Genomic DNA, 221,121 nt, shown 5'->3' with positions numbered 1-221,121 from the left:
GCGTTGACCACGTTGATGCCGATCTTGATGCTGATCAGGTCGGCCGGGGTGTCCCGCAGGGTGCGGGCGGTGAAGGGGTCGAGGAGCGCGCTGCCGCCGAACCCGAGGTTGATCAGTTCCACACCGCCGAGGGAAGCGGCGAGAGCGGGCCACGTGGTGGTGGGGCTCGCGGCGTCGGAACCGTGGCTGATCGAACTGCCGTGGTGCAGCCACACCTTGCGGTCCCGCGCGGGCGCGGGCTCGACGGGTGCGTCGGTGCGCAGCTCGACGAGTTCGGTCGTCTCGTTGTGCGGCAGCCAGATCTCGATGTCCTTGGCGGTGTCGGGCAGGTCGGCGAAGCGGAGGGTGCCGACCGGGCCGGACCGGTTCTCCATGGTTCCGGCGGTCATGTCGATGGTCAGGGTGTTGCCGCCGCTGACCGATGCCTGTCCGGCGAGGCGGCCGTCGACGAGCAGGTCGTACAGGCCCTCCGGGCGGGGCGGGGCGCCCACGTAGTCCCGCTTGGTGGGCAGCGTGTCCAGTTCGATGACGGTGGCCCGGGTACGGAAGGCGAGGCGGACACCGGAGGGTTGGGACTCCGCCATGGCCAACTGCCCGTCGAAGTACTGCGCGCGGGCCCATGCGGGGAGCCGGTGCGGCAGGACGCCATGGGCGGTGCGCTCCAGGTCGAGGGCGCCGCGCAGGAGGTCCGCGGTGATGGGCGTCGTGACGGGTGTGGTGATCCGGTTGTGCTCGGTGTTCATGGTCTCCACCTACTGATGATCGTGGTTTCTGGGCGGCCGGGAAGCGCCGACGGTGTGCCGAAGCGCGAGGGCTCCCGCCAGGGGCGGTACCGGTACTCGGGTCTACGGGGGCGGCCCGTAGGTCCACGGGGCCCTGCGGGCCCGCGGGCCCCGGATGTCGAGCGGTCAGGCCCGTCAGGCCTCGGGCCAGTTCCGCAGCAGGGCGTCGAGCGCGTCCAGAACGCGTGCCCATGTCTCCTGCGAGTCGGGTTCGCTGTGACTGAAGCCCCCCGCCAGCTCCAGGCTGACGTAACCGTGGAAGACGCTGCCCAGCATCCGGACCGCGTGGGTCTGGTCGGGCTCCGTCAGGTCGTAGCCGCGCAGGATCGCCCGCGTCATCTGCGCGTGCCTGACCCCCGCACTGGCGGCCGCCGTCTCCGGATCGAGCCGCAGCCGGGTCGCGGCGTAGCGGCCGGGGTGCTCCCGGGCGTAGTCGCGGTAGACGTCGGCGAACGCGGTCAGCGCGTCCTTCCCGGCCCGCCCGGCCAGCGCGGCGGCGCAGCGGTCGGCGAGCTCCTCCAGGGAGAGCAGGGCGATCCGCGTCTTGAGGTCGTGCGAGCTCTTCACGTGCGAGTACAGGCTCGCGACCTTGACGTCGAAGCGGCGGGCGAGCGCCGAGACGGTCACCTGCTCGAAGCCGACCTCATCGGCCAGCTCGGCGCCGGCCTGGGCCAAGCGCTCCGCGGTCAGACCTGCGCGCACCATCGCCGTCACCCTTTCTTCCCTGCACTCTGCGAGCCCTTGAAGCCCTACGCCTCTTCGGCATAACCCATTATGCATTTGCCTAATACCTTTAGGCAAATCAGCTAGCCGTACAGGCATCTGCACAAGCTTCCGTACAGGCGTCCCTCGCGTCGGCGATCCCGCTGTGGCGCCCGGCGAAACGACAAAGAGAGGCCTTCTCCGCACTCGCGGAGAAGGCCTCTCTCGTGGTTCCAGCCACGCCATGGACGTGTTCCGGCGCCGGCAGCGCCACCTCTTGGTCTACGACTCGATCAGGCCGAGCATCTCGCTCAAGCCAATCGAGCCACTCAGATCCCTCAGGTCACTCAGATCCCTCAGGTCACTCAGATCACTCAGGCAGCGCGACGCACGCGCGCCGCCTTGCGGGCCTCGGCCATCTCGCGGGATTCGGCGGTCCGGCGGGAGCCGCCGCCCGAGCGCCCGGGCTGCCCCGGCCGCGTGCCCATCCCCCGGAAGGGGGCGCCACCGCGCTTGGGGCGCTCCGTGCTGGGCGCGCTGCCGGCGATCGGCACCCCGGAGGGGGCCTTCGCGCCGGTGATGCGGCTCAACTCGGCCTCGCCGGAACGCACCTGGGTGATCTGCGGCCGGATCCCGGCGGCGGACATCAGGCGGCTCATGTCGCGGCGCTGGTTGGGCGTCACCAGGGTGACGACGCTGCCGGACTCACCGGCGCGGGCCGTGCGGCCGCCGCGGTGGAGGTAGTCCTTGTGGTCGATGGGCGGGTCGACGTTGACCACGAGATCGAGGTTGTCGACGTGGATGCCGCGGGCCGCGACGTTCGTGGCCACCAGGACCGTCACCGCGCCGCTCTTGAACTGGGCGAGGGTGCGGGTCCGCTGGGGCTGCGACTTGCCGCCGTGCAGTGCGGCGGCCCGTACGCCGCTGCCCATCAGGTGCTTGGTGAACTGGTCGACGGCGTGCTTGGTGTCCAGGAACATGATCACTCGGCCGTCGCGGGCCGCGATCTCGGTGGCGGCGGCCATCTTGTCGGCGCCGTGCACGTGCAGTTCGTGGTGCTCCATCGTGGTGACGGCACCCTTGGAGGGGTCGACGGAGTGCACGACCGGGTCGTGGAGGTAGCTGCGCACCAGGAGGTCGACGTTGCGGTCGAGGGTGGCCGAGAACAGCATGCGCTGACCGTCGGGGCGGACCTGGTCGAGCAGTTCGGTGACCTGGGGCATGAAGCCCATGTCGGCCATCTGGTCGGCCTCGTCCAGGACGGTGATGCTCACCCGGTCCAGGCGGCAGTCCTTGCGCTCGATGAGGTCCTTGAGGCGGCCGGGCGTGGCGACGACGACCTCGGCACCGGCGCGCAGGGCTCCGGCCTGCCGGCCGATCGACATGCCGCCGACCACGGTGGCGATACGCAGCTTCAGTGCCCGGGCGTACGGAGTGAGGGCCTCGGTGACCTGCTGGGCGAGCTCCCGGGTGGGCACGAGGACCATCGCGAGGGGGCGCTTCGACTCGGCGCGTCGGCCTTCGAGGCGCACGAGGAGCGGCAGCCCGAAGGCGAGGGTCTTGCCGGAACCGGTGCGGCCGCGGCCCAGGACGTCCCGGCCCGCGAGCGCGTTGGGCAGCGTGGCCGCCTGGATCGGGAACGGCTCGGTCACGCCGAGGCCGGTGAGGGTCTTCAGGAGCGGGGCCGGCATTTCGAGCTCGGCGAAGGTCTCCACCGCGGGCAGGCCCGGGGTGATGGTGACCGGCAGGGCGAACTCGCCCTGCGGGGCGGCGGGGCGGCGCCCCTGGCCGCCGGGGCGGTTGCCGGGCCGGGCGCCGCCACCCTTGCGGGGGTTCGCGCCGCGGGATCCGCCGCCGTTACGGGGAGTGGAATAGCGGTCGTTCGTGCGAGCTGAACGGTTCATGGAGAACCTTCCTCGATATGGCACGCATCGAGGAATTCTCGGTGGATTTCAACCGAACGAATTGCAAGCACGAGCCGAATAAAAGACAAACTTCTGTAAACAGCAACGAGCTGGTGCCCGCACCGTGAGGTGCGGGCACCAGCGTCGTTTTACGCTTCAGCGTCAGGCAGGAACGATGTTCTCGGCCTGCGGGCCCTTCTGGCCCTGAGTGACATCGAAGTTCACCTTCTGGCCTTCCTGAAGCTCACGGAAGCCCTGGGTGGCGATGTTCGAGTAGTGGGCGAAGACGTCCGGGCCGCCACCCTCCTGCTCGATGAAGCCGAAGCCCTTTTCCGAGTTGAACCACTTCACGGTGCCAGTAGCCATACTAAATATCTCCTTCGGGGCAAGCTCCGAGACCCGCACTGTGCGGACCCCGGCGTCGCCACGTTGATTGCCCCGTCCGGGAAACTTCTCCCGGAAATACAAAAGTGCCCGGGCGGAATAGATCCACCAAAGCACTTGAAGTCTTATGGGAACCACAACTGCAACTACGATCAACAGTAGCACGAGATGGCCGTCGCGGCGCGGCCAACCACTACTTATTTCGCCCGACCGGCTCAGAGCCCCACCACATTGCGGAAAATCGCGGACCCCAGGTCTCGCCGGAGGTCGGGAAATGACCCGCCGGACAGCAGGTCACGCAGGGTGACGAACGGCCGCGCGGGCGGACGAAGCACCGTAACGACGACAAGTGGCGACACATCCGTCCGCCCGTTCTCCGGCGGGATCACCCCCGGCGCTCCGTCGCAGCGTGCGGCCCTGGAGGTTGGCACGTGTCAATGCGGGACAGTTCAAGACTGAAAGGCATATTCCATTGCAATCTCGTTATGTGTTGACTCCTTGACGCCGGGAACCCTCCGAGGTTGGCTTTCAGCCATCTCGGACCACAACGGAGCGGTTCGATCGAGGAAGTGGGCGAATGAGAACCCGTATGCGTGAAGCCACCGTCGCCGTATCAGTGAGCGCCCTGGCACTCTCGCTGGCCGCATGCGGCAGCCTGCTCGGCTCGGACGACGGGAAAGAGCAGAACAAGAGGAAGGGCGACGCGGTCACCGTCGGCCTGCTCCTGCCCGAGAAGGAGACGGCCCGCTACGAGAAGTTCGACCACCCCATCATCGAGAAGCAGGTCACCAAGCTCACCAACGGCAAGGGCAAGCTCGTCTACGCCAACGCCGAAGGGGACGCCGACAAGCAGAGCGGCCAGCTCGACCAGATGGTGGCCGACAAGGTCGACGTGATCCTGGTGAGCGCGGTGAACGCGAAGAAGCTCGCTCCCGCGGTCGAGAAGGCGAAGGAAGCGGACATCCCCGTCATCGCCTACGACCGTCTCGCCGAGGGCCCCGTCTCCGGCTACGTGGCCTTCGACAACGAACTGGTCGGCCAGGTCCAGGGCCAGGCGATCCTCAAGGCGCTCGGCGCCAACCGCAAGAACAGCAAGGTCGTCATGATCAACGGTGCGACGACCGACCCGAACGCCCCCGTCTTCAAGGAAGGCGCGCTCTCCCAGCTCCAGAACCAGGTGGAGATCGCCAAGTCGTACGACACCGAGGGCTGGAAGCCGCAGATCGCGGGCGAGCACATGACCGACGCGATCACCGCGATCGGCAAGGACGACATCGCCGCCGTCTACTCCGCCAACGACGGCATGGCGGGCGGCGCGATCAAGGCACTCAAGGCCGCGGGCGTCACCGACCTGCCGCCGGTCACCGGCCAGGACGCGGAGCTGCCGGCCGTGCAGCGGATCGTCACGGGCGACCAGTACATGAGCGTCTACAAGCCCTACCCCGAAGAGGCCGTGGGCGCCGCGCAGATGGCGGTCCGGATCGCCCAGGGCCGCATGGTCGAGTACGACGCCCTGGCCGGGGACAGGTCCGAGAACGCCACCACGAAGAACATCCCCTCCCTCCTGGTCTCCGTCCGCCCCCTGACCCGGGACACCATCAAGTCCACGGTCATCGAGGACGGCATCTACAAGGTCAAGGAGATCTGCACGCCTGAGCTCAAGGCGGCGTGCGCGACGGTCGGCCTCAAGGGCTGAGGCACGGCAGTGTCACGGGTGACGGTCCCTCACGGGTAATAGTCGCGCCGGGGCAGCTTGAGCCACAGGTCGGGCGGGCCGGTGACGGCGCGGGCGTCGGCCGGCCGCAGGCCCACATACGCGCAGGCGTAGGCGACGGCGTTGTCGCGGTAAAGGTAGGAGGCGAGGACCTCCCACGAGGAGTCGTCCGCATCGGGATCGCCTCCCGGGTGCAGGTCCCAGCCCTCGATGACGCCGTCCCGGGCGACGCTGCCCTGGGCGCCGCTCTTGGGGTGGGCGTAGAGGCCGTAACAGACGGTGCCCGCGGAGAGCAGCCGCTGCACGCCGGGCATCGTGGGTGCGGACCCCCACGGCTGGGTGACGACACAGCCGCCCGGGACGTCGGTGGCCCCGACGATCCGCGGGGACTCCTCCATGTCGTGCGCCAAGGGGTCCTCCAGGAGTTCGTCCAGCTCCGGGTCTTCGCGGGGCTGCGCCCCGAGGCGGCGCGCGGCCTCGGCCGCGTCGATCCCGGCCACGCACGCCAGGCCCGTGCCCTCCACGTCGAGATCGCCCAGAGCGGCGGTCAGCCGTCTGCCTTCCGTCGCGGCGGCCGACTCCGCCGGGGTCAGGCCGCGCTCACCGACCGGCACCCTGAAGAGGCCGGGCGTCGGCCCGGCCAGGCTGAGCCGCCCCGGCGACCAGTCCGCCCGGACGATCCGCCACGGGTCGGCACCGGCGGCGGTCAGGACACGGGCGTTGTCCGCGCGGTTCGCCAGGACCGCCGTCCACAGGGCGGGGCGGCCCTCCTCCGCCGCGTCGACGTCGTCCACGCGCCGGGCCAGCTCGGCGACCACTTCCGGTGTGCCGAACAGCGCGGCCAAGTGCAGCGGACGGCCGCTGCCGCACACATGCGGGTCGGCGCCGCGCTCCAGGCGGTCACGGATCAGCGCGTGGTCCCGCCAGCCTTCCGGACCGAGACCCGCCCAGCCGTCACCCTCGACAACAGCCATGCCCCTCCCCCTTCGTGGTGACCCCGGCACCCGATCACGCTGTCATCGGCCACTCACCGAACGCTACAGACGGGCACCGACAATCTCCTCCGGGTCCCCCGTCCCCTGCGGGGGCACGCGTGCGCCCGGGCAGTTGTGACTGACCGTGTCGGCGAAGGCCTTGGCCAAGGGGGACAGCGCGTCCCAGCGGCGTACCGCCCAGCCGGTCCACAGCGTGGGCAGGTCCGGGATGGGGATCAGCCGCAGATCGGGGTGGCCGGGCCCCCGCCAGCCCGGCAGATCGGGCACGATCGCGTGACCCAGGCCCAGTTCGGCGAGCAGGAGGGCGGTGTCCCAGTCGGCGACGCTGGTGTCGGAGGCCGGCCTGATGCCGCGCTCGGTGAACCAGGCGTCCAGGCGCGCGCGGGACGTCGTGCTCTCGGGGAGACCGATCAGCTGGATCCCGGCCAGGTCAGCGGTGGTGATCCGCTCCTCGCCTGCCAGCGGGTCATCGCGGTGGACGGCCAGCACCCAGGGGAGTTCGATGACGGGGCGTTGCTCGATGCCCTTCACCGGGGCGCCCAGGGTGATCCAGGCCAGATCGAGGCCGCCCGCGATGAGGGCGTCGAAGCAGCCGCGGCTGGAATGCGCGGTCTCGAATTCGAGGCTCACCCGAGGATGGCGCCGGCGGAAGGCCACGATCGCGTCGGACATGAAGTGCCGCACCGTGGTGGCGCCGGTGGTGATGCGTACCGATCCGGCCTCGCCGCGCGCCAGGTCGCGCAGCCGCCGCAGGGCGTGGTCGATGTCGCCGAGGCCCCCGGCCGCCGCGTTGTGCAGGAGCAGTCCGGCCGGTGTGGGGACGACTCCGCGCGGGTGGCGTTCGAGCAGGCTGAGCCCCAGCTCCCGCTCCAGGCGCCGGATGTGCTGGCTGACCGCGGGCTGCGTACAGGAGAGGTCGCGGGCGACGGCGCTGAGGCTGCCCGTCCGGCAGACGGCGACGAAGACACGTAGGTCGTCCAGAGTCATGAGGAGTGAAGCTACCGCTTGGGGGTCTGCAAGGAAATCCGAGGATTGACTTGGGTGTCGGATGGGCGGGACGATCTTTGCGGGCCCAGGGCGGCAACCCGGCCCGGCCCGCACGTCATCCGGAGGGCGGGCGGACGGGACCGGGTGCCGACCCGTCGGCACGGGCCAGGCTTCTTCGCACCAGTCTTCTCCGTCCCGGGCTGCCCGCACTCCGGTACGCCGACCGTCCCGGGAAGGGTGATCCATGCAGGCACTCGAGACAGCGGCCATAGCCGCCGCGGCCGTCGCGGCAGGCGGCATCAACGCGGTGGTCGGCTCCGGCACCCTGATCACCTTCCCCACCCTGCTCGCCTTCGGATACCCGCCGGTGCTGGCCAACGTCTCCAACACCATCGGCCTCGTCCCGGGCGTCCTCAGCGCGGCGTACGGCTATCGCGCCGAGCTCAAGGGCCAGCGGCGCCGCCTCCTCAAGCTCGGTCTCGCCTCGCTCCTGGGCGGTGTGGTGGGCGCCGTGCTGCTCCTGAAGCTGTCCGCCGACACGTTCCGCTCCGCGGTGCCGGTGCTCATCCTGCTCGCCTGCGTGCTGGTGCTGTTGCAGCCGCGTATCCAGAAGTGGCTCGCGCGGCGCGACGCGCGCGGCCGGGCGGACGGCGGCGCTCCCCTGTGGGCCGGTGTCATGGTCACCGGCGTCTACGGCGGCTACTTCGGCGCGGCCCAAGGAGTGCTGCTCATGGGCTTGTTCGGCTCGTTCCTCCGCGACGACCTCCAGCGCCTGAACGCCGTCAAGAACGTCCTCGCGTGCATCGTGAACGGCGTCGCCGCGGTCATCTTCATCGCGGTGACGACGGTCGACTGGACGGTGGCCGGGGTGATCGCCGCCGGTGCGACCCTGGGCGGTCTCGTCGGGGCGCGGGTGGGCCGCCGCCTCTCCCCCGCCGTGCTGCGCGGGCTGATCGTGGTGGTCGGGGTGACGGCGGCCGTCGCCGTGGCCGTGTGAGCCCCTCGGCCCGGCGGCACGCAGACGGGCGTCGGGCGCGACCGACGTCCGGGGCCGTCAGGCCGTCTCAGGCCGCCCGGCTCTGGCGCCGGTAGCCGCCCGGCGCCAGGCCGTACTCGCGCTTGAAGGCTTTGGCGAAGGCGAACTCCGAGCCGTATCCGGTGCGGGCGGCGACCGTGGTCAGCGGGGCGTCGGACTCCCGCAGCATGCGGGCGGCGGTCGTCATGCGCCACCGGGTCAGATAGGACATCGGCGGTTCGCCGACCAGCGCGGCGAACCGCCGGGCGAACGCGGCACGGGACAGGCCGGCCCGCACCGCGAGGGACTCGACCGTCCACGAGGCCGCGCGGTCGTCGTGCATGGCGGTCAGGGCGGGGGCGACCGCCGAGTCGCTCAGGGCCGCCGCCCAGCCCTGAGCCGTGGCCGACGGCTGATCGTCCAGCCAGGCCCGCAGGATGTAGAGGAGCAGCGAGTCGATCAGGGTGGGCACGATGCCGTCGGAGCCGATGCGCGGGTTCTCCAGCTCGGTGCCGAGGAGTTGGACGGCGGCGCTCAGCTCGGGGTGGCGGCCGTGCCGGGTCGGCAGATGGATCACCTCGGGCAGCTGGCGCACCAGGGGATGCGGGCGGCCCTGGTCCAGGTGGTAGTTGCCGCACAGCAGGCTGGTCTCGGCGCCCTCGCCGCCCAGCGTGACCGAGCCGATCGGGGAACTGCCGTGGAATTGCGCGGCCTTGAGTTCGTCCGCCGGGGTGGTGGGCTGGTCGGCCAGGATGTGGCCCCGCCCGTCGCGCAGGAAGACCACGTCCCCGGCGTTCAGCGGAATCGGCTCCAGGTGCGCGGACGCGTCGGGCAGCGGGACCAGCCAGCAGGTCCCGTACAGGACCACGTGGAATCCGGCGCCCGCGACGGGAGGCAGCCGCAGGCCCCAGGGGGCGCGGCCGTTCGTCCGCACGGATGCCGGGTGCCCGGTGCGCATCGAGGCCAGCGCCTCGGTGAGGATGTCCATCCGGCCTCGCCCTTTCCTGGTGCCACCCGCCGCGGTCGGCTTGTTCGGCCGGCCCGCCGCGGGTCTCCTGATCCGGCCGCCCCGCCGGGACCGCCGCCCTCGGACCGTCCTGCCCCGGGCGGCCGGTCCGTCCCGTCCGGCCCGTTCAGACCGATCAGACCGCCCGGCCCGTTCAGACCGTCAGGACAATCTTGCCCTGTACGTGCCCCGAGGCGACCAGTTCGTGTGCCTTGCCTGCCTCCGCCAGCGGGAACGTCTCCTCCACGTAAGGACGGACCAGGCCCGCGTCGATCAGCTCCGCGACGGCTTCGAGCCCGGCGGCGTCGGGTGCGACCATGACTCCGGCGAAGCGCCGTCCGGCGGCCTCGACGCGTGCGGCGAGCTCCTTGTCACCGTGTTCCAGGATGGTGATGAGTACGCCGCCGGGGCGCACCACGCCCAGCGAGCGATCGCCCTGTGCCGTGGAGTCGAGGAAGACGTCGACGTCCTTGGCGGCCTCGGTGAAGTCGGTGGTGCGGTAGTCGATGATCTCGTCGGCGCCGAGGCCGCGTACGAAATCGTGCCGGGCCGCGCTGGCTATCGCGATCACGTGTGCGCCCCGGGCCTTGGCGATCTGCACGGCGAAGTGGCCCACGCCGCCTGCGGCGCGCTGGATCAGGACCCGGTCGCCTTCCTTGACGTCCGCCGCCCCCACCAGGCCCTGCCAGGCGGTGAGCGCCGCGAGGGGCACGGCAGCGGCGTGCACGTGGTCGAGCGAGGCGGGCTTGCGGGCGAGCTGGCCGGACGGCGCGACGACGTACTCGGCGTATCCGGTGGCGGCGCGGGGGAAGTGCGGCATGCCGTACACCTCGTCGCCCACCGCGAACCCGGCGCCGGGGCCCGCCTCTTCGACCACGCCGGAGATGTCCCAGCCCACGCCGAACGGCGGCTCGCCGAGCAGCGGCAGGGCGCCGGCCCGGACGGCCACGTCGACCGGGTTGACGGCGCCGGCGTGCACTTTGACGAGGACCTCGCCCGCCAGCGGCTCGGGCCGCTCGGTCGTCACGACTTCGAGGACCTCGGGGCCGCCGATGGACTTCTGGATCACTGCGCGCATGGTGGATCTCCTGGGTCTCGTTCGATGGAGCATCCGGTTGATGTCCTCAACCGCTGATGTCCTCGACCCTAGGGAGATCGGATGAGCCGCAGAATGGCCTTCTGTCTCGGTCACATGTCTCAGCGTCTTGTCGGGCGACACCTTCGGCCATGAAGAGGCCATGCGGGGTCCCGGTCTCAAGTGTTCCGTTTCGTGCAACTCCCGCACCACGGACACCACTTGCAGGGTTGACTGGGCACCGACAACGCGTATGGTCTAGGCCAATGAGCCGACCGAGGCGCCCGGCCGGCTCTTGCCCCTCATCCCCCACTCAGAGGGAACAGCGATGAACAAGAAGCAGAAACTGGCAGCCGCTCTGGGCGCGGGATTCGCGCCCCTGCTCGTCCTGGCCTCCGTCACCCCGGCCAGCGCACACGGCTACGTCTCCTCGCCCCCGAGCCGTCAGGCACAGTGCGCGGCAGGCACCGTGTCCTGCGGAGAGATCACCCATGAACCCCAGAGCGTCGAAGGCCCCAAGGGGCAGACGACGTGCAGCGGTGGGAACACGCGGTTCGCCGAACTGGACGACGACAGCAAGGGCTGGAAGGCCACCGACGTCGGCTCGTCGCAGGAGTTCAGCTGGAAGCTGACGGCACGTCACAGCACCAGCACCTGGCAGTACTTCGTCGGCGGCAACAAGATCGCTGAAGTCGACGACGGAGGCGCCCAGCCGGGCGCGACCGTCACGCACAAGGTCGACTTCGGCGGACTGACCGGCAAGCAGAAGGTGCTCGCGGTGTGGAACGTCGCCGACACCTCCAACGCCTTCTACGCCTGCATCGACGTGAACATCAAGGGCTGAGCCCTGACGGGTGGTTCCCCCACACCACCCCCGCCCGGTCCGCCGGTCCGACGGCGTCATCACGCCGTCGGACCGGCGGGCCGGGCTCTCGCGTCTCCCCGTTCACCGAGGGGCGGCCAGCACGGCCGCGAGGCCCTCGCGCAGATCGTCGACGAAATACCCGGGAACCTCCAGCGACGGGAAATGACCACCGCGTTCGGGCGACTGCCACCGGACGATTTGGCGGTACCGCTCCTGCGCCCAGGGACGCGGCGACTTCTCGGTGTCGCGGGGGTACATGGTGACGGCCGACGGGACGTCGACCCGCAGGCCGGGGTCGAGGGAGTTGTGGCTCTCGTAGTAGATACGGGCGGCCGAGGCGCCGGTTCGCGTCAGCCAGTACAGGGTGACGTCGTCGAGCACCCGGTCGAGAGACAGCGTCTCGAAGGGGCTGTCCTCGGTGTCCGACCATTCGGCGAACTTGTCGAGGATCCAGGCGAGAAGCCCCACCGGTGAGTCGACGAGCGCGTAGCCGATGGTCTGCGGGCGGGTCGCCTGCTGCTTCGCGTACGCCGCGCGGTGGCGCCAGAAGTGACGGGTCTCCTCCGCCCACCCGCGCTCGACCTCCGTCAGGCCGTCCGTGCTCAACCCGGGCGGCGCCTCCGCGAACAGCGTGTGGATGCCGAGGACGTGCTCCGGGAACCTGCCGCCGAGCACCGTGGTGATGTTGCCTCCCCAGTCCCCGCCGTGGGCCAAGAACCTGCCGTAGCCGAGCCTCCCCATCAGTTCCACCCAGGCGGCCGCGATCTTCTCGATCCCCCAGCCGGTGGTGGCCGGCTTGTCGCTGTAGCCGAATCCCGGCAGTGACGGGACCACGACGTGGAACGCCGGGGCGTCCGCGCTCTCCGGGTCCGCCAGGTCGTCCACCACGTCGACGAACTCGGCGACGCTGCCCGGCCAGCCGTGCGTCAAGATCAGAGGCGTGGCGTCCGCGCGCGCGGAGCGGCGGTGCAGGAAGTGGATTCCCAGACCGTCGATGACCGTGCGGAACTGGCCGATCTGGTTGAGGCGCTCTTCGAACGACCGCCAGTCGTAACCGGTACGCCAGTAGTGCACGACATCGACGAGGTCGGCGCGAGGAACGCCCTGTGCCCAACGGCCGGCGCCGGGCGCGGCACCGCAGACCGTCTCGGCCTCCGGAAGGCGTGCGGCGGCCAGCCGTGCGCGCAGATCGTCGAGCTCGGCGTCGGGTGCGTGGGCCTCAAACGCCTGTACGCCTTGCGGGTCTCGCACGCCCTGCGCGTCGTGCGGGGGTTGCACGTCTTGCACGTCTCGCGGGAGTTGCGCGTCTCGTACGTCTTGCGCGTCCCGTACTTCTTTCACGTCTCGCGGGGGTTGCGCGTCTTGTCGGTCGCTGGTCGGGCGGGGCATGGCACCTCCTGGCCGTCGCGGAACCGGCCCCGACCTGTCGAGAACCGGCTAAGACGGTTCTAGCAGTCCGCGGGCCGGACCCGCAACCGGCTAAGGTGGTTCCATGTCTGCCGCGTTTCCTGACTTCCGCCTCGGCACCGTGCTGGCGACCAGCTTCACCGGGACGCTGTCGGAGCGTCACGGCGACGCCGTCGAACGCATTCCCGTGCCGCACCGACTGGTCGACTGGCTCGCGGTCAACGGCCTCACCGTGGACTCCTGCACCCCGGCCCAGCTCGATCTCGCCCGGGACCTGAGGGAGTCGATTCACGCCGCCGCGACGGCCGCCGCCCTCCGGGACGCGCTGCCCGCGACCGCGGTCCACGTCATCAACGACTTCAGTGCCGGGGGCCGGGCCGCGGCGATCCTGACGCCCGACGGCCGGCGGCGCTGGCAGCTCAGTTCGCCCTCCCGCGTGGAGGACGCCCTCGGCGTGATCGCCGCCGACGCGATCAGCGTCATCGCGGGTGAACGCGACGGAAAACTGGCCCTGTGCGCGTCACCGACCTGCCGGGCCGCCTTCTTCGACACCAGCCAGAGCCGCACCCGCAAGTGGTGCGACATGAACACGTGCGGGAACCGCCAGAAGAAGGCGCGCTTCCATGCCAACCAGCGCGCCAGACCAAGACCCTCGGAATGATCGCCGCGGAGCGGGTGCGGGCTGCGATGGTGGACCCATGGCCGATCTGCGAAAGACTCTGGAGACGCACGTCAGCAACAGCTCCGTGGCGGGAGCGGTGGGCCTGGTGGCCCGCGGCGACCGGAGCGAGGAAGTCGCGGCCGTCGGGTCCGTCGACGTCGAGGGCACCGCTCCGATGGCCAGGGACTCCCTGTTCCGTATCGCCTCGCTGACCAAACCGATCGTCGCCGCCGCCGTGCTGATGCTGGTGGAGGAGGGCCGGATCGCGCTGGACGATCCGGTCGGGCGGTGGCTTCCGGAGCTGGCGTCGCCGAGCGTCGTCCGCACTCCGGACGCACCGGTGGACGACGTGGTCCCGGCCGTGCGCCCCATCACCGTGTCCCACCTGCTCACCTCCCGTACGGGGTACGGATTCCCGTCCGACTTCACGCTGCCCGCGCTCGCCCCGCTGTTCAGCGAACTGAAGCAGGGGCCGCCGCAGCCGCAGGCCCCTCCGGCGACCGACGAGTGGCTGGCCGCGCTCTCCCGGATCCCGCTCCTGCACCAGCCCGGCGAGGGCTGGCTCTACAACCTCAGCTCCGACCTCCAGGGCGTGCTGATCTCCCGCGTCACGGGGGCGTCGCTGCCCGACTTCCTCGCCGAGCGGCTGTTCGAGCCGCTGGGGATGACCGACACCGCGTTCTCGGTGCCGCCCGGCAAACTCGACCGGTTCACCAGCTATTACGCGGCCGGGGCCGAGGCCGGGCCCGAACGTGATCCCCGCAGCGGCCTCGAACTGCTCGACGCCCCCGACGGGCAGTGGAGCAGCCCGCCTCCGTTCCCGTCCGGCGCCGGCGGTCTGGTGTCGACCGTCGACGACTGGCTCGCCTTCGGGCGGATGCTGCTCGCCGGGGGCACGGCCGGCGGCGGGACCCGGCTGCTCACGGACGGCTCGGTGCGGCAGATGACCACCAATCACCTCACCACCGCCGAACGGCGGTCCGCCGGGCTCTTCCTCGAAGGCATGGGCTGGGGCTTTGGCGGCTCCGTGGACGTCGAGGCGGTCGAACCCTGGAACGTGCCGGGGCGCTACGGCTGGGTCGGCGGAACCGGCACGACCGCCCACATCGTCCCCGCCACCGGCGCCGTCACGATCATGTTCAGCCAGTTGCAGATGGGCGGCCCCAGCTTCCCCGACCTGATGCGGGACTTCTGGCGGTACGCCGCCGGGAGCTGAGCGCACCCACCGGGCCCCGCTCCGCGTCAGGTCTGGCGCACCGGCTCGTAGACGTCCGCGTGGAGGCCGAAGGTCCACGCCACGCCCTCCCTGGCCGTCCGCGTGGCGGGCGGCACGCGCAGCCAGTACGTACGGCGCGTGCCGTCCGGCTCCGGCGTGGAGTTGACCACCTCGACCATCACCACGTCCTCGTCTCCGGCCAGTTCGACGCGCCAGAGCACGCCGGTCTCGTCGCGGTGCACGGGGACCGCGCCCGACTCGTCCAGATAGCGGTCGTAGCCGTAGTGCTCCAGCATGACGCGGCGCAGTTCGGCGTTCTCCTCGGCGCCGATGCGCTCGGGGGTCAGCGCGGAGAGTTCGCCCAGGAACTCTTCCGGCACCGGCATGCCGCGCCAGGCGTGCAGCGCGAACCCGTCGGGGAAGGCGAGCGCGGGGCCGTCCGCGCGGTCCAGGCGGCCGGCCTCGTCGCGGTGCAGTTCCAGGGGGCGTTCGCAGACGATCGCCACCCGCTCGAAGGGCCACCACCAGCCCGCCGCGCGGGCCACCGCCGCCAAGCCGTCCAGCGGACTGCCCTCGGAGGTGTCGAACGCGCACAGCCAGGCCGCCTCGTGCTGGCCCAGCACGGCATCCAGCAGGACGAGCCGGACGGCCGTCTCCGCCGTGTGGTCGCCGTCCGTCAGCTCCTCCACCACGCCCGTACGGATGCGGGAGGCGAGGGCCTGGGTGATGTCCCAGAGCCGGGCGCCGGTGGCGTTCCAGTGCTCGGACCAGCCGCCCGGCCCCAGCCGCGCGTGCACGGAGGCCCGCTCGGACGCCCAGGGCCGGCTGCGGACCGCGTCACGGACGCTGCGGCCCAGGCCGTCCCGCTCCGCCGTCACGCGCCGCACGGCTTCGAGAGGGGAAGCGGCCCAGAGGATGCGCTCGGGCTCGGGCAGCCCGGCCCTGCGGTAGGCCAGACGCACGCCCGCCTCGGCCGCCGCACGGTCGGCTGGGCCGGTGGCGGCCACCGCCCGCCGCCACCGCGTCACGTCGGCATCACCCGACGGCGCCTGCATCGGCGGCCGTTCCCGCGACACCTCCCGGTCCACCGGCCGATCCGCCGACCGATCCGCCGACCGATCCGCCGGCCGCTCCAGCGCCCGCTCCCCCGCCGACATCCCATCCGCTCCCATGTCGTCCCCCTCGCGCTTTCCGCTCCCGGCTGCTCCGCGTCGCTCCGGCCCGTGCTCCATCAGTCGGCCACCAGGCGCACGGAACCCGGCACGTACTCACGCTGGCGCACCACGCGGTACCAGCCCTTCGGCAGCGCAATCGCCGCGTGCTCCTCGTGGACGACCCGCCCGCCGTCGGGCAGGTGCAGCAGCATCGGTCCGAACGGGCCCGACTCGCGCATCAGTTGGCCCGGACCGACCACGGCGTGCGCGTGCCCCGTCACCTCGCCGAGGGCCAGCACGAGCCTGCCGCGGGCATCCCGCGGCTCCTGCGGACCGTCCTCGACGCGCGGCGGCAGCGCCGACTGCGCGACGGGCACGATGAGCACATCTCCCTGCCGGTACATGGGTGTTCCCTCCCCGCGGCGCGCTCTGCACCGCCCATGAGATCCGACCGTACGGCGAGGGTCTGACATTGATGCTGATACTCAGGTTCCGGCCGCCGGGCGGTGCCACGAGCCGTCCCCGGCGGCCTCCCGGCGGGCTTCGCGGCCCTGCGCGAGGCGTTGTCAGTGGCGCTTGGTAGAAATTCTGCACATCGGCCGATCAGCACAGAGGTGGGATCGCCGCAGTTGAGCGCCGGTTCGGCGCCATGGGCAAGGGAGCGGGCGGACATGACCATCGGAGACGACCAACAGCACTGGCACGGCCTGCCCATCCATGAGTTCCCGCAGCTCGACGAGAAGTCCTCGGAGCCCCTGCCCGCGGCCGACTCCGTGGCCTGGCGCATCGCCGTCGACTCGTACGACAGCGACGAGGCCTGGGAGGCCGCTTTCGCGCGGTTCACCGCGGCCGTCGACGTGTCGCGGGTGCGGGCGGTCATCGTGGGCGCGTGGAGCGACGCCTACGAGAACGGGCCGGGTCAGGTGATCGCCGCGCTGGTCGACGCGAGCCCGCGCATGCCGGAGCTGCGGGCCCTGTTCCTGGGCGACATGGACGCGGAGGAGTGCGAGATCTCCTGGATCAACCAGGCCTGTGTCACCCCGCTCCTTGACGCCTTCCCCGCCTTGGAGGAATTCGCCGTGCGCGGCGGCAACGGCCTCGCGTTCCCCGCCGTGCGGCACGAGCGGCTGCGGTCGCTCACCGTCGAGACGGGCGGGCTTCCGGTCGAGGTGGTGCGCGGGATCGCCGGGAGCGACCTGCCCGCCCTGGAGCACCTGGACCTGTGGCTCGGCACGTCCGAGTACGGCGGCGACGCCGCGGTCGCGGACCTGGAGCCCTTCCTCGTGGGCACCCGCCTGCCCCGGCTGCGACATCTCGCCCTGCGCAACAGCGAGATCCAGGACGACGTCGCGGCGGCCCTGGCGTCCGCGCCGGTGGTGGCCCGCCTGGAGGTCCTCGACCTCTCCATGGGCGTGCTGACGGACGCGGGGGCCACCGCGCTCCTGGCCGGACAGCCGCTGACCCATCTCAAGAAGCTCGACATGCACCACAACTTCCTGAGCGAGGCCGTGCGCACGCGCGTGCGCGAGTCGCTGGAACCGGCAGGCGTCGAAGTGGACCTCGACCCGGACGACGTGGAGGAGTACACGGAGGACGACGGCACCGTGTGGCGCTACGTGGCAGTGGGCGAGTAGCGACGACCTGAGGGAGGACGAGAGAGAGGGGGGACGTCATGGGGTATCGAACGGCGCATCTCGACTGGTTCCACGGCCTGCCGGTGTTCGCCTTCCCGTGCGAGGGCGACGGCCCCCGGGAGGCGCTGCCCTCGCCGGAGTCGGTCGCCTGGCGGTTCGGCCGGACGGACGGAGACGGCGACATCACCTTCGAGCAGCAGTGGCAGCGCTTCCTGGACTCCGTGCCGCTGCACAAGGTGCGCGCGATGGTCATCGGACGGTGGTGGCAGGAGTACGAGGACGTCGGCATCGACGCCGTCATCGAGTCGCTGTGCGCCGCGCGGGACAGACTCACGGGGCTGCGGGCCCTGTTCCTCGCCGACGTGCTGTCCGAAGAGTTCGAGATCTCCTGGATCAGACTGGGTGATCTGACGCCGCTCCTCAAGGCGTTTCCCCTTCTGGAGAAGCTGGGGGTGCGCGGCGGCGAGGGCCTCGTCCTGGAGCCGGTGCACCATATGGCCCTGCGCGAGCTCCGCTTCGAATCGGGCGGGCTGCCCGCCGCTCCGGTCCGGGCCCTGGGGGCCTGCGAGTTTCCCGCGCTCGACCACCTGGAACTGTGGCTCGGCACGTCCTGGTACGGCGGCGACACCGCGATCGAGGACATCGCCCCGCTCCTGGCGCCCGGCGTGCGGATGCCCTCACTGCGCCACCTCGGCCTTCAGAACAGCGACATCCAGGACGAGATCGCGGCGGCGGTCGCCGGGGCCTCCGTCGTGCCGCAACTGGACTCCCTGGCACTGTCCATGGGAGCGCTGAGCGACGACGGCGCCGCCGCGCTGCTCGGCGGCCAGCCGCTGACCCATCTGCGGACACTCGACCTGCACCACCACTTCCTCTCCGCCCCGATGACCCAGCGCGTCCGGTTCGCGCTGGAACCGCACGGGGTGCGGGTGGACCTCCGGCGCGGGCGTGCCGCCGCCGAACGATCGGAGGCCCGCTATGTCGCCGTCGGCGAATGACGAACGGCCGCGTGCGGCACCCCGGTTCGCCGTCGTGGGCAACCCGGAGAACCGCCGGGTGACCCTGTTCGCGGCGGCCGTACGGGAGGCCGGGCTGCCCGCGCCACGCGTCGTGCCGTGGCGGAACGTACTGCGCGAGGGCGGTGTGGACTTCGGCGCGGACGAGGTGGTGCGGCTCGAATCACCCGGGGAGAACACCGACGTGGACCGGGCGCTGCGCGCCTTGGACGATCCCACGCGGGTGGAGGGCAGCGCGCGCTGGTACGGGCGGTTCATGGCGGCCGTGGGGTCGCTGAGCGGCGGGCTGCGGCTCGACGCTCCGCACGACCTCCGCGTGCTCTTCGACAAGCGGCTCTGCCACGAGGTCCTCGCCCGCGCGGGCGTCCCTGTTCCGCCGTCCCCCACTTCAGGCACGACGGCGACCGTGCGCGGCTGGGACGACGTACGGGCGCTGATGCGTGAGCAGCGCATGCCGCGGGTCTTCGTCAAGCTCGCCCACGGGTCCTCCGCGTCCGGGGTGCTCGCCGTCGAGACGGCCGGCGCGGGCCGCGTGCAGGCGACCACGTCCGTGGAGCGGGCGGACGGCCGGCTGCACAACTCCCTGCGGGTGCGGCGTTATCGGCAGGAGCGGGAGATCGCCGCGATCGTCGACGCGCTGGCACCCGACGGACTGCACGTCGAGCGCTGGATGCCGAAGGCGTCCCTGCACGGCCGGGTGGCCGACCTGCGGATCGTGGTGATCGGCGGGCGGGCCACGCACGCCGTCGTCCGGACGAGCGGCTCGCCCCTGACCAACCTCCACCTCGGGGGTGCGCGCGGGGACCTGGCCGCGGCCGTCGAAGCGGCGGGGGCGCGCTGGACGGAGGCCCTGGCCGTCTGCGAGCGGGCTGCCGCCTGCTTCCCCGGCACGCTCTGCGTCGGCGTGGACCTGCTGCCCGCCGTCGGCTGGCGGCGGTTCACCGTCGGCGAGGTCAACGCCTTCGGGGATCTGCTGCCGCGCCTGACCGGCCTGCCCGGCAGCGGGGCCGAGGGCCTGGACACGTACGCGGCGCAGATCGCCGCCGTGCTCCGGCAGCCGTCGCCGGCCGCCGTGCCTTCCCCGCTCACCTGCGACCGGCTCCACCCGCACCACGACGCGACGGACCACCCCGCGCTGAACCACCCCGCAAGGAACGACCATGCGAACGCCTGACCCGACGAGCGCCCCGGACACCCCGGACGCCCTCGAAGCTCCCGAAGCCCTCGAAGCTCCCGAAGCTCCCGAAGCTCCCGAAGCTCCCGACATGAACGAGGTCGTCGGTCGTGACGATCTCCTCCTCGTCACCCTCGACACCCTGCGCCACGACGTGGCCGCCGAGCTCGCCGCCGCGGGCCGCATCCCGCACCTGGCCCGCCATCTGCCGGGCGGTGTCTGGGAGCGGCGGCACGCGCCGGGCAGCTTCACCTACGCCTCGCACCAGGCGATGTTCGCCGGGTTCCTGCCCACGCCCGCCGCTCCGGGACCGCACCCGCGGCTGTTCGCCGCACGGTTCGCGGGGAGCGAGACGACCGCCGGGCGCACGTTCGTCTTCGACACCCCCGACCTGGTGTCCGGGCTCGCGGCCGCCGGGTACCGCACGGTGTGCGTCGGCGGGGTCGGCTTCTTCAACAAGCAGGGCGCCCTGGGCGGCGTACTGCCGGGGCTCTTCCAGGAGAGCCACTGGGAGCCGGAGTTCGGCGTGGCCTCGCCCACCTCGTTCGAGGCGCAGGTCGAGCGGGCCGAGAAGGTGGTGGCCGAACTCCCCCACGACCAGCGGCTCTTCCTGTTCCTGAACGTGTCCGCGCTGCATCAGCCCAACTGGTTCCACCAGCACGGCGCCACCCCCGAAGCCGGGGACAGCCGCGCGACGCACGCGGCGGCCCTGGAGTACGTCGACCGGCACATCGGGCGTCTTTTCGCCGCCATGAGTTCGCGCCGCCGCTGCTTCGCCGTCGTCTGCTCCGACCACGGCACGGCCTACGGCGACGACGGCTACGTGGGCCATCGCCTCGGGCACGCGTCCGTGTGGACGGTGCCGTACGCCCACTTCTTCCTGGAGCCGTCCGCATGAGCACACCGCAGCTTCTCGACCCGGCCACCACACGCCCGTACCAGAGCTACGTCTACGCCTACCCGCACAAGACCGCCTACCGTCCGCTGCCCGACCGGCCCCGGCTGCGCACCCTGTGGGCGGCGGAGCCCAAGGACGCGCTCTCCCTCTATCTGCACATACCCTTCTGCGAGGTCCGCTGCGGGTTCTGCAACCTGTTCACGCGCATCGGCGCGCCCGGCGAGCTGACCACCCGCTATCTCGACGCCCTCGACCGGCAGGCCACCGCGGTGCGCGACGCCCTGATCGAAGGCCAAGGCGAAGGCGGTGCCGCGGCGCCGGTGGGTTTCGCCAACGCCGCGTTCGGCGGCGGCACGCCCACCTATCTGGAGGCCGCGGAGCTGGAGCGGCTGTGCGACATCGCCGAGCGCATGGGCGCCGACCTGCGGGCGATCCCCCTCTCGGTGGAAGCCTCACCCGCGACGGCCACCGCCGACCGGCTGGCCGTCCTGGCCGAGCGCGGGGCGACCCGGCTGAGCCTGGGCGTGCAGAGTTTCGTCGACGCCGAGGCACGCGCGGCCGTGCGTCCCCAGCGCCGGGCGGACGTCGAGGCGGCGCTCGGCCGGGTGCGGGACGCCCGCATCCCGGTGCTCAACATCGACCTGATCTACGGGATCGACGGCCAGACGCGGGACAGCTGGCGCGCCTCCCTGGACGCCGCCCTCGCCTGGCGGCCCGAGGAGCTCTACCTCTACCCGCTCTATGTGCGGCCGTTGACCGGCTTGGGCAAGCACGGCACGGCGCTGAGCGACGCGGACTGGGACGAGCAGCGGCTGCGCCTCTACCGCCAGGGCCGCGACCACCTCCTGGCCGAGGGGTACGTCCAGGTGTCGATGCGCATGTTCCGCCGCGCGGACGCGCCCCCGCAGGGCGCGGACGACCACGCCTGCCAGACCGACGGCATGATCGGCCTGGGCTGCGGCGCACGCTCGTACACGTCGTCGCTGCACTACTCCTTCGACTACGCGGTCGACCTGCGCGAGATCCGCACGATCATCGACGATTACACCGCCACCGAGGACTTCGGCGGCGCGGTGCACGGCCGCCGGGTCGACGGGGACGAGGCCCGCCGCCGCCATCTCCTCCAGTCGCTGCTCCAGGCGCAGGGCATGCCGCTGGCCGACTACCGCGAGCGGTTCGGCACCAGCCCGTACGAGGACTTCCCCGCCGAGCTCACACGGTTCGCGGACCGGGGCTGGCTCGAACCGGAGCAGGAGCCGGCCCACGGGCTGCTGCGCCTGACGCCGGAAGGGCTCGCGCACTCCGACGCGATCGGCCCCGAGCTGTTCTCCGCCGCGGTGCGCGCCGCGATGGCCGCCTACGAGCTGAAGTGAGCCCGCGCACGATGACCCCACCGAGCATGGACCTGACGCTCCTGTACCGCGGCCCGCTGGCCTCGTGCGACTACGCCTGCCCGTACTGCCCGTTCGCCAAGCGCCGGGACACCCCCGCGCAGCTGCGCGCGGACCGGGCGGCCCTTGAGCGCTTCACGCACTGGGCCAAGGCCCAGCGCGGCGACCGCCTCTCGGTGCTCTTCACGCCCTGGGGCGAGGGCCTGGTGCGGTCCTGGTACCGGCGGGCGCTGGTCGAGCTCTCCCACGAGCCGCACGTGGAGCGGGTGGCGATCCAGACGAACCTCAGCTGCCGCACGGACTGGCTCGCGGAGGCCGACCTCGACACCGTCGCCCTGTGGTGCACGTACCACCCGGGTCAGACCCCCTACGACCGCTTCCTCGCCAAGACGCGTCAACTCGCCGAGCGGGGGGTGCGCTTCAGTGTCGGCGTCGTGGGACTGACCGGTCATCTGGAGGACGCCCGGCGTCTGCGGGCCGAGCTGCCCGCCGAGGTCTACCTGTGGGTGAACGCCGCGGAGGGCCACACCTACACCGACGACGAGGCCGCCCGCTGGACCGCCCTCGACCCCCTGTTCGCCTACAGCCGCCATCCGCACCGCTCGGCCGGAATGCCCTGCCGCACGGGCGAGTCCGTCATCTCCGTGGACGGCGAGGGCACGGTCCGCCGCTGCCACTTCGTCCGTTCGGAACTGGGCAACCTCTACGACGGCTCCTACCGGCGCGCCCTGGAACCGCGCCCCTGCCCGCTGACGGTCTGCGACTGCCACATCGGCTACGTTCACTTGGAGACGCTGCCCTTGTACGACGTCTTCGCGGGCGGCGTCCTGGAACGGATACCGAGCTCCGTCACGAACCCCGCGCAGATGGCGAGCCCCACGGCGGTGGCGGCCAGCGCCAGAGCGGTGGGGGCGACGTAACCGGGAACGTCGAACGTCCGCAGCGGGCTCGACTCCGTGCCGCCGTCCGCCGCGGCCACCGCCTCCGCGGCGACATGCAGGGCTCCCCAGACGCCGAGGCCGACCGCGGCGGCGCCCGTGAAGGCGGCGAAGGCGGACAGCAGGACCTGCGCGCTCGGGCGGCGGGTCGCGCGCCGCGCCAGGGCGCTGAAGCCGTGGCCGACGAGTCCGGCGGCGGCGATCACGCCGATCAGGATGACCAGGAACAGAAACAGGGCCACGACCCGCCGCCTCCCTCTCGCGCTCGCGCGGTGAGGCGGCCCGGCTTCTCGCCGGGAGACGGGCCCCCGCCGGCCCGGCCGCGTCACTGCATCTGCCGCCGCACCAGTTCATGCAGTCGTCCGCCAGTATCCGCCAACAACTGCCCGGGCGGACCCTGCTGGACGACGCGTCCCTCCGACATCACGACGACGCGGTCCGCGTCCATGACCGTGGAGAGGCGGTGGGCGATGACGACGCGGGTGGCGTTCAGGGCGCGGGTGCTGTCGATGACCGTGCGCTGCGTCTCGTTGTCCAGGGCGCTGGTGGCCTCGTCGAAGAACAGGACGCGGGGGCGGCGGATCAGGGCCTGGGCGATCATCAGGCGCTGGCGCTGGCCGCCGGAGACCGCTCCGCCGCCGGAGATCATCGTGTGCAGGCCCATCGGCATGCGCTTGATGTCCTCGGCGAGGCCCGCCATGGCCGCGGCCTCCCACGCCTCTTCCTGCGTGAACGTCTCGGCGCCGCAGATGCAGTCCAGGATCGAGCCGGTGAGCGGCTGGGCGTTCTGCAGGACCACGCCGCACTGGCGGCGCACGGCCGCCTGGTCCAGGGCCGACAGGTCCTGGCCGTCGTACAGGACGCTGCCCGAGACCGGTTGGTCGAAGCCGATCAGCAGGCGCAGCAGCGTCGACTTGCCGCAGCCGCTGGGGCCCACGACCGCGACGAACTCGCCGGGCCGGATGGACAGGGACACGTCGTCCAGGACCAGGGGGCCGTCGTCGGCGTAGCGGAAGGACAGCGAGCGGGCCTCGATCTCGCCCTGGAGTTCGCCCGGCTGGGTGCTCGCGCCGCGCACCTCGGGCGCCTCGTCGAGCACCGGCTTGATCTGCTCGAACATCGGGAGCACCCCGGCGGCCGAGATCAGCGCCCCGGTGAGCTGGGTGACGGAGGTCAGGAGCATCGTCACCGCCGTGCTGAAGGTGAGGAACTCCCCGGCCGTGAGGCTGCCGCGGGCCGGGCCCGCGAGGAGGACGAACATGATGAGCGTGCACAGCGGCAGGTAGACGGAGTTGAGGACCGTCGTCACGTTCTTGATGCGGCCGGCGCGCTGCTGGAGCTCCCGGCTGCGGGCGAACTCCCCCGCCCAGGCCGCGTACGCGAAGCTCTCCGCCCCGGCGACCCGGAGTTTGGGCAGGCCGCGCAGCGTCTGGAACGCCTGGTTGTTCAGCTTGTTGGAGAGCTCGACCAGGCGGCGCTGCCAGCGCAGTTCCCACAGGCCCAAGGTGAGGAACACGCCCGCGATGACGGCCAGCATCGCGAGGGCGGCCAAGGCCAGGGGGACGCTGTAGAGCAGCAGCAGGACGATGTTCATCGCGGCGACCGTGCCGGACTGGAGGGCTACGGGGCCGATGCCCGAAAGGACCCGGCGGATCGCGCTGACGCCCATCGCCGCGCTCGCCAGCTCGCCCGTGGAGCGCGAGGCGAAGAAGCGGGTGGGCAGGCGCAGCAGCCGGTCCCAGACCGCTGGTTGGAGCGCGCTCTCCATGCGGCCCTCCATCCGCAGGATGGTGAGGTTCTGGAGCAGCATGAAGGCCGCCGAGACGATGCTCGTGATCATCACCGCCAGGGACACCTGGACGATGAGGCTCTTCTCGCCGTGGGGGACGAACACGCCGAGCACCTGGCCCGTCGCGATCGGCACGAGCGCTCCGATCGCGACCGTGACCAGGCCGGCGATCACCAGGTTGCGGACGTCGCCGCCGGTGCCGCGCAGGCTGAAGCGGAAGAGCCGCCACGGTGTCAGCGTCCGCTCCGGCAGCGGGCGGTAGAACATGACCCCTTGCGGCTCGAACTCGTCGGCGTTGGTCTCGTCGACGCGCAGGCGCCGCCCTGAGGTGGGGTGCACCGATTCGTAGCCGCCGCGCCGCCACAGCAGGGCGACCGGCTGCCCGCTGGCCGCGCGGTGTCCCACCAGCGGGCCCGCGTTCTCGCGCCACCAGCGCCCGTCGAGCCGTACGGCGCGGGTGCGGATGCGGGAGGCCACCGCGACCTGCTCCACCGGGTCGATCCGGTCGCTGACGGCGCCGCCCTCGGCGGCATCGGACAGCGTGATGCCCGCCGCGTCGGCGACCAGGCGGCAGGCCGCGTACGTCGTGTCGTCGCCCTCCCGTGCTCCGGTGCGGCGCGTGCCGCTTCTGCCGGAGCGGCCGATGGAGGCGATCAGGGTCCGGTCGGCCTGCTCGCGGACCGTCTCGCCCGCCTTGATGCCGGCCGCCGTGCGGTCCTCGTGCGCCCGCTCCAGGCGTTCGATCCAGCGGTCGAGGGTGGCGAGCAGCCGGTACTGCTGGTTGACCATGCGCTGCCACATGGAGGCGTCGACGAGCAGGTCGCCCGCGGCCTCCGTGCTGTAGGCCGAGCCGTACTGCACGCTGCCCGGCGCGACCGGCATCCACAGGATGTCGTCGTCGGTCACCACGTCGTCGCCCAGGGTGCGGCCGTCGAGCGGCGCCTCGAACAGGACCCGGTGGCTGCGTCCGATGCCGAGCGCGAAGGCATGCTCCAGGAGGCTCAGGGCCTGGTCCTGGGTGTCGTACTGGCTGGGGTACTGCTGCTCGTAGGCCCAGGTGTCGCCGTAGTCGGGGCGGTAGAGCTCGCGCAGCGGGATGCGGCGCAGCTCGCAGCCCTGGAGGGGGCGTCCGACGAGGGTGTGCTGGGGGCCTTCGACCGGGCCGAGGAGCAAGGTGCCCGGCTCCAGGCGGCCCAGGAAGTGCCAGTGCCCCTGCTGCACGGCGTCGACGGCGAACAGGTCGAGCGCGCCGGCCACGACCAGCCACAGGACCTGCGGGCCTTCGAGGTGCACGCTGCGCAGGCCCGTGCAGTCGGCGGGGGTGCCGAGCGCGCCGAAGGCGGCGGCCACCGCGTCGTCGTACGCGGCCTGGGTGTACTGCTCCGGTACCGAGGTCACCTCAGTGCTCCTTGACCAGGTCGGCGTAGGGTCCGCCGGCGGCGACGAGGTGTTCGTGGCGGCCGCGTTCGACGACCGAGCCGTGGTCCAGGACGACGATCTCGTCGCTGTCGCGCACGGTGCTCAGGCGGTGGGCGATGACCACGCAGGCGCAGCCGCGGCGGCGCAGGTTGTCGATGATGACCTGCTCGGTCTGCGCGTCCAGGGCACTGGTCACCTCGTCGAGGACGAGGATGCTGGGGCGGCGGACCAGGGCGCGCGCGATCTCCAGGCGCTGGCGCTGCCCGCCGGAGAAGTTGCGGCCGTCCTGCTCGACGCGGCCGTGGATGCCGCCGGGCCTGCGGGCCACGACCTCGTACAGGCAGGCGTCCTTGAGGGCGGCGACGACGGCGTCGTCCGGGATGGAGGGGTCCCACAGGGCGACGTTGTCGCGGATGGTGCCCTCGAAGAGGAAGACGTCCTGGTCGACGAAGGAGACGGAGGCGGCGAGCGCCCCGCGCGGGATGTCCTCGAGGCGCCGGCCGTCGATGCGGATGACGCCCTCCCAGGGGCTGTAGAGCCCCGAGATCAGCCGGGAGACGGTGGACTTGCCGCTGCCGGAGCCGCCGACGAGCGCGACCTGCTGGCCGGGGCCGACGGTGAGGGAGAAGCCGGTCAGGAGCGGCTTGTCGAGGGGGCTGTAGCCGAAGGTGATGTTCTCCAGCGTGACGTGGCCCTTGAGGCGGCGGGTGCTCGCTTCCGGTGCGGGACGGGAGTAGAGCGTGTCGACGGGGAAGTTCTCCACGTCCTTGAGGCGGGCGACGTCGGCGCCGAAGTCCTGGATGCGGCCCGCGACGCCGTTGAGGCGGGTGATCGGCGCGGTGAAGCGGGTGACGAGGGCCTGGAAGGCGACCAGCAGGCCGATCGACAGGTGTCCTTCCACCGCGCGCAGGCCGCCGATCCACAGGATCAGCGCGCTGTTGAGGGTGGCCAGGGTCGGCGCGACGACGCCGAGCCAGGCGCTGGGCACGCCCAGGCGCTGCTGCTCCTCCAGGGTGGTGGCGTGCTGGCCCGCCCACCGCCGGAAGTAGCCGTTCTCGCCGCCGGTGGCCTTCATCGTCTCGATCAGCTGAAGGCCGGTGTACGAGGTGTTGGTGAGCTTGGCGCTGTCGGCGCGCAGCTTCTGGGTGCCGGTGGCCCGCAGCCGGATGACCACGCGCATCGCGACGATGTTCAGCAGCGCGATGCCGACGCCGACGAGGGTGAGCTGGGGATCATAGGTCCACAGCAGCGCCGCGTAGAGCAGGACGACGATGCCGTCGACGCCCGCGGCGGTCAGGTCGCGGGCCAGGGTCTCGGCGACGGCGTCGTTGGACGCGAGCCGCTGGACGAGGTCGGCGGGGCTGCGCTGGGCGTAGAACGTGACGGGCAGGCGCAGCAGATGGCGCAGGAAGCGGGCGCTGCTCAGCGTGGAGGAGATGATGCGGCCACGCAGCAGGTTCGCCTGTTGCAGCCAGGTCAGGACGACGGTCAGCGCCACCATCGCTCCCATGGACGCGAACAGCGCACCCAGCAGGGATGTCTGATCACCGATCAGGAACAGGTCGATGTACGTGCGGCTGAGCGCGGGCAGGGCCGCGCCGACCGCGACGAGCAGCAGGCTGGCGAAGAGCGCGGCCAGCATGGTGCCGGTGGTGCCGCGCAGGCGCGCCGGAAGGGCCCGCAGGACGCCGGGCTTGCGGCCTCCGGGGCGGAAGTCCTCGCCCGGTTCCAGGACCAGGACGACGCCGGTGAAGCTGGTGTCGAAGTCCTCGGAGGGGACGAAGCGGCGTCCCTTGTCGGGGTCGTTGACGTGGACGCCGCGCCGGCCGAGGCGGCGGCCCGTGCCGTCGTAGACGACGTAGTGGTTGAACTCCCAGAAGAGGATCGCGGGGGCCTTCACCTCGGCGAGCGCGGCCGGCTCCATCTGCATGCCCTTGGCGGTGAGCCCGTAACTGCGCGCCGCTTTGAGGAGGTTGCTGGCGCGCGAGCCGTCGCGGGACACTCCGCACGCGATGCGCAGCTCCTCCAGCGGGACGTGGCGTCCGTAGTGCGCCAGGACCATGGCGAGGGCGGCGGCGCCGCACTCCACGGCTTCCATCTGGAGGACCGTGGGGGTACGGACGGTCTTGTGCCGCTTGCCCTTGGACGCGGGGCGCGGGGCGGCGGCGCGGCGGCGGCCGCGCCGCGGGGGCTCGGGGCGGTGTCTGCGCCGGCCGCCGGGGGGCGGCAGTTGCTGCTGGTGTGCCGGGGAGGGGTGGGGTGCGGTCACGGAAGCAGCCAATCGATCGGGCGCTGCTCGGCGAGGTGCAGGGCGCCGTCGGCCAGGGTCATGGAGTCGAGCGCGAAGGGCGGTCCGCCGTCGGTGGACCACGCGTAGCCGGACTTGGTGGCCGAGGAGCGTGCGAGCGAGACGAGGACGGCCACGGGGGGTCCGTCCTTGGTGAACTGCCCGGCCAGTTCCTTGTCGCCGAGGAATCCGCTGATCTTCTGGGTGCTCTGGGCGGTGCGCCCGACGGCCTTCACGCGGCCCCGCAGCATGCCGTACTCCTCGGTGGGCACGGATTGGACCGTGAGGTCCACGGAGGCGCCGACGGGCACGGTGGCGGCGCTGTCGGCGGGCACGTAGAGCATCGCGAGGAGGGGGTCGTCGCCGCCCGGGACGCGCTCGACGGTCGCGACGTCGGCGCCGGTGGTGACGACGGTGCCGATCCTGGCGACCAGGGTGGTCACGCGGCCCGCGGCGATGGAGCGCACGACCTTGTCGCCCTGCTCCGTACGGACCTTGAGCACCGGAGCGCCCGCGGCGACCCGCTTCCCCTCTTCGGCGAGCACGCGCGTCACCTGTCCGGTGACGGGGCTCTGCAGGACGTAACTGCCCTGGCCGTGGGTGAGGATGCCCGGCGCGCGCAGGGTGGAGGCGATCGAGCCGGTCACGGCCCAGACGCTCGCGGCGGCCATGACGACGAGGGTGACGGCGAGCACGAGGAGGCCCTGGGGTCGGGCGTAGCGCACCGGCAGGTCGAGTTCCTCGGGCGACTGCAGTTTGGACAGGGCCTGTTGGCGGAACTGCACGGAACGCTTCCCTTTACTTTGCCTGTGGCGTCCGCGAGCCCCGGAACCAATGGTTCCGGGGCTCACGCATCATGGCGTCTCAGTGAGCTGAGGCTCAGAGACCAGCGGTCAGGCCGGAGGCCAGGCCCGTGACGGCGCCGGTGTTCAGGCCGGTGACACCCTCGACGGTGCCGACGACGCCGCCGACGACGCCCGAGACCGGGGCGATGGAGTCAACGGTGCTGGTGACGTTGCCCGCGACACCGGCGACGAGGCCACCGGAGACGTTGTCGAGGTCGGCGTCGGAAATCTCGAGGGTCTCGACCTGGGGGGTGTGGTTCATGGTGTGAGCTGCCCTTCTCATGAATGGTGCAAAGGTCTTTCCAACACTGCGGAATCTGAGGTGCGAATTCCGCGGTGGCCAGGATCAAAGCACGTTCGCACGTCGTACATCCAATCGACGAGACGGCGTCCGGCGGCGCTTGCGGCATCGAATCACCGCTGCGTGCAGGCATGTTCACCGCTCGGGAGCAGCTCCTTCACAAGATTCACAGACGGAAATCCCGCGAGCGGAAGGACTCCTTCCACCAAAGCGGACACTCTCGCATCAAAGCGAAAGTTCTGTGGTCAATACACAAGGGCTTTTCGTGGAGCGTTCGCCGAATGGCGTGACCGGGCTGCGCATTCGATGTGCAGGTTTATTGAAGGCGTGCCGATTCATGGCCGAAGGGGGACACCCGACGGCTCAGGCCTCCGCGACCGCGCCGTCCGTGGAGGCGCCGGACGCGATGCCGTGGCCGGGCTCGGGCACCGACTGCGGGGCCAGCAGGACCGAGCGGCGGCCGTCCACGCCGACCGGCACGTCGCCGTCGATGGTCACGCGGCGCAGGGTGCGCTCGTGGTCGTCGGAGTCGTCGACCCCGTAGTGCTGGGTCGCGCGGTTGTCCCAGATGGCGACGTCGCCCGCGCGCCACTGCCAGCGGACCGTGTTCTCCGGGCGCTCCACGTGCGACTGGAGCACGTCGATCAGGGCGCGGGAGTCGGCGGCCCGGAAACCGCTGAGCTTCTGCAGGAAGTTGCCCAGGATCAGGGTGCGTTCACCGCTCTCGGGGTGGACGCGGACCACGGGGTGCTCGGTCCGGAACTTGACCGCCGTGAACACCTTGCGGTGCTGTTCGAGGGCCGCGGAGGAGGCCTCGGGGCGGGTGGCGGCGTAGTCGTAGTCGTTGGTGTGCACGCCGCGCACGCTGTCGGCGAGGACGCGCAGCGGCTCGGGCAGGTCCTTGTACGCGGCGGCGGTGTTGGACCACAGGGTGTTGCCGCCGTACGGCGGGATGACCTCGGCGCGGAGGATGGAGAACGCCGGGTAGGCGGGCACGAAGGTGACGTCGGTGTGCCACTGGTTGGCGCGACCGCCGTGTTCGTTGTCGATGCCGAGGGCGTAACGGCCGTCCACCGACGGCACGGTGGGGTGGGCGACGGGGGTGCCGAGCAGCCGGGCGAAGGCCTCGTGGCTCTCCGCGTCGAGGTGCTGCTGGTCGCGGAAGAAGACGACCTTGTGGGCGAGGAGCGCGGCGCGCACGGCGGCCACCGTGGCCCCGTCGAGGTCGCCGCCGAGGCGTACGCCGGATATCACCGCGCCGATGCGGCCGCCCACCTTCTGGATGGTGAGGGACTCGGCCGGGGCGGGCGCTTCCGGGGGCGCGGGGACGGTCGCTGCTGCGGGTGCGGTCGTGGTCATGGGTCGAGATCCCTTCGGTGGGGCGGGCGTTAGATGTTCTCGGAGCGGAAAGAAGTCGGCGCAGCTCAAAGAGCGCCGCTTCCCGGCCGGTTCGAGGCATGCGAAGGAGCGGGAACGCGTCGAGGCGTGAGGGAACGAGAAAGCGAGGGGGAGCGAGAGAGCGGCCACGGGGGCGAGAGCGCCACGGAAGCGGCCGGGGGCGACGGCGGCGGTCAGGCCACGCGCAGACGACACGCCGCGGAGGCGAGGCGGCCCAGGTCTACGTGGAGCCGCGGGACGAGAGGGGTCATCGCGGTCATGTCCAGGAGCATGGCCGCCCGCCGCGAGCGGGGTCAAGGTCTCCCCCGCCCGCTTCACGACCCTGCAACGCGCCCGACATCACGGACGTGAGCCCGCCCACCCCCACTCGCCAAACACCCGGTCCGCACGGCAGGTTGGACCGCCTGACCGCCACCCGCGAACCCCGGCCGGAAGGGGCAGCCATGCCGAACACCTCCACTCCGCCCACCTCCGGCGACGGCCGCAGGGAGGCGAACGCGGCGGCCGTGCTGCGGGCCGTCCTCGACCACGGCCCGGTCTCCCGCAGCGCGATCGCCCGCCGCGCCGGTCTCAGCCCGGCCGCGGTCTCCCGGCAGTGCACCGATCTGGCCCGCATCGGCCTGATCCGCGAGGTCCCCGAGCTGGTGGCCCCCGGCGGCGTCGGCCGGCCGCAGATCCCGGTCGACCTGGCGTCGGGCGACGGCGGCGGACCCGTGGCCGCCGGGATCCACGTCGGCGTACCGGGATCCACCTTCTGCGTGGCGGACCTGCGCGGCCGGATCCTGTCCCGCGGCGCCTTCCGCCACGACGGCGTCCCCCCGGCCGAGCTGCCGGACGCGGTGGGGCGCGCGCTGGCCGCCTTCCTCGCCGGGCGCCCGGCGGGCGGGCCGCTCCTGGGGGTCGGCGCGGCCATCGGCGGCTGGGTGGACCCCGCCACCGGCACGGTCGTACGGCACGACGCGCTGGGCTGGCACCAGCATCCGCTCGGCTCCGGCCTCCGGCGGCACACCGGGCTGCCGGTCCGTGTCGACAACCACGCGCGCGCGGTGGCGCAGTCCGAGCTGCTCTTCGGGCGGCCCGCCGCGCGGCGCTCCCTGCTGCACCTCTTCGTGGGCAATGTGGTGGACGCGGCGCTCGCGATCGCCGGTGTCGTGCACCGCGGGCCCCGCTCGGGGGCGGGCGACGTGGCACATCTGCCGGTGCCGGACAGCGCCGTGCCGTGTCCCTGCGGCCGTACCGGCTGCCTGGAGGCGACCGCCTCGGACACCGCGCTGGCCCACGAGGCCCTCGCGCGCGGCATCGTGCCCGAGCCCAGCGCGGCCCTGGTGGTGGACGCGGCGGCGGCCGGTGACCGGCGCGCGGACGCGCTGCTGCGGGCGCGGGCCCGCGCGGTGGGCCGGGCTGCCGGGCTCCTGCTCGACGTGCTCAATCCCGATCTGGCCGTGATCACCGAGCAGTCGAGTCTGCTCCATCCGGAGTATCTGGAGGAGATCCGCACGGCCGCCGTCGGCCACTCGCTGGTGTGCGACGACCCGGAGCGGATCGTCGTCCCGCACGCCGGGGCGGCCGCGCTCCCGGTCGCCGCCGTCACGGTCCTGCTGAATCCGCTGTTCAGGAGCCCTCTGCGGGCGCTGGACGACGGCGTTGCGGGAGCAGGGGCGATACGTGCCGTTCAGGACGGTGCAGCATAATGCGGCCATGCGGATCTCAGCCAGGGCGGACTACGCGGTACGTGCCGCGCTGCAACTCGCCGCGTGCCAGGACGACGGGCCGCTGAAGGCGGAGGCCATCGCGGAGGCCCAGGAGATCCCGCACAAGTTCCTCGAAGGCATCCTCAACGACATGCGGCGCGGCGGTCTGGTCCTCAGCCAGCGCGGCGGCAACGGCGGCTACCGCCTGGCCCGGCCCGCCGACCGCATCAGCATCGCGGACGTCATCCGCGTCGTGGAGGGCCCCTTGGTGTCGGTGCGCGGAGTGCGCCCCCCGGAGCTGGCCTACAGCGGGCCCGCGGAGTCGCTGCTGCCGCTGTGGATCGCACTGCGGGCCAACGTCCGCGAGATCCTGGAGGGCGTCTCCCTGGCCGACGTCGCGGGCGCCGAACTGCCCACCCCGGTCACGGCGCTCGCCGCGGATCCCGCGGCCTGGACGAATCCGTGAACGCGGCAAGGAAACACGAAGCGGACGGGAGCGGACGACCCTAGCGTCGGTTGCGGGGGTGGTTGCGCGCCACGCGCTCGTTGCCGTGCTTGTACGCGCCGGTCCAGCGGGCCATCACCAGCTGGGCGTCGCCCGACTCGACCTCGGCGAGGAACTTCTCGGCGCGGGCGCCGCGCAGCGTGCCGGCCGCGCGCCCGTGGTGGGTGATCGTCACGCCGGCGTCGGAATGTTGCTCGTAGGTGAATCCGGAAGGTCTTGGCATGCCCGGATGTTAAGCATCGGGGGCGCGGTCGGGTAACTGAATTTCGGCGCGGCCAGCGGAAACCGGCGGCGCGGAGAGCCGCCGAAACGGCCGTCTCGGTCCCACCCTCCGAGACGCGGCGGTCCGCCCCTTGAACACCCCCTTGTCCCGACAGGAGTTCGGATCCAGTATTCCTATCAATCAGGTAGGGAAACTAGGAATCTGTGAGGCGTCCCCGTGACAACGCTGATCCCCTGCGCCTCGCCGCGCGTCGTCCGGGAACTCGCCGACGACCTCGCCGTCGACGCGGACCTGCGCGACCGGGCGGGCAAGCCGCCCCTCGACGAGGTCTCGCGGCTGCGCGAGGCGGGGCTGCCCGCGCTCCTGACGCCGCCCGGCCAGAACGGTCCGGAGGGCCGGGGCAGCGACTGGCGCACGGCGTGTACGGCGGTCAGGGACATCGCGGCGGCGGACAGCTCCATCGCGGAACTCCTCGCGCACCACCACGCCCTGTCGTGGAGCCCCCGCCTCTTCGGCACGCCCGAGGACGCCGCCGCGCTCGAACTGCGCGCCGTGCACGAACAGTGGCTCTGGGGCGGCGACATCGAGCTGCCGGACGCGCAGACGGGCGCCGATCTGTCCCTCACCCCGGCCGGCGGCGGCTTCGTCCTGCACGGCAGACGGCCCCTGACCGCGGGGGTCGCCGTCGCCGACCGCCTGGTCCACACGGCGCGGCGCACGGACAGCGGCGCATGGGTGGTCGTCCACGTGGACCCGGCCCACCCCGGGGTCAGCGCCGAGGCGGCGCACGATCTGCTCGGGCAGCGCCTGAGCGGCGCGGGCGGCGTCAGTTACGACGACGTGCCGGTGGCCGCGCACCAGGTGCTCGGCACGGTCCCCGTCGACGAGCACGAGATCTCGCCGTTCACCGCGCTCGCCCCGCTCACCCGCCGCCTGCTGCTCGTCCAGGTCGGCCTGGGCAACGCGGAAGGCGCACTGGCCGAGGCACGCGACATCAGCCGCGCCCTGCCGCGCCCCACCCCGACGGCGGCGCTCGCCACCGGCGGCGACTGCGGGACCCCGCCCACCGACCCCTATCTGCTCCTCGCCTACGGCGAGTTGGCCACGGCCGCGCACAGCGCCGCCGCGGTGGTGGACCGCGCGACGGACGCGCTGGCCCGAGGCCTGGAGTCGGGGCCCGCGCTCGACGCCGACGAGCGGGCCGAGATCGCCTTCCTGGTGGGCGCCGCCGAAGCGGTCACCGCCCAGTCCGCCCTGCACATCACCACCCGCGTCCTGGAACTCACCGCCGACGCACCTTCCCCCTCGCCCTCGGCCGACCCCGGCCTCGACCGGTTCTGGCGCAACGCCCGGGCCCTGACGGCCCACAGCTCGGCCGCCCACCGCCTGCGCGACCTCGGGGAGCACTACCTCAACGGCCTCCCCTAGCGCCCGCCCCCGCCTTCCCGCCCGGCCAGTACGATCTTCGGACACTGGGACCCGTACGGCACGCCACCCCGTGGCCGTCCCCGTTCCGCACCCGCAAGGCCGAGAGGGAAGCACCGTTGAACACCGGCAGCTACTACGAGCCCATCGACGAGCACCGCTACAAGCCCACGGCTCACGCGGGCGGCGCCTGGGACGTCGACGAGCAGCACTTCAGTCCGCTCGGCGGTCTCATCGTGCACGCCATCGACCGCCATCTGGCGACCCGGCCCGGCAACGGCCTGATCCTGTCCCGGATCAGCTTCGACATCCTCGGACGCCTCGCCCTCGACGAGTGCGAGATCCGGGTGGAGACCATCCGGCCGGGCCGCACCATCGAACTGCTCGAAGCCGTCGTGCTCATGGCCGGCCGGCCGGTGGTACGGGCCCGGGCCTGGCTCCTCGCCTCGGTGGACACCAGCGCCGTCGCGGGCGGCGGCGCGGACAGGCTCACCCACCCCGACGAGCTGGACCCCTGGGACATGGCCTCCGTGTGGCCCGGCGGATACATCGCCTCCGTGGACGTCCGCCCCCTCGGACCCCCGCGGCCGGGCCGTACGACGGCGTGGATCTCCACCTCCCTCGACCTCGTCGCCGGGCAGACCGCGAGCCCCCTCGCGACCTTCGTCGCGCTGGTGGACACCGCCAACGGCATCGCCGTACGCCAGTCGCCGACGGAGTGGATGTTCCCGAACGTCGACCTCACCCTCCATCTGCACCGCACGCCCCAGGGCCGCTGGACGGGACTCGACACGACGGTCACCTTCGGCCCGACCGGCCAGGGCATCACGAGCACCGTCCTGCACGACGTCACGGGCCCGGTCGGCCACGCCCAGCAGATCCTCACGGTCCGCCCCATGAAGGCCTCTTGAGCGCCCTCTGAGCCGTCCGTCCCCCGAAGGGGCCTTGACCGGCCGACCACCGGTTCGCCCTGAATGTCGTGTCCACGACATCGTCACACGGTCGACCCACGACGTTCATACAGTCACGCGCCCACCCGTGCCACTCTCCCGTTGGCCCACTTGTCAACTCGCGTAGAACGCGGGCCCCGTCGAAGGGATCCGTCCTGCGCGCGCCTTCGGGAGAGGACACCCCCACATGCCCGTCCCTCACATACGCCGCTGGAAACCGCTGGCCATGACCGCCGCCGCGGTCCTCGTCGGGATCACCGTCCCGGCCGCCGCCGACGCCGCGACCACGGCCCCCACGCCGCCCGCCGCAGCCGCCGGCGCCTATGACGACACGTACTACAAGGACGCGCTCGGCAAGACCGGCCCCGAGCTGAAGAGCGCCCTGCACACGATCGTCAGCGACCAGACCAAGCTGTCGTACGCCCAGGTCTGGGACGCGCTGAAGGCCACCGACGAGGACCCGGACAACAGCGGCAACGTGATCCTGCTCTACACCGGCCGCTCGCAGAGCAAGGACAGCAACGGCGGCGACCCCGACCAGTGGAACCGTGAGCACGTGTGGGCCAAGTCCCACGGCGACTTCGGCACCGCGACCGGCCCCGGCACCGACATCCACCACCTGCGTCCGGAGGACGTGTCGGTCAACAGCACGCGCGGCAACAAGGACTTCGACAACGGCGGCAGCGCCGTCGGCGAGGCGCCGGGCAACAACACCGACGCCGACTCCTTCGAACCCCGTGACGCCGTCAAGGGCGACGTGGCCCGCATGATCCTCTACATGGCCGTGCGCTACGACGGCGAGGACGGCTTCGCCGACCTCGAACCCAACGACAAGGTCGACAACGGCAGCGCGCCCGCCATCGGCCGGCTGTCCGTGCTCAAGCAGTGGAGCGACGAGGACCCGCCGGACGCCTTCGAGAAGAACCGCAACCAGGTCATCTTCGACAAGTTCCAGCACAACCGGAACCCGTTCATCGACCACCCCGAGTGGGTCGGGGCGATCTGGTAGCACGGGCTCGCCGGCCGTGGCGGCGCTCTGCGGACGCCGCCACGGCCCGGACCCGCCGGGTCGTCAGGACACCACGTCACCCAGCGGCTTGCCCTCCAGATGGCCCGCCACGTTCTGGATCGCGGCGAGGCCGATGCGCACCAGCGTCTCGCGCGTGACCCCCGCGACGTGCGGCGAAAGGACCACGTTCGGCGCCTTGAGCAGGCGCAGGGCGGCGGTGGGCGGCTCGGGGTCGAACACGTCGATGCCCGCCCCGGCCAGCGTGCCGGCCGTCAGCGCGTCGGCGAGGGCGTCCTGGTCGATCAGCGCGCCGCGCGAGGTGTTGACGACGAAGGCCGTCGGCTTCAGGAGCGCCAGGCGCTCGGCGTCCAGGAGATGGCGGGTGTCCGGCGTCAGCGGCGCGTGCAGGCTCACGTAGTCGGACGTCCGCAGCAGTTCGTCGAGCGTGACGTGGCGCGCGCCCAGGCGGGCCTCCGTCTCCGCGCTCACCGGCCGCGGCCCGGCGTAGACGACGCTCATGTCGAACACCACCGCACGCCGGGCGACCTCCTCGCCGATGTGGCCGAGGCCGACGATGCCGAGCGTCTTCCCGGACAGCTCCGTGATGGACTGCTGGAGACGCGGCAGCGCCCAGTCGGCCTCGGTGAGCGCGGTGTGCGCCGGGATCAGCTGCTTGGCCAGGGCCAGCATGAGGGCGAAGGTCTGCTCGGCGACGTTCTGCTTCTCGGCGCCGCTGGACCCGATCGAGCAGACGGAGATCCCGCGGGCGCGGGCGGCGTCCAGGTCGACGTAATCGAAGCCGTGGCTCGCGCACTGGACCACTTCCAGGTCCGGTGCCGCCGCGATGTGTTCGGCGGTGACCGGCGCGAGGCCGGTGATGATGACATGGGCCGCGCGCAGGGCGGCCGGGTCCTCGTCGGCCGACTCGACGACGGTGACGTGCGCCGTGCCGGGCAGCAGCCCGGCGAGGGCGCCTCCCGCCGCGCGACCGCCCACATGGGGCGAGACGATGGCGAGGACGTTCTTCACGGCGGTCATGCGGTCTCCTCGATCAGGTCGTCGGGGGTGAGGGTGGCCGGCCCGGCGTGCCCGGACAGGGCCAGGGTGAGGTCGAGTTCGGCGAGCAGGCAGCGGATCACGTGGTCGACGCCCGCCTGGCCGTCCAGGCCGAGACCGTAGGCGTACGGCCGGCCCACGAGCACGGCCTCGGCGCCGAGGGCGAGCGCCTTGAAGATGTCGTCGCCGGTGCGGATGCCGCTGTCGAACAGGACGGAGAGCCGGTCGCCGGCCGCCGCCACGACGCGGGGCAGCGCGTCGGCCGCCGCGACGGACCCCGCGACCTGGCGCCCTCCGTGGTTGGAGACCACCACGCCGTCCATGCCCGCGTCGGCGGCGCGGCGGGCGTCGTCCGGGTGCAGGACGCCCTTGAGGACGATCGGGCCGTCCCAGTTCTCGCGCAGGAACGCCAGGTCCGGCCAGGTCTTCGCGGGGTCGGCGAACATGCCGACGAAGTGCATCACCGCCGCGTTCGGATCCTCGTGCACCGGCTTGGCCAGACCCGCCTGGAACGCCGGGTCGCTGAAGTAGTTCGCGGTGCCCACGCCGTGCAGGAACGGCAGATACGCCTGGTCCAGGTCGCGTGGCCGCCAGGCCAGGAGCGGCGTGTCGAGCGTGACGACCAGCGCGGTGTAACCCGAGGCCTTCGCCCGGTCCAAAAAGCTCTTGGTGACGTCGCGGTCCTTGGCCCAGTACAGCTGGAACCACCGCTGCGCGTCCCCCATCGCCTCGGCGACCTGCTCCATGGGGGTGCTGGAGGCCGAGGAGAGGATGTACGGCACACCGCGGGCCGCGGCCGCGCGGGCCGCGGCGGACTCGCCCTCCGGATGCATGATCGACAGTACGCCGACGGGGGCGAGGGCGAGCGGCGCGGGCAGCCGGTGGCCGAGCACCTCCACGGACAGGTCGCGCTCCTGGACGTCGCGCAGCATGCGCGGCACGATCCGGCGCCGCTCCAGGGCTTCGCGGTTGGCGCGGGCGGTGCTGCCGTTGCCCGCGCTTCCGGAGACATAGCCGACCGGGCCCGGGCCCAGGCGCTGTTCGGTCAGCTCCTCCAGGCGGGTCAGATCGGTGGGCAGGCGGGGTACGGCGCCGGTCATGCCGTTGAGATAGATCTCGTACTGGAAATCCGCCCAGTTCGGCTTCGTCATGTGGTGGGTCCCGTCCGGTGTCCGTGAGACTGCGTGCGGCTGCACTGCCTGTCCGACGATCCTTGCCACAGTGACAAGCCCCGTCCATGGCCGTACGCACACTTTTCCGATGGGACTATCACCCTGTGACAAACAAGCGGGAGCGCGTCCGGCAGGAACTCCTGGCCGACCCGCACCTCGTCGAGGCGGTCGTCGACGCGGTGCACGAACAGGTTCCGGCGTACACGGCGCTCGACGGCAGCAGGTTCCCCGAGGTGCGGGCCATCGCGGCCTGGGCGACGGACCGTCTGCTGGACCACTGGGTCACGGACGGGGCGATCGGCCCCGGCGATCTGCGGCGCTTCCGCGGGATCGCGGCGGCGCGGGCGGCGGACGGCCGCCCCTTGCAGGCCGTCCTGCGCGCCTACCGGGTCGCGGCCGCGGTGCTCGCGGACGAGGTCGCCGCCCGCGCCCCGCAGCTGTCGGCGCAGGACGCGTTCGCCCTCACGCAGTTGCTGCTCACCGCCATGGACACCATCTCCGAGGAGATGACCACGGCGTACGCGGCCACCAGCGAGCGCCTCACGGGTGACCGCGAGAGGTCGCTCCAACTGCTGCTCGACGACCTGATCGCGGGGCGGCACGCGTCGCTGGGCGCGCTCGGCGCGAGGGCGTCCCGGCTGGGGGTCCACCTCCCCGAGCGGTACTGCCTGCTGGTGGCGGAACCGGCGGAGGCCAAGGCGCCCGAAGGGGGCACCTCCGACATCTCGCTGACCGCGGCGAACGCCCTGCTCGCGGCGCTCGGCGGCGGAGCCCGGGGCACATCCGGCACGGCGGCCTCCCGGGCGCCGGTGTCCCGGCCTTCGGCCTCCCGGACTTCGGCCTCCCGGGCATCAGCGCTTCCCGCGCCGACGTCCCCCGCTCCGGTGCCCCCGGCCCCAGCGCCGCCCGCCCCGACCTCCCTCGCCACCACCCACGGCTCGCGCGCGGTCCTGCTCCTGCCCGCCGCCCGCGCCGACGCCGTACCGGACGTCCTGCGCGGGCACGCCTGGCGCGGCTGCGTGATCTCGGGCGAGAGCCTGGACCGCGTCGCGGTCGCCCACCGGCTGGCCGCGGGCGCCCTGGACGCCGCTCCCCCGCACGCCCATCGCCCCGAGCGGGTCCTGACCGACGCCGACGCGCACGTCCTGGCGCTGCTCGCGGGCCATCCCGTGGTGAGCCCCGACCAGATCGGCCGCATCGTCCTCGGCCCCCTCGTCGACGCCGGTCAGAGCCACCTCCTGGAGGCCCTCACCGCGTACATCGACACCGGCTCCGCCAACGCCGCGGCCCGCGAACTCCACCTCCACCCGCAGTCCGTGCGCTACCGCCTGCGGCGCGTCCGGGACATCACCTCCCGTGACCCCCAGGACCCCTGGCAGCGGCTCACCCTGGACATCGCCCGCACGATCGTGCTCGGCGGCCGGGGCGGGCCGGGCGCCGCCCGCTGACGACACGACGACGACACGCGACGGTGCGCGGGATCTTCCGCCCGGCGCGCGCCGACCGCTCAACGCCCCCGCGTACAGGCCGAGTTCACCTATCCGGATTGATCACCTCCGCCTCTGTTGTGCCGCTCCCGGCGACCGCGCGACTCTCGTGTCATCGACTGGCGCCCCCCTTGGCGCGCCGAGAGGAGACCCATGACCAGGTCGTTCAGCGGTACGGAATTCCTTCAGGCACTCGCGTCGGACACGGTCCGCGAGCAACCCGCGCTCGTCGGGATGGTCAAGAAGTCCGAAGACGGCGCGGACAGCCTCCGGTTCGCTCCCGGTACGACGTGCCAGGACTGGACGACCATCCCCGCCGGACTCATCGACCGGGTGGAGCTGCTGCGCCAGGTCCCCTGCGACGACCACACGCACAGCCTCGTCCAGCTCACCCTCAAGGAGTCCGACTCCCCCGAACACGCGGTACTGGCCGCACTGCTCGCCCACTACGCGCGGGCCGCCGCCACCCCCGCGCCCTCACCGTGCGCAAGCCCGGCGCACACCCAGCCCCCTCCGCCGGGCCCGCAGGCCCAGCCACGGGCACCCCAGCACCCCCAGCACCCCCGGCCCTTCGGCCCGGCAGCACAGCCCCCAGGCGTACGGGCCCCGGGCGCCCACGGCCCGGCGACCGCTCCCCTCACCTGGGGCGTCTCCCCGCAGGGCACGCCGCCCGATGCCACACCCCGGGCCCAGGCCCAGTGCGTGGACGGCAGTTCGGCCTGCGTGAGCGACGGATACGGGGGCTTCACCTGCCTGGCCTGCTGTCACGGCACCTGGCACGACATCGGCCCCTGCCTCTACGGCAAGTGGTTCGGCTGCAACGGCACCAACTACAACGCCTACAACTGCTGGCCCATCGCCTGATCCCCGCCGCCCCTGCCCGTCCGCCGGGGGCGTCCTCGCCCCGGCGGACGGACCGGACCGGTCACCTGCGCCGCCACTCCTCGGCGAGCAGCTCGTAGGAGCGCACCCGGTCGGCGTGGCCGTGGGTGATCGTCGTGACGAGCAGTTCGTCGGCCCCGGTGGCCTCCTGGAGCTGCTCCAGGAGGTCCGCCACGCGCCCCGGGGAGCCGATGAACTGGGTCTCGGTGCGGTCCTCGACCAGGGCCCGGTCCGCCTCGGTCCAGACGTGCCGCCGCGCCTCGGCCGGGGTGGGGAACTGGATGGCGCCCTCGGCCGTACGGATGCTGCGGACCCAGGGGCCGTAGCCCGCGGCGAGTTCACGCGCGGTCGCGTCGTCCTCGGCCACGACGACGTCGGCGGAGACGCTGACGTACGGCTCGTCGAGTACGTCGGAGGGCTTGAAGGCGGCGCGGTAACCCTCCGCGGCTTCGAGCACCGTGCCCGGGCTGACGTGGTAGTTCGCGGCGAAGGGCAGGCCGTTGCGGCCCGCCACGTCCGCGCTCTGGCCGCCGCTGCTGCCCAGGATCCACACCTGGATGTCGGCGCCCTCGCCGGGCACGACATGCGCCTCGACGCCGTCGTCGGACCGGTACGTTCCGGCGAGCAGCGCGAGGATGTCGTCGACCTGCTCCCCATAGTCCTGCGCCTGGGCGTGCGGCTGCTGGAGCAGCTTGCGCTGGAGGGCGACGCGGGGCGAGCCGAGCAGATGCTCGTAGGAGAACCGCGCCGGGATCCGCAGGCCGTTGGGGGCGCGGCCGTCGACGACGGGCGTCGTGGTGGGCGGTGCGGCGGCGGGCGTCCCGGGCGGCTTGCCGCCGGAGCGGCCCAGGCCCAGGTCGAGGCGGCCGGGGTGCAAGGCGTCGATGAGGCCGAACTCCTCGACCGTGGAGAGCGCGGTGCGGTGGCCGAGCTGGACGGCGCCCGCACCGAGTCGGATCGTGGAGGTCGCGGCGGCGGTCAGGGCGAGCACGACCGCCGGTGAGGTGCCCGCCACGCCCGGGTTGAGGTGGTGCTCGGCGAACCAGTAGCGGGCGTAGCCGAACCGCTCGGTCTGCCGGGCGAGGTCGATGGAGTGGTGCAGTGCTTCGGCGGCGGTGGAGCCGGACGAGACCGGGACCAGGTCGAGGACGCCGAGAGGGATGGCTGACATGTCTGTGGTCCTCCTCAGTGGCCGGCCGACGCGGGCACGGGTTCGGGCTCCGGCGTGGGTACGGACGCGGGCGCGGACAGGCTCCGGTCCGCGTCGGGGTGGGCCAGGCCCAGGTGGTCGCGCAGGGTGGTGCCCTCGTACTCCGTGCGGAAGACGCCGCGCTCCTGGAGCAGCGGGACCACGGTGTCGGCGAAGGCGTCGAGGCCGCCGGGGGTGATGTGCGGGACGAGGATGAAGCCGTCGGAGGCGTCGGCCTGGACGAAGGAGTTGATCGCCTCGGCGACGGTGGCCGGGGAGCCGACGAAGGACTGGCGGTTGCCGGTCTCGATGACGAGGTCGCGGATGGACCACTTGTTGGCCGCGGCGAGCTCGCGCCACTCCCGGGCGGTGGCCAACGGGTCGCGGTACATCCGCACTTGGGCCCGGCCACGGGCCACGGTGTGCTCGCCCAGGTCCGGGTCGATGTCGGGCAGCGGGCCCTCCGGGTCGTACGCGGAGAGGTCACGGTTCCAGACGAACTCCAGGTGCTTGATCGCGGTGGCGCCGCTGACCTGGAGGCGCCGCACCTGCCGGGAGAGCTCCTCCGCCTCGGCGTCCGTGTCCCCGAGGACGAAGGTCGCGGCGGGCAGGATGAGCAGCTGGTCGTGGGTGCGGCCGTGGCGGGCGAGGCGGCCCTTGACGTCGGTGTAGAACTCCTGGCCTTCCTTGAGCGTGCTGTACCGGCTGAAGATCGCGTCAGCGCCGGCCGCCGCGAACTCCCGTCCCTCTTCGGAGTCCCCGGCCTGGAAGATGACCGGTCGCCCCTGGGGGCTGCGCGGGACGTTGAACTGCCCCTGGATGTCGAAGTGCTGCCCCTGGTGGACGAAGGCCCCCGCCTGCGCGTCGCGCAGGAAGGTGCCGCTGTCCTGGTCGGCGACGATCTCGTCCCCGCGCCAGGAGTCGAACAGCTCCCCCGCCGTGGCGAGGAACTCCTTGGCTCTGGAGTAGCGCTCCTCCTGCGGCAGGAATCCGCCGCGCCGGAAGTTCTCGCCGGTGAAGGCGTCCCAGGAGGTCACGACGTTCCACGCGGCGCGTCCGGCCGAGAGGTGGTCGAGGCTGGCGAACTGGCGGGCCACTTCGTAGGGCTCGTTGAAGGTGGAGTTGATGGTGCCGGTCAGACCGAGGCGTTCGGTGACGGCGGCCAGCGCGGTGAGGACGGCGAAGGTGTCGGGCCGTCCGACGACGTCCAGGTCATAGATCTTCCCGCCCTGTTCGCGCAGCCGCAGCCCCTCGGCGAGGAACAGGAAGTCGAACTTGGCGCGCTCGGCGGTCCGCGCGAAGTGCGCGAAGGAGCTGAACTCGATGTGGCTGCCGGCCTCGGGGTCGCTCCACACGGTGGTGTTGTTGACGCCGGGGAAGTGTGCCGCGAGGTGGATCTGCTTGAGCGGCTTGCCCGGTTCGCTCGCCCGGTTCGTGCGCTCTGCCGGGTTCGGTGACTTGCTCATGAGGGATTCCCTTCCGGCTCAGACGGTGGCGGCGTAGCGGCTGGCGGGGCGGGCAAGGCCGAGGAGCCCGCGCAGGGTGTCGGCCTCGTACGTGCGCCGGAAGGCGCCGCGCCGCTGGAGTTCGGGCACCAGGCCCCGGGTGATGGCCGGCAGGTCGTGGCCGAGGACGGCGGGGCGCAGCCGGAAGCCGGTGAGTCCGCCCTGCTGCAACTCCTGGAGCAGGTCGGCCAGTTGCGTGGGCGTCCCCGTGAAGACGCGGGCGTCGCTGGTGTACGGGTGACCGGCGAGGGTGTCCAGGCGCTCGCGGCGGGCCGCGGCGGCGGCCGGGTCGTCGTCGAGGAACACCACCAGATCGCCGAAGAGGTGCAGGGGTTCGTCGGCGCGTCCGGCCGCGTCCTGTTCGCCGCGGACCGCCGTGACGATGGCGCGCGCGTGCGCGGTGTCGCGCGGGGTCACGTAGCCGACGTCGGCGGAGCGGCCGAGGAGCCGGAAGGGCGCGTCGGTGGGGGTCTCGTGGGCGAGGGCGCTGACCACGGGCCGGCCCTGCGGCGGGCGGGGCGTGATCGAGGGGCCCTTGACGCTGAAGTGCTTGCCCTCGAAGTCGATGTAGTGCAGCTTGTCGCGGTCGATGAAGCGGCCGGTGGCGACGTCGCGGATCTCCGCGTCGTCCTCCCAGCTGTCCCAGAGGCGGCGCACGGCTTCGGCGTAGTCGGAGGCCTCGTCGAAGAGGTCGTAGGTCAACTCCCGTACGTCCGGCCTGCCGAGGTCCTCGACGCCGTCCAGGGCGGGAAACGTGCGGCGCCCGAAGTGCGCGGCTTCGTTGCGGCGCGCCGACACCTGGACGCGCACGCCCGCGCGGCCCGTGCTCACGTAGTCGAGCGTGGCGATCGCCTTGGATATGTGGAAGGGCTCCGTGTGCGTGGTCACCACCGTCGGCACCAGGCCGATGTGGCTGGTCAGCGGGGCGACGCGGGAGGCGATGAGGACGGCGTCGAGCCGCCCGCGGACCTGGTCGGTGCGTCCGTCGGGTTCGGTGAAGTGCGAGGACTGGAGCCCGAGTCCGTCCTCGATCGTCACGAAGTCGAGCAGGCCGTGCTCGGCCTCGGTGACCAGGTCGGCCCAGTAGGGGGCGGTGAGCAACTCCGTGGGGCGGGAGACCGGTTCGCGCCAGGCGGCCGGGTGCCAGCCCGCGCCGTCGAGCGCGACGGCGAGGTGCAGCGCGGCGGTGGGAGCGGAGGAGGGCAGGGGGGATGAGGGCGAAGGTGATGACGACACGAAGGAGTGCCTTCCTGATCGACCGTACGAGAACACCGGCCCCTCGGCTGCGAGGGTGCGGCGGCGGGGTGACGGGTCAGGAACGACAGAGCGCGCCGGCGACGCGCTGGAGGTCGATGTGCGGCCGGGAGTACAGATGGACCTGGTGGCTCGGGGCGATCACCAGGACGCGCGGGGCAGGCACGGGCGGCACCAGGGGCACGTCCGTCACCTCCGCCCTTCCGGTCCGGCGGGCCACAGGCCTCGCCGGTCTCGCGCTTGCGGAACCCTGGTCGGGAACCGCCCGGTCCGCACCTGGAGCACCCCGCCGCGAGGGAGGGTTGCCGGTCAGCAAGCCAGGGCTTGACGCTGACGCTCGTAACCTGCTCGGACGTTACGTGAGGTCGTGGCCGCGCGCAATGCCCGTGGATCATGGCCGCGCTCACAGCTCCGCACGTCTCCCGCGGCCGGTCTCCGTCAGGGTCAACGGGCGGGCCGCGCCTTCTGTTCCGCTTGCGCGCACGGAGTTTCCCGGAGGCCTTCTTGACGGCGGGGGAGCAGCGGACCCAGACTTCCCGGGACGGTCACGATTGTCAGCGCCCGCCCGGCAGGGTCCCTGCCCGAGCGGGTCTTCGGCCCCGGCCCGCTGACAGGCAACCCTTCCTCCGCGACGGGGTGCCCCGGGTGACGACCGGGTCCCGCCGTGGCGGCGGGGCAAGCGCGGCCCGGGGTAGGACGGGCCTCGACGGCAGGGCTGGTGCACATGTCCAGGGCGGTCGGTGAGCGGAACAGCACCCGGCGACCTCCCCTGTCCATGCCCAGGCCCCGCCCGCGCGTCCTGACCAGGCGGCTGCACATCGATCTGCTGCGGGTGTGCAGCGCGTCGGTCCCAGCCGCCTGACGTCCACGCGACGCGGACGCTCCAGGTCCACGCGAGGCACAGGCGCCGCGTCCACGTGACGCGGGCGCCGCACGTCCACGTGACCGGGCTCGGGCGCGCCGCGTCCACGCGGAAACGACGCCCCTGACGCGGGGCGCCACCGGTGCGGGCCACTGCCGCCCTGCATCCCCCTCTCCCCCACCGTGCCACCGGCGCCCGGCGCCGGTGGCACCCCTTCCCCTGTCTGGAGAGTCATGCCCGAGGTCACGTCACACCGCCGCCACCACGCCTCCCTCACGGACTCCCACGCCTCGTGCGACGACGCGGGCTCGCCGCCCGGCTGTCCCCCGGCGATCCGCAGCCGGATCGGCGCCGACCTGGCCGGTGGCTTCTATCCCGCGCCCCACCGCTATCACCTGTATCTGTCGGCCGGATGTCCGCGCTCCCTGCGGGTCGCGATCACGCTCGATCTGCTCGGGCTCCGGGACGCGGTCACCACGACGCTCCTGTCGCCGGACACCGCCTCGGCGACGCTGGAGGGCCTGCACGGCTACTACGAGGCCACCGAGCACCACTTCGACGGGCCGCTGACCGTCCCCGCCCTGTGCGACCGGTGGAGCGGGCACGTCGTCAGCAATCACACGCCCGACATCGTGCGCGACCTGGCCTGCCGTCTCGCCGCCCACGGCGAGGGCCTGCCGCTCCAGCTGCGCCCGTCGTCCCTCGCGGCCCGGATCGACGCCTGGCACGACCAGCTCGCGGCGCCCCTGACCCCCGCGACGCTGGAGCACCTCAACCGCCGCCTGGCCTTTCGCGCCTACCTCGTGGGCGATGAACTCACCGCGGCGGACGTGGACTTGTGGGCCCGCCTCGTCCACGAGCCGCCGGGCACCACGGCCGCCCACCCCGACGTGCGGGCCTACGTACGGCGCCTGCACGACCACCCGTCCTTCCGCGCCAACCATCCCCGCATCGGCGAGGCGGACCACCGGGCGGCGTCCTGACGGCGGCACGGGATCGGGGGCGGCCGCGGCGAGGCGCCGCGACCGCCCCCGTGGGCTCAGGTCACCAGATCCTGACGCGCTCCGCCGGGTCCAGCCACAGCCCGTCGCCCTCCGTCGTCCCGAACGCCTCGTGGAACTCGTCGAGGTTGCGGACGATGTTCGCGCGGAACTCCGGCGGCGAGTGCGGGTCGATGGTGAGGTACTGCTGCTCCTGCTCCTTGCGGCGCTTGGTGCGCCAGCAGTACGCCCAGTTCATGAAGAGCCGCTGGGAGCCGGTCGTGCCCTCGCTCTCCGGCATCGGGGCCCCGTCGAGCGCGATCTTGTACGCCGTGTGCCCGATGGTCAGGCCGCCCAGGTCGCCGATGTTCTCGCCCACCGTCAGCGATCCGTTGACGAACTCGCCGGGCAGATTGCGGGGCGAGAACGCGTCGTACTGCTTGACCAGCGCCTTCGACTTCGCCTCGAACGCGGTCTTGTCGGCCGCGGTCCACCAGTCGTTGAGGTTGCCCGCGCCGTCGTACTGCGCGCCCTGGTCGTCGAAGCCGTGGCCGATCTCGTGGCCGATGACCGAGCCGATGCCGCCGTAGTTCTCGGCCGGGTCGGCGTCGGGCGAGAAGAACGGCTTCTGGAGGATGCCCGCGGGGAAGCAGATCTCGTTGGTGCCCGGGTTGTAGTACGCGTTGACCGTCTGCGGCAGCATGAACCACTCGTCGCGGTCGACCGGAGCGCCGATCTTGGCGAGCTGGCGGTCGGACTCGAAGGCGGCCGCCGCGTGCGCGTTGCCGAGCAGGTCGTCGGCGGAGACCCGGAGAGCCGAGTAGTCCCGGAAGGTGTCGGGGTAGCCGATCTTGGGACGGAACGTGGCGAGCTTCTCGTACGCGCGCTCCTTCGTCTCGTCCGTCATCCAGTCCAGGCGGGCGATCGACTGGCGGTAGGCCTCCAGGAGATTGCCGACGAGGTCGTCCATCATCGCCTTGGAGCTCGGCGGGAAGTGCCGCGCCACGTACTCCTTGCCGACGGCCTCACCGATGGCGCCCTCGACGAAGGCGACCGCCCGCTTCCACCGGGCGCGCAGCTCGGGCGTGCCGTTGAGGGTGCGGCCGTAGAACTCGAAGTTGTTCCGCACGAACGGGTCCGTGAGGTACGGCGCGCTGGCGCGCAGGACCCGCACCAGCGCCCAGTCGCGCCACTGCTCGATCGGCACCTCGTCGAGCGTCGCGGACAGGTGGCGGAGGTAGGACGGCTGGCGGACGCAGGTCTCGGCGATGGTGGCCTCGGAGCCGCCGAGGCCTTCGGCGAAGGCACGCCAGTCGAAGTGCGGGGCCAGGGTGATCAGTTCGTGCAGGGTGAGGAGGTTGTAGGTCTTCTGCACGTCACGCGTCTCGGCCCGCTCCCAGTGGCCGGCGGCGAGCCGGGTCTCCAGGTCGAGGACGGTCTGCGCGGCCTCGGCGGGCGCGCCGTGCCGCCCGAGCGTGAGCAGCTCGGTGAGGTGGGCGAGGTACTTCTCGCGGATCTCGGCGAACTTCTCTTCGCGGTAGTACGACTCGTCGGGCAGGCCGAGCCCGCCCTGGAGGACGTTGAAGAGGTAGCGGTCGGAGTCGCGGTCGTCCGAGTCGATGTAGGAGCCAAAAAGGCCGGAGCCGCCGATCCGCTCGAAGCGGCCGAGGAACGCCGCGAGCTCCCGGGTGTCGCGCAGCCCGGCGACCTCGTCGATCAGGGGTTGCGCGGGGGCCAGGCCGCGCGCGGCGATCGTCTCCTCGTCCATGAAGGAGGCGTACAGCGTGGCGATCTTGTGCGCGTCATCCGGGGCGGCGCCGGCCGTCGTGGCCGACGCCAGCTCCTGGATGATCACCTTGACTTGTTCCTCGGCCGTGTCGACCAGCTGTACGAAGGGGCCCCAGCTGGAGCGATCCTCGGGGATCGGCTCGTGCTCCAGCCAGTGACCGTTGACGTGGCCGAACAGGTCGTCCTGCGGCCGGATCTCGGGGTTCATGCCCGCGCGGGCGTCATCCAGCATGCTCATTCACGCACCCTACGCGGCCGAAGCGGCCGAGCACGATCGGCTTGTGCCCCGATCCGGGCTCAGCCGGCCACGTACTCCCGCAGATGCCGCGCCGTCACCGTGTCACCCTCGGCCACCAGGGACGCGGGCGTGCCCGTGAACACCACCCGGCCGCCGTCGTGACCGCCGCCGGGGCCCAGGTCGATGATCCAGTCGGCGTGTGCCATCACCGCTTGGTGGTGCTCGATGACGACCACGGAGTTGCCGTCGTCGACGAGCCGGTCGAGCAGCGCGAGCAGCTTGTCCACGTCGGCCAGGTGCAGTCCGGTCGTCGGCTCGTCCAGGACGTACGTCGAGGACTTCTCGGCCATGTGGATGGCGAGCTTGAGGCGCTGGCGCTCGCCGCCGGAGAGCGTGTTGAGCGGCTGGCCCAGCCGCAGATAGCCCAGTCCCACGTCGCTGAGGCGGCCGAGGATGGTGTGGGCCTGGCCCGTGGGGAAGAAGTCGTGTGCCTCGGCGACCGCCATGCCGAGGACCTCGCTGATGTTCTTGCCGCGCAGCCGGTAGGTGAGGACCTCGGCCGTGAACCGCTCCCCCTCGCACTGCTCGCAGACGGACGCCACCCCGGCCATCATCGCCAGGTCGGTGTAGATCAGGCCGATGCCGTTGCACTTGGGGCAGGCGCCCTCGGAGTTCGCGCTGAACAGCGCCGCCTTGACGCCGTTGGCCTTGGCGAACGCGGTGCGGATCGGGCCGAGCAGTCCGGTGTAGGTCGCCGGGTTCGAGCGGCGCGAGCCGCGTATGGGTGACTGGTCGGCCACCACCACGCCCTCCCGACCCGACAGGTAGCCATGGATCAGCGAGCTCTTGCCGGAGCCGGCGACCCCGGTGACCACGGCGAGCACCCCGAGCGGGACGTCGACCTCGACGTCCTTGAGGTTGTGCCGGTCGGCGCCCTTGATGGACAGCTGTCCCTTGGGCACCCGCACCTGCTCGCGGAGCCGGGCCCGGTGCTCCAGATGCCGTCCGGTCAGCGTCCCGGAGGCGCGCAGGCCCGCCACGTCACCGGTGAAGCAGATCTGACCGCCCGCGGACCCGGCCGCGGGCCCGAGGTCCACCACGTGGTCGGCGATCGCGATGACCTCCGGTTTGTGCTCCACCACCAGGACGGTGTTGCCCTTGTCGCGCAGCCGGATCAGCAGGTCGTTCATGCGCCGGATGTCGTGCGGGTGCAGGCCGATGGTCGGCTCGTCGAAGACGTACGTCACGTCGGTGATGCTGGAGCCGAGATGGCGGACCATCTTCACGCGCTGCGCCTCGCCGCCGGACAGCGAACCCGACGTGCGGTCCAGGCTCAGATAGCCGAGCCCGATCTCGACCAGGGATTCGAGCAGTTCGCGCAGGCTCGCGATCAGCGGTGCGGCCTCGGGGTCGTCGAGTCCGCGGACGAACGCGGCCAGGTCGCTGATCTGCATCGCCGAGCAGTCGGCGATGTTCAGGCCGCCGATCCGCGACGACAGGGCGGCCGCGGTCAGCCGCGTGCCCGCGCAGAGCGGGCAGCGGGCGAACACCACGGCACGGTCCACGAAGGCCTTGACGTGCGGCTGGAGCGAGTCGCGGTCCTTGGCCAGCCAGGTCCGCTGCATCTTGGCCAGCAGACCTTCGTACGTGAAGCCGTTCGAGCCCACCTTCACCTTGACCGGGGCCTTGTGCAGGAGGTCGGCCCACTCCTGTTCGGTGTAGTCCTTGAGCTTCTTGTCGGGGTCGTGGAAACCGGAGTTGGCCATGACCTGCCAGCTCCAGGAGTCCACCGCGTAGTTGGGGACGGTGATCGCGCCCTCGTTCAGGGAGAGTTCACGGTCCACGAGCTGGTCCACGTCGACGGTGGAGGCCTCGCCGGTGCCCTCGCACTGGGGGCACATCCCCTCGGGCAGGTTGAAGCTGAAGGCGCCCGCGGTCCCGATGTGCGGGTCGCCGAGGCGGCTGAAGATGATCCGGAGCATGGTGTACGCGTCGGTGGCGGTGCCCACCGTGGAACGGGAGTTGGCGCCCATCCGCTCCTGGTCGACGACGATCGCCGCGCTGAGATTGCGCAGGCTGTCGACGTCCGGACGCCCCTGGCTCGGCATGAACGACTGGACGAACGCGGTGTACGTCTCGTTGATCAGCCGCTGCGACTCGGCGGCGATGGTGCCGAACACGAGCGAGGACTTGCCGGAGCCCGAGACTCCGGTGAAGACGGTGAGCCGCCGCTTGGGGATGTCGAGCGAAACGTTCCGCAGATTGTTCTCGCGGGCGCCGCGCACCTGAATCATGTGGTGGCTGTCGGCGGGAATGACCGTCACTGATGCTCCTTGGCCTGAACCGGGCGGAAGGAAAAGCGTACACCGTACCCAGTCTCCGTCCGACCCCTTTTCCGGGAGCCGTCACTACCGGCGAGGAAACTCTCCCGATCAGACATAAGGGACTAACTGCCCTAAAATAATTCGGGGGTGGGCGCCGCTGGAGTAGCGGCGACTTTCGACGAGGAGGCACTGATGCTTGCTCAGCACACACCGCTTCTGACGACTCCGATGGACGCGACCGCGCTCAGTACGGCCATGGTGGAACCAGAGGCGGTCCTGAGCGACGCTCCGACGTACGCACCGGAGGCAGCCGGACTGCTGCTGCTCCTGGCGCTGGTCTCGCCCAAGGAACCGAAGGAGCCGAAGGACAAGTGAGTCCTGATCGGCCCGAGGCCGCGTACACAGGCTCGGCGGCCGATCTGGCTCTTCGTGCCCTCGATGCCCTGCGCGGCATCGGGGGCACCGCCACGATCGCCGAGCACGTCGAGAAGGCGGACGACCCCCGGGCCGCGCTGGCGGCCATCAGGGTCGTCGGGGCCGACACCTTCGCCCCCTACCTCCTGGCCGAGGCCGTGTTCCACCCGCAGGACGCGGCGGCCGTGACCCGGTCCTTCGAGGTGTTCCCGCCGCCGGCCACCGCCCCCGCCCCGCCCCCGGCCGGACCGGCCGAGCCCTGGCTGGTCGCCTGGCGGGACTGGGCCACGACGGCGCTGCTGACCCGGTTCGCGCAAGCGGGCCCGGAGCCGGCCCTGGGCGCCACGGCCCCCGCCGACACCGACCCGTACGGGGTGGGCCAGAACCCGGAGCCCGGGGTCGCACACGTGCGCCGGCCGAGCGGAGCACCCGAACTCACCGAACCCGCACCCGCCCGGGCCACCGGCACCGTCCCCGATCCGGGCACCCCGTGGCAGGCCTGGTCCGTACGGATGGGCCAGCTCTCCCCGCTCGCCCTGCCCGGACTCGACGGACCCGTGCACGACGCGGCCCGCGCGGCGCCGCTCGCCCTCGCGCGGGGCGCCACCCGGGCCGTCCTGCGGCGCGACTTCTCCACCGCCGCGCGCATCACCCGCTGGCTCGCCCTGCTGACCGCCGAGGGCGTCCGCCTGCCGCTGGACCCCCTGCCCCTGGTCGAGCACCTGGGCCTGCACGGCGGCGGCCCGCGGCTGGCGCTCGACGTCGCGATCAGCCGGCGGCTGCTGGCACTGGAGGGCACATGACCACGTCGGTGACGCGGACCGCGCACGAGGTGGGCTCGCGGGCGCTCGCCTGGCTGCACGCGCAGCGGGAGCTCGGCGCCCTGCCCGCCGACTCCACCGCCGACCTCGGTGAACCCGACAGCGTGTACAAACCGCTGGCCGAGAGCGCGCTCGCCGCCTCGCTCGTGGTGCGCGAGGCGGCCTCCGGCAGCACCGAACTGCGTCTCGCCCACGACCTCATGGGCTTCTGCTGGCGCCAGCTCGGCGACGGCGACATGCTCTACGAACGGCTCCTGCGGTACTCGATGATGACCGACCCGCTGGAGACGTACGCCCCCTTCGCCCGCGGCGGGCTGCGCCACGGCCCCCTGGAGAACCTGCTCGCCCACACCAGCGCGCTGCGCTCCGTGAGGGCCGCCGAGATCCTGCCCAACCGGCGGCTCGCCGTCGCCAACGCGGCGCGCGTCGTGGGCCTGGACCAGGACGCGCACCCCTACGACTGGCCGACGCTGAGCCGGGCCACCTGGCTGGGCGCGACCCCCGAGCCCTGGCTCATCGACTGGATGACCGGCTACTGCCTCACCCACACGGTGTTCCACCTCACCGACTGGGGTGCCCGCCCCGGCGGCCTGCCCGAGGACCTCACCGCCTACGTCGCCGACTGGCTGCCCGTGTGGATCGACATCTGGGCCGAGATCGAGCAGTGGGATCTGGTGGCCGAACTGATGATCGTCGGCTGCTGTCTCACCGAGCCGTACTGCACCGCGGCGGACTGGGAACGCCTGGCCCGGGCCCAGCACCCGGACGGCCTGGTGCCGCGCGACGGCGACCCGGTCCCCGACGATCCGGAGCGGCGCTTCGCCGACCACCAGCACACCGCCGTGGTCGCCGCCATCGCCGGAACCCTCGCCGTGTCACGGACCCTGGGCGGCGGGACGACCGAGCGGTGAGCCCGCGCGGCGCCGCGAGCACCGGACACGAGCCGGCCCCCGCGACCCCCGCGTGGGCCGCGGACCTGCTCGACGGGCTGCGCGAGGCCGCCCCCGGAGCGAGCGCGATCGCCCTGGGGGTGCGGCGCGGCTCCGAGCACGTCGTCATCGCCACCGGCCGCACCGCGTGGCACGGCGCGGCACCGGCCGGCCCGGACACGCGGTTCGAGACCGGCTCACTCACCAAGACGTTCACCGCTGTGCTCCTGGCCGAGATGGCGGCCCGCGGCGAGGTCGCCCTCGACGACCCGATCGCCCGCTTCCTGCCGCGCGGCGCCGCGCCCCACCTCCCCGTCGGCCGCATCACCCTCCTCCACCTGGCCACCCACACCTCGGGGCTGCCCCGCCTGCCCCCGGGCTTCCTGCGCCGCGGGGCGCCGGCCTGGTTCAGCAACCCCTACGCCGGCTACTCCCCCGCCGAACTGCGTCGCGCCCTGGCCCGCACCCGGCCGCGGGCGGCTCCCGGCACCCGGGTGCACTACTCCAACTTCGGCGTGGGGCTGCTCGGCATCCTGCTCACCCGGGCCGGCGCCCACGGCTCCGCCGGTCCGGATGCCGCAGGGGCCGGCCCCGCCGACGACGGCTTCGCACGGCTGCTGGCCGGCCGCGTCCTGGAGCCGCTCGGCCTGACCCGCACCGACTGCGCCGCCGACCGGCCGCAGGCCACCGGCTACTGGCACCGCAGAGCGCGCCCCGCCTGGCGGATGCCCGCGCTGCCCGCCGCCGGAGCGGTCCGCTCCAGCGCCCGCGATCTGCTGACCACCCTCGACGCCCTCCTCGACCCCGCCGGTCCGCCCGCCCTGCCCGCCACGCTGCGGACCGCCCTGGCCGAGGTCGCGACACCCCGGCTCGCCCTGCCGCGCACCGGCCGACGCATCGGCCTGGTCTGGAACCTGCGGCCCCGCCCCGGTCACGACCTCTGGCACCACTCCGGCGGCACCCGGGGCTTCACCGCCTTCGCGGGGTTCAGCCCGCAGACCGGCGTGGCCCTCACCGCCCTGGCCAACACGGGCCCGGTGCTCACGGGCGCCTTCATCCAGCGCGCCTATCTGGACCTGCGGGCCCTCGCCCGCGACGCGTCCACCGCCTGAGCGACGCCCCGCCGCACGGCCGGATTCCCGCGCGCCACGGCCCCTTCAGGCCACGCGGGCCCGGCCGTTCGCCATGTTGAGGCCACCGTGACGGGTTCAGGCCCCCTGCCGCGCCAATTGCCGCCCATTGACGCTTAGTTGGTATGGACATGACCATCGCACCCCTCTTATGCTCCGCCTGAACTCATCGTGAGAGCGCTCTCATCACCCTGTTCCTCCCCACCTCGACGGAACGACAGAAAGGGCACTGCCGTGAGACGCAGAACCGGAGTCCGCATCGCCTTCTCCTCCTTGCTCCTGATCGGCACCTGGGCGAGTGCCTCGCTCGCCCCCACCGCGAGCGCCGCCCCCGCACCCGCCGCACCCCCCGCCTCCGCGGGCATGCTCACCGCTCTCCAGAACGACCTCGGGCTCACCGCGAGCCAGGCGCGCGAGCGACTCGCCGCCGAGAAGACCGCCACCCGCGTCGACCGCGCGGCGCAGCGGGCGGCCGGATCCATGTACGCCGGCTCGTGGTTCGACGCGAAGACCGGCAAGCTGACCGTCGCCACCACCAGCGCGGGCAAGACGGACGCCCTGCGCGCGACGGGTGCCGACGTCCGCGTGGTCCGCCACAGCGCCAAGGAACTGGACGCCGCCAAGGAGCGCATCGACGCGCTGTCCGCGCCCCAGGGGGTCAGCAGCTGGCACGTGGCACCGCGCAGCAACACGGTCGTGGTGAACGTCGTCGCAGCTCAGCGAGACGACAACGATGTCCGACGCTTTGTCGACCGGGCCCGCAAGGCCGGTCCCGTCCAGGTCGAGACGGTCGGCAAGGCACCCCGCACCTTCGCCGCGGGCACCGTGGGCGGCGACCCGTACTACACCGGCAACGTCCGCTGTTCCATCGGCTTCTCCGTGCACGGCGGGTTCGTCACCGCGGGCCACTGCGGACGGGCCGGGGCCGGGGTGCGCGGCTGGGACGGTTCGAACATCGGCAGTTTCCAGGGCTCCTCGTTCCCCGGCGACGACTACGCGTACGTCAGCGTGGGCAACGGCTGGTGGACCGTCCCGGTGGTGCTCGGCTGGGGCACCGTCTCCGACCAGCTGGTCCGCGGCTCGGCCGAGGCACCCGTGGGAGCGTCGATCTGCCGCTCCGGCTCCACCACGCACTGGCACTGCGGACGGGTCCTCGCCAAGAACGAGACCGTCAACTACAGCCAGGGCGCCGTCCACCAGATGACCAAGACGAGCGTCTGCGCCGAACCGGGCGACTCCGGCGGCTCGTTCATCAGCGGCGACCAGGCCCAGGGCGTCACCTCCGGCGGCTGGGGCAACTGCAGCGGCGGGGGTGAGACCTGGCACCAGCCGATCAACGAGATCCTCGGGCGCTACGGCCTGACCCTGCACACCGCCTGACGGCAGCGGCGCGCCGGGCCCGCGGGAGGGCCCGGCGCGTACGCCGCTGCGGTGAGTCCTGGCGGCTGGATGGCCCTAACCGCGTTCGTCGCGCGCCCCCCGGAGGAAGGTCTGCGGCTGCCACTGCCAGGAACGAACTGGTCCCGGAACCGCAGGTTCGGGGACGAACGGAGAACCGCGATGACAGCTAGGGCCTCTCGCCTGGACCAGGCCGGACCAAGGAGCGTGACCACGGCCGGGACCCGCCGCCGCGCCCGCATCGGCACGAGGCTCCTCGCGACGGTCGCCGTGGCCGCGCTCACCCTGGGAGCCGCGCACGAGAGCGCACCGGCGGACACCGGAGCCCCCGTCTCCGACCGGTCGCCCTTCACCGGGAAGCACGCGGTGCACAACCCGGTGCTCGCGGTGAAGTTCGACAACGCGCGCATGGCCCGGCCGCACACCGGTCTCGCCCAGGCGGACATCGTCTACGTGGAGAAGGTCGAGGGCGGCATGAGCCGCCTGATGGGGGTGTACTCCAGCCGCCTGCCGAAGTACGTCGGTCCGGTACGCAGCGCCCGCGAGTCCGACGTGGAACTGCTGCGGCAGTTCGGCCGCCCGGCGCTCGCCTACTCGGGGGTGCGCAGCTCGCTCAGCAAGATGCTCAAGCGCTCCCCGCTGTACGTCCGCCCGCACGGCCGCCTGCCCGGCGCCTACTTCCGCGCGGGCGGCCGGCCCGCCCCGCACAACCTCTTCGTCCGCCCCCGGTCCGTGCTGCGCTCGGCCCCGAAGGCCGACCACCCCACCGACATCGGGTTCCGCTTCGGGCCCGCCCCGGAGGGCGGCAGCCCCGCCTCGACGCGGACGGTCCGCTACGCGTCGGCCAGCCACACCTTCAGCTGGTCGCCCGGGGAGCGCCGCTGGCTCGCGTCGTTCGACGGGAGCCCCGCCCGGAGCACATCGGGGGCGCGGCTGGGCGCGCGGACGATCGTGATCCAGCGCGTGGACATGCCGCCGTCGCGCTACAAGGACGTCAACGGCGCGGCGACCCCGTACATCAAGACGGTCGGCAGCGGCCGGGCGACCGTGCTGCGTGACGGCAAGGCGTACCAGACCCGCTGGAAGCGGTCGAGCCCCGAGGGCGGCACGTCCTTCACGCTCGCCGACGGCCGGCGGATGCCGTTCGCGCGCGGCCAGGTCTGGATGGTCTACGCGGACCGCTGAGCCGCACCGGCCGCTCCCGGACAGGCGTCGGCCCGGTGACCGAGACCGGTCACCGGGCCGACGGGGTGCTCCTCACGGAGCGTCAGACGCTCAGCCGCGCACGGACTCCAGTTCGCGGTCCTGGTCGTCCTGGTCCGACTGGCGCGCCGCGGGGTAGTCGCCGAGCTGCTTGTGCAGCTTCTCGCCCTCGACGTCGACGTTCGGCAGCGCGCGATCCAGCCACTTCGGCAGCCACCAGGCCTTGTTGCCGAGCAGGGCGAGCACCGCCGGGACGATCGCCATGCGGACGACGAAGGCGTCGAAGAGGACGGCGATGGCCAGGCCGAAGCCCATCATCTTGATCATGTCGTCGTTCTCCATGATGAAGCCGGAGAAGACGCTGATCATGATGACCGCCGCGGCCGCGACGACCCGTCCGCCGTGCGTGAAGCCGGTGACCACGGCCTCGCCGGGGCGCGCCCCGTGGACATACGCCTCCCGCATGCGCGTCACGAGGAACACCTCGTAGTCCATGGCGAGACCGAAGACCACGCCGATCATGAAGATCGGCATCATGCTCATGATCGGGCCGGGCTGGTCCACGCCGACGATGTCCGCAAGCCAGCCCCACTGGAAGACCGCGACGACGGCGCCGAGCGCGGCGGCCACCGACAGGAGGAAGCCGAGCGCCGCCTTGAGCGGCACGAGCACCGAGCGGAAGACCAGCATCAGGAGCAGGAAGGCCAGGCCGACGACGAGGCCCAGGTAGGGAAGCAGCGCGTCGTCCAGGGTCTGCGAGAAGTCGATGGTCATGGCGGTCGCGCCGGTGACCAGGACCTCGGAGCCCGTCTTGTCGCCCAGACCGTCGACCGTGGAGCGGATCTCCTTGACGACGCCCTCGGTCTTGTGGTCGCTGGGGCCGGTCTCCGGCACCACGTTGAAGATCGCGGTGTCGTCGGCCTTGTTGGGGTTCGCCGGGGTGACGGCGGCGACGCCGTCGATCTTGGCGATCTCCTTGCCGACCGTGTCGGCCGCGGCGGCCGCGCCCTTGTCCTTGTCCGTGTCGACCGTGACCATCAGCGGGCCGTTGAAGCCGGCGCCGAAGGACTCCGACAGCATGTCGTACGCCTTGCGCTGCGTGGTGTCCGGCGCCGACGTGCCCTCGTCCGGCAGGCCGAGCTCCAGGCTGGTGGCCGGTACGGCGACCGCGCCGAGGCCCACCACGGCGAGCAGCAGGACCGGGACCGGGCGGCGCAGCACGAACCGGGCCCAGCGGGTGCCCAGCTTCGGCTTGGCGTTCGGGTCGCGCAGCTCGCTCGCGGACTTCTTGCGGTCCTTGCGGCGCAGCACCTTCCTGCCCGCGAAGCCGAGCAGCGCGGGGATCATGGTGAGCGCGATGAGGACGGCGATCGCGACCGTGCCGGCCGCGGCCAGGCCCATCTTGGTGAGGATCGGGATGTTGACGATCGCGAGCCCGGAGAGCGCGACGATGACGGTCAGTCCGGCGAACACCACGGCCGACCCGGCGGTTCCGGTGGCGCGGCCCGCGGCCTCCTCCGGCTCCCGGCCGTCGGCGATCTCCGCCCGGTAGCGGGAGACGATGAACAGCGCGTAGTCGATGCCGACGGCGAGGCCGATCATCATCGCGAGCGTCGAGGTGGTGGCCGAGAGGTCGAGGAGGCTGCCGAGGGCCGCGATGCCCGAGACGCCGATGCCCACGCCGATGATGGCGGTCAGGAGCGGCATGCCGGCGGCGACCATCGAGCCGAAGGTGATGATCAGGACGACCGCGGAGACCGCGATGCCGATGAGTTCGGCCGAGCCGCCCATCTCCTGCTCGGCCATGACGGCGTCGCCGCCGGTCTCCACGGTGAAGCCCGTCTTGCGGGTGTCGTCGGTGGCCTCGGTCAGCGCGTCACGGGACTTGTCGGTCAGCTCCGTGGCGGGGACCTTGTAGGTGACGGACGCGTACGCGGTGGTGCCGTCCTTGCTGACGGCGTCGGCCTTGTACGGGTCGGCCACCTCGGCGACCTGCGAGCCCTCGCCCAGGGTCTTGACCAGCTTCTCGACGTCGCCCTTGGGGCCGGCCTGGGTCAGCTTCTGGCCCTCGGGGGCGCGGATGACGACGCGGGCGGTGGCGCCCTCGGCGCTGGCCGCCGGGAACTTCTCGTCGAGGAGGTCGAAGGCCTTCTGGGACTCCGTGCCCGGCATGGAGAAGGAGTCTTCGGGGGGTGCGGGTGCCGCGGACGCGGAGAAGCCGACGCCGGCGAGCAGCACCACCCACATCAGTGCCACATAGCGGCGTCGCCGGAAGGCGAGGCGGCCCAGTTTGTAGAGGAACGTAGCCACGGCGAAGGGGCTCCCGTCGGTGTCGGCAGGCGGAGTGACGCCCCCCGAGGGCACGATCAGCGCACGTCAGGGCGGTCAGCAGGTTTCCTCTCCATGGTCCGGGCCGTTGCCGGGCCGGAAGTCAGACTCAGAGTCGGACTATCGGCCCGCGCACGCTGTAGTGCCGTGCACCCGGGGTCATCCTCGGGGAGGAGATGTGGTCAGGATGTGTAGACCCCACATCGAGGGAACGATCACCGGAGGATTCGCGTCCGCCCCACGGGACACCTGTTCCCCTGAGAACAACTCGCTCTCATACCACCCCAATAGGAGCGATAAGGTGTCGAGTCAGCTCTCAGATACTTGTCATCACCATCCAGGAGAACCTTCGTGACTCTTGCCATCGCGCCGTCTGAAGCCGCCCCGTCGCCGGAGGTCCCCGAGCCGGTGGCCCGGGACGCCCGCGAGTTCGGTGCCTACGCGCGGACCGGCGGCTGGGCCTTCGCCCTGAAGGTGGCGCGCAGCGTGCGCCCCGGCGGACAGGGCGCCGAGGAGACGCCGAAGGTCTCGGCGAAGGAGTTCAGCGAGCTCGCCGGCTGCTCCGCGGAGCGCGTCATGCGCTACTACAAGGCGTGGGACAAGGCCGCCGACGACGGCCTCGTGCCCCACTTCGAGGCGCTCGCCCCCGGTGAGGACATCGAACTTCCCGACTCCGACGCCTGGTTGACGTACTACGCCGCGCGCTCCAGCGCCCTGACCCCGCGCGGCAACGCGATCACGGAGGCCGCCGAGGCCGAGGGCATCCGCCCCACCAAGGCCCTGGAGGTCGCCGAGAACCCCACCGCGCTGCGGGCCGCGATCCTCGCCGACCCCGGGACCGCCGAGGCGGCGCGCCGCGCGCTGATGGACCGGCTCGACGACGACCCGGCGCTGCGCACCGAGCTCGTCCGCGACATCGTGCGCGCCGACGACCTCAAGAAGGCCGTCGCGGCCGAGGCCAAGGCGGGCGACCGCGTCGACTACGTCCGTCAGATCGTCGACAAGGGGCAGGTCAAGACGCCGGCGGGCCAGCTGATCGACGCGCCCGCCGAGCTGAAGGAGGAGGCCGAGCGGCACCTGTCCCTCATCGACGAGCTCGACGACGGCGAGGACTCCGGTGAGTGGGCCCGCGAGGCCTACGACACCGTGAAGGACCTGGTCGCCCAGACCGTCCAGAGCAACCCGCAGCTGCGGGTGCAGGAGCGGCGCGCGAAGTTCTACAGCAGCCTCCAGAAGGCGACCAAGGTCTTCGAGGAGCTGACCTTCGACGACGCCGAGGTCGACGACATCTACGAGGACGACATGCTGCTGCGCCTGGAGGAGTTGCAGCAGTCCATCGCCGCGTGCATCTCGGCGCTGCAAGCGGCGACCGCAGGCACCGCCGCCTCCTCCGCGTCCGCCTCCCCCGAATCCGCTTCGCCCGAGGCCGGTGCGCCCGAAGCTCCTTCCCCCGAAGCTCCTTCCACCGAAGCCGGTGCACCCGAGGCAGGTTCACCCGAGGCCAACTGACGGCGCTCGCGCCCCGCCCTCCCCGTACATCCCGGTGATGACCATGGCCCCTTCCGTAGCCCTGGAGTCGTACGGCATGACCCATACGCGGAGGGATTCGCCGCACCCCGCACCGCTCGTAGCTTCTTGATCAACGTACGGAGACCGGCGTACGGAGTTGATCGAGAGGTCATGGAGCTATGCACGGCAAGGCATTCGCGCCCGAATACCAGGGCGAGTTGGGTGCGGCACTCGGGGTGAACTCCTCCTACGAGGAGGTGCTGACGGCGGCGGACCGCGCCCTGAGCCAGGCGGACACCGCCCTGGAGAGAGCGCGGGCCGCGCTCGCCCTGGCCGAGGCCAACCGGCGGCTCGGCCAGGTGGACGACGCGGGCTACGCCTGGCGGCAGAGTTACCGCAGCGCCCGTGCCGCGGGGGACGCGGGCGCCATGGCCTGGGCGCTGTGGAGCGGCGGCACGCTCGCCCGCCAGTGCGGACAGCTGCGGCTCGCCCGGCGGCTGCTGACCTGGGGCGTCGCGCTCGCCGCCGACGGCGGGGAGCGGCTCGCCCACGGGTACGCACTCGCCGGGCTCGCCGAGACGGGACGCATCCAGGGGGACTACGCGGCGGTGGCCGCCCTGCACGAGCAGCTCCTGGAGCAGGGCCGGGCGCACGGGGAGGCGCGGCACACGGTGTGGGCGATGTCCGGCATCGCCCAGATGCGGCGGAACACCGGCGACTACGCCGAAGCCCTGGAGCTGTTCGAGGAGTGCGTCAGGATCTCTGCCGACGCCCAGGACGCGCGGGGGCGCGCCTGGTCGCTGCGCGGGGTCGCCGACGTGCTCTCGCTGCGGGGCCAGGCACAAGAAGCCCTCCACCTGCTCTCCGAGGCGGAGGTCATCTGCCGCTCCATGGATCTGGCCGGCGCGCTCGCCTACAACCACAAGATGCGCGGCAACGTCCTGTACCGGGACGGGAAGTACGCGGCGGCCCGCGAGATGTACGGCATCGCCCTGGAGGAGTTCCGGGCCATGCGCGAGCCGCGCGGCGTTGCCCTGTCCCGGCTCGGCCTGGTCAAGTCACGCGCCCGGCTCGGCCGCGACCGGAGCGAGACGCTCGCCGAACTCGCCGAGCTGGAGGGAGACTTCGCGCGCATCGGGCTGCGGCAGGCGCGGGAGGCGGCGGCCGACTTCCGGCACGAGACGGCGGCGGAGCCGAGCAGGACGTGAGCCGGCCGCGAGGGGGGCGGCGCCATCGGGTCAGCGGGGCGCCGGGGACAGCGGGGCGCCGGGGCGTCACGCCGTCGGCGTGATGCGGATCCCCACCGTGCCGCTCGTCCCGCGCCGGAGCCTGCTGCCGAGGAGGGTGAGGCGGCCGACCAGGCCGTACTTGCGCGCGAGGAGTGTGCGGTAGCGCGCCGTCACCCGCGCGTCGCAGATCTCGGCGGTGGCGGGGATCTGTTCGCCGGTGGGGTTGCCCCGCAGATCGCAGGGGCCGACCAGGACGTCGGCGCGGTTGCGGATCCGCTTGACCTTCCAGGAGTCCGCGACCGTCCAGATGCCGAGCGCGTCGCCGTCCTCGACGACCCAGACGGGGCTCGGCACCGGGGTGCCGTTCTTGCGGTAGCTGGTGACCAGCAGGTACTTCCCCGCGCCGAGCCCTGCCTGCGCTACCTCGTCCACTTGACCGCTCCAGACCTGTTGTTGCCTCACGTGCGTACCGTCGACGGTGCGGATGTTACTCGCGATCACCCTCGCGGAGTCGGGCGGTCACGCCTCGGCGAAGGCGCGGCGGTCACATCGGGGGTGGGGCCGGGGCGGGGCCCAGGGTCGTCGTGCCCGGAGTGGTGCGGTGGGCCAGCCCCGTGCGGTAGGCGTCCAGGGCGGCTTCCGTACGGCCGGTGCGCCGGAGCAAATCGCCCAGGAGGCAGCACAAGGCGGCCACGTCCGCCGCCGCGCCCGCGCGTTCGAGCAGCGGCAGGGCGGCGCGATAGTGCTCCTCCGCGGCCTCCGTGTCGCCGCACTCCTCCGCGATGAGGCCGAGCAGCCGATGGGCGGCACCCCGGTGCACCGCGCCGCGTCCGGCCCGCAGGGCGGGGGCCTCGGCGGCCTCCGGGCCTTCGGCGAGGAGAGGCCGCAGCAGCGCCTCGGCCTCCCCGGCCTTGCCGCGCCTGCGCAGCACGTCCGCGAGCTCCACCTCGACCTGCTGGGCGTAGAGCGCGGCCCGCTTGGCGGTGAGCATGTCGTGCGCGGTGCGCAGTTCGCGCTCGGCGCGTTCCAGGTCGCCGTCCTGGGCGTGCACATAGCCGCGCATCCAGTGGCAGTGGGCGAGTTCGGTGCGGATGTGCAGCTGCTGATAGAGGTCCTGGGCCTTGGCCAGCGACGCGTCGGCCTCCGCGATCCGGCCCTGGGCGATGAGCGTACGGGCCACTCCCCGGTGCATCCCGGCCAGCAGCGCGGGATCGTCCACGCGCGGCGCGAGGGCGAGGGCCAGTTCGGCGGCGTGCGCGGCACGTTCGTGGGCGCCCATGTCCATGTACGGGGCGATGGACGCCGAGTAGAGCAGGAGCAGTGCGTCGGGATCGTGCAGGCCCGCGGCGTTGAGCTGGTCGAGCGCGGTCTCCAGGAGGTGGCAGGCGTAACGGAGTTCACCTGTGAGGCGGTGCGCGTTGGCCCGGCCGCGGACGGCGGGGACGCGGCGCGGCAGCGGCTCGTCGGCGAGCAGCCGCTCCACCGAGGCGAAACACGCGTGCGCGTCGTCGAGTTCGCCGGATTCGAGGAGGCAGTCGCCGAGGCCGAGGAGCGCGGTGGCCTGCTCCCCCGGCAGGCCGTGCTCGACGGCTTCGGCCCACAGCGCGCGGAAGAGCGCGGCGGCGTCCTCGGGAGCCCCGGTGGCCAGGGCGCTCCGCGCGTCGGCCAGGCGCAGACGCAGCTCGGCGGCGAGGCGGGCGGGGCGTCCCGTCGCGAGCTCCTCGGGGGTGACGCCGAGGCGCTGGGCCAGGTGCCGCAGGGCCGCCTCGGAGGGCCGCACCTTGCCCGACTCCAGGGTGGAGACGTAGGCGGGCGTGTACGCGGGCTCGGCCACCTGCCGTTGCGTGAGGCCGAGTTCCGTGCGCAGCCGCAGGACGCGGCGCCCGATCACCGCGGGCTCGTCGAGGCGTACGCCACCTGTTCCGCTCTGCACCATCTCTCCCTCTCCAGTCCTCCGGGTCACTGAGCCGAAGCCCGTCCTCCGGGTCACCGAGCCGCAGGCCGCCGGGTCCGCCGCCAGGTCACCGAGCCGAAGCCCGTCCAGGTTCGCGGCGCCCGAGCCGGGGGCGCGTGGCGTGAACTCGCCATCCCCACGGTCATCTTGCGTCACGGCCATTGCCTGGCTTCCCCGCAGCCCCTACATTGAACCGCGCCTTAAGCTCCCTTAACCCCCCACTTATATCGCGGACTTGGCGTATCGCGGTCCGCGCCGACGCTCGGGAGACCGTCCATGCGTAGACACGCTTCCCGCACATCCCGCACCCCCCTCATATCCCGCAAGCGCCTCGCCCTGGCCACCGGTGTCGCCCTGGCCGCGGCGCTCGCCGTCACCGCGCCGGTCGCCGCGGGCCAGGACCTGGGCCAGAACCGGGACGGCGGCGCGCGGGCCGCCCAGAGCACCGACAGCGTCGAGGTCGAGTACTTCACAAGCCCCGACGGCCACCCCCGCCACACCGAAGTGCCCGCCTCCGCCCCGCTCGACCGCAAGGAGCGGGCCTCGGTCAAGGACGACGGCGACGTCCTGCCGATCGTGGCGGCCGGGGCGAGCGACACCAAGGTCGACGTCGTCTTCATCGGCGACGGCTACACCGCGGCCCAGCAGGAGGACTTCCACGCCGACGTGCGCACCAAGTGGAAGGAGATGTCCGCCGTCGAGCCGTACGCCCAGTACAAGGATCTGTTCAACGTCTGGGCCGTCGACGCCCACTCCCAGGACTCCGGCGTCTCCGGCGACCCGACGAGCGACGTCCGCAAGAACACCGCCCTGGGCTCGGCGTTCTTCTGCGACGGCATCGAGCGGCTGCTGTGCGTCGACACGAACAAGGTCGAGGCGTACGCGAGCAAGGCCGCCGACCCCGATCTCGTCATCGTGCTGGGCAACTCCACCAAGTACGGCGGCGCGGGCTACAACGACATCACCTCGCCCTCCGGCTACGACGGCATAGGCACCGCGTCCTCCGACCATCCGGACTCGGACCAGGTCGCCGTCCACGAGACCGGCCACTCGTTCGGCAAGCTCGCCGACGAGTACTGGTACGACGAGAGCACCTACACCGGCCCCGAGCCGGGCGAGTCCAACCTCAGCAAGCTCAGCGCCGCCGAGATGGCCGCCCAGAAGGTGAAGTGGCACCGCTGGCTCGGCCAGGAGTCACCCGACGGCGGCACCGTGGGCGCGTACGAGGGCGGCGGCTACCACGGTCACGGTCTCAACCGGCCCACCGAGGACTCGATCATGCGCACCCTGGGCCGTGAGTTCAATCTGCCCGGACGCGAGGCGATGATCGCGGGCTTCCACCAGCACGCGCCCGTGCTGACCTCGTCCACCCCCACCGACCGCAAGGTCCGCGGCGCCCAGCGGATCCGCGTCGAAGCCTCCTCGCACGCCCGGCTGCGCTGGTACGTCGACGGCCGCGAGGCCCGCAAGGTCCGGGGCGCGGCAACCGTGACCCCCGGCTCGCTCGGGGTGCCCGCCGACGGCCGCGCGCACACGGTCACGGCACGCGCCACCGACCCGAACAAGGCGGTCCGCGCGCCGGAGCTGCGCAAGCTCCTGACCGGTTCGCTGAGCTGGCAGGTCACGCGCTGACCACCGGCCCACCGGCCAGGCTGCCGGCCGACCGCCTCTCGGCCGGCCGGCAGCGCCCCACCCCCGGGGCGGGGGTCCATCGCCCGCCGGGGATACTTCGATCATGACCACGCACGCACATCAGCCGCGGGAGGCGGCGGCGCCCGCCCCGGGGTGGGCGCTGCGGCCCGCGGAACCCGCCGACGTCGAGCCGCTGGCCGAGCTGCGGGCGACGGTGATGCGCCCCGATCTGGAACGGCTCGGCCGGTTCGACGAGGTCCGGGTACGCCAGCGGTTCCGGAACTCCTTCTGCGCCCCGGACACTTCGGTCATCGTCACCGACGGCGCGCTCGCGGGCTGCGTGGCCCTGCGGCCGGCCGAAGACTGCCAGTGGCTCGAACACTTCTACCTCGACCCCGCCCTCCAGGGCCGGGGCATCGGCTCGGCCGTGCTGCGCGCCCTGCTCGACCGCACCGACGCCGCAGGGGACCTCGTACGCCTGAACGTCCTCCAGGGCAGTGCGGCCCGGCGCCTCTACGAGCGCCTCGGTTTCCGCGTCGAGGACGAGGACCCGGTGGACGTCTTCATGGCCCGGCAGCCGGGCGCCGGATACGCAGGCAGCTCCCGACCCTGAAGTGGCCCACACGCACGGCCCGTAATTGGTCCACGAGCCCGGCCAGCCGGCTGTCTAGCCTGCTCCCGTCAGCGAAGAAACGGCCCAACGGCCGCCTGCTCCGGGAGCCTTGTGCCGCTACAGATCCTGCCTCCGGCCGGAGCGCCACGCGTGCTCGCCGTCGCCCAGCTGAGCAACTCGCTCGGCGACGGCGCCTACTACGTGACCTCCGCCCTGTACTTCACCCGCGTCGTCGGCCTCTCCCCCACACAGATCGGGCTCGCGCTCACCGTCGCGTGGGCCATCGGTTCCGTGACGGGTGTTCCCCTGGGCGCCCTCGCCGACCGGAAGGGGCCGCGCGGCACGGCCGTGCTGCTCGCGCTGGCCACCGGCGCCTCGGTCGCCTCCTTCCTGTTCATTCGCTCCTTCGTGCCGTTCCTCCTCGCGGCCTGCCTGTACGCCGTCGCCCAGTGCGGGCTCGCCGCCGCGCGGCAGGCGCTGCTCGCGGGCCTGGTGCCGCCGCGGGCCCGCACGGGCGTCCTCGCCCACCTCCAGTCGACGCTCAACGCCGGTCTCGCCGTCGGTGCGGCCCTCGGCGGCGTCGCCCTGCACCACGACACGCGTGGGGCGTATCTGGCGGTCTTCGCGCTGGACGCGGCCAGCTTCCTGTTCTGCGCGCTGGTGCTGCTCCGGCTGCCCGCGGTGCCGCTGGCAGCGGCGCGCGGAAAGGGCGAGCCGCGCCTGGCCGTGCTCCGCGACCGGCCGTACGCCGTCGTCACCGCGCTCAACGCGGTCCTGCTGCTCCGGATGCCGCTGCTGAGCCTCGCGATCCCGCTGTGGGTGGTGGACCGGACGAACGCGCCGAGCTGGCTGGTCTCGGCGCTGTTCGTCCTCAACACCCTGGCGGTGATGGCCTTCCAGGTCCGCATGGCCCGGGACGTCGACGGGCCGCGCACGGCCACTCGCGCGGTGCGGCGCTCCGGTCTCGTCATGCTCGCCTCGTGCGCGGTCTTCGCCCTCTCGGCGGCGGGACTTCCCGTGGGGGCGACGGTCGCGGTCCTGGTGGCCGGGGCCGTGCTCCAGGTCATCGCGGAGATGCAGCAGTCCGCCGGCTCCTGGCAGATCAGTTTCGACCTGGCGCCCGCCCACCACGTGGGCCAGTACCAGGGGTTCTTCGGCACCGGGGTTCCCGTCGCCCGTACCCTCGGACCGCTCCTGCTCACCTCGCTGCTCGTGGTGTGGGGCGTGCCGGGCTGGCTCCTCCTCGGCGTGGTCCTGCTCGGGGCGAGTCTCGCGACGGGGCCCGCGGTGCGGTGGGCCGAGCGGGCGCGGGCGCAGACGACGGACGCGGGGCGCCACGACGTACGTCCCCCGGCCGCCTCCCCGCACCCGCGGGCCGGGCTCTGCACACCGGGACGCCGCCGGGCGCCCGGGCCGCGCGGGTAGAGTTCCGGCTCGTGCCGAAGGTCCGCCACACTCCCCGCGCCACCACCGGCCTCCTGCCCCTCGCTGCGGGCGCGGAGGTCGACGCGCACCGGCACGACGAGCACCAGATCGTGTACGCGGGCCGCGGCGTCCTGTCGGTCACCACCGACGCGGGCAGCTGGGTGGCCCCCGCGACGCGCGCCCTCTGGGTCCCGGCGGGAACCGTCCACGAGCACCGCGCGTACGGCGACACGGACCTCCACCTGGTGGGGCTGCCCGTGACGGACAATCCCCTGGGTCTTGACCGGCCCGCGGTCCTGGAAGTCGCCCCGCTGCTGCGCGAGTTGATCGTCGCCTACACCGGGCGGCCGGACCAGCGGCCCGTCGAGGACACCGCCGAGCGCGGACGGCTGCGGGCGGTCCTGCTCGACCAGCTGCGCCGCTCGGCCCAGCAGCCCGTCCATGTGCCGGCGGCCCGCGATCCGCGCCTGGTCGCGGTGTGCGCCGTGCTGCGCGCCGATCCCGCGGACCCCCGGACCCTGGCGCAGCTGGGTGCCGCGACCGGGGTCAGTGACCGCACCCTGACCCGGCTCTGCCGAGCCGAACTCGGCATGAGCTTTCCGCAGTGGCGCACCCAGCTGCGCCTGCACCACGCCCTGTGCCTGCTGGCCGACGACCTCCCGGTCACCGTGGTCGCGCACCGCTGCGGCTGGGCGTCGAGCAGCGCGTTCATCGACGTCTTCCGCCGGGCCTTCGGCCACACGCCCGGCGCCCGACGGCCATCCCGCTGAGGCGCGCTCGCGGCACCCGCCGGTCCTAGGCCTGGGCGCGAACCGCCGGTTCGGCCTCGACCCGCGTCGTACGAAAGCGCGCGGCGTACGCGGACGGCGTGGTCCCCAGGTGGCGTGCGAAGACCCGGCGCAGCGTCTCGTCGCTGCCGAGCCCGCTGCGCCCGGCCGCCTCGGTGACGCCGGACCCCTGCTCCAGGTACATGCGGGCGGCCTCCAGCCGCAGCGACTCCACGTACGCGGCCGGGGTGGTCCCGAGTTGCCGCGTGAAGAGGCGGGTCAGGTGCCGTGAGCTCACGGCGGCCCGCTCGGCCAGGACCGCGAGCCGGTGGTCGCCGGCCGGGTCGGCGGCGATGGCGTCCAGGAGGGGACGCAGGACCGGATGGCTGGTGGCGGGGGCGCGCGAGGCCGCGGAGAACTGGGACTGCCCGCCGGGCCGCTGGAGGAAGACCACCAGGTCACGGGCGACCCGCCGCGCGATGTCGGGCCCGTGGTCCTGCTCCACGAGCGCCAGGCAGACGTCGATGCCCGCGGTGACCCCGGCCGAGGTGAGGACGGGCCCGTCCTGGACGTAGATGGCATCGGCGGTGACGGTGATGTCGGGGTGCAGCCGGGCCAGCTTCGCCGCGTGCTCCCAGTGGGTCGTCGCCCTGCGCCCGCGCAGGAGCCCGGCGGCAGCCAGGGCGAAGGCACCGGTGCACACGGCCGCCACCCGGCCGGCCCCGCCGGCCAGTCGGGCCACGAGCTCGACGAGGTCGGGCCGCCCGGCGAACGTGACGCGTTCGGCGTGACCGGGGACGACCAGGGTGTCCGCGCCGCCCGCGTCGGCCGCGGGGAGATCCGCCGCGATGCGCAGCCCGGTGGAGGTCGTGATGTCCTGCCCGTCGGGTGTGCAGACCCGCACGGTGTAGCGGCCCCCGGTGTACCGGCTCGCGGTCGCGAAGACCTCCAAGGGGGCCGCGACATCGAGGAGGCGCACGCCGTCGAAGGCGAGGACGCAGACGTGGTGGGGGCGGGGTCCCGCGGATGGTTCGCGCACCTTCCCACGGTAGCGGCGCGGCGTGTCCGGATGTGTGGGGTACGTGTCCTCAGGGACATGGCCGTGGCACCCGGGCGGCGCGCAGGCTGGCTACCGGAGCCGACGGGGCGGCACACAGAGGCATCTGCACCCCCGCCGCCCGTCCCCCGATGACGACAGGAGCCACCCATGAGCGACCACACGCCTTCCGCCGCCGCCGGCGTTGCGGTGCCTGACACCAAGCTGGCCGCCGCGGCCACCGAGCTGGTGCGGGACACGACGAGCGAGCTGATCTACCACCACTCCCGCCGCGTCTTCTGGTTCGGCAGCCTCCAGGGCGCCCGGCGGGGGCTGAGCTTCGATCCCGAACTGCTCTACGTCGGAGCGCTGTTCCACGACCTGGGCCTGGGCGAGCGGTTCCGGGACAGCGGGCGCCGCTTCGAGGTGGACGGCGCCGACGAGGCCCGCCGTTTCCTGCGCGGTCACGGGGTCCCGGAGGACGCCGTGCGCCGGGTATGGACGGCCATCGCCCTGCACACGACTCCGGGCATCCCGGAGTTCATGGAGCCGGAGGTCGCCCTCGTGACCGCCGGGGTCGAGTACGACGTCCTGGGCATCGGCTACGACGATCTCACCGCCGAGGACCGCGCCGAGATCACCGCGCTGCACCCGCGCCCCGACTTCAAGCGGCGGATCCTGGAGGCGTTCACGGAGGGCATCGCCCCCAAGCCGGAGACCACGTTCGGCAACGTCAAGGCGGACGTCCTGGAGCACTTCGTCCCCGGCTACGCCCGCGGCGACTTCGTCGAGGTCATCCGGAACTCCCCCTGGGCGGAGTAGGCGCGGCACGAAAGAGGGTGTCAACCCAGGGTTGACAGCCTCTCAACTGTCAACCTACGGTTGACACATGACGCAGCCCGCACACCCCATCCGCCTGGACGACCTGATCCAGGCCATCAAGAAGGCCCGCCCCGAGGCCGCCCTCGACCAGCTCTCCGACGCCGTGATCGCCGCCGATCACCTGGGTGAGGTCGCCGACCATCTGATCGGCCATTTCGTGGACCAGGCGCGCCGCTCGGGCGCCTCGTGGACGGACATCGGCAAGAGCATGGGCGTCACCCGGCAGGCGGCCCAGAAGCGGTTCGTGCCCAAGGACCCCGGCGAGATGTCCGACCTCGACCCCCGGCAGGGCTTCAGCCGGTTCACCCCCCGGGCGAAGAACGTGGTCGTGGCCTCGCAGGAGGAGGCCCGCGCCGCGGGCAACGACGCGATCGGACCCGGCCATCTGGCGCTGGCCCTCCTGACCGACCCGGACTCGCTCGCCGCGAAGGCGCTGGTGGCGCAGGGGAGTTCGCTCGACACGATCCGCGAGGGCCTCACCGAAGCACTGCCGCCGGCGGTCGGCGAGGTGCCCGACCTCATCCCGTACGACGCCGGGGGAAAGAAGGTCCTCGAACTGACCTACCGCGAGGCACTGCGGCTCGGGCACAACTACATCGGCACCGAGCACATCCTGCTCTCCCTCCTGGAGACGGAGGGCGGCACGGGCCCGCTCACCGGCCTGGGCATCGACAAGGCGGCCGCCGAGGCGCACATCACCCGGGCCCTGGAGGCGATGCTCGCCGCCCGGGAGCAGGCGTGACGGAGCCGGTGCCGGTCGCGCCCTGCCCCGGCTCGCGGCCCGCGGCGGCCCGCACCCGCGCCGCCTCGCGAACGGCCGCCGCGTTCGCCTTGCCCTGCCGGGACCCCGCGAGCTTCGCCTTGATGTGGTCGCGCACCAGGATCGGCTCGTAGGCGAGTCCGTCGCAGGCGTCGAGGTGGCTCGGCAGCGTGCGGATGACCGCGTCGACGTTGCCGTCGTGGAAGTAGGCGGCGGACCGGCGCCTGACGATGCCGCCGTCCACGATCGGCGGCTTGACCCGGTGCAGGGTGGACATCCAGCGGTCGTTCGTGAGCCGGGCGGTCAGATCGCCGAGGTTGACCAGGAGCGCGCCCTCGACGGGGCTGACGTCGTGCCAGGCCCTGTCGGCGCCGAGCACCTGCAGCCCGGCGACCCGGTCCGCCCACAACACGGTGACGAGGCCGAAGTCGGTGTGCTCACCCATCCCCGTCAGATCGCCGTCGAGGGTGACGGCACCTTCGGGCAGGGCGTAGTTGTTCATGCGCAGCACGTCGATGGAGTGGTCGGTCAGCGGCGCGAAGAAGTCGGACGGCTCCCCCAGGGCGTCGGCGAAGACGCGGGTCAAGGTGCGGGCCACGCGGCCCGCCCGTTCGAAGTACCGCCGTACGGCCGGTTCGAAGCCCTCGACCTGCGTGGGCCAGACGTTGAGCCCGTAGTCGTCCTCGGACAGGCCGAGGCCGGGGAACGAGCGGGCCTCGGTGCCGACGTTGAACGCCTCGAAGAAGTCGTTCATGCGCCCGGCCGACTCCACGCCCAGGCTCAGGCTCAGGGATTCACTCTTGGGCGGGCTGTAGCCGCGGTTCGCACCCGTCACCCGATAGGTCTTCCGTACGTCGAGGGGCAGGCCGAAGAAGCCGTCCATGGCGGCGGTCAGCCCGGCCACCGTCGCGTCGGGGATGCCGTGCCCCAGGATCTGGACGAACCCCACACGGGAGCAGGCGTCGTCCATCTGCCGCGCCACACGGGCGCGCTGGGCGTCCGTCCCGCCGTCGACGTAGGGCGTGATGTCGATGACGGGAACCTCGAACGGCGGGAGCGACCCGGCCTGCGCGGACGACTCGGTCTCGGAGGGTGACATCGACTTCTCCTGGCGGATGTGAGGGGGCGGGGCCGGACTCCCCGTCACGTTCTCACCGCGTGGGCGTCGGCGGTACGTTCGGCGAGGGGATGTCGGCCTCCAGCCTGCGCAGCCGTTCCGCGTCGCAGACGCGCGGGCAGGTGCCGCACGCCTCGGTGGCGGGGATCGTGTAGTAGAGGCAGCAGCCCAGGCGGGTGCGGGTCGGGTGCCGTTCGCCGTCACGGGTCGTCAGATGCCGGAAGGCGGCGCCTCCGGGGAAGGGTGCGACGGGCCCCGGGAGCAGGGCGTCCACCGCGCGCAGCGCCTCGTCCTCCCGGCCGAGCATGCGCCCCAGGTACCAGATCCCGGAGATGAGGTCGTCGCCCGCCATGCCCCACAACGCCCGCTGCCCGCGCCGCAGTCGCGGTCCGATGGCCGTGAGCAGCGGCCGCAGGTGCGCGACGACGGCGGCGCGCAGCTCGACGCGCAGCGACTCCTCGTCGGCGAGGACCCGCGTCGCGGGGAGCCCGGCCGCCGGATCGTCCGGAAAGCAGGCGAAGGAGCCGGGGACGACCTCGAAGGCGCCGGTCGCCAGGTGGACGCGGACGTCCTGCGGGCGGATGCGCGGTACGCGCCGCTCCAGGTACCAGGCGCCGCTCATCAGCAGGCAGACCGACCAGAGGTAGCCGTGCAGGGCGCGGGACGCGGCGACGTCCGGGCGCGGGGTGTGGTCGTGGCCGGCGCGGATGCGCGTGGCCTCCGCCTCGACGAAGGCGTCCAGGGCGTCGTGACGTGACGTCAGCTCGGCGCCGGTGACCCACCCTTGGCCCACGCCCGCGTCGGGTTGCGCCACCGTGACGGCGAGCGACTCGCAGTGCGTGGCGAGCCGCCGGTACGTTCCGGCGAGCAGGGCGGCGGGGCTCAGGGCGGTGGCGTTCGACGCCAGGTCCGGGGCCACGGTCAGCGGCACTCGTACTCCTTGGAAGGCAGGTCCATCGGCCGTTCGGCGGCGCAGCCTGCCACCGCGAACTAGGTAAGGCTTACCTTATTTTGCTTCAACTTGCCGCATCGCCGACGGCGCGTCGCGCACATCCGCATCGCAAGTGATCCGCCCCTCACTGCGAGTTGACATCCTTAGGCATACCTAACCTAAACTCTCACCCCGTGTCCAAGATCGCTCGGGCCGTCCCGCCAGGCGGCCTCACCGTGCGGCGGATCCCTCTGCTCCTCGCCAGAATCAGCGCGTCTGCCGTGTGCGTCGCGCCGAGCCTGGTCCTGGGAACGCGCCCGGTGCCGCTCTCCCCGCACCCGGTGCGGCTGCTCCCGGCCGCGCCGCCGCCCGCGGTCCCGGCCCGGAAGGTGGCGCGATGACCGCCTCCGCCTTGCGGGAGGCCAAGGCACCAAAGCCCTGGGGGACGCCCTCAAGGACACGTACGACGGAACGATGCCGTCGGCCTCGGCCGTGCGCTGCGTCGCGGGCCCGGCCCGGCGCCACCAGAAGTCCCCCCACAGCGGCGCCCTCCTCGACGGCAGCGTCCCGCGCCCGGCCTCGCGGCGCACGTCCGGCCCCGAGCAGACCATGCCGGACATCCGCCCCGGGCAGATCGACGAGGCGGACGCCGACCTGATCTTCGTGACGTCCGCCGCCGCCTCCCGACGAGACCCGGCGTAAGGGCGTCACGTCCGGGCCACGTCCTTCAGGACGTGCCCCGCGGTCCGGACGCCGATGACCGGCATCCACCACCTCTCGTCCGGGACCGTGCAGACCTTGTCCTTCCTGGCGGCCGTCACGGTCCTGCCAGAGGGCAAGGGCGGGCCCTTGCACCCCACCGCCCCTCGCCCACCCCCTCCGCTCGCACCCGGAAGTGGACTCGCACATGCGGCTGTACGTCCTTGCCCGCAACCCCACCGACTCGGTCTCCGAAGGCTTCCTGCCCGCCGCCCGCCGGCTCGGTCTCGACGTCACGCTCCTCACCGACCAGCCGGACGCCCACCGCCGCCGGGAGGGGGCGCACTCCTTTGGCCTCCCGGCCTCCCCGGAGATCCTTGAGTGCGACGTACGTGATTTCCGTGCCGTCATCAGCCGGATCTCCGCCCACCACTCCCCCGGTGCGGTCTTCACCAACAGCGACCATCTCCAGACCCAGGCCGCCCTGGCCGCCGCGTACTTCGGGCTGCCCGGCAAGGACTGGCGTGCGGCACTGCGGACCAAGGACAAGGCGCAGATGCGGCGCCATCTCGCCGCTGCGGGCGCCGACACGGTCTGGTCGGCGGAACTCCCCGCCGGCCAGGACCCGGCCGCCCTCGGGGCGCTCGACGTGCCGTTCCCGTGCGTGGTGAAGCCGCGGGAGGGTGTGGCGAGCGAGGACGTGGTGCTCGTCGACGGGCCGGAGCAACTGATGCGCCGGTGCGCGGAGACACAGGCGCGGCGCCCCGGGGAGGCCCTGGTCGTGGAGGAGTACCTGCCCGGGGAGCTGTGCACCCTGGAGACGCTCGGCGACGGCCGCCTCCGGCACGTCCTGGGCGGCTTCCGTACGGAGGTGTCGCCGCCGCCGCACTTCATAGAGGAGCGCATGACGTTCGTCCCGGCGCATCCGCAGCCGGTGGTGGCCCAGGTCCTGGCCCAGCTCGACGCGCTGGGCGTCGGGTTCGGGGCGTGCCACACGGAGTTCGTGGTCGCCGAGGGGCGGGCGCGGCTCATCGAGGTCAACTACCGGGCCATCGGCGACCAGTGCGACCTGCTCCTCGCACAGCTCCTGGACATACCGCTGTTCGAGCACATCCTGCGGACGCATCTGGGCGAGCCGCTCCCCGCGGACCTGGGGGCGCGGACCGACGGCCGGGCGCGCCTGGACTACCCGTGCGCGCGAAGCTCCGGGACACTGACGGCAGCGCCGGACGCGACCGAGACGACGGCGGGCGGTGTACGGCTCACCTACCGTCCCCTGCGCGAGGTCGGCGAGCGCCACGAACTCCACGGCACGAACCGCGACTTCCTCGGCGTGGTCCGCGCCACCGGCACCGATCAGTCGGCGGTGGACCGGGCCGTCGCGGACTTCCTGGCCGAGCACCACTGGGAGATCACGCCGTGACGCCGTCACCCGCCGCCCGCGTGGGCACGGACAGGAGCACGGGTACGGATACGGGTACGGATACGGGCGCGGACAGCGGCGTGGGCACCTATACCGGCATGGGCGAGGCCGGGACCATCGAGGGCGAACTGCTGTTACGCGTCCTGAGCGCGCTGCTGCGCGAAGACGTGGTGGGCTGGCGCACCCGGAGCAGGCCCGTGCGGCTGCCGGACGGCTTGTGGCTGAGGCTGCCGGTGGCATCGGGGCCTGAAGCCTCCCGGGAGGAACCGGTCGCCCCGGCGCGCGTGGCACCGCCGCGCGCCGCACCCGAGCCCGGTGGTGACGCCTTGCTCATGCCCGTCCAAGCGGACGGCTACCAAGCCGCGTACGCCGCCCGGCTCCCCCTGCTGCGGCGCGAGGGCGACGGCGGCGAGCTCCGGGACGCGGGCAGCGTGCTGTCCGCCCTGCGGAAGCTCGCCGACCCCCTCGATCGCGGGGGCTTCGACGCGTTCGCCGTGGAGTGCGCGCAGGCGCTCGACGCCCTGCGGCTGCACGACAGGACGAAGGGCGAGGCGGCTGACCTGCTCACCGCGCGGTACGGCCAGGATCCGGCCGCGTGGCACGGCCTTGCGGGCGGGCTCGGTCACGACGCGCTCGCCGCGCGCGCGGACCATCCGGTCTACCCGACGTCCCGGGGCCGGTCGGGGATGTCCGAGGCCCACCTGCGCGCGTACGCACCTGAGTTCCATCCCACCTTCGCGCTGCGCCGGCTCGCCCTGCCGCGCGAGGCCGTCACCGTCGGCGGAGACACCACCGACTGGCTGTCCCCCGGCACGGCGGGCGTGCACGCACTCGAAGGGAGCCATCTGCTCCTCCCCGTGCACCCCCTGGTCGCGGACGGCCCCCTGCGGGACGCGCTGCGGGCGGCGGGGCTCGACGGGCGGGCCCGGCTCATCGACGGGCCGGGACCCGAGGTCGTACCGACCCTGTCGATGCGGACCGTCGCCCTCACCTCCGACCCCACCCGGCACCTCAAGCTCCCGCTCGCCACCGCCACCCTGGGCCTGCGCAACCGGCGCACCATCAAGCCGGGCACCCTCGCCGACGGCGCCGCGGGCCAGCGGCTGTGCGAAGCCGTCGTCGACCGCGAGCCGCGGTTCCGGGGCGTCGTCCTGCACGCGGACGAGAGCCGTTACGCCCACGCGGGCCATGAACTGCTCGCCGTGCTCCTGCGCCGCTACCCGGCCGGTCTCGACGGCGCCGCCGTCGTGCCGATGGCCGCCCTCATGTGCCCGGCGCCCGGCGACGGCCGGCCGCTGATCGACCATCTCGCCGACCGCTTCTACGGCGGTGACCCCCTCGCCCTCCTGGACGCCGCGCTCACGCTCCTCTTCGACTGGCAGACCACCCTCTTCGCCCACGGCATCGCCCTGGAGTCGCACCAGCAGAACATCGCGCTCGTCCTTGCGGACGGCAGCGGCGTGGAGCCCCGGCTGCGGTTGCTCTTCAAGGACAACGACGGGCCCCGCGTCCACCTCGCCCGGCTGCGGGACGTCATGGGCCAACAGGCGGCCGATACCTTCGCGTTCGACGACACACGGATCTTCGTCGACGGGGACCGGCCCGTCCTCGACCTGTTCACCACCATCACCCTTCACCTCTGCGCGGGCTCCTACGCCTTCGCTCTCGCCCGGCACGGCCACGCCCCGCTGGAGCGCCTGCTGCGGCTCGTGCGCGAGCGGCTCGCCGAGGCCGCCGAGCGGATCGGCACGGGCCCCGGCGAACCCGGCGCTCTCCTGCGGACCCACGTCCTGGACGCAGCGGAGCTGCCCGTCAAGGCGATGGTCACCGCGGGCACCCTGCTGTCCAAGGAGCGCTCCGGGGCCGCCGACATCAACAAGCACTACACGACGGGCCCCAACTACCTGCGGATGGCGGGGACTTCCTGATGGCCATCCCCGCGCCGCCGGTGCACCTGGTTCTGGTCGAGGACCGAATACCCGGCGTGTCACCGGCCGCGTCCGGCGCGCCGTTCGCCCTGCCGCACCCGTGCCGCCTCCTCCGCGCGCCACGGGTGCACCAGGCGGTCGAGTCACTCGCCGCCTTGACCGGCGTTCGGCCGCTGCTCGGCGTGGGGCGCACGCTCGGCCTCGGCGGGCTCGGCGGCCTGTCCGTCCTGTCGTCCTGTCCTGTCCGTCCTGTCCGTCCTGTCCGTCCTGTCCGTCCTGGCCGCCGAGTGCGCCCACGGCCGACCGCCCGGCGGGACGTCCGGCACGCCGGAGTCCGTCGCCCCCGGGGGTGCGGTCGCCGCCGGGGGTGCGGTCGCCGCCGGGTTCGCGAAGGCCGCCGCCACCGGCCTCCTCGGCCTGCCCGCGCCCCTGCCGGCCAGCACCGCGACCGCCCTGCTCGCGCCGGCCGCCGCCACCCCTCCCGCCCTGTTCCGCCGCTCGCCCCGCATCCGCTGGAGCCGTTGATGTCCCTGCCGACCGGCACGTTCGCCGCCCCATCCGCATCCGCACCCGCCGCCCTCGTCGCGGCGGCCCCCGCCGCCGGGGCCACGCCCACCCGTCTGCCCGACGCCGACCAAGCGGTGACGCACACCCTGCTCAACTGTCTGCTGCGCGAGGTCTCCGGACCCGAGCACCAGACCGCCGTCGTCGACGGCGACCTCCTGCTGCGGCTGCCGCGCCGCGGCGTCCTCCTGCGGGTCGCGCTGCGCCGCGCGTCCCTCCTCGGCGCCCACCGGTTCACCGGCCCGGTCACCGAGCAGCGGGACGGCGTCTGGGTAGAGGTGGATTGGCCGCGCCTTGCCGAATACACCCACGCCGAGCTCTCGCTGCGTACGGGCGTGAGCAACGAGGAGTTCCTGGAGCAGATCGCCTCAAGCCACCAGGGCGTCAGCGCCGCGCTCGCCGCCCGCCGCGCGGCACGCTCCTCCGGGCAGGCGCCGACATGGCCGGCATCCGCCCCGAAGCGGCTCGCCGACTACCTCGCCTCGGAGCAGTCCCTGCTGTTCGGCCACCGCTTCCACCCCACGCCCAAGGCGCGCGGCGGCGGCCTCGCCGACTGGTCCGCGTACGCCCCGGAGACCGCTGCCGCCTTCCCGCTGCGCCACCTCGCCGTACGGCAGCACCTCGTCGCCGAGGAGTCGGCGCGGCCGGACGCCACGGCCCCGCTGGACCGGCTGGGCACCGTGCCCGACGGCCACCGGCTGCTGCCCGTGCACCCCTGGCAGTACGACCTGCTGCGCGCACACCCGGCGCTGCGGGCCGCCCTGGACCGCGGGGACGTCGTCGACCTGGGCCCCGGCGGCTCGCCCTTCGCGGCCACCGCCTCCGTGCGCACGCTGTACGACGGTGACACCTTCCTGAAGTTCAGCCTGAACGTCCGCATCACCAACTGCCTGCGCAAGAACGCCAGTTACGAACTGTCGGGCGCCGTCGCGCTCACCCGCGCGCTCGAAGGCGCCCTGGACGACCTGGCGACCCGCTTCCCGGGCAACGCCGTGCTCCGCGAGCCCGCCTACCGCAGCCTGGCGCTCCCGGGCCCCGACGGGCGCCCCGACCTCGCCCTCCTGGAAGGCTTCGGCGTCATCGTCCGCGAGGGTCTGGACGGGCGGCTCCTTCCCGGCACGACACCGCTGCTCGCGGCGGCCGTCGCGGACGAGTACCCGACGGGGCCCGGTCACATCTCGCGCCTCCTCGCGGGTGCGGGCCCCGAACGGACTCTGGACTGGTGGCGAAGGTATCTGCGCCTTCTGCTGCCGCCGGTGCTCGCCGCGTACTTCGACCACGGCCTGGTGCTCGAACCACATCTCCAGAACGTCCTGATCTGCGTCGACGACGACGGCATGCCCGCGCAGGTGCTCTTCCGCGACCTGGAGGGCACCAAGCTCGTCCCCGAGCGGCACGCCGGGACCCTCGCGGCGCTCCCGCCCGAGGTCGCGGGACCGCTGACCTACGACGCGCAGCGCGGCTGGGACCGGGTCGTCTACTGCCTCCTGGTGAACCACGTCGCCGAACTGCTCGCCGCCCTCGCCGACCTGCATCCGCACACCGAACCCGCGCTCTGGTCGCAGGTCCGCGCCACCGTCCAGGAGTTCGCCGACATCCACGGCTGTCCTCCCCGGCTCAGCGCGCTGCTCGCGGGGGTGCCGCTGCCCGCCAAGGCCAATCTGCTCACCCGCTGGGAGCGCAAGGCCGACCGGGACGCCGGTTATGTCCGGCTCACCTCGCCCTTCCCCCTCGCCCAGCACGTACGGGACCTGGCCGCCCGCACCGACGCACCTTGGAGCACCGCCGGATGACCGCCCCCACTCCCGCCGTACGTGACCGTGCCCTCGGTCTGGCGGCACAGGAACTGCCCGCCTATCTCTACGACATGGCGGCCCTCGACGCCCATGCGGCCGCGGTGCGGGCCGCGCTCCCCCGGCAGGTGGAGCTGTACTACGCCGCCAAGGCCAATCCGGAACCGGAGATCCTGGCCGCGCTGGGCCCGCACGTCGACGGCTACGAGGTCTCGTCGGGCGGTGAACTCACCCATGTCGCCAAGGCGGTGGCGGGCCGCCCGCTGGCCTTCGGCGGCCCCGGCAAGACGCCGGACGAGATCGCCGCCGCCCTGGAACTCGGCGTGGCGCGCTTCCACGTCGAGAGCGCCCACGAGCTGCGCATGCTGGCCTCGATCGCCGCCCGCGTCGTCCCGCACACCCGCGTCGGCGTCCTGCTCCGGTTCAATCTCGGCCTCGACGCCGCGTCCCTGGCGGGCAGTGCCCTCGCGATGGGCGGGCGCCCCACCCCCTTCGGGCTCGACCCGGCCGACGCGGACCCCGTGGTCTCCTGGTTCACCGACGGCAGCCTGCCCCAGCTGCGTCTGCTCGGCGTGCACGCCCATCTGGCGAGCGGACTCGACGCGCCGCGGCAGCTCGCGGTCGCCGGATCCGTCGTGACCTGGTCGCAGGAGCTCGCCCGGCGGCACGGCGTCCGGCTGGCGGAGGTGAACGTCGGCGGCGGGATGAGCGTGGACTACACCGACCCCGGCGCGCGCTTCGACTGGTCCGGGTACGGCGAAGGCCTGGCCCGGCTCTGCGCCGCGCACCCCGGACTGACGCTGCGCATCGAGCCGGGCCGGGCGCTGACGGCGTACTGCGGCTGGTACGCCACCGAGGTCCTCGACGTGAAGGGCAGCCACGGCGAGGAGTTCGCGGTGGTGCGCGGCGGCACCCACCATCTGCGCACCCCCGCGGCCAAGGGCCACGACCAGCCCTGCACGGTGCTCCCGGCGAGCGCGCCGTGGCCGCATCCCTGGCCCCGGGCCGAGGCGCGGCAGGACCGGGTGACGTTCGCGGGCCAGCTGTGCACCCCCAAGGACGTCCTGGCCCGGCGGGTTCCGGTCACGGGGCTGCGGGCCGGGGACCGGGTGGTGTTCGCGATGGCGGGTGCGTACGCGTGGAACATCTCGCACCACGACTTCCTGATGCACCCGCGGCCCGGCTTCCACTTCCTGTGACCGCCGTCGCCCCTCGGCTCGCCCCTCGGCTCGCGACCGGCTCGCGACCGGCTCCGGGTCCGGGCGCCTAGTACCCCTGGGACCACCGCACGACGTTGCGCAGCGGCTCGCCGGACGCGAGCCGCCGCCAGTTGTCCAGGAACAGGTCGACGACGCGCTTCGTCTCGTCGCGGGAGCCGCCCGCCGTGTGCTGGGTGAGGATCACGTTCGGGCAGCTCCACAGCGGGTGTCCGGCCGGCAGGGGCTCCTCGCGGGTCACGTCGAGGACCGCGCCGCCGAGCCGGCCGGAGGCGAGGGCGGCGACCAGGGCGTCCTCGTCCGCCAGCGTGCCGCGTCCCGCGTTCACGAAGACCGCGCCGGGGCGCAGCCGGTCCACGCGCCCCCGGTCGAAGAGGTCCGCGGTCTCGTCCGTGCCCGGCAGCAGGCCCACCACGACGTCGAACCGGGGCAGCGCGGCGTCGAGCTCCTGCCGGGTGCGGAGGTCGCCGGCGCTGCGCGCGAAGTGGGTGACGGAGCAGCCGAAGGGCGCGAGGAGTTCGGCCAGCCGCAGGGCGATGGTCCCCCTGCCCAGGATGAGGACGTGCGCGTCGCTCAGGAGTCGCAGCCCGGGCCGTACGTCGAGCTTCGACCAGGACTGCCCGGCACGGAGCCCGGCCAGTACGTCGACACCGCGGTAGAGGGCGAGGATGCCCGCGAGGCAGGTCTCCGCGACCGGGTCGGCGAAGAGCCCGCCGAGGTTGGTGACGGTGAGGCGCCGCCCCAGGGCGGGCCAGTCCAGGCCCACGTAGCGGTCGATGCCCACGGACGCCAGCTGGAGCCAGCGCAGGCGCGACGCCTTCTCCAGGTGCTCCGCCCGCGGATTGCCGAGGGCCAGGTCGGAGTCGGCCAGGACCCGGGCGTCGTCGGCGGACGCGGAGTCAGGACCGGCGAACCAGACCGGCCCCGGGGCGGCGGCGCGCAGGCGCTCCCGCTCGGCGTCGTCGAGCGCCAGCTCCACGTACAGGGCGGCGTCCGGTGGCAGGGCGACCTGGTCGGTGGTCTGCGGAGCATGTGGTGCACGGACCATTCCTGATACCCCCGTGGTACGGAAAGCGCTGGTGAACGCACGTTCACCGAACTTAGGGCTTTCGCTCCACGGGGGTCAACCGCGATCAGGCTCCGGTCGTGGAGCCGGGCCGGACGATCATCAGGACGGTGACGGTGGCCCAGAGGAGGTTGAACACCCCGGTGTACATGGCGAGTCGGGAACTCGTGCGCTCGCCCACGGTCACCACGGCCGTCCCCTCGGCCCGCTGACCCCGCGCCCCCTGCGCCCCGGCGCCGCCGGCGGCGCCGTCGCCGCTCTGTCCGGCGACCGCCTCCAGCGCCGCCTCCTGGCGCGGCAGGACGAGGACGATGAGCACCACGGCCGCCGCCAGCGTGAGGACGATCGAGACGATCAGCCAGGCGCTGCCAAGGACGCCCAGGCTGCCCGCGGTCACGAACCCGGTGACGGGCACGGCGACGCCGACGAACGCGTAGACCGAGCAGATCCGCTGGAGCAGCCGCAGCGAGGCGACGGCCGATGCGTCGCCCGGGGCGGCCTGGGCCCGGCGCAGGGCGGCGGGGAACATGCTCGCGGCGACGGTGACCGGACCCACGGCGAGGATCGCGGCCAGCACGTGCAGCGTCAGGAAGAACTTGGTCACGTAAGGGCCCTCGGGATTCGGAGAACGGAGGAGGTCAGGTGGCTCCCGATCGGGACCCGGTCGCCGAGATTAGTCAGCGCCCCGCCCGCTCGACAGTGGCATTAGTGACAGGCTTCGCAGAAATACCGCCATCGAATCGAAGGCCGGTTCCCGCGCAAACGACCTGGTCACATCCCTCGTGCCCGCGCTTGGCGGAATCCCGGTCGTGTCGTACGTTGCCGCCATGCACACCGTGGCCGTCCTGGCACTGGACACCGTCATCCCGTTCGACCTGTCCACCCCCATCGAGGTCTTCGGCCGCACCCGGCTGCCCGGCGGGCGCGACGGCTACCGGGTGCGCGTCTGCGCGGCCGCGCCGGAGATCGACGCCGGTCTGTTCACCCTGCGGGCCCCCTGGGGTCTGGAAGGGCTCGCGGACGCCGACACGATCATCGTGCCCGGCACCGCCGACGTGTCCCGGCCGGTCCCCGAAGCCGTCCTCGACGCACTGCGGGACGCGGCGGCCGAGGGCACGCGGATCGCCTCGATCTGCGCGGGCACCTTCACGCTCGCCGCGGCCGGCCTGCTGTCCGGGCTGCGCGCCACCACGCACTGGATGGCCGCGTCCGCGCTCGCCGCACGCCATCCCGACATCGACGTCGACCCGGACGTGCTCTACGTGGACAACGGGCAGATCCTGACGTCCGCCGGCGCCGCCGCGGGGCTCGACCTCTGTCTGCACCTGATCCGCCGGGACTACGGCTCCGCCGTCGCGGCGGACGCCGCCCGCCTCTCGGTGATGCCCCTGGAACGCGAGGGCGGCCAGGCCCAGTTCATCGTCTCCGAGCTGCCGCCCACACCGCAGGGATCGGAGCTCGAACCGCTGCTGCGCTGGCTGGAGGAGAACGCCGGGCGCGAACTCACCCTGGAGGACATCGCGGGCCGGGCGGGCATGAGCACCCGTACGCTGCTGCGGCGCTTCCGGGAGCAGACGGGCAGCACACCGCTGCAATGGCTGCACCGCACCCGCGTCCGGCAGGCCCAGCACCTGCTCGAGACGACGGGGCACTCCGTCGAACGGATCGCCGTCCAGGTCGGCTTCGGCTCACCGACCGCGTTCCGCGACCGCTTCAAGCGTGTCGCCGGGGTCAGCCCGCAGGCCTACCGCAGGGCGTTCCAGTGACTTCGTGACTCCGGGAGTCCGGTAGTCCGTGACTTCATGACTTCGTGACTTCATGAGTCCGTGACTCCGTGCCCCGCGGCCGTACGGCCGCCGCACCCCGCGGCCTCAGAGCACCCAGCGGCTCAGACCTTGCGCGCCTCGACGAGACACCAGCGGGGGCTGCCGTCGGGGCGACGCCCGAACTCCTCCATCGGGTGCAGCCGCGTGGTGAACCCGGCCCGGAGCAGGTCCTCGATCACGCCCCGCAGCGGGAAGGTCCGGTAGTACATGACGAACGGCGGACGCCACAGCAGGTTCCGCACCCGCATCACCCCGTCGAAGCCGAGCAGCGCCCAGTGCAGCGGTGACGTGAGCGGCGGCGGCGCGCCGATCGGGAAGGCGAAGATCCCGCCGGGCCGCAGCGACCCGCAGACCTCCGCGAACAGCCGGGGCCGCTCGGCGGGCAGGAAGTGCCCGAACGCCCCGAAGCTCACGGCCAGATCGAAGGCTTCGACGAAGGGCAGGGCCCGCGCGTCGGCCCGCACCCACTCCACCGCGGGCCCTCCGCGCGCGGACACCACGGAGGCCCGCGCCTCGGCCAGCATCCCGGCGCTGAAGTCGACGCCGGTCACCCGCTCCCGGCACAGCGGCAGCAGCGTCTCGACGCCCGCGCCGGTGCCACAGCAGACATCGAGACCCGCGTCGAAGGGCCCGATGCCGCTCAGCGTGTCCGCGACCGCGTCCAGGATCCGGTCCGGCGTACGGAAGGGGGTGTGGTCGAACTTCGGGGCCAGCAGGTCGTAGCCGTCCTCGGTGGAGGAGAGGGCCTGCACGGCCAGTTCGCGGAGTGTGGGTCCCTGAGAGGTGAACACCGTCCCCACCCTAGCCAGCGGCGGAGGGCGGAGACTCGACCCTGGACAAAGCTGGGCATATCTTGGTATGAGGACTGGTCGTCGCACCCGGAACGAGCGGCGGCGCACCGGCATGATCCCAGCCGTTCAGGCCGGGACCGGTCGCCGAGGCACCCTCGACCGGCAGCGGATCATGGTGCTTCGACCAGGGTCCAAACACCACGGGCCGAGGCGATCCGAGAACCTTCCGCTCCGCGTGGTGGCCGGTTACCACCAGGAGGCCTATCGGGCTGATCCACAGGTCAGGTAGACGTGTCGCGGCCACAGACCCGCCACGCAGCACGAGGAGGCATGCCTCATGACCGGTGCCCGGACCCCCGCCGCAGCAGGCAAGACCCGGTTCGACGACATCTACGACCGGCCCGATCCCCGCGCGTACTTCCGCACGCTGGCCCCCTTGCGGTACGAGATACCGCAGCAGGCCCAGGACGTCTTCCGGCGTACGCTCGCCCTGCGTTCGGCGGTGCCCGGCACCCGTCTGCCCGTCACGGTCCTCGACCTCTGCTGCTCGTACGGGATCAACGCGGCGCTGCTCAACCACGACCTCACGCTCGCGGACCTGTACGCGCACTACACCGGCGACGAGACCGCCGCCCTCACCCGCGGTGAACTCGTCGAGGCCGACAAGGAGTTCTACGCGGCGCGGCGGCGGCCGGACGCGGTGCCGGTCATCGGTCTGGACATGGCCGCCGACGCCACGCGCTACGCCCTGGAGGTGGGGTTGCTCGACGAGGCCTATGCCGAGAACCTCGAACGCCATCCGCCCAGCGACGGGCTGCGCCGCGCCATGGCACGCGTCGGCCTGATCACGGTCACCGGCGGGATCGGCTACATCACCCACCGCACCTTCGACGCGCTCCTCGACGCGGCCGGGATTCCCGTGTGGGTGAGCGCGTTCGTGCTGCGCACGGTGCCCTTCGAGCAGATCCTGGCGACCCTGGAGGCCCACGGCCTGGCCACCGAGACCGATCCCGGACGGACCTATCCGCAGCGCCTGTTCACCGGCCCCGACGAGCAGAGCGGCGCGGTCGACGACGTGCGCGCGGCCGGTGACGATCCCACGGGCCTGGAGGCGGCGGGCCGCTACTACGCACGGCTGTACCAGGCGAGGCCCCGGCCGGCGTAACCCACCCCGCACGAGGAGGTGGGGCACGCACGGTCGACCGCGTCCCACTTCCTCGTGCGCCCACGCCTCGTGCGCCGGCCTCCTCGTGCGCCCGCGCCTCGTGCTCGTGCGCCCGTGCCGCGGACCGCCTCAGCTGGTGAAGAACTCGCTGACCTGCTCCGCGAACTGCTGCGGGCTCCCCTCGTGCACCGAGTGCCCGACCGGGATCGTGATCAGCCGTGAGTCGGGGATCGCCGACGCCATGTCGGGGATGCGCTCCTGCGGCATGCTGCTGTCCGGCCCGCCCGCCACGATCAGGGTCGGCGCGACGATCTCGCCGAGCCGCTCGGCCCACTCCGGATCGGGGTCGAAGATCTGGGCGCGGACCGCGGGAGACACGGGCCAGTCGAAGGCGATGGCCTCATCGGGGCGCGGGGCCTCGACCGGCTCACGCGGATAGGGCGGCGGCGTCTCCTCGAGGACGAGCCGCTCGACGCGGTCCGGGTGCTCCTCGGCGAGCAGGTACGCCACGACACCGCCCATGGAGTGGCCCACGACGCCGACGCGGTCCAGGCCCAGCTCGTCGAGGAAGCCGAGCACGTCGTCCCGCATCAGCTCGACCGAGTACTCGTCGGGCCAGTCGCTCTCCCCGTGCCCCCGCAGGTCGAGGGCGTACACCCGCCACTCCTGGCCGAGCGCCTCCCCGACCTGCTCCCAGGTCTCCGAGGAGCCGCCCAGCCCGTGCAGCAGCACGACGGGCGCTCCGTACGAGTCGCCCCAGGTCCGATAGGCCAGGCGTACGTCGCCCACATCCACCACTGCGTGATCGCTCATGCCCCTGACGCTACAGCGCGTTGCGCAACCCATTGAGCAGCGGCCCGGACCCATGCTAGAAAGCGCTTGCTCTCCCCCCGTCCCCCGCACCACCTCACCGTCGGAGACCCCACATGCCCTCGCCCTGGTCCCGCCGTGCCTTCCTGCTCACCACCGGCGGCTCCGCGCTCGCCCTGACGGCCTCGGGACTGACGCGATCCGACGCGGCGGCGGCAGAGGAAGCGGACGCGTACGAAGCGCTGCGCGCGAAGTGGCGCACCCTGATCCTCGGCGAGGGCTTCTCCCCCACGGCCGAGCCCTTCAAGAGCCGCCTCGCCGACCTCGGCGCCACCGCCCGGGAGCTGCGCGCCACCATGGCTCCCGTCGCGGGCTCCCTGTGGCCGGACGCCTCGTACGCCGATCCCGATCCGGACACCGACCAGGAGTCGTACGGCTACTCCGCGAACGTGGTGACCGGTTACGGCAGGCTCAACACCATGGCCCAGGCCTACCGCCAGGAGGGCACGGGCCTGACCGGCGACGCGGGCCTCAAGGCCGACATCCTCACCGGCCTCGACCACCTCCACGCCGAGGTCTACCACGCGGACCAGGCCCGGTTCGGCAACTGGTACAGCTGGCAGATAGGCGCCCCGCAGCACCTCCTCGACGTCTGCGTGCTGATGTACGACCACCTGTCGGCGGCCCAAGTGGCGAACTACTGCGCGGCCGTGGACCACTTCGTGCCCGACTCCGCGGTGGGCAGCTACACGGGGACGAGCACCGGCGCCAACCGCGTCGACCTGTGCCGGGTGCTCGCGCTGCGCGGGGTGGTCGGCGGCGACTCCGCGAAGATCGCACTGGCCCGGGACGCCCTCTCCCCCGTCTTCCCGTACGTGACCAGCGGCGACGGCCTCTACACCGACGGCTCGTTCATCCAGCACACCACCGTGCCTTATACGGGTTCGTACGGGTCGGTGATGCTGGGCGGCCTCGGCATGCTGTTCGCCCTGCTGCGCGGCTCCGCCTGGGAGGTCACGGACACCAAGAAGCAGATCGTCTTCGACGCCGTGGAGAAGGCGTGGGCTCCCTTCCTGTACAACGGCCTCGTCATGGACGGCGTGGCGGGCCGCGCCATCAGCCGCGGCCTGACCGCGACGGACGCCAAGAAGATCCAGGCGGACGACCACCGGCGCGGCCACCCCATCATGGCTGCCGTCGTGCTCCTCGGTCAGGGCGCGAGCGCGGCCGAGAACGCGCGCTGGCGCGGTCTGGTCAAGGGCTGGATACGGCGTGACTACTACAGTCCGCCGCTGAGTGACGCCTCGCTCGGCCTGACGGGTCTGGCCCGCCTGCAAGACGTCGAGGACGACGCGGCGGTGACCGCGATCGCCGAGCCCACCGGCCACCGCCTCTTCCCGAACATGGCCCGCGCCACCCATCGGCGCCCCGGCTGGGCGACGTCGATCAGCATGGCCGATCCCCGCATCACGTACTACGAGACGGGCAACGGCGAGAACCTGCGCGGCTGGCACACCGGCTCCGGCATGCTCTATTGGTGGGGCGACAGCTTCGCCAACGGGCAGTACAGCGACGCCTTCTGGCCCACCGTCGACCCGTACCGGCTGCCCGGCATCACGGCGTCGCGCAAGGTGCTCGCGGACGCGGCGGGCGGCGACTGGGGCGCGTCCCTGCCGGACGTGAAGTGGGTGGGCGGCGCGAGCGACGGCCAACGCGCCTCGATCGGGCAGTACTTGAAGGGCCTCCAGAGCACCCTGCGCGCGAAGAAGTCGTGGTTCTGCCTGGACGACTCCATCGTCTGCCTGGGCGCGGGCATCGCCTGCACGGACGGCGCGGCGGTCGAGACGACGGTCGAGAACCGCAACCTGGGCCCGACGGGCACCACGTCCTTCCAGGTGGACGGCGTCGCCAAGCCGACCGCCGCCCCCTGGTCGGCGACGCTCACCGGCGCCAAGTGGGCCCACATCGGGGGCCACGGCGGCTACGTGTTCCCCGGCGGCGCCACGGTGAAGGCGCTGCGCGAGCAGCGCTCCGGCAAGTGGAGCGACATCAACAAGGGCGGCGCGACCACCGCGCTGGCCCGCACCTACCTCACGCTGTACGTCGACCACGGCACCGCCCCGACGAACGGGACCTACGCCTACGCCCTGATGCCGGGCGCGAGCGCCGCTCAGACGGCGGCGCGGTCGGCGGACGCCGGATGGCTCCAGGTGCTCGCCAACTCCGACACCCAGCAGGGGATCTCCGTGCCCTCCCTCGGCTTCACCGGGGTCAACTTCTGGTTCGGCGGCACGGTGGGCAAGCTGGTCGCGAGCGCACCCTGCTCCGTGCAGATCAGCGAGCAGGGCGACGGCACCGCGGTCGTCTGCGTCAGCGACCCGATGCGCGCGCAGACCTCCCTGACCCTCACCTGGAACCGTGCCGTGTCCGCGGTGACGGCCAAGCCCGCCACGGTCACCTCGGCGGTCACGGGCGCCTCCCTCAAGCTGACCTTCGGGGACCTCACCGGCACGAAGGGCGCCACGCAGCGGATCACGGTCAGGCTGGGCTGAGGCGGAGCCTGGGCAGGGCGGGGGCCGGACTGCCGCCGGGCTGAGACACCGCGGCGGCCGGTCCGAGCCGCCCACCCGGCCGCCCGTCCCCTAGCACCGATGCTTTCCGGTCGACCCTCGATTCCGGTAGAAAACCAAATCAACTGTCCTCGCAGGTCAGGCGGTTGTTCTGGGTTGCACCATCACTTCCGGTCCATATGCTGGACACGCCTCGCGCCTCCTCGCGCACCACCGGCGCCCGTCGTGAGCTGCCCGAACGGGCATACGGCGACCGCTCAGCGGACACATCTATCCGGAAATCGACCATGCATTTGATCCTCACTCTCCGCACCGGCAAGACTCCTGTCCGCAACCAGGAAAAACACCCGCATCAAAGGAGAGCTGACGTGCGTTTCTTCCTCAAGACGGTGGGCGCCACCGCTGTCGTGGCCGCCTGCGTGATGTCCGGAACCTCCGGCACGGCCCAGGCCCAGCCACAGGCCGCCTCCGCGAGCCTGTACGCGCCCTCGTCCCTGGTCCTCGCCGTCGGCGAGGGCGAAGAAGCGGACACCGCGACCATGCAGCGCGCCGTGACCCTGACCTGTACGTCCAAGGCGTCGGGGACCCACCCCTCGGCGTCCGCCGCCTGCGCAGAACTGCGGGCGGTCAACGGCGAGTTCGCCCAGCTGGTCCGCACGTCACCCACCACGTTCTGCACGAAGGAGTGGAAGCCCGTCGTGGTCACCGTCGACGGCGTGTGGCAGGGCAAGCGCGTCGCGTGGTCCACGACCTTCGGCAACAGCTGCGAGATGCGGGCGCACCTCGCCGAAGGCGCGGCCTTCACGTTCTGAGTCCCCTGCCGCCGTGCATCCGACGGTAATTGGGTGGACGCGGCCTCGGCCCTGACGGTGGGATGAGGCCTCGACATTCACGACCGCGCCCCGGACGACGCCCTGAGCGACGTCCGGGGCGCGGGCCATGACCGGGGTGGCCCGCATGACGACGGCAGACGGACAGCACGACGGCGACTGCGACGGCGAGGGTGACGGCGGCACGCAGGGTGTCGACGCCGGGCCCGGCCTCCCCAGCGATCCGGTGATCGACACGGACCTGGTCCGCCGGCTCCTCGCGGCGCAGTTCCCCCGGTGGGCGGACCTGCCGGTCACCGCGGTACCCCGGTCCGGCATGGACAACGCGACCTACCGGCTCGGCGACGACATGTCCGTACGACTGCCGCGCTACCGGCGGTGGGTCGGGCAGGTGGAGGCGGAACAGCGGTGGCTGCCGCGGCTCGCCCCGCGGCTGCCGCTCACCGTCCCGGAGCCCCTGGGCCGCGGCGAGCCCGGTGAGGGCTACCCCTTCCCCTGGTCGGTGTACCGGTGGCTGGAGGGCGACACCGCGACGACCGACTCCCTGGCCGACCCGCTCCGGGCGGCGGCGGACCTCGCCGGGTTCGTCACCGCTCTGCGGCACATCGACCCCGCCGGCGGGCCCGGCCCCCGGCTCAGCAACGCCTTCCGCGGGGAACGCGTGGGCACCGAGTGCGACTCCCTGTGCGCCGACTCCCTCGTACGGTCCAAGATCGCGAAGCTGAAGGCGGCGGGGCTCGTCGACAGCGACGCGGTGACCGCCGTGTGGGACGCGGCCGTCACCGCGCCCGCGTGGGACGGGCCGCCGGTATGGGTCCACGGCGACCTCGCGACCGGCAACCTCCTGGCCGTGGACGGCCGACTGAGTGCCGTCATCGACTTCGGGACGCTGGCCGTGGGCGACCCCGCGGTCGACCTGCTGCCCGCGTGGCTGTTCCTGCCGGACGAGGCGCGCGGCGCGTTCCGCGAGGCGGTGGGCGCCGACGACGCGATGTGGGCGCGAGGCCGCGGAATCGCTCTCGCCGGATCGCTGCCGGTCCCGGACGACCCGTTCTTCGACGACCCGGCCCGGGTGACGGCGGCGCTGCGGCACCTCGACGCGATCCTCTCCGACCCCTGAACGGCCGGTCAGTCCAAGGCCTCCGCGGCCGGCGCCGACGACGCGGCCCGTCCCCGTGCCACCGGCGACGGCAGCCGTTTCCCACCCGCGCCCCCGGCCCGCTCCATCCGTCCGCGCGGCCTTCCGTTACGCTGCCTCGCGCACAAGTCACAGATGGCTCAGTCGGCGAAGGGTGTCGTCCATGCAAGAGGTCCGCGCCCGGGAGATCGGCACCGCCCGCCTCGTCCTCGTACCGCTCCAGGTGGAGCACGCCGACGAGATGGCCGGCGTGCTCTCCGATCCCGGTCTGCACACCTTCATCGGTGGCTCTCCCGACGATCCGCGGGAGCTGCGGGCCCGCTATCTGCGGATGACCGACGGGTCCCCCGAGCCCGCGGTCTCCTGGTGCAACTGGGTGCTGCGGCTGCGCGACGAGGAATCCCTCGTCGGGACCGTGCAGGCGACCGTCGGCCCCGCGTCCGCCCCGGACTCCGGCGCCACGGACTCAGGCGCCACGGACAGCGGCGCCTTGGTCGCCGAGGTCGCCTGGGTCGTCGGAACCGCCTGGCAGGGGCGGGGCTTCGCCGCGGAGGCGGCCCGCGGCCTCGTCGACTGGCTGGCGGAGCAGGAGGCCGTGCGCAGGATCATCGCCCACATCCATCCGGATCACCGGGCCTCGGCCGCCGTGGCCACCGCCGCCGGGCTGACGCCCACGGACGAGTGGCACGACGGCGAGGTCAAGTGGCAGCTGACACTGGAGCGTTGAGCCCTCAGCGCCGGCCGCGGAACGTGCGGCGCAGGTCGTCCACCCAGGCGTCGGGGATCTCCCACGGGATGAAGTGACCGCCGCTGTCGTGCGCGGTGAGGTTCACGTGGTGGTACCACTCGGCTCGGTCGCCGCCGAGCCAGCTCTGGACCCGCTGCTCGGCGGTGGTGACGCCGGGCGGGTTCTCGTGGGCGACGAACGTGAGGCCGGTGGGCGCCTCGACGGCCGGACTGCGGTCGTGGGACGGCGTCCAGGGGTAGCGGTTGGCGTTGGCGTAGTAGCGGATGGACGTGCCGATGGTGTTGTTCACCCAGAAGATCATGGCGTGGGTGAGGAGTTCGTCCTTGGAGAAGACGCTCTCCACGTCGCCGCGGCTGTCGCTCCACTTCTCCCAGCGCTCCAGGATCCAGGCGAGCAGCCCGACCGGCGAGTCGCTGAGTCCGTAGGACAGGGTGCTCGGCCCCAGGACGTGGACGGCGAGATGGGCGGCGAAGCGCCGCTCCAGGGAGATCAGTTGGCGGTGGGCGGGCTCGGGGAGGTCCTCGGGGATCGGCAGGCCGCCACTGAGGTCCCAGCCCCGGTCGCCGTTGAACATGGTGAGCTTCTGGCCCGAGCCGATGTGGATGCCGTGCAGTTCGTCCGCGTACTTGTGGCCGAGCTGACCGGTGACCAGAGCGCCGATGTCACATCCGCCCGCGGCGTACTTCCGGTGGCCGAGCGTGTCGGTCATCAAGGTGTGCCAGAGGTCGGCGACCTTCCAGAAGTTCATGTCGGGGTGGTCCCGCAGCGGCGCGGAGAAGCCGAAGCCGGGCAGGGAGGGCACGATGACGTCGAACGCGTCGGCCGGGTCGCCGCCGGACGCGGCGGGGTCGGCGAGCCGGTCGACGACCCTGGACCAGTGCCAGAAGGTCCAGGGCCAGCCGTGCGTGAGGATGAGCGGGGTGGGGGCGGGGCCGACGCCGGGCCTGCGCATGAAGTGCACCGGTACGCCGTCGACGCTCACCCGGTAGTGCTCGTAGGCGTTGATGGCGGCTTCGGCCTTGCGCCAGTCGTACCGGTGGAGCCAGTACTCGGCCAGCTCCTGGAGGTAGGTGCGGCGGACGCCGTAGTGGCCGTCGTCGTTGCCCGTGTCATCGGGCCACCTCGTCAGCCGCAGTCGCGCCCTGAGGTCGTCGAGCACCGCGTCGGGGACGTGGATCGGCTCGGGCGTCAACGGGAAGCGCGCTGCGGCTGACATGAGGGTCCTTCCGACGCGGAGGGTCAGTGCGGGCGGTCGCCCGCTATCGCGACGCGCTCGGCCACGCGGCGGTGCGGGGCGTAGTCGTCGACGGCGTAGTGCTGGGTGGAGCGGTTGTCCCAGAAGGCGACGTCACCGGCCTGCCAGTGGAACCGCACCTGGTACTCGGGGACCTGCGCCTGGCGCACGAGATAGCCGAGGAGGCGGTCGCTCTCGGCCCGCTCCATGCCCACGATGTGCGTGGTGAAGGAGGTGTTCACGAAGAGCATCTTGCGGCCGGTCTCCGGGTGCCTGCGCACCACGGGGTGGGTGACGGGCGGGAACTGCTCCTGGAGGGGGATCAGCTTCTCGGGTCCGTAGAAGCGGACGAAGCCGGGGATGAAGTCGTGCACCGCCCGGGCGTCCTCGATGCGGGCCTTCACCTCGTCGGGCAGGTTGTCGTACGCGGCCGCCATGTCCGCCCACATCGTGTCGCCGCCCACCGGGGGCACCTCGCGCAACTGAAGGACGGCGCCGAGGGCCGGGCGCTCGCGGAAGGTGACGTCGGCGTGCCAGACGTTCTCGTACGTGGGTGTCGCGCTGCCGCCCTTGTCGAACCGCACGACGTCGTCGGCCGAGCCGCGCGCGAGCAGTGGATTGGTCTCCAGCTCGCCCCAGTTGAGGGCGAAGGCGCGCTGCTGCTCGGAGGTGATCCCGGCGCCCCGGAAGAAGAGCACCTTCCACTCCAGGAGGGCGCGGTTGAGCTCCTCGCGCAGCGCGGGCGTGAGCGGCCGGGCGAGGTCGACGCCGCGGATCTCGGCGCCGATGATCCGCCCCTGGGGCACGACGTCGATCAGTTCGTAGGGGCGCTCTTCCCAGCCCTCGGGGAGGCGGCGCAGGGTGCGGCGGCCTTCGTACATGCCGTCGGCGGGAACGCGGGCCTCGCGGAGCGCGGGAGCGTCAAGAGGGCGGGCGGAGCCGGAAGAACCGGACATCTCGGAGGAGACGGCAGGGGAAACCACGGTCATGGTGATCCTTCGGTGGTGAGTGAGCGGGTGCCGCACGGAGCCGGGACTCCGGGCGGCTGGAGGGGTGACGGGTGACCCCCCGCAGCTAGCGACCCGATCGCTCGCACCCACATCGCCACGGGACATTGAAGGTCCTCACGGCGGCGGTCAGGTGCTGGATCATGCTCACCATTGTGTATGGCTATGCCTTGCGGAGCAAACCCCCGTACTCGTAGATCCCCTTGCTCTGTTCGGTGACTCCCAGGTAGGGCGCCAAGTCCTCGTGGACCGGGGCGAGCGGGGGCTGGTCGGCGTCGGGACGCCAGTCGACGAGGTTGACCAGGCCCGGTTCGACCGGTTCGAGGCCGTCGAGGAGGGCGTCGACCTCGGCGGGGGTGCGGGTCTGCCAGGGCACGCCGCCGCCGGAGATGTGCGCGCTCATCGCGGCGCCGCGGGCCGCGTCGTCGGCGACGACCTGGGAGACGCCGAGGTAACTGCCGGGCACCGCACGGTCGATGACCGTGCGCAGCACGCGGCGGGGGTCGTCGGCGTCGGTCAGGTGGTGCACCACCGACAGGAAGAGCACGGCGACCGGCTCGTCGAAGTCGATGAGGCGGACGACCTCCGCATCGGCCAGGATCTCCTCCTGGTCGCGCATGTCGCCGTGGACGACGGTGGTGGTGGCGTCGTCGGCGAGCAGCGCCCGGCCGTGGGCGAGGACGATCGGGTCGAGGTCCACGTAGACGACGCGGGTGTCCGGTGCGAAGCGCCGGGCGACCTGGTGGACGTTGTCGTCGGTGGGCAGGCCGCAGCCCATGTCGATGAACTGCCGGATGCCGGCCCGGGTCAGATGGCGCACCACGCGGAACAGGAACGCGCGGTTCTGCCGGGCGATGTCGACGCACTCGGGGAAGTCGGGCAGCGTCCGCAGCAGGAACTCGCGGTCGACCGCGTAGTTGTCCTTGCCGCCGAGCATCCAGCCGTAGGCGCGTGCGGACGTCGGCACGTCGAAGGGGATGGATGCCGTCCCGGTCTGGTCGTCTGCCACCACAGCGCGTTCTCCGCCTCTCCCAGAGGGATCAGTGCTCCTGCTCGGTCACGGCGACACTATCGGGTCGCTCCGGCACGGGTGAACCCGATATCGGATCGCCAACGGGCTTGCCCACAGGGCCGGTTGGGCGTTCGCCCCACGGCCCCGCGCAGGCGGCCCACGGCTCGTCCCCGCGGGCGTGACATGCGCCGCGAGCGGATCGTGAGGCACAGTGAACCCGACGCGAGATCCGTGCCATCAGAGAGGACCCTCCCCATGGAAGACCGCTTCGACGTCGTCGTGCTCGGAGCAGGACCCGGCGGCTATGTGGCCGCCATCCGCGCCGCCCAGCTGGGCAAGCGGGTAGCGGTCGTCGAGGAGAAGTACTGGGGAGGTGTCTGCCTCAACGTCGGCTGCATCCCGACCAAGGCACTGCTGCGCAACGCCGAGCTGGCCCATCTGTTCACGCACGAGCAGAAGACGTACGGCATCAAGGTCGACGGGAACGTCTCCTTCGACTACGGCGAGGCGTTCCACCGCAGCCGTACCGTCGCGGACGGCCGCGTCAAGGGCGTCCACTTCCTGATGAAGAAGAACAAGATCACCGAGTTCGACGGCCGGGGCACGTTCCTGGACGCGAACACGCTCCAGGTCGCCAAGGCGGACGGCTCCACGGACACGATCACGTTCGAGAACTGCGTCATCGCCACGGGCGCCACGCCGAAGCTGCTGCCCGGCACGCGGCGCTCGGAGAAGGTCGTGACGTACGAGGAGCAGATCCTCGCCGACTCCGTGCCGGAGTCGATCGTGATCGCGGGCGCCGGTGCCATCGGCATCGAGTTCGCCTACGTCCTGCACAACTACGGCGTGAAGGTCACCATCGTCGAGTTCCTCGACCGCATCGCGCCCCTGGAGGACGCGGACGTCTCGACGGAGCTGGCCAAGCAGTACCGCAAGCTCGGCATCGACGTGAAGACCTCGACCCGCGTCGAGTCGATCGACGAGTCCGGCGCCAAGGTCAAGGTCACCGTGACCGGCAAGAACGGCACGCAGGAGGTCCTGGAGGCGGACAAGGTCCTCCAGGCCATCGGCTTCGCCCCGAACGTGACCGGATACGGCCTGGAGGCGACGGGCGTGGCGCTGACCGAGCGCGGCGCCATCGACATCGACGGCCGCGGGCGCACGAACGTGCCGCACATCTACGCCATCGGTGACGTCACCGCGAAGCTGATGCTCGCGCACACCGCCGAGTCCATGGGCATCGTGGCCGCCGAGACGCTGGCCGGCGCCGAGACGATGGAACTCGACTACCCGATGATCCCGCGCGCCACCTACTCCCAGCCGCAGATCGCCAGCTTCGGCTGGACGGAGGCGCAGGCCAAGGAGAAGGGCTTCGACGTCAAGGTCGCCAAGTTCCCGTTCATGGCGAACGGCAAGGCGCACGGCCTCGGCGACACGGTCGGCTTCGTCAAGATCATCAGTGATGCGCGGTACGGCGAGATCATCGGCGCCCACCTGATCGGACCGGACGTCACCGAGCTCCTTCCCGAGCTGACCCTGGCCCAGCAGTGGGACCTGACGGTGCACGAGGTCGCGCGCAACGTCCACGCGCACCCCACGCTCGGCGAGGCGGTCAAGGAGGCGGTGCACGGCCTGGCCGGACACATGATCAACTTCTGACGGCGGCCGGACCCGCCCGCACGACCCCGGGCGCGACCCGCCCCCCTCACGCGGCAGGCCCCGGGCCCGGCCCTCCCCCTCGCGCGGCACGCCCCGCCCCTTGCGCCGAACGGCTCAAGTGGCGGGGCCGTCCGCTCCGGAAGATCCTTGGTCAGAACGCTCCGTTACGCCTCGGGGGCGAGGGAGAGGCAGCAGCCGATGTTCTCTGGCCTGGGCCGATTCGTGGTCCGTCGCCCGTGGTGGATCATTCTGGCGTGGGTGGTCGCGGCCGGTGCCGTGATCTCCCTGGCGCCGAAACTGACCTCCAGCAGCGACGAGGCGAGCTTCCTTCCGGACCACTACGAGTCCATCCGCGCGGCGGACGTGCAGGAATCGGAGTTCCCCAAACAGCAGAACGTCGGCGCGATCATCGTCTTCCAGCGCTCCGACGGCGGGAAGCTGACGGCGGCCGACTCGGCGGACGTCGCCCGCGTCTCCAAGGATCTCCAGGCCCAGAAGATCCCCGAGGTGCAGGCGGTCGTGCCGAGCGCGGTCTCGCCCAACCGACTCGTGCAGACGTCGGTCGTCGCGATGCCCAAGATGACCGACCCCGAGGACACCGCGCAGCAGGACGCGGTCAAGGAGCTGCGCTCCGACCTCAAGCCCGAACTGAAGGGCACGGACCTCAGGGCCGGCATCACCGGCTCCGCCGCCCAGGCGCTCGACGAGAGCGACGCGTCGGAGCGGGCCGGGCTGCTCGTCGGGGTCGGCACGATCGTGATCATCATCGTGCTGCTCCTGGTGATCTTCCGGAGCCCGATCATCGCGCTGCTCCCCGTGGTCCTGATCGGCCTCATCTCGCCCATGGCGACCGGTCTGATCGCCTCCGCGAACAAAGCCTTCGACATGAAGGCCGACTCCTCCATCCAGGAACTCCTGACCGTCGTCCTGTTCGGCGTCGGCACGGACTACATCCTGTTCCTGCTCTTCCGCTACCGGGAGGCCCTGCGCGCGGGCGAGGACTCCAAGGGCGCGATGATCCACGCCGTCGAGCGGGTCGGCGAGGCGATCACCTCGGCGGCGGGCGCCGTCATCGTCGCGTTCGCCGCGCTGACGCTCTCCTCGCTGGGCATGCTGCGCTCCATGGGCCCCGCTCTGGCCATCGCGGTCTTCGTGACGCTGCTGGCCGGGCTCACGCTGGTGCCCGCCGTCGTCTCGCTGCTCGGCACGAAGGTGTTCTGGCCCTCGAAGTCCTGGCGGCGGGAGCCGCAGGGCACCGGCTTCGCGCGGCTCGGCGGGTCCATCGCCCGCAAGCCCGCCGTCTGGGCCCTGGTGTCGGCGCTGTTCATGGGCGCGCTCACGCTGGGCGCCCTCGGCTACAAGGCCAACTTCGACCTGGCGGGCTCCTCGCTGCCCAAGGACAAGGAGTCGATGGTCGCCCTCAAGGACCTCCAGAAGGGCTTCCCCGCGGGCACCACCGACCCGACCTCCGTCTATCTCACCTCGGACGACGGCCCCATCACCGCGGCGAAGGCGGCCGCCTTCCGGGGCCGTCTCGACGGCGTCGAGGGCGTGGGCGAGGTCTCCGCGCCCCGGCTGAGCCCGGACCGTACGACCGCCTCGTACTCCGTGGTGCTCTCGGATCCGCCCGCCTCCGACAAGGCCCTGGAGACGGTCAAGGACCGGCTGCGCCCGCTCGCCCACGAGGAGGCGCCGGCCGGCACCGAGGCGCTCGTGGGCGGGACGACGGCGGTGTACGTCGACATCAACAAGGCCGTGGACCGCGACTACTCGGTGGTCTTCCCGGTCGCCGCACTGGCCATCATGGTCATCCTCGGGCTGCTCCTGCGCAGCCTGGTGGCTCCCTGGTACCTGATGCTGTCGGTCGCGCTCGGCTTCGGCGCGACCCTGGGCGCGACCTCCCTGCTGTTCCAGCAGATCGGCAGCCAGCCCGGGCTGATGTTCATGCTCCCCGTGATCATGTACTTGTTCGTGGTCGCGCTCGGCACGGACTACAACATCCTGATGGTGTCGCGGCTGCGCGAGGAGGCCCGCGAGGGCCGCACCCCGCACGACGCGGCGGGCACGGCGGTACGCCACTCGGGCCCGACGATCGGCTCGGCGGGCGTGATCCTGGCGGGCACGTTCGCCACGCTGATGCTCGCGGGCAACTCGACGCTCTCCCAGATGGGCTTCTCCCTGTCCTTCGGCATCCTCGTCGCCGCCTTCGTCATGGCGATGATCTTCACGCCCGCGCTGACGGCTCTGATCGGGCACGCCGCGTGGTGGCCGGGCCACGGGGACCGACGGCGCGCCGGGGACGAGCGGCCCGCGGGCCCGGCCGGGGACGAGCGACCCGCCGGCCCGGCCGGGCCGGGCGAACCGGGCGCGGACGACGTGCGCCCGTAGCCCGGACGCCCCGGCTACTCCGCCTCGCCGAAGGCCGCCGAGAGCGCCTGGGCGTCCGCGTACGACGGCAGGTCCTGCGGTACGGCACCGGCGCCGGCGATCGCTCGCGCCGCCTCGACGGCTCCGTGCAGCGCGGCGCGGAAGAGCAGCGAGCCGCTGCTCACGCGGCTCACGCCGAGCTCGGCCAGGCGCGGGTAGGTCAGGGCGCCGGGCGCGTAGAGGATGTTCAGCGGGAGGCCGGGCGCGCCCTCGACCAGGCCCGCGATGACCTTCTCGTCCTGGAGGCCGGGCACGAACAGGCCGTCGGCGCCCGCCAGCCGGTAGTCGGCGGCCCTGCGCTCGGTCTCGCCCGCTCCCCCGGCGCGCAGCCAGTGGGTGTCCGTGCGCGCGTTGACGAACAGGCCGGGGGCCGCCTCCTTGACGGCGCGGATCAGCTCGCACTGGAGGACCGTGTCGGTCAGCGTCCCGTCCGGGCGGCCGTCCTCGATGTTCACGCCCACCACGCCCGCCGCGACGAGGTCCGCCGCGAGCGCCGCCACCTCCACCGGCCGGTCGCTGAAGCCGCCCTCGATGTCCACGGTGATCAGCGCGGGCAGCCTCGCCAGGCCCCGGGCCAGGCGCAGGGTCTCCTCCCGGGTGTCGCCCGTGGCGTCGGCCTTGCCCGCGGCGGCCGCCACGCCCAGGCTCGTGGTGCCGATCGCGGGAAAGCCGCCGTGGACGAGCGCGGCGGCGGACGCGTGGTCCCAGGCGTTGGGCAGCAGCAGGGGCTCGCCGGGGCGGTGCAGGGCGCGGAACTGCTCGGCTCGCTGTGCGTACGTCATGGTCGGACCGTAGCGGCGCGACCGTTCGCTGACCACCGAGATGCCCTGGTGGACGGGGCGTGGACGGGGCGTGGACGGGGCGTGGACGGGGCCCGGACGGCGGCCGGACGCGCTGTTTCGACAGGGCAGAAAAAATGTTCCGTCGTAATGTCGAGAACGGGTCGTCCGCTCCGACGTCCCCTGTGAGAGTTGCCCACAAGGGGTGACCACCACACAGTCGAGGGGCAGCATCATGAAGTATCTGGTGATGGTTCAGGGCACGCAGGCGGACTACGAGGCGCAGAGCGGCAAGGCCAACGCGCAGAGCCCGTCGTGGAGCGAGAAGGACCTTCAGGCGATGTTCGCCTTCATGGGTGCGCTCAACGACGATCTGGCCGAGTCCGGCGAGATGGTCGACGCACAGGGCCTGGCCGAGCCCGCGCAGACCCGTCTGGTCGACGTGGACAAGGAAGGCCGCCCCGTCATCACGGACGGTCCCTACGGCGAGACGAAGGAAGTCCTCGCCGGGTACTGGGTCCTGGACTGCGAGAGCCTGGACCGCGTCACGGAGATCGCCAACCGCATCCAGCAGTGTCCCGTCCCCGAGGGCGCGCCGTGCTACCCCGTCGTGATCCGTCCCATCATGGGCGGCCCCGACGCCGCGTGCTGAACGGCACCGCCGCGACCGAGGACCTGCTGCGCCTGCACGCGCCGCAGGTCCTCGGCGCCCTCGTGCGCCGGTACGGACACTTCGGCGAGGCGGAGGACGCCGTACAGGAGGCTCTGCTCGCCGCGGCGCGTCAGTGGCCCGAGCAGGGCCTCCCGGAGAATCCGCGCGGCTGGCTGATCCGGGCCGCCTCGCGGCGGCTCGTGGACCAGCTGCGCAGTGACGAGGCGCGGCGCCGGCGCGAGGAGGAGGCGGCCCAGCTGTCGCCCCGGGACGCGTTCACGGCACCGGCGCCGGGCGAGAGCCGCGCGCCCTCCGACGACGACACCTTGACGCTGCTCTTCCTGTGCTGCCATCCGGTGCTGAGCCCGGCCGCGCAGGTCGCCCTGACGCTGCGCGCGGTCGGCGGTCTGACCACGGCCGAGATCGCCCGCGCCCATCTGGTGCCCGAGGCGACGATGGCGCAGCGGATCAGCAGGGCGAAGGCGAAGGTCAAGGGCGTGCCCTTCCGGCAGCCCGTCCCGGAGGACCGCGACCAGCGCCTGGCGGTGGTGCTCCAGGTGCTCTACCTGATCTTCAACGAGGGGTACACGGCGACCTCGGGAGATGCCCTGCACCGCGCGGACCTGGCACGTGAGGCGATCCGGCTGACCCGCTCGGTGCGCACGCTGCTGCCCGAGGACGGCCAGGTGACGGGGCTGCTCGCGCTCATGCTGCTCACCGAGGCCCGCAGCGCGGCCCGCACCGGACCGCACGGCGAGCTCATCCCGCTCGACGAGCAGGACCGCTCGCTCTGGGACCGGCGCGCGATCGACGAGGGCTGCGGCCTCGTCGGGAAGGCCCTGTCCCAAGGCCCCGCGGGCGCCTACCAGTTGCAGGCGGCGATCGCCGCGCTGCACGACGAGGCCGCGCGCGCCGACGACACCGACTGGCCGCAGATCCTGGCCCTCTACGACATCCTCGTCCGTCGCACACCGGACCCCATGGCCCGGTTGAGCCGGGCCGTGGCCGTGGCCATGGTGCACGGACCGCGGGCCGGACTCGTCGAAGTCGCCGCGATCGAGGACGGTCTGACGGGCCATCACCGCCTGGACGCCGTGCGCGCGCACCTCCTGGAGCGGGCGGGCGAGACGGACGCGGCCCGCGCCGCCTACCAGGAGGCGGCGACGCGTACGCTGAGCATCCCCGAGACCCGCTACCTCCAGATGCGTGCGGCCCGCCTGCTGTCGAAATGAGCCATGAGCACGGAGAACGAGATGATCGGCGTCCCCGCCGGGCAGGTGACGCTGACGGACCGCCGGACGCGGCGCAGCTGGCGGGTCGAGGTGGCGGCCCACACCCTCGCGCGGCACCCCGTCACCCAGGAGCAGTACGCGCGCGTCACCGGCGAGCGGCCGAGCAGCGCGCACGGTGAGCGGCTGCCCGTCGAGGGCGTCTCCTGGCTGGACGCGGTCCGCTACTGCAACGCCCTGTCCCGGCAGGAGGGCCTGACCCCCGCCTACCGCCTGCGCGCCGACGGCGAGCGCCACGGTCACGCGGACGGGGACGGCGACCCGGCGGACGCCGAGTGGGACGTGTCCGCGAACGGCTACCGGCTGCCGACCGAGGCCGAGTGGGAGCACGCGTGCCGGGCCGGCACGACCGGTGCGCGGTACGGGCCGCTCGACGAGATCGCCTGGCACGGCGGCAACGGCGCCGGACGGATCCACGAGGTGGGCGGCAAGCGGGCCAACGCGTGGGGGTTGCACGACATGCTGGGCAACGTCTGGGAGTGGTGCTGGGACCTCTACGACCCAGAGGTGTACGGCACCTACCGGGTGCTCCGCGGCGGCGGGTGGTTCGACGAGCACTGGAGCTGCCGGGCCTCGGTGCGGCGCCGCAGCCACCCGACGTTCCGGATCGACGACGTGGGGTTCCGCGTCGCGCGGTCCGCCCCGTGGTCCGTAGCCCCGTAGCCCCGTAGCCCCGTAGTCCCGTATGGCCACGCGGGCACGCGGCCACGTAACGCAGCTCACAGGAACAGGCGCCCGACCTGGGAACACCGGCTATTGGTTCACCGTTGAACAGTACGTAGGTCCCGATCGCGATTCCCCCGTCCGGTCGGGGCCTACCTCTATTTCCGACCGTTCATGTCCTTTCCGGTCCGTTTCACGCCTTCGAGCGCGAATATGCCAACCGCACCGCGCGGCGGACCCCCCGGGCGGCATCATGCGTTCATGGACGGTGCCAAGCCTGTGCAGGTCTTGTTCACACCCGACGAGTACGAAGCGGTCCTGCGGAACGCGGACCAGCTCGGGCTCCCGGTCGATGAATTCATACGCCGGGCCGCGACCGTCGACGCCACGGACCTGCCCTGCCCCACCACCGGGGCCCGGCGCGGCTCCGGCGCCCCGGCGGTCGTGCCGCCCATCCGCCGCAGCCTGGGCCCCGGCGGCGCTCCCGCGCTCCAGCGCTTCCTCGACACCCTCGCGACGACGGCGGAACCCGGCCCCGACGAGCGGGTCCCCCCGCAGCCGACGGTCCGCAGCTGTTCCGGGCAGTGAGGACGCTCAGTTCAGGGCGATCTCCGGCTTGTACAGGTCGAGCCAGAGCGCCAGATCCAGCGTCCGTTCGAGGCCGCGCCTGGACGCCTGGGTGATCTGCGGTACGTCGCGGCTCGCCGCGCGCAGCACCCGGTCCCGGTCGAGGAGGCCGAAGACCGGGTGGGCGGGCTCGGCGAGCAGGTCCTTGACGTGCCCCTGGAGGGCGAGGGCGTATTTGGGGTCCTGTGTGGAGGGATAGGGGCTCTTCACGCGGTCGTACACGGACTGCGGCAGGACGTCCGCCGTCGCCTCCCGCAGCAGGCTCTTCTCCCTGCCGTCGAAGGACTTCAGGGACCAGGGCGCGTTGTAGACGTACTCGACCAGGCGGTGGTCGCAGAAGGGCACGCGCACCTCGAGGCCGACGGCCATGCTCGCGCGGTCCTTGCGGTCGAGCAGGATGCGCACGAACCGGGTCAGGTGCAGATGGCAGATCGTGCGCATCCGGAACTCGAAGTCGCTCTCGCCGTCGAGGCGCCCGATATCGGCGACGGCCGTGTCGTATCCGCGCCGGACGTACGCGGGCAGGTCGAGGGCGGCGGTCAGGTCCGGGCGCAGCACGTCGGCGTCGTCGCCGAAGTGTTCGGCGAACCGCACCATCCAGGGGAAGGTGTCGGCGGCGCGGGCCTCTTCGTCGAAGAACTGGAGGTAGCCGCCGAAGACCTCGTCCGCCGACTCTCCCGAGAGCGCCACCGTCGAGTGTGCGCGGATCTCCCGGAAGAGGAGGTAGAGGGAGGCGTCCATGTCGCCGAAGCCCATGGGCAGGTCGCGGGCGCGGATCATCGCGGACCGGACCTCGGGATCGGCGAGGGCGTGCGAGTCCAGGACGATGTCGCGGTGGTCGGTGCCGGCCGCCTTGGCCACGTCGTGCACATAGGGCGTGTCCGGGGTGGAGCGCAGCGCGTCGGCGACGAAGTTCTCGCTCTGGCCGACGAAGTCGACGGCGAAGCTGCGGACGCTCTCGCCCGCCTCGCCGAGCTGCCGGGCGGCGATCGCGGTCATCGCCGAGGAGTCGAGACCGCCGGAGAGCAGGGTGCAGCGGGGCACGTCGGAGACGAGCTGGCGGCGCACGATGTCGTCGAGGAGCTCGCGCACCCGGGCGACGGTCGCGTCGCGGCCGTCGGGGTGCGGCCGGGTCTCCAGGCGCCAGTAGACGTGGCGGTGCAGGCCCGCGCGGTCGACGGTCACCACGGTGCCGGGCTCGATCTCGCGCATGCCGTCCCACACGGCGTGGCCGGGGGTCTTGACCATGGTGAAGAGCTCCCGCAGCCCGTCGGTGGTCACCCGGGCGCGGGCCAGCGGGTTGGCGAGGATCGCCTTGGGCTCGGAGCCGAACAGGACGCCGTCCGGGGTCTCGTAGCAGTAGAAGGGCTTGATGCCCATGCGGTCGCGGACCATGACGAGCTTGTCGTGCCTGCCGTCCCACACCGCGAAGGCGTACATGCCGTTGAGCCGCTCGGCGAGCGCCTCGCCCCACTCCAGATAGCCGCGCAGGACGACCTCGGTGTCGGAGCCGGTGGTGAACTCATGGCCGCGCCCGGTCAGTTCACGGCGCAGCTCGGTGAAGTTGTACGTCTCCCCCGAGTAGACCAGGGCGACGGTGCCGTGCGGCGTCCGCACGGTCATGGGCTGGCGCCCGCCGGGCAGGTCGATGATCGCGAGCCTGCGGTGCCCGAGGGCGACGGGGCCCTCGATCCAGGTTCCGCGGTCGTCGGGGCCGCGGCAGGACATCGTCTCGGTCATCGCGTCCAGCGTGCCGGACGCGGACCGCAGATCACGGTCGAAGGAGACCCAGCCAGTAATGCCACACATGCGTTACCTCCCGCATCACGCTGCCTGTGTGCCACATCCGTGAAACTGGATGCAGATCACACTAGGTGTAGACAGCAGCTACATGCCCAGACTGTTCTCCGCGATTGCGTACGGTCAATGAGCCGGTAACACGGAACGACGCATTCCGGCCAACGGCAAAGAACTCCCCAAAGGCCCGGGGGCGGCGGCTCAGGAGGCGTGCGGCGCGGCGTCGAGCAGTCGCGCCGCGTCGCCTCGGGCGCGGCCGATCGCGTCCGGGAAGATGCGCAGACCGTGCGCGACGAGAGCGCCTTCGTGCAGCAGCATCAGCGTCCGGCCGAGTTCCGCGGCCCGCTCGGGTGCGATGTCGCGGGCCAGGCCGGTGAACAGGGCGAGCATCCAGGTCTTCTGGCCGGTGATGACCTGGTACGCGGGGTGCGCGGGATCGCTGATCTCGGCGTGCGCCTTGACCATGCTGCACCCCTTGACGCTGAAGGTGCCGGCCCAGTCGCGCGAGGCGTCGAAGACGGCCAGGATCCTGGCCCGCGCCGTGGTCGCGGCCTCGACGTACGGGGCGAGGAAGGCCTGCCAGCGCTCGTCGCGGGCCGCCAGATACTCCACGACGATCTGCTCCTTGGAGCCGAACCGGTCGTAGAGCGTCTTCTTGGTGACCCCGGCCTCGGACGCGATGAGGTCCACCCCGACGGCGTGGATGCCGCGGTCGTAGAACAGCGCGCTCGCGGCGTCCAGGACGCGCCGCGCGCCCGGCGTCATGACGACCCGGCGCGGCGCGCTCCCGGAACCCGTGGCCACCTTCGCGATCTCACTCACCCTGCCTGCCATGCCTCCATAGTAAACCGATCTGTATAGTCGAGGCTAAGTAAACAGATCGGTTTACTTCACCGTCCGCTCCCGACGACCCTTTCGGACCTTCGGGACCGCAGCCGCCATCGGAGGAACGCCATGAACGTCCTGTTGTCGATCGCGTTCGTACTGACCTGGAGCTCGGGCTTCATCGGGGCCAAGCTCGGGGCCGGGAGCGCGTCCGCGGTGACGGTCCTGATGTGGCGGTTCCTGCCGCTGGCACTCGTCCTCGCGGTCGTCGCCCTCACCGTGGCGCGGGCGTCCTGGCGCGGCTTCACGGCACGCGACGCGCTACGGCAGGCGGTGGTCGGCGCGCTGTCGCAGAGCGGCTATCTGCTCACCGTCTACTACGCCATCCAGCTCGGTGTCTCCAGCGGCACCACCGCCCTGATCGACGGCACCCAGCCGCTGGTGGCGGGCGCCCTGGCCGGACCGCTGCTCGGCCAGTACGTCTCGCGCACCCAGTGGGTGGGGCTCGGCCTGGGCGTGACCGGCGTCGTCATCGTGACGGCGGCGGATGCCACGGGCGGCACCGACGCTCCCTGGTGGGCCTATCTGGTGCCGTTCCTCGGCATGTTCTCGCTGGTCGCGGCGACCTTCCTGGACCGCCGCTCCCCTCGCCCGGTCGCCCCGGCGGTCTCGATGACCGTCCACTGCGTGACCAGTGCCGTCATCTTCACCGCGCTCGCCGTGGGAGCGGGCGCCGCGGCACCGCCGAGGGAGACGTCGTTCTGGGTGGCGATCAGCTGGCTGGTGACGCTCTCCACCTTCGGCGGGTACGGGCTCTACTGGCTGATCCTGCGGCGCTCCGGGGTCACGCAGGTCAACACGCTCATGTTCCTGATGGCGCCGGTGACGGCCCTGTGGGGCGCCCTGATGTTCGGCGAACCCTTCGGCGTGCAGACGGCGCTGGGCCTCGCGGTCGGACTCGCGGCGGTCGCGGTCGTGCACCGGGGCAAGGAGCCGGAGGCATCGGTGGTGTGCTCCCGACGCGAGGCACCGGTGCGCGGGCCGCGTCAGTCCGCCAGCCGGAAGTCCGCGTAGTCGAAGCCGGGCGCCACGACACAGCTCACCAGGACCGGCTCGTCCCCCGTGGGGCGCGCGGCCTGCCACACACCGCCGGGCACCAGGATCTGCGGGCGCTCGCCGTGCTCGACGCCCGGGCCCAGGCGCATGGGTGCCGCACCCTCCTTCGGGAGCGCGCCGTCGCCTCCCAGGCGCAGGTCCAGGGCGCCGCCGCGGTGCCACAGCCAGATCTCGTCGGAGCGCACCACGTGCCAGCGGGACTCCTCGCCCGGGCAGAGCAGGAAGTAGATCGCGGTCGCCGCCGTCCGCGGGCCGGGGTAGCCGGTGGGCGTGAAGGCGTGGCCCGAGGCCCAGGTCTCGACGAACCAGCCGCCCTCGGGGTGCGGCTCCATGCCCAGTTCGGCGGCCAGGGCGGGGCGTTCACTCGGCTCACTCACGTGTGCTCTCCGTTCCGTTCCGGGGGTCGGCGTGATCGCACTGCCGACGATACGCAGCCGGGGCGGCCCGCGGGGCGGACACACCGTGGCGCGTGCGCTGCCCGCGCGCCCGTCGACGTACGCCCGTCGTCGTGCGCCGTCACGTCGGGGTGAGGAAGGCCTGCACGGTGGGCGCGTACCGGTCGGTGATCTCGGCGACGGGCGTGCCGCGCAGGTGGGGCCCGCGCGCGATCCCGTACATCACGCCCAGGCCGAGCAGCGTGCCCACCGCGAGCTCGGCGCGCAGGCCCGCGTCCGCGCCTTCGAGGCGTTCGGTGAGGCGGCGCACCACCTGCGTACGGAAGTTGGCGCGCAGGGTGTCGCCCTGTTCGCGGTGGAGCGGGGCGAAGACGATCCGCAGGATGGGGTCGGCGCCGTGCTCGGCCTGGCCGGTCAGCAGGTGGTGGACCATGTGGTGGCCCAGGGCCGCGAGGGGCGCGTCGAGCAGGGCCTCGGCGTCGGTCTCGAAGGACATGACGCGGGCGAAGAGGGCGTCCTTGTTGCCGAAGTACTTCAGGATCAGCGGCGCGCTCACTCCGGCCCGTTCGGCCACCGCCTTCAGCGTGATGTCGGCGTGGGCGTGCCGGGCCAGGAGGTGGCGGGCGGCGCGGACGATGGCGGCCTTCGTGGCTTCGGCGTCGCGGCGGGCGGGGCCGGCCGCGAGGGGCGCGGGCGCCGTGGCCGTCGTGCCGGGGGCGGCTGCGGCCGTGCCGTCGGAGGGGGTGCTCATGGCGTCAGGTGCGTCCTTCCAGGGCCGTCTCCTGCGTGGGTCCTGGCCGTCCGGCGGGCCCTCGGGGGCCGTCCGGTGCTGGGTCCGAGGGTATGGCGAGGGCCGCCGCACAGGCGACGAGAGCGACGATTCCGGCCAGGGCGAAGGCCAGTTGGTAGCCGGGCAGGGTCGGCACCCGCACCCCGTCGAGCGCGCTGGTGTGGTGGACGAGCACGGCCGCGACCGCCGCGCTGCACACGCTCTGCCCGATGGTGCGCATCAGGACGTTCACGCCGTTCGCCGACGCGGTCTGCGCCAGGGGCACCGCCCGCAGGATCAGGGTGGGCAGCGCCGAGTACGCGAACGTCGTGCCCGTCGAGACCACGGCCGCCCCCACGATGATCACCCACAGGTCACGGCTGTCGACGATGCGCACGACGTAGCCGACGGCCATGAGGACCGCGCCGACGGCGAGCGTCACCCGGGCGCCGTGCGCCGTGGAGACACGGGCCGAGACGGGCGAGAGCACCAGCATGATCAGGCCGTTGGGCAGCAGGCACAGCCCCGTGGCCACGATCGACAGACCCAGGCCGTAGCCGCTCTCGACGGGCGCCTGCACCAGCTGGGCGGTGACCAGCGAGTTGGCGTAGAAGGCGAACCCGGCCAGGAGGGCGGCCGCATGGGGCAGCGCCACCCGGCGTCCGGCCGCGAGGCGCAGATCCACCAGGGGCTGCTCGGTCCGCAACTGCTGGCGGCACCACAGGGCCAGGATCACGAGGGCCCCGGCGAACAGCGCGAGCACCGACACGCTGCCCCACCCCCACTGCCCGCCCTGCGACACCGCGAGCAGCAGGCAGACCAGCCCGGCGGCGAGTCCCAGCGCGCCCCAGGTGTCGAAGCGCCCCGGGGAGCGCACCGGCGACTCCCGTACGGTCCACCAGGCGAGGGCCAGGCCGATCGCGCCCAGCGCGCTCGTGGCCCAGAACATGGCGTGCCAGTCGGCGTACTGCACGATCAGCGCGGCCAGCGGCAGCCCCAGGGCCGCCCCGACCCCGACCGTCGAGCTCATCAGCGCCACCGCCGAGCCGGTGCGCTCCGGGGGCAACTCGTCCCGCAGGATGCTGATCGACAGCGGTACGACGGCCGCCGCGGCGCCCTGGAGCGCGCGGGCCGCGATGAGCACCCGGATGTCGGAGGTCAGCGCGCACAGGGTCGAGCCCACGGTCATCAGGCCGAGCGCGGCCAGCAGGACCCGCCGCTTGCCGTACATGTCGCCCGCCCGGCCGAGCACGGGCGTCAGGACGGCCCCGGCCAGCAGGGTGGCGGTGACCAGCCAGGAGACCGCGCCGGGTGAACTGCCGGTCAGACGCGGCAGATCGGGCAGCAGCGGCACGACGACCGTCTGCGTGACCGCCATGAGAATGCCGCCGAAGGCCAGGACCGGAACCGTCAGACGGGCGCATATGCCCGCGCTATCTGCGGACGATATCGGGGCGAACTTCATGATCCCTCCAACGCGGTCCCGGAGGCCCGGAAAAGTAAAGGAAGGCAAAGCTGAGTGAATGAGAATTCACCATAGCGGGTGAATCGGCTTTCACCACCGCCGAGTTCGGAATCGACATCAAGCCATCCGCAACGCGGACACAACAGCGGAGAGCGGCCAAACGCCTTGCGGCCCCTGGGCGTCACCATCGCCGGCGGTAGGGAGTCAGCCATAATGCCGACCATGAAGAGACTGCGAATGGGACTGGTCGGGACGGGTCCGTGGGCCTCGTCCACCCACGCTCCGGCGCTCGCCGCCCACCCCGACGTGGAGTTCCTCGGCGTGTGGGGACGGCGGCCCGACGCGGCGGCCGCGCTGGCCTCGGCGCACGCGGTCACGGCCTACGCGGAGGTGGACGAACTGTTCGCCGCGAGCGACGCCGTGGCGTTCGCCGTGCCGCCGGACGTGCAGGCACCGCTGGCCGCGCGGGCCGCCGCCGCGGGCTGCCACCTGCTCCTGGACAAGCCGGTGGCGACGACGGTGGCCGCGGTGCGCGACCTCGCGGCGGCGGCCGAGCAGGCCCAGGTGGCGTCCGTCGTCTTCTTCACGCTGCGTTTCGCCGGGCCGACGTCGGCCTGGGTGACGGAGCAGGCGGCGACGGAGGGCTGGTTCACGGGCCGCGCCGACTGGTACGGCTCCTTCTACGCGGCGGACGGGACCAGCCCGTTCTCCTCGCCGTGGCGGGCGCGCCGGGGCGGCCTGTGGGACGTGGGCCCGCACGCCCTGTCCGTCCTGATGCCGGTGCTCGGCGACGTGACCGACGTGACGGCGGCGGCCGGACCGGCGGATCTGGTGCATCTGGTGCTGCGGCACAGCGGTGGGGCGTCCAGCACGGCGGCGCTGAGCCTGAGCACGCCCGGTAAGGCGGCGGGGGTGACGGTGGAGCTGCGCGGCGATGCGGGGACGGCGCTGATGCCGTCGGGAGGGGGCGCGCCGGAGGCGTTCCGCTCGGCGGTGGACGCCCTCGTGACGGCGGCGCGAACCGGCCGGCCGCACGCCTGTGACGTGCGTTTCGGGCTACGCGTGACGGAGATCCTGGCGCTGGCCGAGGAGCAGCTCCCCGCCGGGTGATCCGCCCGGGGAGACAACCGCGGGCGGCCGGTACCGTGGCCGCTACGTAATGGCGAGTGACGGCACCGGCCGCAGCCAGTGGACCCCTGAACCGCTTCGGGAAGTCATGCGCCGTACGTCCCGAGTGCGACGTTTCCGACCACACGCATCGGAATCCGAACAGCCGATCCATACTCTTCCCGCAGCAGCCCAATGGGCCTAGGGGGTACCCGACGCCGAGGAATTTCAGCCAATTTCAAGCTCCTCGGTCAAGATGCCCCACAGTTGTGTCCGCGCGCCCACCGACGATGGAACTCGCAGGTCGGTGGTCCCGCTCCCCCCATGATGCCGCATCGACTGATCGTTTTTCTTCGGGCAATCTTTACTACCAAAGCTGGTGAGAATATTTAGACTGCTGATGCTCAACTCGGCGTGCACCAAGAGGGATTACCCACCATGAACAAGACGGCGCTCCGCGCTCTGCTCCGCGAACGACGCGCCCTCATCGCTCCCGAATCGCACGGCTTCAGCCGCCCCACGGGCCAGGGGCGGCGCGCCCGTGGCCTCTCCCAGCACCAGGTCGACCAACTGCTGCACCGGGCCATCGGGACCTACCACCGCCTGGAGTCGGGCAGTTACCCCAATCCCCCGGCTTCCCTGCTGCGGGACGTGGCACGACTGTTCGGCCTGAACGAGCAGGAGTGGGTGTCCCTCAATCGCTACGCGTTGATGCAGGACCCGCCGGGTCCGTTGTACTCGTCCTCCGGCAAGGAAATCTCCGGCTCGTGGCAAGAAGCCGTCGACGGCATCAGCCACATGGCGTATGTCGTCGACGCCTCGTGGGAACTCCTGGCCCACAATGAAGCCTTCGCCGCGCTCTTCCCTCAAGGGACTCCCCCGAGCAACACCATGCGCTGGATGCTACTCGACCGCGACGGCCGCGAGTTCCTGACGGACTGGCGCACCGCATGGGCTCCGATGGTCGTGCCCCAACTGCGGGCCGCACTCACGGCCCGGCCCGACGACGAGATCCTCCGCCGGATCGAGAAGGAAGTCCTCACCGATCCGGACATCGCCTCCCTCTACGAGGTGGACGGCGCGCTGATCCATCCCGACGGTCACGAGCGCCCGTTGCGGCACGCACAGCGCGGCCCCGGCTGGGTGACCATCTGCGCGGCCCAGCCCATGGCATCGCCGGGCGCGCGGCTCTTCATCCTGATCTTCAAGCCGGGCGCCCAGCGCAGCCACACCCGCGCACCCGTGCTCCGAGCGACCTGACGCCCGGTCTCCTCAGCGCATCTCGGTAGCACAAGGGCACGGATTCGGCGACGTCAAGTACGTTGAGCGGCACCCCCACCAAAACTAGCCATGTGGGAGCCACCGTGCCGGCCTTCGTATCCGCCCCCAGAACCGCTTTCGGTGCCCACAAAGTCACCACAGACGAGATCGCCGACGACATACGCACACATCAACACGGTCATCCGCGCCTCACGGCGATCCTGCGCGTCGTCGACAACTGCGGTGTCTCGTCGCGTCATTTCAGCCGTCCTCTGAACTCGCCCACGGTCTCCGGCACAGCCGACGTCCACGAGCGGACGCAGGCGGCGTTCGACGATGCCGTCGCGCTGTCCGAGCAGGCGGCGACGGCCGCCCTCGACGCGGCAGGACTGACGGCGGGCGACATCGACGCGATCGTCACCACACACTCCACCGGTTGGGCGGTCCCCAATCTCGACGTCCATCTCATGGCGCGCCTCGGCCTGCGCCCCACCGTGCGCCGCGTGGCGCTGACGACGGTCGCCTGCGCGGGCGGCGTCCAGGGCCTGATCCGGGCGGCAGATCTCGTCGCCGTCCGGCCGGACGACAAAGTGCTGGTCGTGGCAGCCGAAGTCCTCTCGACCTCGTACAACCACTCCGCCACCACCATCGAATCGATGATCTACAAGGCGCTGTTCGCCGATGCCGGCGCGGCGGCGGTCGTCACCGGCACCCCGCTGACCTCCGGTCTCGCGATAGACGACACCTTCGAGTACACGCTCCCCGGCAGCCTGGACCGGTACCGGGGCCGACTCGACGCCCGGGGAATGCACTTCGATTCCACCAAGCAGGCTCCCTCCACGGCGGCCAAGACCCTCCCGGCGCTCACGGAGTGGCTCGGTCCGCGTCCCGTCGACTTCGCTGTGATCCATCCCGGCAGCCACCGCATCATCGCCGACACCGCGGAGGCACTGGGCCTGGACGCCGAGGCGGCCCGGCACTCGGTGGACTCGCTCACCGACGAGGGCAACATGGGTGCCGTCAGCGTCTTCCGGGTGCTTGAGCGGACACACGCCGACCCGCCCGAGGACGGCGCACGCGGGGTCGCCGTGGCGTACGGCCCGGGGTTCATCACCGCCGGGCTGCGCTGCCACTGGCGGTCCGTCCCGTAATTCCTTTGCCGATCGTTGCCGCCCCTGCTGAAGTGCCCGCATGGACCACCAAGCCGTACTGGCGGCATACGACCAGCAGATCCGGCGCGGCGCTCAGGCGGACAGTCCCGGCGTGCGCGTCGAGCGGGACGGCCCCGTCGTGCGGCAGATCGGCGCCGCGCACGACTGGAACGGCGTCCACTGGGCGGACCTCGACGTGAGCACGGCGGACTCCGTCATCGCCGAGCAGGTCCGCTACTTCACGTCCCACGACCGCGAGTTCGAGTGGAAGCTGCACTCCCACGACCGCCCCGCCGACCTCGCCGACCGGCTGCTCGCCGCCGGCTTCGTGCCCGAGCCGCCGGAAGCGGTGATGGTCGCCGAGGCCGCCGCCCTGCCCCAGGAGCCGAAGCAGCCCGAAGGAGTGCGCCTGCTGCCGGTCACGGACGCGGCGGGGGTCCGCCTCATGACGCGGGCCCATGACATCGCCTTTGGCGAGGACAGCGCGGGGCTCGGCGAGCGCCTCGCCCAGCGCGTCCTGACCCAGCTGACCGAGACCCCGGACGCCGTCGTCGCGGTGGTGGCGATGGCGGGCGACGAGCCGGTGAGCTCGGCCCGCATGGAGTTCAGCCCCGGCACCGACTTCGCGGGCCTGTGGGGCGGCGGCACCGCTCCCCGGTGGCGGGGCAAGGGCATCTACCGCGCCCTGGTCGCGTACCGCACCCGCATCGCCGTGGAGCGCGGCTGTCGCTACCTCCAGGTGGACGCCTCCGACGACAGCCGCCCCATCCTCCGGCGCCTGGGCTTCGCGCAGCTGAGCGTGACGACGCCGTACGTGCACCGGCCCTGAGCGGGCTCCGGCGGGCCGGGCGGCTCTAGGCGGCGGCCGGCAGGAGCTTCGCGATCGCCTCCGCCGTGTCCGTCTCGCCCAGCCTGGGGAAGATCTTCTCGACGCTGTTGCGGTGGGCCTCGGCGTCCATGTCGGTCACGGCGTCGACGGCGACCGTGACGTGGTACCCGTGCTCGTGGGCCGCGCGGGCCGTCGACTCGACGCCGATGCTCGTCGCGATACCGGCGACGACCACCTGCGTCACGCCGCGCCGGCGCAGCCGGAGGTCGAGGTCGGTTCCGTAGAAGGCGCCCCACTGCTGCTTGGTGACGACGATGTCGCTGTCCCTGCGGCCGAGTTCGGGGACGAGGTCCGCCCAGTCCGCGGGCACCTCGCCGCCGCGGACCGGGCCTTCGGTGCGCCCCGGAGCGCCTCCGGTGACCCGGACCAGGATCACGGGCAGACCGTGCTCGCGGAAGGCGTCGGCGAGGCGCGCCGATCGTTCGACGATCTCCGCGGAGGGGTGGGCCGTGGGCAGGGCGGTGATGCCCTTTTGGAGGTCCACGAGGACGAGGGCGGTGGTGGGGTCAAGGACGGTGGCGGTCATGCGGGGTGCCTTTCACTTGCGTACGGGGTGCTGCGGGTTGGTGCGGGTTGGTTCGGTGACGTCGGGCTCGTGCCTGGCTTCTGTGAGGTCCGGTGCTACGCCGGGTGCTACGTCCGGGTGGTGGTCTTGTGTGTCGCCGTGGTGCGCAGGGCGCGGTCCGTGACGGTCAGGGCGATGAGGGCCAGCGCGAGGACGCCGCCGACCACGGCCATCAGGTGCAGGCCGCCGTCGTCGGCCTGGTGGCCGTAGGCGAGGCCGATCAGCCCGGAGGCCGTGATGGCGCCGATGTACTGGGCGGTGCGCTGGAGCCCGGCGGCCGACCCGATCGCGTCGGCGGGCGCGAACTGCTGCACGGCCGCCTGGTTGCCGGTGCCCATCAGGCCCTGCGGAATGCCGAAGCAGGCGCCCGCGAGCAGCAGCACGGCGAGCGGGGTGGAGCCCGACGTCACCAGGAGCAGCGCGCTGCCCACGGCGAGGAGCACGGCGGCCGTTATGAGCGGCGCGCGGATGCCTTTCGTGCGGGCGCCGAGCAGTGAACAGGCCAGCGCTGCTAGGGACATCGGCAGCATGACGAGCCCGGTGTGGAGCGAGGAGAAGCCGCGGGCCTCCTCCAGCCACTGGGTGAAGCCGTACATGACGCAGTAGACGACGAGGTAGCTGAGCCCGTGGCGCAGGTAGGTGCGGGCGAGCGCGTGGTTGGTGCCCAGCATCCGCAGGTCGATGAAGGGGCTCGGATGACGCAGCTGCCACCAGGTCAGGACGGCGCCCAGGAGCACGACCGGGGCGAGCAGCCACCACAGGGGGTGGCGCAGGTCGAGCAGGAAGACCACGAGGCAGGTCAGCGCGCCGGTGAACAGCAGGGTGCCCAGCGGGTCGAGGGCGCTCGCGGCGCCGGGTCCCGTCCGCTCTCGGCGCGGCGCGTCCCGGGGGATCCAGCGCAGCGTCGCGCCGTACGCGAGGAGGGCGACGGGGACGTTGACGGCGAAGATGCCGCGCCATCCCGCGGTCGCGACGAGGAGCCCGCCGAGGGTGGGTCCGACGGCGGCGCTGCCGAGCGCGGCGAAGGAGAGCCGGCCGAGGACGGTGCGCGGGGTCGGCGTGCCGAGCCTGCGTGACTCGTCGCGCAGGACGGCCATCGCGGCGGGGTACGCGGCCGAGGTACCGATGCCGAGCAGCAGTCGTGAGAGGAGCAGCCACAGGAATCCGGGGGCGAACGCGCCCACGAGCCCGGAGGCGGCCACGACCACGAGCCCGCCGAGGAAGACCCTGCGCGGCCCGATGCCGTCGGCCAGTTTGCCGAGCACGGGCTGGGCGACGGCGCTCGCGAGGTACAGGACGGAGACGAGCCAGGCGGTGTCGGACGCGCCGACGCCGAAGTCGTGCCCGATCGCCACCAGGCCGGTGGAGATCATCGTGGTGTTGAGCGGGTTGAGCAGGGAGCCGAGGAGGAGGGGCGCGGTGAGCCGGGCCCCGAAGGCGGGCCGTTCGCCCGCCGACTGCCGGGCCGGCGCGGAGGTGGGCGCCCTCACGTGCGCACCAGTCGCTCCAACAGCTCGACGGCGTCGGCCAGTTGGCGACGCTCCGCCGGGTCGAGTTCGTCGGCGAGCGCCGCGGCGAGCCAGTCGCGCTTGGCGGCCCGCATCTCGGTGAGGGTGCGGCGGCCCTGGGCGGTCACGGAGACGACGGACTGCCGGCCGTCGTCGGGGTCCGGTGAGCGTTCGACGAGTCCCAGCTCCTCCAGGGCGCTCACGGTCATCCGCATCGACTGGGGCCGGACGAGCTCCGCGCGGGCGAGGCCCGCGGTGGTGTCGGGGCCGTCGCCGTCCAGACGGGCGAGCACGGAGCGCTGCGAGGGGCTGAGACCGGTCTGCGGGGACACGCCGCGAAAGCGCCGCACGAGCCGGCGGACGGCGCCGGACAGATCGGCGGCGAGCTGCTCGGGGGTGGGGTCACCGGAGTGTGCGCTCATGTCCCGCACCGTACGAGATGGACAGGTAAACTTGCAAGCCTCACTGCGCAGGTTACCTGTGGGACTCCCCGGCACGCAGAACGCCCCTGTCGCTCGGAGCGACAGGGGCGGACGTGCCATGTGCAGGGGTGTGCGCTAGCGGATCGGCATGCCCGACAGCGTGCGCGCGATCACCAGGCGCTGGATCTCGCTCGTGCCCTCGAAGATCGTGTAGATCGCGGCGTCCCGGTGCATGCGCTCCACCGGGTACTCGCGCGTGAAGCCGTTGCCGCCCAGGATCTGGACCGCCTGCGCGGTGACCTTCTTGGCGACCTCGCTCGCGTACAGCTTGGACATGGAGCCCTCGGCCGACTCGAACTTCTTGCCCGTGCTCGCCATCCACGAGGCACGCCAGACGAGCAGACGCGCTGCGTCGATCTGCGTACGCATGTCGGCGAGCTGGAAGGCGACGCCCTGGTTGTCGATGATCGGGCGACCGAACTGCGTACGCGTCTTGGCGTACTCCAGGGCCTCCTCGTACGCGGCGCGCGCCGTACCCACGGCCATGGCGCCGACCGCCGGGCGGGACGCCTCGAAGGTGGCCATCGCGGCGTTCTTCACGCGCTCGCCGCCGGTCTTGGCGCGCTCGCGGGCGCGGGCGAGGCGCTCGTCGAGCTTCTCCTTGCCGCCGAGCAGGCAGTGGCCGGGGACGCGCACGTCCTCCAGGACGACCTCGGCGGTGTGCGAGGCGCGGATGCCGTGCTTCTTGAACTTCTGGCCCTGGGAGAGGCCGGGGGTGTTCGGCGGGACGATGAAGGAGGCGTGGCCCTTGGAGCCGAGCTCGGCGTCGACGACCGCGACGACAACGTGCACGTTGGCTATGCCGCCGTTGGTCGCCCAGGTCTTGGTGCCGTTGAGGACCCACTCGTCCTTGGCCTGGTCGTAGACGGCGCGGGTGCGCATCGCCGCCACGTCGGAGCCCGCGTCCGGCTCGGAGGAGCAGAAGGCGGCGACCTTGACGTCGTTCACGTCGCCGTACATCTGCGGGATCCAGGTGCCGATCTGCTCCTCGGTGCCGTTGGCGAGGACGCCGACGGCGGCCAGACCGGTGCCCATGATGGACAGGCCGATGCCCGCGTCACCCCAGAAGATCTCCTCGGTGGCCATCACGATGCCCAGGCCCGTGGGGTCGAAGAACTGCTGGGCGTAGAAGTCCAGGGAGTAGATCCCCAGCTTCGCCGCCTCCTGGATGATCGGCCACGGGGTCTCTTCGCGCTCGTCCCACTCGGCGGCGGCAGGCCGGATCACGTCAGCGGCGAACCCGTGGAGCCAGTCCCGGACCTCCTTCTGTTCGTCGTTGAGCTCCATGGTGAACTCGGCCATGACCCCTCCAGGACCTGCGGTGAAGACGTGCGTTACTTGCGGTAACTGGAGTCTGTTACCGGCCGGTAGCCGCTGTCAACTCCCGGCCGCCCGTTCGATCGGCGCCTCGCGCGGGGTGTTACGTTGCGCGTGCGTCACGCAATCGCATGGGCGGGGAGAGAATCGCTATGGAGACCACCACACCGCGGACCGATCAGCAACGGTCCGCCGAGCGCCGGCGGCGCGAATTGCTGGAGGCCGCCGACCGGGTGGTGCTCCGCGACGGGCCCGGCGCCTCGATGAACGCCATCGCCGCGGAAGCCGGCATCACCAAGCCGATCCTGTACCGGCACTTCGGCGACAAGGGCGGACTGTACGCGGCGCTCGCCAAGCGCCACACCGACGCGCTCCTGGAATCGCTGCGCGCGGCCCTGGACGCCCCGGCCGAGCGGCGCGAGCGGGTCGAGCAGACCCTCGACACCTACCTCGCCGCGATCGAGGCCCGCCCGCAGGTCTACCGCTTCCTCATGCACCCCTCGGACGGCGCCACCCCCGGCGAGCAGGGCTTCGACGTGGGCCTGCACTCGGCCCCCGTCCTTCGCCGCATGGGCGAGGAGCTCGCGCAGGTCATCGAGGAGCGGGTGGACCTCGGACCGGGCAGCGCGCAGCTCGCCCGCGTCTGGGGCCACGGCATCGTCGGCATGATGCACGCGGCCGGCGACTGGTGGCTGGGCGAACGGCCCTGCCCCCGCGCGGAGTTGGTCAGCAGCCTGGCCGACCTGCTGTGGGGACGGCTCGCCGCGGCGGGCAACCGCGTCGGCGGCCCCGGGTTCTGACGTCCGGCCCTGGAGTCAGCCGCTCCAGGGCGCCTTGGCGGCGGCCCGCAGCACCCTGCGCCGCCGCCAGCCCGTGACGTGATCGGTGTAGACGCCGCCCTCCAGATGGTCGCACTCGTGCTGGAGGCAGCGCGCGAACCAGCCGGTGCCGTGCACCCGCACCGGAGCACCGAGCATGTCGAAGCCCTCCACCACCGCGTGGTCGAGGCGCGGCGTGCTCGCCTCAAGGCCCGGCAGGGACAGACAGCCCTCCGGGCCGCGCACGATCTCCCCGTCCAGTTCCACCAGGCGCGGGTTCACCACGTACCCGAGATGGCGCACGTCCTCGTCGTCCGGGCAGTCGTACACGAAGACCCGCCGGCTCACGCCGATCTGGTTGGCCGCCAGACCCACGCCCTGGGCGGCGTACATCGTGGCGTACATGTCCTCGATGAGTCCGGCCAGTTCGGGGCCGAAGTCGGTGACGTCCGCACACCGCTTGTGCAGCACGGGGTCACCGAGGAGAGTCAGGGGTCGTACGCGCCCTGAGGCGCCCGGGATCGAGCCGTGTCGCATGGCCGCAAGGGTACGGTCCTCACAGAGCCCCGGGGTCGGGGTGGTGCCGCGGTTCGGCCTTGACAATGGATCTCGATAGGCTGAGGTTCATCGCGTTGCCGGGGGCAGACGCGGCGCCATAAGCAAGGAGGATCCAGAACTGATGGCAGGCAACACGGACCCGCTGTCGCCGCGGGCCAAGCTGGCCGTGACGGCGGGCAAGGCGGCCGCGGCGGTATCGCGCGCGGCGGGCCGCGGCAGCGGATCGGTGATCGGCGGCCGCGTGTCACTCAAGCTCGACCCCGACCTGCTCGGGCGACTGGCCACGCACCTGGACGTGGTGCTCGTCTCTGCCACGAACGGCAAGACGACCACGACCCGGCTGCTCGCGGAGGCGCTGCGCGCCAGCGGGCCCGTGGTGTCGAACGCGCTGGGCGCGAACATGCCGGCCGGGATCACCTCGGCCCTCGCGGGCGGCTCGGACGCGCGCTTCGGCGTCATCGAGGTCGACGAGAAGTACCTCGCCGGTGTCGCACGCGACGTCGAGCCGAAGGCGATCGCGCTGCTCAACCTCTCGCGCGACCAGCTGGACCGCGCCGCCGAGACCCGCATGATGGCCGAGAACTGGCGCGAGGGCCTGGCCGGCTCCAAGGCGGTCGTGATCGCCAACGCCGACGACCCGCTGGTCGTCTGGGCGGCGTCCTCGTCGCCGAACGTCGTCTGGGTGGCCGCGGGCCAGGAGTGGAAGGACGACGCCTGGTCGTGCCCCTCCTGCGGCGGTGTCATGCAGCGCCCCGGCGACGACTGGTTCTGCGGCGAGTGCGGCTTCCGCCGCCCCGCGCCCAGCTGGGTGCTCTCCGGCGACCACGTCCTGGACCCGCACGGCTCGGCCTGGCCGATCCATCTCCAGCTGCCGGGCCGGGCGAACAAGGCCAACGCCACCACCTCGGCCGCCGTCGCCGCCGTCTTCGGCGTGCCGCCGCAGGTCGCCCTGGAACGCATGTACCAGGTGCAGGCCGTCGCCGGACGCTATGACGTCGTGCAGTTCCAGGGCCGTGATCTGCGCCTGCTCCTGGCGAAGAACCCCGCGGGCTGGCTCGAGACGTTCTCGCTGATCGACCCGCCGCCCACCCCGGTGGTCCTGTCCGTGAACGCACGCGGCGCCGACGGCACCGACACCTCCTGGCTGTGGGACGTCGACTACACCCGGCTGGCCGGTCACCCGATCTTCGTGCTCGGCGACCGCAAGCTGGACCTCGCGGTGCGCCTGGAGGTCGCGGGCCTGGACTTCCGGGTGTGCGAGTCCCTCGACGAGGCCGTGCAGCTCGCGCCGCCCGGCCGGATCGAGACGATCGCGAACTACACCGCGTTCCAGGACCTGCGCCGCCGCGTCGGCAACTGACCCCACCGGACCCTCTAGACCCTCGTAGGGACGAATGAGCATGAGCGACAACAGCCTGCGGCTGGTGTGGGTCTACCCCGACCTGCTCAGCACGTACGGAGACCAGGGCAACGCCCTGGTCGTGGAGCGCCGCGCCCACCAGCGCGGCCTCCAGGTCGAGCGCTACGACGTGCGCAGCGACCAGCCGGTGCCCACCTCCGGCGACATCTACCTGATCGGCGGCGGTGAGGACCGCCCGCAGCGCCTGGCGGCCGAGCGGCTGCGCCGCGACGGCGGACTCCAGCGGGCCGTGGGCAACGGCGCGATCGTCTTCTCGGTGTGCGCCGGCTACCAGATCCTGGGCAACGAGTTCATCAACGACCTCGGCCAGCGCGAGCCGGGCCTCGGCCTGCTCGACGTGGTCTCCACCCGCGGCGAGGGCGACCGGTGCGTCGGCGACGTCCTGGGCGACATCGACCCGCAGCTGGGCCTGCCCCCGCTGACCGGGTTCGAGAACCACCAGGGCATCACCCACATCGGCCCGTCCGCGCGCCCGCTGGCCCGCGTCACGCTGGGCCGGGGCAACGGCACCGGGGACGGCACCGAGGGCGCCTACAACGGCACCGTCTTCGGCACGTACATGCACGGCCCCGTCCTGGCCCGCAACCCGCTGATCGCGGACCTGCTCCTGAAGCTGGCCCTCGACGTGAACGCGCTGCCGCCCACGGACGACCGCTGGTACGAGGCGCTGCGCGCCGAGCGGATGAACGCCGCACAGCAGCCCGCTTGATGCACCCGCCGCACAGGTGAGCGGCACCGTCCAGCAGTCGGACGCCCGGTGCGGCCCCGCCCCCTTCCGCCTATAGGGTGGCGGGGTTCCAGCCGGACGACGTGGTCCGGTCTCCGGCCCACGTTGCAAAGGTTTCCCGGGCTATGCGCATTGGTGTCCTCACCTCCGGCGGCGACTGCCCCGGTCTGAACGCCGTCATCCGTTCGGTCGTGCACCGCGCCGTCGTCGACCACGGCGACGAGGTCATCGGCTTCCACGACGGCTGGCGCGGCCTGCTCGAGTGCGACTACCGCAAGCTCGACCTCGACGCGGTGGGAGGCATCCTGGCGCGTGGCGGAACGATTCTCGGCTCCTCCCGCGTCCAGCCCGCGCATCTGCGCGACGGCGTCGAGCGGGCCAAGGGCCACCTCGCCGACCTCGGCCTCGACGCGGTCATCCCGATCGGCGGCGAAGGCACCCTGAAGGCGGCCCGGCTCCTGTCGGACGCCGGTCTGCCGATCGTCGGGGTGCCCAAGACGATCGACAACGACATCGCGGTCACCGACGTGACCTTCGGCTTCGACACCGCCGTCGGCGTGGCCACCGAGGCCCTCGACCGGCTCAAGACGACCGCCGAGTCCCACCAGCGGGTCCTGATCGTCGAGGTCATGGGCCGGCACACCGGCTGGATCGCCCTGCACTCGGGCATGGCCGCGGGCGCGCACGCCATCGTCGTGCCGGAGCGGCCCTTCGACATCGAGGAGCTGGCGCAGAAGGTCGGCGAGCGGTTCTCCGCGGGCAAGAAGTTCGCGATCGTCGTCGCCGCCGAGGGCGCCAAGCCCCGCGAGGGCACGATGGACTTCGACGAGGGCACCAAGGACATGTACGGCCACGAGCGCTTCGCGGGCATCGCCACGCGGCTCTCGGGCGAGCTGGAGCAGCGTCTGGGCAAGGAGGCGCGCCCTGTGATCCTCGGGCACGTCCAGCGCGGCGGCACCCCCACCGCGTACGACCGCGTCCTGGCCACCCGCTTCGGCTGGCACGCCGTGGAAGCCGTGCACCGCGGCGAGTTCGGCAAGATGACCGCGCTGCGCGGCACGGACATCACGATGGTCCCGCTCGCCGAGGCCGTCGAGACCCTCAAGACGGTGCCGGACGAGCGGTACGCCGAGGCAGAGTGCGTGCTCTAGCACCCGGCCTGACGCAAGGCTGAAGGAACGGCCCCCGGACGCGTCGGCGTCCGGGGGCCGTTCTAGTCTGGTGCGGACACACAGCGCACAACCGCACGAATCAGGAGCCAGTGGATGGATCACAGCGGGCACGGCATGAACATGGATCTGCCGCCGTTCACGCTGGGGCGCGGGCTCGAACTCTCGGCCGACCCCTTCTTCCTCGTCGGCTCCCTGGTGGCGCTCGCCCTGTACGGGTGGGGCGTGGTCCGGCTCGTGCGGCGCGGCGACAAGTGGCCCGTCGGCCGCACCGTCTCCTTCGTGGCGGGCGTGCTGACCATCCTGCTCGTGATGTGCACCAAGCTGAACGACTACGGCATGGTCATGTTCAGCGTGCACATGGTCCAGCACATGGTCATCAGCATGCTGTCGCCGATCCTGATCCTGCTGGGCGCCCCGATCACCCTCGCCCTGCGCGCCCTGCCGGTCGCGGCCCGCGGCAGCAAGGGCCCGCGCGAGTGGCTCCTGTGGGTCCTGCAGAGCCGCTACATGAAGATCATCACGCACCCCGCGTTCACGATCCCGCTCTTCATCGCGAGCCTGTACGCGCTGTACTTCACCCCGATCTTCGACACCCTGATGGGGTCCAAGGCGGGCCACATCGGGATGATGGTCCACTTCCTCGCCGTCGGCCTGGTCTTCTTCTGGCCGATCATGGGCGTCGACCCGGGCCCGCACCGGCCCGGCTACATCATGCGGATGCTGGAGCTGTTCGCCGGCATGCCCTTCCACGCGTTCTTCGGCATCGCCCTGATGATGGCGTCCGAGCCCATGATCGGCACCTACAAGAACCCGCCCGCCTCGCTCGGCATCGACGCGCTCGCCGACCAGAGCGCCGCCGGCGGCATCGCCTGGGCGTTCAGCGAGGTGCCCTCGGTGCTCGTGCTGCTCGCGCTGCTCTTCCAGTGGTACCGCTCCGAACAGCGCCAGGCACGGCGCACGGACCGGGCCGCCGACCGTGACGGCGACAAGGAGCTGGAGGCGTACAACGCCTATCTGGCCTCACTGGCCGCGCGCGGGCGCTAGCGGCAAAGGGTCTTCGCGGGCGAGGATGGTCTCAGGCCGCGGTCTTGGCGTCGAGGCGCCGGGGCTGCCGGGAGGAGGCAGGGCGATGCCTGATTCTACGAAGACGATGGGTGTGTTCACCATCGGAGGCTTGGTCGCGGTGACCGCGTACACGGTCGCACTGGGAAGCAACGGCTGGCTGTGGTTCGGCTGGGTCGTCATCGGGATGCTCACGCTGGCGATGGTGCTCTCGCGCAGCACCCCCTGAGACACCGCGCGCGGCGGCGTCTCAGGGGGGGTGAAGGGCGGGGGTCAAGCGCGGGCGCGTCAGAAACGGAAGACGTCACCCGTCGCATGGCCCATCTCGCAGGCGTTGCCGAAGGTCTTGTGCCAGCTGACCGGCTTGCCCCGGTGCCGCCCCGTCGCGCCCACGGTGACCGGGGCGTACTGCTTGGTGCAGACGCCCTGCCTGGCGCGCAGCGCGGCGAAGTCGCCGCCCGCGGCATCGATGGCCGCGCAGGCCTTGGCCGCGTGCGGGTGGTGCGCGGGCCGCTGGGTCACGCAGTCGAGGAGCACCCCGCGGACCCAGGCGTTGTTCTGCCCGGTGACGGTGAGGAAGACGCCGCTCGACCTGGCGGGGGCCGGCTCGCCGACCGCGTGGGCGGGCGCGGCCACGGCGAGGGAGACCAGCGCGGCGACGATGGCCGCGGCAGGGCGCGGACGAAACGGGGAACCGGACCTCATGGGGACCTCCTGGGGCGGTGGCGTACTGCGGCGGAGAGAGGCCAGGCCACCTCCGTACCCGCGCTCCGTGCGGTCGCCGCGCCGGACGGTCACCCGGACGGGTCCCGGGCGGCCCCCGGACGGGCGTCTCGTTCGGTGGGCCGCACACCCGTACGAGCGTCTCGTTCGGTGGGCCGCACTCCTGCGCGAGAGGACGGGGGCGATGGGGATCGCTCCCTTCTCCCGTCGCGGCGGCGCACCTAAACTGACCGCTGCGCGAGGACCCGTGACCTGCGACGACGCAGAACCCAGGCCGGTCCACCTACGTCAAGGAGCAACGGGTGTTCTACTACCTGCTCAAGTACGTCGTTCTGGGGCCGCTGCTGCGGCTCATGTTCCGGCCGCGCATCGAGGGGCTGGAGCACATACCGGAATCCGGTGCGGCGATCGTGGCGGGCAATCACCTGTCGTTCTCGGACCATTTCCTGATGCCCGCCATCATCAAGCGGCGGATCACCTTCCTCGCGAAGGCCGAGTACTTCACGGGCCCCGGCATCCGGGGCCGCCTGACGGCCGCGTTCTTCCACAGCGCCGGGCAGATCCCGGTGGACCGCTCCGGCAAGGAGGCGGGCCAGGCCGCGATCCGCGAGGGCCTCGGGGTGCTGCGCAAGGGCGAGCTGCTCGGCATCTACCCGGAGGGCACCCGCTCGCACGACGGGCGCCTCTACAAGGGAAAGGTCGGCGTCGCCGCGATGGCGCTCAAGGCGCAGGTGCCGGTGATCCCCTGCGCGATGATCGGCACGTTCGAGGCGCAGCCGCCGGGCCAGAAGGTGCCGAACTTCCAGAAGGTGTCCATCCGCTTCGGCGCCCCGCTGGACTTCTCGCGCTATGCGGGCATGGAGAACGAGAAGGCGGTCCTGCGCGCGGTCACCGACGAGATCATGTACGCCATCCTCGGGCTCTCCGGGCAGGAGTACGTCGACAAGTACGCCGCGGTCGTCAAGGCGGAGGAGGCCGAGCGCGCCGCAGCGGCGAGCAGGCGGAGATTCCCCCGCATGCCGCTGAGTTGACGTCCTGGCGTACGGTCCTGGCAACGATCGGCACCGCGCGTACGAGACGCCTTGCCGGCCACCAGGGGAGAAGAACCGTATGAACGAGCACAGCCTGTACACCAAGCTGATCGGGCTGCTTGACGAGCGGGGCGCGGCGTACCGCGTCATCGAGCACGCGGAGGAGGGCGCCACGGAGGCGGTGAGCGCGCTGCGGGGCAACACCTTGCAGCAGGCCGCCAAATGCATCGTGGTGATGGTGAAGATCGGCAAGAAGACCAAGCGGTACGTGCTCGCGGTGGTCCCCGGTGACCGCCGCGTGGACCTGAACGCCGTCAAGCAGCTCCTGGGCGGGACGTACGCGGGCTTCGCCACGCAGGAGGCGGCCGAGCGGCTCGCGGGCAGCGGGAGCGGCACGATCCTGCCGTTCTCCTTCGACCCCGAGCTCGAACTGGTCGTGGACCCGGCGCTGCTCGCGCAGGACGAGCTGTTCTTCAACGCGGCGCGGCTCGACCGTTCGCTGGCGCTGCGGACCGCGGACTACGAGGCGATCGCGGAGCCGCGCAGGGCCGCGATCGCGCAGGAAGCGGCGTAGCGAGCAGCATGGCGAAGGGGCGGCCGGGAAGTCCGGTCGCCCCTTGCCGAGATGCCTAGCGGTGTGTTGCTACGGCTTGGGCGTGGCGTGCGGCGCGCACGTCACGTCCTTGCCGTCCACCTTGCCGGTCAGCAGGTAGGTGTCGACACGCTCGTTGAGGCACGGGTTGACCAGGTTCGTGATGCCGTGCGAGCCGGCGTCCTTCTCCGTGATCAGGCGCGAGCCCTTGAAGCGCTTGTGCAGCTCGACGGCACCCTCGTACGGCGTGGCCGCGTCGCGGGTCGACTGCGCGATCAGCACGGGCGGCAGGCCCTTGCCGGTCTTGACCTCGACGGGCTCGTGCTGCTTGCTCGACCAGGTCGCGCAGGGCAGGTTCATCCAGGCGTTGGCCCACGTCATGAACGGGTTGTCGCGGTGGATGCGGGTGTTGTCGCGGTCCCACTTCTTCCAGCTGGTGGGCCACTTGGCGTCCGCGCACTCGACGGCCGTGTAGACGGCGTTGCCGTTCTCCGAGGCGATGTTGCCCGCGGTGTCCGACAGGTCGGGGCTAGCGGCCTCGATCAGCGGCTTGGGGTCACCGGCGACGTACTTGCCGAAGTTCGTCGCGATCCCGACCCAGGCGGAGTCGTAGTACGGAGCGCTCTGGAAGTAGGCGATGAGCTCGGCGGGGCCGACGACTCCGCCCAGCGGCTCCTTCTTCGCCGCGGCGCGCAGCTTGTCCCAGTTCTTGGCGACCTTGTCCGCGGTGTCCCCGAGGTGGAAGGTGGCGTCGTACTTGGCGACCCACGTCATCCAGTCCTTGAGGCGGATCTCGAAGGCGACGTCCTGGTCGAGGTTGGCCTCGTACCAGATCTTCTTCTTCGAGGGGTTGACCACCGAGTCGACGACCATGCGGCGCACGTGCGAGGGGAACAGCGTCCCGTAGACCGCGCCGAGGTAGGTGCCGTAGGAGACGCCGAGGAAGTTCAGCTTCTTCTCGCCGAGCGCGGCCCGGATGACGTCCAGGTCGCGTGCGGTGTTCGGCGTCGTCATGTGCGGCAGCATGTCGCCGCTGCGCTCGGCGCAGCCGTCCGCGTACTCGGCGGCGAGCTTGCGCTGGGCGCGCTTGTCCGCCTCGGAGTCGGGCACCGGGTCGAGCTTGGGTGCCTTGACGAACTCCTGCGGGTCGACGCAGGAGATGGGCGCCGAGCGGCCGACACCGCGGGGGTCGAAGCCCACGAAGTCGTAGGCCTTGGCCGTCTTCTCCCAGAGCTTGGCCTTCGTGGCCACGCGGTTGGGGAAGCGGAGCCCGGAACCACCGGGGCCGCCGGGGTTGTAGACGAGCGCGCCCTGGCGCTCCTTCTTCGTCCCGGTGTTGCCGATGTGGTCCACGGCGAGCTTGATCTTCTTGCCGTTGGGCTTGGCGTAATCGACCGGGACGGTCACCCAGCCGCACGTGACGGCCTTCTCCAGACCCCAGTCGGCGGGGCATGCCTGCCAGTCGATGCCGGCCTTGGCGGCACGCTGCGCGGCGAGCGCGACACCGCGCGCCTCGGAGCTGGTCCGCTGGCGGGCGTCAGCGCTGCCGCTGCCCTGCCGGGCCTCGGCATTGGCGACCGGCGCCATGATCGCGCCCGCTATGAGCGAGCCCGTGATCAGCGTGCCGGCTGCGCCGAATGCTGTGGTGCGTCTCAACTGGTTCCTCCCCCTGTCGATTTCCCTGTCGAATTTCGAACAGTAGGAGGATCCTGTCGGTCAACCGGTTCAGTGCGACAGACGGAGCAGGTGTTTCTTTACCAATCCGATAACCGGGTTGCTGGAACCGGTGAGCGGTTTGTCCAGGTAAGAAGGGCATGCGGGACCAAGGCTCCTCCGCCTCGTCCGATCCAGCGCTTCATCCCAGCGATAGCGGTCGGCACCGCCTCCGGCCTTCGGCTTGTGGGGCTCGTAGGAGCCGATCAGGACGCCCATCTCGCGGAGCACGTCGAGGCTGCGTGCGTACGCGGGGTGGGCGGCCTGCGCCGCGTTCAGATACGGGCACGCGGCGATCGGGATACCCATGCCGTACGCCTCACACAGAATGCCCAGCGCCAAGGTGTCGGAGATCCCTGCCGCCCACTTGTTGATCGTGTTGAAGGTGGCCGGAGCCACCGCGATGGCCTCCGACGGGGGCAGCGGGCTCGGGTCCCCGGGGAGGCGCCAGGCTGAGCGGATCGGGTAGCCGGTCTGTGCCTCGATCGCCTCGGCGTCTATGAAGCCAAGGCCCTGCGGGGTGGCGACGACGCCCACGTCCCATTCGCCTCCTGGGCCGCGGTGATCAGCTTGCCGACGTCGCCTGCGATCCCGGAGGCACACACGACGACGTAGAGAAAGGGCTTCTTTTGGGTCGGCTCGGCGGTGCCCATCTCCCTGCGCGCGTTCTGATCTGGCGCCTCGAACGCCTCAGTGCAAGGAGCATTCCGAGTAAACGGGCAAGCGTGGCGATGTCCCCGGCGCACCACGCAGCGGCTCGACAACCGGACACGGCCGGTAACGACCGCGCCCCCCTGCGCCAGCTCCGGCGGCGGCTCAAAGGGCCTCGTACAGCCCTCGCTGCTGAGTCAGGTACTCATGCCTTACGGGCGGCCCCGTGGGGCCAGACCACGTCGACGGGGACTCCCGCTTCGCGCGCTTCGATGACGACATCGGCCGTACCGCCGCCCTTGCCGGAGGGAGGCTCGCCGTTCCACACGGCTACCAGGCGGTCGGCGCGTTCCAGGAGTACGGCGTTGGCGGCCTCGTATGCGGCGCGGTCGGCCGTTTCGTGGTCCACGACCAACACTTCGCAGGCGGCTTCGACGAGCCGGTCGAAGAGCGGGGCGTGGTCGGCCTTGACCTTCCGCTGCCGGTAGTCCTGGGAGGGGATGACGACGACCAAGCGTCCGCCGGCCGCGAGTACGGCCTCGGCGAACAGGGAGTCTGAGCCCTTTGCGATGCAGGAAACGCCGACGAGTTCGGTGTCGGTGTGACGCTTGAGGAGGTGGTCGAGGGCGTCGCGGACCAGGGGCACGCTGTCCTCGGTCAGGTCCATGTGTCCGGTCACCGCGATGGTCGTCACGGTTCTTCCTCCCCGAGGTTAGTTCGACAGCAGATCGCGGATCTTATCGCGGGCTTCCCGGACCGGCCGGGACGCGCTGTGGCCGACGGTATACGGGTAGAGCTGGCCGAGTTGGGCGTGTACCCGGTTCGACCTGGTAGAGCGGGCCGCTTCCACCGCACGGTCGACTTCCTCGACGGCTACGGTCAGGTCGCCGAGGAGGAAGTGGCATTCGGCGAGGCCGATACGGTCGAGTGCGTGGCTGCGGCCGGCCTCGGATCCACGACTGTTCAGCGCTCGTCGGATCTCGCTGGCCGCTGTCCCCGCGTGTGCTCTGGGGTCTTGGCGAGCGAGGTCGAGCAGGCGTCCGCCGGTGACGCCGGCCAGCTCGGCCTCGTCGAAGTAGTCGATCCAGAAGGGCTCGTCGCCCGGGCGGGCCGAAGCCAGGCAGTCCGCTGCCTGCGCGGTCGCCCGCTGAAAGGCGGCGGTGCGCCCCATGGCAGACAGAGCCCAGGCTTCGCGGGTGTGGAGCATGGCGCGGACGCGAGGACCAGCGGTATCGCGGGAGCCGTCCTGTGCGAGCCGGACGAGTTCGAGTGCGTCCTGGGGCTTGTCTCGGTAGAGCATCTGTCGGGCCATGCCGGCCAGGACGTTGGCGCCGAAGACCGTGTCGTGTGCGGCGTGCGAGGCGCGTAAGGCGAGGAGGTAGTAGTTCTGTGCGCCGCGCTGGAGGCCGGAGTCCCATGCCATGGTGGCTGCGGTACCGGCGAGTTGGGCCATGACCTGATAGAGGCGTTGTTCCACGTGCGGCGCTTGGTGCTCGTCGAGGTGGGCGGCGACCTCGCTGAGCTGCCCTAGCACCGCCTTGCGGCGCAGGCCCCCGCCGTAGCGGTGATCCCAGGCACGGAATGCGCGAGCCGTCGAATCCAGTTCGCCCACCTCGCCTACGCCGAGACGTCCCCGTCGGCGGGGCGAAGCGGACCGCGCCGGGGGCCGTAGCCAGCCTTCCAGGGGGTCGAGGAGGGCCGCACCTGACACTGCGGCGCTGGCAAGAGCGCGGGTGACCGCGCGTCGGTCCATCACGAGATCACTCCTCGTCAGGTCAACGGCCAGTCCCACCGTAGCGGCCGGTTGCCACGGGATCTCTGCCGTCCCCAGCTGTCCACCGGAGTGCTCCTGCGGCGGTACGGCGACCGGCTCGGCTTCCCATGAGCGGGGCGCGAGTCCGAGGAGATGGCCGGGGATGCGCAGTCCGTCGGAGATCCGGCGAATGACGTCGACGCTGGTGACCTGCTGGTTCCCGCTGATGATCGTGGAGACCTTACCCGGAGTGAGGCGGCAGGCGGAGGCGATGCGGTTCTGGGACAGGCCACCGTACTTCTTGATCAGGGCGAAAGCGGCGGCGAAGTCATGCTCCGCCAGGGCGCGGCGAACGTCCTCGCGGTCGAGGAGGTCCGAGTCGAGCGGGCCGGGGGTGGTGGCGTCCATGCGGGCCGGCTTCCGGTGATCTCAGGCGCGATCAAGTCTGTTACGAGGTGGGCACCGAGTGTATTCCCCACTCGGTAACACCCGCCGGTCATATCGGAAATGCCGCTTCGGCCCGACGCTGAGTGAGCGCCCTGGGAGATCGCCCGCCGCCCGGGACAGCAGCTGGCCGACCGAGGGGAACTCCATGAGCACGCGTCCCGGACAGTCCACACTTGCCTCACCGTCCCGGGCGGGACGGCTGCTCGGGCCGAGGCCGGTTGCCGCGGGCCAGGACTGGGACGCCATCCGTATGGAGGCCGCCCTCGGGATGCTGACCCTGCGTCTCCTGCGGGCTGCCGAAACAGCAGTAGGCCCCGTGCTGCATGACCGCGGCAGTAGACGGATCTACTTCCTCACCCCGCCCGGAACCACACGGGAGTGGCAGCGGGAGGGGACACGGGCGCTCGGCTCCGGTTCCTGGGTCGTGCTGGTCCCACCAGGCTGGCACGGAACGGTGCAGTGGGTGGTCGGGCCTTACGACGGACCCGCGTTCACGGACCCGGCAAACCTCGCGACCGCCCTCGCGGCAGCCGAACAGAGCTGCCCGGCGGCCGAGGCGAGCCGATGAACGCCCGCGCTGTCCTACGCCACCAGCAGTGGACGCTCCAGCCCGACCGTGAGCCGGACGCCGAGCCGACCAGCCATGCGATGCAGTGCGCTGTGTGCGGCGAGACCTCGCCGGTGGACACCGACTTTTCGGTACCGCAGGACTGGGTGCTCGCGCACGGCGGCCGCAATCCGACGCACCACACCTACCGGGAGATCATCACCCGTCCCTGGAAGGCGTGGTGGAAGCCGTGATGAATCGTCCCCCATCCCGCGGAGGTCCCATGACCACGACGACCACGAACAGCACCCCCAGCTCATTCGGGACGAAGAAGTCGAGCGTTCACAACTCAAAGCAGTGATGGCCGAGGTCCATGGGGCCCTTCCGAAAACGCCGGAAGATTCTCTGCCAGCCGGTCAGGGCAACATGCACAGGCAAGTCAGAGGCACAGCAGACACACCCCGGCCAGGCGGGTTCTCAGCACTTGCTCGCCATCGCCGCCTAGCAGGATGAGTGTCTGCCCGAGCGCGCCGACAACGGCCCATCCGCGCAGCCGGACCATGCCATCTTCACGCCAGTCTGCGCAGTGCCTCGTCCAGGACGCGGCGGACCCGCAGTGCGTCGGGGGCCACTGCGGTGACGAGCACGGCGGGGCCGGCCAGTGGGGTGAGTGCGGCCGATGGGCCAAGGACGGTGGGCTCGGGCAGGTTCTTCTCGAAGTCCGGGCGCACGACGACGAGTTGCCCTAGGGCCCGGTGTCCCGCCAGGACGGCCGGGCCGTCCCAGCCGCCGGGTGCTCCGGGTCCGCAGGACAGCTCCTGGTCGAGGAGGAGGCGACCGGCTCGGCGCACGGTGAGGCGGCTGGTGAGGCGCCCCGGGTCCTCCCCGGTCCGGCCGAGCACCTGCTCCTCCCGCAGCACCAGCCTCGCGCTCCCGGCGAGCTCGGCCCGCGTGGTCACCCGCAGATCACTGTCCCGTACGGAGATCAACTGCTCCGGCAGCCAGAGCAGTTCCGCGTCCTCGCCGACCGTGAGCCGTACGTCGTAGCGCGCCGGCTCCTTCGCCTGTCCCGGCAGGGCGAGCGTGGCGGCGGCCGAGCCGACGTGCAGCCGGGCCCCGTCGTGGGCCGCCGCCTCGACCGTGAGGTGGTCGCCCCCGAGGGGGCCGCTCATCGCCCCGACGAGGGTCACGGTGGCGCCCCGTCCGGAGGACCGGGTGCGGCGCGGGGCCAGCTGCCCCTCCCCGTCGAGCACGGGCAAGACGGTCCCGCCCCGCCCGTCGCCTCGCGCGGTGATCCGCGCGAGGCCGCGCACCCCCGATGCGGGGACGGTCTGCGTGCTCATGCGGACGCGGTCCAGGCGGCGTACTGGGCGCGCACCCAGGCGGCGACGGGGCCGACGCCCTCGGCCGAGCGCAGCGACTGGAAGATGACCGGCAGTTCGGCGCGCTGGGCCTTGGCGTCCGCGGCCATCCGGGCGAGGTCGGAACCGACGTGCGGGGCGAGGTCGGTCTTGTTGACCACCAGGAGGTCGGCGGTGCTGACGCCGGGCCCGCCCTTGCGCGGGATGTCGTCGCCGCCCGCGACGTCGATCACGAAGATCTGTGCGTCGACCAAGCCCTTGGAGAAGGTGGCGGTGAGGTTGTCACCGCCGGACTCCACGAGGATCAGGTCCAGCGGGCCGACCTCGTCCTCCAGGTCCTCCACGGCCTCCAGGTTGGCGGAGATGTCGTCGCGGATCGCGGTGTGCGGGCACGCGCCGGTCTCCACGGCGGTGATCCGCTCGGGCGGGAGCACGGCCTCGCGCAGCAGGAACTCGGCGTCCTCGCGGGTGTAGATGTCGTTCGTGACGACGGCCAGGGACCGCTCTTGGCGCAGCTCCTTGCAGAGCGCGGCGACGGTGGCGGTCTTGCCTGACCCGACGGGTCCGCCGAGCCCGATGCGCAGGGCGCGGCGGCGTCCGTCGGGGCGGTGGGCGTCGGCGCTCACGGCGGTGGACTCGTCGTGGGAGTGGTCGAGATGCATGTGCGACTCCTCTGTCGTTCAGCGGTTCAGTGCGCCCCGTACGCCCGCCGGACGTTGCGGCTCGTCCGGCGGACGGGGTCGGGGCTCGGGGTTCGGGTCGGGGCCTCGGTTTCGGGGGGCGCCAGGGCAACGCGGGCCGGGGCAGACCGGGTCAGGTGCGGGCAGGGCAGGCCGGGGAAAAGGAGCCGTCCCTACGAGGCGAACAACCGCGCCGGCCAGGCGGCATGCGCCTCCGCCCCGACCTCCAGCAGCGGCGCGGACGCCGCGGGCAGCGCGTCGATCCCCTCGGCGACCGCGCGCCGCGCCGCCTCCGCCGCCGCCAGGGCGATCATGTCGAGGTCGGGGGCCAGCCGAGCCAGCACACCCGTCGCGTCGAACGGGTCAAGGCTCAGCAACCGCACGGTCGCGGTCGCCGGTCCGCTGACGCACTCGTACGCCGAGCAGTACGCGGCGTCCTGCGGCCCCAGCCCCGCCGACCGCGCGGCGAGACCGAGGACGACGGGCTGGTGCGCCCCCTTGGGACGGGCCGCGGCCAGCCGGTCCAGCTCGGGGTCGGGCCACGCGGCGCGCGCGGCCCGCATCATCTGCCGGCCGAGCCGCCGCCCGGCCACCCGCAGCGCGGCCGACGGCGTCCGCGCGTCGGCGGCCTCGTCCAGCTCCAGCGGATCCAGCCCGAGCGCGGCGGCCGCGGCCAGGGCGGCGGACACGAGCCCCGTCGTGTGCAGCCGCCCCCGGCAGAACTCCGCCAGGTTCGCGGCACCGGTGATCCGCCCCGCCTTGACGGCCTCCTCGGCCCCGCCGGAGTGCGCGTGGCCCCCGGCGGGGAACCGGCCGTCGGCCAGGACCAGCAGCGCGGCCCTAGACATCACGGAAAAACATCGTCGGGACCCTCATCAAGAGACCACCACCAGAACACGAGCCCACCATCAGAACAGGAAGTACCGCTGCGCGAGCGGCAGTTCGGCGGCGGGCGACGGCTCGACGAGCTCGCCGTCGATGGTGACGGCGAAGCTGTCGGGCGCCACCTCCACCCTGGGCAGGGCGTCGTTCTCGCGCATGTCCGCCTTCGTGCGCCCGCGCGTGGAGCGGATCGCGGTGAACTCCTTGGCCAGGCCGAGCCGCTCCGGCAGACCGTCGTCCAGGGCCGACTGCGTCACGAAGTTGAACGAGTTGAGCCCCGGCGCCGTGCCGTGCGCGCCGAACATGGGCCGCGGGAGGACCGGCTGCGGCGTGGGGATGGAGGCGTTGGCGTCGCCCATCTGCGCGTACGCGATCTGACCGCCCTTGATGACCAGTTGGGGCTTCACGCCGAAGAACTTCGGGTCCCACAGGACCAGGTCGGCGAGCTTGCCGCTCTCGACCGAGCCGATCTCGTGGTCGACGCCCTGGGCGATCGCCGCGTTGATCGTGTATTTGGCGACATAGCGACGTGCGCGCCGGTTGTCCGCGCGGGTGTCCCCCGGCAGGAAACCGCGCCGCCGCTTCATCACGTGCGCGGTTTGCCAGGTCCGCATGACGACCTCGCCGACGCGCCCCATGGCCTGCGAGTCCGACGACATGATCGAGATGGCACCGAGGTCGTGCAGGATGTCCTCGGCCCCGATGGTGGTGGGCCTGATCCGCGACTCGGCGAAGGCGAGGTCCTCGGGGACCGCCGGGTTGAGGTGATGGCAGACCATCAGCATGTCGAGGTGTTCGTCGACGGTGTTGACGGTGTGCGGCCGGGTCGGGTTGGTGGAGCTGGGCAGCATGTTCGGCAGCGACACCGCCGTGATCATGTCCGGGGCGTGCCCGCCGCCCGCGCCCTCGACGTGGAAGGCGTGCAGGGTGCGGCCCGCGACGGCCGCGAACGTGGCGTCGACGAAGCCCGCTTCGTTCAGGGTGTCGGAGTGGACCGCGAGCTGGGCGCCGGTGTCCTCGCAGACGTTCAGGCACGCGTCGATGGTGGCGGGGGTCGCGCCCCAGTCCTCGTGGATCTTGAAGCTGACGGCCCCGGCGCGCAGCTGGGCGTGCATGGACTCGGTGGAGACCGTGTTGCCCTTGCCGAGAAAGCCGATGTTGACGGGGCTCGACTCCATCGCCGCGAACATCCGCGCAAGGTGCCAGGCGCCGGGCGTGATGGTGGTCGCCTTGCTGCCCTCGGCCGGTCCGGTGCCGCCGCCGATGAGGGTGGTGACGCCGGAGGCGAGCGCCTCGTCGACGATGGTCGGCGAGATGAAGTGGATGTGGGTGTCGATGCCGCCGGCCGTGAGGATCTTGCCGTTGCCCGCGATGACCTCGGTCTCCGGGCCGATGACGAGCTCGGGGTGCACGCCGTCCATCGTGTCGGGGTTGCCGGATTTGCCGATGCCGGTGACACGGCCGTCGCGGATGCCGACGTCGGCCTTGACGATGCCCCAGTGGTCGATGATGACGGCGCCGGTGACAACGGTGTCGGGGGCGCCTTCGGCACGGGTCGTACGCGACTGCCCCATCGACTCGCGGATGACCTTGCCGCCGCCGAACACGGACTCGTCGCCGGAGCGTCCGGGCCCGCCGGAGCGGTCCTCCTCGATCTCGACGAGGAGGTCGGTGTCGGCGAGCCGGATGCGGTCGCCCGTGGTGGGGCCGAACAGGTCGGCGTACGCGGGACGGGACAGCTCAGGCATCGAGGGGACCTCCGGTCTCGCCGCGCAGACCGGGCACGATGCGCAGACCGGCCAGCGGGACGAGTTCGACGTCGACGGGGATTCCGGGCTCGAAGCGCACGGCGGTGCCGGCGGCGATGTTGAGCCGCTTGCCGTGCGCGGCGGCACGGTCGAAGTCGAGACCGGGGTTGGCCTCGGCGAAGTGGTAGTGGGAGCCGACCTGGACGGGGCGGTCGGCGGCGTTGAGGACGGTGAGGGCGGTGACCTCGCGGCCCACGTTGTAGGCGACGGGCTCGTCGGCGAAGAGGATCTCGCCGGGGACGACGGGGCGTGTGGGACTCATGCGGCCGGCCCCCGTCAGACGATCGGGTCGTGGACGGTGACGAGCTTGGTGCCGTCCGGGAAGGTGGCCTCGACCTGGACGTCGTGGATCATCTCGGGGATGCCGCTCATGACGTCGTCACGCGTGAGCACCTTGCGCCCCGACGACATGAGTTCGGAGACGGTACGGCCGTCCCGGGCGCCTTCGAGAATGTGGGACGTGATGAGCGCGATCGCCTCGGGGTGGTTGAGCAGCAGTCCCCGCGCCCTTCGCTTCTCGGCCACGTCCGCGGCCACATGGATGAGCAGTCTCTCCTGCTCGTGCGGGGTCAGTTGCACGCGTCCCACCTCACAGTCCTTCGCTCCGGACCGTGCGGGGTCCGGCTGCCGCGGCCACCGCGACGGATATAGATGTAACACACAGACAGTGCGCACGATCTTGCGCACCCCGGTTACGAAATCCCCTGGTGACGTGGCATCGCAGGCTAGTTGGGAGGAGTTTCAACGAGGTTAACCAGCGCTTGACCGCTCCATGACCATCAGCAGGGCTGCCCCATACTCACGGAGCATCAGCCCGGCATCAGCACCGGCATCAGCCGGTCGGGCTGCCCATGCTCATCAGGCCGCGCAGGCCGTCCCGCATCGCCTCGACCGGCACCTCGTCGAACAGCGCCAGTTGCGCGACGAACCCCTGGGCCGCGCCGACCATCACCCGCGCGACATGGTCGGCCGGGACGTCGTCCCGCATCATGCCCGCCGCCTGATAGCCCTCGACGATCTTCACCCAGGCCACGCGCACCTTGGCGTACCCCTGGTTCATGACGTCCGCGAGTTCCTTGTTGCGCAGCGTCTCCGCCCACACCTGGACGACGAGCCGCGGGAGGTACGAGGACTCCCCCGCTCCGGCCCCCTCCCGGGCGCCCCCCTGCCCGCCCGGCCTGCGGCCGAGCACCTGGGTCAGCGCGCGGCCGACCAGGACGTCCGGCGGAGGCGGCGGCGTCTCCTTGGCCGCCTCCTCGAACGTCTCCTGGATCAAGGCGAGCACTTCGCCGACGATCGCCCCGATCAGCTCCTCCTTGCCGCGGAAGTAGCGGTAGACCGCCCCGGCGGACAGGCCGACCTCCTTGAGGACGTCCTGCATCGAGGTGGCGTGGAAGCCGTTGCGGGCGAAGCAGAGGGCGGCGCCGTCCAGGATCTGGCGGCGGCGTGCGTCGAGGTGCTCCTGGGATACGCGGGCCATGCAGCCAAAGTAAAACGAACATTCATTCTTGACAAGCGACTCGCCCGGCAGGACAGTGAGGACACTCCATAAAACGAACGATCCTTCTCTTTAAATCGACGCCCTCAGCACGCGCCCTCAGCACCCGCCCTAAGCACGCGCATTCAGCCCGCGCCCTCAGCCCGCGCACCCCGAAGGAGCCCCCCCCATGTCCACGCCCGTCACCACCCCGCCCCCGCAGGGCCGCCGCATGGTGGCGGTCGCCCTCCTGGTCTCCGCCGTCGTGGCCCTTGCCCTGTGGGCCTTCGCCTGGCCGGCCGCGCGGACCGCCCCGCGCGACCTGCCGCTCGGCGTCGCGGGACCCGCCACGGCGACCGCTCCCCTCCAGGCCCAGTTGGAACACCGCAAGGGCGCGTTCGAGATCCACCGGTACGCCGACGAGACCGCCGCCCGCGACGCCATCGAGGACCGGTCCGTGTACGGAGCGGTCGTCGTCACGCCGCAGGGGATGAAGCTGCTGACCGCGACGGCGGCGAGCCCCGTGGTCGCCCAGCTCCTGGAGCAGGCCGTGGCCGGTCAGGCCCCGGAGGGGGCCGCGGTGCCGGTGACCGACGTGGTGGCCGCGCCCAAGGCCGACCCGCGCGGCGCCACCCTCGGCGCGAGCGTGCTGCCGCTGGCGATCGCGGGAGTCGCGGCCGGTGCGATCGTGACGGCGCTCGGCCTGCGCGGCTTGCGCGCCGCGGCCTCCCTCGTGGTGACCGCCGCGGCGGTCGGTGTGATCGCCGCCGCCCTGACGCACAGCTGGCTGGGCGTCCTGACGGGCAACTGGTGGGCGGAGGCCGGGGTGTTGGCGCTCTCGGCCCTCGCGGTGAGCGCCACCGTCGCCGGCTGCGCCGCGCTCCTCGGCACGGCGGGCATCGCGGTCGGCGCGCTGACGATGGTGCTGCTCGGCAACCCGTTCTCCGGCGTGACGTCCGCGCCGCAGCTGCTGCCCGAACCGGTCGGATTCATCGGCCAGTTGCTGCCGCCGGGCGCCGGAGGCACCCTGCTGCGCTCGGTGTCCTTCTTCGACGGGGCGCGCGTCACGGCCCCGCTCGTCACCCTCGCCGTCTGGGCCCTGGCCGGCCTGACGGCCGTACTGCTCGGCCTTCTCCGCCGCCCGTCCGCCACGGCACGCGACGAGGCGCCGACGGCCGGGGAAGCGGTGCCGGTCGCCTGACCGGGCCGCAGCAGTGGCGGTCGCCCGACGTGGCCGCACCCGAGACAGCCGTACGCCCCCGCCGTAGCGGACGGGGGCGTACGGCCTTTCGCGTGCTCGATCGCCGTACGGCTAGGTCGCGTTGGGCCGACGGTGTTCGGCGGCGATGCCGAAGCGCTGCCGCTCCCCCGCGCCGGACGACGGGGACGGCGTCGCGCGCACCGACGAGACGGAGCTGACCACCTGCTCCTCGTCCGCCTCGGCATCCGCCGGCCCCAGGGCTTCGAGGCGTTCCAGGTCGGCGGCCGAGACCAGGGCCACGAGTGGCTTCCCGTGCCGGGTGACGACCACCCGCTCACCGCCGTACACGACGCGGTTGATCAGGTCGGCGAGCTCTGCACGGGCTTGCGTCACCGGAATCTCGTAGGCCATGCTCCCCAGCTTAACCGCCGCCCGACAAGGCCATCAGGCCCGCGTCAGACGGATGCACCGCAGGTCAGAGGGCCCGGTCGGGTCAGCTCAAGGCGGTCGGCCGGGCCCGGTCGGGTCAGGTCGAAGCGGTCGGCTCAGCGCGGGTCAGCCGTCCGTCCGCCCGCCGCCCGCCCGCGGTGGGGCCGACTCCAACTGCCGTGAGCCGTCGCCCCGGCCGACGTCGTGCTGGACGAGGAGCGTGAGGAGTTCCGCCACCGCCAGCCCCGATTCGGCGGGGTGCCGCAGGATGGTCCCCGACTCGATGCGGTAGGTGTTGGAGCGGCCCTGTCGCGTATGGGAGAGATATCCGCCCTCCTCCAGATCGGCGACGATCTTCTGCACGGCGCGCTCGGTGAGCCGGCACCGCGCGGCGATGTCCCGGATGCGCGTGACGGGATCGTCGGCGATCGCGGCCAGCACGCGTGCGTGATTGGTGAGGAATGTCCAACCGCTGTGTGGTTCAGGTACGGCACCCATCCCTCCAAGATAGGGCGTTCGATTCACGCATTCAAAAGGGCGAACTGTATTTCCTGTATCTCTTGACGGGTGTGCCTCTTCGGTACGACGCTGGGCGAGGTGATGACGCCCCGACGCCTACGGAGTGGCTGCCATGACGGAACGTGTGCTCACCGCGCCGATCACACCGGCCCTCGCCGGTGACCTGGTGACCGTGACGGACGCCGACGCACATCAGGATCCGCGGGTCGAACTCGACCAGCTGCGCCGCGCCATGCGGACCCGCCCCGTCATCGACATGGCGCGCGGCGTCCTGATGGCCTCGTTCGGTCTGAGCGCCGATGACGCCTGGAGCGTCCTGGTCTCGCTCTCCCAGAACACGAACACCAAGCTGTACCGGGTGGCCCAGGAACTGGTCGACGCCGCCACGGGAGGGCAGATCCCCCATCCTCTCCGTGGGCAGTTGGCCGCGACGGTCGCCCGGCTCCAGGAATCACCGGCGGCGGCCCGCACCGACGAGAGGGCCACCGGGACCACCGCCAAGGAGTGAGCCCCCGGATCGTTCGACCGGCGCCTGCTTCCGGCCTCCTTCGGTTTCCCGCGGTTTCCGTCCGCCCGGCGCGGGCACTCGGCGGCGGACCGGACGACGGCGGATCCCGCTCCCAGGGGGAGGCGTTGGTTCATGGACTGGATGACGCACGCGCTCTGCGCACGATCCGACCCCGAGCTGTTCTTCGCCGTCAGCAGAGCCGGCCCCGCGCTGCGGGACGAGCTGGCCGCCAAGCGGATCTGCGCACGCTGCCCCGTCCTCGGCTCCTGCCTCGCCTGGGCCCTCGACAGCGGGCAGGCCTACGGCGTCTGGGGCGGGACCACCGCGGAGGAGCGCGCGGCCCTGCACCGGCGGCAAGTCACCGCCGAACACCGCGCCCGCCGCCGTGTGACGGAGTCCTGAGGCGCGGCCCCGTTCAGTTCTGCAAGGCCGCGACCCGCAGCGACACCGGCGGCACGACCGGCAGCGCGGCCTCGCGCTGGCTGACCTCCGCCCACCACGCCCCGCCGTCCTCCATGTGGCGCAGCAGGACGCCTTCGCGGATGGCCCAAGGGCACAGGGTGACCGCCTTGACGTCGGTGAGCTTCATGGCCGTGTGCCCCACGATCGCCCCGGCCAGGCTCTGCGCGGCGCGCGGCGCCGAGATCCCGGGCAGCGCGGCACGCTCGGCCACGGGCAGGGCGGCGAGCCGGTCGCGGCAGCGGCGCAGGTCCGCCCGGCTCAGCTGGCGTGCCGTGAAGGGGCCGTGGCGGCCGGGGGCGGCGCCCGCGAGCCGGGCGAGCTGCTGGAACGTCCGGGAGGTCGCCACGGCGGTGCGCGGCCCCTCCCAGCGGATCCGGGCGGCGACGTCCCGCAACTGGTGGCGCACCTTGCGCCGCAGGGCCTTCACGCTCTGCTCGGTCGGCGGGCCGTCGCCGTCGAAGAACTCCCGGGTCAGCCGGCGCGCGCCGAGGGGCAGCGAAGCCACGTACTCCGGGAGCCGGCCGCGGCCGAAGGCCACCTCCAGCGAGCCGCCGCCGATGTCGAACACGGCGAGCGGGCCGGCCCGCCAGCCCATCCACCGGCGGGCGCCCAGGAAGGTGAGCTCGGCCTCCACCTCGCCGGGCAGCGTGCACAGCCGTACGCCGGTCTCCTCGTCGATCGTCCGCAGCACGTCCAGCCGGTTGGGCGCACTGCGCACCACCGTCGTGGCGAAGGCCAGCGGCTCCGCGGCGCCCCACCGGCGCGCGGTACCGGCGGCCGCGGCGACCGCCGTGACGAGCGGCCCCATCGATTCCTCGGGGATCACCCCGCACGGCCCGACCTCCTCGGAGAGCCGCACCTTCCACTTCGCGGTGTGCACGGGCAGGGGCACACCGTCCTCGGCGTCCACGACAACCAGCCGGACCGCGTTCGAACCCACATCCATCACACTCATCCGCATGTGACCCTGAGTACCCACCAGGCCACGGGACAGTCACCGCAGCGACCTTGATTGACCTGGGCGGGGCCAGGGAACTCGTGATCCGACCCCCACACGAGTAAAGGGGCCCGGACCGGTCCGGGCCCCGCGAGGAGAGTGAACAGCCATGCGTGTCGCATTCCTGATGGCGCCCGAGGGCGTCGAGCAGATCGAACTCACCGACCCGTGGAAAGCGGTGACCGACGCGGGCGGCGAGCCCGTCCTGGTGTCGACGGAAGAGGGCCACGTGCAGGCCTTCGACCATCTGGACAAGGCCGACACGTTCCCCGTCGACAAGGTCGTGGGAGAGGTGTCGGCCGATTCCTTCGACGGGCTCGTCCTGCCGGGCGGCGTGGCCAACCCGGACGCGCTGCGCCTGGACGAGAAGGCGGTGTCCTTCGTCCGTGGTTTCTTCGACTCAGGCCGTCCGGTGGCCGCCATCTGTCACGCGCCCTGGGTCCTCGTCGAGGCGGGCGTCGTGTCGGGCCGCGGGCTCACGTCGTTCCCCAGCCTCCGCACGGACATCGTCAACGCGGGCGGCACCTGGGTGGACGAGCAGGTGAAGATCTGCCACGACGGGCCCAACACGCTGATCACCAGCCGCAAGCCGGACGACCTGAAGGCGTTCTGCGAGGCGATCCTGACGGAGTTCGCGAAGCCGAACGCCAACTGACCGGATCCCGGGGGCCAGGGCCCCCGGGAAACGTCAGTCGCGCGGCAGCAGCGGTCCCAGCGGCCCGAGGTCCAGATTCAGGTCCTCGGGCCGCAGGCCGTAGCGGTCGCGCAGCTCGGCCATGCGGTCGTCCAGGAGCATCAGCGTGAGCCCGATGCGCTCCTCCTGGTCCTCGTCCAGCTCTCCGGTCTCGAACCGGCGTACCGCCTGCCGCTCCATGAGCTGGCGCAGCAGCTCCACGACGGTCAGGACCAGCTTGATCAGGTCACGTTCCACCGTGTCCGGTTCGAGGTCCAGGCGGTTCTTGCCCGGCTTCTTCTCGGTCGGCCGGATCTGCTCGCGCAGCTGCTCCCGCTCCTCCTCGTTCACAGCAACTCCTCGAAGGGTGAGGGGACCTGCTCGTTCACCGAGCTGATGAGCGCGTTCAGGTCGATGCGCACGAGGTCGACGTCCGCGATGCGCAGGGTGAGGTCGCCGGTGATGACGACCCCACCCGCGAGCAGCCGGTCGAGCAGGTCGACCAGGGCGACCTCGCGCCGTTCGAAGACGGTCACGGTCCCGCCTCTCCCGCCACGGCGTCCTCTTCGGCCTCCAGGTCCGCGAAGGAGTACGCGGCCCACGGTCCGGTGAGTTCGACGCGCAGGCCCGGCGTCTCGGTCTCGAAGCCCTCCACCAGTTCGACGAAGGCCTCCGAGCCGGCGCGCGTGACCAGATAGGCCGCGTTGAGCACGTTGCGGCCCGGCTCCTTGGAGAGCGTGGAGTTCTGGGGCGCGTGCAGCCGGGCGTCCTCCGCGTGCTCGCAGAGCGTGTCGTGCAGCCGGCGCGCGAACTTCTCGGCGCTCTCCCACATCTCCTCGTGCGCCTTGTTGCGCTGGCGGCGCTGGCGCAGGTAGTCCCGGCCCGACGCGGCCTTCTCCGGCTCGGCCGCCGGGCGGGCGGCCTGCGCCTCGGCGTGGATCTTCACGCCCCACTCCACGCGGCCGTCGAGCCGGTCGAGCGTGCGCTTGAGGGAGTCCTCCCGTGCCTCCATCATCGCGCGCACTCCCGCGTCGTCCCGGAACACGGTGGCCAGCCGCAGCGGCAGCGGCGTGGTGACCGCGGTGAGGGCGTCGATCACCGACTGGTGGGCGCGCGCGGTGGCGCTCAGCCAGTCCAGGTCCTCCAGGTGGCGCCTCAGCGGCTCCTCGGCGAAGTCCTGCTCCGGCACGGTGCCCACCACCGCGATCAGGCCGTGGTGGGACAGCTGACCGGGGGGCGCGCCGTCCACCCCGGTCACCTGCGCCTGGAGCGCCGCGTCGAAGGGCCGGCAGATCGCGTAGACATACCGCAGTCCGCTCATGTGCTGTCCTCCGTCTTGCTCTGCCCGCCCTTGGCGCTCTGCTCGCTCTTGCTCTGCCCGCCCGTGCCGCGCTCCACCTTCTCGGGCTCGGGCCTGCTCCGCTCCAGCTGCTCCAGTTCGGCGACATGGGCGCGCAACTCGGCGTTCTCACGGGTGAGTTCGTCGCGGCGTGCGCGGGTGGACAGCGCGGGGTCGTCCTCCCACCAGTCGATCCCCATCTCCTTCGCCTTGTCGACGGAGGCGACGATGAGCCGCAGCTTGATGGTCAGCAGTTCGATGTCGAGCAGGTTGATCCGGATGTCTCCGGCGATCACGATGCCCTTGTCGAGCACGCGCTCCAGGATGTCGGCCAGGTTCGCGCCGCCGCCCTGCCCGTACGGTTCGGGCATCCTGCTCGGCATGGTCATCGGCGACTCCCGCTCACAGCGGCTTCTTCTTCCTTGACGTCCTCGCCGTCCTCGGCGTACTCGTCACCCTCTTCTTCGTCGTACTTCGCCTCGCCCTCTTCTTCCTCGCCCTCGTCCTCGTACCGGACCTCGCCGTCGGCGTCTTCTTCGTCCTCTTCGTCCTCTTCGTAGGACTCCTCGGGACGGTCCTCGTCGTGCTCTTCCTCGTCCTCGTACTCGTCCTCGTAGGCTGCCTCCGGCTGGTCCTCCTCGGACTCCTCCGGGTGCTCCTCGTCGTGCTCGTACTCGTCCTCGGCGCCCTCGTCCGACGCGCCTTCGGCCTGCTCCTGCTCTTCCTCCTCCGCGACCGCGTCCTCGTGGCTCTGGACGACCTCACCGTCGCGGATCTCGCCGCGCCAGCCGTCCTCGGCCTCACCCTTGATGGTGATGAAGCGCGCGTAGTTCTTCAGGTCGAGCCGGGCCCGGCGGCCCTGGGCGCGCCAGATGTTGCCGGTCTTCTCGAAGAGGCCCTTCGGGTAGTACTCCAGGACCAGCAGGACGCGCGTGAGGTTCTCGCCCAGCGAGTGGAAGGAGACGACGCCCTTCGTCGTGCCCTTGGCGCCCTCGGAGGACCAGGCGATGCGCTCGTCCGCGACCTGTTCCGTGGTGTGGGCCTTCCAGCTCCGGTTCGACCAGAAGATCTTGGCCTGCCAGTCGGAGGTGGTGTCGTCGGAGCGGCTCGCGCTCTTGACGCCCTTGGCGAAGGTGCTGAAGTCCTGGTACTGGGTCCACTGGTCGTAGGCCGTGCGCAGCGGCACGCCGACGTCGATGAACTCCATGATGACCGTGGGCTTCTTGCCGGCCCCGCTCTTGTTCCGGCCCTTGCCGCCGGTCAGGTTCTTGAAGGCGCCGATCACGCTGTCCTTGGCCCGGCCGGCACCGACCTCCACGGCGGACCGCAGCGGCCCCTTGCCTTCGGCCATCTTGCGGCCGCCGTCCAGGGCCAGCTTGGCGAAGCCCGGGCTGTTGCCCTCGGCTATGTCGTTGAGCTTGCCGGTCGTCTGGCCCAGCTTGTGGCCCACTCCGACCAGCAGCCGCTGGGCCTGGGCGCCGAGATACTCCTGGACCTCGGACTTGAGCCGGTCGGCGGCCTCGCTCTGCACGATGCCGGTGAGCGGGTTCTCCTTCGCCTTGCCCGTGGCGGATTTCAAGGTGTCACTCATCACGACCACCCTCCTTCGGCACGCGGCCTCCGGTGCCACGGCGCGCGGACGTCTTCGCCGCGGGCCTGGCCGGAGCCTTCTTCGCCGTCTTCTTCGCGGGGCTCTGTCGTGCCGCCGTCTTCTTGGCCGGGCTCTTCTTCGCCGCCGTCTTCTTGGCGGCGGGCTTGCGCTGGGAAGTCCGCTTTCTCGGCTGCGACTCCTCCTCGGACTCCGCCTCCGAGGACTCCTCGCGGTTCTTCCGGTCGCCCCGGTCCTCCCGCTCGTCCTCGTCCTCGTTCTCGTCGTCGTAATCGTCGTACGCGTCGTCGTCCGGCTCGTCGGCCTCTTCCTTGCCGCCGCGGCCCGGCAGGTCCGGCTTCACGCCCGCGAGCTGGTCGCGGACATCCGCCGTCCGGCCGTGCAGCTTGTCGGCGAGGCCCGTCAGCTGACGCTCGACCAGCGCACCGGAGGCGGCCTTGCCGACTCCGCGCAGGTCACCGCGGAGCTGGTCGCCGATCTCCTTGAACTGCGGGTTGTTCTGGAGCTGCTGGGAGAGCAAGTCGCCCAGCGCCCGCGGGCTCAGATTCATCTTCTTGCCGGCCACCATCGTGCCGACGGCGAAGGCAAGTTTCATCTTCTTCGTACGTCCGAGGACGTATCCGGCCCCTACGGCGAGGCCCAGTCCCACTCGATTCATGGTGTCGTCCCGTTGTCGGTTCCCGCGCCGGAGCGCGTGGCGATTTCCAGGCGGTCGAGCAACTCGTCCTCCCGGCGGTCGAATTCCTCCTCGTCGATCTCCCCGGCTTCGAGCTGCTCTTCCAGCTGGGCGAGTTCGGCCCGGACGGTGCCGGGGTCGTAATAAAGGCGCTCGGCTTCGGCGACCACCTGGTTCACGGTCCAAAAGGCGCCGCGCACCGGGGCGAACGGCAGCAGCAGTACTTCGCCGATCAGGCCCATGGGTTACTCCCGGCCGGCCTGCGTGCCCGCGGATTGCGGCGTGGCGCCGGTCGGCTCGGCGGGGCCCGGCTCGACGAAGCTGTAGGGCGGCAGGGGGCCGTTGACGCGCAGTTCGACGTGGGGGTGGGCCCTGCGGGCCTCCTCCACGGCGGCGAGGAACTCCTCGGCCGTCTTGCGGTCCACGAGGAACGACAGGTTGGCCAGCCATCCCGTGGACTCGGGGCCCGCGCTGACCGAGTGCGCCGCCGGCTCCAGGAGGCGGCGCAGTGCCACCGCGTCCTCGGCCTCGCGGGCCTGGAGCGCGGCCACCACCATCTCGCCGAGCTGGAGCTTCTGCTCGTAACTGCCGCCGCCCGCCTGCCGGTTGGCCTCGGCGAGGGCCTGCACCTCGGGGTTGTCCGCCATCACGCGGTGCAGCGCGGCCTGCTCTTCGTGGCTGGCCTTGACGTTGTACTCGACCTTGTCGGTCAGCGTCGCGAGGCGCTCGCGGTAGTGCTCGGCGCGCTCCGCGAGGACACTGGTGACGGCCGCGTCGTCGGGGGCCACGTTGCCGAACCGCATGGGCAGCACCGCACCGGCGGCGCCTGCCTCGTTCAGTACGTTCTGGTGGGCCAGCAGGTCCTTGCGCTTGGGGCGCAGCTCCTCCGGGGCGTCACTGACGATGGCCGCCAGGTCGCCTTCCTTGAGGATGCGCACGGGACTGGCGGGCTTTCCCACGCCGTCCATGCCTTCGGGGAGCGAAGGGTGGGTGGCGGCGGTGATGCCGTAGACGTACGTACTCATTCCTGCTCCTCCTTCCTGCGCGCGGACGTGCTCTTGCGGGCGCGCGGGCGGGACTCGGACTGGCTCTCTTCACGGGACTGCTTGAACGCGTCGGAGACGGTCTCGGCGGCGCCGGACAGCGCCCCCTTGGACTTGCCGCGCGCACCGGACTCGGTGAGCTCGCCCATGAGGTCGGGCAGACCGGGGTCCTTGCGCGGACCGGCCTCCAGGTCGAGGCGGTTGCACGCCTCGGCGAAGCGCAGATAGGTGTCGACGCTGGCGACGACCACCCGCACGTCGATCTTCAGGATTTCGATTCCGACGAGCGAGACACGGACGAAGGCGTCGATGACGAGTCCTCGGTCGAGAACGAGCTCCAAGACGTCGTACAGGCCGCTGGTGCCGCCCGATCCGCCGGACTGTTGTGCAGGGACTACGGTCATGCCGATCGGCCCTCCTTGGTCGGGAAAATCTGGGGGAAGCTGCGGAATGCCACGGGATCCCGCGGAAGTGCCCGGAAAGGGCGCTCTACTTCTTGCCGTCCGCGCGCCCGCGCTCATAGCGGCGGATGCGCTTGTAGCCCAGGAGTTCGCCCTGCGGGTCGCACTCCACCTGGTAACTCGCCAGGAGACTCATCGTGTCCGGAACCCTGGTGAGTTCCAGGACCTCGATCTCCAACGTCCAGCCGTCCTCGGTCTGTTCGAAGGACGACACGGACTCGGCGGCCATTCCGGTGAGCTCGGCAAGCTGGGTGCGCGCCGTACGCAGCACCTCCATGGGGCCCGGCCGACTCTTCGGCCTGGCACTTTCCGCACGGTTGGTCGCATTCCTCGAGTTCTGGGAACTCGTTTTCTTCTTTTCTGGATCTGACGATGTATTCAATATGGCCACCTCAGTCCTCCGAGTGGCCCGTAATCCGTTGGCCAAACATCTTGGTCCGGGTGCGTCACGTCACTGATCCCGTCGCAGGGGCGGGGTCGCCGGAGGGGTCACGGGCGGCGGCGGAAGAGACGGCCCGTCCACCGACGGCAGGTCCGCGGCGGGCGCGGACGAGCGGTCCGTGGAGGGACGGTCGATGGCCGGCCTGGCCGCGCCGCGCAGCAGGAAGGCCACCACTCCGAGCACCACCGCGGTGATCAGCGCGGCGGCCCAGTCGGGCAGCCCGAGCGCGAGCGCGAGGCCGAAGGCGAGCGCCAGCGCGGCGCCCGCGTAGAGGCCGGCGGCCCCTGCCCCGGCGTACAGCGCGGCCTTGCGGCGCTGTGTGCGCGTCTGCTCCTTCAGTTCCTCCCTGACGGCCTCGCGGGCCGCGTGCGTCAGTTCATCGACGAGGCTCTTGTCCAGATGCTCCAAACGGCTCATGGCGCCCGAGTACCCGGCCGCCCGGGCGCATAACGCCGTCGTCCGGCCTGCGCTCGCCGTGCCGGGTGGCCCGTTCGAAGGCGTGGCCGATCTGCAGGACCCGCAGATCTCCGCGGTGCGGCCCGACGATCTGCACCCCGACCGGCAGTCCGCCCGGGGTGAATCCGGCGGGCACCGAGAGGGCCGGGCTGCCGGTCACGGAGACCAGGTACGCCGAGCGCATCCAGTCCAGGTAGTCCGTCGTCGGCACCCCCTCGACCTCGTCCGGATACTCCCGTTCGACGGGGAAGGGCGGCACTTGGCTGGTCGGCAGGACCAGCGCGTCGTACCGCTCGAAGAACTCCCGCACCCGGTGGAAGAGTGCGCCGTGCCGCACGGTGGCCCGCTCCAGGTCGGCTCCGGTGAGCGTGGCGCCTTGTCGTATGTTCCGGACAAGACTGGGTTTGATCCGGTCTGCCGCGGTCTCCAGGAGCGCGCCGAGCGAGAGATGGAACTGCCAGGCGCGGAAGGTCCGGAACACCTCGTCGGCACCGGACAGATCGGGGCATGCCTCCTCGACCACGCACCCCAGGGCGGCGAAGGCCGCGACGGCGGGCGCCAGCACCTCGCGGACCTCGCGGTCGACCGGCACGGCGCCGCCCAGGTCGGGCGACCAGGCGATCCGCAGGCCGGTCAGGTCGCGGTCCAACGATCCGCCGAACGCGCTCCCCGGTGTCTCCAGGGCGATCGGCGAGCGCGGGTCGGGCCCGGCGACGACCGAGAGCAGCAGCGCCGCGTCGGCGACGGTGCGCGCCATGGGGCCCTGGACGGCCATCGTCGACCAAGGCGCGGTGTCCGGCCAGCTCGGCACCCGGCCCGGCGAGGGGCGCAGCCCCACCACGTTGCAGAACGACGCGGGGTTGCGCAGCGAACCTCCCATGTCGCTGCCGTCGGCGAGGGGATGCATGCCGCAGGCGAGGGCGGCCGCCGCTCCCCCGCTGCTGCCGCCCGCGGAGCGCCGGAGGTCGTAGGGGTTGCGGGTCGCCCCGAAGAGCGGGTTGACGGTGTGCGAACCGGCCGCGAACTCGGGCACGTTGGTCTTGCCGATGGTGATCGCCCCGGCGGCCCGGATGCGTTCGACGATCAGCTCGTCGCGCTCGGGGACGTGGTCGGCGAGGAGCGGCGTGCCGTAGGTGGTACGGATGCCGCAGGTGTCGTGGGTGTCCTTGTGGGCGACGGGCAGCCCGTGCAGCGGGCCGAGCGGCTCTCCGTGGGCGGTGGCCTCGTCGGCGGTGTGCGCCTCGTCGAGCGCACGCTCGGCCACCAGGGTCACCACGGCGTTCACCGCGCCGTTGACCTGCTCGATCCGGTCCAGGTGCGCCTGGACGACCTCCCGCGCGGAGAACTCGCGCGCGCGGATCCCGGCGGCGAGTTCGCGGGCCGTGCGGTGGACGAGCCCGGGGGCGTCGGAGGTCTTCTCCGCGTCGTGCGGCTCGCGGGCGCGGTGCGGTTCAGGGCTCATGGGGCGCTTTCGGCTCGGGGCGGCGGAGATCGCGACGAGACGGAGCATCCCCACCCCGCCGCGTCGGCCATGCGGCTCCGGGCGCCGGGGCCCGCGCTTTCAGCGGGCGGCTGAAAAGCGGCGCGTCCGTTGACTCCGGCGGGCCTTCCGAAGATGCCCCCCTCCACAGCGTTACGTACGTCCTGTACATTTTTTACCGAGACTTCGGGGAGCACTCGCCCCGCAGAGGAGAGACGTGCCATGAACCGACCGTCTGCCCGCCATGTCCTGCCCGAGTTCACCGAGCGCACCGGCGCCGGGCAGCGCACCCTCGATCCGTACGCGAAGTTGCTCGAAGAGCGCATCGTCTTCCTGGGGACACCGATCGACGACACCTCGGCCAACGACGTGATGGCGCAGTTCATGCATCTCGAACACCTGGCGCCCGACCGCGACATCTCGCTCTACATCAACTCCCCCGGCGGCTCGTTCAGCGCGATGACGGCGATCTACGACACGATCCGGTTCGTCGCCTGCGACGTGGAGACGACCTGCCTGGGGCAGGCCGCGTCGTCGGCCGCCGTCCTGCTGGCCGCGGGCACCCCCGGAAAACGGTTCGCCCTGCCCGGCGCCCGGGTCCTGATCCACCAGCCCTCGCTCACCGAGCCGCTCCACGGCCAGACCTCCGACCTGGCCATTCACGCCGCCGAACTCCTGCGCACCCGCGCCCAGTTGGCGGAGATGCTCGTCCGCCACACCGGTCAGAGCGCCCGACGCGTCGCCGCCGACATCGAACGGGACAAGATCCTCAGCGCACCCGAGGCGCTCGCGTACGGCCTGGTGGACGGGCTCATCGCGAGCCGCAAGGCCGCCCCGCGCCTCCCGGACGCGGGGTGAGCCGCCGATGCTGCCTCCCGAGCTTCCTCCGCTGCCCGCGCTCACCCGCGCCGAGGGCGAGTTGATCGACCGCTACCTCGAAGTGGTCGACCTGCTCGGCCGGATCAACCCCGCCCGCGCCTCGGACACCTACGGCGGACTGCGCGCCGCCCAGGCCCTGGTCGGCAAGGCCACCGCCCTGCGGGACGCCCTGACGCTCATGCACCAGCGCGGCGAGAGCGCGGTGCACGCGCCGACGCTGGCCCGGGCGCTGCGGGTCCTTGACGGGGAGCGGCGGGCCGGGCGCGTCACCGTGCCGCCCCCACCGGCGCCCTGAACATCCGTCACTCCCTGCTCCTGATCCACCGTCATCACACGGCCTGGAGTCCGAGGCGTCCGGGTTCCCTTTCAAACGAACCAAACGGGCTACCTCGTTCGGCGTAGACGATCGTCCTTCTTGAAGACGTCTTCGGTTGCGTCAGATGTGTACGCGAGGGCCGGAATTCCTCGTTCCGGTGCTGGTCGAACGATCGTCCGGTGCCGCCTGCTGATCCCGTATCCGACCTTGTCCACCCGAACGGTTCAGCCGTGAGGAGCCTCACAAAACGCCGTTTCGGCTCGGAATTCGAGCCCTGTTCGGGTCAAGATCCCTTCCGACGACAAGCCCCCGCCACAGCGGCGGGGCGGTCCGGGCGGACGCCGAGTCCTGCCGCCACCCGGATGACCGGTCGACATCGGTGCATCGGCAGGAGTGGAGGACCCAGGCATGACGGGTCGGTCCGGAAGGTCCGGACACGACCCTTGGGGTGAAGCCGCACAGCGCGGCCGGGCAACTTCGCCAGCCCGAATCCGACAGGTCATCCTTCACAGGCGGCTGACGAAGGGTTGCGCATGACTGCGCTGAATCATGTTCCGTCGCTGCTGACCAGGGCCGGTTCCGTATCGGCCCTCACACTCGCCGTCGTGGGCGGCACCCTCGTGGCCCCAGGGCTCACGTCGGAAGCAGAGGCCGCGACACACGGGACGAAGGCGCTCAAGATCGCTGCCTCCAAGAAAGGTTCTCCGTACCGCTACGGAGCGACGGGCCCCCACCGCTTCGACTGCTCGGGCCTGACCCTCTACTCGTTCAAGCGCGCGGGCAAGAAGCTTCCGCGCACCGCCGCGCAGCAGTACAACAAGACGCGCCACGTCTCCGCGTCCAGCCGCGTCAAGGGCGACCTGGTCTTCTTCCACTCCGGCCGGAACGTCTACCACGTCGGCATCTACGCCGGTAAGGGCCGGATCTGGCACGCCCCCAAGTCGAACACCAAGGTGCGGCTCGAGAAGATCTGGACCAAGAGCGTCTGGTACGGCAGGGTGCGCTGACCCTCCGCCGGCCGTCGCACGGCGGTGGCGCGGGCCGCACGGTCCCCGCCACCGCCGTCGCACGGCCGGCCGCCGCACGGCGCCCGCCCGGCCCCGTGACCGGCGCGCCCGCCAGGCGTGGAGCGCGCCGGCACGGATACTCGTGCGCCATGGCCGAAAACCACAGCTCCTCGACCGCGGACGACAAGGCCCGCGACGCGAGGCGCAACGAGACGCGCTTCGAACGTGCCGACCGCAACTTCTCGGAGATCCTCCAGGAACTGCGGGTCACGCAGGCCGGGGTGCAGATCCTCTTCGCGTTCCTGTTGACGCTCGCCTTCACCGAGCGCTTCCCCTCGCTCGACACCGTGCAGCGCGCCACCTACGTGACCACGCTGCTCCTGGCCGTGCTCGCCGCCGCGCTGTTCACCGCGCCGGCCGCCGTGCACCGGTCGCTGTTCGGGCAGCACTCCAAACCGCTGATCGTGCGCGTCTCCTCCCGGCTCGCGGGCATCGGCCTCGGTGTCCTGGTGTTCGCGGTCTCCGGCGCCGTCCTGCTGGTCGTCGACGTGGCGGTGGGCAGAACCGGCGGGATCATCGCGAGCGCGGCCACCCTGGTGGTGTGCGCGGGCCTTTGGGGCCTGCTCCCCCTCCTGGTGCGCGGCGCGGCGGACAAGGAAGAGGAGAGGAAGACCGGAGGCGACGACGGACAGGCCGGGGACGGCCGCGCGGGATCCACCGCACCGGACGACGTCAGACCAGGGCCTCGGTGAGGAGCACCAGGCCCAGCACGCCGAGCGCGGCACCCGTGCCGCCCTCGATCGCGCGGGCCGTACGCGGTCTGCGCAACCAGCGGCCGAGCCGGTCGACCAGGAGCGCCACGACCGGGAACCACACCAGGGCGAGGGCCACGACGATGGACGCGAGCAGCAGCGTCCGGGGCATGGCGGGAGCGTCCGCGGGCACGAACTGCGGCAGCACGCTGAGGAAGGTGATGGGCGCCTTCGGGTTGAGGGCGTTGGTCAGGAAGCCCTGCCGCAGGCTGCTCCCGGCCGCCTCCGCCGCCTCCTCCGCCTCTTCCTCAGCGTCCGGAACACCGGACTCCCGCGGCGGCCGCGCCGCCGAGCGCAGCGCGCGGTACCCGAGCAGGAGAACGTAGGCGCCGCCCGCGACCTGCACCGCACGGAAGAGCGTGGGCACCGCCGCGAGGACCGCCGCGACTCCGGCCACCGCCAGCGCCGTGTGCACCAGCAGCCCGCCCGCCACGCCGATCGCGCAGGCCACGCCGGCCCGGCGGGAGGCGAGCGAGTTGCGCACCACGACGGCGAAGTCGGCGCCCGGCATGGCGACCATGCCCGCGGCGACCCCGGTGAAAGCGACCAGTTGTGCGTCCATGGCGTCCACCCTGCCGTTCTTCTGCCTTCAGCAGGTATGTGGAATATCCTGGGTCTGCCTTAAGCAGTCGTTTAGCCCCACGGCCGACGGACCGCTCGCCGCCCGTCGGCTCCTGCACCGGGAGCGACCATGTACGACCCGACGCGGCTCGCCGCTCTGGTGGCGGTCTCCGAGGCCGGGTCGATCACCCGCGCCGCCGAGCGCCTGGGCTACACCGTGCCCGCCCTCTCCCAGCAGCTGGCCAAGCTCGAACGTGAGGCGGGCACCGCGCTCCTGGTCCGGCACCACCGCGGGGCCCGGCTGACCGGCGCGGGTGAGCTGCTGCTCGCGCGGGCGCGCCGGGTCCTGGACGAGATGGAGCAGGCCCGGCACGAACTGGCGCGGCTGGCGGGCCTCTCCGGCGGCAGGCTGCGGGTGGGGACCTTCACCACCGCCGGGATCCATCTGGTGCCGCCCGCGCTGACCGCCTTCCGTCGCGCCCATCCGGACATCGAGCTGACCGTGCGGGGCTATGAGCCGCCGCTCGGCGTCGCGGCGGTGGCGGCGGGTGAGGTCGACCTGGCCCTCACGCACGCCTACGAACCGGCGGATCCGGTGCCGCTGCCCGCGTCCGTGACCGCGGAACCGATCCTGGTCGAGGAGCTGGTCCTGGTGACCTCGCCCGGTCACGCCCTGGCGAGCGCCTCCTCACGGCTGCCCCTGACCGAGCTCGTCGGGCAGCCGCTCATCAGCATGGCGCCGAGCCACCCCTCCCGGCAGAGCGTGGAGTCCGCGCTCGTGCGGGCCGGCGCCACGCCCGCGGTCCTGGTCGAGACGCCGGGGTACGCGCTGGTGTGCGCCCTGGTCAGCGCCGGGCTCGGCGTCGCCGTCGTACCGGAGATGGTGGCGCGGACGGCGGCCACGCCGGTGGGGATGCGGCCGCTGGAGCCGGGGAGCCTGCGCCGGACGATCTCGGTGGTGCACCGCACCGACGAGCCGCATCCGGCGGCGGACACCTTCCGGGCGCTGCTGCGCGGGACCTTCGGGCGCTCAGCGGGGTGAGGGCGAGACCGAGGGGGCGGCTGCCCCACCGCGCACCGGCGCCGTCCACGGCAGCGCGATCCAGACCGTCTTGCCGCCCTCGGGGGTCGGTGTGACCGAGAGCCGGCCGCCGCACTCCATGGTCAGCCAGCGGATGATGACCAGGCCGCGGCCGTTGTCCTGCTGGACCGCGGCGGGCAGCCGCTTGGGGTAGCGGGGGTGGCTGTCGGTGACGCCGATCCGCAGTTGCTCGTCCCGGTCGAGTTCGAGGTCCACCCGGAAGGTGGGCGATTCGCCGCGCGTGTGCTGGACGGCGTTCGTGGCGAGTTCCGAGACGATGAGCCGCACCGTGTCCGCCGCTTCCGTCTCGCCCGGCAAACCCCATTCGGCGAGGACGCTCGAGACGTATTTCCGGGCCGCGGAGACCGAGGCAGGATCGCTCGGCAGGGTGACGGATGCTTCCTGAAGGTCTGCCATGACGACGCTGTCCCTTTCCCACCGGGCCTCGGCTCCGCTGGTGGCGGAAGACACGAGAACAGTCCCGGAATGGTGCTTCGCGCCAGCCTGCCACTCTTGGACCCCTCAGAGGTGGCCATCCACCAAGATGTGCATATATCTGTCGCTCGAAGCGGTGAACTCTGCTACGCGAGACCGTATTTGGGCACGAGCTCGGCACTTCCTCTACTGTCGCCCCTGAGCGGCCCGGGGGAGGCCGAAAAGGAACGCTCCGTCGGGAGGAGACGGACATGCGGTACGGCCCCGCGGTGCGCCGCCGGAAACTCGGCGCGGAACTGCGCGCGCTGCGCGCGCACGCCGGGCTCACCAGCGGCCAGGCGGCGGACCGGGTCGGCTGGCACCAGTCGAAGGTCAGCCGGATCGAGACGGGACGTAGCAGCGTCAAGGCGGCCGACGTACGCCTGCTGCTCGACGCGTACGAGGTGAAGGACGCCCAGCTGCGCCAATTGCTGGTGGCGCTGGCGGGCTCCGACGACGACGGCGGGCGCCGCCACTGGTGGCACGCCTATCGCGAGCTGCTGCCGCCCGCCTACCGCGACTTCATCAGCCTGGAGTCACAGGCCTGCCGCATGCGCACCCTGGAGACCACCGTCGTGCCCGGTCTGCTGCAGACGCCGGACTACGCCCGTGCGGTGACGCGGGCCGCCCTCGACGGACTGCCGGACGGGCGCGTGGACACGCTGGTGGAGGTGCGTCTGGCCCGTCAGGACGTGCTGCGCGCGGCGCCGCCGCTGAAACTGAGCGTGATCCTGGACGAGTCGGTCCTGCACAGGCAGGTGGGCGGCAGCAAGGTGCTCGCGGGTCAGTTGAAACGGTTACTGGAAGCCGGACAGTTGCCCCATGTACGACTTCAGGTGTTGCCGTTCGCCGCCGGAGAGCACGTGGGACTCATCGGTTCTTTCGTTATCTTCTCATTTCCGAACATTGCTGATCTGGATGTGGTTGTTCTCGACCACTTGACGAGTAGCCTCTACCTCGAACGGAAAGAAGACCTTCAGGCATACACGGAGGCCTTCAACTCCCTTCAGGGAAAGGCGCTTTCACCCGAGGAATCAATGGATCACATCGCCGGGATACGTGACGGCGCGTAAGGGGGCACCATGACTGCACTGCCTCGGTACGTACCTTCCAGCACATCTCTGCACGACGCACGGTGGTACCGCAGCAGCCGCAGCAACGGCATGAACAACTGCGTCGAGACAGCCTCGCTCGCTTCAGGGCCGAAGCAGGGGCTGCTCGCCGTGCGCGATTCGAAGAACACCGCAGGGCCCGCCCTGCTCTTCACGCCCGCGACCTGGGAGGCCTTCGTCCACGGCCTCCGCTGACTACCGGGGTGCGACGCGGCTGATCACCCGTACGGCATCGGCGATCTGTGCGCCGGTGAGATCCGCACGGGCGGTCAGCCGCAGCCGTGAGATGCCGTCGGGCACCGACGGCGGACGGAAGCAGCCGACGGCCAGCCCCGCGCCCCGGCAGTCGGCGGCCCACCGCACGGCCGCTTCCGGCGAGGGCGCGCGCACTGAGACGACGGCGGCGTCGGGACGAACCGCCGAAAGCCCTTCCGCCGTGAGGCGCTCGTGCAGCTCGGCCGCGACCGCGCGGGCCCGTGCGGCCCGCTCCGGTTCCGCGCGCAGCAGCCGCAGCGCCGCCAGTGCCGCGCCCGCGGCGGCGGGCGCGAGTCCGGTGTCGAAGATGAACGTCCGGGCCGCGTTGACCAGGTGGTCGATGACCTTGGCGGGCCCGAGGACCGCACCGCCCTGACTGCCGAAGGACTTCGACAGGGTGACCGTGGCCACCGTATGGGCCGCGCCAGCGAGCCCGGCCGCCTGCGGGGCGCCCCGGCCCCCCTCGCCGAGCACCCCGAGGCCGTGGGCGTCGTCGACGATCAGACCGGCGCCGAACTCCCGGCACACGGAACCGATTTCGGCCAGCGGCGCCGCGTCGCCGTCGACCGAGAAGACCGTGTCCGACACGACGACCGCGGGACCCGGGTGCGCGTCCAGGGTCTTGCGCACCGCCTCGGTGTCGGCGTGCGGCACCACCTGCGTCGTGCCGCGCGCGAGCCGGCAGCCATCGATCAGCGAGGCGTGGTTGCCCGCGTCCGAGACGATCAGCGAGCCGTGCGGCGCGAGAGCGGTGACGGCCGCGAGGTTCGCCGCGTAACCGGAGGAGAGCACCAGGGCGGACTCGAAGCCGCAGAACGCGGCGAGCTCGCGCTCCAGTTCCGCGTGCAGCTCGGTGGAACCGGTCACCAGCCGCGAGCCGGTCGCCCCGCCTCCCCAGCGCCGGGCCGCGGCCGCGGCTCCCTCGACGATCTCGGGGTGCCTGGCCAGGCCCAGATAGTCGTTGCTCGCCAGGTCCACCAGACCGCCGGCGTCGGCGGGGCGGGGGCGCAGCGTGCGGACGAGTCCGGCCCGTGCGCGCAGGTTCGCCTGCTCGTCGATCCAGTCGAACGGCGAGCTCGCCATGGCGTTTCCTCCGGGTCGTCAGCACTGGCCGGTTTGTAGACAGTGCACAGACCCTAGCTGTCCGGCCACCGGCCCAGGATGTGGCAATACCCACACCTCTCAGCGTTTCTGTTGTGCGAAGTCTCCTTGGAAAGCGATGCTCTCGTACGTAAGGATCAGCGCCATGGATCTGCTGAACACGCTGGTGGACAAGGGGCTTCGGCGCGAGCTGCCGACCCGTGAAGAGGCGCTGGCCGTGCTGGCCACGTCCGACGACGAGCTTCTCGACGTGGTGGCCGCCGCCGGGAAGGTACGGCGGCAGTGGTTCGGGCGCCGGGTGAAACTCAACTATCTGGTCAACCTCAAGTCGGGCCTCTGCCCGGAGGACTGCTCGTACTGTTCGCAGCGTCTGGGCTCGACGGCCGGCATCCTCAAGTACACCTGGCTCAAGCCCGACGAGGCCTCGCAGGCCGCGGCCGCCGGCGTGGCGGGCGGCGCCAAGCGGGTCTGCCTGGTGGCCAGCGGACGCGGTCCCACCGACCGCGACGTCGAGCGGGTCTCGCGGACCATCGAGGCGATCAAGGAGCAGAACGAGGACGTCGAGGTCTGCGCGTGCCTCGGTCTGCTCTCCGCCGGCCAGGCGGACAAACTGCGCACGGCGGGCGCGGACGCCTACAACCACAACCTCAATACGTCCGAGGGCACGTACGGCGAGATCACCACGACCCACACCTACGCCGATCGCGTGGACACGGTGCAGCAGGCGCAGGCCGCGGGCCTGTCCGCCTGTTCGGGGCTGATCGCGGGCATGGGCGAGACGGACGAGGACCTCGTGGACGTGGTCTACGCGCTGCGTGAGCTCGACCCCGACTCGGTGCCGGTCAACTTCCTGATCCCCTTCGAGGGCACCCCGCTGGCCAAGGAGTGGAACCTCACCCCGCAGCGCTGCCTGCGCATCCTCGCCATGGTCCGCTTCGTCTGCCCCGACGTGGAGGTGCGCATCGCGGGCGGCCGCGAGGTGCATCTGCGCACGCTCCAGCCCCTGGCGCTGCACCTGGCCAACTCGATCTTCCTGGGCGACTACCTCACCAGTGAGGGCCAGGCCGGCAAGACCGACCTGGAGATGATCGCGGACGCCGGTTTCGAGGTCGAGGGCACGGACACGGTGACGCTGCCCGAGCACCGCGCGGACGCGCTCGCCGCCGCCGGCTGCGGCTCGCACGGCCAGGGCGGCTGCGGCTCGCACGGCGAGAGCGAAGGCGCCGCGCACGGCGAGGGCGAGGGCGCGGGCGGCTGCGGGCCGTGCGGTTCCGCGCGGCAGGAGCCCGAGCCCGCCTTGGCGGCCGCGGAGCACGAGGCCTCCGACGCGCGCACGGACCTGGTGGCGGTACGCCGCCGGGGCGCGGGAACGGATCTCGCGCCCAATGCCTGACTTCTCCGTGCCCCAACTGCTCGACCTGGACCGCCGCCACGTGTGGCACCCCTACGGCCCCATGCCCGGCCGCCAAGAGCCCCTGGTCGTCGAGTCCGCGAGCGGTGTGCGGCTGCGACTCGCGGGCGACGGCGGCGAGTTGATCGACGGCATGTCGTCCTGGTGGTCGGCGATCCACGGCTACAACCACCCCGTGCTCAACCACGCGGTGCGCGGTCAGCTGGACCGGATGAGCCACGTCATGTTCGGCGGGCTCACCCATGAGCCGGCCGTCCGGCTGGCGAAGCGCCTTGTCGACATATCGCCGGAGGGCCTCGAACACGTCTTCCTCGCGGACTCCGGTTCGGTGGCGGTCGAGGTCGCCGTCAAGATGTGCCTGCAGCACTGGCGCTCGCTGGGCCGTCCGGAGAAGCGGCGGATGCTGACCTGGCGCGGCGGCTACCACGGGGACACCTGGCAGCCCATGTCGGTGTGCGACCCGAAGGGCGGCATGCACGAGCTGTGGCAGGGAGCACTGCCCCAGCAGGTGTTCGCGGACGCCCCGCCCGCGGGCTTCGAGGCGTACGACGACGCCTACGCCGACCATCTGCGCGAGATCGTCGGACGCCACGCCCACGAGCTGGCCGGCGTGATCGTGGAGCCGGTGGTGCAGGGGGCCGGCGGCATGCGGTTCCACTCCCCCGCCTATCTGCGGGTGCTGCGGGAGGTCTGCGACGAGCACGACGTACTCCTCGTGTTCGACGAGATCGCCACCGGATTCGGCCGTACGGGCGCGCTGTTCGGCGCCGACCACGCGGGCGTCACGCCCGACGTGCTGTGCCTGGGCAAGGCGCTCACCGGCGGCTATCTCACGCTGGCGGCGACGCTGTGCACCGCGCGGGTCGCGGACGGCATCTCGCAGGGCGAGGTGCCGGTCCTGGCCCACGGCCCGACGTTCATGGGCAATCCGCTCGCCGCCGCGGTGGCCTGCGCCTCGATCGACCTGCTGCTCGGGCAGGACTGGCGGACCGAGGTCAAGCGCATCGAGGCGGGCCTGCGCGACACGCTGTCCGAGGCCGCCGGGCTGCCGGGCGTCCGGGACGTCCGCGTGCTCGGTGCGATCGGCGTCGTCCAGCTGGACCACGGCGTGGACATGGAGGCGGCCACCCGTGCCGCGACGCGCGAAGGGGTGTGGGTGCGGCCGTTCCGCGACCTCATCTACACGATGCCGCCGTTCATCACCGGCGACGACGACGTGGCACGGATCGGACGCGCGGTGTGCGCGGCGGCGAAGGAGGGCTGACATGACCGTCATCGTGGTGTCCGGTACGGGCACCGAGATCGGCAAGACCGTGACGACGGCCGCCGTGGCCGCCCTCGCGCTGGCCGCCGGGCGCAGCGTGGCCATGCTCAAGCCCGCCCAGACGGGGGTCGCCCCCGGTGAGCCGGGGGACGCGCAGGAGGTGACGCGGCTCGCGGGCGACGAGATCACCACCCTCGAACTCGCCCGCTTCCCCGAGCCGTTGGCGCCCAACACCGCCGCGCGGCGGGCGGGCATGGCACAGGTCCGTCCCTTCGAGGTCGCCGCGGCGGCCGAGAAGCTGGCGACGGAGCACGACCTGGTCCTGATCGAGGGCGCGGGCGGTCTGCTGGTCCAGTACGACGACGAGGGCGCCACCCTCGCCGACGCGGCCCGCCTGCTCTTGGCCCCGGTCTTGGTGGTCGCGACGGCGGGCCTCGGCACGCTGAACATGGCGACGCTCACCACGGAGGCGCTGCGGGCCCGCGGCCTGTCCCCGCTGGGCCTGACGATCGGCGGCTGGCCCGCCGCCCCCGACCTGGCCTCCCGCTGCAACCTGGCGGACCTGCCCCACTCGGCGGGCGCCCCGCTCCTCGGCGCGATTCCGCAGGGCGCGGGCGCCCTGCCCCGCTCCGACTTCCGTACCCGTGCGGCCGACTGGCTGGGGCCGGAGCTGGGCGGCACCTGGGACAGCGCGGCCTTCACGCGCCGGGAAGCACCCGCGGGGGCCTGAAGCGGCGGCGGCGCCGCGACGCGCTCGCGTGCGTGGCGCCGCCGGCCCCACCTCCGGACAGGACGCGACACCGGCACCTCGTCCCCACCTCCGGACAGGACGCGACACCGGCACCCCCGGCACCGCGAGGGCCCCCGAGGCGTGCGACCGGTCCCTCTGTACAGGGGGGAAACCGGGCGCGCCGGGGCACCATTGCGGTAATCGCTCGTCCCGCCGAGGAGGGCCCATGTCACCTCGTTCCGCCAAGACCGCGTCCCGGGACGCGGTGCACCATCCCGTCTTCGCCCGGTTCTACGCCCGGCAGAGCGTGGCCGCCGAGCGCGTCATCGCCCCCTACCGCGCGGAGCTGCTCGCCGGGCTCTCCGGCCGGGTGATCGAGGTCGGTGCGGGGAACGGTCTGAACTTCGCGCACTATCCCGGGGCCGTCTCCGAGGTCGTGGCCATCGAACCCGAGCGCACCTTGCGCCAGTTGGCCGCGGACGCGGCCGTGCGGGCCGACGTCCCGGTCGACGTGGTGCCCGGCGCCGCCGAGGCGCTGCCCGTCAAGAGCGAGGCCTTCGACGGGGCCGTGGCCTCGCTGGTCCTGTGCAGCGTGCGCGACGTGCCCCGCGCCCTGGCCGAACTGCGGCGCGTCCTGCGGCCGGGCGGCGAGCTGCGGTTCTTCGAGCACGGCGTGGCTCCGGGCGCGGTGATGGCGACCGCGCAGCGCGCCCTGGACCGCACGGTGTGGCCCCTGCTGTTCGGCGGCTGTCACGTCGCACGGGACACCCTGGGTGCCCTGCGTGCCGCGGGCTTCGAGGTCGGTGCGTACCGCAGGTTCCTGGTGCCCCCGAAAGGCCCCCGGCTGCCCACCTCCTACTGCGTGCTCGGCACGGCGCGGCGGCCGGGTACCGACTGAGCGGCCAGGCCGCCTCGCACGGACGAGCCGGGCGTCAGATCGCCTGCGTGAGGTTGACCGCGTTGCCGTCCGGGTCCTTGATGTGCGCGACGCGCTGTCCCCACGGCATGTCGCCGGCCGGCCCGAGCGCCTCACCGCCGAGGGAGTCCACCCGCTCGACGAGGTCGTCCACGGCTTCCACCGCCACGCTCAGGAGCACGCGCTGGGGTGCGTCGAGCGGCACGCTGGTGTCCGAGACGACGCCGAGCTCCGAGTCTCCGATGCGCAGGTCGACGAAGGACGCGGGGCCCTCCTCCGGAGTCCGCGACACCTCCACGGCCCCCAGAAGCTCCTGGTAGAAGCGGAGCAGGCGGTCGAGATCCGGGGTGATGATCATCGGCTGGATGGCGGCGGGCATGGGCGTCCTCCTGAAGTGCGGCTCTCTCGCGCCGAACCTATCCCCGCCCCATGATCGATGGCGCACACCTCGACATCCGCGGGAAGGACGGGGAAGCCGCTACAGGCTCCACTTGCGCAGCTCGTCCGCGATGGCGTGCACGCCCGCCCCGTCCTCCTTCACCAGGCGCGCCAGCTCCCGCACCTGCTCGGGCGAGGTGACGACCTTCATGCCGCTGGCGACCAGATAGGCGTAGGCGACGGAGGAGGCGAAGAGGGCGTTGGACCGCTCCAGGGCCGGGATGTGCAGGAGGACCTGGAGGAGCGCGGCGGCGCGGTCGTGCGGGCTCTCGTAGACGGGCACGCCGAAGATCTCCGCCTCGTGCCGGCCGACGGCGGCCACCAGGGCACCCCAGTCGGTCACCTGCGGGTCCCCGGGCGTCTTGTGTTCGGCGATCATCAACAGCCAGGCAAGATCGATTCTGAGGTTCAAGGGTTCAACGACGACCCTCGCGCTCGGCGCCGAACTCTTCGGCGAACACGGATTCGTACTGCTTCATGAAGTCGGCGGCGGCCTCGACGAACGTGTGCCCGATCTCGCCGGCGTCCTGTTTGACCAGTTCCTCGATATAGCGGTTCACGCTCATTCCGCGGGCGAGCGCGCGCTCGCGGGCGGCCCGGGCCGTGCCCTCGTCCACCCGCACGTTCAGCTGGGTCTTCGCCATGCCATCAAGCTAGCGCCGGGGTGCTAGCACCGGCAAGAGGGCGCGGGAGGGCGCAGAGGCGCATACGAGGAGCCCGTCCAATGCCCCTTACATCCGTCTCCGGTTCACGACCTTGGAGGGATACCGGCGCCCGCCCCGACCCTCTACTCTCGGCAGGATTACGGGAGTTGGAACGGCCACGACCCAGGAGGCGGCCTTGTCCACACCTGCTTCGGCACCGGCCACAGGCCTTGCGGAGCCCGCCGGGGTCGCCGCACGGGCCCGCGGCCTGACCAAGGCGTACGGCTCCGGCGAGACCACCGTGCTCGCCCTCGACTCGGTGGACGTGGACATCGCGCGCGGCCGCTTCACGGCGGTCATGGGCCCGTCCGGCTCGGGCAAGTCCACGCTCATGCATCTGCTCGCCGGCCTCGACACGGTCTCCGCCGGCCAGGTGTGGCTCGGCGACACGGAGATCACCGGGCTGAAGGACCGCGAGCTGACCCAGCTGCGCCGGGACCGCATCGGGTTCATGTTCCAGTCCTTCAACCTCATCCCGACCCTGAACGCGGCGGAGAACATCACGCTGCCGATGGACATCGCCGGCCAGCGCCCCGACCGCGCGTGGCTGGACCACGTCATCGAGACGCTCGGGCTGCGCGACCGCCTCAAGCACCGGCCCGCCGAACTCTCCGGCGGCCAGCAGCAGCGCGTGGCGTGCGCGCGGGCGCTCGCCTCGCGCCCCGAACTGATCTTCGCGGACGAACCGACCGGCAACCTCGACTCGCGCGCGGGACTCGAAGTGCTCGGCTTCCTGCGCGAGGCCGTCGACACGCTGGAGCAGACCGTGGTGATGGTGACCCACGACCCCGGCGCCGCCGCCCACGCCGACCTGGTGCTCTTCCTCGCCGACGGCCGCATCGTCGACGAGATGGCCCGCCCGTCGGCGGAGTCGGTCCTCGAACGCCTCAAGCGCTTCGAAGTCGTCCAAGCGGTGGCCCAGGAGAACCGCCCCACGGACGGTGACGGCCCGAGCTTGCGGAAGGACCCCGCCGGCCAGAAGGACGGCCAGGGCGCCGACGGCCCGCCGGACCGGGACTGAGGGCGGTCCGCGGCCATGCTGAAGGCGACACTCCGCAGCTTCCTCGCCCACAAGGGACGCCTGCTGCTCTCCGCGCTCGCCGTGATCCTCTCGGTGGCGTTCGTCGCGGGCAGCCTCATCTTCTCCGACACGGTGGCCCGCACCTTCGACCGGCTCTTCGCCTCGACGTCCGCCGACGTGACCGTCGAACCGAAGGAGACCGTCGACGAGGCGGTGCCCTCGGGACAGACGCCGACCATCCCCGCGAAACTCGCGACCCGGATCGACACGATCGACGGCGTCGCCCGGACCCGCCTCGACGCGGCCGTCGAGAACATCACGGTCGTCGACAGCGAGAACGAACCGGTCGGCTCCACCACCGGCGCGCCCACCCTCGCCACCAACTGGTACCCCAGCGAGCGCAGCCCCGTGGAGCTGACCTCGGGACACGCCCCGCGCGGCGGGGGCCAGGCGCTGCTCGACAAGGACACGGCCGACAAGAAGGACGTGCGGATCGGCGACACCCTCACGGTGCTCGCCGCCCCCGGCTCCTTCAAGGTCGAGGTCGTCGGCATCGTCACCTTCACCACCACCAACCCCGGCGCCGCGCTGGTCTTCCTGGACACCGCGACCGCCCAGCGTGAACTCCTCGGCGACAAGGACGCGGCGACGGGCATCTCGGTGGACGCCGCCCCCGGCGTGAGCGACACCGAGCTGAAACGCCGCATCGCCGCCGAACTCGGCTCGGGCTACGACCTGAAGACCGCCGACGAACAGGCCGAATCGGCCGCCTCCGAGCTCGGCGGTTTCCTGGACGTCATCAAGTACGTGATGCTCGGCTTCGCCGGGATCGCCGTCCTCGTCGGCGTCTTCCTGATCGTCAACACCTTCTCGATGCTGATCGCGCAGCGCACCCGGGAGCTGGGCCTGCTGCGCGCGCTGGGCGCCGACCGCCGGCAGGTCCGCCGCTCCGTGCTCACCGAGGCGGTCCTGCTGGGCGCGGTCGGCTCGACGGTCGGTCTCGCGGCGGGGATCGGGCTCGCGGCCGGGCTCATCGAGCTCATGGGCGTGTTCGGGATGAACCTGAAGTCCACCGAGATGGTCATCGGGTGGGGCACTCCCGTCGCCTCGTACGTGGTCGGGGTCGGCGTCACGTTCGTCGCGGCGTACCTTCCGGCGCGGCGCGCGGCCCACGTGTCGCCGATGGCGGCGCTGGCCGACGCGGAGATCGCGGGCGTGGGGCGGCCGTTGAAGATCCGCGCGGTGTCCGGCGCGGTCATCGGGGCGGCGGGCGCGGCCGCGCTCGTGGGCTGTGCCACCGCGGAGAAGACCTCCTCGGCGTCCTCCCTGCTCGGCCTCGGACTCGTCCTCACCCTGATCGCCACCGTGATCGCGGGACCGCTGCTCGTCCGCCCGGTGATCCGGGTGCTCGGCGGCGCGTTCCCCGCCGTGTTCGGCTCGGTCGGCCGGATGAGCCAGCGCAACGCGCTGCGCAATCCACGCCGTACGGGCGCCACGGCCGCCGCGCTGATGGTGGGCCTCGCCCTGGTGAGCGGCATGGCCGTGGCGAGCGCCTCGATGACCAAGTCGTTCGACGAACAGATCGACAAGACGCTGGGCGCGGACTTCGTCGTACAGAACAGCAACTTCCTGCCCTTCTCGCAGGAGGTCACCGAGCAGGTCAAGGACACCGAGGGCGCCGGGCTCGTCGTGCGCCAGCGGTTCGCGCCGGTGAAGGTGTCCATGCCGGACGGCAAGACCGTGGAGACCACCGCGGCGGGCTACGACCCGCGCCTGGACGACGTCGCCCGCGTCACCTACGTGGAGGGGAGCACCGCCCGCGCGCTCGCGCCCGGCAGCATCGCCATGCAGCGGGACTTCGCGCGCGACCACCGGGCCCGGATGGGCTCCGAGCTGCCCGTGGAGTTCCCCGACGGGCGCAAGACGAAGCTGAGGGTGGGCGCGCTCACCGACCAGCCGGGAGCCGAGGGGTTCGGCGTCGAGGGCGGGATCTTCTTCGGCATGGGGACCGTCGAGAAGTTCGTGCCCGGCGGCCAGGACTCCGCGCTGTACGTCAACGCGGCCCCGGGCACGGACGCCGACACGCTGCGCGAGCGCCTGGAGAAGACCCTCGACCCGTATCCGCAGGTGCAGGTCCGCGACCAGGCCGACTACAAGGAACTGATCCGCGAGCAGATCGCCGTGATGCTCTACCTCGTCTACGCCCTGCTCGGCCTCGCGATCATCATCGCGGTGCTCGGCGTGGTCAACACCCTTGCCCTGTCGGTCGTCGAGCGCACCCGCGAGATCGGACTGCTGCGCGCCATCGGGCTGGGCCGGCGGCAGTTGCGCCGGATGATCCGCCTGGAGTCGGTGGTGATCGCGGTGTTCGGGGCGCTGCTGGGGCTCGCGCTGGGCCTGGTGTGGGGCGTCGCGGCGCAGCAAGTCCTCGCGTTGCAGGGCATGACGGCGTTCGCGATTCCGTGGACGACGGTGCTCGCGGTGCTGATCGGCTCGGTGGTGGTGGGCCTCGCGGCGGCCCTGCTGCCCGCGCTGCGCGCGTCGCGCATGAACGTACTGGCGGCCATCGCGCACGAGTGACGCCCGGCGGCAGCTGCCCCCGACTGCCGCTGCCTGTAGGGGGAGTTCGGCCCGGCCACTCGTGTGGCCGGGCCGGGGTTCGGTTACTTGGCGGCGAAGCCGAACATCATGATTGTCTTCTTGCCGCCGGAGTACTGGGCGAGCAGGTCGGAGCTGAGGAACAGCTTGTTGCGGTGGAAGCGCAGCTCGGAGAGCAGGGGCGGCACCGCGGTGGGCCGGGTGCCGGCGTCGAGGAGCACCGTCTCCTTCTTCAGGTTCCTGCCGTCGAGGGAGACGACCTGCGCGTACGGGCCGCTCTTGTAGACGAGGACGTTCCCGCCGTCCATGCGGATCGGGAAGATGGGGGAGCTGTCGCCCGCCTCCACCTTCTCGCCCGTGGTCTTCCCGGTGGCCAGCGAGAAGACCACGATGTCGTTCGTCGAGGAGAACTCCTTGACCCCGTCGCGCGGTTTGGTGGGCACGTAGAGCTTGCCGTTGCCCGCCGCGATGCCCTTGCAGTCCTGCACGATGGAGGCGGTGCCGCACGTGTGCAGGTACTTGTCGTCCGGCAGCGCGATCCGCGTACGCCGCTCGCCCTTCTCGCCGAGGGAGAAGACGTCCGTGGCGCCGGAGGAGCTGATCTCACCGGAGTCGAGGGCGACCACCACCGGATCGACGGAGACCACGCTGGGCGACCGGACGCCCGCGGGCAGCTTGTGGGTCCACTTCGACTTGCCCGTGGCGGGGTCGAGGAGCTGGACCTGGAAGCGCTCCGAGCCGTAGTCACCGCAGGAGCGGACGGCCACCAGCCGCTCGCCGCCGCCGTACCCGACGTCGCGGCACTTGTCCCCCTGCTTCGGCTCCCACCGCACGTCGCCGCTGCGCAGGTCGAAGGCCGCGCCGCCGTACAGGCCGCCCACGGCGACCGTGTCGCCGCTGATGGTGACCTGGTTGAACGCCGTCTTCTTCTTCTGGTAGCCGATGGTGATCGACTTGGTCCAGAGCTTGTCACCGGTGTCCACGTCGAAGGCGGTGATCTCGGTGCACGCGTCCTTGAAGCCTCTGTCGTCGTGCACTTTGGCCCCCGTGACGACGACGGCGACGTTGCCCTTGCCCAGATCCGGGGAGCCCGCGCAGGACTCCCCCGGCTTCGGCAGGCGCCAGAGCCCCTTCCCCGTGGTGGCGTCCACGCCGACGATCGCCTCGACCGAGGCCTTCGCGAACACCTTGTCGGTGAGCCAGGAGCCCTGCGCCTTCCAGGTGGTCTCCCCCTTCGGCAACTTGGGCTGGACGGCCTTGGTCGTGAAGAAGGCCTTGGGGTTCGCCGGTGGCGTCTCCCTCGGCTTCTCGTACCGGGGCACCCCGCCGTCGCCGCCCGGCTTGGCCGCGGTCTTGTCCTTCGGGCCGCCGCCCGCCGAGGTGGCGTACCAGACGCCGCCGCCGACGATCAGGGCGAGCGCGGCGACGACGGCGACCACGATCGCCGTACGCCGCCGGGAGCGTCCGCGTCCGCCTCCTTGCGGTGGGCCGGGCGCCGGTATCGGCTGGTAGGCCTGGTGAGGGCCGAACCCGCTGGGCGGCGGGGCGAGGGGCGGGCCGAAGCCCGGGGCCTGTCCTTGCGGGGGCGGGCCGAAGGCGCCTTGCGGGGGCGGGCCGAAGGCGCCTTGCGGGGGCGGGCCGAAGGCGCCTTGCGGGGGCGGGCCGAAGCCGCCCTGCGGCGGCACGGGGCCCTGTGGGTACTGCGGGTGCTGCGGGTGCTGTTCGGGGGGTGGCTGTGTCATCGTGGCTCCACTGCTGGTGAGGGTCTGGGGGTGGGCTGCTGGGCCGGAGGCCTCACCGCGCGAACGAGAGCATGCGGGCGTCGCCCTCCTCGCTCTTGCCGCCGTGGGTCTTGCCGGACAGGCGCGAGGGGGTCACGAAGAACCGCCCGTCGGCGTACCGGACATGGCCCGCGAACATCCCGGCCTCCATGGCCTGCGCCGACGAGGTGTGCCGCAGCAGCACGTCCGGCTTGCCGCCATCGGGGCCGAACCGCAGGGTCCGCCCGTTCTTGCCGCCCTGCGCCCGGGCGTAGGCGATCAGTCCTGGCCGGTCGCCGCCGGTGACCGTGACCGGCGTGATCTGCCGTCCGCCCTCGTCCGCACCGGTCCACTTCCGCTTCCCCGTGCGGAGGTCGAAGGCGACGATCTTGTTGGGCCCGATGACGCCGTCCTTGGGCTCGCTCGCCAGATAGAGCGTGTCCGCTCCGACGGCGGCCCCCGGGCAGTTCTGCACGCCCTCGCCGGAGTCACCCGTACCGGCGCACATCTCGAAGTCGTCCGGGCCCTTGTCGAGGGGCATCCAGGAGCGCTGCCTGCCCTGGTCGTCGACGGCGACGGCGGCCCACCGGTCCATCTCCTCGCGGTTGCGGACGGCGACCACGACGGGGTCCACGGAGTACACCTTCTGGATGCTCCAGCCCTTCTTCGTCCGGTAGCTCCACTTCACGTCACCGGTGCGCGGGTCGAGTCGCTTGAGGCGGCCGTGCGTGCCGGGGCTGCCGGGCCGGCAGCCCTCCACCTGGAGCAGTCGCGAGCCGCCCGCGACGCCGTCGAGCGAGCAGCCGCCCTCGCGCTCCCGCTCGGTGGTGAACAGCCGCTTTCCGTCACCGATCCGGTAGGCCCGCATGGTGGCGCTCTGGTCGACCAGGACGGTGTCGCCGGTGACGGAGACGTGGGTCATGCTCGTGTCGTCCCAGAAGCCGCCGTCGACGAGCTGCTTGTGCCAGCCCTTCGCACCGGTCCTGAGGTCGATCATCCGCAGCTGGTCGCACTTCGTGCTCCGCTCGGACTTGCGCTGGGTGTAGACGACCACGACCTTGCCGTCCGGCGTGGGGTTCACCGGGGTGTCGCACACCGTGCCGGGCAGCGGCACCGACCAGGCCTTCGAGCCGTCGGCGGTGCGGTAGCCGGTGACCTCGTCGTACTCGGCCTGGGCCACGATCCCCGGCACGCGCCAGAGGTCGAGGAGCTGTGCGCCCTTGCCCGGCAGTTCGACGTCGTTCATGGCGGCCCAGGCCTTGGCCTCGCCGGGCTTGCGCCCCGCGTTGACGTCGATCACGGCGGCCGACCCGTCGTCCTTCGCGTCGGCGCCCGCGTCCTGGTCCGGATCCGCCGACTGCCCCGCGCCGTCCGGCGATTGCTTCGTCTGCCCGGCCACGGGCTCGCGGGAACCGCTGCCGCCCCCGTCTCCGTCTGCTTGCGTGACGACGTAGCCGCCCACACCGATCAGGACCAGGGCGATGGCGGCGGCGCCGAGGGCGAAGCCGCGTCCGCGGCGGCGGCCGGCCGGGGGCACCGGCCGGACGTAGGGATTGCCGGGCACGGGCTGATGCACCGGCTCGGACTCACGATTGACCATGACCGAGATTCTGGACCAATCAGCTCTGTTTCTAGAGCCATTTTCTAGAAAAAGTTTCCATCGCAGGTTTCCCTCCCCCACCGGACCGCACCGGGCGGGCCGAAGGAAACCGCTCGCCGGACAGACGGCGGCCCTGCTTACATCTCCCCATGAGCGATCTCCGCATCCACTGCGCGACCCCCTCCGACATCGACGCCGTGCTGCGGTTCTGGCACGCGGCCGCGGAAGGGACCAGCATCAGCGACGACCACGACGGGGTGGCACGCCTCGTCGCGCGGGACCCCGAGGCCCTGCTGCTCGCCGAGCGCGACGGCCGCCTCGTCGGCACCGTGATAGCCGGCTTCGACGGCTGGCGCTGCCACCTCTACCGCCTCGCGGTGCACCCCGATCACCGCCGCCAGGGCATCGCCGCGGCCCTGCTCGCCGCGGCGGAGGAGCGCTTCGCGGCCCTCGGCGGACGCCGCGGCGACGCCATGGTCCTCGACCGCAACGAACAGGCCCACCACGCCTGGCACGCCGCCGGCTACGCCCTCCAGCCGCAGTGGAGCCGATGGGTGAAGCACCTCACCGCCTGAGCCGCCCGAGCGTGGGTACCCGGAGACGGTCCAGCCGAGTGGGCTTTGCTGATCCTTTAAAATGGACGGACCACTCGAACATCTACGAAAGGCGTGAGCGTCCGCCCATGGGCGAGCCTCCCAGTACCCGACATCGCGCATTCCCCCGCCTCCTGCCCGATCATGGGACGGAGGTGACCCGATGACCGAAGTGCTCCTGCTCCTCGTGGCGGTGCTGCTCTCGCTGGCCTGCGGCGTCTTCGTCGCGGCCGAGTTCTCCCTCACGACGGTCGAGCGCAGCGAACTCGAGCGAGCCGCCGAGCGCGGCGAGCGCGGCGCCGCCGGCGCCCTCAAGGCGGTCAAGAACCTCACCTTCCAGCTCTCCGGGGCGCAGCTGGGCATCACCGTCACCAATCTGGTCGTCGGCATGCTCTCCGAGTCCTCCATCGCCAAGCTGATCTCGGGACCGCTGCGCGCGATGGGGATCCCCTCCTCGGCGGCCTCGTCGATCGCCCTGGTCATCGGCACGGCCCTGTCGACGGTCTTCCTGATGGTCGTCGGCGAGCTGGTCCCCAAGAACTGGGCGATCTCGTCCCCGCTGGCCGTCGCCAAACGGGTGGCGACCCCCCAGCGCTGGTTCAGCGCGGTCTTCCGCCCCTTCATCGCGCACCTGAACAACACCGCGAACCGCTCCGTACGCCGCTTCGGCATCCAGCCCACCGAGGAGCTGGCCTCCGCGCGCAGCCCCAAGGAGCTGGTGGCACTCGCCCGGCACTCCGCCAAGGAGGGCGCCCTGGAGGCGGACACCGCCGAGCTGTTCGTCCGCACCCTGAACCTCGCCGACCTCACCGCACAGAACGTGATGACGCCCCGGGTCCAGGTCATGGCCCTCGACGTGATGGCCACCTGCGAGGACGTCGCGAACGCCACCCGGGCGACGGGCCTGTCCCGCTTCCCCGTCTACCGCGGCAACCTCGACTCGGTCGTCGGCGTCGCCCACATCAAGGACGTCCTGGCCGTACCGGCCGAGCGCCGGCCCCGCTACCCCGTGGCCGAGCTGATGCGCGAGCCCCTCCTCGTGCCGGAGTCGCTGACCGTCGACCGCCTGCTCGACCGGCTTTCCGGCAAGCGCACCATGGCCGTGGTCATCGACGAGTACGGCGGCACGGCCGGTGTCGCCACCCTGGAGGACATCGTCGAGGAGGTCGTCGGCGAGGTGCGGGACGAGCACGACCCGCACGAGACGCCCGACATCGCCACGGACGGCACCGACGAGGACGGCCGCGCGCGCTACTCCGCCGACGGCTCGGCCCGCACCGACCAGCTGGCCCGCGTGGGCCTGCGCGCACCCGACGGACCGTACGAGACCCTCGCCGGCCTCGTCGCCACCGAGCTGGGCCGCATCCCCGCCGAGGGCGACAGCCTGGAGGTGGGCGGCTGGCGGCTCGACGTCGTGGACGCCCGCGGCCGCCGCGCGGCCCGCGTCCTGCTGCACGCACCCCTGCACGACGACCACCAGGAGGAGGAGCGATGACCGCCGTCCAGTTGCTGATCGGTCTGGCGACCCTCGTCGTCAACGGCTTCTTCGTGGGCGCCGAGTTCGCCCTCATCTCCGTCCGCAGGAGCCAGATCGAGCCGTACGCCGAGGACGACGACCGGCGAGCCAAGAGCGTCCTGTGGGGCCTCCAGCACGTCTCCGCGCTGCTCGCCGCCGCGCAGCTCGGCATCACGCTGTGCACGCTGGTGCTCGGCATCGTCGCCGAACCCGCGATCGCGCACCTCCTGGAGCCGCTGTTCGACGGGGTCGGGGTACCGCACGGCCTGGTCCACCCGATCTCGTTCGTCATCGCCCTGACGCTCGCGACGTATCTGCACATGCTGCTCGGCGAGATGATCCCCAAGAACATCTCGCTGGCCGAGCCGGTGCGCACGGCGCTGCTGCTCGGTCCGCCGCTGGTCGCGATCGCCCGGGCGCTGCGCCCGGTGATCTTCGCGATCAACGCGTTCGCCAACGGCCTCCTGAAGCTGCTCAGGGTCGAGGCGAAGGACGAGGTCAGCGCGTCCTTCTCGGACGACGAGCTGGCCCGCATGGTCAAGGACTCCGGTGAGGCGGGCCTGCTCGACGACCGCGCCCAGGAGCGGCTGCACGACGCCCTGGAGCTGGGCCGCCGTCCCGTCAGGGACGTCGTCCTGCCGCTGGAGAGCGTGGTCTACGCCCGGGTGGGCGTCACGCCCGAGGAGCTGGAGCGGCTCTCGGCGGAGTCCGGCTTCTCGCGCTTCCCCGTCGTGGACGACGGCCGGCGCATCGTCGGCTATCTGCACGTCAAGGACGCGCTCGACCGGATGCCGCGCGATCTGCCGTTCCGGGTGCCGGACATGCGCAAGATCGCCCAGGTCCGGGAGACCACCCCGCTGGACGACGTGCTCACCGCGATGCGCGGCAGCCGCACGCACGTGGCGGCGGTGCTCGGCTCGGACGGCAGGCTGGCCGGCATGGTCACGATGGAGGACGTCCTGCGGGAGCTGTTCGGCCAGCCCGTCTGAGCCCGGAGCCAAGGCTCCGCGGCCAAGAGGGCCCAAAGCGAGGGGGATGCGCACCGTGAGTCAACTCGTCCTGCGCGACGTGTCGTACGGCTATCCCGAGCGGCCCGTGCTCGAACGGATCTGCCTGTCGGTGCGGCCCGGCGAGAAGGCGTGCGTCATCGGGGAGAACGGCTCGGGCAAGTCGACGCTGCTGCGCCTGATGGCGGGCGAGTCCGCGCCCGCCGAGGGCGAGGTGGCCGTCGTCTCGGACGGCGGCACCGGCCATCTCGCCCAGACCCCGCGCCTTCCGCCGCACGCCACCGTGCGGGACGCGGTGGACGACGCGCTCGCCGAGCTGCGGGACCTGGAGCGGCGGATCCGCGAGGCGGAGGACGCGCTCGGCTCGGCGGGTCCCGCGGAGCTCGCCGCCTACGGGGACCTCGTCGCCGCTTTCGAGGCGCGTGAGGGCTACCGCGCCGACGCGCGCCTCGACGCGGCCCTGCACGGCCTGGGCCTTCCGCACCTGGAGCGCTCGCGGACCCTGGAATCGCTGTCCGGCGGCGAGGCCGCGCGCCTGGCGCTCGCCTGCGTCCTTGCCCCGCAGCCCGAGCTGCTCCTCCTGGACGAGCCGACGAACCACCTCGACGACCAGGCGCTGAGCTGGCTGGAAGAGCGGCTGCGCGCCCACCGGGGCACGGTCGTCGCCGTCACCCACGACCGGGTCTTCCTCGACCGGGTCGCCGAGGTGATCGTCGAGGTGGACGGCGACCGCAGGTCCGTGGCCCGCTTCGGCGGCGGCTGGCACGGCTATCTGGAGCAGCGGGCCACTGCCCGGCGCCGCTGGGAGGAGCGCCATCGCGCGTGGAGCGAGGAGGTCGCGCGCCAGGAGCGGCTGGCCGAGGGCGGCTCGGACCGGCTTTCCTCGGGCTGGCGGATGAGCGAGAGGCCCCGCTTCGCCAACCACAAGCGGTCGGTGGAGGGCCAGCTCTCCGGGATCGTGCGCAACGCCCGCGAGCGGCTGCGCAGGCTGCGCGCCGAGCCGGTGCCGCGCCCGCCCGACCCCCTGCACTTCACGGCCGGTGAGGGCCTGGCGGGCGGCGACCATCCTTTCGTACGCCCGGTCACGCTGACCGGTGTCACGGTGGGCGCGCGCCTGGCCGTCGACCGTCTGACCCTGGAGCCGGGTTCGCGCACGCTGGTGACCGGGGTGAACGGCGCGGGCAAGTCGACGCTCCTGGGCGTCCTCGCCGGAGTGCTCGAACCGGACCGCGGCGAGGTCCAGCTCCCCGCCCGGGTGGGTTACTTGCCGCAGGAGATCGCGTACCTCACCGGCGAGGACACCGCGAGGCCGCTCCTGGACGCCTTCGCGGCCGGACTCGCCGGGCTGCCCGAGGACCACGCGGACGCGCTCCTGTCGCTCGGCCTGTTCCGCGAGGAGGACCTGGCGCTCCCGGTGAAGGGGCTCTCCGTGGGGCAGCGCCGCCGCCTGGCGCTCGCCCGTCTGGTGACGTGCCCGGCCGACCTCCTCCTGCTCGACGAGCCGACGAACCACCTCTCCCCCGCGCTGGTCGAGGAGCTCGACGAGGCGCTCGCGGGTTACCAGGGCACGCTGGTCGTCGTGTCGCACGACCGCAGGCTGCGGGAGCGGTTCCGGGGCGAGCGGCTGTCGGTGGCGGACGGGCGGCCCGCCGTTCGCTAAGGAGTGGCCCGGCGGCCGTGCGGGGCGGGCGTCTCCGTGATGCCGGGTCCGTGCGCCCCGATGTTCGCGGCCCCGACCGCGGTGAGCACGGCCAGCAGCGTCGCCATCCCCGCGGTGGCGAGCGCGGCCTGCCAGTCGACGTCCAGGAGGGTGGTCGCCCCGGCGACCAGGACGGCGGCGAGCGACTGTGCGAAGGTACGGAGCGCGCGCTCCGCGGTGGCCTTCCAGAATCCAGCGGTCCACATGTCGGGCCCACCCTCTCGTGGTCAACGGGTCAACCTTTGGCATACCGCTGTTGCGGGCCGCTGCCCAGCAGGAAGACGCACCGGCCTCACAGATCGAGGCGATGTCCCGTCGTCGCGTCGACGTGGGCCGGGATCTCGTCGTGGCGGTCGCCGACGGTGGGGGTGCCCGTGGGCTCGAAGAGGAGGATCGTGGCGCCGGACGGCGCGGACGGCTTGTGCTCGGTGCCGCGCGGGACGGTGAAGACGGCGTCCTTGGGCAGGGTGACCGTGCGTTCGCCGGACGACTCGCGCAGACAGATGCGCAGTTCGCCCTCCAGGACGAGGAAGAACTCGTCGGTGTCGTCATGGACGTGCCAGAGGTGGTCGCCCTGCACCTTGGCCACGCGGACGTCGTAGTCGTTGACGCGGGTGACGATGCGCGGGCTCCAGAGCGCGTCGAAGGAGGCCAGGGCCTCGCTGAGGGCGATCGGTCCGGCCGCTGCGTTCGGTTCGTCGGTCATGCCCCCAGCTTCCGACGGCTGCCGCCATCATGGTGAGTGGTAGAAATAGCGCATGCCGCAAGAATCCTCTCAGGCGCCCGGTGGACCGACCGATAGGCCGATCGACAGGCCGATCGATAGGCGGATCCGTGAGGCGCCCGACGAGGTGACCGGGCAGGCCGCCGGAGGTCCGGGGCCGCACCGCGTCGTCGTCATCGTCGACGCGAACTCCAACCCCTTCGAACTCGGCTGCGCCACCGAGGTCTTCGGCCTGCGCCGACCCGAGATCGGGCGCGAGCTGTACAGCTTCGCCCTGTGCTCGCCCGAGCCGCGCACCCTGATGCGCGACGGGTTCTTCACGCTCACGGGCGTGGCCGGTCTGGAGGCCGCCGAATCGGCGGACACCCTGATCGTGCCCAACCGCCCCGACGTCGAGGTCCCCCGCCGCCCGGCCGTCCTGGACGCCGTCCGGCGGGCGCACGCCCGCGGGGCACGGCTGGTCGGGTTCTGCAGCGGTGCCTTCACCCTCGCCGAGGCCGGAGTGCTCGACGGGCGCCGGGCCACCGCGCACTGGCAGTGGGCGGACGACTTCCGGGCCCGCTTCCCCGGCGTACGGCTCGAACCGGACGTGCTCTTCGTCGACGACGGCGACATCCTCACCGCCGCGGGCAGTGCCGCCGCCCTCGACCTGGGGCTGCACCTGGTCCGCCGCGACCACGGCGCCGAAGTCGCCAACGCGGTGAGCCGGCGGCTCGTCTTCGCCGCCCACCGGGACGGCGGGCAGAAGCAGTTCGTGGAACGGCCGGTGCCCGAGGTGCCCGACGAGTCCCTGGCGCCGGTCCTCGCCTGGGCCCAGGAGCGCCTCGACTCACAGCTCTCGGTACCGGGCCTGGCCGCGCACGCCGCCCTCAGTCCGGCGACCTTGCACCGCCGCTTCCAGGCCCAGCTGGGCACCACTCCCCTGGCCTGGCTCACCGGCGAACGCCTCGCGCTGGCCTGCCGGTTGATCGAGCGGGGCGTGGCGCCCTTCGACGCGGTCGCCCGGCGCAGCGGCCTGGGCACCACCGCCAACCTGCGCGCCCTGCTGCGCCGCGAGACGGGCCTCACCCCCTCGGCGTACCGCCGCCGCTTCGGCCCCGCGCCGGACTGAGGCGGGCTAGCCTGGCCGCGTCCGATCCCCAGGACACGGACGGCCCGAGGGGCGGCGAGGCGTTGACGATCGACATCCACCGTGCGGACCTGGCCTCGGACAGGTTGGAGGTGCGGGTCGCTGCCGTGAGCGGGCTGGGGCGGCTCCTCGCGGGACCGCTCGCGCGGGGCGAACGCGAGGCGGTCGTCCGGGAACTGGTCGGGTTCGTCCGCCGCAGCGTGGCACATCCCCGGCTGTCGCGCATGGGCCCCATGTTCCTGCGCGAACGCGAGCCCGTCGCCCTGGCGGCCGACGTCCAGGCGGTTCTCACCGCCCTCGCCCGGCGGCCCGAAGCCGTGGAGGCGGGCCGCCTCGACCTCGACGGACTCGATCTGCGCTCCGCCGACGCGAGCGGCGGGCGGTGGACGCACGCCCGGCTCACCGGCAGTGATCTGCACGACGCCGATCTCGGCGGAGCCGACCTGCGGGACGCGGACCTGTCGTGGGCCTTCCTGGAACGGGCCGCCCTGACGTCCGCACGGCTCGGCCAGGCGAACCTGACCAACGCACATCTCCGGCAGGCGGACCTCAGGAGCGTCCAGGCGGCGCACGCCTGCTTCTGGGGGGCCGAACTCCACCATGCCCGCGCTGAAGACGCCCGTTTCGAGTTCGCCGACCTGCACCGGGCCACCCTCGACCACGCGGACCTGCGGCGCGCGCGGTTGCCGTACGCCTCGCTCAGGGCGGCGTCCGCGCGGCACGTCTGCCTGGAGGGCGCCCTGCTCCACTTCGCCGACCTGCGGGAAGCCGTGCTCGACGACGCCGATCTGACGGAGGCGCGGCTGGACCACGCGGACCTGTCGGACGCCCGGCTGCACCACGCGCGGCTGGCCGGAGCCTCGCTGCGGCACTGCCACCTCGTCAAGGTACGTGCCCAGTACGCGGACCTGCGAGGCGTCGACCTGTCCCACGCGAACATGAACGTCTCCGACCTCCGGTACGCCGACCTGCGCGACGCCGATCTACGCGACGCGTCCCTGTTCCGGACCCGGCTGTCCCGCGCCGACCTCGGCGGGGCCCGCCTCGACCAGGCTGATCTGCACGGTACGGACCTGACCGAGGTCTGGGGTCTTGAACCCGAACAGCTCGCCACCGCCTGGGTCCACGAGAAGACCCGCCTCGACCCGGAACTGGCGCGGCACCCCCTGGTGCGGGCGCGGATCGCCGCGACCAAGACCCGCTTCGACTGACCGACGACCGATGACCGACGACCCATGGCCGGTGTCCCGGCCGCGCGGCCTCAGCTCAAGGTACGCAACGCGCCCAGCTGCTCGAACCGGTCCCGGAAGCCCTTCGCCCTCCCTTGCGGCAACCCCCACAACCTGCCGATCTTCGGCAGGGCATCGGTCATCTCCCGGGACTGGGACCGCACCTGGATCAAGAAGCGCAGCTCGGGCCGGAAGCACTGCCACCACAGGCGCCGCCGCAGGTCGGCGGGGACCTCCGCGGTGGCGATGCCCATCAGGGTCGCGATCTCCTCGGGCAGTTGCGCCGGGGTGGCCCGGGTGAGGCGGCCCACGATCTTCGTCACCAGCGAGAAGCCGTGGCCGCACACCTCGGTCAGTCCGACCGCCTCGCTGCGCACCGCGGCGAGCAGCTGCCGGGAGGTGTCGGAGGCCTCGCCGAGCGCCAGGGCCTCGTCCAGCTCCCGGCGGCGGGCGCGGAACCGGCGGGCCCGCGTGCGCAGTTCGGCCAGGCGCGGCCAAAGGTCCTCGATCCGCCGGGCGCCGGCGAGCGCGACCGCCAGGAACACCGGCAGGACGAGGTCCTGCTCCCGGGCCAGCTCGCGGTAGGCGCGGTGGGCCGCCTCGCCGGTGAACAGCCGGTCCTCCAGCTGCCAGCCGCGCTCACAGAAGTAGTGCCGGAACGGCATCCGGGCGGTCGCGGGCGCGTACGGCAGCCCCAGGAGGTTGGCGAAGGACTGCGAGGCGTGGGCCCGGTACGTCACGTCGCCCAGGACCGGCGCGCAGTATCCCTCCGACAGCGAGGGCAGGTCGTCGCAGTAGGGATCGCGCAGCAGCGTCAGCTTCGGGGTGAACCAGCCCTGGGCCTCGCAGGCCGCCAGCGCCTCACCGGGCCGCACGGGGCGCCCGGTCACCAGCGTCCAGGCGTCGGCGACCTCGCGTACGGCATCCGCCCAGTACGTGCCCGCGGGCAGCTCCCGCTGGTGGGCCAGCGGGGAGACCAGGGCGCGGTAGGACCTGAGGCTCTCCTCGTACAGCCGGGCCGGCACGCCGTCCTCCCGTGAGAGCGGCGCAACGCCCACGAACACGTCGTCGCCGAGGAGTTCGTTGAGCCGCGCGGCGGGCACGAGGTGCTCGCCCGCGTAGTGGATCCGGTCGGACATGATCACGCGGTCCGCGAACGCGGCCAGGTCCCACAGGGTCAGCGGCGTGAGCCAGCGCCGGTCGCCGGCCAGCAGTCGGTCGGCGATCCCCACGGTCGTGGCGTCCATGTACACGCTGTTGCGGGCGGCGGCCGGGCGCCAGTCCGCGAGGGCCCGCAGCTCGGCGGGCGTCACGTCGTCCAGGTGGGCGATGCCCGCGTCGACGGCCGAGCGGACCGCCGGATCGGCGCTGTCCCACCGGGCGACGCGGCCCGCGATACGTTCGGCGCCCGCCCGGCAGCCGTCGAGCAGCTCGTCGGGCGTCCGGGCCGCCAGGGGGTCGTTGTTCCGCGGCACGTCCGGCCTCCTGGGGATGGACGGGGGATGGACTCCGGCATCGGGTTCCATCATCCACCGCTCCCCTCGCGCCGCGGCGTGAACCTGGTATGCGCCGCCCGCTCGGGGGACATGACGAGGAGGAGCGGGCGGCCGGTGGGCCCGTCAGCGGCGGCGGTGGGCTCCCCTGGTGCGGGCCGTCGTCTTCGCGTCCTTCTTGAACGCCCACTCCATGTCGGGTTCCATCGCGAACCGGAACAGGCGCTGCACCGGCGGTGTGCAGAGCACGGTGATCAGGGCCCCGGCGCCGACGGTGACGGTGATCTCGCCGAGCGGTGTGTGCAGCCAGCCGAGGTCGTACCAGTCCCAGAAGCGCGAGCCCTTGGCGATGAACCCGTGCAGCAGATAGCCGTAGAGCGTGCCCGCGCCCAGTGCGGTGAACCAGAGCCTGCGGCCGGGGACCCAGGCGAAGAAGCAGGCGACGAGGACCATCGAGCAGCCGAACATCCCCAGGGTCATCACGGCCCCGGACCAGCCGGGCGCGGCCAGTTCCTGCGCGCTGTCCCGGCGGTAGAACCAGGCGGCGTTCATGCGCGGCGCCGCCCAGTACGCGAAGAGCAGGGCGCCCGCGAAGACGGGCAGCGCCAGGATGCGGGCCTCCCGGCGGCGCACGATCTGGAAGTGCTCGGCCTTCAGGCACAGGCCGAGGACGAAGAACGGCAGGAACTGCAGGACGCGTTGCAGGTCGAGGTCGTCGCCGATGTCCGGCGAGACCGAGGCGAGCACGGCGATGGCGAGCGCTAGGGGCAGGGGCCAGCGGACCACCTTCCACAGCGGGGTGGTGAGCCTCCAGACGAAGAGCGCGCCCAGGAACCAGGTCAGGTACCAGGGGTCGAGCAGGCTGATCGGGTAGGTCGGGTCGTCGCCCGCCCACCGCTTGAAGAAGGTGTAGGCGACCTCGAAGATGACGTACGGCACGGCGATGCCCGTCACCAGGCGCTTGAGACGGCCGGGGCTCGCGTCGAAACTCCGCGAGAAGTAGCCGGAGATGACGATGAACGCCGGCATGTGGAAGGTGTAGACGGTGATGTAGAGCGCGGCCGCCGCCCGGCTGTCGCCGCGCAGCGGCTCCCAGGCGTGGCCCATCGCGACCAGCACGATGGCCAGGTACTTGGCGTTGTCGAAGAACGAGTCCCGGCGCTTGACCGGAGGCTGCGGCGCCACGGTGGGTGCCGCCGGAGCCTCCGGAGGGGCATGGCGCGCGGCGGGCAGCGGCGCGCGCAGTGCTCCGGTGCGGTCCATCGAGCGGACGGGCTCACTCACGGGACCTCCCGGGGGAACCCGGGCCCGCGGTCTCGCTTCTGACGCCGAATGCGGGTGCTACACCTGTGTAGAACATCACCGGCACCCTAGCCACCGAAGCCCCCGGACGTACAGTCGCGCCACCTGTGAATCAGCTGAGCGCCGCCGGTGCGGGGCCGACCAGTTCGGACAGGACGTCCTCCATGGTGACGAACCCGAGAACCGTCCCGCTCGCTCCGGTGACCGCCGCCAGATGGCTGTCCGCGGCCCGCAGCGCGGTGAGCGTGTCGTCGAGCGGTGTGTCGATGTGCACGCGTGTGACCAGGTGGAACGCGCTGCGCGGGAAGGGCCGGTCCCGCTCGGCGATGCCCAGGGTGTCCTTGATGTGGAGGTAGCCGAGCAGGGTGCCGTCGGGGCCGGTCACCGGGAAGCGGGAGAAGCCCGCTTCGGCGGCCACCTTCTCCAGGCGCGCGGGGGTGACGGTGTGCTCAACAGTTCGCATCTTGGCGGTCGGCACGAGGATCTCGCCGACCGGCCGGGTGCCCAGTTCCAGCGCGTCGCGCAGCCGCTCGCCGTCGGCCGCCGACAGGAGCCCGGCCTCGCTGGAGTCGACGACCATCCGGGCGAGCTGGTCGTCGGTGTAGACCGAGTCGACCTCGTCCTTCGGTTCGACCCGGAGCAGCTTGAGGAGGGTGTTGGCGAAGGCGTTGATGCCGAAGACGACCGGCTTGAGGGCGCGGGTGAGGGCCACCAGCGGCGGGCCGAGCAGCAGCGCGGTCCGGGCGGGCGCAGCGAGCGCGATGTTCTTGGGGACCATCTCGCCGATCAGCATGTGCAGGTAGGTCGCCACGGTCAGGGCGATGACGAAGGCGATCGGGTGCACGAGGGCGTGCGGGATGTGGACCGCCTCGAAGCCCGGCTCCAGGAGGTGCGCGATGGCGGGTTCGGCGACCGCGCCGAGCACCAGCGAGGAGACGGTGATGCCGAGCTGGGCGGTGGCCATCATCGCGGAGATGTGCTGAAGGCCCCACAGGGTGATGCGGGCGCGCTTGTCGCCCTCCTGGGCGCGCGGTTCGATCTGGCTGCGGCGCACGGAGATCAGGGCGAACTCGGCGCCGACGAAGAAGGCGTTGGTGAGCAGGGTCAGGGCGCCGATGGCGAGCTGGAGCGTGGTCATCGTGCTTCCTCCGCGGCCTGGCGCGGCATCTGGAGTTCCGGTTCGGTGATGCGGACCCGGTCGGCGCGGTGGTGCTCGACCGTCAGGACGGACAGCTGCCAGCCGTCGAGGTCGAGCGCGTCGCCCTTGGCGGGGATGCGGGAGAGGCGGGTGGCGATGAGCCCGGCCACGGTCTCGTACGGGCCGTCGGGCGCGGTGAGCCCTATCGCGGCGAGCTGGTCGATGCGCACGCCGCCGTCGGCCTCCCACGCGGTGCGGCCGTCCGGGGTCTCCTGGGCGGGCAGCAGGTCGGGGACCTCGACGGGGTCGTGCTCGTCGCGTACCTCGCCGACGACCTCCTCGACGATGTCCTCCACCGTCGCCACACCGGCCGTGCCGCCGTACTCGTCGATTACCACGGCCATGGTGCGGGTCTCGCGCATCCGCTCGAGAAGCCGGTCGGCGGGCAGGCTGTCGGGCACGAGCAGGGGCTCGGTGGCGAGGTCGGTGACCGGGGTGAGCCGCCGCCGCTCGGGCGCCAGGGCGAGCACGTCGCGGATGTGCACGGTGCCGATGACCTCGTCCAGGCTGTCGCGGAAGACGGGAAAGCGGGACAGGCCGGTGGCGTGCGTCAGGTTCGCCGCGTCGGCGGCCGTGGCGTGCGCCTCCAGGGCCCGTACGTCCACGCGCGGGGTCATCACGTTCTCGGCGGTCAGCTCGCTCAGGTGCAGGGTGCGCACGAACAGTTCGGCGGAGTCCGCCTCCAGGGCGCCCTCGGCGGCCGAGCGCCGGGCGAGGGCGATCAGCTCCTCGGGGGTGCGCGCGGAGGCCAGCTCCTCGGCGGGCTCCAGGCCGAAGCGGCGTACGACGTGGTTCGCGGTGTTGTTCAGGTGCCGGATGAAGGGACCGAAGGCGGCGGTGAAGCCGCGCTGCGGTGCCGCCACGACCTTGGCGACGGCCAGCGGCCGGGAGATCGCCCAGTTCTTCGGCACCAGCTCGCCGACGACCATCAGGACCACGGTCGACAGGACCACGCCGAGCAGGGTGGCCACGGTCGGGGCGGCGGCGCCGAGCCCGGCCGCCGTCAGCGGGCCGCGCAGCAGGGCCGCGAGGGACGGTTCGGCGAGCATGCCGATGACCAGCGACGTGACGGTGATGCCGAGCTGGGCGCCGGACAGCTGGAAGGTCAGCCGCCGGACCGCCTTGAGGGCGCCCTCGGCGCCGCGCTCCCCCGCCGCGGCGGCGCGTTCGAGGTCACCGCGCTCGACGGTGGTCAGGGAGAACTCGGCGGCCACGAAGAGCGCGCAGGCGAGCGTGAGGAGCAGGGCGAGCAGCAGGAGCAGGATCTCGGTCACCGTGCCACCCCCGTTCCCTCGCGCTCAAGCGGCGGGCGGGACGTGGCACGGTTCGTACTGGGAGGCTCACCCATTGCGGGTCCGTGGCTCCTTCTCGTACTCGTACGCGGTGTCGTACGAGGGCGGTGGCGGGGAAGCGGGAGTGCTTCTACAGCCACTGTAAAGGAACAGCAAAGCGTCCCGGCAGGGTGGCGGCCGGATCGTGCCTAGAGCGGCGTGGCCGCGTGCAGGATCAGGACCATCGTCACGGCGGAGTTCGCCGACGACATGGCGGACGCGGCCGCTCCTGCGGTGGCCGCCCACGCCGCCAGCCCCACCGCGGTGAACAGCGAGGGCCAGCTGCGCGCCGTGGGCGCCGGGCCCAGGAGCGCCGCGACACGGCGGGGCACGGGCCCCGGCGCGGCCAGTCCGGCCAGGGTGGGGGCCGGCGCGCCCCGGGAGTGCAGGGCCGCCTTGCCGATCGCGCGGGCGACGATCCTGCGGTCGCCGACGACGCGGGCGGCGTCCTCGTCGGCCCAGCGCTCGGTGGTGTACGCCACGGCGGTGCGCAGCGGGCGCAGGAAGGGGTTGGCGCGCGCGGCCAGTTGCACGGCGAGGAGGTAGCGGTGGTGCCGGGTCGCGAGGTGGGCGCGCTCATGGGCGAACAGGGCGCGCCGCTCGGCGGGGGCCAGGCAGTCGAGCAGGGCGGTGGTGACCACCACCCGGTCGCGGGCGCCGCCGGGCAGCGCGTAGGCGTAGGGCACGGCGTCGGGCAGGACGGCGACGGCGGTGCCGGGCAGACCGGCCAGCGCGCGGTGGGCGCGGCGGCGGACCTGGCGGTGGCGCCACAGCGTCCTGCCGCACGCCGCGGCCACGGCGAGCAGCCCCGGAATGGCCAGGCGCCCGGCGATCTCGTCGAACGGGACCGCGGCGCGCACCTCGGGATCCGACCAGCCGTCCGGCAGCGGGTTCCCGGGCAGCTGCGCCGTGCCGACGACCATGAGCAGGCCCAGGCACAGGGTGCTGCACAGCGCCATGACCGCGGCGACCGTCGTGAGCAGCCGGGTGGCGGCCCGCGGGTGCAGCCGCTGCTCGGCGAGCCGGGCGACCGGCCAGGCCGTCAGCGGAAGCACCAGCGGCAGCAGGACGAACATCCCCATGACGGTTCAGTCGTCCCGGTCCGTCGGCGCCCGGGACGGTTCCTCGGACGGTTCCCCGGAGCCTGCCTCGGCCTGCCGGAAGAGCTCGCGCAGCAGCCGCTCGTCGCCCGGCGGGAGCGCGGTGAGGAAGCTGGCGAGGACCGCCTCGCGGTCGCGCTCGCCGTCGAGCACCTTGCGCATCTTGCGGGCCGCGAGGCCCGCCTCGTCGGCCGCGGGCAGCCACGCGAAGGAGCGGCCCGCCCGCTCACGGGTCACCGCGCCCTTGTCCAGCAGCCGGCTCAGGATCGTCACGACGGTGGTGTACGCGAGGTCGGCGCCGAGCCGCTCCTTCACCCAGCCCGCGGTCGCGGGACCCTCCGCCGCGCGCAGGGCGGCCAGGACCTGCGCCTCCAGCTCACCCTGCCCCCGCCGCCGGGAACGCCGCCGCTGCTCCGCCACGCCCGTCTCCCTTCCACTGCCTCGTCGTCCTGGAGAGGCTAACGCCCGGCGGCCCCTGGTGCGGCGCCGGTCGGGTGCGACGCGGTCCTCCCGCGCGGTCCCGGCGGCGCGCGAAACGGCGTTGCCCCGCCCCACGGCGCCCGTTACGATCACTCGCGTGACTGCCGGGTCGGCCATGGGCCATGCACGAGTGAGGCTCCCGGCCTCGGCGTGAGCGCGAGGCGGGCCAGAGCCCCGCCCCCTCTTCCGTCTTTCCTCCAGCGCCTTGCGTCTTTCCTCCGGCGCGCCCCACGCGGCGCGTCACCAGTGGAGCCAAGACGTCCGAGACCTCGATGACACGGAAGAGATTTCATCCATGCCGCACGGCCAGCACCCGTACGACCCCGCTTCACCCGTCACGACCGTCCAGTTGAACCACACCGCCGTCCTGGCCAAGGACCGGCAGCTGTCGGCGGAGTTCCTCGCCGCGATCCTGGGACTGGAGGTCGGCGCGCCGTTCGGGCCCTTCCTGCCCGTCGACCTCGGCAACGGCGTGACGCTCGACTACTACGAACTGCGCGACGAACCCGTCCAGTCGCAGCACTACGCGTTCCTCGTGCCCGACGAGCAGTTCGACGGCATGATCACCCGCCTGGAGACGGTCGGGGTCACGTACTACGCCGACCCCGGCCACACCGAACCCGGCCAGATCAACCGGCTGTTCGGCGGCCGTGGCGCGTACTTCGACGACCCGGACGGCCACAACATGGAGATCATGACCCGGCCCTACGCACGCCCGTAGCGTCCGCGGGTGATCCCCGCGGGCGGAACGGCCCGCTCCCTGGGGCTGTTCGTCTGTTCGAGACAGGATTGAGGCACCCGCGTCCCGCCCGCACCGGCAGCGGGCGGGACACGGGTGCCCGGCGGGAGACCTGGGACCGGATCGGGCCGTGCGCCCTGAGGCGGCGGGGTGAGCCGGAGCCCTGAGCGCCGGATGGGTCCCGGGAGCCGGCCGGTCGACGTACTCGGCGTCCCTGAGGCACGGGCGTGCGCACGCGCGCCGGTCGGCGCAAAAGGCTCATTGCGGCACTTGTCCGGCGGCAGTAGAAGGGGCATTGACCCGAAAACGTTGCGGCCGCGGCGTCGGAAAGGCATCACATCGCAGCTCTCAGAGAAGCCGGGTGATCCACCATGCCTCAAGACCCGCACAGCTCCGTATCGAACGAACCGGCCGACGGCACCGTCACCATGGCCGCCGAACAGGAAGCGGTCCTCCAGCCCGCGTCCGAGGGCACCCAGGGCGAGCCCCAGCACTCGACGGGCGAGGGCCTGGAGCACGTCGAGGGCTACCGGCGCCCCGAGCACTTCGCACCGGAGGCCTGGACGGCCCCGACCGCCGCGCTGCCCGACATCGGCGAGGCGTCCTTCGGCCCGCCGCCGCCGGCGCCCGAGACCGTGCACGGCCCCGACGACCGCACCCAGATCACCAACACCAGCGTGTACCCGTGGCGGGTGCACTGCTATCTGCTGATCACCGCCCGCGACAACGCCCTTTACCAGGGCACCGGCTGGCTCCTCGGCCCCCACACGCTCGCCACCGCAGGCCACTGCGTCTACATCAAAGGCAGCGGCGTGGCCGGCCGGGACGGCTGGGTCAAGAGCATCCAGGTCATGCCGGGGCGCAACGGCGCCTCGCTGCCCTACGGCAGCATCACCTGCACCAGCTTCCGTTCCGTGACCGGCTGGACGCAGAACGGCGACGAGAACTTCGACTACGGGGCCATCATCACGCCCTCGAACATCGGCGCCACCACCGGCTGGTTCGGCTTCGGCGTCTGGTCGGACTCGGACCTGCTCAAGACCACCGGAAACATCGCCGGTTACCCGGGCGACAAGCCGCCGGGCACACTCTGGTACGCGGCACGCGGGGTCGACTCGGTCGCCGCGCGCAAGGTGTACTACGACATCGACACCGCCGGCGGGCAGAGCGGCAGCTCCGTCTACCGCATCGACAACAACAACCGCTACGGCTTCGCCATCCACGCCTACGGCGGAGCCCGGGTGAACTCGGGGACCCGGTTCACCACCCCCGTCTACAACAACTACGTGGCATGGAAGGCGTGAGCCGACCCCGATGAGCGCAAGCAGGCCCGCAGTGGAGATCACCGGCACCGTACGGGACGCCTCGGGCGCCCCGGTGCCGGGCGCGCACGTCCTGTTCACGCAGGGGCCCCAGCCGCTGCCGGACATCGCCGCCGTGACGGACGCGGAGGGACGGTTCTCCCTGATCGCCCCCACCGCGGGCCAGTACACGCTCACCTGCCGGGCGGACCCGCTCGCGGGTCCGCCCGGCACGGCCGAGACCACCGTCCGCGTCGACCGGCCGGCCGAGGCCGCCGCGTCGGAGCGGCTGCGGGTCGATCTGACCCTGCGGTGAGCGGCACGGGCGGCGCGCGGCGACGGCGGTGGACATGCGTGGTGCGCGACTCCTGTCTAGCGTCACGAGCATGAACACTGACCCGCAGCGTTTTGAGATCCTGCTGGTTCCCGAGTTCTCGGGGGACGGCCAGAGCACGACCGACGCCCGCGCCGCCCTGCGCTCGGCCGTGGTGGCGGCCACCGGCGAGACCGGGGCCTCCGGGTTTCCCCGGTACACGGGCGAGGGCATGGAGGCCGACATCGATCCCGGGACCCGCACCGTCGAGGCGCTCCTGGTGGACGGGTCCGAGCTGGACTACGGTCTCTCGGCGCGGGTCGCGGACGCCTAGGAGGGCCGGGCCCGGTCCCGCCGCGCCACCGGCCCGGTCACGGCGGCGGGGCCACCTCGCCGACGAGCCGTGCCAGGACGTCCGTGAGCGCCGGCGGCGCGCCCGCGGGGGCGGGTCCGACCGCGCCGGCCGGGGAGACGGTGCCCACCACGGCGTCCCCCGAGTGGACCAGGAGGTGGCTGGGCGGCCGCAGTTGGCGGGCCTGGTCGATGACCGTCGCCGCGTCGCCCGCGAACCGGGCGCTGAGGTCGATGACCAGGACGTCGGGCAGCAGGGCGCGGGCCCTGGCCAGGGCGAGGACGCTGTCGTCCGTCTGGGAGATGACGTACACGCCGGGGACGGTCTCGATCCGCGCGATCAGATCGGCGGCCCGGTGGTCGGCGGCCAGCACCAGCACGGTCAGCACGTTCGCCCCTTCGCGTGGTCCGGAGCGCACCGGACATCGTTCGAGCATGTCATCCGACGGGCGGGATCCGGCGGTCCGCGCGGCACGCGCGTGTCGGCTCCCCCGGACCGGAGACCCCTCCCGGAGTAAAGCGAATTTCTAGATACCCGTTCTAGTTCGCTGGGATAGGCTCCGGCCATGACGCACAGCGGCAGAGCGGGCACGGCGCACCGTGCCGCCTAAGCAGCGACGCGGCGAAGCCACCGTCGACCGGCTCCTGAGCGCGGCCCTCCAGGTGTACGCCACGTCCGGCCGCCCCGGGTTCACGGTCCACGCGGTCACCGCGGCCGGCGGCGTCAGTCTCGGCAGCCTCTACCACCACTTCGGCAGCATCGACGGCCTCGCCGCCGCGCTGCACTCCCGCTGCACCGAGCAGCTGTTCGACGAGCTGATCGCCGCGCTGAGCCGCGCCCGCAGTGCCCGGGAGGGGGTCCACGCCCTGGTCACCGCCTATCTGCGGTTCACCGAGGAACACCCGGACGCCGCGCTCTTCCTGCACGCGTCCGCCTGCTCGGGCCATCTGGCGGCGCACACCGAGGAGATCCGCGCGGCCCGGGCCGCCAAGCTGGCGGTGGTCGCGGAGTGGCTGCGGCCGCGGGTCGCGGCGGGCGAGATCGCGCCGCTGCCCGCCCCCGTCCTGGAGGTCCTGGTCATGGGGCCGGTCGCCGAAGCCGCGCACCGCTGGCTGGGCGGCACGGACGCCATGGACCTCACGGAGGCGGCACGGTTCCTGCCCGACCGGATCTGGCGCTCGCTGCGGCCGGACTAGGCCGGCTGCCGCGCCGGCAGGTCGAGCCGCGTGAGGTGGTCCGGGGCGAGCGCCCGCAGGAAGTCCACGGCGTCGAACACGTCCCCGGCCGCACGCACGCCCGGCGCCGCGCCGCGTCCGTCGAGGACACGCTCCAGGGCCTCCACCACGAGCGGCGCCGTCACGGCGTAGATGTCGCGCCCGCCCGCGACCGCGCGGCGGGTGTCCTCGCCGCGCCGCACGACCGCCTCGACGAGGAAGGTCTGCGCCGAGCGCCCCGCGGCGTCCGCGGGCAGCGGCGCCGGGGTGTCCGCGGACCGGATGTCCCGCAGCGGCGCGAGGTTCATCACCGCCCGCACCTCGGGGGTGCGCACGTGGCGCGGCAGCGTGACCTGGTCGGCCGTGGCGAACGCGGCGGCGTCCTGGGTGCCCAGCGGCTGGGGGAAGTCCCACGGGAACGCGTCCTGGGAGTAGTCGAACGGACGCAGTTCGCCCCCGGTGTAGACCAGGTGCTGCCCGGCGTTGCTCTCGCCGGTGCGCCGGGTGCCGTCGGTGGGGTGCCAGCTGTCGAGGCCGTACGCGAGCGTGATCTCGTCCGCGTCCGGCCAGTCCCCCAGGGCCGCGGTGGCCAGCAGGTCGCCCAGACCGCCGTAGAACGCCAGGGACGGCGCGACGACCACGCCCGCCTCCCGCGCGCGCTCGTCGTAGGTGTCGAACAGGGCGGCGCCGACGCCCTGTTCGGCGGCGACGTCCAGGTACGGGATGCCCGCGCGCAGCGCGGCGTCGACGACCGGAAGGGCCGTCTCCAGGAACGGGCCCGCGCAGTTGACGACCGCCGACGCGCCGGCGAGGGCGCGGTCGAGGGACCCCGCGTCCGCGGTGGAGGCCACGCGCACCGGCGCGCCGGGAGCCAGGTCGCCCAGCGCTTCGAGCTTCTCCCGGTTCCGCCCCACGAGCAGCGGCTTGGCGCCGCGCCGCAGCAGCTCGGCCACGACGAAGCGGCCGGTGTGGCCGTACGCGCCGACGACCGCGACCGTGCGCCCCGCCAGGGGGACGCCGGCGCCCGAAACGGCGGTCGTGGAAGGGGTGTTGCTCATCGATGGCTCCCTGGGTCCGGCGGGCGGTGTGCCCTGCACGCACCATGATCCGGGCCCGGTCCGCCCGCTGCCAGCGGCCGGAACGACGAGGGGCGTACAGTTTCGGACATGCGGACCGTGGCGATGGCACTTCCCGAGGGCAGCATGCTGTTCGAGGCCGCGGCGGCCTTCGAGGTCTTCGGCTCGGACCACTCCGATCTGGCGGGGTCCTGGTACTCGTTCACCCTGTGCGGCACGGACGGCACGCGCGTCGGGCCGTGGCTGCGCGCCGAGACGGCGCACGGCCTGGAAGCCGTCGCCGCCGCGCAGACGGTGATCGTCCCGGCCTGGCGCGACATCGACCAGGACCCGCCGGGCGATCTCGTCGAGGCCCTGCGCACCGCGCACGCGGCGGGCTCCCGGATCGTCTCGCTGTGCACCGGCGCGTTCGTCCTGGCCGCCGCCGGTCTTCTCGACGGCCGCCGGGCCACCACGCACTGGGCCCACGCCGAGCGGCTCGCCGCGCGCCATCCCCGCGTCACGGTCGACGCCGACGTCCTGTTCACCGACGAAGGCAGGGTGCTCACCTCGGCGGGCAAGGCCGCCGGCATGGACCTGTGCCTGCACCTCGTCCGCGCCGACCACGGCGCGGCCGTCGCCAACGCCCTGGCGAGGCGGCTCGTGACCCCGCCCCACCGGGAGGGCGGCCAGGCGCAGTTCATCCCGGCGCCGGTCACCCACGGGCGCGACCATCCGCTGGCCGAGCTGCTGCCCTGGGTGCTCGCCCGCCTCGAACAGCCGCTCACCGTAGAGGATCTGGCCCGCCGGGCGGGGATGAGCACCCGCAATCTGTCCCGGCACTTCCACGCCGTCACGGGCACGGCGCCGCTGCGCTGGCTGCTCGGTCAGCGCGTGCGGCTGGCGCAGGAGCTGCTGGAGACGGGCGACGAGAGCGTCGAACGGATCGCCGCGCGCACGGGCATGGGGACATCCGCCACGCTCCGGCGCCATTTCACGCGGGTCACCGGCCTGCCGCCCGAGGCCTACCGCCGCACCTTCGGCGCCTCCTGACGTCCGGCCAGCCCCTCCCGGCGCTCCCGGGCACTGCCTTGATGTGCGACGCGACCGACTGATCGCCCGACTTGGGGGTACTCGGCGGCCATGCCCATCAGGAAGCAGTCGTTCGCACGCTGATCACATGCGCCCCGATCGGTGCCCGCGTCGCGTGGGTGCCCGTCGGCCGGCCTCAGCGCCGAACGAAACATGAGAACAGCCGAACGGACCACGACAACAAGGGAGGCAGCCATGATCACCGCCGTCATCATCGCCGTGGTCGTCATCGCGGCAGCCGCCGTCCTCTTCATCGGACTGCGGCGAGCCCGGGGCGGCGGACACGGCCTGAAGCAGCGCTTCGGACCGGAGTACGACCGCACGGTCACCCGTCACGACGGGGACGTACGGGCGGCCGAGGACGAACTGCGCGAGCGCGTACGACTGCACGGCTCCCTCAAGACCGAGCCGCTGCCGCCCGGGGCGCGTGAGCGCTACCTGGCCCAGTGGGCCGGCGTGCAGGAGCAGTTCGTCGAGTCACCGCAGCAAGCCGTCGTCGAGGCCGACGCGCTGCTGGCCCGCCTGGCCAGGGACCGCGGCTTCCCGGACGGCACGCATTTCGAGGAGCAGGTGGACGCGCTCTCCGTCCATCACGCCCACTCCGTCCACGGCTACCGCAGCGTGCACACGGCGACTCGCGGCCAGAACGGCACCGAGGAAATGCGTGAGGCCATGGTCGAGGCCCGACGCCTCTTCGAAGCACTGGTCGCCGAGGACTCGGCCGACCCCACCCGGCACAACGGGCAGACCACCGCCGAGCGCGGCCACACACCGTGGGCACTGCCCCGACGTCACGCGAAGGGAAGTGGCACGTCATGACCGATGCACAGCACTTCACACCCCGTGAGCAGCCGACCGGCAACGAGGCTTCCGTGCCTCCCCCCGCTCCCGCTCCTCCCGCCGGGTCCCCCACCCACGCCGCAGGCTCCCCCGCCGCCGGCTCCCCCGCCGTCGGCTCCCCCGGTGCAGGGGCCACCGATTCCCGTATCACCGGCTCCCCCCGCGCGGGATCCACGGACTCCCGTATCAGCGGTGCCACCGGCTCCCCCGACGCGGGTGTCACCGGTTCGCGCGCCACGGGCTCCCCCGCCCACTCCGCCACAACCGGCGTTGATCACGGCGCCGGACACGGCTCCGAGCACGGGCCCGTGCTGCTCGCGCCGGACGAGCGCGACAAGCTCGGGCTGCGGCTCCAGCACGCCCTCAGCAGCTTCGTCGAGAGCCCGCGCCAGGCGGTGGAGGAGGCCGACGCCCTCTTCGACGAGACCGTCAGGCACCTGACCGAGACCCTCACGGAACGGCGCCACACCCTGCGCGCCGGCTGGCAGGGCCACGACACCGAGGCACACACGGAAGAGCTGCGGCTCGCGCTGCGGCAGTACCGGGAAGCCACGGAACGGCTGCTGCGCATCTAGAGCGGCACGGAAGGCAACAGCACAACGGCATGACGTGGGGCCCGAAGCTTTCGCTTCGGGCCCCACGTCATGCCGCGCGCTGCCCGCGAAGGATCAGCCGTTGGGCAGGATGACCGCCCGGCCGTTGATCCTGCCGTCGTGCAGGTGCTCGTACGCCTTGGGCGCGTCGTCCAGTGCGTACGTCTCCACATGGACGTCGATCGCGCCGGAACGGGCCAGGTCGAGGACCTCGATCAGCTCGGACCTGCTGCCCCAGTACGGGGCGCGGACCGCCGCGTCGTAGGGGGTGACGCCGAAGCCGACGGTCGCGGAGCCGCCGCCGATGCCGACGATGGTGACGTCGGCCTCCACCGCCGCGCAGGCGGTCGCCGTGGCGACGGTGGGCGGGGCGCCGACGAAGTCGAACACCGCCTGCGCGCCCAGGCCGCCGGTCAGCTCGCGGACCTTCGCCGCCGCGTGCTCGTCCGACAGGACGGTCTCGTGGGCGCCGACCTGGTGGGCCAGGCGCAGCTTGCCTTCGGTGACGTCCAGGGCGATCACCCGCGCCGGGGCCAGCGCGCGCAGCAGCTGGATGGCCACGTGCCCCAGGCCACCGGTGCCGATGACCACGGCGGTGCTGCCGGGGGTCAGCTTGGGCAGGGAGACCTTGATCGCGTGGTACGGGGTCAGGCCGGCGTCGGTGAGCGGCACGGCGGTCACGGGGTCGAGGCCGCCCAGCGGGACCAGGTGCCGCGGGTCGTCCACGATCATGTACTCGGCGATGGCGCCGGGCGCCCCGAGCCCGGGCGGGCGGATGCCCAGCTCCTCGGCGCGCGTGCAGTAGTTCTCCTTGCCCTGCGTGCACTGCGGGCAGACGCCGCAGCCCCAGGGCCCGTAGACGGCCACGGAGTCGCCGATCTCGAAGCCGGTGACGCCCTCGCCCAGCGCGGCGACCGTTCCGGCGCCCTCATGGCCGAGGGTGAGCGGCAGCGGGAAGGTCAGCGCCTCCGCGGGCCAGCTCATCACCGCGATGTCGGAGTGGCAGACGCCTGCGGCGGTGACCTTCAGGAGCACCTGGCCGGGGCCGGGCTCCGGGCGCGGGACGGTGACCACCTCGGGGGCGGCGCCGACGCTGCGGTACTGGACGGCCTTCATACGGTCGGGCATGGCGGGGCTTGCTTGCGCTGACATCGAGGATGCCTCTTTTCGTTCTGCGTGCTCTGCGCTTGTTTCCCCCTCTCCGACTGTACTCCTCATGACGTCCCGTTGGGACATCTGACCCAATGGGACATCGCTCGGGGCGGCGCCGGACACCTCGGCCGCGCGAGAGGGGGCGGAGGCAGTCACACCCCGATACGGCTCAACAAGCCGCCGATGTAGACCAGTTGGCCGCTACTATGAAAAAACTAAGTGCCTGCTATCAACAGGGAAGGCGGCCCGCCCGCATGACGCGCAGCTATGACCAGTCCTGTCCGGCCGCCCGCGCCCTGGACGTCGTCGGCGGCCGGTGGTCGCTGCTGATCGTGCGCGAGCTGCTGCTCGGCCCCCGGCGCTACACCGACCTCGTCGCGGGACTCCCCGGCATCGGCCCGAACGTCCTGGCCGAGCGGCTGCGCGCGCTGCGCGACGCGGGCGTCTTGACCCAGACCAAGCTGCCGCCCCCGGCGGCGTCGGCGGTCTACGAACTGACCGCACTCGGCGCCGCCATGCGCCCGGTGCTCGACGAGCTGACCCGCTGGGGCCTGCGGCTGCCGACCGCACCCCGGCCGGGTGACTCCTTCCGGCTCAGCTGGGTGCTCGGCTGCCTGCGCGCCAGCTTCCGGCCCGAACTGGCGGGCGGCGTGCGGGAGACGTACGAGATCCGGGTGGACGGCGACACGTTCCATCTGCGCGTCGACGACGGCGTGCTCGACATCCGCAACGGCAGCGCGGCGGACCCCGTCTGCACCATCACGACCGACCTCGGCTCCTTCCTCGCCATCGGCGCCCGCCTCGTGGACGTCGAGGAGGCCGTGGCGCGCGGGCTCGCCCGGTTCGAGGGCGAACTGAGCGCCGCCGCACGGGTGATCGCCATCCTCGGCGCGCACCCGGAGGCCACCGGCGGCCGCCACGGCATCGTCGGAGCCGTCGGCGCCACCTTCCGCCCCGACCGTGCGCTCGGCCTGCGCGAGACCTACGAGTTCGTGGTCGGCGACCTGGTCTTCCACGCCCGGGTGGACGACGGCACCGTCGAGATGGACCTCGGCCCCGCGCCCGACGCCGTGACGACCCTCGTGACCGACCTGGGCACCCTGCTCCAGCTGGGCGCGGGCTCCCTGCCGCTCGAGGACGCGCTCAGCGCGCGGATGATCGAGGTCGGCGGGGACCCGGAAGCGGCCCTGCGGATGGCGGACGCCTTCGGCGTGGTCCGCGCCGACCGCCCGGCCACAGAAAATCTATCGTGGCGGACGTAGACATGTGGGCCTGATGGGTTTAGCGTCTTCCTCGTGACAGGGCCAGCAGGCAGTGGCACGGCAGTGGAGTGACGGGGCCGAAAGGATCTCGGGGTCCCCTTGCTGGCTGCCGGGCCGGGCGGCTCGACAGGGGCCGCCGCACGCGCGGGAAGCGCCCTGGCACATGACGGCGGGCCCCGGCGGATTTCGATCCGCCGGGGCCCGCCGTCGAGGTACGCGCACCCCGTGACCGGGGTCAGTCCGTGCCGAACTCCATCGCGGCGCGGTCCAGCATCGACTCCTCGTCGGCGGTCTCGCCGCGCGAGGCGATCGCCTCGGCGCCACCGCCGTCCATGGCTCCGATCAGGCCGGTCGACGCCGCCTGTGCCGCGCCGATCGGCGTCGGGTGACCCGAGCCGACGAGGCCGAGGCCCGCGTACTGCTCCAGGCGGGCGCGGGAGTCGGCGATGTCGAGGTTCCGCATGGTGAGCTGGCCGATCCGGTCCACCGGGCCGAACGCCGAGTCCTCGGTCCGCTCCATGGAGAGCTTGTCCGGGTGGTAGCTGAACGCCGGGCCCGTGGTGTCGAGGATCGAGTAGTCCTCGCCGCGCCGCAGCCGCAGCGTCACCTCGCCGGTGATCGCCGTGCCGACCCAGCGCTGGAGCGACTCACGGATCATCAGCGCCTGCGGGTCCAGCCAGCGGCCCTCGTACATCAGGCGGCCGAGGCGCCGGCCCTCGTTGTGGTACGCCGCGAGGGTGTCCTCGTTGTGGATGGCGTTGACCAGGCGCTCGTAGGCGATGTGCAGGAGGGCCATGCCCGGCGCCTCGTAGATGCCGCGGCTCTTGGCCTCGATGATGCGGTTCTCGATCTGGTCGGACATGCCGAGGCCGTGCCGGCCGCCGATCGCGTTGGCCTCCATGACGAGGTCGACCGCGGAGGCGAACTCCTTGCCGTTGACGGTGACCGGGCGGCCCTGTTCGAAGCCGATCGTCACGTCCTCGGTGTCGATCTCCACCGCGGGGTCCCAGAACCGGACGCCCATGATCGGCTCGACGGTCTCGAGCCCGGTGTCCAGGTGCTCCAGCGTCTTGGCCTCGTGGGTGGCGCCCCAGATGTTGGCGTCCGTGGAGTACGCCTTCTCCGTGGAGTCCCGGTAGGGCAGCTCGTGGGCGAGCAGCCACTCCGACATCTCCTTGCGGCCGCCGAGCTCGGTGACGAAGTCCGCGTCGAGCCAGGGCTTGTAGATCCGCAGGTGCGGGTTGGCGAGCAGCCCGTACCGGTAGAACCGCTCGATGTCGTTGCCCTTGAACGTGGAGCCGTCGCCCCAGATCTGCACCCCGTCCTCGAGCATGGCCCGCACCAGGAGCGTGCCGGTCACGGCACGGCCCAGCGGCGTGGTGTTGAAGTAGGGACGCCCGCCCGACCTGATGTGGAAGGCGCCGCACGCGAGGGCCGCGAGCCCTTCCTCGACCAGCGCCTCACGGCAGTCGACGAGCCGGGTGATCTCGGCGCCGTACGCGGAGGCACGGCCGGGTACGGAGGCGATGTCGGGCTCGTCGTACTGACCGATGTCGGCGGTGTACGTGCAGGGGACGGCGCCCTTGTCACGCATCCAGGCGACGGCGACCGAGGTGTCGAGACCGCCGGAGAAGGCAATGCCGACGCGCTCGCCGGTGGGGAGGGAGGTGAGGACCTTGGACATAGGAAGAGTATGCATGACTTCGCATGACCATGCAACGTAGTCCGCTCCGACGGCCGAAACGAGCGGCCTTCCGCCCGGTGCCGCCACGCGCCGACGGCCCCAGGATTGGCATGCACCCGTCTATTCACGGGCGGGTGCCTGCCCCTAAGGTGAGCGGCCTTCGCGTACTGGGGGGTCTCGTGAACGGTCTCCGAGCGGTCATCGTCTGTCTGATGCTCGCGTGTACAGCAGTGGTGGCGCCGACGGCGGCCGCGACGCCGGACTCGGCCGCGCCACCGACGTGGTCGGCGCTCCCGGTGCCCGCGGCGGCTCCACCGGTGTACGTGCTCGACCTCGCCGCCCGGGGGGCGGGCGAGGCGTGGGCGACCGGGTACGAGCAGACGGCCGAGGGCCAGCGGCCGCTCCTCTACCGCTGGGACGGCGCCGCGTGGAGCCGGGACACCACCTTCCCCGGCGCCGGTGAGCCGGGCTACCTCAACAAGGTGCAGATCGTCGGCAAGGAAGTGCGGATCTTCCACAACCGCTCCGGCGAGGGCGAGATCCTGCGCCGGTCGGCGACGGGGACGTGGAGCACCCTCCCACTGCCGCAGACCCTGTGGACCTACCAGGACTTCGCCGCCGTTCCGGGGGCCGCCTGGGTGGTCGGCGAAGACGAGACCGGGCTGAAGGTGCTGCGCCACGACGGCTCCGGCTGGACCGAGCAGTCCGTACCGCCCGGCGTGCGCTACGTCATGGGGGTCACCGCGCGGACCGCCACCGACGCCTGGGCCTGGGCGGACACCGACACCGGGTCCACCGTCCTGCGCTGGGACGGCACGGCGTGGCGGGACGCCCAGGTGCCCCTGCCGGCGAACGGCAACATCCACACGATCTTGCTGGAACCGTCCGGCCGGGTCACGCTCGGCGGCAGCCAGTACGTCGACGGCGCACCCCGCACCTATCTGATGACCTGGAACGGGCACGCCTGGCGCACCACTTACCCGGCGCTGGGCGACACCTACACCGAGGACATGGTGCGCGGCCCGGACGGCGCGCTGTGGCTTCCGGTGCGCAGTGACCGGGCGTTCCAGTCGAAGTACGCGCGGGTGGACGGCCGCCGCGTCACCTTCACCTACGGCCCGGAGCGCACCAACGCGATCGACGTGAGGCCCAGCGCGCTGACGCGGGCCGGGTCCGCGCTGCTGTCCTTCGGGACCGTCGAGATCTACGGCTCGAAACCGAATCTGATGAGCGAGCGGCTGGGAGGCTGACCATGGCACGCAGACTTCTCGTCGCGGCTCTCGCCCTCGCCTTGGCCGTCATGGCGGTCGTGAGCGCGGCCGCGGCGGAACCGGGGGCCTGGCGGCACGTGCCGGTCCCGGCCCAGGTGCGACCGCAGGCCGGGCTGAACGAAGCCGTGGCGTTCGGTCCCGACGCGGCGTGGGCGGTGGGCTCCGACGCGGTGGGCCGCCAGGCGCCGGGCTTCCCGCTGGTGCTGCGCTGGGACAAAACCGCCTGGCAGCGTCAGCCCCTGCCCGGGATCACCTGGCAGGGCGAGCTGCTGTCGGTCGCCGCGACCTCGCCCACCGCGATCTGGGCGGTCGGGCGCGACGCGACGGGCGGCGCGCGCCTGCTCCGCTTCGACGGCAGCTCCTGGAAGGAGAGCCGGGCGCCGCGCGGTGTGCTGCTGGACAAGGTCGTCGCCGGTGGCGGCGAGACCTGGCTGATCGGTTCGCGGAACGGCACGCGGGTGCTGCTGCGCTGGGACCGGCGTGCGTGGCAGGACGTTCCTGCGCCGCCGGGATACGTCAGCGGTCTGCACGTCCTGGCCGCCGACGACGTCTGGGCCGCGGGCTCCGGTGACTCGGGTGCGACCGTGTCGCACTGGGACGGGCAGGCGTGGCAGCAGACGGTCGTGGACGGGTTCCCGCGCTCGGCCGTGGGCAGCGTGCTTGCGGTCTCGCCCACGGAGGTGTGGGCGGGCGGCACGGCCGGGTTCATCGGCGGCCCGGCGGGCAAGCCGATCCCGCCCCTGCTGGTCCGCTGGGACGGCAAGGAGTGGAGCCGGGTGAGCCTGCCCACCGACTTCGGCGGGATCACCTCGCTGTCGGCGACCGACTCCGGCGAGCTGGGCTGGGTCGCGGTGGCCCGCTCCTTGAAGTGGGGGCCGCCGGGCAGCACTCCGCCGCTCGTTCCTGGACCGGATTTCCTCTCCTGGAACGGCCAGTCGTTCACCGCGTACGACGAACCGGCGGTGGCCGGGGAGGGCGACTCCTCCTTCCAGCGGCTCGCGCCGGTGCCGGGCACGGACACGGTCTGGTCGGTCGGCCGCGCCGCAGGGCCCGAGGGCACCTTCGCCCCGCGCATCCTGCGGTTCGGCTGAGGACGAAGGGGGCCTGATCCGGGGCGGAACGCCGCCGCGCAAGGCGGCGTTCGGCTCAGCCCCCTGACGCGCCGGGCACCGCGGGGGCCAGCAGGGCCGCCAACTCCTCCGGCGTGCGCGGCCCGACGCCCGCCCCGGTCAGCAGGCCCTTCGTGCGCAGCAGCTCCGTGACGGCGATCCCCCACGGCAGGCGCAGGCCCGCCTGCCCCAGGAGGTCCCGGTGGGCGAGCATCCGCGCGACCGGTCCGGTGCGCACCCCGGAGGGCGTGAGCAGCGCCGCGTCGTCGGCCCAGCGCAGGGCCAAATCCACGTCGTGCGTGGCCATCACCACGGTCGTCCCGGCGTCCCGCAGTCCTTGCAGGGTCGCCAGGAGGCGCTCCTGCCCGTCGGGGTCGAGTCCGGCGGTCGGCTCGTCGAGGATCAGGACGCGGGGGCGCATCGCCACGGCGCCCGCGATGGCCGTCCGTTTGCGCTGGCCGTAGGAGAGCAGATGGGTGGGGCGGTCCGCCAGGGCGCCGATGTCCAGCGCGGTGAGGGCCTCGGCGACCCGGGCCCGCACCTCGGCGTCCGGCAGCCCCAGGTTCAGCGGCCCGAAGGACACGTCCTGTTCGACCGAGGCGGCGAACAGCTGGTCGTCCGGGTCCTGGACGACCAGCTGCACGGTGGTCCGCAGCCGGGTGAGTCCCTTGCGGTCGTACGTGACGGGGACTCCCCCGACGCTCAATGCGCCCCGGTCGGGCCGCAGTCCGCCGCTCAGCAGCCGCATCAGGGTGGTCTTGCCGCTGCCGTTGCGCCCGAGCAGCGCGAGGGCACGCCCCTCGGTGACGTCGAAGTCCAGGCCGCTGAGCACGGTGGGCCCGTCCTCGTAGGCGTAGGAGGCGGCGCGCAGAGCGACCAGGGAGCCGCCCGGCTCGGGGGCCGCGCCCGGCTCGCCCGGGGAGGAAGCCTTCATGGAAGTAGCCGTTTCAGTACGAGGGTGAGGGCCGCGAGGCCCAGGAGGAGGACCGCGCTCACGGCCACGAAGCGCCGGGAGATCCGGGCCTCGGGCACGAGCACCCGCAGGGTGCCGTCGTACCCGCGGCCGGCGAGCCCGGCCTGGAGCCGCGTCGCCCGGTCGAAGGCCCGCACGAACGCGGTGGCCCCGAGCCCGCCGAGGGAACGCCAGGTGGCGGCCCGCGTGGTGTGGCCCAGGCGCGCGGCCTGCGCCTGCCGGATGCGGCTCATGGAGTCCAGGAGCAGGAAGCTCATCCGGTACATGACCAGGGCCACGTCGACCACCGGCGCGGGCACCCCGGCTCTCACCAGACGGGGCAGCAGGTCCGACATGGGGGTGGTGAAGGCGAACAGCAGGACGCCGAGCGAGGCCGCCGAGGTGCGCAGGAGCAGACCGCCGGCCCGTGCGGGGCCGCCGTCGGCGAGCGTGACGAACCCGTCGGGGCCGCCGAGTTGGACGATCAGGGTCAGGGCGCCGGTGACGCAGAAGCCGAGCGGTACGCGGTAGGCGCGCCACAGTTTGCCGGGCGGCACACCGGCGGGACCGAGCAGCACGGCCAGGGCGGCGACCAGGACGAGGGCCGCGCCGGGCCAGGGCGGCAGGGAGACGGCCAGGGCGGTGAGGCCGAGCCCGAGCACAGCTTTGTCCACGGGGTGGCGGCGGCGCCAGCGATTGCTGTGCGCCGCCGCGTCGATGGGCAGCACGCCGGGTCAGACCTGTTCGGCGTCGGCCCGGGTGCTCTCCCCCGCGGAGGCCTTCTGCGCGGGGGCGGTTCCCGTGAGCGTCTGCTCCGCGGGGCCCTGCTCGGCCCGTGCGATCTCCGCGCCCTGGCGGCGCCCCTTGCGCAGACCGAAGTAGTACGCGAGGACGCCGGCGCCCAGTGCCGCCTGAAGGGCGAAGAGCGCCGACTCGACCTCCCCGGAGGGGGGTTCGTACAGCGGCGAGAACCACGGCTCGTAGTCGGGCTTGATCTCGGTGATGGCGGTCTCGGCCTGGGCGTCGGCCCCGGTGAACGGCTCTTTCTCGTCGTCGCCGAGGCCGAGCGCCAGCGGCAGCACCGCGAGCGCGGCGACGATGAGGAGGAGCAGAGTGTTGATCTTCGCGTTCCGGCTCATCAGGCGCTGGCCCCCGTCTCCGTCTTGGTGTCCGTGTCCTGCTTCGGGTCCGTCTTCTTGCCCTGGAGCAGGACGCCGAGCCGCGTGAGCTCGCCCTTGCTCGACTGCACGAGCAGGCGCATCACCAGGACGGTGAGCAGGCCCTCGCTGACCGCGAGGGGGATCTGCGTGACGGCGAAGATGCCGCCGAACTTGCCGAGCGCGCCGATGAACCCGCTGCCGGGATCCGGGAACGCCAGGGCGAGCTGGACGCTGGTGACGCAGTACGTGGACAGGTCGGCGACGAACGCGCCGAAGAACACGGCGACCATGAGCGGCACGTCGAACCGCTTCAGGAGGCGGTAGACGGCGTACCCCGCCCAGGGTCCGACGATCGCCATGGAGAAGACGTTGGCGCCGAGCGTGGTGAGCCCGCCGTGGGCGAGCAGCAGCGCCTGGAACAGCAGGGTGATCGTGCCGAGCACGGCCATGATCGGCGGCCGGAACAGGATCGCGCCGAGCCCCGTGCCCGTCGGGTGCGAGCAACTGCCCGTGACGGAGGGGATCTTCAGCGCGGAAAGGACAAAAGTGAAGGCTCCGGAGGCACCCAGGAGCAGAGTGCTCTCCGGGTGTTCCTTGACTTCACGGGTGAGGGAGCGGACTCCGTGGACGACGAACGGCGCTGACGCGACACCCCAGGCGATCGCGTGCGCCGGGGGGAGGAAACCCTCGGCTATGTGCATGGCTAAGCAGACCCTCTCCAGCACCTCGTGGATGGACAACGCGCCTTGGCCGGTCTCCTGGCTGACGGGTCGTACCGACCGGACTCCGCCTTCCCGGGTGCGTGAGCACCCAGTGGCTGCCGCGAGGGCTGGAGCCGGACTTCCCGATCACAGTGGCGAGGGCCGCACCGGCATCACACCGGATTTCCCGAGCACCAAGGCGTGGTGACCCTAGTGCGCATCCGAGTTTCCTGACAACTTGTGGGCCGCTCCACCTGTGGCACGCGCGGGCGCATCCGGCCGGGGGCGTACGCCCCTGGTCAGCCCCCGTGCGTCGGCAGGTGCGCGCCCGGCACGCCCCTCGCCGCCCGGGCGGCCGCATCCTGTCCGCCGCCGGTCACCGCGAGCGTCCGCGCGGGATGGCGCGGTCCGAGGAAGACGACGAGGCCCTTGCCGTCGGGGGAGGGATGCGTCGCCTGGGTCCAGCCCTGGCGGTCGTAGAAGCGCATGGCCTGGGGCGAACGGACCGACGTCAGCAGCCAGACCCGGCCGTCGGGCGCGTCGGAGGCCATCGCGGCCAGCAGGGCCGCCCCGGTTCCGGTGCCCTGCGCGGTGGGGCGTACGGCCAGTTCGTCTATCTCCCGGGCCCCGCACAGCCATGACCGGGCGCGCCCGGGGCCCAGTCCGGCCGCCGCCTGGGGGTAGCAGCGGCCGGCGGGAAAGGGGTCGGGGGTGGTCCAGCCGGTGGCGAACCCGGTGACGTCCGTCCCCTCCAGGGCGAGCGCCGCGGTGAACCCGGGGCGCCGCACGTCGTCCCGGAGCCGGACCAAGAACGCCGCCACCCGCTCCTCGTCCTCGTGCCAGGGCGGCAGGCGGAAGGCTTCGGCGTAGACCGTGCGCAAGGCGGCGGTGTGCGCGAGCAGTTGCTCGCCCCGCAGGGACCGGACGACCGTCGCCATCAGGCGGCCTTCGCCGCCGCGGCCACCGGCCGCAGGGCCGCGTACTCCAAGGTGGCGGACGGGTCGATCGACACGTCCCACGGGGCGGGTTCGGCCCCGGCCCGTACGAGCAGGTCACCGACGGCGGCGATCATCGCGCCGTTGTCCGTGCACAGGGTCATCGGCGGGACGCGCAGCCGCACGCCGGCCGCCGCGCACCGCTCCTCGGCTAGCGATCGCACCCGTGAGTTCGCGGCGACCCCGCCGACCACGACGAGGGTGGCGACGCCGTGGTCCCGGCAGGCGGCAAGGGCCTTGCGGGTCAGGACGTCCGCGACGGCCTCCTGGAGCGAGGCAGCGCCGTCGGCCACCGGCAGTTCGCGTCCCGCGTGCCCCTCGGCCCAGCGCGCGGCGGCGGTCTTGAGCCCGGAGAAGGAGAAGGCGTAGGGGTCGTCCCCCGGCCCGGTGAGCGGGCGGGGGAAGGCCACCGCGCGCGGATCGCCGCCGCGGGCCGCGCGGTCGACGGCGGGGCCGCCCGGGTAAGGCAGGCCGAAGACGCGGGCGACCTTGTCGAAGCACTCGCCTGCCGCGTCGTCCAGGGTGTCGCCCAGGTGCACGATCGGATCGCGGGCCAGGTCGCGGACGAGCAGCAGGGAGGTGTGCCCGCCGGAGACGACCAGCACCACGCAGGGATCGGGCAGCGGGCCGTGCTCCAACGTGTCGGCCGCGACGTGCCCGGCCAGGTGATGCACCCCGTACAGCGGCACACCGAGCGTGTACGCCAGGGTTTTCGCTCCCGCGAGGCCGACCTGGAGCGCTCCGGCGAGGCCCGGGCCCGTGGTGACCGCCACCGCGCCGATGTCGGACAGCCGCAGGCCCGCCTGGTCGAGGGCGTGCCGCACGACCGGCGTGAAGGAGTGCAGATGCGCCCGTGCGGCGATCTCGGGGACCACGCCGCCGAACCGGGCGTGCTCGTCCATGCTGGACGCGACCGCGTGGGCGAGCAGCCGCCCCTGCGAGACGATCCCCGCTCCGGTCTCGTCGCACGACGACTCGATTCCCAGCACCACGCGCCCCGCTGCCACCGGCGTCTCCTTCACGTACGAGCTTTCTGCACCTGAAGTGTAGTTGCAACCAATGTGCAATAAGACGCCCGGTCGGCATCGCGTCCGTCAGTCGACGCCCGCGTGGTCCCGGGCCACGGGGTAGGGGACGAATGTGCTGCTGTTCTCGTCGATCGCCAGCCGGCGGTCCAGCGGAGGCACCGCCCGCTGGGGGCAGTCGGTGCGTTCGCACAGGCGGCAGCCCATGCCGATCGGCACGGCGGAGGAAGCACTGCCGAGATCGAGGCCGTCGGAGTAGACGAGCCGCGAGGCATGGCGGATCTCGCAGCCGAGGCCGATGGCGAAGGTCTTTCCGGGCTCGCCCCAGCCGCCGCGGTGCCGGGTGACCGCACGGGCGGTCCACAGGAAACGTCCGCCGTCGGGCATCGAGGCCACCTGGACGTGGATGCGGCCGGGCGCGGCGAACGCCTCGTACACGTTCCACAGCGGGCAGGTGCCGCCCGCCCGCGAGAAGTGGAACGCGGTGGCGGACTGCCGCTTCGACATGTTGCCCGCGCGGTCGACCCGCACGAACGAGAAGGGCACACCGCGCAACCGCGGGCGCTGCAAGGTGCTGAGGCGGTGGCAGATGGTCTCGTAGCCGAGGCCGAAGTGGTCGCTCAGCCGCTCGATGTCGTAGCGGAACTCCTCGGCGGCCGCGTGGAAGCGGCGGTAGGGCAGGATCAGCGCGGCCGCGAAGTAGTTGGCGATGCCGATACGGGCCAGGGGCCACGCTGCGCTCTCCCGGCCGAAGTCCTCCGAGGCGAGCGCGGAGATGTCCTGCGCGTATTCGAGCAGGGCCAGTTGGGTGGCCATCCGGAACGCCTGCTGGCCGGGGCGCAGCCGGCCGGAGAGGTGCAGGACGCGGGCCGCCGGGTCGTAGTGGTGCAGGAGCCGGCCGGCGTCCGCCGCCAGGCGCACCCCGTGGCGCTCGGCCAGACGCGCGGACAGGGCCCGCACGACGTCGCCGGGGCGTACGCCGAGCTGCGCCGCGAACCGCTCGGCCGTCAGGTCGATGTCGTGCAGGTAGTTCTGGCGCCGGTAGAAGAACTCGCGGATCTCCTCGTGCGCGGAACGCGGCTGCGCCGCGGTCGTGGGCCCCCTTCCCTCGGCGGCCTCGGAGAGCTGCTCGGTGAGGAGCTGGTTGCGGCGGCCGAGGTCGACCAGGACGGTCGCCACGGCGGGCATGCGCGAGGCCAGGTCGGCGAGGTCGGACGCGGACACCCGGCCCGCAAGGACCTCGCCGGTCAGGGCGTCCCGCAGATCGGCCACCAGGCGGCTGGTGTCGCGCTCGGAGAAGAAGCCCGGGTCGACGCCGAACGCCTCGGTCAGGCGCAGCAGGACGGGCACCGTCAGCGGCCGGGAGTCGTGCTCCATCTGGTTCAGATAGCTCGGCGAGATGGCCAGGGCCCGGGCCAGGTCGGCCTGGCTCATGCGGCGTTCCTCGCGCAGCCTGCGCAGCCGCGCCCCCGCGTATGTCTTGCTCACCCGTGGCTCCTTGTCCCCCGCCGGCGCGGTTGTGCCCCGCCCCGATCGCGAGCGCCGGGGCTGTCCGTGAGGGCCGATGGTAGCCACGGAAGCGCGGTCTCAGGTGTTGACAAAGTTGGCAAAACGGCGGCGGAAGATGCGCAGAACTTGGCATCTTTCCCCGGTTGTTGGCACTGAGTGCCGGTGTCAGAGTCGTAGCGCGGCCCACCGGATCCCGGCGGGCGGATCGGAAGCGGGGCGCGGCTCAATGCCCTGACGTCGGTGATCCCGACCCTTCCGCCCGGCTGGGCAGCATTGCTCGCATGGCCTCACGGATCCGGCGGGCCGCACCTTCTCTTCACCGTCCGGCACTCGGTGCCAGACCTTCGCACCGTTCACGATTCCCCGGGAGACGTCATGGCACAGGCAGGGACGACGCAGACGACGGCCGACGAGCTGGCGCGCCGATGGGCCACCGACACCCGGTGGCAGGGCATCGAGCGCACCTACTCCGCGAAGGACGTGGTCAGGCTCTCCGGCAGCGTCCGCGAGGAGCACACCCTGGCCCGGCGCGGCGCCGAACGGCTCTGGCGCCAACTGCACGAGCAGGACTACCTCCACGCGCTCGGCGCCCTGACCGGCGGCCAGGCCGTCCAGCAGGTCAAGGCCGGCCTCCAGGCGATCTACCTGTCCGGCTGGCAGGTGGCCGCCGACGCCAACCAGGCCGGGCACACCTACCCCGACCAGTCGCTCTACCCCGCCAACTCCGTGCCCCAGGTGGTCCGCCGGATCAACAACGCCCTGCTGCGCGCCGACCAGATCGCCACCGCCGAGGGCGGCGAGGACACCACCGACTGGCTCGCGCCGATCGTCGCCGACGCCGAGGCGGGCTTCGGCGGCCCGCTCAACGCCTTCGAACTGACCAAGGCGATGATCGCCGCGGGCGCGGCCGGCATCCACTACGAGGACCAGCTGGCCTCGGAGAAGAAGTGCGGCCACCTGGGCGGCAAGGTGCTCGTGCCGACCGGCCAGCACATCCGTACCCTCAACGCGGCCCGGCTGGCCGCCGACATCGCCGATGTGCCCACGCTGATCGTGGCGCGCACCGACGCTCTCGCGGCCGACCTGCTGACCAGCGACGTCGACGAGCGCGACGCGCGGTTCGTGACGGGCGAGCGCACCGCCGAGGGCTTCTACCGGGTGCGCAACGGCATGGCGCCCGTCATCGCCCGCGGCCTCGCCTACGCCCCGTACGCGGACCTGATCTGGGTCGAGACCGGCACCCCCGATCTCGCCCAGGCCCGCGAGTTCGCCGAGGCGATCCACGCCGAGCACCCCGGCCAGATGCTCGCCTACAACTGCTCGCCGTCGTTCAACTGGCGTGCCGCCCTGGACGACGACCAGATCGCCAAGTTCCAGCGGGAGCTCGGCGCCATGGGCTACCGCTTCCAGTTCATCACCCTGGCCGGATTCCACTCGCTCAACCACGGCATGTTCGACCTGGCCCGCGGCTACGCCGAGCACGGCATGACCGCCTATGTCGACCTCCAGGAACGCGAGTTCGCCGCGCAGGCCCAGGGCTTCACCGCCGTCAAGCACCAGCGCGAGGTCGGCACCGGCTACTTCGACCAGGTGTCCACCGCGGTCAACCCGGCCTCCTCCACGACGGCGCTGTCCGGTTCCACGGAGGAAGAGCAGTTCCACTAGTTCGCTGCGCGGAGATCGGGCGGTCGGGCGGTTGGTCGGCCGGTCGCGGGGCTCCGGGCTTGGAGCTTAGGGCTTAGGGCTCAAGGCCGCCCCGTCTGCCTTTCCTTCCTGCGCCCCCGCCCTGTCTTGCCGCATCCCCGCCCCCCCGCTCTCGCTCTCGCTCTCGCTGAGGAGACCCGTATGTCCATCTCCGCTCCGACCCGCCGCGCCCAGGTCCTCGGCATTCCGGCCGACCGGCAGGACGAGATCCTCACCCCGGAGGCCCTGGAGTTCCTCGGCCGCCTCGTCGACGCCTTCGCCGGCCGCCGCCTGGAGATCCTCAAGGAGCGCACCCGGGTGGGCGCACGGCTGGTCTCCGGCTCCCCGCTCGACTTCTCCGTCGCCACCTCCCGCGTCCGGGCGGACGACTCCTGGCGGGTCGCACCTCCGGCCCCCGGGCTGACCGACCGCCGCGTCGAGATCACCGGGCCGCCCGAGCGCGCGGCGACGGTCAGCGCCCTCAACTCCGGTGCACGGGTGTGGGTGGCCGACTTCGAGGACGCCACCTCCCCCACCTGGGACAACATCATCGGCGGCCAGCTGAACCTGCTCGACGCCGTCGAGCGCCGGATCGACTTCACCACGCCGGAGGGCGAGCGCCACCGCCTCGGCGAGCGGCTCGCGACCATCGTCGTCCGCCCGCGCGGCTGGCACCTCACCGAAGCGCACCTGGAGTTCGACGGCCGCCCCGCACCCGCGTCACTCGTGGACTTCGGGCTCTATTTCTTCCACTGCGCCCAGCGGCAGATCGACGCCGGGCACGGCCCGTACTTCTCTCTGCCCAAGCTGGAGAACCGCGACGAGGCACGGCTGTGGAACGACGTGTTCGTCCTCGCCCAGGATCTCCTCGGCATCCCCCGCGGCACGGTCCGGGCCACCGTCCTGATCGAGACCGTCACGGCGGCCTTCCAGATGGAGGAGATTCTCTACGAGCTCCGCGAGCACAGCTCGGGCCTCAGCGCGGGCCGCTGGAACTACCTCTTCAGCCTCATCAAGACCTTCGGACACCGCACCGACTTCCTGCTGCCCGACCGGGCGAAGGTCACCATGACGGCCCCCTTCATGCGCGCGTACACCGAACTCCTCGTCCGCACCTGCCACAAGCGGGGTGCCCACGCGATCGGCGGCGTGGCGGCCCACGTTCCCGCCGAGGACCCCGGCGCCCAGGACCCCTGCGCCCAGGACCCCGACGCCCACCGGGCGGCCGTCGCCACGGTGCGCCTCGACAAGGAACGGGAGGCCGAGGACGGCTTCGACGGCTCCCGCGTCGCCCACCCCGCACTGGTCCCCGTCTGCCGCGAGGTGTTCGACGAGGTGCTGGAAAGCCGCCCGCACCAGATCGACCGGGGGCGCGAGGACGTCGGGGTGACCGCGGCGCAGCTGCTGTCCGCGCGCCGCGTCAGCGCCCCGCCGACCCCGGAAGGCGTACGCCTCGCCACCGCGGTCGCCCTGCGCCACTTCGCCGCCTGGCTGCGCGGGCAGGGATCCGTCGCCCTGGACGGGCTGTTGGAGGACGGCGCCACGGCCGAGATCGCCCGTGCACAGATCTGGCAGTGGCTGCGCCACCGGGCCGTCGACCGTCTGACCGTGCTCGACCTGATGGAGGACGAGCTCGCCGCCCTGGGCGCCGAGTATCCATGGGCGCCCCTCGACGACGTCCGGGAGCTCTTCGAACGGACCGCGCTCTCACGGGAGTTGCCCGCGTTCTTCACCACCGATGCCTACGGCCGCCATCTCGTGCGCCGGCCGGAGGGACCGCGATGACCATCGCGGTCGACACGTACGACCGGGGCTGAGGGGCCCGGGTCCGCCGCCGGACCGAGGGGCCCGGTGGCTGCTGCGGAAGGGGCGCGGAACAGAGTGGTGATCTGTTCCGCGCCCCTTCACGTGCCCTCACGTGCCCCCGGCGGAGCCCGCGTGTCTCACCTCACGGTCCGGAATGTGATCAGTACTGCCCAAGACGCCCACCACCCTCTAGCCTGATCGGTGCAGCTGGTTCGCCCTGCCCGCCAGGCAGACGCGTCGTAAGAGGGAACCCGGTGGAAATCCGGGACTGCCCCGCAGCGGTGAGTGGGAACGACCGCCGTCATACGCACTGGGTCCATCGGGGACCCGGGAAGCGACGGCCAGTAGGGATCTGCCCCGGCAGATGTGCCCGCGAGTCCGAAGACCTGCCCGTTGCCCGTACGTGATCCCTCACGTGCGGACATCCCGGTGACCTCGTGGGCGGGTCGGCGTACAGATCAGGTGGAGCACCGCGCCGGAGGCGCGCGTCCGTCCGCCCGGTCCGTCATCCCTTCGCGTCCGTGTCCCGTCCCGGGATGCTCAGGAGTCATCTCGCGAAGGAGATTTCCGTGACAGCGAAGTCCGCAGCCGCGGCAGCACGGTCCACCGTGTACGGCTACCCCCGCCAGGGCCCCGACCGGGAACTGAAGAAGGCCGTCGAGGGCTACTGGAAGGGCCGCGTCAGCGCCGACGCCCTCCGGGAGACCGCGGCGCGCCTGCGCCGCTCCACCTGGCGACAGCTGGCCGACGCCGGGATCCACGAAGTGCCGACCGGCGACTTCTCGTACTACGACCACGTCCTGGACGCCGGCGTCATGGTCGGGGCCGTCCCGCGGCGGCACCGCGAGGCCGTCGACACCGACGCGCTCGACGGGTACTTCGCGATGGCCCGCGGCACCCAGGACGTGGCGCCGCTGGAGATGACCAAGTGGTTCGACACCAACTACCACTACCTCGTGCCGGAGCTGGGCCCCGACACCGTCTTCACCGCCGACTCCGCCAAGCAGGTCACCGAGCTCAAGGAGGCCCTCGCCCTGGGCCTGGCGGCCCGGCCTGTCCTCGTCGGCCCGGTGACCTATCTGCTGCTCGCCAAGCCCGCGCCCGGCGTGGCCGCCGACTTCGAGCCGCTGACGCTCCTCGACCGGCTGCTGCCCGTGTACGCCGAGGTCCTCGCCGATCTGCGGGCCGCGGGCGCCGAGTGGACGCAGCTGGACGAACCCGCCCTGGTCCAGGACCGCACCCCGGCGGAGCTCAACGCCGCCGCCCGCGCCTACCGCGATCTCGGCGCCCTCACCGACCGCCCGCGGCTCCTCGTCGCCTCGTACTTCGGCCGGCTCGGCGACGCGCTGCCCGTCCTCGCCAAGGCGCCGGTCGAGGGCCTGGCCCTGGACTTCACCGAGTCCGCCGCCGGCCAGCTCCAGGACCTCGCCGCCGTCGGCGGGCTGCCCGGCAAGCGGCTGGTCGCGGGCGTCGTCAACGGCCGCAACATCTGGATCAACGACCTGGAGAAGTCCCTGGCCACCCTGGGCACGCTCCTGGGTCTCGCCGACCGCGTCGACGTCTCGGCGTCCTGCTCCCTGCTGCACGTCCCGCTGGACTCCACCGCCGAGCGGGACATCGACCCGCAGATCGGCCGCTGGCTTGCCTTCGCCCGGCAGAAGACCGCCGAGATCGCCACGCTGGCCCGCGGCCTGTCCCAGGGCACGGGCGCCGTCGCGGCCGAACTCTCCGCCAACCGCGCCGACCTGGCGTCCCGCGCGGGCTCGGCCCTCACCCACGACCCTGCCGTACGCTCCCGGGTCGCGGCCGTCACCGCGTCCGACGCACGGCGCGCCCACGCCTATCCGGAGCGCGCGGCGGCCCAGCGCAGCCGCCTGCGACTTCCCCTGCTCCCCACGACGACCATCGGCTCCTTCCCGCAGACCACCGAACTGCGCACCGCGCGGGCCGATCTGCGCGCGGGCCGCATCGACACGCACGGCTACGAGGAGCGCATCCGCTCCGAGATCCGCGACGTCCTCACCTTCCAGGAGAAGGCGGGCATCGACGTCCTGGTGCACGGCGAGCCCGAACGCAACGACATGGTGCAGTACTTCGCCGAGCAGCTCACCGGCTACCTCGCCACGCAGCACGGCTGGGTCCAGTCGTACGGCACCCGCTATGTGCGCCCGCCGGTCCTCGCGGGCGACATCTCACGGCCCGAGCCGATGACGGTGCGCTGGACCTCGTACGCGAGCTCTCTCACCGACCGTCCCGTGAAGGGCATGCTCACCGGTCCGGTCACCATGCTCGCCTGGTCCTTCGTCCGCGACGACCAGCCGCTGGGCGACACCGCGCGCCAAGTCGCCCTCGCCCTGCGCGACGAGGTCGAGGACCTGGAGGCGGCGGGCACGTCGGTCATCCAGGTCGACGAGCCCGCACTGCGCGAGACGCTGCCGCTGCGCGCCGCCGAGCACGCCGCGTACCTGGAGTGGGCCACGGAGTCCTTCCGCCTCACCACCAGCGGTGTGCGTCCGGACACCCAGATCCACACCCACATGTGCTACGCGGAGTTCGGCGACATCGTCCAGGCCATCGACGATCTCGACGCCGACGTCATCAGCCTGGAGGCGGCCCGCTCGCACATGCAGGTGGCGCGCGAACTGGCCGAGCACGGCTACCCGCGCGAGGCCGGCCCCGGCGTCTACGACATCCACTCCCCGCGCGTACCGAGCGCCGAGGAGGCGGCGGCCCTGCTGCGCAAGGGCCTTGAGGCCATCCCCGCCGACCGCCTGTGGGTGAACCCCGACTGCGGCCTGAAGACCCGAGGCTGGCCCGAGACCCGCGCATCCCTGGAGAACCTGGTCGCCGCCGCACACGAGGTGAGGTCAGAACTCCCGGAACACTCCTGACCTGACACCCGGAACGGGGCGGCCCTTCCCCCAGAACGGCCACCCCGTTCCGCAGTGTCCGCCTTCACCCCCCGCCCGCATGTGCCACCCGGGACAGGAGGCCGTTCAGGGTTTCTCGTTCCTCGGGGGCCAGTGGGGACAGGAGTTCGTCCGTTACTCCTCGGGCCGCCTCGTCCGAGTCGCGCAGGAAGTCGTGGCCCGCCGGGGCCAGGGCGACGATGCGGCAGCGGCGGTCCGCGGGGGCGGGCCGGCGTTCGACGAAGGCGAGGCGTTCCAGGTCGTCGACCAGGCTGACGATCGCGCTGGGGTCGTAGCCGAGTTCCTGGCTCAGTTCGCGCTGCAGCGGACCCTCCGCGGTGGCCAGGTAGCGCAGCAGCGCGTAGTGGCGCAGACGCAGGCCGGATCTCTGGAGCACCGCGTTGAAGAGCTGCCCGGAGCGCAGCCCGAGGCGGTAGAGCAGGTAGCCGGCGTCGGCATGGAGGTCCCGGGTCCAGGGCGCGCTTCTTTCGTCGGTCCTTTCCACGGGCACGGCGGTGGTGTTCCGGCTGGTCATGAGAGGCTCCCTGATCGGTGCTTCGCGGGCGGACGGCGTCCGTGGCCGGCGGTGTCGGCTTGTTCGATGTCCGCGACGATCATTGGCGACAGCAAAATGATCCTTCTCGGCTTCCTTTCCTTGGCCGCGGCAGCCGGAGCATCGAGCCGGCACCGGCTCCGCTCCACCCTTGTGCCCACCGATCCGGCTTTTCTCGCCGCCCGCCGAAGGAATTTCAGGGCTTGTTCCGGTCGGCGAGGGCGTCGGGCACCGCCCGGTTGCCGTTCTCGCGGTCGATGGCGCTGAGCAGGGAGTGTTCGCGTTCGATAAGCCGTTTCTGCGATGAACTGATCGGCGCTCTCCGGGCCCGGACGCGTGCGCGCGAAGGGCTCACGCTTCTCAGGGTGCGCACCGCCGCGGTGGCGGTGCGCACCCTGAGCGGCCCGCGATCCGGTGGCCGGGTCGCGTGGCCGTGGGGTCAGCTCTTGGGCATGAGGACCGTGTCGATGAGGTAGACGTTGGCGTTGGCCGTCTTGACGTTGCCGCAGACCACCTTGGCGCTGTCGTTGACCTTGTACGACTCGCCCGAGCCGGACGTGGTCAGGTTGCTGCCCTCCAGCGTCTTGAAGGTGCCGTCGGACATCTTGTCCGGGGTGATCTTCTCGCCCACCACGTGGTAGGTGAGGATCTTGGTGAGCTGGGCCTTGTCGTTGAGGACCTTGTCCAGGTCCGCCTTCGGGATCTTGGCGAAGGCGTCGTTGGTCGGCGCGAACACCGTGATGTTCTTCGCGTTGTTCAGCGTGTCCACGAGCCCGGCCTTCTTGACGGCCGTGACCAGCGTGGTCAGCTCCGGGTTGTTCGACGCGGCGGTCGCGACCGGGTCCTTGGCCATGCCGTCGAGCGAGCCCGGGCCGTCCTTGGGCACGGACGAGCATGCGGGACCGAACGGGCCGTCCATGTCTTCGGCCGAGGCCGAGGCCGTGGGGGCCAGTGCCGCCAGCGAGAGGGGAAGCGCCAGCGTCGCCGCTCCCACCACGATCCGGGTCCGTACACGATGAGCAGTCATGATCAACCCTCCGTCGGGCAGGCATCGTCGCCCGCCGAGCCCCCGAGCGGCCTGCGGCCGGTGAGGGGCGCGGGGCCACCGGGCCGGCGCGTCTCCTTCACGCCCTCACATCAGGTATTCGTCGCCCCCACGCGTTTCGGATTGCCCGATACGAGACTTTTCTCCTTTTTCGCCAATCCGGCCCCCGGATGCCGACGAATCATGAGCACCAGGAGAGCCATCGACGCTCTCGCGGACCAGGGGGACTCACGGACCCGAGGTGGCGGCCATGCTTACGTTGATCCTCATCGGATTGCTGGGCGGGTTGATCACCGCGGTCTCGCCCTGCATCCTGCCCGTACTTCCGGTGGTCTTCCTGGCGGGCGGCCCCGACGAACCGACCCGACCGGAGCCGGCCCGGACGGAAGAGTCCCGTTCGGAAGAGTCCCGTCCGGAAGGGACCTGGTCGGAAGAGACCCGGCCAGAAGCGGCGGCCGACGGGCGGAAGGCCCCGCGGAACCGGCGGCCGTACGCCGTGGTGGCCGGTCTGGTCATCAGCTTCAGCTTCTTCACCCTGCTCGGCGTCACGCTCATCTCCGCTCTCGGCCTGCCGCAGGACATCCTGCGCTACGTCGGCCTCGCCCTCCTGGTGCTCATCGGGCTCGGGCTGATCCTGCCGCCCGTCGAACGGCTGCTCGAAAAGCCTTTCGCGCGGATCCCCCAGCGGCAGGTCAACAAGGAAGGCAGCGCCTTCGCCCTCGGTCTGGGGCTCGGCCTGCTGTACGTGCCCTGCGCGGGCCCCGTCCTGGCCGCCATCACCGTCGCCGGTGCCCGCGGCGAGATCAGCGCCGACATCGTCGCCCTGACCGTGTCCTTCGCCGTCGGCACCGCCGTCCCCCTGCTGATCTTCGCCCTGGCGGGCCGGCGCGTCGCCGAACGCGTCACCGCCTTCCGCACCCGGGCCCGCAAACTGCGCATCGCCGCCGGCACCCTGATGATCGTGCTGGCCTGCGCCCTCGCCTTCAACGTCACCGACGCCATCCAGCGCTCCCTGCCCGACTACACCTCGGCCGCCCAGAAGAAGATCGAGGACAGCGACGTGGCACGCCAGCAGCTCTCGGGCCTCTACAACAACACCAACAAGGACCTCGCCCGCTGTGAGGACGGCGCCGACGAGCTCCGCTCCTGCGGCAAGGCCCCGGCCATCGACGGCATCGCCAAGTGGCTCAACACACCCGGCGGCCGGCCGATCGACCTCGCGTCGCTGCGCGGCAAGGTCGTACTGATCGACTTCTGGACCTACTCCTGCATCAACTGCCAGCGCAGCCTGCCCCACATCGAGGCGTGGAACCGCGCCTACAAGGACAGCGGGCTGGAGATCATCGGCGTGCACTCACCCGAGTTCGCCTTCGAGAAGGACCCCGGCAACGTCGCCGACCAGGCCGAGAAGCTCGGCGTCGACTACCCCGTCGCCCTCGACAACAAGCTGACGACCTGGGACAACTACCGCAACCGCTACTGGCCCGCCAAGTACCTCATCGACGCCCAAGGCACCGTGCGCCACATCAAGTTCGGCGAGGGCGGCTACGACCAGACCGAGGACCTCATCCGCACCCTGCTCCAGCAGGCCGACCCCACGGTCCAACTGCCGCCCAAGACCGGGCAGCGGGACGCGGACCTCACCCGGGACCGCACCCCGGAGACGTACCTCAGCAACCTGCGCATCCGCGGCTACATCGGTGACCCGCTCGTCGACGACAAGCCCACCGCCTACCGCATGCCCTCCGACATCCCGCTCAACAAGCTGTCGCTGGGCGGCACATGGACGGCGGGCTACGAGTACTTCACCGCCGGACGCGACGCCCGGCTCGCCTTCACCTACAAGGCGAAGAACGTCAATCTGGTCCTCTCCGGCAACGGCCCGGTCGAGGTGCTCGTCAACGGCAAGGTCACCAAGACCCTGACGGTGAAGGGCGCTCCTACCCTGTACTCGCTGGTCGACGACGACACGGCCCGTCAGGCCACCGTCGAGATCCGGCCCGCCGCCGGGATCCAGGCGTACTCCTTCACCTTCGGATGAGACCCGGAACCCTCGGATGGGACCCAGATTCTTCGGATGAGACCCGGACCCCGTCACCCGTTGGCCCGCAGGCCCGTCACTTGCCGGTCCGCGTACCCCTCGCCGGCAGCTCCACGGTGATGCGCAGGCCCCCGGCGGGGCGCGGGGCGAGGACGAGGGTGCCGTCGTGGGCACGGGTGATGCTCTCGACGATGGCCAGGCCGAGCCCGACGCCCGCGTGATCGGTGTGGACGCGTTCGGAGCCGCGCTGGAAGGGTTCGGTGAGCGTCGCGGCCAGCTGCGGGGTGAGCTGTTCGCCGGTGTTCTCGACGGTGAGCACGACCGTCTTGGGGCGTACTTCGGTCGTGACACGGACCGTGCCACGACCGGGCAGGTTGTGGACGATCGCGTTGTGCACGAGGTTCGTGGTCAGCTGGAGCAGGAGCGCCGGGGACCCGGTCGTGGGGGCGATCTCGCCGCCGGTCTCGACGGTGATGCCGCGCTTCTCCGCGAGCGGCAGGAGCGTCTCGGTGGCTTCCTCCGCCAGGAGGGACAGGTCGACGCCTTCGCGGCTGAAGGACCGCTGGTCGGCGCGGGTCAGCACGAGCAGGGCCTCGGTGAGATCGATCGCCTGCGTGTTGACGGCGTGCAGCCGGTCGATGAGTTCACCGGTGTCGTGGTCCGGATCGGTGCGGGCCACGTCGAGCAGCGCCTTCGAGGTCGCCAGCGGGGTGCGCAGCTCGTGCGAGGCGTTGGCGGCGAACCGGCGCTGCTCGGCCACGTGCGCTTCGAGCCGTACGAGCATCGAGTCGAAGGCGTCGGCGAGTTCACGGAACTCGTCCTTGCGTCCCGGCAGCCGGATGCGGTGGGAGAGCGTGCCGCTCGTGGCCACGCGGGCGGCGTCCGTGATGCGGGTCAGCGGCGCGAGCATGCGCCCGGCGAGGATCCAGCCCCCCAGGAGCCCGAACACCAGCAGGCACACCATGCTCGCCGCTGCCGCCGGGGCGAACCGGCCCAGGAGGAGCTGCCGGTTGGGGTTCTGGTAGAGCATGCGCTGGTTCCAGTCGTCGGGAACGTACTGGAGGAGGAAGACCCATACGGCGGCGAGCAGCAGGCCGCCCGCGACCATGAGGAACCCGGCGTAGCTGAGGGTGAGTTTGACGCGGACGCTCATCCCGGGTGCTCTATCCACGGCCTGCTCCCCCGCTTCCCTCGTGTCCCTGGTGTTCATCACGTACTGCGTGTCCATCACGTACTGCGGGTCCTTCGCGTCCCTCGGGTCCCTGCTCTTCGGCCGCCGGTCGCGCGCCGATGCGGTAGCCGACGCCCGGGACGGTGGCGATGATCCAGGGTTCGCCGAGCCGCTTGCGCAGGGCCGACACGGTGATGCGCACGGCGTTGGTGAACGGGTCGGCGTTCTCGTCCCACGCGCGTTCCAGGAGGTCCTCGGCGCTGACGACACCCCCCTCGGCGGTGGCGAGGACTTCGAGTACGGCGAACTGCTTCCTGGTCAGGGCGACGTAACGGCCCTCGCGGTAGACCTCCCTGCGGAACGGGTCGACGCGCAGCCCCGCGATCTCCCGCACGGGAGGCCTGCTGTGGGCGCGCCTGCGGTCCAGTGCCCGGAGCCTGAGGGCCAGTTCACGGAGTTCGAAGGGCTTGGTGAGGTAGTCGTCGGCGCCGAGTTCGAACCCGGAGGCCTTGTCGTCGAGGCGGTCGGCCGCGGTGAGCATGAGGATCGGCATGCCGCTGCCGGAGGCGACGACGCGTCGGGCGATCTCGTCGCCGGACGGCCCGGGGATGTCACGGTCGAGGACGGCGATGTCGTAGCTGTTGACGCTCAGCAGCTCCAGGGCGGTGTCGCCGTCACCCGCGACATCGGCCGCGATCGCCTCCAGGCGCAGGCCGTCGCGGATGGCCTCGGCCAGGTAGGGCTCGTCCTCGACGATCAGCACACGCATGTCGTCGATGCTACGAGCCGGCCCATATCGTCCGCGTATCGAAAACGGCATACGGGCCCGCAACGCCGCGCTGCCTTGACTTGCGGCATGACTCGAACCCAGATCCCGGCCCCGCCCTCAGCCTCGCCATTAGGACGGACGACGGCCCGCCGGACGCGTCGGCTGCTGCTCGTCGTCCTGGTGATCGCCATGGCGGCGATCACGGCGTTCCTCGTCAAGGAGGTGCCGAAGTCCTCGCACTTCTCGGCCGCGTCCCCCTCGAACTCGCTGCGCGGTGAGGACCGTGGCGCGCTCGGCGCGGCCGAGGGTGCCGTGCCCGACGGCACGACGGTCTTCGACGACACGGCACCGGCCGTGACCAAGCTCGAACCGGCCCTGCTCAAGGCGCTGCGCCAGGCGGCGACGGACGCCGCCGACGACGGCGTCGAGGTCTACGTCAACAGTGGCTGGCGCTCCCCCGCGTACCAGCGGCGGCTGCTGCGCGAGGCGATCGCCGAGTACGGATCCGAGGACGAGGCCGCCCGGTACGTGGCCACCCCGGAGACGTCCCCGCACGTGTCGGGGGACGCGGTCGACGTCGGCCGCACGGACGCGACGGCGTGGCTGTCCGGACACGGCTCCGCGTACGGGCTGTGTCAGATCTACCGCAACGAACCCTGGCACTACGAACTGCGCGCCGACGCCACCGAGCACGGCTGCCCGCAGATGTACGCCGACCCCACCCAGGACCCGAGGATGCAGAAGTGACCGGCAGTGAACTCAGCGGCGGACCCCGCGGCGGACCAAGCGGCGGACCCAGGAGCGAACGCAGCAGCGGACCCAGCAACGACCGAGGACAGACGATGACGCGGGTGGACACGGCGGAGGCCGGGCAGAGCATCGGACCCGACAGCCCGGGCACCCGCGTCAACCGTCCGGACACCGCCCCCGGAAGCCGGGAGGCGCGCGTCCGCCGGGCCGTGCGGGCCGCCACCCGGCCGGGGCCCTGGAAGCGGGGCCCGGTGTTCACCGCGCTCGCGCTGCTGCTCGGCCTGTTCCTGCTGCTGCACGGGCACCTCACGGACCGCGGGGGCCTCGGCAGCCTGGTGGAGTCGTTCCTGCCGTGGTTCGGCCTGTTGGTCCCGCTGCTGCTGGCCGGGGCCCTGTGGCGCCGCTCCGCCTCGGCCGTGGTGGCGCTGCTGCTGCCGGTCGTGGTGTGGCTGAACCTCTTCGGCGGGCTGCTGGGCGACAAGTCACGCCCGGACAGCGACCTGACCGTGGCCAGCCACAACGTCGGCGCCGACAACCCCGACCCGGCCGGCACCGCCCGCGATCTGGCCTCCTCCGGGGCCGACGTACTGGCTCTGGAGGAGATCACCGAGCAGGCCCGTGGCACGTACGAGAAGGAGCTGGCGAAGACCTACCCGCACCACGCGGTGCGGGGCACCGTCGGGCTGTGGAGCAAGCTGCCCCTTTCGGACACCCGGCCCGTCGACATCCAGCAGGACGTCGGGCCGCTGGCGAAGACCAAGCCGAAGGACTCCACGGCAGCCGAGGGCCGGGCGCTGCGCTCCACGGTGGCCACGGACCAGGGTCCCCTCGCGGTGTACGTGGCCCACCTGGGGTCCGTCCGCGTAGTGCCCCGGACCGGGTTCTGGACGGGCAGCCGGGACCGCAACGCGTCGGCGCTCGCGCAGGCCATCGCCGCCGAGCCGAACAAGCGGGCGGTGCTGCTCGGCGACCTGAACGGCACCATGGACGACCGCGCGTTCGACGGGCTCACCGCGCAGCTGGACTCGGCCCAGGAGAAGTCCGGGGACGGCTTCGGCTTCAGCTATCCGGCGAAGTTCCCGGTGGCGCGGATCGACCAGATCCTGGTCCGCGGCCTGCGGCCGGACAGCTCGTGGGTGCTGCCGGCCACCGGCAGCGATCATCTGCCGGTGGCGGCGGGCATCAGCTGGTGAGCGTGGCGTGGGGCGGCTGCGGCCAGGGGGTACCACCACCTGGCGGTGGTGCCCGGCGCCGCCGACCACCTCCTGCCGGTGGGCCCGCGCCTGATGATCCGCCGTGCGGGGACGGGAGGCGGTGCTGGTGACGGTGCTGGTGCTGGTGCTGGTGCAGCCTCCGGTGCCGGTACGGGTGCAGCCGCAGGTGTCGGTACGGGTGCCGATCCTGCCGCAGAGCTGGTAGACGGACCGCCGCCCTGCGGCACACCACCGCCACCCCACACCCCACCCCCACACCTCAACCGCCGTCCGGCGGCCGGCACAGCCCCGCGCCCACCCGCGCCGCCGTCTCCCGCAGCCAGATGTGGGCGGCGTCGTGCGTGTGCACCGGGTGCCACCACAGGGCCTCCTGGAGGGGAACGGCCTCGTAGGGAGGCTCCACGACCCGCACGGCCGCGATCGGCGCCAGCAGCCGGGCGAGCCGGGCCTGGACCATGGCGATGCGGCGCGTACCGGCCACCAGGAGCGGCAGGAGCTGGAAGCCGTCGACGGACACCTCCACGCGCGGCTCCACGCCGAGCATGCCGAGCTGGCGCACGGCCGGTGCGTCGTAGGTCCGCTGGTAGGTCACCCAGGGCAGATCGGCCAGGTCCTGGCGGGTGAGCCGGTCGGTGACGGAGGGATGGTCGTCGGCGACCACGAACACCCACCGGTCCTCGTAGAGATCGGTGGCCGGGAAGTCGCTGATGACGCCGTGCGGCATGAGCAGGCCGTCCACGGCACTGAGCAGCGTCGCGGTGTCGTCGACCACGGTCGGCGGGGTCTGGGCGAACCGCAGCCGGATCCCGGGGGCCTCCTCGTGCACGACGCGGGCGAGTTCGGTGCCGAACACGGAGACGGCGTAGTCGGATGCCACCAGCTTGAACTCCCGGCTCTCCACGGCCGGATCGAAGTCGGCCTGGCTGGAGAAGAGGCGTTCCAGGACGTCGTGGGCGGTGGCGGTCCGGTCGAGCAGGACCTGCCCGAGCGCGGTGAGTTCGTAGTGCCCGCCGACGCGGGCGAGCAGATCGTCGTCGAAGTGGCGGCGCAGCCGGGACAGGGCGGCGCTCATGGCGGGCTGGCTCAGCCCGACGCGCTGTCCGGCGCGGGTGACGTTGCGCTCCTCCAGGAGGGCGCGCAGGGCGACGACGAGGTTGAGGTCAAGGCGGGCCAGGTTCACGGACTTTCCCTTGCTGCTCTACGACGCCGGGGCGGCGCTTGGGACGACACCTGCCAGGAGAAGTGCGGCGCCGGACGGCAGCGACAGCACTGGCAGCACCAACGACACCGACGGCACCGACGGCACCGACGGAACTAGCGGCACCGACCAGTAGGAATCTGCTGGGTGGATGGCTGTCATCCACACAATCTATTTCCCTGATCCTCGGTGGCGGGTCCAGATTAGTCCCACCGCAACCAGGAGGACTTGTCCGTGAAACCCGCACCCGCATCCACACCCCTCGACGGCCCTCTCGACGGTTCCTTCGACGGCCCCTTCGCCCTCGCGACGCTCTCGGCCCCGGACGGGCCCGCGTTCCCCGCCCTGGTCACGCCCGACGAGCGCGTCGTCGACCTGCGTGCCCCCCTCGGCGACGAGCGGCTGACCGTTCGCCGCCTCCTGGAGGACTGGCCGGCGGTCCTGCCCCGGCTGCGCGCCCTGGCCGCTGACGGCTCCGCCGAGCACCGCCCGCTGGCGGAGTTCCGGGTGCACGCGCCGGTCGAGCCGCGCCAGGTGTTCCAGTCCGGCGCCAACTACCGCCGGCACGTCATCGATCTGCACGTCGCCCACAAGGCGCCGGGAGACGACCGGCCCGAGGCCGAGCGGCGAGCCGAGGCGGCGGAGATCATGGACCGGCGGGCCGAGGAGGACCTGCCGTACGTGTTCATCGGACTGCCGAGCGCGATCACCGGACCGTACGACGACGTGGTGCTGCCCGCGTGGGCCGAGAAGCCGGACTGGGAGCTGGAGTTGGCGGCCGTGATCGGCCGTCCGGCGCACGGCGTGTCCGTGGCCGAGGCGCTGGAGTACGTCGCCGGGTACACGATCGCCAACGACCTCACCGACCGGGCCACCGTCTTCCGCCGCGACATGCCGCAGATCGGCACGGACTGGCTGCGCAGCAAGAACGCCCCCGGCTTCACCCCGCTCGGCCCGTGGATCGTGC

At 72.2% G+C, this 221,121-nt stretch carries 219 protein-coding genes, 1 pseudogene and 5 riboswitches (2 of these 225 cut by a window edge); of the genes and pseudogenes, 109 read left to right on the top strand and 111 right to left on the bottom strand.

All coding sequences use genetic code 11. From position 1 onward, the window contains the following. The 4 genes from QBL25_RS37715 to QBL25_RS37700 all read right to left on the bottom strand — a co-directional run. Positions 1–743: the 5' portion of a GDSL-type esterase/lipase family protein gene (locus QBL25_RS37715; RefSeq protein ID WP_409061449.1), read on the bottom strand. 454 nt of this gene lie to the left of the window's left edge; the window shows 743 of its 1,197 coding nt (coding positions 1–743); its start codon is at positions 741–743; its stop codon lies off the left edge, out of view. 174 nt (positions 744–917) lie between these two features. Then, the gene (locus QBL25_RS37710; RefSeq protein ID WP_409061448.1) at positions 918–1,487 is read right to left on the bottom strand and encodes a TetR/AcrR family transcriptional regulator; all 570 of its coding nucleotides are present in this window, start codon (positions 1,485–1,487) and stop codon (positions 918–920) included. A gap of 371 nt (positions 1,488–1,858) precedes the next feature. Continuing rightward, positions 1,859–3,388 carry a DEAD/DEAH box helicase gene (locus QBL25_RS37705; protein ID WP_409061447.1) on the bottom strand — a complete coding sequence of 510 codons (1,530 nt, stop codon included), beginning with the start codon at positions 3,386–3,388 and terminating at the stop codon, positions 1,859–1,861. A 162-nt stretch (positions 3,389–3,550) separates the two neighbouring features. Further along, positions 3,551–3,754, bottom strand: coding sequence for a cold-shock protein (locus tag QBL25_RS37700; RefSeq protein ID WP_100598391.1), 204 nt, complete (start codon positions 3,752–3,754; stop codon positions 3,551–3,553). 607 nt (positions 3,755–4,361) lie between these two features. Here QBL25_RS37700 and QBL25_RS37695 point away from each other — a divergent pair. Beyond that, positions 4,362–5,468, top strand: a complete 1,107-nt coding sequence (locus QBL25_RS37695; RefSeq protein ID WP_409061446.1) for a sugar ABC transporter substrate-binding protein — start codon at positions 4,362–4,364, stop codon at positions 5,466–5,468. Between the two features lie 29 nt (positions 5,469–5,497). On the opposite strand, the gene QBL25_RS37690 is transcribed toward QBL25_RS37695, so the two are convergent. After that, positions 5,498–6,460 (bottom strand): ankyrin repeat domain-containing protein, encoded by a 963-nt coding sequence (locus QBL25_RS37690; protein WP_409061445.1) that lies wholly within the window; start codon positions 6,458–6,460, stop codon positions 5,498–5,500. 63 nt (positions 6,461–6,523) lie between these two features. Beyond that, positions 6,524–7,468, bottom strand: coding sequence for a LysR family transcriptional regulator (locus QBL25_RS37685; protein ID WP_409061444.1), 945 nt, complete (start codon positions 7,466–7,468; stop codon positions 6,524–6,526). Positions 7,469–7,712: 244 nt separating this feature from the next. Between QBL25_RS37685 and QBL25_RS37680 the strand changes: the two genes are divergently transcribed. Continuing rightward, a complete protein-coding gene (locus QBL25_RS37680; RefSeq protein WP_409061443.1) occupies positions 7,713–8,465 on the top strand; it encodes a sulfite exporter TauE/SafE family protein in 753 nt (250 codons plus the stop codon). A gap of 67 nt (positions 8,466–8,532) precedes the next feature. On the opposite strand, the gene QBL25_RS37675 is transcribed toward QBL25_RS37680, so the two are convergent. Both QBL25_RS37675 and QBL25_RS37670 read right to left on the bottom strand, forming a co-directional pair. Then, positions 8,533–9,471 (bottom strand): AraC family transcriptional regulator, encoded by a 939-nt coding sequence (locus tag QBL25_RS37675; protein ID WP_409061442.1) that lies wholly within the window; start codon positions 9,469–9,471, stop codon positions 8,533–8,535. Between the two features lie 172 nt (positions 9,472–9,643). After that, entirely contained in the window at positions 9,644–10,567 is a 924-nt protein-coding gene (locus tag QBL25_RS37670) for an NADP-dependent oxidoreductase (protein WP_409061441.1), read from the bottom strand. Positions 10,568–10,892: 325 nt separating this feature from the next. On the opposite strand from QBL25_RS37670, the gene QBL25_RS37665 reads away from it, so the two are divergent. Next, a complete protein-coding gene (locus QBL25_RS37665) occupies positions 10,893–11,408 on the top strand; it encodes a lytic polysaccharide monooxygenase auxiliary activity family 9 protein (protein ID WP_409061440.1) in 516 nt (171 codons plus the stop codon). Positions 11,409–11,510: 102 nt separating this feature from the next. Here QBL25_RS37665 and QBL25_RS37660 read toward each other — a convergent pair whose 3' ends face one another. Then, positions 11,511–12,707 (bottom strand): epoxide hydrolase family protein, encoded by a 1,197-nt coding sequence (locus QBL25_RS37660; RefSeq protein WP_409061439.1) that lies wholly within the window; start codon positions 12,705–12,707, stop codon positions 11,511–11,513. A 214-nt stretch (positions 12,708–12,921) separates the two neighbouring features. Here QBL25_RS37660 and QBL25_RS37655 point away from each other — a divergent pair, with 214 nt between their 5' ends. After that, on the top strand, positions 12,922–13,497 hold the full coding sequence (locus tag QBL25_RS37655; RefSeq protein WP_409061438.1) for a CGNR zinc finger domain-containing protein: 576 nt from the start codon (positions 12,922–12,924) through the stop codon (positions 13,495–13,497). Between the two features lie 37 nt (positions 13,498–13,534). Further along, positions 13,535–14,713: a serine hydrolase domain-containing protein gene (locus QBL25_RS37650; protein ID WP_409061437.1), complete on the top strand. Its 1,179-nt coding sequence runs from the start codon at positions 13,535–13,537 to the stop codon at positions 14,711–14,713. A 26-nt stretch (positions 14,714–14,739) separates the two neighbouring features. Here the strand turns inward: QBL25_RS37650 and QBL25_RS37645 are convergent, their stop codons facing one another. Continuing rightward, on the bottom strand, positions 14,740–15,768 hold the full coding sequence (locus tag QBL25_RS37645; RefSeq protein WP_409061436.1) for a DUF6745 domain-containing protein: 1,029 nt from the start codon (positions 15,766–15,768) through the stop codon (positions 14,740–14,742). 176 nt (positions 15,769–15,944) lie between these two features. Further along, positions 15,945–16,271, bottom strand: coding sequence for a hypothetical protein (locus QBL25_RS37640; protein ID WP_409061435.1), 327 nt, complete (start codon positions 16,269–16,271; stop codon positions 15,945–15,947). A 267-nt stretch (positions 16,272–16,538) separates the two neighbouring features. Here QBL25_RS37640 and QBL25_RS37635 point away from each other — a divergent pair, with 267 nt between their 5' ends. From QBL25_RS37635 to QBL25_RS37610, 6 genes are all read left to right on the top strand, one after another. Then, the gene (locus QBL25_RS37635) at positions 16,539–17,501 is read left to right on the top strand and encodes an STM4015 family protein (protein WP_409061434.1); all 963 of its coding nucleotides are present in this window, start codon (positions 16,539–16,541) and stop codon (positions 17,499–17,501) included. 38 nt (positions 17,502–17,539) lie between these two features. After that, the gene (locus tag QBL25_RS37630; RefSeq protein WP_409061433.1) at positions 17,540–18,499 is read left to right on the top strand and encodes an STM4015 family protein; all 960 of its coding nucleotides are present in this window, start codon (positions 17,540–17,542) and stop codon (positions 18,497–18,499) included. Continuing rightward, positions 18,480–19,691, top strand: coding sequence for an STM4014 family protein (locus QBL25_RS37625; RefSeq protein ID WP_409061432.1), 1,212 nt, complete (start codon positions 18,480–18,482; stop codon positions 19,689–19,691). Before QBL25_RS37630 ends, QBL25_RS37625 begins: the two co-directional genes overlap by 20 nt. A 91-nt stretch (positions 19,692–19,782) precedes the next feature. After that, positions 19,783–20,589, top strand: a complete 807-nt coding sequence (locus tag QBL25_RS37620; protein ID WP_409062920.1) for an STM4013/SEN3800 family hydrolase — start codon at positions 19,783–19,785, stop codon at positions 20,587–20,589. Next, on the top strand, positions 20,586–21,962 hold the full coding sequence (locus QBL25_RS37615; RefSeq protein ID WP_409061431.1) for an STM4012 family radical SAM protein: 1,377 nt from the start codon (positions 20,586–20,588) through the stop codon (positions 21,960–21,962). The genes QBL25_RS37620 and QBL25_RS37615 overlap by 4 nt, the downstream gene beginning before the upstream one ends. Positions 21,963–21,988: 26 nt before the next feature. After that, entirely contained in the window at positions 21,989–22,900 is a 912-nt protein-coding gene (locus QBL25_RS37610) for an STM4011 family radical SAM protein (protein ID WP_409062919.1), read from the top strand. A 343-nt stretch (positions 22,901–23,243) separates the two neighbouring features. On the opposite strand, the gene QBL25_RS37605 is transcribed toward QBL25_RS37610, so the two are convergent. From QBL25_RS37605 to QBL25_RS37580, 6 genes are all read right to left on the bottom strand, one after another. Beyond that, positions 23,244–26,105: an NHLP bacteriocin export ABC transporter permease/ATPase subunit gene (locus QBL25_RS37605; RefSeq protein WP_409061430.1), complete on the bottom strand. Its 2,862-nt coding sequence runs from the start codon at positions 26,103–26,105 to the stop codon at positions 23,244–23,246. Between the two features lies 1 nt (position 26,106). Next, positions 26,107–28,395, bottom strand: coding sequence for an NHLP family bacteriocin export ABC transporter peptidase/permease/ATPase subunit (locus QBL25_RS37600; protein ID WP_409061429.1), 2,289 nt, complete (start codon positions 28,393–28,395; stop codon positions 26,107–26,109). Next, positions 28,392–29,198 carry an HlyD family efflux transporter periplasmic adaptor subunit gene (locus QBL25_RS37595; RefSeq protein ID WP_409061428.1) on the bottom strand — a complete coding sequence of 269 codons (807 nt, stop codon included), beginning with the start codon at positions 29,196–29,198 and terminating at the stop codon, positions 28,392–28,394. The genes QBL25_RS37600 and QBL25_RS37595 overlap by 4 nt, the downstream gene beginning before the upstream one ends. 94 nt (positions 29,199–29,292) lie before the next feature. Continuing rightward, positions 29,293–29,520, bottom strand: a complete 228-nt coding sequence (locus tag QBL25_RS37590; protein ID WP_409061427.1) for a type A2 lantipeptide — start codon at positions 29,518–29,520, stop codon at positions 29,293–29,295. 402 nt (positions 29,521–29,922) lie between these two features. Beyond that, positions 29,923–30,918, bottom strand: a complete 996-nt coding sequence (locus QBL25_RS37585) for a TauD/TfdA dioxygenase family protein (RefSeq protein ID WP_409061426.1) — start codon at positions 30,916–30,918, stop codon at positions 29,923–29,925. 212 nt (positions 30,919–31,130) lie between these two features. Further along, on the bottom strand, positions 31,131–31,208 hold the full coding sequence (locus QBL25_RS37580; protein ID WP_384278765.1) for a putative leader peptide: 78 nt from the start codon (positions 31,206–31,208) through the stop codon (positions 31,131–31,133). A 192-nt stretch (positions 31,209–31,400) separates the two neighbouring features. Between QBL25_RS37580 and QBL25_RS37575 the strand changes: the two genes are divergently transcribed. Next, a complete protein-coding gene (locus QBL25_RS37575) occupies positions 31,401–32,648 on the top strand; it encodes an ROK family protein (RefSeq protein ID WP_409061425.1) in 1,248 nt (415 codons plus the stop codon). Positions 32,649–32,655: 7 nt separating this feature from the next. Beyond that, positions 32,656–33,114 (top strand): RrF2 family transcriptional regulator, encoded by a 459-nt coding sequence (locus tag QBL25_RS37570; RefSeq protein ID WP_409061424.1) that lies wholly within the window; start codon positions 32,656–32,658, stop codon positions 33,112–33,114. A 40-nt stretch (positions 33,115–33,154) separates the two neighbouring features. On the opposite strand, the gene QBL25_RS37565 is transcribed toward QBL25_RS37570, so the two are convergent. Beyond that, positions 33,155–33,376, bottom strand: a complete 222-nt coding sequence (locus QBL25_RS37565) for a hypothetical protein (RefSeq protein WP_409061423.1) — start codon at positions 33,374–33,376, stop codon at positions 33,155–33,157. Between the two features lie 216 nt (positions 33,377–33,592). Here QBL25_RS37565 and QBL25_RS37560 point away from each other — a divergent pair, with 216 nt between their 5' ends. From QBL25_RS37560 to QBL25_RS37550, 3 genes are all read left to right on the top strand, one after another. Further along, a complete protein-coding gene (locus QBL25_RS37560) occupies positions 33,593–34,804 on the top strand; it encodes an acyl-CoA dehydrogenase (protein WP_409061422.1) in 1,212 nt (403 codons plus the stop codon). 116 nt (positions 34,805–34,920) lie between these two features. Then, on the top strand, positions 34,921–35,712 hold the full coding sequence (locus QBL25_RS37555; RefSeq protein ID WP_409061421.1) for a thioesterase family protein: 792 nt from the start codon (positions 34,921–34,923) through the stop codon (positions 35,710–35,712). A 265-nt stretch (positions 35,713–35,977) separates the two neighbouring features. Then, a complete protein-coding gene (locus QBL25_RS37550; RefSeq protein WP_409062918.1) occupies positions 35,978–36,760 on the top strand; it encodes an endonuclease I family protein in 783 nt (260 codons plus the stop codon). 63 nt (positions 36,761–36,823) lie between these two features. On the opposite strand, the gene QBL25_RS37545 is transcribed toward QBL25_RS37550, so the two are convergent. Continuing rightward, on the bottom strand, positions 36,824–37,798 hold the full coding sequence (locus QBL25_RS37545) for a 2-hydroxyacid dehydrogenase (RefSeq protein WP_409061420.1): 975 nt from the start codon (positions 37,796–37,798) through the stop codon (positions 36,824–36,826). Further along, on the bottom strand, positions 37,795–38,967 hold the full coding sequence (locus tag QBL25_RS37540) for a lactate 2-monooxygenase (protein ID WP_409061419.1): 1,173 nt from the start codon (positions 38,965–38,967) through the stop codon (positions 37,795–37,797). Before QBL25_RS37540 ends, QBL25_RS37545 begins: the two co-directional genes overlap by 4 nt. Positions 38,968–39,092: 125 nt before the next feature. Between QBL25_RS37540 and QBL25_RS37535 the strand changes: the two genes are divergently transcribed. Next, complete coding sequence (locus QBL25_RS37535; RefSeq protein ID WP_409061418.1) at positions 39,093–40,436, top strand: PucR family transcriptional regulator; 1,344 nt, start codon at positions 39,093–39,095, stop codon at positions 40,434–40,436. Positions 40,437–40,628: 192 nt separating this feature from the next. Beyond that, positions 40,629–41,339: a hypothetical protein gene (locus QBL25_RS37530; RefSeq protein ID WP_409061417.1), complete on the top strand. Its 711-nt coding sequence runs from the start codon at positions 40,629–40,631 to the stop codon at positions 41,337–41,339. 61 nt (positions 41,340–41,400) lie between these two features. Here the strand turns inward: QBL25_RS37530 and QBL25_RS37525 are convergent, their stop codons facing one another. The 4 genes from QBL25_RS37525 to QBL25_RS37510 form a co-directional block, all read right to left on the bottom strand. Next, positions 41,401–42,528, bottom strand: coding sequence for an LLM class flavin-dependent oxidoreductase (locus QBL25_RS37525; RefSeq protein ID WP_409061416.1), 1,128 nt, complete (start codon positions 42,526–42,528; stop codon positions 41,401–41,403). Between the two features lie 14 nt (positions 42,529–42,542). Next, positions 42,543–44,012, bottom strand: coding sequence for an NtaA/DmoA family FMN-dependent monooxygenase (locus QBL25_RS37520; RefSeq protein ID WP_409061415.1), 1,470 nt, complete (start codon positions 44,010–44,012; stop codon positions 42,543–42,545). A gap of 18 nt (positions 44,013–44,030) precedes the next feature. Next, entirely contained in the window at positions 44,031–45,287 is a 1,257-nt protein-coding gene (locus QBL25_RS37515; protein ID WP_409061414.1) for an LLM class flavin-dependent oxidoreductase, read from the bottom strand. Between the two features lie 76 nt (positions 45,288–45,363). Further along, complete coding sequence (locus tag QBL25_RS37510) at positions 45,364–45,498, bottom strand: putative leader peptide (RefSeq protein WP_409061413.1); 135 nt, start codon at positions 45,496–45,498, stop codon at positions 45,364–45,366. 38 nt (positions 45,499–45,536) lie between these two features. Beyond that, positions 45,537–45,650, bottom strand: a riboswitch (SAM riboswitch). Between the two features lie 198 nt (positions 45,651–45,848). Further along, positions 45,849–45,993, top strand: a riboswitch (SAM riboswitch). A gap of 407 nt (positions 45,994–46,400) precedes the next feature. Here QBL25_RS37510 and QBL25_RS37505 point away from each other — a divergent pair. Continuing rightward, positions 46,401–47,150: a cell envelope biogenesis protein OmpA gene (locus QBL25_RS37505; RefSeq protein WP_409061412.1), complete on the top strand. Its 750-nt coding sequence runs from the start codon at positions 46,401–46,403 to the stop codon at positions 47,148–47,150. A gap of 61 nt (positions 47,151–47,211) precedes the next feature. On the opposite strand, the gene QBL25_RS37500 is transcribed toward QBL25_RS37505, so the two are convergent. Both QBL25_RS37500 and QBL25_RS37495 read right to left on the bottom strand, forming a co-directional pair. Further along, on the bottom strand, positions 47,212–49,173 hold the full coding sequence (locus QBL25_RS37500; RefSeq protein ID WP_409061411.1) for a M13 family metallopeptidase: 1,962 nt from the start codon (positions 49,171–49,173) through the stop codon (positions 47,212–47,214). Between the two features lie 59 nt (positions 49,174–49,232). Beyond that, positions 49,233–51,467, bottom strand: a complete 2,235-nt coding sequence (locus tag QBL25_RS37495; RefSeq protein ID WP_409062917.1) for an ATP-binding cassette domain-containing protein — start codon at positions 51,465–51,467, stop codon at positions 49,233–49,235. Positions 51,468–51,689: 222 nt separating this feature from the next. Here QBL25_RS37495 and QBL25_RS37490 point away from each other — a divergent pair, with 222 nt between their 5' ends. From QBL25_RS37490 to QBL25_RS37465, 6 genes are all read left to right on the top strand, one after another. After that, positions 51,690–51,872, top strand: coding sequence for a hypothetical protein (locus QBL25_RS37490; RefSeq protein ID WP_409061410.1), 183 nt, complete (start codon positions 51,690–51,692; stop codon positions 51,870–51,872). Further along, positions 51,869–52,714, top strand: a complete 846-nt coding sequence (locus QBL25_RS37485; RefSeq protein WP_409061409.1) for a hypothetical protein — start codon at positions 51,869–51,871, stop codon at positions 52,712–52,714. The genes QBL25_RS37490 and QBL25_RS37485 overlap by 4 nt, the downstream gene beginning before the upstream one ends. After that, a complete protein-coding gene (locus QBL25_RS37480; RefSeq protein ID WP_409061408.1) occupies positions 52,711–53,643 on the top strand; it encodes a DUF6895 family protein in 933 nt (310 codons plus the stop codon). Before QBL25_RS37485 ends, QBL25_RS37480 begins: the two co-directional genes overlap by 4 nt. Continuing rightward, on the top strand, positions 53,640–54,773 hold the full coding sequence (locus QBL25_RS37475) for a serine hydrolase domain-containing protein (protein ID WP_409061407.1): 1,134 nt from the start codon (positions 53,640–53,642) through the stop codon (positions 54,771–54,773). Before QBL25_RS37480 ends, QBL25_RS37475 begins: the two co-directional genes overlap by 4 nt. A 252-nt stretch (positions 54,774–55,025) precedes the next feature. Continuing rightward, positions 55,026–56,171 (top strand): S1 family peptidase, encoded by a 1,146-nt coding sequence (locus QBL25_RS37470; protein ID WP_409061406.1) that lies wholly within the window; start codon positions 55,026–55,028, stop codon positions 56,169–56,171. 225 nt (positions 56,172–56,396) lie between these two features. Then, positions 56,397–57,374, top strand: coding sequence for a DUF3048 domain-containing protein (locus QBL25_RS37465; RefSeq protein WP_409061405.1), 978 nt, complete (start codon positions 56,397–56,399; stop codon positions 57,372–57,374). A gap of 90 nt (positions 57,375–57,464) precedes the next feature. Here the strand turns inward: QBL25_RS37465 and QBL25_RS37460 are convergent, their stop codons facing one another. Beyond that, the gene (locus QBL25_RS37460; RefSeq protein ID WP_409061404.1) at positions 57,465–59,702 is read right to left on the bottom strand and encodes an MMPL family transporter; all 2,238 of its coding nucleotides are present in this window, start codon (positions 59,700–59,702) and stop codon (positions 57,465–57,467) included. A gap of 369 nt (positions 59,703–60,071) precedes the next feature. Here QBL25_RS37460 and QBL25_RS37455 point away from each other — a divergent pair, with 369 nt between their 5' ends. Together QBL25_RS37455 and QBL25_RS37450 are read left to right on the top strand one after the other, a co-directional pair. After that, a complete protein-coding gene (locus QBL25_RS37455) occupies positions 60,072–61,229 on the top strand; it encodes a hypothetical protein (RefSeq protein WP_409061403.1) in 1,158 nt (385 codons plus the stop codon). A gap of 179 nt (positions 61,230–61,408) precedes the next feature. Beyond that, a complete protein-coding gene (locus QBL25_RS37450) occupies positions 61,409–62,437 on the top strand; it encodes a tetratricopeptide repeat protein (RefSeq protein ID WP_409061402.1) in 1,029 nt (342 codons plus the stop codon). A gap of 66 nt (positions 62,438–62,503) precedes the next feature. Here the strand turns inward: QBL25_RS37450 and QBL25_RS37445 are convergent, their stop codons facing one another. Together QBL25_RS37445 and QBL25_RS37440 are read right to left on the bottom strand one after the other, a co-directional pair. Beyond that, complete coding sequence (locus QBL25_RS37445; RefSeq protein WP_409061401.1) at positions 62,504–62,890, bottom strand: PPOX class F420-dependent oxidoreductase; 387 nt, start codon at positions 62,888–62,890, stop codon at positions 62,504–62,506. Positions 62,891–63,002: 112 nt separating this feature from the next. Next, positions 63,003–64,394 (bottom strand): tetratricopeptide repeat protein, encoded by a 1,392-nt coding sequence (locus QBL25_RS37440; protein WP_409061400.1) that lies wholly within the window; start codon positions 64,392–64,394, stop codon positions 63,003–63,005. A 294-nt stretch (positions 64,395–64,688) separates the two neighbouring features. Between QBL25_RS37440 and QBL25_RS37435 the strand changes: the two genes are divergently transcribed. The 4 genes from QBL25_RS37435 to QBL25_RS37420 all read left to right on the top strand — a co-directional run bounded on the left by QBL25_RS37435 (position 64,689) and on the right by QBL25_RS37420 (position 68,852). Then, positions 64,689–66,044: a M64 family metallopeptidase gene (locus QBL25_RS37435; RefSeq protein ID WP_409061399.1), complete on the top strand. Its 1,356-nt coding sequence runs from the start codon at positions 64,689–64,691 to the stop codon at positions 66,042–66,044. A gap of 103 nt (positions 66,045–66,147) precedes the next feature. Then, on the top strand, positions 66,148–66,657 hold the full coding sequence (locus QBL25_RS37430; RefSeq protein WP_409061398.1) for a GNAT family N-acetyltransferase: 510 nt from the start codon (positions 66,148–66,150) through the stop codon (positions 66,655–66,657). Between the two features lie 111 nt (positions 66,658–66,768). Further along, positions 66,769–68,082, top strand: a complete 1,314-nt coding sequence (locus QBL25_RS37425; protein ID WP_409061397.1) for an MFS transporter — start codon at positions 66,769–66,771, stop codon at positions 68,080–68,082. Between the two features lie 11 nt (positions 68,083–68,093). Further along, positions 68,094–68,852, top strand: coding sequence for an AraC family transcriptional regulator (locus QBL25_RS37420; RefSeq protein ID WP_409061396.1), 759 nt, complete (start codon positions 68,094–68,096; stop codon positions 68,850–68,852). A gap of 25 nt (positions 68,853–68,877) precedes the next feature. Here the strand turns inward: QBL25_RS37420 and QBL25_RS37415 are convergent, their stop codons facing one another. Continuing rightward, a complete protein-coding gene (locus QBL25_RS37415) occupies positions 68,878–69,888 on the bottom strand; it encodes a GlxA family transcriptional regulator (RefSeq protein ID WP_409061395.1) in 1,011 nt (336 codons plus the stop codon). 168 nt (positions 69,889–70,056) lie between these two features. On the opposite strand from QBL25_RS37415, the gene QBL25_RS37410 reads away from it, so the two are divergent. Together QBL25_RS37410 and QBL25_RS37405 are read left to right on the top strand one after the other, a co-directional pair. After that, entirely contained in the window at positions 70,057–70,707 is a 651-nt protein-coding gene (locus tag QBL25_RS37410; protein WP_409061394.1) for an HD domain-containing protein, read from the top strand. A 67-nt stretch (positions 70,708–70,774) separates the two neighbouring features. Then, positions 70,775–71,509, top strand: coding sequence for a Clp protease N-terminal domain-containing protein (locus QBL25_RS37405; protein WP_409061393.1), 735 nt, complete (start codon positions 70,775–70,777; stop codon positions 71,507–71,509). Here the strand turns inward: QBL25_RS37405 and QBL25_RS37400 are convergent. Together QBL25_RS37400 and QBL25_RS37395 are read right to left on the bottom strand one after the other, a co-directional pair. Continuing rightward, a complete protein-coding gene (locus QBL25_RS37400) occupies positions 71,463–72,626 on the bottom strand; it encodes an isopenicillin N synthase family dioxygenase (protein WP_409061392.1) in 1,164 nt (387 codons plus the stop codon). The two genes, QBL25_RS37405 and QBL25_RS37400, sit on opposite strands and share 47 nt — an antisense overlap. Positions 72,627–72,678: 52 nt before the next feature. Then, positions 72,679–73,569 carry a (2Fe-2S)-binding protein gene (locus QBL25_RS37395; RefSeq protein WP_409062916.1) on the bottom strand — a complete coding sequence of 297 codons (891 nt, stop codon included), beginning with the start codon at positions 73,567–73,569 and terminating at the stop codon, positions 72,679–72,681. Between the two features lie 200 nt (positions 73,570–73,769). Here QBL25_RS37395 and QBL25_RS37390 point away from each other — a divergent pair, with 200 nt between their 5' ends. The 4 genes from QBL25_RS37390 (at position 73,770) to QBL25_RS37375 (ending at position 77,625) form a co-directional block, all read left to right on the top strand. Beyond that, positions 73,770–73,976, top strand: coding sequence for a hypothetical protein (locus QBL25_RS37390; protein WP_409061391.1), 207 nt, complete (start codon positions 73,770–73,772; stop codon positions 73,974–73,976). Between the two features lie 73 nt (positions 73,977–74,049). Then, complete coding sequence (locus QBL25_RS37385; protein ID WP_409061390.1) at positions 74,050–74,277, top strand: hypothetical protein; 228 nt, start codon at positions 74,050–74,052, stop codon at positions 74,275–74,277. Between the two features lie 205 nt (positions 74,278–74,482). After that, on the top strand, positions 74,483–75,697 hold the full coding sequence (locus tag QBL25_RS37380) for an acetyl-CoA carboxylase biotin carboxylase subunit family protein (RefSeq protein WP_409061389.1): 1,215 nt from the start codon (positions 74,483–74,485) through the stop codon (positions 75,695–75,697). A gap of 98 nt (positions 75,698–75,795) precedes the next feature. Continuing rightward, positions 75,796–77,625 (top strand): IucA/IucC family protein, encoded by a 1,830-nt coding sequence (locus QBL25_RS37375; RefSeq protein ID WP_409062915.1) that lies wholly within the window; start codon positions 75,796–75,798, stop codon positions 77,623–77,625. Between the two features lie 143 nt (positions 77,626–77,768). Here QBL25_RS37375 and QBL25_RS37370 read toward each other — a convergent pair whose 3' ends face one another. After that, positions 77,769–78,101, bottom strand: a complete 333-nt coding sequence (locus QBL25_RS37370; RefSeq protein WP_409061388.1) for a hypothetical protein — start codon at positions 78,099–78,101, stop codon at positions 77,769–77,771. 48 nt (positions 78,102–78,149) lie between these two features. Between QBL25_RS37370 and QBL25_RS37365 the strand changes: the two genes are divergently transcribed. Continuing rightward, positions 78,150–79,982, top strand: coding sequence for an IucA/IucC family protein (locus tag QBL25_RS37365; RefSeq protein ID WP_409061387.1), 1,833 nt, complete (start codon positions 78,150–78,152; stop codon positions 79,980–79,982). Next, positions 79,979–81,181, top strand: a complete 1,203-nt coding sequence (locus QBL25_RS37360) for a type III PLP-dependent enzyme (RefSeq protein ID WP_409061386.1) — start codon at positions 79,979–79,981, stop codon at positions 81,179–81,181. The genes QBL25_RS37365 and QBL25_RS37360 overlap by 4 nt, the downstream gene beginning before the upstream one ends. Before the next feature lie 67 nt (positions 81,182–81,248). Here QBL25_RS37360 and QBL25_RS37355 read toward each other — a convergent pair whose 3' ends face one another. Continuing rightward, positions 81,249–82,247 carry a D-2-hydroxyacid dehydrogenase gene (locus QBL25_RS37355; RefSeq protein ID WP_409061385.1) on the bottom strand — a complete coding sequence of 333 codons (999 nt, stop codon included), beginning with the start codon at positions 82,245–82,247 and terminating at the stop codon, positions 81,249–81,251. Positions 82,248–82,332: 85 nt separating this feature from the next. Then, positions 82,333–82,869, bottom strand: coding sequence for a hypothetical protein (locus QBL25_RS37350; RefSeq protein WP_409061384.1), 537 nt, complete (start codon positions 82,867–82,869; stop codon positions 82,333–82,335). Between the two features lie 223 nt (positions 82,870–83,092). On the opposite strand from QBL25_RS37350, the gene QBL25_RS37345 reads away from it, so the two are divergent. Beyond that, on the top strand, positions 83,093–84,031 hold the full coding sequence (locus QBL25_RS37345) for a GlxA family transcriptional regulator (protein WP_409061383.1): 939 nt from the start codon (positions 83,093–83,095) through the stop codon (positions 84,029–84,031). Between the two features lie 122 nt (positions 84,032–84,153). On the opposite strand, the gene QBL25_RS37340 is transcribed toward QBL25_RS37345, so the two are convergent. After that, positions 84,154–84,882 carry a class I SAM-dependent methyltransferase gene (locus tag QBL25_RS37340; RefSeq protein ID WP_409061382.1) on the bottom strand — a complete coding sequence of 243 codons (729 nt, stop codon included), beginning with the start codon at positions 84,880–84,882 and terminating at the stop codon, positions 84,154–84,156. Between the two features lie 337 nt (positions 84,883–85,219). Here QBL25_RS37340 and QBL25_RS37335 point away from each other — a divergent pair, with 337 nt between their 5' ends. Further along, positions 85,220–86,047 (top strand): hypothetical protein, encoded by an 828-nt coding sequence (locus QBL25_RS37335; RefSeq protein WP_409061381.1) that lies wholly within the window; start codon positions 85,220–85,222, stop codon positions 86,045–86,047. Between the two features lie 129 nt (positions 86,048–86,176). On the opposite strand, the gene QBL25_RS37330 is transcribed toward QBL25_RS37335, so the two are convergent. Continuing rightward, positions 86,177–86,860 carry an alpha/beta fold hydrolase gene (locus QBL25_RS37330; RefSeq protein ID WP_409061380.1) on the bottom strand — a complete coding sequence of 228 codons (684 nt, stop codon included), beginning with the start codon at positions 86,858–86,860 and terminating at the stop codon, positions 86,177–86,179. Positions 86,861–86,973: 113 nt separating this feature from the next. Between QBL25_RS37330 and QBL25_RS37325 the strand changes: the two genes are divergently transcribed. The 4 genes from QBL25_RS37325 (at position 86,974) to QBL25_RS37310 (ending at position 92,122) form a co-directional block, all read left to right on the top strand. Then, positions 86,974–89,409 carry a polysaccharide lyase 8 family protein gene (locus QBL25_RS37325; RefSeq protein WP_409061379.1) on the top strand — a complete coding sequence of 812 codons (2,436 nt, stop codon included), beginning with the start codon at positions 86,974–86,976 and terminating at the stop codon, positions 89,407–89,409. A gap of 386 nt (positions 89,410–89,795) precedes the next feature. Further along, positions 89,796–90,239, top strand: a complete 444-nt coding sequence (locus tag QBL25_RS37320) for a subtilase-type protease inhibitor (protein ID WP_409061378.1) — start codon at positions 89,796–89,798, stop codon at positions 90,237–90,239. Between the two features lie 145 nt (positions 90,240–90,384). Continuing rightward, the gene (locus QBL25_RS37315; protein ID WP_409061377.1) at positions 90,385–91,377 is read left to right on the top strand and encodes an aminoglycoside phosphotransferase family protein; all 993 of its coding nucleotides are present in this window, start codon (positions 90,385–90,387) and stop codon (positions 91,375–91,377) included. A gap of 181 nt (positions 91,378–91,558) precedes the next feature. Continuing rightward, positions 91,559–92,122, top strand: coding sequence for a GNAT family N-acetyltransferase (locus tag QBL25_RS37310; protein ID WP_409061376.1), 564 nt, complete (start codon positions 91,559–91,561; stop codon positions 92,120–92,122). Positions 92,123–92,126: 4 nt separating this feature from the next. Here the strand turns inward: QBL25_RS37310 and QBL25_RS37305 are convergent, their stop codons facing one another. The 3 genes from QBL25_RS37305 to QBL25_RS37295 form a co-directional block, all read right to left on the bottom strand. Continuing rightward, positions 92,127–93,359: an epoxide hydrolase family protein gene (locus QBL25_RS37305; protein WP_409061375.1), complete on the bottom strand. Its 1,233-nt coding sequence runs from the start codon at positions 93,357–93,359 to the stop codon at positions 92,127–92,129. Between the two features lie 23 nt (positions 93,360–93,382). After that, on the bottom strand, positions 93,383–94,258 hold the full coding sequence (locus QBL25_RS37300; RefSeq protein WP_409062914.1) for a TauD/TfdA dioxygenase family protein: 876 nt from the start codon (positions 94,256–94,258) through the stop codon (positions 93,383–93,385). A gap of 289 nt (positions 94,259–94,547) precedes the next feature. Continuing rightward, positions 94,548–95,396, bottom strand: a complete 849-nt coding sequence (locus QBL25_RS37295) for an SAM-dependent methyltransferase (RefSeq protein WP_409061374.1) — start codon at positions 95,394–95,396, stop codon at positions 94,548–94,550. 255 nt (positions 95,397–95,651) lie between these two features. Between QBL25_RS37295 and lpdA the strand changes: the two genes are divergently transcribed. Both lpdA and QBL25_RS37285 read left to right on the top strand, forming a co-directional pair. Further along, positions 95,652–97,055, top strand: a complete 1,404-nt coding sequence (gene lpdA, locus QBL25_RS37290) for a dihydrolipoyl dehydrogenase (RefSeq protein ID WP_409061373.1) — start codon at positions 95,652–95,654, stop codon at positions 97,053–97,055. Positions 97,056–97,253: 198 nt separating this feature from the next. Continuing rightward, positions 97,254–99,443, top strand: coding sequence for an MMPL family transporter (locus QBL25_RS37285; protein ID WP_409061372.1), 2,190 nt, complete (start codon positions 97,254–97,256; stop codon positions 99,441–99,443). Positions 99,444–99,457: 14 nt separating this feature from the next. Here the strand turns inward: QBL25_RS37285 and QBL25_RS37280 are convergent, their stop codons facing one another. Continuing rightward, the gene (locus QBL25_RS37280) at positions 99,458–100,264 is read right to left on the bottom strand and encodes an isocitrate lyase/phosphoenolpyruvate mutase family protein (protein ID WP_409061371.1); all 807 of its coding nucleotides are present in this window, start codon (positions 100,262–100,264) and stop codon (positions 99,458–99,460) included. Positions 100,265–100,496: 232 nt separating this feature from the next. Between QBL25_RS37280 and QBL25_RS37275 the strand changes: the two genes are divergently transcribed. From QBL25_RS37275 to QBL25_RS37260, 4 genes are all read left to right on the top strand, one after another. Then, complete coding sequence (locus tag QBL25_RS37275) at positions 100,497–100,913, top strand: YciI family protein (protein WP_409061370.1); 417 nt, start codon at positions 100,497–100,499, stop codon at positions 100,911–100,913. After that, the gene (locus tag QBL25_RS37270; RefSeq protein ID WP_409061369.1) at positions 100,907–102,145 is read left to right on the top strand and encodes an RNA polymerase sigma factor; all 1,239 of its coding nucleotides are present in this window, start codon (positions 100,907–100,909) and stop codon (positions 102,143–102,145) included. Before QBL25_RS37275 ends, QBL25_RS37270 begins: the two co-directional genes overlap by 7 nt. Positions 102,146–102,148: 3 nt before the next feature. Then, entirely contained in the window at positions 102,149–102,865 is a 717-nt protein-coding gene (locus tag QBL25_RS37265; protein WP_409061368.1) for a formylglycine-generating enzyme family protein, read from the top strand. A gap of 261 nt (positions 102,866–103,126) precedes the next feature. Beyond that, complete coding sequence (locus tag QBL25_RS37260) at positions 103,127–103,453, top strand: plasmid mobilization protein (RefSeq protein WP_409061367.1); 327 nt, start codon at positions 103,127–103,129, stop codon at positions 103,451–103,453. 6 nt (positions 103,454–103,459) lie between these two features. Here QBL25_RS37260 and asnB read toward each other — a convergent pair whose 3' ends face one another. After that, positions 103,460–105,301 carry an asparagine synthase (glutamine-hydrolyzing) gene (gene asnB, locus QBL25_RS37255; RefSeq protein WP_409061366.1) on the bottom strand — a complete coding sequence of 614 codons (1,842 nt, stop codon included), beginning with the start codon at positions 105,299–105,301 and terminating at the stop codon, positions 103,460–103,462. Between the two features lie 189 nt (positions 105,302–105,490). Next, positions 105,491–106,054, bottom strand: coding sequence for a TetR/AcrR family transcriptional regulator (locus QBL25_RS37250; RefSeq protein ID WP_409062913.1), 564 nt, complete (start codon positions 106,052–106,054; stop codon positions 105,491–105,493). Between the two features lie 189 nt (positions 106,055–106,243). Here QBL25_RS37250 and QBL25_RS37245 point away from each other — a divergent pair, with 189 nt between their 5' ends. Next, on the top strand, positions 106,244–107,188 hold the full coding sequence (locus tag QBL25_RS37245; RefSeq protein WP_409061365.1) for a DMT family transporter: 945 nt from the start codon (positions 106,244–106,246) through the stop codon (positions 107,186–107,188). On the opposite strand, the gene QBL25_RS37240 is transcribed toward QBL25_RS37245, so the two are convergent. The 3 genes from QBL25_RS37240 to QBL25_RS37230 form a co-directional block, all read right to left on the bottom strand. Continuing rightward, the gene (locus QBL25_RS37240; RefSeq protein ID WP_409061364.1) at positions 107,161–107,607 is read right to left on the bottom strand and encodes a cupin domain-containing protein; all 447 of its coding nucleotides are present in this window, start codon (positions 107,605–107,607) and stop codon (positions 107,161–107,163) included. The genes QBL25_RS37245 and QBL25_RS37240 overlap by 28 nt on opposite strands. A 139-nt stretch (positions 107,608–107,746) precedes the next feature. Next, a complete protein-coding gene (locus QBL25_RS37235) occupies positions 107,747–108,376 on the bottom strand; it encodes a TetR family transcriptional regulator (RefSeq protein WP_409061363.1) in 630 nt (209 codons plus the stop codon). Between the two features lie 4 nt (positions 108,377–108,380). Then, positions 108,381–109,859: an MFS transporter gene (locus tag QBL25_RS37230; RefSeq protein WP_409061362.1), complete on the bottom strand. Its 1,479-nt coding sequence runs from the start codon at positions 109,857–109,859 to the stop codon at positions 108,381–108,383. Between the two features lie 222 nt (positions 109,860–110,081). Here QBL25_RS37230 and QBL25_RS37225 point away from each other — a divergent pair, with 222 nt between their 5' ends. From QBL25_RS37225 to QBL25_RS37210, 4 genes are all read left to right on the top strand, one after another. Beyond that, positions 110,082–110,969 (top strand): Gfo/Idh/MocA family protein, encoded by an 888-nt coding sequence (locus tag QBL25_RS37225; protein WP_409061361.1) that lies wholly within the window; start codon positions 110,082–110,084, stop codon positions 110,967–110,969. Positions 110,970–111,404: 435 nt separating this feature from the next. Next, positions 111,405–112,226, top strand: a complete 822-nt coding sequence (locus tag QBL25_RS37220; RefSeq protein ID WP_409061360.1) for a helix-turn-helix transcriptional regulator — start codon at positions 111,405–111,407, stop codon at positions 112,224–112,226. A gap of 104 nt (positions 112,227–112,330) precedes the next feature. Then, positions 112,331–113,377 (top strand): 3-oxoacyl-[acyl-carrier-protein] synthase III C-terminal domain-containing protein, encoded by a 1,047-nt coding sequence (locus QBL25_RS37215; RefSeq protein ID WP_409061359.1) that lies wholly within the window; start codon positions 112,331–112,333, stop codon positions 113,375–113,377. A 40-nt stretch (positions 113,378–113,417) separates the two neighbouring features. After that, complete coding sequence (locus QBL25_RS37210) at positions 113,418–114,206, top strand: GNAT family N-acetyltransferase (protein WP_409061358.1); 789 nt, start codon at positions 113,418–113,420, stop codon at positions 114,204–114,206. Positions 114,207–114,231: 25 nt separating this feature from the next. Here QBL25_RS37210 and QBL25_RS37205 read toward each other — a convergent pair whose 3' ends face one another. The 4 genes from QBL25_RS37205 to QBL25_RS37190 form a co-directional block, all read right to left on the bottom strand. After that, positions 114,232–114,792, bottom strand: a complete 561-nt coding sequence (locus QBL25_RS37205) for an isochorismatase family protein (protein WP_409061357.1) — start codon at positions 114,790–114,792, stop codon at positions 114,232–114,234. A gap of 107 nt (positions 114,793–114,899) precedes the next feature. Next, the gene (locus QBL25_RS37200) at positions 114,900–116,321 is read right to left on the bottom strand and encodes an MFS transporter (protein WP_409061356.1); all 1,422 of its coding nucleotides are present in this window, start codon (positions 116,319–116,321) and stop codon (positions 114,900–114,902) included. Next, positions 116,318–116,761, bottom strand: a complete 444-nt coding sequence (locus QBL25_RS37195; RefSeq protein ID WP_409061355.1) for a MarR family winged helix-turn-helix transcriptional regulator — start codon at positions 116,759–116,761, stop codon at positions 116,318–116,320. The genes QBL25_RS37200 and QBL25_RS37195 overlap by 4 nt, the downstream gene beginning before the upstream one ends. Before the next feature lie 135 nt (positions 116,762–116,896). Beyond that, positions 116,897–118,123 (bottom strand): acyl-CoA dehydrogenase family protein, encoded by a 1,227-nt coding sequence (locus tag QBL25_RS37190; RefSeq protein WP_409061354.1) that lies wholly within the window; start codon positions 118,121–118,123, stop codon positions 116,897–116,899. Positions 118,124–118,290: 167 nt separating this feature from the next. Between QBL25_RS37190 and QBL25_RS37185 the strand changes: the two genes are divergently transcribed. After that, the gene (locus tag QBL25_RS37185; protein WP_409061353.1) at positions 118,291–118,938 is read left to right on the top strand and encodes a TetR family transcriptional regulator; all 648 of its coding nucleotides are present in this window, start codon (positions 118,291–118,293) and stop codon (positions 118,936–118,938) included. 15 nt (positions 118,939–118,953) lie between these two features. On the opposite strand, the gene def is transcribed toward QBL25_RS37185, so the two are convergent. Further along, positions 118,954–119,493 carry a peptide deformylase gene (gene def / locus QBL25_RS37180; protein WP_409061352.1) on the bottom strand — a complete coding sequence of 180 codons (540 nt, stop codon included), beginning with the start codon at positions 119,491–119,493 and terminating at the stop codon, positions 118,954–118,956. A 142-nt stretch (positions 119,494–119,635) separates the two neighbouring features. Between def and QBL25_RS37175 the strand changes: the two genes are divergently transcribed. The 5 genes from QBL25_RS37175 (at position 119,636) to QBL25_RS37155 (ending at position 124,124) form a co-directional block, all read left to right on the top strand. After that, positions 119,636–120,874 carry a MurT ligase domain-containing protein gene (locus QBL25_RS37175; RefSeq protein WP_344519320.1) on the top strand — a complete coding sequence of 413 codons (1,239 nt, stop codon included), beginning with the start codon at positions 119,636–119,638 and terminating at the stop codon, positions 120,872–120,874. 40 nt (positions 120,875–120,914) lie between these two features. Continuing rightward, complete coding sequence (locus QBL25_RS37170; protein WP_409061351.1) at positions 120,915–121,643, top strand: type 1 glutamine amidotransferase; 729 nt, start codon at positions 120,915–120,917, stop codon at positions 121,641–121,643. Between the two features lie 143 nt (positions 121,644–121,786). Beyond that, the gene (locus QBL25_RS37165; protein ID WP_409061350.1) at positions 121,787–122,812 is read left to right on the top strand and encodes a 6-phosphofructokinase; all 1,026 of its coding nucleotides are present in this window, start codon (positions 121,787–121,789) and stop codon (positions 122,810–122,812) included. Positions 122,813–122,926: 114 nt separating this feature from the next. Then, on the top strand, positions 122,927–123,877 hold the full coding sequence (locus tag QBL25_RS37160) for a cytochrome c oxidase assembly protein (protein WP_409061349.1): 951 nt from the start codon (positions 122,927–122,929) through the stop codon (positions 123,875–123,877). Between the two features lie 85 nt (positions 123,878–123,962). Then, positions 123,963–124,124, top strand: coding sequence for a hypothetical protein (locus QBL25_RS37155; RefSeq protein ID WP_190078913.1), 162 nt, complete (start codon positions 123,963–123,965; stop codon positions 124,122–124,124). A gap of 59 nt (positions 124,125–124,183) precedes the next feature. Here the strand turns inward: QBL25_RS37155 and QBL25_RS37150 are convergent, their stop codons facing one another. Then, on the bottom strand, positions 124,184–124,600 hold the full coding sequence (locus QBL25_RS37150; RefSeq protein WP_409061348.1) for an SSI family serine proteinase inhibitor: 417 nt from the start codon (positions 124,598–124,600) through the stop codon (positions 124,184–124,186). Between the two features lie 320 nt (positions 124,601–124,920). Here QBL25_RS37150 and QBL25_RS37145 point away from each other — a divergent pair, with 320 nt between their 5' ends. Beyond that, the gene (locus tag QBL25_RS37145) at positions 124,921–125,649 is read left to right on the top strand and encodes a lysophospholipid acyltransferase family protein (protein ID WP_409061347.1); all 729 of its coding nucleotides are present in this window, start codon (positions 124,921–124,923) and stop codon (positions 125,647–125,649) included. A gap of 79 nt (positions 125,650–125,728) precedes the next feature. After that, entirely contained in the window at positions 125,729–126,223 is a 495-nt protein-coding gene (locus tag QBL25_RS37140) for a YbaK/EbsC family protein (RefSeq protein ID WP_409061346.1), read from the top strand. A 69-nt stretch (positions 126,224–126,292) separates the two neighbouring features. Here the strand turns inward: QBL25_RS37140 and QBL25_RS37135 are convergent, their stop codons facing one another. The 4 genes and pseudogenes from QBL25_RS37135 to QBL25_RS37120 form a co-directional block, all read right to left on the bottom strand. Beyond that, on the bottom strand, positions 126,293–127,897 hold the full coding sequence (locus tag QBL25_RS37135) for an alpha/beta hydrolase (protein WP_409061345.1): 1,605 nt from the start codon (positions 127,895–127,897) through the stop codon (positions 126,293–126,295). 69 nt (positions 127,898–127,966) lie between these two features. Continuing rightward, a pseudogene (locus QBL25_RS37130) lies at positions 127,967–128,607 on the bottom strand (flavoprotein). Positions 128,608–128,810: 203 nt separating this feature from the next. After that, positions 128,811–129,299 carry a hypothetical protein gene (locus tag QBL25_RS37125; protein WP_409061344.1) on the bottom strand — a complete coding sequence of 163 codons (489 nt, stop codon included), beginning with the start codon at positions 129,297–129,299 and terminating at the stop codon, positions 128,811–128,813. An 18-nt stretch (positions 129,300–129,317) separates the two neighbouring features. Continuing rightward, a complete protein-coding gene (locus tag QBL25_RS37120) occupies positions 129,318–130,766 on the bottom strand; it encodes a hypothetical protein (protein ID WP_409061343.1) in 1,449 nt (482 codons plus the stop codon). A 184-nt stretch (positions 130,767–130,950) separates the two neighbouring features. Between QBL25_RS37120 and QBL25_RS37115 the strand changes: the two genes are divergently transcribed. Further along, a complete protein-coding gene (locus QBL25_RS37115; RefSeq protein ID WP_409061342.1) occupies positions 130,951–131,373 on the top strand; it encodes a hypothetical protein in 423 nt (140 codons plus the stop codon). Further along, positions 131,370–131,606, top strand: coding sequence for a hypothetical protein (locus tag QBL25_RS37110; protein WP_409061341.1), 237 nt, complete (start codon positions 131,370–131,372; stop codon positions 131,604–131,606). The genes QBL25_RS37115 and QBL25_RS37110 overlap by 4 nt, the downstream gene beginning before the upstream one ends. A gap of 315 nt (positions 131,607–131,921) precedes the next feature. Here the strand turns inward: QBL25_RS37110 and QBL25_RS37105 are convergent, their stop codons facing one another. The 7 genes from QBL25_RS37105 to QBL25_RS37075 form a co-directional block, all read right to left on the bottom strand. Beyond that, entirely contained in the window at positions 131,922–132,695 is a 774-nt protein-coding gene (locus QBL25_RS37105; RefSeq protein WP_409061340.1) for an urease accessory protein UreD, read from the bottom strand. Then, positions 132,692–133,375, bottom strand: a complete 684-nt coding sequence (ureG, locus tag QBL25_RS37100) for an urease accessory protein UreG (RefSeq protein ID WP_409061339.1) — start codon at positions 133,373–133,375, stop codon at positions 132,692–132,694. The genes QBL25_RS37105 and ureG overlap by 4 nt, the downstream gene beginning before the upstream one ends. 191 nt (positions 133,376–133,566) lie before the next feature. Then, positions 133,567–134,241, bottom strand: coding sequence for an urease accessory protein UreF (locus QBL25_RS37095; protein WP_409061338.1), 675 nt, complete (start codon positions 134,239–134,241; stop codon positions 133,567–133,569). 60 nt (positions 134,242–134,301) lie between these two features. Beyond that, a complete protein-coding gene (locus tag QBL25_RS37090) occupies positions 134,302–136,023 on the bottom strand; it encodes an urease subunit alpha (protein ID WP_409061337.1) in 1,722 nt (573 codons plus the stop codon). Then, a complete protein-coding gene (locus QBL25_RS37085; protein WP_409061336.1) occupies positions 136,016–136,345 on the bottom strand; it encodes an urease subunit beta in 330 nt (109 codons plus the stop codon). The genes QBL25_RS37090 and QBL25_RS37085 overlap by 8 nt, the downstream gene beginning before the upstream one ends. A gap of 14 nt (positions 136,346–136,359) precedes the next feature. Beyond that, positions 136,360–136,662, bottom strand: a complete 303-nt coding sequence (locus QBL25_RS37080) for an urease subunit gamma (protein ID WP_361831764.1) — start codon at positions 136,660–136,662, stop codon at positions 136,360–136,362. A 253-nt stretch (positions 136,663–136,915) separates the two neighbouring features. Next, positions 136,916–137,563 (bottom strand): TetR/AcrR family transcriptional regulator, encoded by a 648-nt coding sequence (locus QBL25_RS37075; protein ID WP_409061335.1) that lies wholly within the window; start codon positions 137,561–137,563, stop codon positions 136,916–136,918. 187 nt (positions 137,564–137,750) lie between these two features. Here QBL25_RS37075 and QBL25_RS37070 point away from each other — a divergent pair, with 187 nt between their 5' ends. Then, positions 137,751–138,761: an ABC transporter permease gene (locus QBL25_RS37070; RefSeq protein ID WP_409061334.1), complete on the top strand. Its 1,011-nt coding sequence runs from the start codon at positions 137,751–137,753 to the stop codon at positions 138,759–138,761. Between the two features lie 111 nt (positions 138,762–138,872). Here QBL25_RS37070 and QBL25_RS37065 read toward each other — a convergent pair whose 3' ends face one another. Further along, on the bottom strand, positions 138,873–139,172 hold the full coding sequence (locus QBL25_RS37065) for a type II toxin-antitoxin system Phd/YefM family antitoxin (RefSeq protein WP_409061333.1): 300 nt from the start codon (positions 139,170–139,172) through the stop codon (positions 138,873–138,875). Between the two features lie 144 nt (positions 139,173–139,316). Beyond that, positions 139,317–139,688, bottom strand: coding sequence for a helix-turn-helix transcriptional regulator (locus tag QBL25_RS37060; protein WP_409061332.1), 372 nt, complete (start codon positions 139,686–139,688; stop codon positions 139,317–139,319). 133 nt (positions 139,689–139,821) lie between these two features. Here QBL25_RS37060 and QBL25_RS37055 point away from each other — a divergent pair, with 133 nt between their 5' ends. Further along, the gene (locus QBL25_RS37055) at positions 139,822–140,217 is read left to right on the top strand and encodes an ANTAR domain-containing protein (RefSeq protein ID WP_409061331.1); all 396 of its coding nucleotides are present in this window, start codon (positions 139,822–139,824) and stop codon (positions 140,215–140,217) included. Positions 140,218–140,349: 132 nt separating this feature from the next. Next, on the top strand, positions 140,350–140,619 hold the full coding sequence (locus QBL25_RS37050) for a WhiB family transcriptional regulator (RefSeq protein WP_409061330.1): 270 nt from the start codon (positions 140,350–140,352) through the stop codon (positions 140,617–140,619). 13 nt (positions 140,620–140,632) lie between these two features. Here QBL25_RS37050 and QBL25_RS37045 read toward each other — a convergent pair whose 3' ends face one another. Beyond that, positions 140,633–141,640 (bottom strand): Ppx/GppA family phosphatase, encoded by a 1,008-nt coding sequence (locus QBL25_RS37045; protein ID WP_409061329.1) that lies wholly within the window; start codon positions 141,638–141,640, stop codon positions 140,633–140,635. A 145-nt stretch (positions 141,641–141,785) separates the two neighbouring features. Between QBL25_RS37045 and QBL25_RS37040 the strand changes: the two genes are divergently transcribed. Then, the gene (locus QBL25_RS37040) at positions 141,786–142,331 is read left to right on the top strand and encodes a type 1 glutamine amidotransferase domain-containing protein (RefSeq protein ID WP_409061328.1); all 546 of its coding nucleotides are present in this window, start codon (positions 141,786–141,788) and stop codon (positions 142,329–142,331) included. A gap of 33 nt (positions 142,332–142,364) precedes the next feature. On the opposite strand, the gene QBL25_RS37035 is transcribed toward QBL25_RS37040, so the two are convergent. The 12 genes from QBL25_RS37035 to QBL25_RS36980 all read right to left on the bottom strand — a co-directional run bounded on the left by QBL25_RS37035 (position 142,365) and on the right by QBL25_RS36980 (position 149,837). Continuing rightward, positions 142,365–142,664 carry a gas vesicle protein K gene (locus QBL25_RS37035; RefSeq protein WP_409062912.1) on the bottom strand — a complete coding sequence of 100 codons (300 nt, stop codon included), beginning with the start codon at positions 142,662–142,664 and terminating at the stop codon, positions 142,365–142,367. A gap of 32 nt (positions 142,665–142,696) precedes the next feature. Beyond that, positions 142,697–142,885 (bottom strand): gas vesicle protein, encoded by a 189-nt coding sequence (locus QBL25_RS37030; protein ID WP_361831352.1) that lies wholly within the window; start codon positions 142,883–142,885, stop codon positions 142,697–142,699. Then, positions 142,882–143,670 (bottom strand): GvpL/GvpF family gas vesicle protein, encoded by a 789-nt coding sequence (locus QBL25_RS37025; RefSeq protein WP_409061327.1) that lies wholly within the window; start codon positions 143,668–143,670, stop codon positions 142,882–142,884. Before QBL25_RS37025 ends, QBL25_RS37030 begins: the two co-directional genes overlap by 4 nt. Next, on the bottom strand, positions 143,667–144,077 hold the full coding sequence (locus QBL25_RS37020) for a gas vesicle protein (protein ID WP_409061326.1): 411 nt from the start codon (positions 144,075–144,077) through the stop codon (positions 143,667–143,669). The genes QBL25_RS37025 and QBL25_RS37020 overlap by 4 nt, the downstream gene beginning before the upstream one ends. Then, a complete protein-coding gene (locus QBL25_RS37015; protein ID WP_409061325.1) occupies positions 144,074–145,279 on the bottom strand; it encodes an SRPBCC family protein in 1,206 nt (401 codons plus the stop codon). The genes QBL25_RS37020 and QBL25_RS37015 overlap by 4 nt, the downstream gene beginning before the upstream one ends. Beyond that, a complete protein-coding gene (locus QBL25_RS37010) occupies positions 145,272–145,955 on the bottom strand; it encodes a DNA primase (RefSeq protein WP_409061324.1) in 684 nt (227 codons plus the stop codon). The genes QBL25_RS37015 and QBL25_RS37010 overlap by 8 nt, the downstream gene beginning before the upstream one ends. Beyond that, positions 145,952–146,215 (bottom strand): gas vesicle protein GvpG, encoded by a 264-nt coding sequence (locus tag QBL25_RS37005; protein WP_409061323.1) that lies wholly within the window; start codon positions 146,213–146,215, stop codon positions 145,952–145,954. The genes QBL25_RS37010 and QBL25_RS37005 overlap by 4 nt, the downstream gene beginning before the upstream one ends. 3 nt (positions 146,216–146,218) lie before the next feature. Then, positions 146,219–146,998: a GvpL/GvpF family gas vesicle protein gene (locus QBL25_RS37000; protein ID WP_409061322.1), complete on the bottom strand. Its 780-nt coding sequence runs from the start codon at positions 146,996–146,998 to the stop codon at positions 146,219–146,221. After that, complete coding sequence (locus tag QBL25_RS36995; RefSeq protein ID WP_409061321.1) at positions 146,995–147,420, bottom strand: gas vesicle structural protein GvpA; 426 nt, start codon at positions 147,418–147,420, stop codon at positions 146,995–146,997. Before QBL25_RS36995 ends, QBL25_RS37000 begins: the two co-directional genes overlap by 4 nt. 85 nt (positions 147,421–147,505) lie before the next feature. Continuing rightward, positions 147,506–147,862 (bottom strand): gas vesicle protein, encoded by a 357-nt coding sequence (locus QBL25_RS36990; protein WP_409062911.1) that lies wholly within the window; start codon positions 147,860–147,862, stop codon positions 147,506–147,508. 66 nt (positions 147,863–147,928) lie between these two features. Further along, positions 147,929–148,336, bottom strand: a complete 408-nt coding sequence (locus QBL25_RS36985) for a phage holin family protein (RefSeq protein ID WP_409061320.1) — start codon at positions 148,334–148,336, stop codon at positions 147,929–147,931. After that, positions 148,296–149,837 carry an amidase gene (locus tag QBL25_RS36980; RefSeq protein WP_409061319.1) on the bottom strand — a complete coding sequence of 514 codons (1,542 nt, stop codon included), beginning with the start codon at positions 149,835–149,837 and terminating at the stop codon, positions 148,296–148,298. The genes QBL25_RS36985 and QBL25_RS36980 overlap by 41 nt, the downstream gene beginning before the upstream one ends. Before the next feature lie 240 nt (positions 149,838–150,077). Between QBL25_RS36980 and QBL25_RS36975 the strand changes: the two genes are divergently transcribed. The 4 genes from QBL25_RS36975 to QBL25_RS36960 all read left to right on the top strand — a co-directional run bounded on the left by QBL25_RS36975 (position 150,078) and on the right by QBL25_RS36960 (position 152,809). Then, positions 150,078–150,713, top strand: a complete 636-nt coding sequence (locus QBL25_RS36975) for an ATP-dependent Clp protease proteolytic subunit (protein WP_409061318.1) — start codon at positions 150,078–150,080, stop codon at positions 150,711–150,713. A gap of 7 nt (positions 150,714–150,720) precedes the next feature. After that, positions 150,721–151,029 carry a hypothetical protein gene (locus QBL25_RS36970; RefSeq protein ID WP_409061317.1) on the top strand — a complete coding sequence of 103 codons (309 nt, stop codon included), beginning with the start codon at positions 150,721–150,723 and terminating at the stop codon, positions 151,027–151,029. A gap of 379 nt (positions 151,030–151,408) precedes the next feature. Next, a riboswitch (cyclic di-AMP (ydaO/yuaA leader) is annotated at positions 151,409–151,580 on the top strand. 3 nt (positions 151,581–151,583) lie between these two features. Next, positions 151,584–152,057, top strand: coding sequence for a C40 family peptidase (locus QBL25_RS36965; RefSeq protein WP_409061316.1), 474 nt, complete (start codon positions 151,584–151,586; stop codon positions 152,055–152,057). Positions 152,058–152,206: 149 nt separating this feature from the next. After that, positions 152,207–152,809 carry a DUF6328 family protein gene (locus QBL25_RS36960; RefSeq protein WP_409061315.1) on the top strand — a complete coding sequence of 201 codons (603 nt, stop codon included), beginning with the start codon at positions 152,207–152,209 and terminating at the stop codon, positions 152,807–152,809. Here QBL25_RS36960 and QBL25_RS36955 read toward each other — a convergent pair. After that, a complete protein-coding gene (locus QBL25_RS36955) occupies positions 152,790–153,431 on the bottom strand; it encodes a LysE family translocator (protein WP_409061314.1) in 642 nt (213 codons plus the stop codon). The two genes, QBL25_RS36960 and QBL25_RS36955, sit on opposite strands and share 20 nt — an antisense overlap. Positions 153,432–153,560: 129 nt before the next feature. Here QBL25_RS36955 and QBL25_RS36950 point away from each other — a divergent pair, with 129 nt between their 5' ends. Then, positions 153,561–154,472 (top strand): LysR family transcriptional regulator, encoded by a 912-nt coding sequence (locus QBL25_RS36950; RefSeq protein WP_409061313.1) that lies wholly within the window; start codon positions 153,561–153,563, stop codon positions 154,470–154,472. On the opposite strand, the gene QBL25_RS36945 is transcribed toward QBL25_RS36950, so the two are convergent. Further along, on the bottom strand, positions 154,461–154,928 hold the full coding sequence (locus QBL25_RS36945; protein ID WP_409061312.1) for an ATP-binding protein: 468 nt from the start codon (positions 154,926–154,928) through the stop codon (positions 154,461–154,463). The two genes, QBL25_RS36950 and QBL25_RS36945, sit on opposite strands and share 12 nt — an antisense overlap. A gap of 269 nt (positions 154,929–155,197) precedes the next feature. On the opposite strand from QBL25_RS36945, the gene QBL25_RS36940 reads away from it, so the two are divergent. Both QBL25_RS36940 and QBL25_RS36935 read left to right on the top strand, forming a co-directional pair. Further along, positions 155,198–156,058, top strand: a complete 861-nt coding sequence (locus QBL25_RS36940) for a helix-turn-helix domain-containing protein (RefSeq protein WP_409061311.1) — start codon at positions 155,198–155,200, stop codon at positions 156,056–156,058. A gap of 9 nt (positions 156,059–156,067) precedes the next feature. Further along, positions 156,068–156,292 carry a DUF397 domain-containing protein gene (locus QBL25_RS36935; RefSeq protein ID WP_409061310.1) on the top strand — a complete coding sequence of 75 codons (225 nt, stop codon included), beginning with the start codon at positions 156,068–156,070 and terminating at the stop codon, positions 156,290–156,292. Here the strand turns inward: QBL25_RS36935 and QBL25_RS36930 are convergent, their stop codons facing one another. Continuing rightward, positions 156,293–157,435, bottom strand: a complete 1,143-nt coding sequence (locus QBL25_RS36930; RefSeq protein ID WP_409061309.1) for an 8-amino-7-oxononanoate synthase — start codon at positions 157,433–157,435, stop codon at positions 156,293–156,295. 163 nt (positions 157,436–157,598) lie between these two features. Between QBL25_RS36930 and bioB the strand changes: the two genes are divergently transcribed. The 4 genes from bioB to QBL25_RS36910 all read left to right on the top strand — a co-directional run bounded on the left by bioB (position 157,599) and on the right by QBL25_RS36910 (position 161,756). Beyond that, positions 157,599–158,846, top strand: coding sequence for a biotin synthase BioB (bioB, locus tag QBL25_RS36925; RefSeq protein ID WP_409061308.1), 1,248 nt, complete (start codon positions 157,599–157,601; stop codon positions 158,844–158,846). Next, positions 158,839–160,128, top strand: a complete 1,290-nt coding sequence (locus tag QBL25_RS36920) for an adenosylmethionine--8-amino-7-oxononanoate transaminase (protein ID WP_409061307.1) — start codon at positions 158,839–158,841, stop codon at positions 160,126–160,128. Before bioB ends, QBL25_RS36920 begins: the two co-directional genes overlap by 8 nt. Before the next feature lies 1 nt (position 160,129). Then, positions 160,130–160,858: a dethiobiotin synthase gene (gene bioD, locus QBL25_RS36915; protein WP_409061306.1), complete on the top strand. Its 729-nt coding sequence runs from the start codon at positions 160,130–160,132 to the stop codon at positions 160,856–160,858. A 226-nt stretch (positions 160,859–161,084) separates the two neighbouring features. Beyond that, positions 161,085–161,756, top strand: a complete 672-nt coding sequence (locus tag QBL25_RS36910; RefSeq protein ID WP_409061305.1) for a class I SAM-dependent methyltransferase — start codon at positions 161,085–161,087, stop codon at positions 161,754–161,756. A gap of 34 nt (positions 161,757–161,790) precedes the next feature. On the opposite strand, the gene QBL25_RS36905 is transcribed toward QBL25_RS36910, so the two are convergent. From QBL25_RS36905 to QBL25_RS36895, 3 genes are all read right to left on the bottom strand, one after another. Beyond that, a complete protein-coding gene (locus tag QBL25_RS36905) occupies positions 161,791–162,153 on the bottom strand; it encodes a VOC family protein (RefSeq protein ID WP_409061304.1) in 363 nt (120 codons plus the stop codon). A gap of 99 nt (positions 162,154–162,252) precedes the next feature. Further along, positions 162,253–162,624 (bottom strand): fic family toxin-antitoxin system, toxin component, encoded by a 372-nt coding sequence (locus tag QBL25_RS36900; RefSeq protein WP_409061303.1) that lies wholly within the window; start codon positions 162,622–162,624, stop codon positions 162,253–162,255. 4 nt (positions 162,625–162,628) lie between these two features. Continuing rightward, complete coding sequence (locus QBL25_RS36895) at positions 162,629–162,856, bottom strand: antitoxin (RefSeq protein ID WP_160509171.1); 228 nt, start codon at positions 162,854–162,856, stop codon at positions 162,629–162,631. 196 nt (positions 162,857–163,052) lie between these two features. Between QBL25_RS36895 and QBL25_RS36890 the strand changes: the two genes are divergently transcribed. Further along, positions 163,053–163,937, top strand: a complete 885-nt coding sequence (locus QBL25_RS36890; protein ID WP_409061302.1) for an ABC transporter ATP-binding protein — start codon at positions 163,053–163,055, stop codon at positions 163,935–163,937. A 15-nt stretch (positions 163,938–163,952) separates the two neighbouring features. Then, entirely contained in the window at positions 163,953–166,517 is a 2,565-nt protein-coding gene (locus QBL25_RS36885; protein WP_409061301.1) for an ABC transporter permease, read from the top strand. 83 nt (positions 166,518–166,600) lie between these two features. Here the strand turns inward: QBL25_RS36885 and QBL25_RS36880 are convergent, their stop codons facing one another. Next, a complete protein-coding gene (locus tag QBL25_RS36880) occupies positions 166,601–168,277 on the bottom strand; it encodes a PQQ-binding-like beta-propeller repeat protein (RefSeq protein WP_409061300.1) in 1,677 nt (558 codons plus the stop codon). Positions 168,278–168,329: 52 nt separating this feature from the next. Continuing rightward, on the bottom strand, positions 168,330–169,895 hold the full coding sequence (locus tag QBL25_RS36875) for a PQQ-binding-like beta-propeller repeat protein (RefSeq protein WP_409061299.1): 1,566 nt from the start codon (positions 169,893–169,895) through the stop codon (positions 168,330–168,332). Positions 169,896–170,044: 149 nt separating this feature from the next. Here QBL25_RS36875 and QBL25_RS36870 point away from each other — a divergent pair, with 149 nt between their 5' ends. From QBL25_RS36870 to QBL25_RS36855, 4 genes are all read left to right on the top strand, one after another. Next, positions 170,045–170,470, top strand: a complete 426-nt coding sequence (locus QBL25_RS36870) for a GNAT family N-acetyltransferase (protein ID WP_409061298.1) — start codon at positions 170,045–170,047, stop codon at positions 170,468–170,470. 181 nt (positions 170,471–170,651) lie between these two features. Then, positions 170,652–171,983 (top strand): hemolysin family protein, encoded by a 1,332-nt coding sequence (locus tag QBL25_RS36865; protein ID WP_409061297.1) that lies wholly within the window; start codon positions 170,652–170,654, stop codon positions 171,981–171,983. Then, positions 171,980–172,993 carry a hemolysin family protein gene (locus tag QBL25_RS36860; protein ID WP_409061296.1) on the top strand — a complete coding sequence of 338 codons (1,014 nt, stop codon included), beginning with the start codon at positions 171,980–171,982 and terminating at the stop codon, positions 172,991–172,993. Before QBL25_RS36865 ends, QBL25_RS36860 begins: the two co-directional genes overlap by 4 nt. A gap of 46 nt (positions 172,994–173,039) precedes the next feature. After that, the gene (locus tag QBL25_RS36855) at positions 173,040–174,671 is read left to right on the top strand and encodes an ABC-F family ATP-binding cassette domain-containing protein (RefSeq protein ID WP_409061295.1); all 1,632 of its coding nucleotides are present in this window, start codon (positions 173,040–173,042) and stop codon (positions 174,669–174,671) included. On the opposite strand, the gene QBL25_RS36850 is transcribed toward QBL25_RS36855, so the two are convergent. Beyond that, on the bottom strand, positions 174,668–174,916 hold the full coding sequence (locus QBL25_RS36850; RefSeq protein ID WP_409061294.1) for a holin: 249 nt from the start codon (positions 174,914–174,916) through the stop codon (positions 174,668–174,670). The two genes, QBL25_RS36855 and QBL25_RS36850, sit on opposite strands and share 4 nt — an antisense overlap. An 86-nt stretch (positions 174,917–175,002) precedes the next feature. Then, positions 175,003–175,416 carry a cupin domain-containing protein gene (locus QBL25_RS36845; RefSeq protein ID WP_409061293.1) on the bottom strand — a complete coding sequence of 138 codons (414 nt, stop codon included), beginning with the start codon at positions 175,414–175,416 and terminating at the stop codon, positions 175,003–175,005. 52 nt (positions 175,417–175,468) lie between these two features. On the opposite strand from QBL25_RS36845, the gene QBL25_RS36840 reads away from it, so the two are divergent. Together QBL25_RS36840 and QBL25_RS36835 are read left to right on the top strand one after the other, a co-directional pair. Next, positions 175,469–176,545, top strand: a complete 1,077-nt coding sequence (locus QBL25_RS36840) for a GlxA family transcriptional regulator (RefSeq protein WP_409061292.1) — start codon at positions 175,469–175,471, stop codon at positions 176,543–176,545. Between the two features lie 62 nt (positions 176,546–176,607). Next, complete coding sequence (locus QBL25_RS36835) at positions 176,608–177,774, top strand: pentapeptide repeat-containing protein (protein ID WP_409061291.1); 1,167 nt, start codon at positions 176,608–176,610, stop codon at positions 177,772–177,774. Between the two features lie 50 nt (positions 177,775–177,824). Here QBL25_RS36835 and QBL25_RS36830 read toward each other — a convergent pair whose 3' ends face one another. The 6 genes from QBL25_RS36830 to QBL25_RS36805 form a co-directional block, all read right to left on the bottom strand. Next, on the bottom strand, positions 177,825–179,267 hold the full coding sequence (locus tag QBL25_RS36830; protein WP_409061290.1) for a hypothetical protein: 1,443 nt from the start codon (positions 179,265–179,267) through the stop codon (positions 177,825–177,827). Between the two features lie 144 nt (positions 179,268–179,411). Further along, positions 179,412–180,548: an acyltransferase family protein gene (locus tag QBL25_RS36825; protein WP_409062910.1), complete on the bottom strand. Its 1,137-nt coding sequence runs from the start codon at positions 180,546–180,548 to the stop codon at positions 179,412–179,414. Positions 180,549–180,699: 151 nt separating this feature from the next. Next, the gene (locus tag QBL25_RS36820) at positions 180,700–181,725 is read right to left on the bottom strand and encodes a hemolysin family protein (protein WP_409061289.1); all 1,026 of its coding nucleotides are present in this window, start codon (positions 181,723–181,725) and stop codon (positions 180,700–180,702) included. Beyond that, complete coding sequence (locus tag QBL25_RS36815; protein WP_409061288.1) at positions 181,722–183,059, bottom strand: hemolysin family protein; 1,338 nt, start codon at positions 183,057–183,059, stop codon at positions 181,722–181,724. The genes QBL25_RS36820 and QBL25_RS36815 overlap by 4 nt, the downstream gene beginning before the upstream one ends. A 206-nt stretch (positions 183,060–183,265) precedes the next feature. Next, positions 183,266–184,198, bottom strand: a complete 933-nt coding sequence (locus QBL25_RS36810; RefSeq protein ID WP_409061287.1) for a M56 family metallopeptidase — start codon at positions 184,196–184,198, stop codon at positions 183,266–183,268. Between the two features lie 6 nt (positions 184,199–184,204). Continuing rightward, complete coding sequence (locus QBL25_RS36805; RefSeq protein ID WP_409061286.1) at positions 184,205–184,636, bottom strand: BlaI/MecI/CopY family transcriptional regulator; 432 nt, start codon at positions 184,634–184,636, stop codon at positions 184,205–184,207. A 355-nt stretch (positions 184,637–184,991) separates the two neighbouring features. Between QBL25_RS36805 and QBL25_RS36800 the strand changes: the two genes are divergently transcribed. The 4 genes from QBL25_RS36800 to QBL25_RS36785 all read left to right on the top strand — a co-directional run bounded on the left by QBL25_RS36800 (position 184,992) and on the right by QBL25_RS36785 (position 187,383). Further along, on the top strand, positions 184,992–185,417 hold the full coding sequence (locus QBL25_RS36800; protein ID WP_409061285.1) for a VOC family protein: 426 nt from the start codon (positions 184,992–184,994) through the stop codon (positions 185,415–185,417). A 389-nt stretch (positions 185,418–185,806) separates the two neighbouring features. Continuing rightward, positions 185,807–186,739, top strand: coding sequence for a trypsin-like serine peptidase (locus tag QBL25_RS36795; protein ID WP_409061284.1), 933 nt, complete (start codon positions 185,807–185,809; stop codon positions 186,737–186,739). A 10-nt stretch (positions 186,740–186,749) separates the two neighbouring features. Further along, positions 186,750–187,052, top strand: coding sequence for a carboxypeptidase-like regulatory domain-containing protein (locus QBL25_RS36790; protein WP_409061283.1), 303 nt, complete (start codon positions 186,750–186,752; stop codon positions 187,050–187,052). 70 nt (positions 187,053–187,122) lie between these two features. Further along, on the top strand, positions 187,123–187,383 hold the full coding sequence (locus QBL25_RS36785; RefSeq protein ID WP_409061282.1) for a hypothetical protein: 261 nt from the start codon (positions 187,123–187,125) through the stop codon (positions 187,381–187,383). 37 nt (positions 187,384–187,420) lie between these two features. Here QBL25_RS36785 and QBL25_RS36780 read toward each other — a convergent pair whose 3' ends face one another. After that, positions 187,421–187,789: a hypothetical protein gene (locus tag QBL25_RS36780; protein WP_409061281.1), complete on the bottom strand. Its 369-nt coding sequence runs from the start codon at positions 187,787–187,789 to the stop codon at positions 187,421–187,423. Positions 187,790–188,000: 211 nt separating this feature from the next. Between QBL25_RS36780 and QBL25_RS36775 the strand changes: the two genes are divergently transcribed. Beyond that, entirely contained in the window at positions 188,001–188,597 is a 597-nt protein-coding gene (locus QBL25_RS36775; protein WP_409061280.1) for a TetR/AcrR family transcriptional regulator, read from the top strand. Here the strand turns inward: QBL25_RS36775 and QBL25_RS36770 are convergent. Next, positions 188,594–189,673 carry a saccharopine dehydrogenase family protein gene (locus tag QBL25_RS36770; protein ID WP_409061279.1) on the bottom strand — a complete coding sequence of 360 codons (1,080 nt, stop codon included), beginning with the start codon at positions 189,671–189,673 and terminating at the stop codon, positions 188,594–188,596. The genes QBL25_RS36775 and QBL25_RS36770 overlap by 4 nt on opposite strands. A gap of 108 nt (positions 189,674–189,781) precedes the next feature. Here QBL25_RS36770 and QBL25_RS36765 point away from each other — a divergent pair, with 108 nt between their 5' ends. The 3 genes from QBL25_RS36765 (at position 189,782) to QBL25_RS36755 (ending at position 192,177) form a co-directional block, all read left to right on the top strand. Continuing rightward, entirely contained in the window at positions 189,782–190,723 is a 942-nt protein-coding gene (locus tag QBL25_RS36765) for a helix-turn-helix domain-containing protein (protein WP_409061278.1), read from the top strand. A gap of 234 nt (positions 190,724–190,957) precedes the next feature. After that, positions 190,958–191,581 carry a hypothetical protein gene (locus tag QBL25_RS36760; RefSeq protein WP_409061277.1) on the top strand — a complete coding sequence of 208 codons (624 nt, stop codon included), beginning with the start codon at positions 190,958–190,960 and terminating at the stop codon, positions 191,579–191,581. Further along, positions 191,578–192,177: a hypothetical protein gene (locus QBL25_RS36755; protein ID WP_409061276.1), complete on the top strand. Its 600-nt coding sequence runs from the start codon at positions 191,578–191,580 to the stop codon at positions 192,175–192,177. The genes QBL25_RS36760 and QBL25_RS36755 overlap by 4 nt, the downstream gene beginning before the upstream one ends. Before the next feature lie 93 nt (positions 192,178–192,270). Here the strand turns inward: QBL25_RS36755 and QBL25_RS36750 are convergent, their stop codons facing one another. Continuing rightward, on the bottom strand, positions 192,271–193,311 hold the full coding sequence (locus tag QBL25_RS36750; RefSeq protein ID WP_409062909.1) for an NAD(P)-dependent alcohol dehydrogenase: 1,041 nt from the start codon (positions 193,309–193,311) through the stop codon (positions 192,271–192,273). Positions 193,312–193,601: 290 nt separating this feature from the next. On the opposite strand from QBL25_RS36750, the gene QBL25_RS36745 reads away from it, so the two are divergent. Further along, positions 193,602–194,609, top strand: coding sequence for a winged helix-turn-helix transcriptional regulator (locus tag QBL25_RS36745; RefSeq protein WP_409061275.1), 1,008 nt, complete (start codon positions 193,602–193,604; stop codon positions 194,607–194,609). A gap of 235 nt (positions 194,610–194,844) precedes the next feature. On the opposite strand, the gene argG is transcribed toward QBL25_RS36745, so the two are convergent. Then, the gene (gene argG, locus QBL25_RS36740) at positions 194,845–196,293 is read right to left on the bottom strand and encodes an argininosuccinate synthase (RefSeq protein ID WP_409061274.1); all 1,449 of its coding nucleotides are present in this window, start codon (positions 196,291–196,293) and stop codon (positions 194,845–194,847) included. Between the two features lie 179 nt (positions 196,294–196,472). Between argG and QBL25_RS36735 the strand changes: the two genes are divergently transcribed. Both QBL25_RS36735 and QBL25_RS36730 read left to right on the top strand, forming a co-directional pair. Next, positions 196,473–197,543: a hypothetical protein gene (locus QBL25_RS36735; RefSeq protein WP_409061273.1), complete on the top strand. Its 1,071-nt coding sequence runs from the start codon at positions 196,473–196,475 to the stop codon at positions 197,541–197,543. A gap of 2 nt (positions 197,544–197,545) precedes the next feature. Next, positions 197,546–198,655 carry a hypothetical protein gene (locus QBL25_RS36730; RefSeq protein WP_409061272.1) on the top strand — a complete coding sequence of 370 codons (1,110 nt, stop codon included), beginning with the start codon at positions 197,546–197,548 and terminating at the stop codon, positions 198,653–198,655. Between the two features lie 55 nt (positions 198,656–198,710). Here QBL25_RS36730 and QBL25_RS36725 read toward each other — a convergent pair whose 3' ends face one another. The 7 genes from QBL25_RS36725 to QBL25_RS36695 form a co-directional block, all read right to left on the bottom strand. Continuing rightward, the gene (locus QBL25_RS36725; protein WP_409061271.1) at positions 198,711–199,607 is read right to left on the bottom strand and encodes an energy-coupling factor ABC transporter ATP-binding protein; all 897 of its coding nucleotides are present in this window, start codon (positions 199,605–199,607) and stop codon (positions 198,711–198,713) included. After that, on the bottom strand, positions 199,604–200,353 hold the full coding sequence (cbiQ, locus tag QBL25_RS36720; protein ID WP_409061270.1) for a cobalt ECF transporter T component CbiQ: 750 nt from the start codon (positions 200,351–200,353) through the stop codon (positions 199,604–199,606). The genes QBL25_RS36725 and cbiQ overlap by 4 nt, the downstream gene beginning before the upstream one ends. Before the next feature lie 6 nt (positions 200,354–200,359). Continuing rightward, positions 200,360–200,764 (bottom strand): energy-coupling factor ABC transporter substrate-binding protein, encoded by a 405-nt coding sequence (locus QBL25_RS36715; RefSeq protein WP_409061269.1) that lies wholly within the window; start codon positions 200,762–200,764, stop codon positions 200,360–200,362. Beyond that, positions 200,764–201,486, bottom strand: a complete 723-nt coding sequence (locus QBL25_RS36710; protein ID WP_409061268.1) for an energy-coupling factor ABC transporter permease — start codon at positions 201,484–201,486, stop codon at positions 200,764–200,766. The genes QBL25_RS36715 and QBL25_RS36710 overlap by 1 nt, the downstream gene beginning before the upstream one ends. Before the next feature lie 29 nt (positions 201,487–201,515). Further along, positions 201,516–201,700: riboswitch (cobalamin riboswitch) on the bottom strand. Between the two features lie 85 nt (positions 201,701–201,785). After that, positions 201,786–202,424 (bottom strand): GNAT family N-acetyltransferase, encoded by a 639-nt coding sequence (locus QBL25_RS36705; RefSeq protein ID WP_409061267.1) that lies wholly within the window; start codon positions 202,422–202,424, stop codon positions 201,786–201,788. Continuing rightward, positions 202,424–203,488: a tRNA (adenosine(37)-N6)-threonylcarbamoyltransferase complex transferase subunit TsaD gene (tsaD, locus tag QBL25_RS36700; RefSeq protein ID WP_409061266.1), complete on the bottom strand. Its 1,065-nt coding sequence runs from the start codon at positions 203,486–203,488 to the stop codon at positions 202,424–202,426. Before tsaD ends, QBL25_RS36705 begins: the two co-directional genes overlap by 1 nt. An 87-nt stretch (positions 203,489–203,575) precedes the next feature. Continuing rightward, entirely contained in the window at positions 203,576–204,994 is a 1,419-nt protein-coding gene (locus QBL25_RS36695; protein WP_409061265.1) for a short-chain fatty acyl-CoA regulator family protein, read from the bottom strand. A 396-nt stretch (positions 204,995–205,390) separates the two neighbouring features. Here QBL25_RS36695 and aceA point away from each other — a divergent pair, with 396 nt between their 5' ends. The 3 genes from aceA to metE all read left to right on the top strand — a co-directional run bounded on the left by aceA (position 205,391) and on the right by metE (position 211,395). Continuing rightward, a complete protein-coding gene (gene aceA / locus QBL25_RS36690; protein ID WP_409061264.1) occupies positions 205,391–206,680 on the top strand; it encodes an isocitrate lyase in 1,290 nt (429 codons plus the stop codon). Between the two features lie 180 nt (positions 206,681–206,860). Then, the gene (gene aceB, locus QBL25_RS36685) at positions 206,861–208,483 is read left to right on the top strand and encodes a malate synthase A (RefSeq protein WP_409061263.1); all 1,623 of its coding nucleotides are present in this window, start codon (positions 206,861–206,863) and stop codon (positions 208,481–208,483) included. Between the two features lie 212 nt (positions 208,484–208,695). Continuing rightward, positions 208,696–208,913: riboswitch (cobalamin riboswitch) on the top strand. Positions 208,914–209,073: 160 nt separating this feature from the next. After that, positions 209,074–211,395 carry a 5-methyltetrahydropteroyltriglutamate--homocysteine S-methyltransferase gene (gene metE / locus QBL25_RS36680; RefSeq protein ID WP_409061262.1) on the top strand — a complete coding sequence of 774 codons (2,322 nt, stop codon included), beginning with the start codon at positions 209,074–209,076 and terminating at the stop codon, positions 211,393–211,395. A 64-nt stretch (positions 211,396–211,459) separates the two neighbouring features. On the opposite strand, the gene QBL25_RS36675 is transcribed toward metE, so the two are convergent. From QBL25_RS36675 to QBL25_RS36665, 3 genes are all read right to left on the bottom strand, one after another. Beyond that, entirely contained in the window at positions 211,460–211,948 is a 489-nt protein-coding gene (locus tag QBL25_RS36675) for a MarR family winged helix-turn-helix transcriptional regulator (protein WP_409061261.1), read from the bottom strand. A gap of 214 nt (positions 211,949–212,162) precedes the next feature. Further along, positions 212,163–212,321, bottom strand: coding sequence for a hypothetical protein (locus QBL25_RS36670; RefSeq protein WP_409061260.1), 159 nt, complete (start codon positions 212,319–212,321; stop codon positions 212,163–212,165). Between the two features lie 84 nt (positions 212,322–212,405). After that, positions 212,406–212,993 carry a fasciclin domain-containing protein gene (locus QBL25_RS36665; RefSeq protein WP_409061259.1) on the bottom strand — a complete coding sequence of 196 codons (588 nt, stop codon included), beginning with the start codon at positions 212,991–212,993 and terminating at the stop codon, positions 212,406–212,408. 268 nt (positions 212,994–213,261) lie between these two features. Here QBL25_RS36665 and QBL25_RS36660 point away from each other — a divergent pair, with 268 nt between their 5' ends. Then, positions 213,262–215,052 (top strand): cytochrome c biogenesis protein DipZ, encoded by a 1,791-nt coding sequence (locus QBL25_RS36660; RefSeq protein WP_409061258.1) that lies wholly within the window; start codon positions 213,262–213,264, stop codon positions 215,050–215,052. A 76-nt stretch (positions 215,053–215,128) separates the two neighbouring features. Here QBL25_RS36660 and QBL25_RS36655 read toward each other — a convergent pair whose 3' ends face one another. Both QBL25_RS36655 and QBL25_RS36650 read right to left on the bottom strand, forming a co-directional pair. Next, positions 215,129–216,205 carry a sensor histidine kinase gene (locus QBL25_RS36655; protein WP_409061257.1) on the bottom strand — a complete coding sequence of 359 codons (1,077 nt, stop codon included), beginning with the start codon at positions 216,203–216,205 and terminating at the stop codon, positions 215,129–215,131. A 10-nt stretch (positions 216,206–216,215) separates the two neighbouring features. After that, on the bottom strand, positions 216,216–216,992 hold the full coding sequence (locus QBL25_RS36650) for a response regulator transcription factor (RefSeq protein ID WP_409061256.1): 777 nt from the start codon (positions 216,990–216,992) through the stop codon (positions 216,216–216,218). Positions 216,993–217,181: 189 nt separating this feature from the next. Between QBL25_RS36650 and QBL25_RS36645 the strand changes: the two genes are divergently transcribed. From QBL25_RS36645 to QBL25_RS36635, 3 genes are all read left to right on the top strand, one after another. Further along, entirely contained in the window at positions 217,182–217,739 is a 558-nt protein-coding gene (locus QBL25_RS36645; RefSeq protein ID WP_409061255.1) for a M15 family metallopeptidase, read from the top strand. A 95-nt stretch (positions 217,740–217,834) separates the two neighbouring features. Further along, positions 217,835–218,935, top strand: coding sequence for an endonuclease/exonuclease/phosphatase family protein (locus QBL25_RS36640; RefSeq protein ID WP_409061254.1), 1,101 nt, complete (start codon positions 217,835–217,837; stop codon positions 218,933–218,935). Between the two features lie 103 nt (positions 218,936–219,038). Next, on the top strand, positions 219,039–219,161 hold the full coding sequence (locus QBL25_RS36635) for a hypothetical protein (RefSeq protein WP_409061253.1): 123 nt from the start codon (positions 219,039–219,041) through the stop codon (positions 219,159–219,161). 54 nt (positions 219,162–219,215) lie between these two features. Here the strand turns inward: QBL25_RS36635 and QBL25_RS36630 are convergent, their stop codons facing one another. Next, positions 219,216–220,136, bottom strand: a complete 921-nt coding sequence (locus tag QBL25_RS36630; RefSeq protein ID WP_409061252.1) for a LysR family transcriptional regulator — start codon at positions 220,134–220,136, stop codon at positions 219,216–219,218. A gap of 10 nt (positions 220,137–220,146) precedes the next feature. Here QBL25_RS36630 and QBL25_RS36625 point away from each other — a divergent pair, with 10 nt between their 5' ends. Together QBL25_RS36625 and QBL25_RS36620 are read left to right on the top strand one after the other, a co-directional pair. Further along, entirely contained in the window at positions 220,147–220,290 is a 144-nt protein-coding gene (locus tag QBL25_RS36625; protein ID WP_409061251.1) for a hypothetical protein, read from the top strand. Between the two features lie 92 nt (positions 220,291–220,382). Next, on the top strand, positions 220,383–221,121 hold the 5' portion of the coding sequence (locus QBL25_RS36620) for a fumarylacetoacetate hydrolase family protein (RefSeq protein ID WP_409061250.1). The gene runs 287 nt beyond the window's last position; the window shows 739 of its 1,026 coding nt (coding positions 1–739); the start codon lies at positions 220,383–220,385; its stop codon lies off the right edge, out of view.

It is taken from the genome of Streptomyces sp. SYP-A7185, from assembly GCF_046103685.1.
Lineage (GTDB): Bacteria > Actinomycetota > Actinomycetes > Streptomycetales > Streptomycetaceae > Streptomyces.
The sequence above is the reverse complement of the archived record's forward strand: the minus strand, read 5'-3'. Positions and strand labels throughout refer to the sequence as shown.

What these genes read in the sequence shown, in the direction of transcription:
- QBL25_RS37710 (WP_409061448.1), bottom strand. Translation starts at nt 1,487, where the DNA reads ATGGTGCGCGCAGGTCTGACCGCGGAGCGCTTGGCCCAGGCCGGCGCC.
- QBL25_RS37705 (WP_409061447.1), bottom strand. Translation starts at nt 3,388, where the DNA reads ATGAACCGTTCAGCTCGCACGAACGACCGCTATTCCACTCCCCGTAAC.
- QBL25_RS37700 (WP_100598391.1), bottom strand. Translation starts at nt 3,754, where the DNA reads ATGGCTACTGGCACCGTGAAGTGGTTCAACTCGGAAAAGGGCTTCGGC.
- QBL25_RS37695 (WP_409061446.1), top strand. Translation starts at nt 4,362, where the DNA reads ATGCGTGAAGCCACCGTCGCCGTATCAGTGAGCGCCCTGGCACTCTCG.
- QBL25_RS37690 (WP_409061445.1), bottom strand. Translation starts at nt 6,460, where the DNA reads ATGGCTGTTGTCGAGGGTGACGGCTGGGCGGGTCTCGGTCCGGAAGGC.
- QBL25_RS37685 (WP_409061444.1), bottom strand. Translation starts at nt 7,468, where the DNA reads ATGACTCTGGACGACCTACGTGTCTTCGTCGCCGTCTGCCGGACGGGC.
- QBL25_RS37680 (WP_409061443.1), top strand. Translation starts at nt 7,713, where the DNA reads ATGCAGGCACTCGAGACAGCGGCCATAGCCGCCGCGGCCGTCGCGGCA.
- QBL25_RS37675 (WP_409061442.1), bottom strand. Translation starts at nt 9,471, where the DNA reads ATGGACATCCTCACCGAGGCGCTGGCCTCGATGCGCACCGGGCACCCG.
- QBL25_RS37670 (WP_409061441.1), bottom strand. Translation starts at nt 10,567, where the DNA reads ATGCGCGCAGTGATCCAGAAGTCCATCGGCGGCCCCGAGGTCCTCGAA.
- QBL25_RS37665 (WP_409061440.1), top strand. Translation starts at nt 10,893, where the DNA reads ATGAACAAGAAGCAGAAACTGGCAGCCGCTCTGGGCGCGGGATTCGCG.
- QBL25_RS37655 (WP_409061438.1), top strand. Translation starts at nt 12,922, where the DNA reads ATGTCTGCCGCGTTTCCTGACTTCCGCCTCGGCACCGTGCTGGCGACC.
- QBL25_RS37650 (WP_409061437.1), top strand. Translation starts at nt 13,535, where the DNA reads ATGGCCGATCTGCGAAAGACTCTGGAGACGCACGTCAGCAACAGCTCC.
- QBL25_RS37645 (WP_409061436.1), bottom strand. Translation starts at nt 15,768, where the DNA reads ATGCAGGCGCCGTCGGGTGATGCCGACGTGACGCGGTGGCGGCGGGCG.
- QBL25_RS37640 (WP_409061435.1), bottom strand. Translation starts at nt 16,271, where the DNA reads ATGTACCGGCAGGGAGATGTGCTCATCGTGCCCGTCGCGCAGTCGGCG.
- QBL25_RS37635 (WP_409061434.1), top strand. Translation starts at nt 16,539, where the DNA reads ATGACCATCGGAGACGACCAACAGCACTGGCACGGCCTGCCCATCCAT.
- QBL25_RS37630 (WP_409061433.1), top strand. Translation starts at nt 17,540, where the DNA reads ATGGGGTATCGAACGGCGCATCTCGACTGGTTCCACGGCCTGCCGGTG.
- QBL25_RS37625 (WP_409061432.1), top strand. Translation starts at nt 18,480, where the DNA reads ATGTCGCCGTCGGCGAATGACGAACGGCCGCGTGCGGCACCCCGGTTC.
- QBL25_RS37620 (WP_409062920.1), top strand. Translation starts at nt 19,783, where the DNA reads ATGAACGAGGTCGTCGGTCGTGACGATCTCCTCCTCGTCACCCTCGAC.
- QBL25_RS37615 (WP_409061431.1), top strand. Translation starts at nt 20,586, where the DNA reads ATGAGCACACCGCAGCTTCTCGACCCGGCCACCACACGCCCGTACCAG.
- QBL25_RS37610 (WP_409062919.1), top strand. Translation starts at nt 21,989, where the DNA reads ATGGACCTGACGCTCCTGTACCGCGGCCCGCTGGCCTCGTGCGACTAC.
- QBL25_RS37590 (WP_409061427.1), bottom strand. Translation starts at nt 29,520, where the DNA reads ATGAACCACACCCCCCAGGTCGAGACCCTCGAGATTTCCGACGCCGAC.
- QBL25_RS37585 (WP_409061426.1), bottom strand. Translation starts at nt 30,918, where the DNA reads ATGACCACGACCGCACCCGCAGCAGCGACCGTCCCCGCGCCCCCGGAA.
- QBL25_RS37580 (WP_384278765.1), bottom strand. Translation starts at nt 31,208, where the DNA reads ATGACCCCTCTCGTCCCGCGGCTCCACGTAGACCTGGGCCGCCTCGCC.
- QBL25_RS37575 (WP_409061425.1), top strand. Translation starts at nt 31,401, where the DNA reads ATGCCGAACACCTCCACTCCGCCCACCTCCGGCGACGGCCGCAGGGAG.
- QBL25_RS37570 (WP_409061424.1), top strand. Translation starts at nt 32,656, where the DNA reads ATGCGGATCTCAGCCAGGGCGGACTACGCGGTACGTGCCGCGCTGCAA.
- QBL25_RS37565 (WP_409061423.1), bottom strand. Translation starts at nt 33,376, where the DNA reads ATGCCAAGACCTTCCGGATTCACCTACGAGCAACATTCCGACGCCGGC.
- QBL25_RS37550 (WP_409062918.1), top strand. Translation starts at nt 35,978, where the DNA reads ATGACCGCCGCCGCGGTCCTCGTCGGGATCACCGTCCCGGCCGCCGCC.
- QBL25_RS37545 (WP_409061420.1), bottom strand. Translation starts at nt 37,798, where the DNA reads ATGACCGCCGTGAAGAACGTCCTCGCCATCGTCTCGCCCCATGTGGGC.
- QBL25_RS37540 (WP_409061419.1), bottom strand. Translation starts at nt 38,967, where the DNA reads ATGACGAAGCCGAACTGGGCGGATTTCCAGTACGAGATCTATCTCAAC.
- QBL25_RS37530 (WP_409061417.1), top strand. Translation starts at nt 40,629, where the DNA reads ATGACCAGGTCGTTCAGCGGTACGGAATTCCTTCAGGCACTCGCGTCG.
- QBL25_RS37525 (WP_409061416.1), bottom strand. Translation starts at nt 42,528, where the DNA reads ATGTCAGCCATCCCTCTCGGCGTCCTCGACCTGGTCCCGGTCTCGTCC.
- QBL25_RS37520 (WP_409061415.1), bottom strand. Translation starts at nt 44,012, where the DNA reads ATGAGCAAGTCACCGAACCCGGCAGAGCGCACGAACCGGGCGAGCGAA.
- QBL25_RS37505 (WP_409061412.1), top strand. Translation starts at nt 46,401, where the DNA reads ATGCCCGAGGTCACGTCACACCGCCGCCACCACGCCTCCCTCACGGAC.
- QBL25_RS37500 (WP_409061411.1), bottom strand. Translation starts at nt 49,173, where the DNA reads ATGAGCATGCTGGATGACGCCCGCGCGGGCATGAACCCCGAGATCCGG.
- QBL25_RS37495 (WP_409062917.1), bottom strand. Translation starts at nt 51,467, where the DNA reads ATGATTCAGGTGCGCGGCGCCCGCGAGAACAATCTGCGGAACGTTTCG.
- QBL25_RS37490 (WP_409061410.1), top strand. Translation starts at nt 51,690, where the DNA reads ATGCTTGCTCAGCACACACCGCTTCTGACGACTCCGATGGACGCGACC.
- QBL25_RS37480 (WP_409061408.1), top strand. Translation starts at nt 52,711, where the DNA reads ATGACCACGTCGGTGACGCGGACCGCGCACGAGGTGGGCTCGCGGGCG.
- QBL25_RS37450 (WP_409061402.1), top strand. Translation starts at nt 61,409, where the DNA reads ATGCACGGCAAGGCATTCGCGCCCGAATACCAGGGCGAGTTGGGTGCG.
- QBL25_RS37440 (WP_409061400.1), bottom strand. Translation starts at nt 64,394, where the DNA reads ATGGTGCAGAGCGGAACAGGTGGCGTACGCCTCGACGAGCCCGCGGTG.
- QBL25_RS37435 (WP_409061399.1), top strand. Translation starts at nt 64,689, where the DNA reads ATGCGTAGACACGCTTCCCGCACATCCCGCACCCCCCTCATATCCCGC.
- QBL25_RS37430 (WP_409061398.1), top strand. Translation starts at nt 66,148, where the DNA reads ATGACCACGCACGCACATCAGCCGCGGGAGGCGGCGGCGCCCGCCCCG.
- QBL25_RS37410 (WP_409061394.1), top strand. Translation starts at nt 70,057, where the DNA reads ATGAGCGACCACACGCCTTCCGCCGCCGCCGGCGTTGCGGTGCCTGAC.
- QBL25_RS37405 (WP_409061393.1), top strand. Translation starts at nt 70,775, where the DNA reads ATGACGCAGCCCGCACACCCCATCCGCCTGGACGACCTGATCCAGGCC.
- QBL25_RS37400 (WP_409061392.1), bottom strand. Translation starts at nt 72,626, where the DNA reads ATGTCACCCTCCGAGACCGAGTCGTCCGCGCAGGCCGGGTCGCTCCCG.
- QBL25_RS37385 (WP_409061390.1), top strand. Translation starts at nt 74,050, where the DNA reads ATGCCGTCGGCCTCGGCCGTGCGCTGCGTCGCGGGCCCGGCCCGGCGC.
- QBL25_RS37380 (WP_409061389.1), top strand. Translation starts at nt 74,483, where the DNA reads ATGCGGCTGTACGTCCTTGCCCGCAACCCCACCGACTCGGTCTCCGAA.
- QBL25_RS37375 (WP_409062915.1), top strand. Translation starts at nt 75,796, where the DNA reads ATGGGCGAGGCCGGGACCATCGAGGGCGAACTGCTGTTACGCGTCCTG.
- QBL25_RS37365 (WP_409061387.1), top strand. Translation starts at nt 78,150, where the DNA reads ATGTCCCTGCCGACCGGCACGTTCGCCGCCCCATCCGCATCCGCACCC.
- QBL25_RS37360 (WP_409061386.1), top strand. Translation starts at nt 79,979, where the DNA reads ATGACCGCCCCCACTCCCGCCGTACGTGACCGTGCCCTCGGTCTGGCG.
- QBL25_RS37355 (WP_409061385.1), bottom strand. Translation starts at nt 82,247, where the DNA reads ATGGTCCGTGCACCACATGCTCCGCAGACCACCGACCAGGTCGCCCTG.
- QBL25_RS37345 (WP_409061383.1), top strand. Translation starts at nt 83,093, where the DNA reads ATGCACACCGTGGCCGTCCTGGCACTGGACACCGTCATCCCGTTCGAC.
- QBL25_RS37335 (WP_409061381.1), top strand. Translation starts at nt 85,220, where the DNA reads ATGACCGGTGCCCGGACCCCCGCCGCAGCAGGCAAGACCCGGTTCGAC.
- QBL25_RS37330 (WP_409061380.1), bottom strand. Translation starts at nt 86,860, where the DNA reads ATGAGCGATCACGCAGTGGTGGATGTGGGCGACGTACGCCTGGCCTAT.
- QBL25_RS37325 (WP_409061379.1), top strand. Translation starts at nt 86,974, where the DNA reads ATGCCCTCGCCCTGGTCCCGCCGTGCCTTCCTGCTCACCACCGGCGGC.
- QBL25_RS37315 (WP_409061377.1), top strand. Translation starts at nt 90,385, where the DNA reads ATGACGACGGCAGACGGACAGCACGACGGCGACTGCGACGGCGAGGGT.
- QBL25_RS37310 (WP_409061376.1), top strand. Translation starts at nt 91,559, where the DNA reads ATGCAAGAGGTCCGCGCCCGGGAGATCGGCACCGCCCGCCTCGTCCTC.
- QBL25_RS37305 (WP_409061375.1), bottom strand. Translation starts at nt 93,359, where the DNA reads ATGTCAGCCGCAGCGCGCTTCCCGTTGACGCCCGAGCCGATCCACGTC.
- QBL25_RS37300 (WP_409062914.1), bottom strand. Translation starts at nt 94,258, where the DNA reads ATGTACGAAGGCCGCCGCACCCTGCGCCGCCTCCCCGAGGGCTGGGAA.
- lpdA (WP_409061373.1), top strand. Translation starts at nt 95,652, where the DNA reads ATGGAAGACCGCTTCGACGTCGTCGTGCTCGGAGCAGGACCCGGCGGC.
- QBL25_RS37285 (WP_409061372.1), top strand. Translation starts at nt 97,254, where the DNA reads ATGTTCTCTGGCCTGGGCCGATTCGTGGTCCGTCGCCCGTGGTGGATC.
- QBL25_RS37280 (WP_409061371.1), bottom strand. Translation starts at nt 100,264, where the DNA reads ATGACGTACGCACAGCGAGCCGAGCAGTTCCGCGCCCTGCACCGCCCC.
- QBL25_RS37275 (WP_409061370.1), top strand. Translation starts at nt 100,497, where the DNA reads ATGAAGTATCTGGTGATGGTTCAGGGCACGCAGGCGGACTACGAGGCG.
- QBL25_RS37265 (WP_409061368.1), top strand. Translation starts at nt 102,149, where the DNA reads ATGAGCACGGAGAACGAGATGATCGGCGTCCCCGCCGGGCAGGTGACG.
- QBL25_RS37260 (WP_409061367.1), top strand. Translation starts at nt 103,127, where the DNA reads ATGGACGGTGCCAAGCCTGTGCAGGTCTTGTTCACACCCGACGAGTAC.
- asnB (WP_409061366.1), bottom strand. Translation starts at nt 105,301, where the DNA reads ATGTGTGGCATTACTGGCTGGGTCTCCTTCGACCGTGATCTGCGGTCC.
- QBL25_RS37250 (WP_409062913.1), bottom strand. Translation starts at nt 106,054, where the DNA reads ATGACGCCGGGCGCGCGGCGCGTCCTGGACGCCGCGAGCGCGCTGTTC.
- QBL25_RS37245 (WP_409061365.1), top strand. Translation starts at nt 106,244, where the DNA reads ATGAACGTCCTGTTGTCGATCGCGTTCGTACTGACCTGGAGCTCGGGC.
- QBL25_RS37235 (WP_409061363.1), bottom strand. Translation starts at nt 108,376, where the DNA reads ATGAGCACCCCCTCCGACGGCACGGCCGCAGCCGCCCCCGGCACGACG.
- QBL25_RS37230 (WP_409061362.1), bottom strand. Translation starts at nt 109,859, where the DNA reads ATGAAGTTCGCCCCGATATCGTCCGCAGATAGCGCGGGCATATGCGCC.
- QBL25_RS37225 (WP_409061361.1), top strand. Translation starts at nt 110,082, where the DNA reads ATGAAGAGACTGCGAATGGGACTGGTCGGGACGGGTCCGTGGGCCTCG.
- QBL25_RS37220 (WP_409061360.1), top strand. Translation starts at nt 111,405, where the DNA reads ATGAACAAGACGGCGCTCCGCGCTCTGCTCCGCGAACGACGCGCCCTC.
- QBL25_RS37210 (WP_409061358.1), top strand. Translation starts at nt 113,418, where the DNA reads ATGGACCACCAAGCCGTACTGGCGGCATACGACCAGCAGATCCGGCGC.
- QBL25_RS37205 (WP_409061357.1), bottom strand. Translation starts at nt 114,792, where the DNA reads ATGACCGCCACCGTCCTTGACCCCACCACCGCCCTCGTCCTCGTGGAC.
- QBL25_RS37195 (WP_409061355.1), bottom strand. Translation starts at nt 116,761, where the DNA reads ATGAGCGCACACTCCGGTGACCCCACCCCCGAGCAGCTCGCCGCCGAT.
- QBL25_RS37190 (WP_409061354.1), bottom strand. Translation starts at nt 118,123, where the DNA reads ATGGCCGAGTTCACCATGGAGCTCAACGACGAACAGAAGGAGGTCCGG.
- QBL25_RS37185 (WP_409061353.1), top strand. Translation starts at nt 118,291, where the DNA reads ATGGAGACCACCACACCGCGGACCGATCAGCAACGGTCCGCCGAGCGC.
- def (WP_409061352.1), bottom strand. Translation starts at nt 119,493, where the DNA reads ATGCGACACGGCTCGATCCCGGGCGCCTCAGGGCGCGTACGACCCCTG.
- QBL25_RS37175 (WP_344519320.1), top strand. Translation starts at nt 119,636, where the DNA reads ATGGCAGGCAACACGGACCCGCTGTCGCCGCGGGCCAAGCTGGCCGTG.
- QBL25_RS37170 (WP_409061351.1), top strand. Translation starts at nt 120,915, where the DNA reads ATGAGCGACAACAGCCTGCGGCTGGTGTGGGTCTACCCCGACCTGCTC.
- QBL25_RS37165 (WP_409061350.1), top strand. Translation starts at nt 121,787, where the DNA reads ATGCGCATTGGTGTCCTCACCTCCGGCGGCGACTGCCCCGGTCTGAAC.
- QBL25_RS37160 (WP_409061349.1), top strand. Translation starts at nt 122,927, where the DNA reads ATGGATCACAGCGGGCACGGCATGAACATGGATCTGCCGCCGTTCACG.
- QBL25_RS37155 (WP_190078913.1), top strand. Translation starts at nt 123,963, where the DNA reads ATGCCTGATTCTACGAAGACGATGGGTGTGTTCACCATCGGAGGCTTG.
- QBL25_RS37150 (WP_409061348.1), bottom strand. Translation starts at nt 124,600, where the DNA reads ATGAGGTCCGGTTCCCCGTTTCGTCCGCGCCCTGCCGCGGCCATCGTC.
- QBL25_RS37140 (WP_409061346.1), top strand. Translation starts at nt 125,729, where the DNA reads ATGAACGAGCACAGCCTGTACACCAAGCTGATCGGGCTGCTTGACGAG.
- QBL25_RS37120 (WP_409061343.1), bottom strand. Translation starts at nt 130,766, where the DNA reads ATGGACGCCACCACCCCCGGCCCGCTCGACTCGGACCTCCTCGACCGC.
- QBL25_RS37115 (WP_409061342.1), top strand. Translation starts at nt 130,951, where the DNA reads ATGAGCACGCGTCCCGGACAGTCCACACTTGCCTCACCGTCCCGGGCG.
- QBL25_RS37110 (WP_409061341.1), top strand. Translation starts at nt 131,370, where the DNA reads ATGAACGCCCGCGCTGTCCTACGCCACCAGCAGTGGACGCTCCAGCCC.
- QBL25_RS37105 (WP_409061340.1), bottom strand. Translation starts at nt 132,695, where the DNA reads ATGAGCACGCAGACCGTCCCCGCATCGGGGGTGCGCGGCCTCGCGCGG.
- ureG (WP_409061339.1), bottom strand. Translation starts at nt 133,375, where the DNA reads ATGCATCTCGACCACTCCCACGACGAGTCCACCGCCGTGAGCGCCGAC.
- QBL25_RS37095 (WP_409061338.1), bottom strand. Translation starts at nt 134,241, where the DNA reads ATGTCTAGGGCCGCGCTGCTGGTCCTGGCCGACGGCCGGTTCCCCGCC.
- QBL25_RS37090 (WP_409061337.1), bottom strand. Translation starts at nt 136,023, where the DNA reads ATGCCTGAGCTGTCCCGTCCCGCGTACGCCGACCTGTTCGGCCCCACC.
- QBL25_RS37085 (WP_409061336.1), bottom strand. Translation starts at nt 136,345, where the DNA reads ATGAGTCCCACACGCCCCGTCGTCCCCGGCGAGATCCTCTTCGCCGAC.
- QBL25_RS37075 (WP_409061335.1), bottom strand. Translation starts at nt 137,563, where the DNA reads ATGGCCCGCGTATCCCAGGAGCACCTCGACGCACGCCGCCGCCAGATC.
- QBL25_RS37070 (WP_409061334.1), top strand. Translation starts at nt 137,751, where the DNA reads ATGTCCACGCCCGTCACCACCCCGCCCCCGCAGGGCCGCCGCATGGTG.
- QBL25_RS37065 (WP_409061333.1), bottom strand. Translation starts at nt 139,172, where the DNA reads ATGGCCTACGAGATTCCGGTGACGCAAGCCCGTGCAGAGCTCGCCGAC.
- QBL25_RS37060 (WP_409061332.1), bottom strand. Translation starts at nt 139,688, where the DNA reads ATGGGTGCCGTACCTGAACCACACAGCGGTTGGACATTCCTCACCAAT.
- QBL25_RS37055 (WP_409061331.1), top strand. Translation starts at nt 139,822, where the DNA reads ATGACGGAACGTGTGCTCACCGCGCCGATCACACCGGCCCTCGCCGGT.
- QBL25_RS37050 (WP_409061330.1), top strand. Translation starts at nt 140,350, where the DNA reads ATGGACTGGATGACGCACGCGCTCTGCGCACGATCCGACCCCGAGCTG.
- QBL25_RS37045 (WP_409061329.1), bottom strand. Translation starts at nt 141,640, where the DNA reads ATGCGGATGAGTGTGATGGATGTGGGTTCGAACGCGGTCCGGCTGGTT.
- QBL25_RS37040 (WP_409061328.1), top strand. Translation starts at nt 141,786, where the DNA reads ATGCGTGTCGCATTCCTGATGGCGCCCGAGGGCGTCGAGCAGATCGAA.
- QBL25_RS37025 (WP_409061327.1), bottom strand. Translation starts at nt 143,670, where the DNA reads ATGAGCGGACTGCGGTATGTCTACGCGATCTGCCGGCCCTTCGACGCG.
- QBL25_RS37020 (WP_409061326.1), bottom strand. Translation starts at nt 144,077, where the DNA reads ATGACCATGCCGAGCAGGATGCCCGAACCGTACGGGCAGGGCGGCGGC.
- QBL25_RS37015 (WP_409061325.1), bottom strand. Translation starts at nt 145,279, where the DNA reads ATGAGTGACACCTTGAAATCCGCCACGGGCAAGGCGAAGGAGAACCCG.
- QBL25_RS37010 (WP_409061324.1), bottom strand. Translation starts at nt 145,955, where the DNA reads ATGAATCGAGTGGGACTGGGCCTCGCCGTAGGGGCCGGATACGTCCTC.
- QBL25_RS37005 (WP_409061323.1), bottom strand. Translation starts at nt 146,215, where the DNA reads ATGGGCCTGATCGGCGAAGTACTGCTGCTGCCGTTCGCCCCGGTGCGC.
- QBL25_RS37000 (WP_409061322.1), bottom strand. Translation starts at nt 146,998, where the DNA reads ATGAGTACGTACGTCTACGGCATCACCGCCGCCACCCACCCTTCGCTC.
- QBL25_RS36995 (WP_409061321.1), bottom strand. Translation starts at nt 147,420, where the DNA reads ATGACCGTAGTCCCTGCACAACAGTCCGGCGGATCGGGCGGCACCAGC.
- QBL25_RS36985 (WP_409061320.1), bottom strand. Translation starts at nt 148,336, where the DNA reads ATGAGCCGTTTGGAGCATCTGGACAAGAGCCTCGTCGATGAACTGACG.
- QBL25_RS36980 (WP_409061319.1), bottom strand. Translation starts at nt 149,837, where the DNA reads ATGAGCCCTGAACCGCACCGCGCCCGCGAGCCGCACGACGCGGAGAAG.
- QBL25_RS36975 (WP_409061318.1), top strand. Translation starts at nt 150,078, where the DNA reads ATGAACCGACCGTCTGCCCGCCATGTCCTGCCCGAGTTCACCGAGCGC.
- QBL25_RS36970 (WP_409061317.1), top strand. Translation starts at nt 150,721, where the DNA reads ATGCTGCCTCCCGAGCTTCCTCCGCTGCCCGCGCTCACCCGCGCCGAG.
- QBL25_RS36965 (WP_409061316.1), top strand. Translation starts at nt 151,584, where the DNA reads ATGACTGCGCTGAATCATGTTCCGTCGCTGCTGACCAGGGCCGGTTCC.
- QBL25_RS36960 (WP_409061315.1), top strand. Translation starts at nt 152,207, where the DNA reads ATGGCCGAAAACCACAGCTCCTCGACCGCGGACGACAAGGCCCGCGAC.
- QBL25_RS36955 (WP_409061314.1), bottom strand. Translation starts at nt 153,431, where the DNA reads ATGGACGCACAACTGGTCGCTTTCACCGGGGTCGCCGCGGGCATGGTC.
- QBL25_RS36950 (WP_409061313.1), top strand. Translation starts at nt 153,561, where the DNA reads ATGTACGACCCGACGCGGCTCGCCGCTCTGGTGGCGGTCTCCGAGGCC.
- QBL25_RS36945 (WP_409061312.1), bottom strand. Translation starts at nt 154,928, where the DNA reads ATGGCAGACCTTCAGGAAGCATCCGTCACCCTGCCGAGCGATCCTGCC.
- QBL25_RS36940 (WP_409061311.1), top strand. Translation starts at nt 155,198, where the DNA reads ATGCGGTACGGCCCCGCGGTGCGCCGCCGGAAACTCGGCGCGGAACTG.
- QBL25_RS36935 (WP_409061310.1), top strand. Translation starts at nt 156,068, where the DNA reads ATGACTGCACTGCCTCGGTACGTACCTTCCAGCACATCTCTGCACGAC.
- QBL25_RS36930 (WP_409061309.1), bottom strand. Translation starts at nt 157,435, where the DNA reads ATGGCGAGCTCGCCGTTCGACTGGATCGACGAGCAGGCGAACCTGCGC.
- bioB (WP_409061308.1), top strand. Translation starts at nt 157,599, where the DNA reads ATGGATCTGCTGAACACGCTGGTGGACAAGGGGCTTCGGCGCGAGCTG.
- QBL25_RS36920 (WP_409061307.1), top strand. Translation starts at nt 158,839, where the DNA reads ATGCCTGACTTCTCCGTGCCCCAACTGCTCGACCTGGACCGCCGCCAC.
- bioD (WP_409061306.1), top strand. Translation starts at nt 160,130, where the DNA reads ATGACCGTCATCGTGGTGTCCGGTACGGGCACCGAGATCGGCAAGACC.
- QBL25_RS36910 (WP_409061305.1), top strand. Translation starts at nt 161,085, where the DNA reads ATGTCACCTCGTTCCGCCAAGACCGCGTCCCGGGACGCGGTGCACCAT.
- QBL25_RS36905 (WP_409061304.1), bottom strand. Translation starts at nt 162,153, where the DNA reads ATGCCCGCCGCCATCCAGCCGATGATCATCACCCCGGATCTCGACCGC.
- QBL25_RS36895 (WP_160509171.1), bottom strand. Translation starts at nt 162,856, where the DNA reads ATGGCGAAGACCCAGCTGAACGTGCGGGTGGACGAGGGCACGGCCCGG.
- QBL25_RS36885 (WP_409061301.1), top strand. Translation starts at nt 163,953, where the DNA reads ATGCTGAAGGCGACACTCCGCAGCTTCCTCGCCCACAAGGGACGCCTG.
- QBL25_RS36880 (WP_409061300.1), bottom strand. Translation starts at nt 168,277, where the DNA reads ATGACACAGCCACCCCCCGAACAGCACCCGCAGCACCCGCAGTACCCA.
- QBL25_RS36875 (WP_409061299.1), bottom strand. Translation starts at nt 169,895, where the DNA reads ATGGTCAATCGTGAGTCCGAGCCGGTGCATCAGCCCGTGCCCGGCAAT.
- QBL25_RS36870 (WP_409061298.1), top strand. Translation starts at nt 170,045, where the DNA reads ATGAGCGATCTCCGCATCCACTGCGCGACCCCCTCCGACATCGACGCC.
- QBL25_RS36865 (WP_409061297.1), top strand. Translation starts at nt 170,652, where the DNA reads ATGACCGAAGTGCTCCTGCTCCTCGTGGCGGTGCTGCTCTCGCTGGCC.
- QBL25_RS36860 (WP_409061296.1), top strand. Translation starts at nt 171,980, where the DNA reads ATGACCGCCGTCCAGTTGCTGATCGGTCTGGCGACCCTCGTCGTCAAC.
- QBL25_RS36855 (WP_409061295.1), top strand. Translation starts at nt 173,040, where the DNA reads ATGCGCACCGTGAGTCAACTCGTCCTGCGCGACGTGTCGTACGGCTAT.
- QBL25_RS36850 (WP_409061294.1), bottom strand. Translation starts at nt 174,916, where the DNA reads ATGTGGACCGCTGGATTCTGGAAGGCCACCGCGGAGCGCGCGCTCCGT.
- QBL25_RS36845 (WP_409061293.1), bottom strand. Translation starts at nt 175,416, where the DNA reads ATGACCGACGAACCGAACGCAGCGGCCGGACCGATCGCCCTCAGCGAG.
- QBL25_RS36840 (WP_409061292.1), top strand. Translation starts at nt 175,469, where the DNA reads ATGCCGCAAGAATCCTCTCAGGCGCCCGGTGGACCGACCGATAGGCCG.
- QBL25_RS36825 (WP_409062910.1), bottom strand. Translation starts at nt 180,548, where the DNA reads ATGGACCGCACCGGAGCACTGCGCGCGCCGCTGCCCGCCGCGCGCCAT.
- QBL25_RS36820 (WP_409061289.1), bottom strand. Translation starts at nt 181,725, where the DNA reads ATGACCACGCTCCAGCTCGCCATCGGCGCCCTGACCCTGCTCACCAAC.
- QBL25_RS36810 (WP_409061287.1), bottom strand. Translation starts at nt 184,198, where the DNA reads ATGGGGATGTTCGTCCTGCTGCCGCTGGTGCTTCCGCTGACGGCCTGG.
- QBL25_RS36800 (WP_409061285.1), top strand. Translation starts at nt 184,992, where the DNA reads ATGCCGCACGGCCAGCACCCGTACGACCCCGCTTCACCCGTCACGACC.
- QBL25_RS36795 (WP_409061284.1), top strand. Translation starts at nt 185,807, where the DNA reads ATGCCTCAAGACCCGCACAGCTCCGTATCGAACGAACCGGCCGACGGC.
- QBL25_RS36790 (WP_409061283.1), top strand. Translation starts at nt 186,750, where the DNA reads ATGAGCGCAAGCAGGCCCGCAGTGGAGATCACCGGCACCGTACGGGAC.
- QBL25_RS36785 (WP_409061282.1), top strand. Translation starts at nt 187,123, where the DNA reads ATGAACACTGACCCGCAGCGTTTTGAGATCCTGCTGGTTCCCGAGTTC.
- QBL25_RS36770 (WP_409061279.1), bottom strand. Translation starts at nt 189,673, where the DNA reads ATGAGCAACACCCCTTCCACGACCGCCGTTTCGGGCGCCGGCGTCCCC.
- QBL25_RS36765 (WP_409061278.1), top strand. Translation starts at nt 189,782, where the DNA reads ATGCGGACCGTGGCGATGGCACTTCCCGAGGGCAGCATGCTGTTCGAG.
- QBL25_RS36760 (WP_409061277.1), top strand. Translation starts at nt 190,958, where the DNA reads ATGATCACCGCCGTCATCATCGCCGTGGTCGTCATCGCGGCAGCCGCC.
- QBL25_RS36755 (WP_409061276.1), top strand. Translation starts at nt 191,578, where the DNA reads ATGACCGATGCACAGCACTTCACACCCCGTGAGCAGCCGACCGGCAAC.
- QBL25_RS36750 (WP_409062909.1), bottom strand. Translation starts at nt 193,311, where the DNA reads ATGAAGGCCGTCCAGTACCGCAGCGTCGGCGCCGCCCCCGAGGTGGTC.
- QBL25_RS36745 (WP_409061275.1), top strand. Translation starts at nt 193,602, where the DNA reads ATGACGCGCAGCTATGACCAGTCCTGTCCGGCCGCCCGCGCCCTGGAC.
- argG (WP_409061274.1), bottom strand. Translation starts at nt 196,293, where the DNA reads ATGTCCAAGGTCCTCACCTCCCTCCCCACCGGCGAGCGCGTCGGCATT.
- QBL25_RS36730 (WP_409061272.1), top strand. Translation starts at nt 197,546, where the DNA reads ATGGCACGCAGACTTCTCGTCGCGGCTCTCGCCCTCGCCTTGGCCGTC.
- QBL25_RS36725 (WP_409061271.1), bottom strand. Translation starts at nt 199,607, where the DNA reads ATGAAGGCTTCCTCCCCGGGCGAGCCGGGCGCGGCCCCCGAGCCGGGC.
- QBL25_RS36715 (WP_409061269.1), bottom strand. Translation starts at nt 200,764, where the DNA reads ATGAGCCGGAACGCGAAGATCAACACTCTGCTCCTCCTCATCGTCGCC.
- QBL25_RS36710 (WP_409061268.1), bottom strand. Translation starts at nt 201,486, where the DNA reads ATGCACATAGCCGAGGGTTTCCTCCCCCCGGCGCACGCGATCGCCTGG.
- QBL25_RS36705 (WP_409061267.1), bottom strand. Translation starts at nt 202,424, where the DNA reads ATGGCGACGGTCGTCCGGTCCCTGCGGGGCGAGCAACTGCTCGCGCAC.
- aceA (WP_409061264.1), top strand. Translation starts at nt 205,391, where the DNA reads ATGGCACAGGCAGGGACGACGCAGACGACGGCCGACGAGCTGGCGCGC.
- aceB (WP_409061263.1), top strand. Translation starts at nt 206,861, where the DNA reads ATGTCCATCTCCGCTCCGACCCGCCGCGCCCAGGTCCTCGGCATTCCG.
- QBL25_RS36675 (WP_409061261.1), bottom strand. Translation starts at nt 211,948, where the DNA reads ATGACCAGCCGGAACACCACCGCCGTGCCCGTGGAAAGGACCGACGAA.
- QBL25_RS36665 (WP_409061259.1), bottom strand. Translation starts at nt 212,993, where the DNA reads ATGACTGCTCATCGTGTACGGACCCGGATCGTGGTGGGAGCGGCGACG.
- QBL25_RS36660 (WP_409061258.1), top strand. Translation starts at nt 213,262, where the DNA reads ATGCTTACGTTGATCCTCATCGGATTGCTGGGCGGGTTGATCACCGCG.
- QBL25_RS36655 (WP_409061257.1), bottom strand. Translation starts at nt 216,205, where the DNA reads ATGAGCGTCCGCGTCAAACTCACCCTCAGCTACGCCGGGTTCCTCATG.
- QBL25_RS36650 (WP_409061256.1), bottom strand. Translation starts at nt 216,992, where the DNA reads ATGCGTGTGCTGATCGTCGAGGACGAGCCCTACCTGGCCGAGGCCATC.
- QBL25_RS36645 (WP_409061255.1), top strand. Translation starts at nt 217,182, where the DNA reads ATGGCGGCGATCACGGCGTTCCTCGTCAAGGAGGTGCCGAAGTCCTCG.
- QBL25_RS36640 (WP_409061254.1), top strand. Translation starts at nt 217,835, where the DNA reads ATGACGCGGGTGGACACGGCGGAGGCCGGGCAGAGCATCGGACCCGAC.